Origin of the sequence: Reichenbachiella versicolor (genome assembly GCF_003171675.1) — a bacterium.
In the GTDB taxonomy this organism is placed as follows: Bacteria; Bacteroidota; Bacteroidia; order Cytophagales; family Cyclobacteriaceae; genus Reichenbachiella; species Reichenbachiella versicolor.
In genome coordinates, this window is the sequence record NZ_QFZQ01000001.1 from 1 (window position 1) to 230686 (window position 230686).

Consider the following 230686-nt stretch of genomic DNA (forward strand, 5'->3'; position numbering starts at 1 on the left):
CCCCGAGCATAAAACCGATAACAGACGCTAAGCACCCACAGTTGTTGCCGTAGAGCACGTAGAAAAAATTTTTCTCTAATAGAAAACAGCTTAGATCATCAGTTATTTAGGTAATCTATGCATTGGTGTGAAGAGACTTTCAGAAAAAAAACCATTCCGAGACATCGGAATGGCTTAATATTTTTAATTACAATTATCTTAATTATGCAAGCTGAGCGTCCAATTTACCTGCTAATACTCCTTTAGGAACTGCGCCAACTTGCTTATCTACTACCTCTCCATTTTTGAATACCAATAAAGTAGGGATGCTTCTTACACCGAACTTAGCAGAAACTTCAGGGTTAGAATCTACATCAACTTTACCCACTACAGCCTTGCCTTCATAATCCAGCGCTAATTCTTCTACAACTGGTCCGATCATCTTACATGGTCCACACCATTCTGCCCAGAAGTCAACCAATACAGGTTGGTCTGATTTTAAGATTTCGTCAAAGTTACCGTCGGTGATTTCTAATGCTTTACCCATTGTATTGAAATTTTTTGTTGTTATCTGTCAGTAAAACGCAAATATAGATTTTTTTGTTCACGCTAGTTTATCGGTTTTTCTTATGGTTAAATAGAAATTGGTGATAAGCATTCATTTATGAAGTTTAATCAATGACTATTTACTTCGCTTGTACTCTTTTAGTTCTGAACTAGGTGTGAGAACAGTTCCTTCTGACCAGATATCTGGTGAGTAGCTAAAGTGGCGTTTAAAAAGCACATGCTTCCTGTGTTGAGTAGATTCAAATTTCTCCGAAGTGATAAGCGATCGTTCTTGAACTAAAAACTCCCAGTTAGTCTCTGGTTCAAACTCAAGTTCGAGTCTAGCTTTGATTTGGTTTAAACTTTTATCAAATAAGAACCTTTTTCTTTTTTTGGTGATGGAAATAGGTCTATCCAGTCCAACATATTCTTTATAATTGAGAGATGCATATTTGAAATAATAGCCTCCATCTTCTCCCTTTTCAAATATTACTGTTGCGGTCTCATTCTTCATAGCATGATTAACTCCAAGAAGGTTAATTTTTTCAGATTGCTTTCCCTTAGCGTATTTGTAGGAAATTTGAAGTATGGCAAATGTTTCTGTTGATACATAAACTGTGCCTTCAAATATTCCACTTTTTTTAGGGATAAAACTGATTTGATATACAATGTCATCTCCCATAATAGTAGCTCGATCTAGTTTGTAATTATACTTGTTAGGACTATTAATCATTTCCCAGTTATCACCTTTTAAGGTGCTATTATCTAGAAGAAGCTTACTAATGTCAATAGTTAAGAATTTACTTCTCAATACGTATGAATCAGGGTTTTCGTCTTGAAGTTTCCAAGTATCATCACCTATTCCATTTTTGCCGTACTTAAAAGCTAGCAGTCCAGATCTGATTTGGTAATATTCTTCGGAGCTTTTATTAGTTGTTTTGATATCATTCAAAAAATCTTCCATAATTGGCTCAAGCTCATCGTATAACTTTTCCATTGAACCTTCTTCAAGAGAGATACCGTTTTTAACTAAAAGTTTAAAATCATCGTCACGTCTGTAGAGGTCAGATTGAGCCTCAATGAATTCCGTCATAGGGTCAGGAATTTTATCAAAAATCGTTTTGACATTTTCTTCATCTAATCCTATAAAATCTGACTCTTTTACAGTCATTTTATTTTTATCTGTAAATGGAGTTTGTTCAAACTTGTGAAAGAAGAATTTCATCTTTTGGGTTGGGTTAGGGTAATTCTTATCGTAATTATCTTTTACCTCTTCAATTATTTCTTTAGCAGAAAGTTCTTTGTCTGCTGATACTATAATTTCCTCCAAGCTGACTGCTGCAGCTGATAGTTTTACATTTGGATTGTTAATCAGTGTTTTTGGAGTGAAGTTTTGACTTTGATAGCCTATATAGCTGATCGAAATGATGTCACTATTGGATAGTTTAGAAATGTCAATCAAGAAATCTCCGTCTATATTGGTTACAGTTCCTTTACCAGTTCCTTTGACTGAAATACTTGCAAACGGTAAGGGTTCGTTAGTAAGGCTGTCCATTACAGAACCCCCAATAGATTGAGCTGATATATTAGAATAAATAAAGGTTAGTGAAGTGAGAGTAAATATTAGATTTTTCATAGAAAGCAGTTACTGCCCAAAGTTAATCATCGTTTACTTCTATGACTACTTTTCCTTTGGCTCTAGAAGTTTCCAAGTACTTTATTGCCTCAGCAGTATCTTCTAAAGTATAAACTCTATCAATAATAGGTCTAATTTTTTCTTGCTCTATGAGATCGGCTAAAAATTGAAGGTCGGAAGTATTGGTTTCTGCAGTTTTAACTATTAGTCTTTTTCCATCTTCTATTGACTTTCTCATACTAGCAAACATTACTGGAAAAGTTATCCTAAAATTTTGAAATCCAACTTGAACTCCACTACCATTGTTTTTCAGTAGATCCGTGAAGTTTTTGACTTTAAGATTGCCTACATTGTCCATCACATAGTCGAATGACTTATTTATTTCATGAATGTTTGTTTGTGAATAATTGATTGTATGGTCAGCGCCAACAGCCTTAACCAAGCTTTGGTTTTGCTCACTGCAGACAGCAGTTACTTCCGTATTCATAGCTTTGGCTATCTGTATAGCAAATGTGCCTACTCCTCCTGATGATCCGTTAATTAGTATTTGTTTTTCTGCTTTTAAGCGTAAATGATCTCGTAGAAATTGTAAAGCTGTGATACCAGCAACTGGTAATGAGGCAGCTTCTATGTGGCTAATTGATTTTGGTTTTAAGGCAAGTAATGATGGTGTAGTAATAACATATTCAGCACATGATCCACAGCCAGAAGGCATAGTGTCTCCAAAGACTTCATCTCCTACTTTAAGGGCTGTTACTTTAGAACCTACTTTTTCAATAATTCCAGAAACATCTGCTCCCAAAACAAAATTCTTAGGTTTCAATATTCCCCATGTAAATCTTACAAAATATGGAGCTCCTCTCATCAAACGCCAATCCAAAGGATTGACAGAAGCTGCTTTGACTTTTACAAGTACTTCATTTGGTTTGATTGGGCGAATAGAAAGATCTTCTAACTTGAGAACTACAGGTGTTCCATACTCACGGAAAGTAATGGCTTTCATGATTTTTGATGTTTGGTTGTCAATTAGATGGATATGTTTATTAGTCTATTACATGTATTTTAAAAAACTCAGGGTATAAAAAAAGAGACCGACTTTCGAAGATCTCTTTTGTTTGAATTTTTCTATTGATCAAGTTGCGCAGAACTCTTTCAATCTTTGGTTTTTTGAAGGCTCTCTTAATTTTTGTAAAGCCTTTTCTCTTATCTGTCTTACTCTTTCACGAGTAAGTCCCATGATATCTCCAATTTCCTCCAAAGTGTACGGATTGTCAGAACCAATACCAAAACTCATTTTAACAACTTCTCTTTCTCTTGCCGTTAAAGTTGATAAAGCTCTTATCGTCTCTACTTTTAAAGAATCATTAAATACCATCTGACCGTCAGTAGGTCTAGAAGTTTTGTTTTCTAATACATCAAGAAGTGAACCAGATTCGTCTTCACCAAAAGGAGCGTCCATAGACATTTGCTTTACCTCAGCACCTAAAGTGTTTCTTACCTCACTAGGTTTCATGTCCAAAATATCAGCTAATTCTTCTTCAGTAGGCTCTCTTTCGAATTTTTGCTCTAGCTCAGCATAAGCTCTTCTAATTTGATTGATTGCACCAGACTTGTTCATTGGAAGTCTAACAATACGAGACTGCTCGGCTAATGCTTGCATAATTGATTGACGAATCCACCATACCGCATATGATATGAATTTAAATCCTTTGGTTTCATCAAATTTCTTTGCTGCTTTAATCAAACCTAGATTTCCTTCGTTGATCAAATCATTCAAGGGCAATGATCTATTTTGATATTGCTTAGCTACAGATACAACGAATCTAAGGTTAGACTTTACTAATTTTTCGAGTGCAAGATCATCTCCTTGTTTGATACGCTGTGCTAATTCTACCTCTTCATCAGGTGTGATCATCGGCACGCTACTAACTTCAGTGAAATACTTTTCGAGGGTATGACTCTCTCTTCTGTTAGTTATGGATTGCGTGATCTTTAACTGTCTCATATGTTGTTGTCCATGTTTTGTTTACGATAAAACTTACCGTCTTACGAGTAGGGGGAACGATAAGCTTGCAAATTTATAGTTTAATACGTTGTAAGTCAATTAAAAGATGACTAATCAACCTTTAAAAATTTCACAACTATACATTTGTCATCTATAGTCCTATGACTCAAATTGACCTAATTCATCAATCTACTCAATGTAACGCAATATTCCTATTAATTATTATTTAAAACGAGTTCTCATTGCAAAAGCCCTGAAAATCAAGTATTATACTAAGTGATTCGATTTAAAAAATTAAACCCCAAACACCATGGTAATGAATTTTAAAGGTGCCAAAATTGAGCATGATGATACAGTAGAATATGAGTCTATTGCTGCTTACATGGCCAAAGCTAAAGACCTAATTACTTTTAAACCAGACATGGAAATTGCTCAGGCAATAGATATTATGTTAGAAAAGAGGATTTCTGGTGGACCAGTTCTCAATGAAAAACGGGAGTTGGTAGGTATGCTTTCGGAAAAGGACTGTCTCAAAATTTTGGTTCAGTCATCTTATCACAATATTCCGAGTGGTAAGGGTAAAGTTCAAGACTATATGTCTAGTAATGTGCGTACGTTGGACATCAATACCAATGTGGTTGACTGTGCTAATGAGTTTTTAGGTACTTATTACAGAAGGTTTCCAGTGACTGAAAATGGTATTCTTAAAGGTCAAATAAGTCGAAGAGATATTATGAAAGCGGCAAAAAATATTAAGTCTGCTACATGGTAATCATTTAATTCGCCCGGGGTTTTCGGCGATAAATGATTTCCATGATTTTGCACTCATCTGTAAAGCACCTGCTTGATAATGATGAGTCAGTGCGACTGCAAGTGCATCTGTGGCATCCAGTAATTTGGGTGCCTCTTTTATTTTGAGTTGGGAAATTAGCATTGCTGCTACTTGTTCTTTGGAGGCATTACCATTTCCAGTTACAGACATTTTAACCTTTTTAGGAGCATATTCTGTAATAGGAATTCCACGGGTCAGAGCAGCTGCCATTGCTACTCCTTGTGCTCGGCCTAGTTTTAACATTGATTGAACGTTTTTACCATAGAAAGGGGCTTCTAGCGCAACATCATCCGGTCCAAATTCTTCTATTATTGAACTAATTCTTTCAAAAATCTTTTTAAGTTTTAATTCATGTGATGAGTATTTTGACAAGTGGATGACGCCAAATTGTAAAAGGCTAATATTACTTCCCTTCACAAGTATAACTCCATATCCCATGACAGTAGTTCCCGGATCAATTCCTAAAATAATTTTTTCTTTGACGTTTTGCATCATATGTGTAGCGTTGCAATTTACAGAAATAAAAGTTCTACCCATTTGTACTCGCAATCCACCATTAATAAGTTTCATGTTCCTTATTTACTTAAAATTTGGCTTTGGTCGATAATTTCTTTGTCGGTTCTAGCAATGGTATTTTGGAAGGTTTTTGAAAGGTACAGGATCGATGCAGCTCAGCTTATCATCGAAGAATTAGACGTTTTACCATTAGTAACAACTGTAGTTCTGCTATCTATGAATTATAGTTTGGAAGCTGTAAAATGGAACCTTTTAACATACTCAATAGAGAGAGTTTCTTTTCTTAGGAGTTTAAGAACAATATTAATTGGTCAAGCTTTGAATATGATTATTCCACTTGCGTTTGGAGATTTTTATGCTCGATATCGACAATTTAAAGAATGTAAATCTCAAAGTTTAGGAGCAATCATGGTGAATCGTATCACCTTAACCATCCCGACATTTATTTTTGGGACAGTAGCCGTTCTATATTGGATGCGACTGACTCTAGAAGGTATAGAATTATTGTGGTGTATAGCAATTTCCACAGTAGGAGTTATTATTTTGTTTTTAACCATTCGACTTGTAAAGCCATTGTTTCTACAAAAATACGCTAGCGCTATTATGGATATTAAGTTGAGTTTGTTGTTCAAGGTTCAAGGGTTAGCTTTGGCGAGGTACATTGTTTTTACTATTCAATACCTTTTAGTCTTTCAGGCATTGAGGTTTGAGTTGACTTATATAGAAATGTTTTTGGGAGTAGCTTGGGTGTTTTTAATAAAAACAATTATTCCAGCGATAACACTCTTTGGGGATTTAGCTAAACGACAATTATCAGCACTAGCGTTTTTCACGTTAATTACTGATCGCGTTGACCTAGTTATTGCTACTAGCTTTCTAGTTTGGTTGATCAACATTGTTTTCCCATCATTTATTGGACTTATAATTTTACCTAGACAATTATCTCGTTAATGAATTGGCTAGCATTATCTCTGTGTGCTATATATTCTGTATTACTCTTGTTTTGCAGAAAAATTTGGAAAGGAATTCCTCATGTCAAACTTATAAATTATGATCTCAATGAACGGGTAACTGTTCTAGTTCCTGCTAGAAATGAAGAGAGTAACATACATGCTACTTTGGATTGCATTTTATCAAATGACTATCCGAAAGATTTGTTGCAAGTGATAGTAATAGATGATCATTCTGATGATGGTACTGCCGATGTTGTAAATTCTGTAGATGGAGTCGAATTATTGAAACTTGATTCTGATCGTCAAGGTAAAAAAAATGCAATCACACATGGGGTCAATAATTCTTCTGGTGATTTAATTATCTGCACTGATGCTGACACAAAGGTTTCTAATCATTGGGTTAAAATGCATGTTTTATCATTTAGAGAAGGTAATCAGCTTTCGTTTGGACCTGTAGAATATATAGGGAAATGGTCAAATATGCTGAATTTAGAACTCTATTCTTTGGTAATGTTTGGTGCTGTTTACAATGCGATTGGGAAAACAGGGATGATCAATGGGTGTAATTACTCATTTAGCAGAGCTGTTTTCAAAGAGGTAAATGCATTTGAAGGTAATCTAGATATTGCTTCAGGGGATGATGAGTTTCTTTTACGAAAAGTCCATGCTTTATACCCAAGGAAGGTAAAGTTTTTAAAAGCAAAGGAAGCCTTGGTCAAAACAATTCCAGCGGAAACGTTGAGAGGTCTTATTCATCAAAGAAGGAGATGGGCATCAAAATGGAGGTATCATGAAGATTTAGCTTCTAAAGTTTCGCCCATTGCAGTTTTCTTTTTCTATCTAATAATTTTATTAAGTCTAATACAATCTTTTTGGTCTGGAGAATGGGGTGCCTTATTTATAGCTTTAATGATAAAGATGGTTTCAGAATATCTCTTTTGTTCTGGGTATAACTCTATTGTTCAGGACCGAGTCAGCCTTTGGGGTATTTTGAAACTTGAAATTATTTACCCTTTTTATGCAGTATTTGTAGGAGTGACTTCTAATTTTGGTCGATACAGTTGGCGTGGACGAAAATTCAAAACCTAAATCTCTGGCCTATGAGTGACTTAGAATATGATGTATTGGACGAGTTATATCTCTTAAAGCATTTTAAGGATCTAATAACTGCTGTAGGACTTGAAGAAGTAGATTTGTATTCCGTATTGGATAAACTGCACAAAAAAGAATGGATAAAGTGTTTTGAAGAGCCAGATATAGAGTTGACTTATGAACAGGTGGATCTTGAAATTAAATTTCGGAAATACTTCTATCAAGCTACAAAACTAGGAATGAAGGAGCATACTGTATGAGCATACAAGAAAGCATATCATCCAATCTTAAAGAACTAGAACTTAACGCTCTCCTTGAGGTAACTGAAGCTATTAATAATAATTTACCAGAAGAGTCACTCTATAAGATTTATCACTTTACATTGCTTGCGAACTTAAAAGTGAAAAAGTTAGCACTTTATGTACTAGGCGATAAATGGGAAAAAAAAGTCTCGTTTGGGATTAAAGAAAAGGATTTAGAAAAACTGAACCTTACCTCATTTGAGAATATTTCAGGAGCGGTCAACTTGTATAATTCCAAAGCTGCTGATGTCTTTGATAATGTCATTGCAGTTCATCATAAGGATCGACTTTTAGCATTAGTGTTTGTAGGTGATGTCAGTGGTATGCGGTCTTTGGATAAGGGGAAATCATCTACGACTTTTTTGGAGGCCTTGACTAACATTATCCTTGTAGCTATTGAGAACAAGAAGTTGGCAAGGAAACAATTGGAGCAAGAAGCAATTCGAAAAGAATTGGAAATAGCACAAGAGGTTCAACAGTTTTTATTTCCAAAAGAACTTCCAAAAACGGATAAATTGATCGTTGATGCAGTTTACAGGCCACATCATAATGTTGGAGGAGATTATTATGATTACATACCAATTAATGAAGATAAATTCATGGTTTGTATTGCTGATGTTTCTGGAAAGGGGATACCCGCAGCACTAATGATGTCTAACTTTCAAGCTTCTCTGAGGACACTTGTACGTCAAACAGATGATCTTGATAAAATCGTCCGTGAGCTGAATTATCAACTTTATCGCAGTGGTAATGCAGAGATATTTATTACTTTTTTTATCATGTTATATGATCGTAATAAAAAGTCCTTAAACTATGCTAATTGTGGGCATAATCCTCAAATGCTTAGATACAAAGGAGAAATCGAATCTTTGAGTACTGGTACTACAGTTCTTGGAATGTTTGATCCATTACCATTTCTTGAGATAGGTAGAGTAGATGACTTAAGTTCATTTTGTTTGTTTTGTTACACAGATGGTTTGACAGAGACATTTGATTCCAAAAACGAGGAGTTTGGAGAAGAACGTTTATTCAATCTTCTGAACAAGCTTAAATGTTCAGATCCTGAGTATGTTAATAAAACTTTGCTTGAAGAAGCTGAATTATTTAGAGGTCAAGAACCTTACAGAGATGATTTAACATTACTTGCTGTAAAAGTCAATGAGTAGTGGCAAAACGTGTATCCGCTATATGGTCCTATATATTTCCTTCTATACTTTGGAATAAAAAAATTAAAGAAAAGAAAATACTGTATTTGACTTTTGATGATGGACCTACGCCAATGGTTACCGATTATGTGTTGAGAGAATTGGAAAGCAGAAATGCCAAAGCCACTTTTTTTGCTTTAGGTAAAAACTTAGAGACGGAAGTTAGGTTAGTGAAAGAAATATTGGGAGCAGGTCATCAATTGGCCAATCATACCTATAACCACGACTCTGGTTGGAGAGTTTCTTCTTTAAAGTTTAGCGAATCTATATCAAGAACAGATGCTTTGCTCAATAGATATTTAAAAAAAAATACTTGCAGTTTTAGACCTCCTTATGGAAAATTGACACCGTCTCAGTTTTTTAAACTGAAGAAAACTCACCAAATCATAATGTGGAATTTGATGTCTTACGATTTTGATCAATCACTTTCTCCTGAACGTTGCTTAGAATCTTTGAAGCAAAAAACTAGGTCAGGAGATATTGTTGTATTTCATGATAATTCTAAGTCATTTCATAATTTGGGGTTTGTCCTACCTAGATATTTAGACCATTGTTTATCCCAAGGATATGAGTTCAAATTACTATGATTTGGTGGGGTTGTGCTTTTATAGTTTTGATAAATCTCTTTGGACTGCTAGTAATATTTTTTTCTTCTAGAGTTAAATCAGGGGTAATCAATGATGAAGACTTTCCTTATGTTTCAATAGTTATTTCGGTTAGGAATGAGTCTGATAACATTATAGATTTATTAAACAGCTTGGGTCATTTAAAATATCCAAAAGACAAACTTGAAATATTAATAGGAGATGATCATAGTGAAGATGATACATGGAGGAAACTTAAAGAAAACTCTAAGGGAAGCAATATAAGCTTGTATCAAGCTAAAGTCGTTGATTACGGGAAGTCGAAAATGCTTGATGTATTGTGTAAAGAGGCAAAAGGTGAATGGCTGCTGTTTACAGACGCAGACGTTCGAATGCCCGAGTTTTGGGTACAATCTATGTTGAATCAGTCTGGGGATCAGTTTGCTGGTATGACTCGAATAATAGGAACTAGGTTGTTAGATTATTTTCAGAATATAGATTGGCTATTACATCAACGATTGATTGATTGGTATACAAAAATATTTGGTCCACTTACTATTTGGGGTAATAATATGGCTATTCGAAAGAAGGCTCTAGAAGAAATTGAATATTATAAAAACATTACAAATTCAATAGTAGAAGATGTTGCAGTAATGCAAAAGATTAAAGCCATCGGAAAAGTCACAATTAATAATTCTTCAGGATCATGTGTTACTTCTTTACCGTCAAGAACTATGTCCCAAGTGATTGGTCAAAGATTGCGTTGGATGAAGGGCTTTTCTATAATTGAATGGTACATTCTACCATTATGTATCGTCAAGTACCTATATCTACCTTCATTGATTTATTTACTGATAATACCTGATTCATATATATGGATTGCAGTATTAATTACTAAGGCTTTATTGGTATTTATATTGATTGAACCATATCTAGAAGGTAAAGTATTATTTAAAAAATGCCTTGCGTTGCTTTTTTTTGACTTGTATGAATTCCTAATATATTTTGTGACTTTTGTACTCTCATTGACCACCTCAAATGTGGTATGGAAAGAAAGGACCTATGGTAGATAATAATCAGTTCGTAGAAACACACGCTCATATTTATTCATCAAAGTTTAAAGAGGATATTGCAGATGTAATAGAAAGAAGTCAAGAAGCTGGAGTATCTAAAATCTACATGCCTAATGTAGATCACGAATCAATAGATGGTATGCTAGAGCTTGAGAATAAATACCCAGAATATTGCATTCCAATGATGGGTCTTCATCCATGTTCAGTTAAAAAGGATTTCGAAAAAGAACTTTATATAGTAGAAGATTGGCTTTCAAAGAGACCGTTTGTAGCAGTAGGAGAGATAGGAACAGATTTATATTGGGATAAATCTCTTTTTGAATTACAAAAAGAAGCTTTCATTATTCAATGCAACCTAGCCAATCAAAATGACATACCGGTTATTATTCATTGTCGAGAGTCTATTGATGAAACGATTGAAATTTTAGAAGGTATGGCAAATGCTCCAAAAGGAATATTTCATTGTTTTACTGGAGATGTTGAACAAGCAAAACGAATAATAGCTCTAGGGCATAAAATTGGAATAGGGGGAGTAGCCACTTTTAAAAATGGAGGTCTTGATCCAGTCTTGTTGGAGATAGACCTTGAAAATATGGTGTTGGAAACAGATTGTCCGTATTTGGCTCCAACCCCTTACAGAGGTAAAAGAAACGAGCCTGCATTTATTGAATTGGTAGCACAAAAAATTTCTGATCTGAAAAATATACCAGTCAGTGAGGTCGCGCAGTCTACCACTAATAGTGCCTTACAGATATTTAAAAGTTAGCATAAACAGGAAGAAACGTGATTAAAATCAATAAGAAAACTGCTTAAAACGGCTTAAAATCACCTTTTTGCTAGCCTATTTGAAAAAAAAGAACTCGATTTGCAATTAGATCAAAATTGTCATTTATTTGTTGCCCTAAGTGAAAATCGGGTGATTCAGAGAGGTGACCGAGTGGTTGAAGGTGCTCGCCTGGAAAGTGAGTGTGCCCCAAAAGGGTACCGGGGGTTCGAATCCCTTCCTCTCTGCAGCATAGCGATAATCATGATGACTAAGACATTATTTAACTTTTATTTGAAGATTTATTATTAAAAAGTAAACCATGAAAAGAATAGTAGTATTGTTAATGATGATGGGTGTATTCACTTTGACTCATTTTAAATCTGTAGCTCAAGATGTAGAAGCAGCTGTTGAGGGTGATTCTACAGAGATGGTAGCCGCAGATAGTGCAGATGTAGAAGAAACAGTAGTTGAAGAAGAAGTTGTTCAGGAAACAGAAGAAGAATATGTAGAGCCTGTTGCTGAGCCATCATTTCACCAAATCGTAAAAGAACAATTTATCGCAGGTGGATGGGAGTTCATGGGTATCGTATTACTTTGTTTGATTCTAGGTCTAGCTGTAGCTATTGAAAGAATCATTACATTAAACTTAGCTACTACAAATACTAAGAAATTATTGAGTAAAGTTGAGGACGCTCTTGCATCTGGTGGTGTAGAAGCTGCAAAAGATGTTTGTAGAAATACTCAAGGACCAGTTGCTTCTATTTTCGTTCAAGGTTTGATGAGAATGTCAGAAGGAATTGAAATGGTAGAGAAGTCTATTATTTCTTACGGTTCTGTTGAAATGGGTAAATTAGAAAAAGGGATGGTTTGGATTTCTCTTTTTATCTCTTTGGCTCCAATGCTTGGTTTCATGGGTACAGTAATTGGTATGATTGGTGCTTTTGATGCGATTGCTGAGGCTGGAGATGTTTCTCCTGCGTTGGTTGCTGGTGGTATCAAGGTCGCACTTTTGACTACAGTTGGTGGTTTGATAGTTGCAGTAATCCTTCAGTTGTTCTATAACTACTTGGTATCTAAAATTGACTCTTTAGTAAACTCTATGGAAGACGCTTCTATTTCTTTGATCGATATCTTGGTTAAGCAAAACGCTTCTAAATAAGATTTTTCAACTTAAAAGAAATTAGAAATGGATTCAATAGATGTAGCACTATATATTTCATATGCACTAACAATTTTGGCTGGTATAGCAGCTATTGCATTTCCGTTATTTAACTCATTCGGAGACCCTAAGTCTTTAACTAAATCAGCTGCTGGATTAGGAGCATTGTTAGTAGTCTTTGGTATCGGTTGGGCTCTTGCTGGAGCTGAAGTAACGGAATCTTACATTGAGTTTGGCGTAGATGCAGGTTTGTCGAAGTTTATCGGAGGTCTCTTGACTATGATGTATATTTTGACAGGTATTGCCATAGTTGGTATCGTATATACAGAAGTATCTAAAATTATAAAGTAATATGGCGAAAGGTAAATCAAGACCCACTGCGGAGGTAAACTCTGGGTCGATGGCTGACATCGCATTCCTACTTTTGATTTTCTTCTTGGTTACAACCACGATAGCAAATGATAAAGGGGTGTTGATGCAATTGCCACCGCCACCAGACCCTACGCAACCACCACCAGATATCACGAAGAATCAGAAGAATATTTTTAAGATTCAGGCTAATTCTCTAGATAAGTTATTGGTGGAAGAAGAGCCTTTAACTGAGGTTACCGAATTAAGAGGTATGATCAAAGATTTTATCTTGAACTTTGGAAAGCCATCAGCAGAAGGAAGAGCACTATATAACTCATTACCAGCTTCGTTAAGGAGTCATGTAAATAGTAGAGGTAGAAGACAAGATTCTTCTGATGAGCCTAAAGAGGCAATTGTTTCTTTTAAGGCGGATAGAGGTACTAGTTATGAGTTGTATGTTCAGGTTTTAGATGAGATTCATGCTGCTTACAATGAAGTGTATGGAGCTAGAATTGGGTTGAGTGCAGAGGAGTTTTTACTTCTAGATAAGCGAGACCCTGAGCAGAAAGCTATGTACAAAGCAGCTAGAGAAGGTATTCCTAAGGCTGTTTCTATTGCTGAACCAAATAAAATAGGAGGTTGATATGTCTAAGTTTAAGAAAAGTTCAGGAACTAGTCAGGAAATCCCTACTGCGGCACTTCCAGATATCATTTTTATGCTGTTGTTCTTTTTCATGGTGACTACCGTGCTTAGAGACAAAACCATAATGGTAAAACAAGAATTGCCAAAGTCTACTCAATTGAGTAAGCTGGAAAGAAAATCTTTGGTTAGTTATATATATATCGGTAAGCCAAATAAGGTTGATCAATTCGGGTCGGAACCTAAGATTCAAGTAAACGATGTGTTTGTTGAACCTAAGGATATAATTCGATTTGTGAACCAAGAGAAAGATAAACTTAGTGAAGTTGAGCGTGATCAGATTACTATGTCATTGAAAGTCGATGTTGAGGCTAAGATGGGTATAGTATCTGATGTACAAGAGGAACTTAGAGAAGCAAATGCTCGTAAAGTTCTTTATAGCTCTCTTAGGAGACTTGATTAATAATAAATCTCAAATAAATTGATAAAAGGTCTTTTCGTAATGAAAAGACCTTTTTTTGTGCTATGCAAGAATCAGCTAGAATAAAAAATGCCTGGTGTATGTATGACTGGGCTAACTCAGCCTACCTTCTGGTTATATCATCTACAATTTTTCCAATATATTATAATGGAATTACTCGTAGGGTTTTTGGAGGAGATGAGGTTACTTTTTTTGGGTTTCAAATTGAAAATACGGTATTGTATTCTTATGCTATATCCTTTTCTTTTTTAGTATCAGCAGCTTTATCTCCATTACTTTCTGGAGTAGCAGATTATGGAGGTAAAAGAAAGTTCTTCCTAAAAGTATTTACGTATTTAGGTTCTTTTTCGACATTATCTCTGTTTTGGTTTAAAGGAGATAATATTGAATTTGGGATAATAATGTCTGTTTTCGCGGCAATTGGTTACTCAGGGAGCTTAGTGTTTTACAATGCTTTTTTACCAGAGATTACTTCTGAGGAAAATTATAATATGCTTAGTGCTAAAGGTTATGCACTGGGGTACATTGGTAGTGTGCTTCTTTTATTAGCAAGCTTTATTCTTATTGAGATGTATCAAACTTTTGGTTTTGAGGAGAAAACTTCAGCTGTTCGTTTATCATTTTTATTCGTAGGAGTTTGGTGGTTAGGTTTTGCCCAATTTGCTTTTAGAAGGCTACCTGAAAATAATACCACTCATTCTAATGAAGTAGGGCTACTAAGAAAAGGAGCAAAAGAGGTCGTTAAGGTTTTTGATTCTCTAAAGCATTCAAAAGTGCTTAAGCGCTATTTGATGGCGTTCTTTTTTTATAGTATGGGAGTTCAGACTATAATGCATTTGGCTACTATTTTTGGTGAGAAAGAGTTGGGTTTGAGTGCAGCGAAGCTGATAGTTACGATTATTGTTTTACAATTAGTGGCGATTGGTGGAGCTTATTTGTTTTCTAAATTATCAAAAAGGTATAATGACGGTGTGTCAATTTTGCTAATGCTTATAATTTGGATTGGTATTTGTGTCTTTTCATACGTTGTAAAGACAGAATATGAGTTTTATGCTTTAGCGGTACTTGTAGGAATTGTTATGGGAGGTATACAATCAATGTCTAGGTCAACATATTCAAAACTAATCCCTGAAAACTCCATTGATAATACCTCTTATTTTAGTTTTTACGATGTTTTGGAAAAAAGTTCTATTGTACTTGGTACCTTTTCTTTTGGGTTTATTGAGTATATCTCTGGTTCTATGAGAAATAGTACCTTGGTATTAACAGTTTTCTTTATTGTAGGAGTGTTTCTATTAGTGCGTTCAGGAATTCATCGTAAAGCAATGGCTTGATGGAAAAATTAAATCTACCAGAATATGAACTTGTGTTAAAAGAAACTTCTGATGGAAAGGAGGTTTGGGATCCAGTTAGAAAAAAGTATTTAGTTTTAACTCCGGAAGAATGGGTAAGACAAAACTTTTTAAACTTCTTAATTAATGATTTAGGATATCCACTTTCATTAATTAGAAACGAGGGGGGACTTAAGTATAATGGCAGACAAAAACGTACAGATATTCTTGCTTACGGAAATGATGGTTTGCCATTAATATTAGTTGAGTGTAAAGCAACAACTGTTAAAATTTCAAGTGACGTATTTGAACAAGCTTCAGTTTATAATAAAGAACTTAAATCTAAATATCTCATAGTGACCAACGGATTACAGCATTTCTGTTGTGAACAAAATTTCTCCACAGGTGATGTTACTTTTCTGGAAAGTATACCGAAATATCAGTAATGTATATGGTAGCAGTCATTAATTCCATTTAGTGGGATATGCTATATTTGCATGAGCATTCCTAAATACATTTGCTTATATAAAAGTTATTATCACATTGAATACAAGTAAAACAACAAAAGCTTTGCGACTATCTAAAGACGTAGTATTGTCTGATTATAAAATGGCTTTTTTGAGCCGTGAGGTTAGTTATACCGGTCGAAAAGAAGTATTCATGGGTAAGGCTAAATTTGGAATATTTGGCGATGGTAAAGAGTTAGCTCAGATTGCTATGGCTAAAGTTTTCCAAAAAGGAGACTGGAGATCGGGATACTATAGAGATCAGACTTTTATGTTTGCTATAGGAGAAACCAAAATTCGTGAATTCTTTGCTCAGTTGTATGCTCATACAGATGTGAAATTGGAGCCTTCATCTGGGGGAAGAATGATGAACAGTCATTTTGGGACTAGGACTCTTGATGATGATGGAGAGTGGAAAAACCAAAAGGAAATGTATAATTCTGCTTCCGATGTTTCTTGCACGGCTGCTCAGATTCCAAGGTTATTAGGTTTTGCATATGCTTCCAAATTATATAGGCAAAATCCAGCTCTTCATGGAATGTCAAATTTTTCAGTGAATGGAAATGAGGTTGCTTATGGTACGATAGGTAATGGATCTACTTCAGAAGGACATTTTTACGAAATGATCAATGCTGCTGGTGTTTTACAAGTACCATTGGTGATTTCGGTGTGGGATGATGAATATGGTATTTCAGTTCCGAATAAATATCATACTACGAAAAGTAGTATTTCTAAGGTTTTAGAAGGCTTCAGACAAAATGAAGATGGAGCAGGTATTGAGATAATTGCTGTTGAAGGACATGATTATCTTGGATTGATGGAGGCATATCAAAAAGCTGATAAGCTAGCAAGAGAACAGCATATACCAGTGTTGATTCATGTATATGATCTGACTCAGCCACAAGGGCATTCAACTTCTGGGTCACATGAAAGATACAAGTCTCAAGAAAGACTTAATTGGGAAAAAGAGCATGATTGTCTTAGAAAACTAAGAGAGTGGATTCTAGAAAATGAGGTTGCTACTGATCATGAGTTAGATGCAATTGAAGAAGAGTGCAGTGCCTTCGTAAAAAAAGAAAGAACTGCTGCTTGGAATGACTATCTGGGAGATCTAAAGAAAGATATAGATGCAGGGGTAAGTATGATAGAGTCGGCTGCAGAATATAGTCGACATAAGGCAAAGCTTTTGTCAATCGCGAGAGAGCTTCGTGAAGGTTTAAACAATACAAAACTTAATGTTACCCGTGCTATAAAAAAGTCTTTGAGACTAATTAGGAATGAGAATTCTCGAAGTCGTGATATGATGATTACATGGCTTAATCAAAATCAAGAATTGCGTGATTTAGAGTATTCTTCTAAGCTATATAGTGATACAAAATATAGTGCCTTAAACGTAGAATATAAAGCTCCTGAATACTCTGCTAAATCGAAGATGGTGGATGGTAGAGAAGTAGTGCAGGCATGTTTTGATGCCGCTTTGTCTCGAGATCCGCGAATTTTTGCGATAGGAGAGGATGTTGGTAAAATCGGAGATGTAAATCAAGGGTTTGCAGGACTCCAAGAGAAGCATGGTGAGATTCGCGTAACGGATACTGGAATTCGAGAGAGTACTATCATTGGACAAGGGATAGGTTCAGCATTGAGAGGTTTAAGGCCTATTGTCGAGGTTCAGTATCTGGATTATTTAATCTATACTATTCAGACCTTATCTGATGATTTGGCATGTTTGAGATACAGAACTATGGGAGGACAATGTGCTCCTTTGATTTTGCGAACTAGAGGTCATAGGTTAGAAGGGATTTGGCATTCTGGTTCCCCTCTAGGGATGATAATTAATGCTGTTAGAGGAATTTATGTTTTAGTACCAAGAAATATGACACAAGCTGCAGGAATGTACAATACGATGCTTGAGTCTGATGATCCAGCAATATTGATCGAAAGTTTAAATGCATATCGCTTAAAGGAAAGGTTGCCAGAAAATATTGCAGAGTTCAAGATTCCGATTGGTGTTCCAGAGATTTTAAGAGAAGGTAGTGATGTGACTGTAGTGACTTATGGATCGATGTGTAGAATAGTTTTAGAAGCTGCCACTCAACTAGCTGAGATTGGGATACAGGTTGAAGTAATCGATGCGCAAACATTACTTCCTTTTGATAGACATCATGGTATAGTTCATTCAATTAGAAAAACTAATCGTTTGGTTGTTGCTGATGAGGATGTTTCTGGTGGAGCATCTGCGTATATGCTACAAAAAATAGTCGATGGGCAAGATGCATATCAGTATTTAGATGCAGCTCCTGTAGCAATATCAGCTAAAGATCATAGGCCTGCATATGGCTCTGATGGTGATTATTATTCTAAACCCAATGTAGAGAATCTTTTTGATAAGATTTATGATATGATGGTGGAGGCTGAACCAGAAATGTTCCCTCCTTTATATTCAGGAGGGCTATAAGTCATTATTGTTTTGATTTAGCAGGTCGCTTAATCTGTATTTAGGAGATTCTATAGTATTACTTTTATTAAGTGACCTATCGAAAATATAGCACTCTAGATAGAATTGTCCTTTTGCTAAGGCAAGTCCAAAACCACCCCCTACCGATTGAATTTTATAGGTTAACTGTCCTTCGAAAGCAGTACCTAATGGCTGGAACCGACTATTATAGTCGATGAGGCAACCTGTACCTGCTTCTTTCGGCCAATCCACTGGTTTGAAGACACCATCTGGATTATTATCGCTATAGAACGTAACATACATGTTATATCTAAATTCGTTTTCTACTTTTAATAGGGTGTCTAGTTTGAAGTTCGAAGGATCAGGGATATTACTTATTTGTCCTGGGGCTACAACTTGACTTAGCTCTTTATTTATATATAGTAATTCATAATCAGCACAATCATAGGAAGGGAGACTTTCTACATCTAAGGTTTTTGACTCTACACCTGTCCAGTACAATTCTGTACCATTAAATACTCTTTCAAGTCTTGTGAGTGGGTATGATGGTAGAGAATTAAAAGTGACAATGTTATTCTTTGAATCAATTACTAGGTCGTAATCATGGTATGGCGAATAAACTTCATCTTGACTTATTCCTAGATCACCGTCACCATCAGTGAATTCAATGGTAAGAATAATTTTATCGGTTTGTTGAATGCCTAATGGATTCGACTGATCCGCTTCTTCGTAAACTAATTCGGAAAACTGTATAGATGGGGTATTAGAAAAAGGTTCTGGAGCTTGACAGCTTATTAAAACAGTAATATTTAAAAAGAAAATACCAAAAACTAAAAAAGACCAAGTACTACATTTCAACACTCGCACAATTCAATTTATTTTGTCGTTCATTTCAGTATGATCACATCTATGAACGAGCTTGAGAGATTCAAAAATAAGGTTAAAGGAATTACCAATGAAAGCTTTGAAGCTCATGCTATAGAATTATTTCAGTATCAAGCCGACAATAACAGTGTTTACCGGCAATATTTAAATAATCTGAACTTCGATACCAAGTCTGTCTCTTCTCTTGAGGATATTCCTTTCCTACCTATTGAGTTTTTTAAAAATCATAACGTAGTCTGCGGTAATTGGAGTTCTGAATTTTACTTTCAAAGTAGTGGTACTACAAATAGTACTCGAAGTAAGCATCAAGTTCAAGATTTATCTTTTTACAGAGAGCATGCTCTTGATACTTTTAAAAGAGTGTTTAAAGATTTTAATAAAAATGATGTGGTATTGGCATTGTTACCTTCTTATCAAGCTCAAAGTAATTCTTCTCTAATCTGTATGGTGGATCATTTTATGGATCAAGTTAAAGAATCAGACTATTGTCTGGAAAATTTTACCTTGCTAGGTGAAAGAATAAATAGGTATTTAAATAGCGATCGCAGTGTTTATCTGTTTGGAGTAGGTTATGCCTTGTTAGATTTTGCTGAGAAGTCAACTTCTAAAATTGATGGACTTAAAATAATAGAAACGGGAGGGATGAAAGGTAGAAGAGCTGAGATGACTAAAGAAGAGTATTATAATTTACTCAAGAATAATTTAGGAGAGATAAGTATTTTGTCAGAGTATGGTATGACTGAATTGATGTCTCAGGCATATTCTTTGAAAGAGGCAAATTATACTTGTGCGCATTCTATGAAAGTACTAGTTAGAGATCCTGTAGACCCGTTTTCAAAGCCATATCATAATAAAACGGGAGTTCTGAATGTTATTGATTTAGCGAATGTTCATTCATGTGCGTTTATTGAAACCCAAGATCTTGGAAAAGTTCAAGAAAATGGTCAATTTCAAGTTTTGGGTAGACTAGACAATTCTGATCTAAGAGGTTGTAATTTGCTTGTTCAGTGAATAGGAACTTTAAGACATAAATAATAGTCTGCCTTTAGTTATGTGTTATTTTTATATATATTTAAGCTTTAATTCGAGCTGGTAATTGTTAAACAGGAGATCATGAAAGTAAAAATATTAGTCGTAGCCTTGGTTGTTTTCGCGATGAGTGCGTGTACTCAGAGAACATGTCCAACTTATGCTAAGCAAGACAATACAACTACGAAATTATCCAAATAAGATATTTGAAGAGAATTAAAAAGTAATATGCGGGTATCAACTGATATCCGCATATTTTTTTACTAGTCCATTAGTTATTTTGCCATCGCTCATAATGACTAGTCGTTCGACTACATTTCTAAGTTCTCTAATATTTCCAGTCCATTCACCTTTTTGTAGTTCCTCGACAGCATCTGCTTCTATTGAGCAAACTGCAGTTCCATGTTGATTTGCTATGTCTTCTAGAAATTTATCTACAAGTAAGGGGATGTCATTACTTCTTTCTTTCAGTAATGGGACTTTGATGATAATTACGCTCAATCGATGATATAAATCCTCTCTAAAACGTTTTTCTCTAATTTCTTCTTTTAGGTCCTTATTGGTGGCAGCCAATACTCTCACATTTACTTTTATTTCTTTTTCACCACCTACTCTGGTTATTTTGTTCTCTTGCAGAGCGCGCAAGACTTTGGCTTGAGCAGAAAGACTCATGTCTCCGATCTCGTCCAAAAACAAGGTGCCATTATTTGCCTGTTCGAATTTACCTATTCTCTGTTTGACAGCAGATGTAAAAGATCCTTTTTCATGTCCAAATAGCTCACTTTCAATTAACTCTGAAGGTATAGCCGCGCAATTGACTTCTATTAATGTACTCTTATTTCGATTGCTGAGTTTGTGAATCGCATTTGCTACTAATTCTTTTCCTGTGCCGTTCCCTCCTGTGATGAGTACTCGGGCTTCTGTCGGTGCAACCTTTTCTATTGTAGATTTGACATCATTGATAGCTTCTGTATTGCCAATTATCTCCATTGATTTGGAGACTTTTTTACGAAGGATTTTAGTTTCTTGAACTAGGTTAGATTTGTCTAGAGCATTTTTAATAGTTACCAAAAGTCTGTTTAAATCTGGTGGTTTTTGAATAAAATCAAAAGCACCTTTTTTTGTAGCATCTACGGCTGTTTCAATGTTGCCATGAGCAGATATCATAACAAACTGCGGCGTGTGATCTAGGCTTTGAGCCACTTCCAGAACTTCGATACCATCTAGTTCGGGCATTTTGATGTCACACAAAGCCAAGTCGTATTTCTCACTTTTCATTTTTAGAAGAGCTTGTTTTCCGTCTTCTGCTTCTTCTATTAGATAATTTTCGTATTCGAGAATTTCTCGTAGCGTATGTCTGATACTCTTCTCATCATCAATTATTAAAATTTTTGTAGGCATAACTTTTATTATTGTAATAACAGGTCTGTAAGCCGGGTTCTGTTATTCAAACCAATTAATATTGGATGAACTCCTATCATTTATCTAGCTCTAGATTCACATCTAGAGTCTATCAATCTACCCATTCTGCTTACCTCGATACTTTGAGGATGAAGCGAGCCACTTCTAACAGAACCTATTTGATCTTTCAACTCGCAAGGTTTACCATGCCTCTGATGTCACCACCAAAGCGGGGAGCTTTTACCTCTCCATTTCACCCTTACCCTTTGACTAGCTCAGGGCGGTATATTTTCTGTTGCACTTTCTCCTCTTGATTCATCAAGAGACTTCCCATTAGGAAGTACGATGCTCTATGTTGCCCGGACTTTCCTTCCCGAAAACAATATTCGGGACGATAGGACGACCTATGCTGTAAATTTATATAGGAATAGGCAAGTAAATGAGAGCCTTAGAAAATATCTCTACCTGTAATGTTTAACTCCCACTTGTCTGCCAATTTAGCAATTTCTTGAATGCTTCTTTTGATAGTCTCTTCACTAGCTTCTTCTGCTTGGTTTTTGGATTCTACTTTAAGAAAATCATTAGCAATAGTGAATTTTCCAAATATTCATCTATGATTTTCCTCCAATAGATCTTTGAATCGAATTTTGTCATCAGCGATACATACTTTTGAAAAAATGGTGATGATTTTACTATCTTCATCTAATTCAGCAACTAAGGCTTGCTGTCTATCCATGTCAAGAGGGACTACTATTACAGATCTTAAATTATCGTACTCTGAAAAGTTTCCATTAATCTCTTCAGCATAAGGTTTTATAAATTGATTCAATTGCATGAAAAGTAGTCTACAGGGTGGATTTAATTACTTTGTTTAAAAGTAACAAAATTGACAAAAGGATGAAAATCGAGTATTTTTAGTTGTTACTCAAAAAGTCTAAAATATTTGTTGATGGTACTAGAAACGGTAGGTCTGGAGTTTGAACCAAAAGAACTATCAAATCAGTTTTTCTTTTACTTAAATGTTTTGATTCTTTAATTCTTCTTTACGTTTATCATGTAGGATGTGTTTTAGCTCATCAAAACTCCTAACAAATTGTAAACTAAATCCAGTTTCGTAGTTAGTATCATTAGGTTGTGTTTCAATTGCATTTAGATCATTTCTACTGTAAACCTTTGCTCTAAACCTTCCATCTGAGGTGAGCATGTATTCTACTGTCCAATCTCCTATGTAACTATTATTATTGCTTTGAGTGTCTTGGTTTTTATCTGTATTGATACTCCCGTCTCTAGTGACCCTTAATCTTCCATCGAAGAACGTATACGATAGCCTTAGTTGAAAAGTGTTAAAAGCATCTTCGCTTAAGCTAGCTAGATCTACATCTACTTCTAGATTTTCATCAACCTGACTCACCCAATAACTCAATTGATTTGAGATAAATTCACTAAAGCTACTTCCAATAGTTGTCGAGCTAACATCAAAGGTGTTTTCTGGGGAGAATTTTCTTAGAATAATAAGACTAAAAACTTGTCGATTCATCTCTTGTTCATTATTTCGTATTTTGGTTTTAAAGGAATTAATATATGTATCAAGAGGGTATGCGGGGTCAGAAACTATGCTAATAGTTCTTGGATAATCTTCAATTTCAATGTCAAATTGAATTTTTGGCTCCAATAAATCGCCTGTTAAAAAGAGGTCTACATAGGATGGATATTTTCTTCGTGATTCTGGTGATGCTACATCCTCTTCTGATAAGTTTAACAAAGGAGCTACGGATGCTAACTGTCGGTATCTTGCATTGATATTTATTTGAGCACCATATGGGTCACCGTACCAGGCAATGGAACCTCCTTTGTTGATTATGAATTCTTTGTTGATAATGTTGTATAATGTGAAATTATACCCTCCTTCTTCTATCTGATAATCACCAAACATATTAAACTCTCCTTGAGTATCTACTACTAGGTTCATATTGCCATTACCTCTACCTCTAATAATATCGCCAGACTTGGCATCAAAAATGAGTTCTAAATAAGCATCCGGAGTGACTTCTATATTGAAGTCGAAAACTATGCCTTTAATTTTAACACGCTCTCTTGTCGACGTAGTTTGAATGCTGTCTTGCTTTAGATCTTGTTCTATAGTTCCAAATTCTATGTATTCTTTTTGTTCGCCACCTGTTGAGGAGTTCCAATCCAAAGGGATAGATAGTCGAGTACCCTTTGTGGTTTTCGCTTCAGCCTTGATATTAAGATTTTCCAAAGCACCGGTAAACTGAACGTTTCCGGACCCATAGGCAAACCCATAGTATAAATCATTGTCTACTGATGTTGTATTGAGCAAATTGAAATTGGTGAACTCTCCAAATAAGTCTAATTCATATTTCTTGAATCCTTCATGATAGATATTTCCAGAAAGAAAAGCTTGATTTTGTTCTCTATCCTTAATGGAAAATCCATCCATATAAATAGATGTTTTGGTAAAGTTTAACGATCCTTCAAATCCATAATTAGTATTTAGATAGTCAACTTTACATTTGCCATTTGAAACTTTTCCTTGGCCTTCAATAATTGGTTTTGCTAAAGTCCCGCTGAGTGAAAAGTCTCCTTTGACTGTACCTCCAAGATTAGAAAATTGATTGATAAATGGCTCTAGGGTTTTAATATGCATATCATGAAATTTGGCTTTAAACTCAAGATTTCCAAACTCCTGCATGGACGGGTAGTAATGTCCAAGTATATCCATTTTTTCATCATCATCGCGAACTAAGTAAGATTTGATATTGAGTCTTTTCTCATTTGGTTCCCATTTAGAAGAACTAAATAGGTTTCCTACTAGGAAGTCATCCACTTTTATATCCGTGGTGATGAATTTACCATTGACAAGGTGATGTTCTTCTTCTTGGTTGATTATAAAATCACCATCAAGAATACCTTCGATCTTTGTTTGAGTAATAGTGTTTAATAGCGAAAGGTCAAGGTTTGTAACCTTGACATTCAGAGTGTTGTAGATGGAATAAATGCCATTAATTTTAAATTTTTGATCATTAGAACTTACACCAAAGTTTTTGAATAAAATTTGATCATTTATTATGTTGATTTCATGATTTTTAGTCCAATTCCACTTTTCTCCAAGTATCCTTATGTTAGAGGGAATAAATTTGATAACAGTAGTATCTGTTTTGAAAAAAGCTCTAGCAATTATTTCAGCACCGTTTTCTTGCCCTTGTTGATTTATAGTGCCGTAATATTCAATCTCATCATTAAACCATAACAGTTCATGTTTTAGGTTCTTACTGTTTATCTTTTCATATGTTTGATTAAAGCTTGAAGTATATATGGATGCTATTATGTCTGAGTTATAAAAACTTTTAGTTAATTGAATATCAAGTTCATTTTCAATGAATTGACTTTTACCTAAAGACGAGGAGTCAAATTCTGTGAATAGACTTAGGTTTACAGTTGAATCTTGACTGAATTGTCCACTTATATTAATGTTTTTAGAAAAACTAATCTTAGGAAAGAAGGGTTGGATATATTCATTAAGATTAGATGCAGATATCAATAAGTTGGCATCTATATTATCCACTTTAATTAAGCTTTTATTTAAATAATAATCTTTTTTTTCAGCTCCATTATTTTTGAGGTGAGTAGATATGTCTTGGTGTAAGTGATTGATAGCCTTTATTAATTTGTTATTTGTATAATGTCCTTTAAGACTAGCACTTAAATTGTTGGTTTTTAATTCAATTATTCTCATTTCCTTAGATAAGGATGAAATCAATTTTAAGGAGTCAACTTTTAAAATTTGGTTTTGGTGACCTATGTAAAAGTTTTTTAAGTTTAAATATCCTCTGAGATCTTCAAAGTGAGATCCGGACAATTTAGCGTTGATTTGAGATGAAAAACTAAAAGGTACACTGGACAGGTTTAATGGTTCGATATTAATTGTGTCGATCTTAATAGCAAGATCAATCTTTTTAATTTCTTCTTTAAGATTGATGTCCATAAGCCCTGCAAGCTGAAGGTTAGTATCATTGATAGCAATTTCTCCAGCGAATATTCCAGCTTCAAAATGTGCCTTAGTTCTAATGTTCTTATATGGGTATCCTTTAATGTGAGCAGATTTTGCTAAGGCATCTAGATCAAATATTGCAGTTTCAACCTCAAGACCATTTCCTTTAATTGTTCCGTCTAAAGTGATTTTTTCAATACCATTTGATTCTTGAGTGAGAAACTTGCTGAGTTCAAAATTGTCAAGGCTAATTCTTCCTCTGTAGAATGCTTTTGTCTCTTCTCTAATATTTATACTTACACCTATGTCGGCTGTTCCAATTTCAGAATTTATTTTCGTTTTTGTAACAAAATCATTTAGATACCCAGTAAAACTGCCTGAAAAATAGGTTTTTCCTAAAGGAGTGATTCGTTCAATGAAATTATATGGAAGGTATTGACTGAAGTCAATATGAGAAAATGAGCTGTTCTGAAATTTAAGATCAAAAAAAGTTTCTTTGATACTAGGAAGTCCTACAACTATCCCAGAAGTTCTAAACTTGGATAGTCTTCCAATTTGGATTTCAGCAGATTTCAGCTCGAGATCATTAATAGTACCTATATATTTTCCAGATAGATTAATAGTTTGATTGGTTACGGGGTAGTTAGGTATGAACTTTTGGATATCTCTGGTATGAATGATAGTATTCTTAAGGTTGGCATGTAAGTATATACTGTCAAATAAATATTTAAATTGGCTTGGGGTGCTGTACAAGAATGTAATCGAATCACGTACAAGACTGCTGCCTATATTTAGAGAAAGTCGATTAAGGGAAAGTGATTGTTTGTTGAAAAGTAAATGACTTTGAAACGACTTGATATCAAAACAATAATCTGGATCGATGGCAGTTAATGAATCTATTTTTACATCGATTTTGTCATTCAAATATATAAGTTCACTAAGTTTTCCATTGAGTTGATTGTATGTGATGTGGTTGATGTCTTTGAAATCATATTCTCTTGGTCTTGTTACATCATTATAACTGAACACACCATTAGAAATAAATGTAGAGCTAATATTCAGGCTAGTCTTCTTTTGATTTTCATCTTTTTTAAATGCCAACTTTAGCTCATTTAAGAATCGGGTAAGGTTGATTTCAAGAGAATCGCTACTTTTTATAATATGTATTTGCGGTTTTTCAAGTGTCAGTCTTCTTCCTTTGATTTCTTGCGTGAATAAGAAATGAATTAAATTAACATCTAGAGATAGATCATCTACTTGTATTAAGGTACTATCATTGGATTTTTCAAATATCCTAATATCGTTTAATTCCATTTGGTCGTACCAAGTCAGATTTGCTTTGCCTACGGTGATTGCAAAACTTGTTTTAGAAGATATGAGTTCAGAAACTTTATTAACTAATTCAGTTTGAAACCTTGGGATTTGAAATGCCGATATAAAAGCAATAAAAAAAACTGCTAAGATAGCTAGAGTCCAAATGAAGATTTTAGGGGACTTACGTAGCAGTACTAATGATTCTACTTTTGCTTTTTTATTCATTCTATAAAGGCAAATTTACCTCTATTATTGGTTTCTCTAAGGCCAATTATCAGATCTTGATTTACGATAGAAATGGATTCAAGTTTTAATTTTTTAATTCATGCTTTAATGCACTAAAACTTACTAATTGAAATCGTTTAAAGTGCCTTAAACAAAAACTAGTGCGTAGTCTACAAAAAATATACCCACATTTGCCACAGATATGAAAAATGTCATTTTAGCAATAGAGTCCAGCTGCGATGAGACTTCCGCAGCAGTATGTATAGATGGAGTGATCAAGAGTAATGTTATTGCTTCTCAAGAAATACATAGTAAATATGGAGGAGTTGTACCGGAGTTGGCATCACGGGCCCATCAACAAAAAATAGCACCCGTAGTAATGGAAGCTCTTTCAATTGCTGGCATTACTAAACAAGAATTAAACGCTATTGCGTTTACTCAAGGACCAGGACTTTTGGGGGCATTACTAGTAGGAACTTCATTTGCTAAGTCAATGGCTATGGCACTAGATATTCCCTTACTAGGAGTAAATCATATGCAAGGACATATACTGGCTCACTTTATTGAAGAACCAAAACCTTCATTTCCATTTCTATGTTTGACGGTCAGTGGGGGGCATACTCAAATTGTAAGAGTCGATAATTATTTATCAATGAAGGTGATTGGTCAAACACAAGATGATGCAGTAGGAGAAGCCTTTGATAAGTGTGCTAAAATAATGGGGCTGCCGTATCCTGGTGGTCCTATGATAGACAAATTATCTAAACAAGGTGATTCAAGTAAGTTTGTTTTTTCAGAAACGGATATGCCTGATTTAGAATATTCATTTAGTGGCATTAAAACTTCATTTTTGTACTTTATTCAAAACAATTTACAAAAGAATAGTCAGTTTATTGAGGAGAATAAAGTAGACCTTGCAGCAAGTATCCAAGCACAGTTGATTAAGATGCTCTTGGAAAAACTTGAAAAAGCTGCTGATCAAGAAGGAATCAATGAAATTGTAATAGCTGGTGGGGTATCTGCAAATAGTGGTTTAAGAACAGAACTAGAAGTTCTAGGTAAGCGCAAGGGTTGGGAAACATATATTCCACGATTTGAGTACTGTACTGATAATGCTGCCATGATTGCTATTACTGGACATTATATGTTAGAGTTGGGAGAGTATAGTGATCTTGCTGTATCTCCAGAACCAAGAATGAAAATGCATTAATATGGCGTCAAAAGGAAGGTTTTCAAATAGTATCAATATCAAAAATAAGAAAGCGAGTTTTGAATTTTCGTTTATAGATAAGTATACAGCAGGTTTAGTACTTAAGGGTACGGAAATCAAATCCATTAAAGAAGGAAAGGCTAGTCTCCAAGAAGCATACTGTTATATTTCTAATGAAGAGGTGTTTATTAAAGGAATGCATATTTCAGTATATGAACAAGGAACAATCTATAATCATGATCCAGTAAGGGAAAGAAAGTTACTTCTCAATAGACAAGAAATTGCTAAACTGGATAAAAAAAGCCAAGAAAAGGGTTTGACTATTATTCCTATACGTTTGTTTATAAACGAGAGAGGTTTTGCTAAAATGGAAATCGCACTAGCAAAAGGGAAGAAAATCCACGATAAACGAGACAGTATCAAAGATAAAGATATCAAAAGGGAAATGGATCGAAATAGATTTTGACCATGAGTGAGTTGCTAAAAGGAATTTGTAGGCTCAGTGTAGTTAGCATGAAAACCAGAGCAGAAGGTACAGCTGATCAGGTTTCTCAATTATTGTATGGAGAGCACTACGAAGTTATAAGTAGTCAAAGAGAATGGTATAAGGTAAAACAAGCTTATGATGGTTCGGTAGGGTGGATTCTAATCTCCCAGCACAAAACTATTCCAGACGAGTTTTATAAACAGCTTTGCGAAAGCGATTTTCAAATTTGCGTTAACCTAAGTGGTAGCATTCAACTTGCTAAGAAGAAGATTAATGTCCTTTTGGGGAGTGTAGTGCCTGTTACTTCTAATGGGCTTTTTCAGGATGATCAAGTCACATTTGATGGAGCTTCTAAACTTTATTCTGAAAAGATGAATTTTGATCAGCTCTCTGAACTATTGGATATGTATCAAGGTAGCCCTTATCAAAAAGGAGGGAAGACAATATTTGGTATCGATGAGTCAGGGTTTATTCAACAAGTGTTTAGAATTGGAGGGTATTATGTACCTAGAACGCTCGATGAAATTAGATATGCTGGAAATAAAGTAAAGGGTTTAGAAGATTTAAAATGCGGTGATGTAGTTATTGCTGGAGAGAAAAGAAATCAATTAGGTTTCGTTTATTTAGGAGATGGACAATTCACGGGAGTAATAGAAGGGCAAGTTAGAAAAATATCCAATCCTGAGTTTGTAATAGAGAAAATAGACATTCGTCGGTTTATGGTGTAGTTCAATTTGTTGAAAGTGAATATGTTACTAGTTGTTTTTTGTAGTCATATTAAGTATTTCAATAGAAATTAATTAATTTCCTGATCGATTATAGAATTTACTTCAAGTCGATTTGGAATTAGTACAGAATAAGGTTTTAGTATTGAATCAAGATTACACTCCTCTGACAATCTGTACAGTCAGCCGTGCATTTTTACTTGTCTTTCTTTCTAAAGCGGATATGATAGAATCAGACAATACTGTTCAACTTCATTCCGTAAGTGAATCATTTCCTTTGCCTTTAGTAGTTCGGATCAAAAAATATATTCGTGTTCCTTACCAAGCAGTAGTTTTAACTAGACAAAATCTTTTCAAAAGAGATAATGGAGAATGCCAATACTGTGGTAGCAAAGAAGATCTAACTATGGATCATCTTATACCTAGAAGTAAAGGGGGACAAACAACATGGAAAAATTTAGTAACGGCATGTAAAACATGTAATTCCAAAAAGGGAGATTTGTCTCCTGAAGAAGCAGGATTAAGATTGGCTAGAAAACCATATAGACCTTCTTTTGTTACTTATCTTAAATCCACTTTGAGAATGAGAAAAGAATGGGATCCCTATTTAATGACAGCCGTAGCATAGTTATGCTATTTATTATTAACCACTCCAAGTTTTTAAATTTTATAATCGGGTCTTTTTTGAACAGTTCAGATGATAGATTGTTTAGTTATAGGAATATGATTTTTAGAATAGAGAAGAAAGTTTCATAGCTACACTCATATCACCATCAATTTTTATTTTTCCCGTCATATAAGCACCCATGGCATTTATTTCCCTAGTCATTAATTTAGTAAAGTTCTCTAGGCTTATTCTTATGACACAGTCTATATCGGTAGAGTCTTCATTGTTTACAATAGTTGAAACTTGAGTATCATCTAGAACTATTACTCCTTCAGGAAATTTAAATTTGATTTTTTTGCCTATTGCTCCATGTTTTTCAGAAGCCAAGATCAATACTTTTTTGGTGGTTTCCTCTAATGTCATAGTTATGGTTTTGCTCTTTCTATTAACTCAATTTCAAATAAGCTAGGCCAGTTTTTACCTGTAACATAGAGTTTCTTCAATTGTTTATCGTAGGCTATTCCATTTAGAACGTCAATGCTAATATCATTACGTTCCTTGGAAGTCAACAATCCTTCTAAGTTGATAACAGCTTCAACTTTACCTGTTTTTGGTGATATAATGTAGACTAGATCAGTCATCCATCGGTTGGCAAATATTTTTCCATTGATATACTCCAGTTCATTCAAGTCGTCTATTGGACCTTTATTATCATATACTTGAATAGCCCCAATATCGGTGAAGCTTTCTTTCTCTTTAAAATAAATATTGCTAGAACCATCACTTAGAATCAACGTGTCACCCATATTAGTCAATCCCCAACCTTCAGAGGGGTAAGAGAACTCTCCTATTTTTTCAAGTGTATTTCTATCGAATAAGAATCCTGTGTTTTTAGTCCAAGTTAGCATATAGATTTTATCATCAATTATAGTGCTCCCTTCTCCGAAAAATTGACTTTCTAAGTTTTTCTGAGCTAGAATTTCACCTGTTGAAACATCTATTTTTCTAATACTTGACATTCCATTTTGACCTGTACTTTCGAAAAGCTCTCCATTTCTTATAGTAAGACCTTGTGTGAAAGCTTTTTTGCTGTGAGGGTATTGTTTAACTATTCTATAAGTGTATGCTTTAGGTCTTTTATTAGACTTGACTATTATAGTTGACCTTTTTCTTTCTTGTGTGCCGTCTGATAAGAAGATGGTATAATCAATATTTTGTCTTCCCATTTTTATCCCTTCAGTACTAACAAGGCTACTAAACCCTTGCTGTACTATTTTTTTATTCTCAATTTCTATTTGAAATGAGTCAATACTAGTGCTTTCGTTTTTTAAAGAAAATTGGATATTAAGACTATCTCCATCTACAATTTTAAATCCGTTTTTGGGAGATATTACTTTTACTTTGCTTTTGATTCTAGCCGTTTCGGGCTTTTGTTTAGCTTTAGTTCCACAATTACACAGTGCGACACAGCATAGTACAGTGGATAATAATAGCAATTGAAGTTTTCTCATTATTTAATCTTAAGAGGCAATAATATAACGTCTCTCCATCAAAATAAAGAAAAATCTGTCAGGTGTTATTATTGAGAATAACTATCGCCTTGTTGGAAATGTAGATTTCATAAGCCTAGGAATCGTCAGGCCTTGATATAGCACTGAGCAGACCACTACAGTGTAAGTCATGGTTATGATAACATCCTTTCCTTCAAACTCGGGAAGTGATAGTGATAAGGCTATAGGAATACCGCCTCTTAGTCCTCCCCATGCTAATACTTGAAGTGTATTCTTTTCGAATGTTCGATAAGTACTCATTACAGCGATCGGGACACCTACACTAATATATCTAGCTGCAAGAACAATGATAAAAGCAAAAAGTCCTGCTGCAAAATAATCCATTCTCAATGGGATAATCAGCATCTCTAAACCGATTAGGACAAATAACATTGCATTGAGCGTTTCTTCAATCAAGTTCCAGAACTTGAAAACATAATCCCCCGCAGCACTTGTTACATGATCACTCTTACCTTCATTACCTATAACCAATCCCATTATGACTACGGCCTGCTTAGCAGATACATGGGTGAATTCAGCAATTTGAGTACCTGCCATTACAAGTGCAAGAGTCATTAATACTTCAACCTCAACTTCGTCGTTGTCTATGTATTTAAGTACTCGATATCCCAAATATCCTAAGAACAACCCAATCACTATACCTCCAGTGATATCAGTACCGAAAACCCAAAGAATGTCAACCGGACCTAAAAAATGATCCTCTCCAGCATGTGCCAGGTCTAATAAAGTAAGTGCTATTACAACCGCTATGCCATCGTTAAACAGAGATTCACCTGCTATTCTGGTTTCTAAGTTCTTCGATAGACTATATTTTCTAATTGTCGCTGTTACTGCTATAGGGTCAGTAGGGGATATTAATGCGCCGAAAACAAGGCAATACATAATATCCATTTCAATTCCTATAAAACTCAATAGGTACCAAACAGCAGATCCTATTACTATAGTTGATATTATTACCCCAAGTAGTGCAAGAATTAAAACAGGGGTACGTTCTTCAGCTAACTTTTTGAAATCTATTTGTAGTGCTCCTGCGAAAAGCATAAAGCTTAGTACCAATTGGTACAAAACCTCATGATAATCATAGTCCTGAAGAATTCTTCTTGCCCCAGTTTGAAATTCAGGAATAACTACTTGAAGTATTTGAAGCGTAAAAGATAGGCCCATGGCTAATATCATCAACCCTACTGAAGAAGGAAGCTTCAGGTAATAAGTGTTGATGTAGATAAATATACCCGCCAAACATATAAATAGGGCTAAAATATCTAAGATATTCATAAGTCGATAGTATAATCTCTAATTTAAATGGCGGTGATTGATGTTTCTATAAACTGCACAATGTTAATAATTTTGAAGCATAAAACAGCTATTAAGAATCAATAAGCTGTTAATTCCTTTTTAAAGTTTATCAAGATACTTTTAAAACGTGGTTTTCTATTCGTTTGAGTAACGTTGTAAATCTCGCTTGTATCGAATGTAGCTTAGAAAAATAATTGATATTGAAAATAGGACTAATACAGATAACATGGCTAATAAAGTTTTTGTGGGTATTGTTGATTCACTATTGAATCATTTTTGATGCGTAAAGATTTATAGGTTAACCTTTAATTTATAATCTATTCGATGAAGGTATTGAAAGAATAGATCAGTCGATGAGTTGTCTTTTTCTTTTGTTGAATGCTTTAAATTCGTAGTCGAATTAACAATGTTAAAAGATGAAGATTAATCAATTATTATTTTTAGGTGCGATATTACTTTTGTTTTCTTGCAGCAGTGAAAAGAAAAGTGAGCAGGTGCTGATGGATGAAGTTATTGCCATTCATGATGAAGTAATGCCTGAGATGGGTACTTTACATAAGTTGTCAGGTAAGTTGAGGCAAACAGCAGATTCTCTATTGGTTTTAGACTCTGCTACTAATACAGATGTTTCAAAACAGTTGCAAGACCTATCCCTCACTGTAGAATTGGCTAATGAGTCTATGATGAACTGGATGAGAGAGTTCGAACAGCCTAGTGAAGAAATGAGTCATGATGATGTTATGAAATATTTACAAGAGCAAAAGACTGCAATCAGTGCTGTTAAAGCCAATATGATTACTGCTAAGTCAGATGCAGAAAAAGCGCTTTCTAGATATTAAAAATTGAAAAGAGCATTCCCTAGTCCAAAATACAGAGGACTAGGGGGTAGTTTATCTACAATTTTTAAGCGCGTCTTCTACTTCACTAATAGTAGTAATTGACTCTTGTTTTCCCCAAGAGTTATTGAGGTATGTAATCAATTCTGCTAACTCCAAATCAGTAAAAGCAACAGAAGGCATATTGCCATTATACGTTTGTCCTTCAACCTCTATCTCTCCTTGTAATCCATTTTTAATTACACAAATGCTAAACGCTTTGTTTTTAATAGAAAAGTCGGAATTCACTGGAGGAATCACTGCTGCTAGGCCTGAACCATCAGCTTGGTGACAATGAATGCAGTTTGCTAAATATAGCTCTTCCCCCTTAGCAATATATTGTTTGAGTTTAACATCTTGACTACATGCTACAAATATTGGAGTAATGAACAATATTATGCTAATTGCGGCTTTTGATTTCATTTAATAATAAGTCTAGTTCAATTAATAAAATATTTACTTGATCAACATCCGTGCCGTCATATATGCCTCTAACTCTCTTTTGGTCATCAACTAGTATAAAAGCTCCACTATGAATGTATCCTCCTGGTGCACTAGAATCCTCTCCAGCTATCAGCATATAACTTTTTTCTCCAATACTATAAATTTCTTCTTGAGTACCATAAAGAAAATGCCAATTGCCACCTGTTACTCCTAATCTTTCCGAAAAGTCCTTCAGCAGTGGTATAGTGTCATGTTTAGGGTCAATAGTATGAGACAAAATAGCAAAATCCTTTTCATGTTTGTATTTATCAAAAACTCGGAGGAGCTGTTTTTTCATAGTAGGGCATATAGTAGGGCATGAAGTAAAGAAAAAATCAGCTATATATGCTTTTCCTTTCAGGAAATCATTATCGACAATCATGCTGTCTTGGTTCAAAAAAGAAAAATCAGCTATGGTATGGGGAATGGAGTCATATGTTTTTTTACCATCAATTGTTTTTTCAATGACCTCATATCTACCTAAGACAGGAAGAACCTCTTTCTTACGAATCGAGCTACAACTTAAACTAAATACTGCGATGATGATTAAAATGCTATTTTTCATTCCTTAGTCTTTTATAAATTTTAATTCCTAGCATTAATATTATACTTAGAATAATCAGTCCCATAACTCCGAATATCCAAGTGAAAGTGCTTTTTAAAACTACGATGAACACGATGGCGAATAAAAAAATTGTAGCTACTTCATTCCAAATTCTCAATTGGTTGGAAGTGTATTTGAAAACCCCTTTTTGCATTTGCTTGTGAATTTTGCTACAAATTAGATGATAAGAATATAGACCAATAAGAAACAAAGCTTTAACATGAAACCATGGCTGTTTCCAAAAGTTTGTTGCAACAGCCAACCAAACTCCAATAATTAGCGTAATGATTGCAGAAGGATGAGTGATGATCACAAGGAGTCGGTTTTGCATAATCATTAATTGCTTATACAATATAGACTTTTCTGGTTCTGGTTTTTCTTGGGCTTCTGTAGAGTAGATGAATAGTCTAACTATATAAAATAATCCCGCGAACCAAGTGGTCACGAAAATGATGTGCAGAGCTTTTAAATAAAAATATGTCATGATTCGAAGTGCCGCAAATATAAAAAAGAAGGTGACAGACTGTGATTGATTTTTGTTAGCTCTATTACGTAAATGAATATTATTTATAGGAAATATTGTTGTATTGGTAAATTATAAATCGGAGTTATGATAATTGAAAAGAAAAAGATTACTCGATTGCCTTTAACACCTCAGTTTGATAGCATTCCTAGAGAAGATGAAGTTGAGTTTGGAATGGCTTCAGTTCCTGCTAGGGTAGTGAAGTTATCAAAAGGAAGTTTTATTTTTCAGTCTGGAGACTTGTCAAATGAGATATTTTTGATCAGTTCTGGATGTGTTAAAGTTGCTAAACCAAGCGGTCATGGCAGTGAGGTAGTCAAAACTATTAGTGGAAGAGGATCAGTTTTTGGAGAAAAGGCACTGACTGGTGAGAAAAAGCGTGATTCTTATGCTCAAGCAGTAGTTAACGATACTGAAGTTTATGCTTATAAGGTTGAAGATGTATTGAATAATTCAAGAAATGATTCAGAGTTAAATGTCAATATCTTAGGCATTTTTGGAAAGAAAATATCAATGTTGGAGAGTAGACTTGAATCAATAATTTCTAAGGATTCAAGAACACGGATAGTTGATTTTCTAAGGGAAATGGCTGAGGAAAATGGTAAGAAAGTTGGTTTTGAAACATTAATCAAAAACAACTTCACTCACAAGGACATTGCTAGTTTGACAGGGACCTCCCGTCAAACAGTCACAACTACCTTGAATAGCTTGAAAGATCAAAACATTATTAATTTTGATCGTCGGCGAATCCTAATTAGAGATATGGATTTGTTGAAATAAAAATTATTTCTTTTTTCTAGTTTTCTTTTCTGGAGCTTTTTTCTCTAACTCAACCACATCATCATATGTTAACGCCTTTGGGTCTTCTATGTCCTTAGGGATTTTAACATTCTTTTTTCCAAATTTAATGTATGGGCCCCATCGTCCATTCAATATTTGAACATCAGGGTTTTCGTCAAAACTTTTGATATGTTTTTCTGCATCTGCTTTTCTTTTTGCTAGAATAAGTTCTACAGCTTCATCATGTGTTATTTCAAGTGGATCAACACCTTTTGGAATAGAAACAAATTTGCCATCATGACGAATGTATGGTCCAAATCTACCAATAGCTGCGGTCATTACTTTATCCTCAAATTGACCAACTTGCCTTGGAAGCTTAAATAACTCAAGTGCATCTTCTAGAGTGATACTTTCTATGAATTGCCCTTTTCTTAGACTTGCATATTGAGGTTTTTCTGCGTTTTCATCTTCACTAGCTTCACCCAACTGAACCATAGCGCCATACCTACCCAGTCTGGTTAATACTTTTTTTCCTGTCTTAGGGTCTGTTCCTAATTCTCTAGCTGTGTTTAATTCCTGACGATCTATTTGTTCGGTAGTCTCTACGGTTTTATGGAATCCTCCGTAGAATTGATCAATCATGTCATTCCAAACTTTTTGACCATGTGCTATTTCATCGAACTCTTGTTCAACTTTTGCTGTAAATGAGAAGTCTACAACATTTGGAAAGTGATCCACTAAGAAGTCATTCACTACCATAGCTATATTTGTAGGGAATAGTTTGTTTTTTTCTACACCAGTGTTTTCCTTTTTAGTTTGTGAAATTGCTTCACCACTTTTGATAGAAATTTCACGATATCCTCTTTCATATCCATCTCTTGACTCTTTATTTACATAGTCTCGCTTTTGGATAGTGCTTATGGTAGGAGCATATGTTGAAGGTCTCCCAATTCCCATTTCTTCAAGTTTCTTAACCAGACTAGCTTCCGTATATCTCGCTGGATGTCTAGTAAAGCCTTCTTTCGCTCTAAGGTTTTTCAAATTAAGGGTCTGTCCGATTTCTAGAGGTGGAAGCATTCCTTTTTGATCTTCATTTTCTTCTTCGTCATCTGAAGACTCTAGGTAAACTTTTAGAAAACCTTCAAACTTAACGATCTCACCAGTCGCGACTAAGCTTTCATCTCTTGTGGAAATATCAATTGACGCTACTGTTTTTTCTAGTTGTGCATCTGACATCTGAGAAGCAATAGCCCTTTTCCAGATTAAATCATATAGTCGCTTTTCAGCATCATCACTACCTGCATGGTGATCACTGAAGTTTGTAGGTCTTATGGCCTCATGAGCTTCTTGTGCTGATTCATTTTTTGTCTTGTAAATGCGACTCTTAGCAAAGCTTTCTCCATAACTGCTAAGTATCTCAGCATTTGCAGCAGACATTGCTTCCTTAGACAAGTTTAAAGAGTCAGTTCTCATGTATGATATTTTACCAGCTTCGTATAGCTTTTGAGCTACGCTCATTGTTCTGGCTACAGAGAAACCAAGTTTTCTACTAGCTTCTTGTTGTAGAGTTGAAGTGGTAAACGGAGGAGCCGGTGATTTTTTTCCTGGTTTTTTTTCTAAATTCTTAATTGAAAAATCAGCCTTTGTACAATCTGAAACAAATTGTAAAGCCTCTTTTTCTGTTTTGAATTTTTGAGAGAGTTCAGCTTGAAGTACTTTGTTTCCTTCCAACTCGAACTCTGCAGTTACTTTAAACGATGACGTAGATTTGAAAGTATCTATTTCTCTTTCACGATCTACAACTAATCTTACTGCTACTGATTGAACACGTCCAGCAGATAAACCAGTTTTTATTTTTTTCCATAGAATAGGAGATAATTCGAAACCAACTAGTCTATCAAGTACTCTCCGAGCTTGCTGAGCATTGACTAAGTCAACATCTATTCCCCTTGGATTTTCAATAGCTGCTGTTATCGCACTTTTAGTGATTTCTCTAAATACGATTCTTTTAGTCTGATTTTTCTTCAGTTTAAGGGCTTCCATTAAGTGCCAAGAGATAGCTTCTCCTTCACGGTCATCATCACTCGCGAGGTATATTGTCTCGGAATCCTTAACTAATTTTTTTAACTCTCGAATAACATCTTTTTTGTCCGCAGATATTTCGTATTTGGGTTCGAAGCCATTCTCTACGTCTATAGCTGCATTGCCTTTTTGTAAGTCACGTATGTGACCATAGCTCGACGTCACTTTATAGTCTTTTCCTAAATACCCCTCTATTGTTTTTGCTTTCGCTGGTGACTCAACTATGACTAAATTTTTCGACATTTATTTGATGCGGTTACAACTGAAAGCGCCAAATATGAGGAAAAAAAATTAATTTCAGCAACGGGCTAAAAATCAATTTCTCTCTATATTACCGCATCTGACATAAAACTTTTGATATGACCAGACAATTGTTTTTAATAAGGCATGCCGAAGCCGAAATGGGTAATTTTGAACTCAAGGATATTGATCGGACACTAACTCCTGACGGTGAGGTGGTAGCTAGTAAGGTAGGAAATAAGCTGAGCGAATTATTGGGAAGGCCAGACGCCGTATTATGTAGTTCAGCTATCAGAACTAGACAGACTGCTGTATTGATTGCTGAGCAGCTTAATTTTAATCCAGAAAGGATAATTTTTAAAGATGAGCTTTATGAAGCTTCTACCAGAATTCTTCTGCATGAAATTAATAAGTTAGAGGAATCATGGAAGAAAGTGGTAATTGTTGCTCATAATCCAGGTATTCCTTATTTAGCAGAATATATTTCTGGGGATATTCTTGTTGGAGTATCACCAGCAGGGGTTGTTGAATTGTCCTATGAAGGTGATTGGGCTGAAATCTCTGAGAAAACAATGGATTTAATACAATATCAAACACCTCCAATAGCTTAATGTCAATGTCAAATACTAAAGAATACAATTCAAGTGGACCTGGGAAGAAAGGAACCATATTTGGTCTTCCTTTTGATAGAGCTAATGCTAGTACAGTGCTTGTTCCTGTACCTTGGGACGTCACTACTTCATATCAATCAGGAACTGCTAATGGTCCCAAGGCAATTTTAGACGCTTCACCACAGATAGACCTTCAACTTTTTGGAAGAAAGGAGGCTCCTTGGAAAAACGGTATTTTCATGGATGTAATTCCAGAGAAAATTCTAAAGGCCTCTAAAGAGTTGAGAGAACTGGTAGAGCCATATATGAAAGCGTTGGAGGATGGTGCTGATGGTTCACATTATCAAGAGGTTATAGATAAGGTTAATATGTCTTCTCTATCACTCAATGCTATTGTCATGAAAGCGGCTAAAGAGTTAATTGACGCTGGTAAGATGGTAGGAATAGTTGGAGGAGATCATAGTGTTTCATATGGTTTTTTGGAGGCTCTAAGTACTAAGTATAATGAGTTTGGAGTGTTGCAAATTGATGCTCATATGGATTTGAGAAAAGCTTATGAAGGGTTTACACACTCTCATGCCTCTTCTATGTACAATGCAATCCAACTTCCTTCAGTTGTTAAACTAGTTCAAGTAGGTATTAGGGATTTTAGTGAAGAAGAATTGCATCTTGCTTCGATGTCAGAAAAGGTAGAAACCTTTTTTGATATGGAATTGATGGAGAATCGATTTACTGGAGGACATTGGCATACAATGGCAAAGGATATAATTAGTAGACTGCCGCATTTTGTTTACGTGAGTTTTGATATTGATGGATTGAACCCTCACTTGTGTACTGGTACAGGAACGCCAGTTCCAGGAGGCTTAGAGTATAACGAGGCCATTTATCTATTAAATATGATAGTGAAATCAGGGAGAAGAGTTATTGGTTTTGATCTGTGCGAAGTGGCTCCAAAAGAGGGAGATAAGGAATGGAATGCAAATGTAGGTGCTAGAGTACTTTACAACCTTTGCTCAGTTGCAATGGACCATTAAGCCATTTTAAAGGGAAGTATTACTATTGAAATTTCACAAATAAGAAAGTAACACCCGAAAATATTGACTCTTCAAGTCTGATAATTCGGGTGTGACTAACAAGCTTATTGAAGCTTTTTATATTTAATTCTTTTTGGTTCTAAATTGCCAAGACGTTTCAATTTTGCTTCTTCATATTCTGAAAAGTTTCCTTCAAAGAAATGGACCTGACTATCTCCTTCAAAAGCCAGAGTATGGGTGCAAATTCTGTCTAAAAACCATCGATCGTGAGATATAATCACAGCACAACCAGCAAAATTTTCTAATCCTTCTTCCAAAGCTCTAAGTGTATTGACATCCAGGTCATTTGTAGGCTCATCTAATAAAAGTAGATTGGCACCTTGCTTAAGAGTCATTGCTAAATGAACTCTATTTCTCATACCTCCAGATAGTTCTTTGATTTTCTTGTTTTGATCAGAGCCTCCGAAATTAAATTTACTTACATATGCTCTAGAATTCATTTGCTTGCCTCCAAGCTCTATTAGTTCATTACCACCGGTGATAGTTTCCCAAACAGTTTTCTCAGGGTCTAAGTTATCGTGTTCTTGATCTACGTAAGCGATATCAACTGTTGAACCGACTTCAAAAGTACCAGTGTCAGGTTCTTCTCTTCCAGTAATAAGGTTAAATAAAGTTGTTTTACCAGCTCCATTAGGACCGACAATACCGACTATCCCTCCTTGTGGAAGACTGAAACTTAGGTTTTCATACAAAAGCTTGTCTCCAAATGCTTTAGAAACTCCTTCAGCATCAATTACTTTGTTTCCAAGTCTTTCTCCTGCAGGAATATATAGTTCAAGTTGTTGTTCTCTTTCAAGTGCATCTTGTCCAGCTAGTTTGTCATATGCACTCAAACGTGCTTTTGATTTAGCATGTCTTCCTTTTGGAGACATACGAACCCATTCAAGTTCTCTTTGAAGTGTTTTTTGTCTCTTAGATTCCGTTTTTTCTTCTTGTTCAAGACGTTTTTGCTTTTGATCTAACCAAGAAGAATAATTTCCTTTCCAAGGAATGCCTTCACCTCGATCTAGTTCAAGTATCCATCCAGCCACGTTATCTAGGAAGTATCTATCGTGAGTTACTGCAATTACAGTTCCTTTGTATTGGTTTAGATGTTGTTCCAGCCAATGTACAGATTCTGCATCTAAGTGGTTCGTAGGTTCGTCTAATAATAAAACATCAGGTTCTTGAAGTAAAAGTCGGCAAAGAGCTACTCGTCTTTTTTCACCACCTGAAAGATTTTCAATTTTAGAATCTCCTGGAGGAGTTCTAAGAGCATCCATAGCTCTCTCGAGTCTGCTATCCAGTTCCCAAGCATTGTTGGCGTCTAGTTTTTCTTGAACAACAGCCTGCTCTTCGATCAGTTTATTCATCTTGTCAGGATCTTCTAGAACTTCAGGATTAGCAAATTTTGCGTTGATTTCTTCGAATTGATTAAGTGCATCTACTATTTCTTGTACACCTTCTTCGACTATCTCTTTTACTGTCTTGTTTGGGTCCAGTTTAGGTTCTTGTTCTAGAAGTCCGATGGAATAACCATCAGAAAAAACGACTTCTCCTTGATATTCTTTATCTACTCCAGCTATAATTCTAAGTAGAGATGACTTACCAGAACCATTGAGGCCTAAGACACCGATTTTAGCACCGTAGAAAAACGAGAGGTAAATATTTTTAAGTACTTGTTTTTGAGGAGGGTATATTTTACTTACACCTGCCATCGAAAATATGATTTTTTCGTCGCTCATTCTTTACTAGATTTTTTGACAAATATGCTGAAAAAATTCTGTCTTAGGTTTGAATTTATATTTTTGCGAAAAATCTCATATACAAGAATTTAAAACAATAAAGAGGTGGGGATTCCATACGGATATATTGAGGATAAAGTGCTATACAGAGCAGCATTTGGTGATATAGAGGCGCTGAAACTCATGGAAGTGGCCGAAGATGAGGTAGGAAAGCATGTAGCTCATTTTGAGGCTAATTTTAAAAAGCTTAGTGATAAGCTAGAGGATGTGATTAATAAAATTAACTCTAGTAACAATAAAGGGTCTTTTTATTCATCGTTGATGAATATTAAAGATTCTATTCGGAGTCACAAAGGTATCGGTGACTATCAAACTATGTTGGATAAAATAGGGCAGTACGAGTCCATGCTAACAGATTTTATTCAGAAAAATAGAGAGAAGAATACGGATATAAAGCAGGCTCTTTTATTAGAAATGGATGAAGTTTTGAAGAATAACGACATTCAGGAAGCTTTTGATCAAATTAAGGATTTGAAACAAAGGTGGGTCAAAACAGGAAGTCCAGTTTTGACTCTAGCAGAAGAGCTAGAGTTGAAATATAAGACTAAGATGGATGCTTTTTTCGATAAGAGAAAGTCTTTTATGGAAGCAAAGCAAATGCTTAATACTGCAAGAGAAGAAGATTATCAAAGTATAATAGATAAGATTCAAGAATTTATTGACCAGAAATCTTTTGGAAAAACTCAACAACAAGTCAAGGAGTTACAAAAGAAGTGGAAAGAAGCAGGTCGAATACCTGAGGAACAATTCAAAAAGCTCAATGATACTTATTGGAGTGTGACTAAAGAGTATTTCGAAAAAGTAAAACAATTTAGGTCTGAAGAAAAGAAGAGTAGAGTAAAGTCAGAGAAACAGTCAATAGAAGGTAGAAAGGATATTATTTCAACACTGGAGGAATTACTAGATAAAAGTTCATTAGTCAATGTGAAAAAGGAACTAGATGAGATAGCAGTTCAGTGGAAAAAAGCCGGACACATGTCTAAAGGAGCTTATAAGGAATTACAGGATAATTATTATAAGACTCTCAAAACGATTCAAGAGAAACAATTTATTCTGAATTTGACACAAAGAAAGAATAAAGGATTTGAGTCTCTGAAAGAGGAGGATAAGATTGGTTTATTGACAAAAACTATTAGAAATGTTCTTCGTAGAGATGAAGATGAATTAGCCTCATTTACCGACAATATGGATAAAATGACTATTAATAAAGGATCTTTTGTAGATATGTTGGAAGGTAAGTTGGAAGGGTTAAAAGAAAAGGTGGCTCTGAAGAGGGAGCTACTGAAAGAGTATAAGTCTAAGATCAATAAGTAAAGCGACGAATGAACAAAATACTTGTGTCTTTTGTTCCTAGATTGTATATTCAGAGAGAAAAGACTGTAAAACTAGTTTTTATAGTTTGATAATTGAGTTTGATATGTGTGCAAAAAAAATATATTTGCACGCATAAATTTTAAACCACTAAAACGGGGATTTGATATGTATTGGACATTGGAATTAGCATCATATTTGGAGGATGCACCCTGGCCTGCTTCAAAGGATGAGTTGATTGATTATTCTATTCGATCTGGTGCGCCATTAGAAGTTGTAGAAAACCTACAGGAGTTGGAGGACGACGGAAATCCGTTCGAAAACATTGAGGAGATTTGGCCAGATTATCCTACTAAGGAAGACTTCTTCTTTAACGAAGATGAATACTAACTTAACTTGTTAGAAAAAATGAGAACCCTGATGTCGTATTTACGAGGTCAGGGATTTTTATTGCCTTGAATTTAAAATAGCTTCAGCTATTAATAAATCCTCAGGTGAAGTGATTTTTATATTTTCATAGCTTCCTTCCGATAGGTTTATTGAGTGTCCTACATACTCTAGAACGCTGGCATCATCCGTAAAAAGAGAAGAGTTTTGAGTCTGCTCAAAAGCCGTCTTTATTAGTTCAACCTTGAAAGTTTGTGGAGTTTGAATGATTTTGTATTTAGATCGATCTACACTTTTGCTACTATTTTCATCCATTTTACGAATAGAATCTTTCATGTCTAAGGATGTAATTGCATTTCCTTTTTGATTAGCGATGATAAAAGCTTCTGAAATGATTTTTTGAGAAACTAATGGTCTAGCGCCATCGTGTATTGCTACAATTCCTTCATTAACTGTATTTAGGCCGTTTTTAACAGATTCGTATCGAGAGTCACCTCCTTCAACCATAAGATGTTTGATCTCGAAATCATATTCTTGAATTTGATCATTCCAAAATTCAAATTGGTCTTTTGGGAGTACCACTGTGATTTGGATTGCACTATCATACATATAAAAAGCCTCAATGGTGTGCATGAGTATTGGGCGTCCTGAGATTAATAGAAATTGCTTAGGTATTTCTGAATTCATTCTGCTTCCCTTACCACCAGCTACGATTACTGCACTTTTTTTCATAATGTATGTAATTCAAGATTTATTTAAAATAAAAAAAACTCCAAAGCTATCTCTGGAGTTTTTATTTTTTTTCTATTAAATATCTCTTAGATGATTAGCATAGCATCACCATAGCTGAAAAATCTATATTTTTCTTTTATAGCTACTTGATATGCGTCCATAATCAAATCATATCCGCCAAAAGCACTAGCATTCATTAACAGTGTAGATTCAGGTAAATGGAAATTAGTAACTAGTGCATTAGCTATTTTAGGCTCGAAAGGAGGGAAAATAAATTTGTCAGTCCACCCTTCATTTCCTTTTAACCTATCCATCGCCGAAACTGACGATTCCAGTGTTCTAAGAACAGTTGTCCCAATAGCACAAACCTTCTTCTTCTCATCTAAAGCTTTATTAACAGCTTCAGCTGTGTCTACAGGGACTACATAATTTTCGGAATCCATCTTGTGCTTCGTCAAATCCTCTACATCTACTGGTCTAAATGTACCCAAGCCCAAGTGAAGCGTAATAGGGTGGACGTCGATACCGTGTAATTCCATTCTTTTTAATACTTGCTTGGTAAAGTGAATACCAGCTGTAGGTGCTGCTACAGCTCCTACTTTGTCAGCATAAATAGTTTGGAATCTTTCTCTGTCTTCTTCTTCAGCCTTTCTAGCTATTTCTTTTGGAAGAGGAGTTTCTCCTAGTTCATCTATAGCCTTATAAAACTCTTCATTAGTTCCATCGAACAAAAATCTAATGGTTCTACCTCTTGAAGTTGTATTGTCGATTACTTCGGCTACTAGTTCCCCTTCACCAAAGTATAGCTTATTACCTACTCTGATTTTTCTTGCAGGATCTACAAGTACATCCCATAAGTTAAGATCTTTATTTAATTCCCTAAGTAAGAATACTTCGATCTTAGCACCAGTTTTTTCTTTGTTGCCGTACAGTCTTGCAGGGAATACTTTTGTGTCATTGACGATGACTTGATCACCTTCGCCAAAATACTCAATAATATCCTTGAATATTTTATGTTCAATTTCACCTGTATCCTTGTGTACTACCATCAGACGAGACTCGTCTCTGTTTTCAGTAGGGTACATGGCTAACAGCCCTGGAGGGAGGTCAAACTTGAATTTAGATAACTTCATTCGCTAAAACTATATTGTTGAATATTGGCATAGGAAAAGCCTGCGTGAACCCAATCTGTAAGTAAGTATTGCAATTTTGAAAGTATATTCTTTTCCTACGTTCTAAAAATAAGACGGCAAAATTAAGCGATGAGTCGGTTAATTGTTGATTTTGAGAAGTTTATTTTTTGTTTAGAACAAAAAAAGGGTGTCATTGACACCCTTTTTATTCAAATTCTCTTGAATGCTTAATTATTGAGCAACTTCTTCAGTTACTTCTTCAACTACAGCTTCTGCTTCAGTAGCTACAGAGTCAACTACAGCAGCAGCACTATCTACTACTGCTTCTACTTCAGTAGTAACTACTTCTTCTGCCTCTTCAGCTTCTGCAACTACTTCTTCAGTAGTAGTCTCTTCAGAAGCTGTTTCAGCTTTCTTAGTAGATGATGAACAAGATACAACGAACATAGTCGCGATCACTGAAAGTGTCAAATAGACTTTTCTCATGATTTCAAGATTTAGTAAAATAATTAGTTAGTGCGATGAAATTATGAGGAATAAATTTAATTGCCAAGTTTTCGTCGATAACAAACGGTTATTTATCTATTCATTGTACTTATTCATGGTGTTTTGAGTGCCAATACTGCAAAATGACAGGATCATATCTGCAACTTTGTCTAATCTCTCAGGGATGTCGTTTAATTGATCTTTAGAAAAATTGCTCAATACATAATCAGCTTGCTGCCCTTTATGGTAGTTGTTTCCGATTCCGAATTTTAATCTTGCGTAGTTGTTACCTCCTAATGATTGATTAATATCTTTTAGCCCATTGTGACCAGCATCACTTCCTTTTGCTCTCATTCTTAGTTTACCATGAGGAAGTGCGATATCATCAAGTATTATTAGGATGTTTTCAATTGGAATTTTTAGTTCTTTCATCCAATAATTTACTGCCTTGCCACTTTTGTTCATGTAGGTGGTAGGCTTTATTAGGTGAATAGTTCTTCCTTTATGTTTGAATTCAGTTTTGTTAGCGAGTTTCGAGTGTTCAAAAACAACTCCTTTGTCGTCAGCAAGTTTGTCGAGAGCGAGAAACCCAATGTTGTGTCGAGTTAATTCGTATTCTGGGCCAATATTTCCTAATCCTACTATCAAGTACTTCATGAGTCAAATATGAAATGATCTAATCTTTCATCAAAAAAAAATCCCATCTCGTAAGAGATAGGATTTTTAAGCGATGTTTTAAGTGATTAACCTTCTGCAGCTTCTGCAGCCATATCAGTTTTACCTCTAAGTGCTCTAGGTACTTCAGCTACAGCAATAGAAGACTGAGGTGCATCCAGAATCTCGTAATTTTCTGGTGTTAAGTCAGCTACTTTGATAGGTTTCCCAAAGTTTAATGAAGTGATATCAACATTGATTTCTTCAGGCATGTCTTTTGATAGAGCTTTGATACTAAGCTTTTTCTTCTTCATGATTAAGTTACCTCCAGCTACTATAGCAGGAGAAGTTCCTGATAATTCGATCGGAATATCCATTTTGATTGGTTTGTCATTAACAAACTCAAAGAAGTCAATGTGAAGGATATTTTCACTTACTGGGTGAAATTGAATGTCTTGCATGATAGCGTCAACTTCTTCACCTTCTATGTTAAGCTTTACGAAGTGTGCAGCTTTAGTATAAACTAAGTCTCTGAAAAGAATAGCTGGAGAGTAGAAGTGTATTTGTTTGCCTTGTCCATATACAACACATGGTACCATACCTTCATTTCTCAACGCCTTAGAGTCAGCTTTTCCGAGATTTGCTCTTTTATACCCTATAATCTCTAGAGTTTTCATAATTTTTAAATTTTAGTTTACAAATAAAGAACTGATTGAACCGTTCTCGTCAATATTTTTTATCGCTTTAGCGAATAAGTCTGCAAGAGACATTGCTTTGATCTTAGATGATTCTTTCTCTAATTTCAAACTGTCTGTTACTATTAATTCAGTCAAAGCGGAATTTTCAATGTTGTCATAAGCATTGCCGGAAAGAATAGGATGGGTACATAGTGCTCTTACCGACTTTGCGCCTTTTTCCATAATAAGATTTGCAGCCTTAGAAAGTGTGCCTCCTGTGTCGATCATGTCATCAATAAGTATAACATCTCGCCCTTCTACATTACCTATTATTTGCATGGATGCTACTTCGTTGGCTCGTTTTCTATGTTTATCACAGATTACCATATCTGCAGCAAAAAGTTTAGCAAACTCTCTTACTCTCTTCGTTGATCCTACATCAGGTGCTGCAAAGAGAGGTTGATCAATGTCTAAGCTCTTAATGTAAGGGACAAATATTGATGCACCTACTAGGTGATCTACAGGAATGTCGAAAAACCCTTGAATTTGATCAGCATGAAGATCACATGTTACTACTCGGCTTGCGCCAGCGGCTTGCAGCATGTTAGCCATTAGTTTTGCCGCAATGGATACTCTTGGTTTGTCTTTTCTGTCCTGTCTAGCATATCCAAAATAAGGTGTTACTACAGTGACACTTTCAGCACTAGCTCTTTTTGCAGCGTCAATCATGATCATCAACTCTACGATGCTATCGGATCCTTTTGTAGACTGTATAAGGAATACATGACAGCCACGGATAGTTTCATCGTAGCTGTAAGTGATTTCTCCATCACTGAATTTCTTGCAAGTTGATTTTCCTAGAGGCTGTCCATAAGCCTCGGCAATCTTGGTTGCTAACTCAGGAGAGCCTGATCCAGCGAAAAGTTTAACATTAGACATGGCGCGCATTTAAATAAATAATCCCGCCCTCAGCTTTAGAGAGCGGGATTTTGTTGTCCGACTAGGGCTCGAACCTAGACTCTTCTGGACCAAAACCAGACGTGTTGCCAGTTACACCATCGGACAATTTTCTGATCCCTTGAATTTGGGAGTACAAAAGTAGAATTTTGTTTCTCTAATTCAAACTTTAGGGTAAGAAAATATTAACTTTTTTTCGAATTCTCTGCTACCCAGTTCTTTGCATTTTGGAAAGCAATAATCCACGGTGATACTTCATCTTCTTGATTAGGATAGTATCCCCAGTTCCATGGGAACATTGAACGTTCTGGATGAGGCATCATTGCTAAGTGACGACCATCCTTAGAGTAAACTCCAGCTACACCAAAATCGGACCCGTTTGGATTGCCAGGGTATTCTTTATGGCTATATTTTATTCCAACTTCATATGATGATTCACTTTCAGGGAGAACAAATTTACCCTCTCCATGTGCTATCCAACATCCTAGTCGACTACCTTCTAAATTGCTCAGCATAATTGAGTCATTTTTCGGGATGTCAACATTAATAAATCCAGATTCAAATTTGCCAGAGCTATTATGCTCCATCTTAGGGTGGTTGTCTTTATTAGGCCAGATAAGATCCAGTTCCATCATTAACTGACAGCCATTACAGACTCCAAAACTTAAAGTGTCAGGACGAGCATAAAAGTTGTCCAATGCAGCCTTTGCTTTTTCGTTGTATTTGAACGCTCCAGCCCATCCCTTTGCAGATCCAAGGACATCAGAGTTAGAAAAACCTCCTACAAACACAATCATTTGTATCTCTGACAAATCTTCTCGGCCTGAAATAAGGTCGGTCATGTGCACATCTTTCACATCAAAACCAGCCATATATAGACAGTAAGCCATTTCACGATCACTATTGATTCCTTTTTCTCTTATGATAGCAGCTTTTATTCCTGATTTAGCAGTTCTATTTAAATCTATATCATTGTCTTTCAAACTTCCTTTCCATGTTTCAGGGAATTTGAATTTTAATGGTTGATTTTTATAGTTTCTAAATCTTGACTTTGATTCTTCTTCTTTAGTTTGATTGAGATCCAAAAGATGAGAAGTAGTCATCCATTTATCTCTCAATTGATCTATATCTAGACTGATGTCGTTGAGCGTAAAAGATCTCTCTGTATTCACTTCGCCAATGATGAAATGTTCTACCTCAATGTTTTTAAGATCCTCTTCGCTTTCTATTTGTAATACCAATGCTGGACTTTCACTAAATGCAATTTTAGCAATCGAATCACTTAATTCACTGAGGTCAATATACGCACCTGTATTAGTAGTAGGGAAGTGCATTTCGAGTAGCGTGGTTATTAAACCTCCTGCTGATACATCATGACCTGCTAAAACTTTATCTTCAGTTATTAGTTTTTGAACTGTAGCAAATACTTTTTTGAAGTATTCAGTTTCTGGAGCAGAAGCGGGGTTGTTTCCTAAAGCATTTTTTGTTTGTCCGTAACTCGTTCCGTCTAGAGAAAAATCGCCATCAGACAAAGGTATATAAACCAGTTTGCTGCCAGCTATTGCTTCCGTATCTGGAGAAACAGTCTTAAAGACATCAGAGCATTCGCCAACAGAAGAAATGATAACTGTTCCAGGAGAGTCTACAGACAAACCATCAGGGTATTTCTGAGTCATGGAAAGTGAATCTTTACCAGTTGGTACGTTGATTCCAAGTGCAATAGCATATTCGCTGATTGATTGAACAGCGCTATATAATCGAGCTTTTTCTCCTTCTGTTTTAGTTGGCCACATCCAGTTGGCACTTAAAGATACGCCTTTTAGTCCATGTGTTAAGGGAGCCCAAATCAAATTTGTCAAAGCTTTAGTAATGGCAAGCTGAGGTCCTTTTATTGGGTCTGCTATAGTAGCAATAGGGGCATGTCCTAATGACGTAGCAATGCCTTTATTGCTGCTAAAGTCAAGTGCCATTACGGCAACATTATTAAGTGGTAACTGAAGCTCTCCACATGTCTGTTGTTTAGCTACACGTCCAGTAACACATCTATCAACTTTATTGGTAAGCCAGTCTTTACAGGCCACAGCTTCAAGTTGTAAAAGACTTACGAGGTCCTTTATAAAGGTTGAATCTGTTGCTTGTACTGGAGCAAACTCTTTACTTATTGTTTTGTCTTCTAAAATAGTTTTCGGAGAAGATCCAAACATGTGTGAAAGCTTCCAGTCAACCGCTGGTCTGTCAGATGTACTTTTTGAAAGCTTGAAATTCATTTCGCCAGTAGCTTGTCCTACTACAAAAAGAGGAGCTCTTTCTCTGGCGGCTATTTCTTTTAAGTTTTCAATCGCTGACTCAGGTAAAGCTATTCCCATTCTTTCCTGAGACTCGTTGCCGATTATTTCTTTGTCTGACAAAGTAGGGTCTCCTACAGGTAAAGAGTCAATATTGATATCTCCTCCTGTGTCTTCAACCAGTTCTGATAGACAGTTTAAGTGTCCACCAGCTCCATGGTCGTGAACAGAGTGAATCGGATTTTCGTCCCCTTCTGTCATTGCTCGTAGAGCATTTGCCACTCTTTTTTGCATCTCAGGGTTTGAACGTTGAATCGCATTTAATTCAATAGAGTTTGCATATTCTCCAGTACTTACTGACGATACAGCACTTCCTCCCATACCGATACGATAGTTGTCACCTCCCATGATGACAATTTTGTCTCCAGTTTCAACAGGCTTTTTAAGTGCATCTTGTTTTTTACCAGTTCCTATACCACCAGCTTGCATGATGACTTTATCAAAGCCCATAGTTTCTCCATTCTCTTCGTGCTCGAATGTTAATACACTGCCACAGATCATTGGCTGACCAAATTTGTTTCCAAAGTCACTTGCTCCGTTAGAAGCCTTGATCAGAATCTCAAGTGGCGTTTGGTAAAGCCAATCTCTTTCTTTGATATTATTTTCCCAAGGCTTATTTGCATTGAGTCTTGGGTATGAAGTCATATATACAGCCGTTCCTGCTAGGGGGATACTTCCTTGTCCACCAGCCATACGATCTCGAATCTCTCCTCCTGAACCAGTAGCTGCTCCATTGAATGGTTCTACAGTTGTAGGAAAGTTATGAGTCTCAGCTTTAAGAGATATTACAGATTCAATTACTTTTGGTTCAAACCAATCGGGTTTGTTTTGTGTTTTTGGAGCCCACTGTTGGACTTTGGGTCCGTTTACGAAGGCAACATTGTCCTTGTAGGCAGATACTATTTGCCCTGGATTCTCTTGAGAAGTTTTCTTTATTAGTTTAAAGAGTGAGGTTTCTTTTTCTTCTCCATCAATAATGAAAGTTCCATTGAATATCTTGTGGCGACAATGCTCAGAGTTAACTTGAGAGAATCCAAATACTTCACTGTCTGTTAAAGGTCTATTTAGGTCTTTTGCTACTGAATCCAGATAGTCTATCTCTTCTTGGCTTAAAGCCAACCCTTCTTGCTCATTATAAGCCGCAATATCTTTAATCTCTACAATAGGATCTGGTTCTTTTTCAATTACAAAAACAGATTCATCTAGAGATAAATACTTTTCATTAAGCATAGGGTCAAAATTCCCTTCTGTAGTGAATTCTTCAATTCTTTCTATGCCCTCAATCCCCATGTTTTGAGTTATTTCCACTGCATTGGTACTCCATGGAGTGATCATTTCTCTTCGTGGTCCAATGAATTCTCCAGAAATTGAAGATTCGTTTAGGAATTCTGCGTCACCAAATAACCAAATCAATTTAGAAATATCGCCTTTGATTAAAGTAGTAGATGATCCAACAAGATAATAGGTGGTGTTGTTTTTCTTAAATATCGATACCATGAATGGAAGGACTATAAATGAGCCGCAAAAATAGGTTAGTCAGATCAAAGAATAAAGTTTAATGATTATAAGGTTTTAGTCATCAGTTGAAAGTGTTTTTTATGTGTTCTAAATTATTTATTTTAAGAATTTAGATGACCGATTTTATTGTGAAGGTTATTGATTAGAGATTAAGTTCTTTTTTAAATGAACTATTGAATTATTTACAAGTTTATTGTGGCCATACGGTAAAATTAAAATTTTACTTTTTGTAAGTTGGCTGCAAAATTTCGAGTGTCTTTTAAAATCAATTATAGTATCCTTTTCACCAAAAATAAAAAGTGACTTACAGTCAGAATTGTTTAAAAGGTTGATCAGTTCTTTTTGCTTGACTCTAACAGGTTTGAAAATATTCCATGATTTATAGAGTAGATTTCTAATTTCTTGATTTTTCAGGTGTTTTAGAGCGAATTTAATGGTGAATGGATTCAAGACATTTAATAAAGAAAAGCCCTTGGCAATGGATATTAATGGTTTAGGGTATTTCATTAATATCCAAAATAATTGCTTAGGTCCAATAGGGAACGTGGCAATTTGATAGGTTGATCTTATTCTTATTGCGTCTGGAGCTACCATTATTAGCCTTTCGATTTTACTGTTGAAGTACTTAAAGGTTACGGCAGCGAACCTTCCTCCTAGACTAAAACCCAACACTGAAAATCGTTGTACATTCAAGTATTCCAAAAATTCACTAAAAGTAATACTCCATTCTGTAGGTTTTAGAACCTTTCTTGGATGTTTCTTTTTGCTATTTGCAATAAAATATAGATTAACAGACACTAGTTGGTAATTCACCAGTTCATCTTTTAAGAATGAGAAAGTTTTTAAGTTTTCTCCAAATCCTGGAAAGCAAAAGAGAATCTTTTTTCCATCACCATACAGCTCGTATTCGAGTTGATTTCCAGCTTTATCAACAAAAGTCTTGTGCATCTTATCTATTCTTAATAGAAAAATATTCCAAATATCTAAACCTTAATAATATACTTACGTAGAAACGCAGGAAACTTTTGGAGAATTGATAGTTTCTTCCGTTTCTTTGCAGTACGATATGGATACAAAAGAGAAAATATTACAAGTAGCAGATGGCCAGTTTCATCGATATGGTATACGGAGTGTATCTATGGATGATATAGCTAGAGAGTTAGGAATGTCTAAAAAGACTATATATCAATATTTTAAGGATAAAGAGTGCTTGGTACGTTATGTGACCGAATCTAATATTCAGCAGGAGATTAGGGATTTTAATGAGGTGTTAGAAAAGTCAGATAATGCTATTGATGAATTATATAAGTTCTCGCTATGTTTCAGAAAGAATTTAAATGATATTAATCCATCCTTGCTTTTCGACTTGCAAAAGTTTCATCCAACTTCTTGGCAGCTATGGGAAGATTTTAAATATTCTTTTATTAAAGACATGGTGGTTGATGCGATTAAGCGAGGTAAAAACGAAGGTGTTTTTAGACAGAGTATTGATGCAGAGGTGTTAGCGTTATATCGTATTGAATCTATTCAGCTTGCATTTGATCCTAAAATATTCCCAAAAGAAAAGTTCAACCTTGTGGATATACAACTGGAACTTTTCGATCACTTCGTCTATGGTTTGTTAACTGTAGAAGGACATGAAATTTTCGATAAATTAAGAAACTCAACACAAAATGATAAATAGAAATATTCTACTAGCACTAGGTGTCCTCTTGGCTTACCAGGTAAGTTTTGCACAGGAGTCTCCAAAGACATTTACACTAGATCAGGCGATAAGTTTTGCGATAGAAAACAATCAGCAAAGTAAAAATGCAGCATTAGATGTAGAGGTCGCACAAAGAGAAATAGATGAGGTAATAGCAAGAGGGCTACCTCAGATCAATGGTACCGCAGACATTGCTTATAATCATGATATAAGGCCATTTGTTATACCGGCGGGAGCGTTTGATGGTACTTTCGATCCTAATGGTACTGATGTTGAGGCATCTGCATTGGGAGTTCCTTATACTTCTGATTTGAACTTAAGTCTTGAACAATTAATTATAGACGGTCAGTTTTTTGCTGGAGTCAAAGCAGCTAGAGTTTATGCTGACCTCGCAAGAAGAGATAAGCTGAAAAACGATATAGATGTCGCTGAAGCAGTTTCAAAAGCTTACTTTTTAGTATTAGTCAATAAGGAAAGATATGAATTAGTTGAAAACAACTTTTTAAGAACAGATTCCCTGTTGAGAGATACGAAAGGTCTCTATGAAGGAGGCTTTGCAGAAAAAATAGATGTTAGTAGAGTACAGGTTCAGTATAATAATGTAAAAGTTGAATTGGATAATTATCAAGCATTAATAGACTTGTCTGAGTCTTTATTGTTGTTCCAATTAGGACTTAATCGAAATCAAAAAATTGATTTGACAGATAAAATTGAGGACGCTGGTTTTTTTGATTTTTCTGAGGTTGAGACCTTTACGTACAAGGATAGAGTTGAGTTTGATCAGCTTAATATTAATAAGAAATTGGCAGAAATGGATATTAAAACTGTTAGGGGGCAGTATTATCCTCGAATTGGACTTTATGCTCAGTTAGGTACTTTAACTGGGGCAAGGACTGGCAGTAGATGGTTATTGGAAGAGTGGCATCCTTACAGCGTTATTGGATTGAGAGCCACGATGCCAATTTTTGACGGACTGATGAAAAGACGTCAAGTGCAACAGCGCCAGCTCAAATCCCACAAAATTGATAATCAGATTGACTTCTTGAAAAATAATATCGATGTAGAAATCGAACAGGCTATATCCAACTATAATAGAGAGTTTGATAGAATGAAAGCTCAAAAAGAAAATATGGAATTAGCACGTGAGGTCTATGATGTAGCTAAACTGAAATATCAAGAAGGTGTCGGTTCTAATATAGAAGTGATAGATGCCGATGGATCTTATAAAGAAGCTCAAACTAACTATTTCAACGCACTGTATGATGCACTTATCTCTAAGATAGCACTTCAGAAAGCATATGGTGTCTTACTCTAAACAGATTTAACTCATAAACACATGAAAAAATATATTTTATCATCAATTATAGCGTCAGCGGTTTTGATTACAAGCTGTGGCGGGGATAAAACTAGCGTTCAAGAAATCGCCGAAAGCGGAGACATCAAAGCGATCAGAGCAAAGAAAAAAGAGTTGTCAACTTTAAATCATAATTTACTTGCTGACATAGAAGTCTTGGACGAGGCTATTAGAAAAATTTCGGGTGATAGAAATTTACCTTTGATTACTACATTATCGGCATCAGAAGAGCAATTTATGCACTTTGTTGAGTTACAAGGTGATATAGCTACTAAGAAAAATGTACTGATCTATCCAGAAATGTCTGGTGTTTTGTATCGTGTATATGTGACAGAAGGTCAACGTGTAAAAAAAGGTCAATTGCTTGCTTCTATAGATGATGGAGGAATGAGTAGCCAGTTGATTCAATTAAAGACTCAGTTAGAGTTAGCAAAAACTACTTTTGAAAGACAGAAGAGACTCTGGGATCAAAATGTGGGTACAGAGATTCAATTTTTACAGGCTAAATCTAATTATGAGTCTCAAGAGAAGGCTGTTGAACAGCTGACAAGTCAGTTAGCTAAGTTTAAGATCACAGCTCCTTTTGCGGGAATTATTGATGATGTGATTAAGGATCAGGGTACAGTAGTAGCTCCTTCAGGTCCGGGTTCTGAGGTTTTTAGAATTATTAACCTTTCTAACATGTATGTGGAAGTTGCTGTACCGGAGAATTATATTTCATCAATAAATGTAGGAACTGAAGTAGAGGTATATATTCCAGTTTTAGATAAGAAACTTAAATCAAAAGTTAGACAGACTGGTAATTTTATTAATCCACAGAACAGGTCATTTACAGTAGAGGTTCCAGTGCAAAATGCAGACGAACAAATCAAGCCAAATATGACGGCAGTGGTAAAAATAAATGATTATAGTAATGAAAAATCAATCTTGATTCCTCAAAGTATTATCTCAGAAAATGCTGAAGGTAAGCAGTACGTATTCATGGCGTATGAAGTGGATGATAAGAATATTGGTTTAGCTAAGAGACAAATCGTTGAAACTGGCAAAACACAGGGCGATATAGTGGAAGTGACTTCAGGAATCAAAGTAGGAGATCAATTGATTAATGAAGGAGCAAGAAATGTAAAACAAGGCCAGAAAGTTAAAATCATCAACGGGTAACTATGAGTGATCAAATCAATCAAGACAAGCAATTTGGTTTGTCAACATGGGCGATCAACAATTCGTCTGTGATTTATGTAATGATTGGGATTTTCTTTTTGGTTGGACTGTCATCGTACTTTTCGATGCCAAGAGAAAATTTTCCAGAAGTCAAGGAGACTAAGATATATGTAAGTACTCCATATCCAGGTAACACTGCAGAAGATATTGAAAGGTTAATTACTGACCCTCTAGAGGATCAACTTAAGAACGTAAGTAATCTAGTAGAGATACTTTCAACTTCTCAGGAGGATTATTCTATCATAACTGTAGAGTTTGATGAAGATATCACAGTGGATGCTGCAAAGCAGAAGGTAAAGGACAAGGTAGATAGCGAGGTTGCCAATGAAGATTGGCCATTGTTCAATGGTGCTAAGGTAGAGCCTAATGTATTCGATATGAATATATCAGAAGAAATGCCGATCATGAATGTTAATCTGGCTGGTGACTATACTATTGAAAGCTTAAAAGAATTCGGTGAGTACTTAGAAGATGAGATCGAAAAGTTAACAGAAATTAAGTCTGTAGCTATCAGAGGTGCTCAAGATAAGGAAGTTGAGGTTGCAGTGGATGTCTATAAGATGATGGCCGCTAAAGTTAACTTTGATAATGTGTTACAAGCTATCAGTAACGGAAATATGACTATTTCCGCTGGTAATATGAAAGCTAGTGGACAACGTAGAACTATCAGGATTCTAGGTGAAATTGATGATCCGGAGCAGCTCAAAAATTTTGTAGTAAAGCATGAAGGAGAGTCCCCGGTTTATGTTAAGGATATTGCTGAAGTAACTTTTAAAGAGGAAGATAAAACTACTTTCGCAAGAGATTTTGGTCATAATGTAGTAATGCTTGACGTGAAAAAGCGTGCTGGGAAAAACATGATCGAAGCAGCAAATAAAATCGAGGAGATTTTAGCCACTGCGCAGGCAGAAGTATTGCCAAAAGATTTATCCGTTACTATCACGAATAATTCTGCTCCACGAACACTTAATCAGGTAGAAGACTTGGTGAATAACATCATCTTTGGTATTATTCTGGTTGTTACGGTTTTAATGTTCTTCTTAGGTTTTAGAAATGCCCTTTTCGTAGGTTTTGCGATTCCTATGTCTATGTTCATGTCTTTTATGATATTGAATCTGTTTGGTTATACACTTAATACCATGATTCTCTTCGGGCTGATTATGGGACTAGGAATGCTTGTTGATAATGGTATAGTGGTAGTAGAGAACGTCTACCGTCTGATGGAGGAAGAAGGGATGACTAGGTTGCAGGCAGCGAAGGTAGGTATTGGTGAAATAGCATTTCCTATTATTATCTCTACTGCGACAACCGTTGCAGCGTTTGTGCCGCTTGGAATGTGGCCTGGGGTGATGGGGCAGTTCATGAAATACTTCCCGATAACATTATCTGTTGTTCTAGGTTCTTCGCTTTTTGTCGCCATTTTCATGAATTCCATGTTGGTATCAAGGTTTATGGACATTAGTAACAAGGAGCTCAGTGTAAAGTCTTTGGTTAGGTTGACGCTAATTTTAGTGTCCTTTGGAGTATTTATGCTAGTATTCGGTGGTAGTGCAAGAGGTCTTGGATCATTATTGATCTTCACTGCAATTATGTTCTGGTTATATAAATATGTGATCAAGAAATTAGCTGATAAGTTTCAAAGAACTTTACTTGTCAAGTTTGAGAACTTCTATGAAAAGCAACTGAAGTTTTCTTTGAGAGGAGGAAATATCTATTGGTTCTTCTCTATCACTACTATTGGTCTTTTTGCTGCTTTTATGTTCTTTGGAATGTCAATTGGCTCTGGTAGAACTAAGGTAGAATTCTTTCCTGATAATACTCCAAATCAAATCATAGTGTATATCGAGTATCCTCAGGGGACAGCTATTGAAAAGACTAATGCTATCACTAAAGAAATCGAACAGAAAGTATATAGTATTCTTAATGATAAAGAGTATTTCGAAGGTGATTTCAATTTCATGACTGAGTCAGCTGTATCTCAAGTAGGAGAAGGAGCAGGGAACCCTCAGACTGATGGAGGTTCTGCAGCAGAGATGCCTCATAGGGGTAAGATCACAGCATCTATGCGAGAATATAAATACAGAAATGGATTGGATTCTGAAGAGCTAAGAAGGAAAGTTCAAGAAGCTTTGAAAGGTATATATCCTGGTGTATTGATTTCAGTTGAAAAAGACGCTGTTGGTCCACCTGCAGGCTATCCTATCAATATAGAGTTGGAAGGCAAGGATTATGACTTGTTAATAAGTACAGCTGAGAAAATGAGAGATTTCATTAACTCTAAGAACATCGGTGGAATCGAGGAGTTAAAGATTGATGTTAATAAAGACAAGCCAGCGATGGAAGTCTTGGTTGATAGGAAGAAAGCGGGAGAACTTGGTGTAGCAGTTGGACAAGTGGGGAGCCAGTTAAGACGATCTCTTTTTGGTGAGAAAGCAGGTGTTTATAAAGTAGATGGTGAAGATTATGATATTAATGTCAGGTTTAATCAGGATTTGAGATATAACACAAGTGCGTTATTCAATCAGAACATAATTTATAGAGATCAGTCTAATGGACAGATTAAAGAAGTTCCATTATCAGCAGTATCTAAATTTAAGAATACATCTGGTTTCAGTGCGGTTAAACATAAAGATACTAGAAGAGTAGTGACAGTTTATTCAGGATTACAGCCAGGCTATACGGATGCAGGGGCTATTGTTGCTGAAATTCAAGAAGAGATGCAAGATTATGATGGATTACCTAAAGGAGTTAGGATTGATTATACTGGTCAGATAGAAGAGCAGACAAAACAGATGAATTTTTTAATGGGAGCATTCTTTACGGGTCTTGGTTTGATTATGCTTTTGTTGATATTTCAATTTGGAGGCGTGTCTAAACCTGCAATCATTATGCTGGCAATATTCCTAAGTTTCATTGGAGTATTTGGTGGTTTGATTGTAACTGGATGGCCATTTGTTATTATGATGACTATGATGGGAATTATATCTCTTGCAGGTATCGTAGTAAACAACGGAGTGGTATTACTAGATTATACTCAACTTTTGATTGATCGTAAAAAAGAAGAGTTGAAGATGGATGAAACGCAATATCTAGATAAAGATACTGTAGTTCAATTGGTTGTTAAGGGGGGTAAAGCAAGGTTGAGACCAGTTATACTTACTGCAATAACAACTGTTCTAGGTTTAATTCCATTGGCAATAGGTCTCAATGTTGACTTTTTCTCATTGTTTACCAACTTCGATCCGAAAATTTACTTCGGAGGAGACAACGTGATTTTCTGGGGACCTTTAGCATGGACTGTAATATTCGGGTTGATAGTAGCTACATTCCTTACTTTGATTATAGTTCCAGTGCTGTTTACAATTGTTTATAGAGTAAAATACTGGTGGTTTAGTCGTAAAAGCTAAATTCCAAAAAAGATAGAGGCAAAAATATGGTGCATTCGGTTGTTGTAGTAGAAAACGAATGTGCCAATTGTCTCTTAAACTTATTATCTTTACAACACTAAACCAGTCCAAACCTCGTAATGATAGGTGTGTGGGCTGGTTTTTTTGTGGTAAATGTTCAGTTTTGAATTTAGTATTCGAAATACATTGAACAAAATGAAAAGCTCTTATCTCGCCGCAAAAGACTAAATTGCAGGATTATTCGACATTAAAAATGATACAGGGTGGAACATCTTGAATTGGTAGATAGAATATATGCGAAGGTCAAGCAAATGATCTTCAATCAAGAGCTTAAGCAAGGACAGAAAATAGTTCAAGAAAAGTTAGCAGCAGAGTTGGGCGTAAGCCGAAGCCCTTTACTCAAAGCTCTTCAAAGGCTTGATGCTGAAATGCTCGTTGAAAGTATTCCACGAAGAGGAATGTATGTCAAATCAATTGATATGGATGAGTTGGTGGATATTTTCGAATGTCGTGCAGTATTAGAAGGTCTTTCTGCTAGGCTGGTAGCACAGAGAATTACACCTGATAGATTGAAAAAACTTAAGGCTTGTTTCAAACCATTTGAAGGAAAGTCAGAAATCAAAATGGAGGCTTATGCTAAAGCTGACAGACAATTCCATAGTCTGATTTTAGATTGGAGTGGGAATAAAGTAATTGGTCAATTAGAAGTGATTAGTAATGTTCATTTGAGAGCCATGCAGGCTGGCTTACTAAGAAGTCCTGAAGAGACCCTATCAGAACATCAGGCTATCATAGAGGCTATTGAGAATCAAGATGGCGAAAGGGCAGAAGCTGAAATGAGAAATCACATTGTAATGTCAATTGAGGATGCAATACAAACACTAAGTGGTAAGGGATTAGAAGAAAGGGAAGTTTAATTACATCATTTCTTAAATTTTTAGAATGGCTCAAGGTTTTATACTTTGAGCTATTTTTTTGTCTATAGTTTTTGCAACGATAGTTTATAATTCAACCAATCCCATATTGTCTTTTTCATATTCTTCCATTGTTAACTGAGTAAGACTTTTGACCAGTCTAACCTTATTGAAACTACGAAAATGTCTAATTTCAATAATTGAATTCTCAATTTCCCAAATATTGAATGACCAATCATATAGATCGAATTTGACGTTTTTAGAAGTGACTGTATTGTCTATGTCATAGACTATTTTGAAATAGTTGTGAAGGGCTTCTTGGTACCCTTTGAATTCTACTTCTTCAATGTAGTATTCATGGTCGTTGATTGATACACGGTATGTTCCTAGTAGTTTACCTCTATTAATTAGGGTAGCAGGTTTTTGTATTGCCCAATACAGTAAGAGTATAATTATCAGTATGGTGATAGCACTTCCCATTTTTTAATCGGGTAATATTCAAGGTTGACGATGTCAATTCAGTGATAATTCTTAGTGTTAGTATGGTGAATTTTGTTTTCAGAGGCATGTACAGTTTTACAAGCATAAAAAAGCCGAAAAACGAAAGTTTTCCGGCTTCTGTTTTAGCTAGAGTTTGTGAAATGTTTTGAAGAGGCTTACGCAGCTTTTGCCTTATTGATGGATTTTACTGCCCGCATTAACGGTATAGTATTACCTTCCACATCTAAAAACTGAATACGCTTCTGAGAAATCAAACCAACGCGATCTTTAGCAGACATTTTTATATAGTTGTCTACTGATATTAAGTTATAGCCTGATTTTACTTTAATTGAAATCTGGTGTACTGTCATTTTTTCTTACTGGTGCGTTTATTGATCTGATGTTATTAATTTCATTAGTTCTTCCTCGGACATACCATCTATTTCATCCTCAGAATTTTCGTCTTCAGTTTTTTCACCTCCTATGATGAAACCTGTTTTTTCCTCTTGTGGAGACACTCGTAGACCAACTGTTTTCTTTAATAGAGCGAACATTAAAAATGAAGTTGAGGTAGTAAATACGAATGCTACAACTACGCCAAGTAATTGAATTCCTAGTTGTTCTAGCCTTGAAACATCGGCTGCCAAATCTCCAAAAAATGCTACACTTAAAGTTCCCCATACTCCGCAAAAACCATGAACAGGAATAGCACCAACGGGGTCATCTAACTTCAGTTTGTGAAGTAAAAAATCAAAGGAGTAATTGTGTACTAATCCGGCAATAGCTCCAATAATTAGTGAATCTAAATGGCTCACATATGCACAAGGAGCTGTGATAGCCACTAATCCACCAATAACTCCTCCGAGTAGTTTTGGGTACAAGTCTTTTCGATCTTGAAACCAGTAACAGTGAAAAAACGCAACTAGTCCAGCTGTAGCTCCTGCAATGTTTGTATTTAGAATGATATCACCTACGGCTTTGTCCAAAGCAAGTTGACTGCCTCCATTGAATCCCCACCATCCTAACCACAGAATGATTAGTCCTAGTACACTATAGGAATAACTGGATGATTTGAAATGAACAGGTTTTCCATTCTCATCGAATCTACCAAGTCTCGGACCAATCATCCAAATACCTACTAATGCGACCCATGCTCCAATGGAGTGTACTACAGTTGATCCTGCGAAATCAATGAATCCAAGATCTGCCAGCCAAGCAGGGTTGTTCTCATAGAATAGATTTCCCCATACCCAATGACCAAAAACAGGGTATATGAAAATCGCAATAAATGCAGATGCGGTCATGTAAGGAATAAAACCGGTTCTTTCAGACATCGCTCCCGAAACAATAGTAAGTGCAGTGGTAGCAAATGCAATCTGGAAAAGGAAAAATATGGTGCCAAGAGGTGATCCTTCAGGGTTGTCTTGGATACCTATTCCAAAAAATAGGTCGGAACCAATGAATCCTAAGTGAGATTTTCCAAACATGACTCCAAAACCGACGAAAAGGAAAATAAGACTTCCGACGATCCAGTCAATGATATTTTTGATGCTCACAGCATTGGAATGTTCAGTACGAACCATTCCTACTTCAAAAGCTTTGAAGCCTGCTTGCATGAAAAATACTAAAGCAGTTGACACCAGTACCCATAGATGATCTACGGAAAAGGTAATCGACTCAGTTGATAATGGTAGGTCGGCGGCCTGTGACGTCACTGCATAAAAAATCAGTGAAGTCGTTAATAAAGACTTCTTCTTCATAGCTGCCAAATGGGTTTAAGAATTTAGGGTTATTTCTTACAAGTTTGTTCAAACATGTTCATTAGGAAAGTTTTCTCAGTACTTTCTACGTAGTTGGGTGTTAAAACAGTAAAAAACATGATAAAACACTTATTAAAAAATGTTTTAAGGCATGTATGTTTAATAAATAAGAAATGAATTGAGTATTTCCAATTGATTAAGCAACTCTATCGGCGTCTTGACTCTTTTACTGTTCTGAGCTGTTGAAATGAGGAATTATCTTTAGAATTATAGTCTTAATAATTGTTTTTCAATGTTAATCACATGGTATTGGCTTGTGGGTATTGATTAATCGTTTTTGAGTCAGACCATCAAAAATACCAGAAGATACTCCGTACCCTTATTAGGGTCGGAGAGTTTTTCAGTAAAGCTTATTCCCCTTCATTTAGATCTTGATCAAGTAATGACTTATCGAAAGTAGCACTAATGTTTTTTCCTCTTTCGATGTCTTTAGCCATCGATGAAGTCATCCTAATTAAGTACTTTCTATCCTCTGTTTCGAACGGTAAAGCTTTGGAGTATACACCTTCCTTGTTAGTAAATCTGATCATGTGTTTTTCAAGCCCGTCAGGATATTTCATTCTGATTTTTTCTTGCATTGAGGTATCGAGTGCACTGTAATCTTTGATCACATGTGGCTTGTTTGATGTTGGTTTGTTTTGCATGGTTTTATTGTCAAGCTGTTTGATATAGCAATGAAACTAAAAACCATCTTATTGCAATGTGTAACTTTAACTAAATCAATTATTTACAAATAAATAACTACCTCTTAAAAAGAGGGTAACAACTTGACCTAAAAAGACTAAAACCATAGTCAGTAAAACACCAGTTCTAAAAAACAATTTATAAAATCTGAAATGACTATGGACTTTAGTTTAGACAGCAATTTGACAACTGGTTTGGTCAAATCTCTTTACTATTACATTAGCCGAGCTGATAGAAACTTCTTAAGAACCATTTGCATCTAGAGGACATGAGCAACTTCATTCATTAAAAGCTAATACTCCATGAGATCGTAGGGAAAAAAGGTAGTTGAGGAGACTCTACGATTTCTTGAGACGAATCTATGTAGTATAGATCTACTGGAGCTTGTTGAAACGTTGCATTTTGAAGATCAATTTTAAACTCTTGTGTTGTATTCTTTTTGTTTTTACGTGTACCAATGGAAATATTCAAGATGAATATGTCGTCAGATTTAACTGTGAAAGGTTTACTGTCATCTCTTACCTCATAGCCTTTGTTGATGGATTCTTCATAAAGAATAGGTGTGTATGGTTTAGCACCTATTATGGAGGTTTTAAGATTGACAAAGAAGACTTTTTGCTTCTGACTGTTACCATATTTCCACTCCTTACCACCTAGTACATTGAAAGTATAATTTCCAGCAAATGCAGTATTTCTTTCGATACCATCCATAGCGGTATATAATGAACGATAAACCGATCCAGTCGTCATGAAATACATGCCATTATGAAGGTATCGTTCAAGAGTCATCTCTATACCATAATTGCGACCCGTACCATCATTGACCAAAGGTTCGGTGACATAATCATCAGACGAATTTAGTAATGAAAACGTGCTGCCTGTTACGTTTTCAATAGGTACATTGTACAGGCTCTGATAATACAGTTCAATCTTAGCATGCATCCAATCACCTATGTTTTGATCATAGCCTAAAACATAGTGTAATGCTTTGGATGTTTCTAGATTTTTATTGTTTTGAATGAGTGTACCATCATCCTGAGATTCTTTTCCGAGGTATACTGCTAAACTTTCTAACCTGCTATGAACACCTACACCTAAGAAAAGCGCTTTGTCTTGTTTGAATTGCCATCTGATTGCACCACGTGGTTCTAAGCTATAGGAGTTATTGAGCCCAAAGTGTATATAATGTAATCCACTTATCAGAGTCAAATCACGATTGATTCGATATTTCCAAGTAGTAAATCCTTGAGTGGTATAGGAAGAGCCTTCATCTTCCATGACTTCTTCTAAAATATCAGTGTCCTCGTTAAGAAGTAATTGCTGCATATCATAGCCTAATCGCGTGTATATCAAGCCAGCCTCTAGTTTGTGTTGAGCATTGAATTTATGATTGAGCGAGGCAAGTGCTCTCATGTATGATTTTTGAAAGTCAGCGTCATTATAAACTTGCATCATACCATTATTATCTGGTTCTTCTCCAAAATATAATAATCGGGTTCCAGATAGAGCTAGGGTACTTTTTAAGAATGTTCGTTTACTCATAAGGAAATTATGAGTCAACCCTAAGGTTCCCATATTAGATGAAAATTTATCCCTGTAAGAAAGTTCTCCGGTATCATTGTCCTCGTCCTCAGTACTGATCGAGCTAAGTCCTCCAAGTCCAAAAAATGAGAAATAGTGTTTTTTATTCATAGGTAGGTAGATGTTGAAGGACATGTCTTGATACTCGGGTATTCCTCCGAAGTCCATTATCCCTGCTCTACTGATTAGCGCTAATGAAGAGTAGCGATAATTGGCAAGATACGAACCATCATAATTTTTCCTAAAAGGTCCCTCTACAGTGAAGTCTACTCCGAGTGTACTCAATCCCGCAGTGTATTCTTTTTGTTCATTATTGCCTTTTCTAAGTCTCATATCGAATACACCGGACAGAGCATTTCCATATTCAGGGGCAAAAGCTCCTGTTAGAAAATCTGAATTACTGAGCATGTTTGGATTCATAGCATTAATAGGACCACCAGTAGCGCCTTCGTTAGCGAAGTGGTTGGGATTTGGAATTTCTAACCCTTCTAATCTCCAGAGTATTCCTTTTGGCGAATTTCCTCTGACTACTATGTCGTTGTTGCCTTCTGGATCGTTGGTTACACCTGCATAACTAGATACCATACGAGCTGGATCAGCGAATGAACCTGCAAATCGTTTCGTTTCATCAACACTAAACGTCTTTGCAGAAACGATTGACATTTCGTTCATGGCCTCTGATTTATCATCTGCTGCAGAGATGACTATTTCGTCTAGTTTTTCCACAGATTCAAGTAGAGGGATCTCTAATACTGTTTCTTTAGCACTGGTGATAACCAAGTTTGACAGTACTTTTTGATCATAGCCGATATAGCTAACCGCAATACTCACCCTTCCTATGGGGACTTCATTAAGTCTAAATTGTCCATTTATATCTGTAACCGTACCAATCACTGGATTGCTACCAACGATTTGTATAGTGGCTCCTATTAATGGTGTTTTAGAATCTTGGTCAAGAATAGTTCCTCTCACAGTCTGAACGAATTCTTTAGAAAATACAAATAGGGGAAGAGTAGCTAAAAGGAGGGTTAATATATTCTTTTTCATGGTTTCAAAATGTGTGATTTGCTATTAAGAAACCTGAGTAGATTTTTACCCTGACAGAGGATCAAAAAAGTGTAATGTTTTTAGTCATAGTGTGTAGAAGCGTATAGAATTTCGGTTGATTATTATTTTTACAAATTATTGATAGAGCTAAATAGATAATTGAATGCCAAGAGCAATTTTTGAAGATATCGTAATACAGAATTTTGATCAGATTACAGCAATAGCAAGTTGTCAGTACACACCTATACGTTTCTTTGAAATACTGCTATTTGAGGAAGGCAATGGATGGTTAAAGATCAATGATCAAACGGTAGCTTATCACAAACATCAGATTTTTACGCTTATTCCTGATGATAAATATAACCTTGAGATAGAGAAGCCTACTACCGTCACAGCCATCAAATTTCTTAATAGCTTTTTCACAAACTTCTCTTTGTATGATCAAAATTCACAGCAAAAAGAATGGTTCAAAAAAATTGAAAATATTCTTCATAGTGCCAATAGGACGTCAAGCTTGAATATCAAGTCAGAAACAGATACAGATAGCATGCTAGCATTATTCAAGGTATTGCGAAATGAATACAATGATAAGTCTCTCAATAGTGAAGTTATCCTAAAGACCACACTTCATGCTATACTGCATATTGTATCTCGCAATGTCAATGCTACATCTTCTAAAACAGCATCTTCCAAAATTCAGGATATCATCAATTTCATTCATTTGCATATCGATGATCCGTCCAAACTTTCAGCTAAATCTTTAGCAGATGAGTTTAGTATTTCTGAGACTTACATTAGTCAGTATTTTAAGAAACAAATGGGTATGAGTATCAAAAAGTACATTCTCAATCATCGTGTCAAACTAGCAGAAACTCGATTGAAGTACACTGATCTTACCGTTTCTGAAATAGCTTCAGAGTTAGGATTTACAGATAGTAGTCATCTAGATAAGACCTTATTTTCATATACAGGAGTGACTGCCGGCTTGCTTAGAAGTCCTAAAATGTAGCTTAAAATAAACATTCCTTAATTCTTACTAAAAGCTACTCAGTTCTTACAAAACCGCGCCTCCACTCCACGAGTATAATTGCTTTATAAATTTAAACGATTAGTTATAATGAAAGCAATGGTCATCAATGAGTACGGCGAAAATGCTGTATTTGAGTCAGTAGAGATCGAAAAACCAGAAGTGAAGAGTGGACATGTATTGGTGAAAATAGCAGCATCAAGTGTCAATACAATAGACACTATGATTCGTAAAATGGGTAAGGATTTACCTCTTTCCCCAGATACGGCAGCATTACTAGGGATGGATTTCGCAGGAACTGTAGAAGCAGTCGGTGATGGAGTAGAAGAGTATGCAGTTGGAGATGAAGTATATGGTTGTGCAGGAGGTTTAGCGGACCTTCCAGGAACATTAGCTGAATACATAGTAGCAGATCATCAATTGATTGCTCATAAGCCCAAAAACCTTTCTATGCGCGAAGCAGCAGCTTTACCATTAGTGGGTATTACGGCATACGAAGCATTGAGTCGTGCTGGAGTAAATAAAGGCCAAAAAGTTTTAGTCCATGGAGGTTCTGGAGGTGTAGGACACGTAGCTGTACAGTTAGCGAAAAATCTAGGGGCAGAAGTATACGCTACAGATGGTAGCGACGAAAAACTCAAAGTAATTGATTCACTAGGTGCAACAGCCATCAATTATAAAACGGAGAGTGTAGAGGATTATGTGAGTAAATACACTCAGGGTGCTGGATTTGATGTTGTATTTGATACAGTTGGTGCCGCTAATCTGATCAACTCATTCAATGCTACAGCGCTAAATGGTCATGTGTCTACTACAGTTTCTTTGTGTGAATTGGACTTGACTATGGCTCACTTTAGAGGGCTTTCGTTGCATGTAGTATTTATGTTGATACCAATGCTTCATAACTTCAACAGAAGAGATCATGCTGAGATTTTAAAGAATTTGGCATTGATAGCTGAGGCAGGAAATTTGACTCCTATTTTAGATGAAAAACAATTTTCATTAGAAGAAATTGGTGCAGCTCATACTCGTCTAGAAAGTGGGCAAGCCATAGGTAAAGTAGTTGTAGAAAACTGATTTTCTAATAACATCGACAATAGAGAGGGGTAAGTATATTAGAAGACTTACTCTTCTTTAACAGTACTTTGAATTTAAATTCTCACTTCACAGCAAGATAAATGAAATACGTAGGGAAATTGTATCGACCATGGATGGAGGTCAATAGCTTACTTATTCAGATCACAATCGGTTGTTCGCATAACGAGTGTTCATTTTGTGATATGTATAGTGACAAACCAAAATTCAAAGTTAGAAAACTAGAAGATATCTATCAGGACATAGAAGAAGCCAGAAGAATTAATCCCTACATAGAAAATTTCTTTTTGGTCGATGGTAATGTCATGGTGATCAAAGCGACACACCTTATTAAGGTATTGGCCAAGATCAAAGAGTTATTCCCAGAAAGTAAAAACATTGCACTGTATAGTCAGTACAATGATTTTAGACGAAAAACTGTAGAAGAATTAAAATCCATAAAAGCTGCAGGTCTTACCAAGGCTTATGTGGGACTAGAGTCAGGTGATGCTAAAGTATTAGCTGATACGACAACAGGGATGACACCTGAGCAGGCTATTATTGGAGCTTCTAAAGCAAAAGAAGCCGGGATAAGAGTTTTAGCGTCTTTCATATTCGGCTTAGGGGGGAGACATAGATCCAAGGAACATATTAGTGAAACTACAAGATTATTAAATACAATTCAGCCAGAGGAAATTGCTCCTATGGCACTAGCTATTCAACCAGGAACTTCTTTAGCTAAAGAAGTGGAAAGAGGAGAGTTCATTCAGGCTACTCCTTTACAAATTTTACAAGAAGAAAAATATCTCTTAGAGAATCTTAACTATAAGACGGTATACTGGGGAGATCATGGAAACAATATTGTTTCAAACAAAGGAGAACTTCCTGATATGCAAGAATTTTTCTTAGAAAAGGTTCAACATGCCATTGAAAAGCATCCTATCGTGAATGAAGAGGTTTTACATGCTAACCCTTGGTAAATTGATTAAAAGACCTTTATAGTAAGCTCTGAACTAAAATCGAAATAGCATGTATACAAAGAAAAATTATTCAATTTTTATAGTATTAAGCTGGACCAGACGATACATCTATGTATTCGTTTTGCTCTCACTTATTCCAGTGATACTATATGATATTGTAGGTTGGAAATGGTTACACCTTCCTTGGTTACCGATCAGTTTGGTAGGTATGGCTTTAGCATTTATCAGTGGGTTTAAGAACAATGCCTCGTATGATAGGCTTTGGGAAGCTAGGAAAATTTATGGAGGTATAGTCAACTCATCAAGGTTACTTGCAACCATGGTGAATGACTTCATCACCAATGAACATGTGGATCGCCATAGAACGGACGAGGAATTTCTTCACATCAAAAAAAGGATTATAATGCGTCATGTAGCTTGGATGACGGCCCTGAGACATGCATTGAGAGGAAAGAGACCTTGGGAAACTACGGTGAGTAATAAGTCCGATCAAGAGCACATGAGTGATATCAAGGTTAGAGAATATGAGTTTTCACTCAAACAAGAGTTTGACGGTTATTTATCTGAAGAAGAAAAAACATATGTTCTCAGTAAGACTAACAAGCAAGCCGCATGTCTCAATCTTCAATCACGTGAGTTTAAAGACCTGAAACTTGAAGGCTTAATCGAAGATTTTAGGCATATGGAGTTCAAAAATTTAATAGGAGACCTTTTTACTCTTCAAGGAAAAGCTGAGCGAATAAAGAACTTTCCATACCCAAGGCAGTTCGCAACTCTTAATGCTTTTTTCGTCTGGATATTCGTTTTCTTATTACCCTATGGATTGATGCATGAGTTTCATAATATAGGTCAAGTCATTGAAGCCAATCATTCGAACTTGATTTATAAGCTTATAGCAGGAAATTTCGTTTGGTTAACCATTCCATTTAGTGTAGTGATTTCATGGATATTTTATACAATGGAGCGAGTCGGAGATGTGTCGGAAAATCCTTTTGAAGGGATGAGTAATGATGTACCGATAACAACTATATCTAGAGGAATAGAGATTGATATTAGAGAAATGATTGAAGACGATGAACCCATTCCAAAGCCGTACCCTGAGGTCTCTAATACACAAATGTAGTTTTAAGGATTTGGTAATTACTTTAACTGATAAAGTTTAAAATAAAACAGAAAATTAATTAACCCGTTTGAAGCAAATTCAACACAATTAAATACAAATTATAAATGTTTAAAAAAGTAGCAATTTTATTATTCATTGTTGGAGTATCGAACTCTTGTGAAACCCCAAAACAAGAATCAACAGTTCAAGAATCAACAATTATTGAGAACCCTACTAACAAGGTTCTATTAAGTTCTGATGTAGTATGGGAAAAGCTAAATCCTGCTAGAGGAGATCAAAGCCCACAAGCGGGAACTCTCTGGGGAGATAGAAAGGCAGAAGATGGAGTCCCAACGGGATTTTTGGCCAAATTTGTAGATGGTTTTTCATCTCCTCCTCATATTCATAATGCCACCTATAGAGCTGTAGTGATCAAAGGTTTAGTGCATAACGACGATCCTAAAGCAGCAAACATGTGGATGAAGCCAGGTTCATTTTGGACTCAGCCAGTAGGAGAGTCTCATATTACTTCTGCAAAAGGTGATGATAAAATTATTGCCTTAGTAGAAATTAACAAGGGGCCTTACTTAGTACGTCCTATTAGTGAAGCTTATGATAGCGGTGAAAGACCAATAAATATTGATGTTTCTAACATCATTTGGTTAGATAGTGAAACTATTAACTGGATTTCTCCAAAGAGTAACGTGGAAGTGAGTTTTTTACTAGAGTCTAATGGACTAAGAAGTCTTTTTATCAAACTTCCAAAAGGGTTCAAGGGTGAGATAGAAACTGACGGAACACTTTTACACTCAGTAGTGATTAGTGGAGAGTTAGATTATCTATTACCTGTAGAGAAAGAAGTAAAATCATTAGATACAGGAAGTTATTTCGGTTCGACTGATAAGGCCGTTCATACCGTAACTAATAAGTCAGCAGGAGAAACTGTTGTATATGTTAGAACTAACGGAGAAGTACGAATCAAATAAATTCGTATCACAAACAACCTAGTGAAATGAGAGTAGTGGCTTGAAAGCGAAAAGCGAATACAAGCCGCTACTTTTTATATTAGTACATTAATTGTTTATAAAGCCAATTTAAGATGTCAATTTCAAAAGAGTCTGAATTAATAGGAATGAAAAAGATTAGTGAGGTAGTCGGAACCACACTAAAACTGATGAGAGAATATGCCCAAGTAGGTATGTCTACCAAAGAATTGGACGAATATGGCGGTGAGATATTAAAAAGCTTTGGAGCAAAATCAGCTCCAAATGAAACTTATGACTTTCCAGGATATGCTTGTATTAGTGTAAACAATGAAGTAGCTCATGGGATACCTTCAGAAAGAAAAATACTCAAAGAAGGAGATTTGATCAACATTGATGTATCAGCAGAGTTAGACGGATATTGGTCTGATAATGGAGGCTCTTTCGTACTTGGGAAGGATATATATAATTACCAACCTCTTGTAGATGCTTCTAGAGATATATTGAAGAAGGCTATTTATAATATAAAAGGAGGAGTAAAAATCGCAGATATTGGTCAGTTGATCGAGAAAGAAGCTAAAAAGTCTGGATTCAAAGTGATCAAAAACTTAGCAGGACATGGAGTAGGGAGAAGCCTGCATGAAAAGCCAGAGAATATTTTGAACTACAGGGTCAAGACAAACAGGGAAAGGTTCAGAAAAAACACTACTGTGGCGATTGAGACTTTTATCTCTACCAAATCTACTTTAGCTCTGGAATCTAATGATGGATGGACTTTGGTGGGGAACAATGGAGGTTTTGTAACACAGCACGAGCAGACGATTTTGATTACAGATAAAGAGCCAGTGATATTAACAGAGTCGAATGGGATTTGGGAATAATACAGGCTCAAAAGTTTGTCAGAATCAGAATTAATCAATTCTTATCAATCCCAGATCATAGGCCTTTCAATACCTGCGGTTCTCAGATAATCAAGCATCTGCCCAGTATGAACAGATTCATGGTAAGCAATTCGATTTAGATAATCTCCAAGCTTTTTGCACTGTCCGACTTCTTTTCTTTCAATCCGAATATTCTCTAAATCTGCTTCCCGAAGTTCTAGGATCATATTGATAAATTCTGCTCTATGTTTTTCTGCAAATTCTAATTCATTTTTCAAGTCTGAATAACTCATTTCGTGCCAAGGAGACCTATAATCACCTAGATTTCCACGGTTCATTATTATTCTATGAAAAAGATGTTCCCCTTCTAAAACGTGCCTGATCATTTCGATGATTGAGAAAGCCCCTTCATCAGGTTTCCAATGTAAGTATTCATCTGGAATACCAGTCCAAAGCTTAATACTCCGTCTTCTTATTTCTGAGAAATTCAGTAAGATTATTTCAATAGAATTCATATACTTTTTTTAAAAAAATGAGTTAAGACTACTTGTAGACCTTGATGATAGGCTGATGTTTTACTTTGAAGTTTACAGAATTGGCAATGAAACACATTTCATTCGCTTTTTGATGCAGTTCATATGCCTTATCTGCCATTGATTTTTCCATCACTATCACGATGGGGCGTAGCGTAACTTCTGAAAACTGCCCACTTCCATTAGATCTTTCAGTCATAGTTCCATCAGCATGATCTCTATAATCTACGACAATGATTCTTGCTTCGGAACATAAATGTAAATACCAAAGCATGTGACAGGAAGATATGGAAGCAACCAGAAAATCTTCAGGGTTATGTTTGGTCTTGTCACCTCTGAAAACAGGGTCAGAGGAGCCTAAAATATCCGGTTTGTTCTCAATCGAAATAGTATGACTTCTCTCGAAGTCTAGATAACTGCTAGTACCGCTACCTTTATTTCCTGTCCAACTGACATGGGTTGAATAATTATGATACTTTTTCATATCACGTAATCTTCATGGCTCCACCAAGTTTTCATCCACTCATCGGATACTTTCAAAGCCTTTTCATAATTATCAGGAACAACAATCAGTTGATTCGAATGGTCACTGTATTGAACTAATATATTGACATTTGCACTGGCTAATTCTCTACAAAATGAACCTAACTGCCCAGGTACATCTTGCCTTAATTTTTGTATGATGACTTCGTTGATTTTTGTGACTATTATTCCTTCCTCTTCTAAAACCTGCTTTGCCCTATCAGCTTCTTCTACTAAAAAATGAGCCACTGATAAACCGTCTTTTTCAAAAACACCACCTCCTTCAAGGCTTATTTTATGTTTTCCCAAAGTTTCACCCATCAAGGCCAGTTCGCCTACTTTGTTGTTGAATATTATTTCTATGTCTTTCATGATGTAAAATTTTATTGGTCACAAATAAAAAGGGAGCAGAGAGACGATGATTCATTATAGAATGAACTATGAATGATCATGTATATTCACTTTTGTACTATGGAAGTAGAAAATGAATTTTCCCAAATAGCCAAATTGATAGGTGACAAGGCAAGGTCAACAATGTTGTGGTCACTGCTTGACGGTAAAGCCTATACCGCATCAGAATTGGCCGTTTCTGCTAATATTTCTAGACAATCGGTGAGCAATCATTTGTCTCAGCTCATGGAGGCTAGTTTAGTGAAAGTCGAGAAACAAGGAAGGCACAGGTATTATAGATTGGCCAATGAGCGAGTGGCACAAGTGATAGAGTCTATGGCGAGTTTGATTCCAGCTCATAAAATTCAAGTTAAGAAGAGTGCTGAAGCTCAGAAACTAGCTTTTGCTAGGACTTGTTATGATCATCTTGCCGGTGAATTATCTATAGAAATAGTAAAATCTTTGATCGATAAAAAAGTAATCGTTCTGATTGAGAATGACTATGCCGTTACCGATTTTGGAAAGGAGTGGTTTTTAGCATTGGGAATAGACATAGATGCTTTGAAAGTTAAAAGAAGATCATTTGCACATCCATGTATGGACTGGACAGAAAGAAAGCATCACATAGGAGGTGCGTTAGGAGCAGCAATTTTGGAGCTGTTTGTTAGAAACGATTGGATCAGAAGAAAGCAAAATACGCGAGAAATAGTAGTGACCGCATTAGGAGAGGTGAAGCTGTTTGATGAGTTTGAAATAACTGTTCATGCTAAATGAAAACTATAGTGTCATGAATGGGGGCAAGATGAGAAGTATAGCTGACTATTTTAGTTCATTCTATAGGACTATTACCTTTCTATACAGAATAGTGATTGTTTTGTACTAGATTCTTTTATTTAAACCAAAAGGGCTTCAACATGGAAACATTACCATTAGTGACCTTCCTTCAGAAATTCGGTACTTTAACTACAGACGATATCTCAATAATATCAGAGCACTGCAATCCGAAAGAATATACACAAGGTGATGTATTTGTAGAAGCTGGTAAAAATGTAAATCAGGTAGACTTTGTATTGTCAGGTGTCTTTCGCTATTACTTTTATGACAAAGAAGGCAATGAGATTACTTCCTTTTTCATGGCAGAAAACGACTTTGTGACCAACGTCAACAGTTTCTTTGAGTACATCCCTAGTTCTGGAACTATAGCTGCAGAAACAGATTGCTCTACACTAGTTATCTCTAGAAGTAGTTGGGAATTATTTTCTGAGCAAATACCGAATTGGAATATGATTATGCAAGCTATTACCAACAAGACACTTTTAGCAAAATCTGTTTTCCAGCGAAAATTAATCAATCAAGATGCTAAGACATCTTATCTAGAGTTATTGAAACAATATCCTACCATAGTCCAGCGAGTCCCATTAAATCATCTTGCTTCATTCTTAGGTATTACAAAATTTTCTCTCAGCCGAATTAGAAATCAGGTTCAAAAGGACGATAATCATTTGTTGTCATTTGACAACTGATCCCAATCTACGCTCTCTGATCTTTGTTGCATAGAAAATACATTCTAGAATATTAGTTATGCAAAAAACAATAAAGGTATTGGGAGCAATTTTGGTTCTACTAGTTTTTAGTGGAGGTATAGTCTACTTTTTGTTTCCCAAAGTTCTAGTTGATCTAGCAAATGCTAGCTACGCTAAAGCAGCTCAACTAGAGAAAAAGCAAATAGAGGTAGATGGATATTTAGTCAACTACTATGAGAGTACTCCCAAAAGCAATCGCGAGATATTGGTACTAGTTCATGGTATGGGAGACGATAAGAATAGTTTTCTACGGTCAGCGGAATTACTTTCCCATTCGTTTCACTTAATTCTACCAGATCTGGCAGGACATGGAGAAAACGAGCAAAGACTTGGTATGGATTATTCCATATATGGACAGTCTACATTTTTACACTCTTTTTTATTGAAACTAGGAGTACATGAATTTGACCTAGTGGGCAATTCAATGGGGGGACATACTGCAGCAGCTTACGCTATTAAGTACCCTAAGGAAGTGAAAAAGTTAGTTTTATTAAACGCTGCCGGTCTAAAAATCGATGATCATGTGACCTACACAGGCTTTGGTAAAACAATAGAGAATGATGAAGATTTCGATAGACTACTAAATAAGATGTTCTATAAAATTCCTGAGATTCCAGCTCCTATAAGGAGGCATATGATCAATACTATCAACGATAGTAAGGACTTTGTAGATAACACATTAATTACGGCAGTGAAAAATGGTAAGTACTTCAACTTGAAAGATGACATTTCAAAGATCATAGCACCTACACTTGTTCTTTGGGGCAAACATGACAAGGTCGTCAATTTAAATGCTGCTGAATATTTTGAAAATAATATACCCGGTGCAAGGCTTCAGTTTATTGAGAATGCAGGTCATTCTCCCCAACTAGAAGTACCATTGGAAACTGCTCAGGCAATTGAAAATTTCTTATTAAAAACCAATTCAAGTGACATGACAAAAACTAGAGAACAACACCTTGCTAAGGTACAGCTGTATAGATGGTACCAACTGTATGAAAGGCAAATGAATACCGATCGAATCAATAATCAATTGGAGATTTTGACAGAAGATGTTTCTATTAAGTCGGTTTCTGGTGAAATGAAAGGAAAAAGTAACTATCCAGAGCGCTTGTCAGCTTATGATGGATGGAAAAACGCGCATCATGTAAAAGATGTATCAGTCGTCTCTACAGAAGAGGAGGTAAAACTTGAAGCCGATATTCATTATCAAAACATACGTCCAGACGGTGTTAGTAGTAGCTATACTATTCATTACCATACTTCATTAGAGAAATCTGAAAACGAGCTTCCACAATTTTCTTCCTTGGAGATGGAAATTACCTCTGAAACGGATGAGGAGTTCAAGGACGCTTACCCTGAGAATCGAGCAAAGTCATTGATGCACTATTGGTTAGCCAATATGGAAAGTCTAGACGGCAAAGTAGCGCCTTTTGAAGAGTTGTTAGCCGAGGGATTTACCTTAAACTTTTCAACCAGTGACCCTATCAATACTGTCGAAGGTTTAGAAAAATGGCTCAATGGTTCGCCTTTGCAGTTGAAGGAAAGTAGTCATTCGCCAAAGAACTTTTCCATAAAGACAATTGTAGAAAATGAATACGAAATGTCTGTAGAGTTTGAATGGGAAGGAGTTACTAAAGAGGACACCCGTCTAAAAGCAGTGACAAAGCATACTTGGTACATTGTCGATAACCCTAATGATAGATTTGCGAAAATCTTGAAAGTAGATGTGTCACAAATACAAACTCCACATGAAGTGAAATGATTTTAAGATACAACCTGTATTGTCTTTGTATGTATGCTGGAAATCTTAGCTGATTATTTAGTGTGGAATGGAAACATAAACACTTCAAAGTGTATCATTTTCATCTAAAAGTTAGTTAAATCGCGGAGCTATTGGTAGCAAGGTGTATTGCCTCCTTGTTTCCCAATAGCTTTATTTTTGATCAGCTAATATTTTTTATATGAACAGAAGGTTTTTAGGAATTGTACTCACAGTAGTGTTTGTCGTGCTGTCGGGTTCTGGATTGTTTTTATATTTTACCCCTCATACAACCAGTACCGCTTCATTGCATACTTTTTTTGGATTGCTTTTTTTGATAGCAATACTGTTTCATATTCTGAATAATAAATTACCCCTGACCAGTTACATAACAGGCAAAGGTCTATCAAATCTAAAAAAGCTCATTTCTCCATTGATCTTGGTAGTGCTAGTGGTGATATCATTAGCTGTTTATTACAACCTACCTGTCTTTGATAAACTATATAGTTGGGGGAACGAATTGAGAAATACACAAATAGGGAAGGAAGAAGTATCGTTTGACTATGAAATTATAGACTTGGATCAGGCAGTAGGAAACCGTGATGTTAGTGTAGAATTTAAGAAAGGTGTCTCCTTTAGACATCCAATCGTTGCCATCTGGTTAGAAGATACAGCAGGTAATTACATTCAAACCTTATATGTATCGAAACACATCTCGACTAGTACTTTTCAGTATGGTAAAAGGGTAGGAGATACATGGGAACCAGCAATAGTCAGGAGACCTGAGGCTTTACCCTATTGGTCTCATAAGCGCGGGATCAAAGCACCAGATGGGCTTTATATTCCATTGGAGGGAGCTCCCGACATCGATGGAGTTTCTGGAGCTACCCCTCAAAGCAATTGGATAATTAATTCCAAAGGGAATTTATATAGCGACAATAATTATAGCGTTTTAGTGGAATTCAATCAGTCTTTTGATTGGAATGAATATTATTCCAAAACTAGATTTCCTGAAGATGAAATCTATTCGGGATCAGGGGCTGTAGGTCAGCCTTCATTGATTTATGCATCAGAGATCAGTAGTACAGACTTAGTATCCACTACTCACAAAATCATGAACCTAATAGGACATGGTCATCACTCTGGTAAGGATGGGAAACTTTACAAAGACTTGTCAAACATTACTACAGCTAAGAATATAGCAGACAGAATAATATTGACTGTAAAATAAAACGATGTAGACATATGTGTCATAGTCCACGCTATTCAATCCTATTTATTCGAAAGCAGGTCATCAACTAAAGGAAAATCAAGAATGGACAGACTGACAAGGTTGACGACTATATTGATTCAGTTGCAATCAAAGAAAGTAATCGTAGCAAAAGAAATTGCGGATAGATTTGGAATCAGTCTACGCACAGTTTATCGTGATATCAGGACTCTACAAGATGCTGGAGTTCCTATTGGTTCTGAAAATGGGAAAGGGTATTTTCTAGCAAGCGGTTATCATTTACCTCCCATCATGCTTGACGAAAAAGAAGTAAATACACTGGTCATAGCAGAGAAACTAATCCAAAACCAAGGGGATATTTCATTGCAAAAGGACTTTTCCTCATTGCTATTTAAGATAAAATCGGTGCTGAAAAACTTTCAAAAAGAAAACTATGAACTATTAGAGCAAAGAGTTGCCCCGTCCTATCTAAAAACACCACTCGAAAGCAGCTCACTATCTGATATTAAAGATGCCATTTGTCGTACCGTAGTAATTGAACTAACCTATCATGCTGTCCATCAGGATAAAATTACTAAGCGAAGAGTCAATCCTCTAGGAGTTTATTTTTCTAGTCAAGCATGGATACTGGTAGCGTTTTGTCATCAGAGAAATGAGCACAGAGAGTTTAGATTGGATAGAATTATAGATTACGAATTGACCAGTGATACATTTCGAAATGATGTCAATTTTAATCTTACAAAGTACTTTATTGAAAAATACCAGTGAAAGCTGACATAGGGCTGTCATACCCTGATTCTACGTTTGTGCCAAAGAACGAATTATGATACTACAAAACTTTAAGACTTTTAATGGTCAGCACTGTGAGACTACGGCCACGGGAAGTTTGATAAACCAGCTAGGTATAGAACTCTCAGAACCTATGCTATTCGGGATAGGGGAAGGACTAGGGTATATTTTTTGGAATATGAAAGTAATGGACTTTCCATTCATCGGTGGGCGAATCAAGCCAGACCTGTTGACCGATAATATCTGTAAAAACTTGAAACTAAAGCTCGAAGTGCAAGAGACATCTTCTACCAAAAAAGCTTGGGAAAACATTAAATCTAAGTTGGATAGTGGAAAAGCAGTAGGACTCAAGTTGGACTGTTACCACTTAGAGTACTTTACGACCAAGATTCATTTTGCAGGGCACTATGCTTCTATATATGGATATGATAATAATATGGCGTATCTCAATGATACAAATCAACAAGCTAGGGATGCGAAGACAACACTAAAGAGCTTGGAGTTGGCTAGAAATGAGAGAGGACCTATGTCATCTAGAAATCTCTCATACACGATTACGAAACATCAAGAATTGCCCGACTTAAAAAAAGTAATCAAAAAAGCTATTTATAATAACGCAGTCGATTTTCTCAACCCACCGATCAAGAATATAGGCTACAAAGGGATTGATAAGACTAGTACAGAAATCAAAAAATGGTTTCGGACAAGTGATAATATTGAGAAGGACTTTGCTACCTCAGCGTCATTAATGGAGCGTGGAGGTACAGGAGGGGCTTTGTTTAGAAATATTTATCGTGATTTTCTCAAAGAAAGCGCGGTGATTTTAGACTCAAAGGAAATAGAAGATGCGAGTCAAGACTATGCAGAGATAGCACTGCTATGGAGTCAGGTAGCATCCTTGTTTGAGCAGATTAGTGAGAAGAAAGAAATGTCGGATGTGAATCAAGCTTCCGAATTGTTTATCGAATTATCCGAAAAGGAGAGGGGTACAATGGAGAAATTAAGGGAGATTAGCAAGGATCAATGAATTGCACATAAATCTCCTTTAGTAATTATGTTTTGGACAAGGAGGATATTTAAATATCCTTCCTGTTTAAACTTTTAAGCGTCACAAGTTCTTGACAGCAATATCAGTTCAATGTCTCGCGTTTCAAGATATTGAGTTGATAGCCCAATTCTAATGTTTTAATGATTTTGAACCCGTGTTTTTGATACCAAGGGATGTTCACTGGGTTTGAAGTTTCTAGGTAAATTGGGCGGTCTTTATATTCGTCAAGAACATGGTGGAGAAGATTAGATCCTATTCCCTTCTTTTGGTTGTCAGGTAGCACACCAATATACCAGAGGTGATAAAAGGCATCTTTAGGTTGAAACTTCTTGAGTTTAGATTCTCTATTTAGCACCTTTAATACATGAGAAAAGCCTATAACTTTTAGTACTAGAATAGCTGTCCAGTACACATCGAATTTGAAGGTAGTTTTTTTCTTTTCGGGCAAGAGCATGATACAACAAGACTTGTGGTCTTCAGAAAGAAAAACTTTGCCAAAAGTCAATCCATATTCAAAACTATAATCAATAAGCCTTTCGATTCTCTTCAATTCTGTCTTATCATTTTTGACTACGAATTTTATGCTTCCATTTTCTTTGAAAGAAGAGGATAGAATTTTTCGGACTATTTTTTTGTGAGACTTATTCGCTACGATCATTGTTTTAGCTGATATGATAAATGATAAAGGCGAGCAATTTAGCATTAAAGTTGAATAGAGGTGTCAGTTTGAATATGATTTAATAAGTATAATCCGTTGTGTTTAATGATGGTCAATTTTTCAACATTAAGAGACTATTTAGGTTTGTTGTTTAATGTGATAATTCATTGTTTAAATATAATTATTATGACTTGTTGACGGTTTGTTGACTCCTGATTTTAGCTGGTTTTAGGATTTTTAGATGTCCCAAATAGTTTCGCGTCGAATCACAAAAACATATATTATTTATGAAAAAACCAGTTATAATTTTATCTCTCTTCTATTTGCTAGCATCTTGTGCAGATGAGTCATTTGATGATATACAAAATACATCTGATGTAGCAAATAGTATAGATAATGACACTCCTTATTCTGTAGAAGAAGGCCTTATGAACTTTTCTTCTTTAGAAACTTTAGATGAGTATCTATTTGGAATAGAACAACAGCTCATAGCGATCGAAAATGAAAGTCAAAGTAATGCACGTACAATTCAGCAGGTTGATTTGCCAGAAGGATTTGTACCATTGGTGGATAGTTATCATAATAAATCCTCTAGCGACAATTCAAGAATACTAGAGGGAAGTGAATCAGATGAGGCTATTGCAATTGAAATCGCAGAGGTTATCAATGAAAACCTTATTCCGAATGAGGCTTTACATTATGTTTTGGACACAGCTAGAAGGTTAAAAATTGCCAATGATATCTATCATGTTACGGAGGGTGGTACATTTATTTATTCTCCTAATTATACGAATGAGTTTGAAAACTTGTACGAGAATTTTTTAGATGAATACTTAAATTATTCAGAACAAATTGATTCTATTACTTATCGCTATAATAATGTTTTGTTTAAAGATTCATTCGGATATGTGGCTAGAAAAGATCTATCCGAAGAAAAAGTAATTGATTTTATAAGCGGTAATTACGAAACCTTTGATCAAGGAGAAGTTATCGAAGAAGGCCCTTCTAATGCTAGAACCAATGGAGGAAACACCGTTGTTTATGGATTGAGGACTGTTAGTAAACCAAAAACGAATAAAATTGGAATTTTAAATGTTCGCAGTGCTATGTTTGATTCAGATCATAGGGTTGCGGTTTCACTTGATGAAGTTGATATTAATATAGGGTTTGCAGGAGCGAATTATGCGAATTTTAAGGTCAAATTTCAAACGAAAAAGACAGTTCGAACATGCGTTAAGATTTTTCGAAAAAGACGTTGTAAAAACTTATATTCTTATTGGGTGAAAAGAACCGCCAGTGATTTGGTTATTGGTCAGGAAGAAATGGAGTTGGAGTTTACGTATCCATTCGGTTGGGAAGGAGGCAACTACTATGATGTTTATGATAGATACCCTCATATAGCTGGAGATGCCATATACACTCTTAGTTATAATGGACTCAAAAAAATCGACTTTATATCAGGGTGGTCTGGTTACATTAGGTTATTTCGTTTTGAGGTAAATCTTAAATCTGGCGGAAGAGCTAATGAGTTTTTGTGGAATCAAGGCAAGGATTGGGTAAAAGGTGAGATAAAAAAAGGGACAACCAAATTTGTAAAGACTCATACTAATTATGATGCTGATGCGGCAAAAATGGTGGCTATTCAGTACGGGCGCAAAGAATATTTTATTTCGGATGGGATAGGACGTCATCGAAACAAACAAGAACAAAAAGCTAATTTTTTGACTTTGGGTGGCGGTTTTGCAATAAAAAAGAATAACGACGGAAATATTGAAATGGGGAAATATAGAAACGTAAAAGCTAAGTTAAAATCAGGAAGTATATTTGGAGCCATCAAATACAATGGAAAATGGAGAGGTGTAAGAATAGGTATTTAGAAAATAGCAACTTATATATTATTACAGCTATAAGGACTAGTCAACAATCTTTTTGATATCAAAATAGAAATCCAAAGCTATACTTTTATAAGTGTAGCTTTGGTAAAATTTCTTTTATCAAAAAAATTGGTTCAATCTTTGTTCACTGACAGATACACCGTTATCCGAGTTTTTACAACCAGTTTAGTTTTTATCATATGCTTTTTAAACTCAACCAAAGAGGAGTAATTCTATTCGCTACTTTGTTGTTATTATCCTTTCAAAAGCTTCATGCGCAAGAAGCTACCATAGAAAAAAGTATTACCGGAATCAATGTAGGACTATCAGGATTGTCTCTATCACAAGAAAAAAGATTTACCCCTACTTTTTCTTTGAGGTTGGAAGCAGGAACGGGATATGCTAGGATGCAAGGTAGTAATGTATGGTATCCCTATTTTGCTATACAGCCAAGATGGTATTACAACCTGGAAAAGAGGGTGTCAAAGACAAAAAACATTAGAAGTAACAGTGGTAATTTTATTTCTACCGTTGTATTTTATGAGCCAGAGTCTGTTCAAAAAATAAATAATGGTACTATAAGGTCAGGTTTTATTTTTTTAGGGCCAGTTTGGGGAATGAGAAGGCAAGTTGGCAAGCGTTTTAGTTTTGAATTTTCTTTGGGAGCTGGATGGTATAGAAGGTTTAATGAAGATCCTGAAAATGTTTTCGGACAATATATTGATTTGAATTTTGGATATAATTTCATCAAGAGATGAAGAAATTAATCAGTTTGATTCTCTTTCTATTGCTTTCTGTCTGCTCTTCCTACAGCCAATCCTTCAATATAGAGATTGGAGTTTCTGATGGCTATGAATCACTTGGAGCAGAATTTACAACACATTTGTTAGCAGGTATAGGGTATTCTATTACATCATTTGATTATGTATATGGTGGTGCAGAAATTTCGCATTATAGTTTACCAGTCGATGATAACATTGCTTCATGGGCGCTGTTGACAGGTTATCGTCATTGTTTTAGATTCGGTACGGTAAAAAAAGGAACGAAGAAAGAAAAGGATATAGGCATATACTTAGATCCTAGAGTATATTTTGCTCCTGCACTTTCTCGTCAGGTGAAGTATGCCCCGTATGATCCTGAAACTGAATCCTTCGTGAGTAAAACGGCTAGAGGAGAATTGAAAAGTCAGTGGTCTTATGGTATAGGGTTGGGACTTTATTTTGAGCCAGCCGAGAGTTACGCCTATTGGTCAATAAAGGTTGAATACACTGAATATGATCCTTACGAAGTATTGCGCGAATTAGAATTTCCGGGGTCTTCCTCATTGCCTTCTGAGTCAAGAATAGTTTTAAGCTTGACACTTTTTGTGTGGTAATACTATTTTGAAAAAGAGATTTTTAGATAAGAGGGAGGTGTACTTTTATGAGGCTGTAGAAGTACATAGCCTCCTTCTATTTAGATACTGCACCTCTATTTCTTCGTTTAATGGTTCGATAAAAATGAATTTTAACCGTTGTTAGAAATTGTTGTTTTTAGTAGCTTGCTTTCTTTAATAAATATATCCCTATCATTATCTACACTAGTTTATCAGAATATTCTAAAAGGCTATGTAGTAAGACTAAAAAAGCACTAAAAGTGTACTCATCACCTGATAATGTATTGTTTTCGATCACTTAGCTGAGACTAAACTGTTTTAACCATTCTTATACAGCATAAATTATTGTCTTGGGTGTTATGTTGACTATTTAACTATGACCAAAGTATTTGGAACAGAGATGTACCTAGTTACATTTTTAATTTCTGTTTTTGAAGCGGTGATGCTTCTATTTGCCCTATTCTGGTTTTCTATTCGTCATTCTGATAAAGATCGTTTACACTATCTCTTTTTACTTTTTACATTGCTTATGTATAATGTGGTAAGCGGATTGCTCCCAGATGATGCCTACAACCATTATATACCTTATGGAGTACAGGTAGTATTAGCTTATGCTAGTGGTTTCTGTCATAGTATCTATTTCCCATACTATTGTTATAAGGTTTATGATCTTAAAGAACTGAAATGGATTGTATTTAAACTTACTTTTTACCTTTTGATTTTACCATTTCTATTGATGTTTATAGTCCCGTACGTTTGGACAGGAGATCTGGAATTCGCTCGTAAACTAACCGTATTATTACCTTTCATATTTGGACTTGTGTTTACTGTTTTTCTTGGTAAGAGCCTTTACCAGCGCTATATCTTTGGAGTGCCTAGTCAGAAAATAAACTGGATTAATTTAGGAGCAGTATTTCTTTCCTTAGTTTTTTGGTGTGGGTTACCAGTGATTGTGTTTTTTGGTGATTTTCAAGTTATTGAAGCTACAACAACCAATTTCGGGTTTTTACTACTTACCATAGTTTTTATCAGGCATTCTATTATTAATTCAAATCAGGAGCATACTCTTTTCGAAATTCAACAAAAGCAAGTGATACAGCTCCAAGAAGAGCTGTCTTCAAATAAGGTAGAGTTGTCAAACTTGGTGATAAAATATTCGCAAGGACAAGCGACTTTAGAAACCCTAAAAGACCAATATTTTAATCTCACCCCAAAAGAAAGAGCAGAGTTTCCAGAATTGACTAGAGTGTTTAAGGAAGGGTTTTCAGAAGATGATGAATGGAAAACCTTTTTTGAGAGTTTTGATAAGACTTATAACGGGTTTTATGGTAAACTACGCCAAAACTACATTGACCTTTCTGAGAAGGAGCTTCGCCACATTGTTTATATGAAACAAGGGTTGAGTAAAAAAGAAAAGGCTAAACTTTTAAATGTGAAAGAGAGCTCTATAAGGGAACTTCAGTATAGAATAAAGAAGAAGATTTCACCGCCAGAAGGTGTTGATCTATTAGACTATATCAATAAATCTGTCAACGATGCTATTTAGTTTAAGACTTCTATAAGTATTGAGAACATTGAAGTCATTTTCCAATGTGAAGAGACATTGCTAAAATCCTCTCTATGCATAAAAGGCTACTATATCATATAGCTTCACCTTGGAGTATTGATTATCAATTTTGTTAAAACCTACTGAGAATAAATCTTATACGGAGAAATTAAGGGAGGTTAACGCGGATCAGTGAATCGTATATCAATCTCCTTTTAGTATAGAAACGTTTTTAATGTAAGTGTAGCGGCTTTGAAACTAATTCCGAAGCCAAGTGTCTACTTATTAGTATTATCATTTGTTGAAATATCTTTAATCACAACAAGAAGCATCAATCCTTCTAAAGTATACCTTCTATAGAATTTCATATAGGCCATAAATGATATATATGTTAAAGTCATAAACAAAACATTAAAGAGAATCACATTAAGACTAATGGATAAACTAATGTCAATAGTGATTATGCTACAATAGAAATAATACCAAAAAACACATATAAATATTAAAACTAGATTTCTTAGAAAACCATATAAAGCAACATAGTTTACCATTCTAAATTGATGATGTTGACTGTTTTCGAATGCGTAGTGATGAACTATTCTATTAAAATCAATTTCTTTTAAATTGAACTCAATCTCTTTTTCCTCGTTTTTTGTAAGAATTTTTAAAAGAGCCAAAACTTTCTTTTTAGTAATATCTATTAGATGATCATCTAATTTTTTCGAGTAGAAATTTCTAAATCTCAATAATTGACCTAGTAAGTAATCCATAATGGAAAGAGGTAAAATAATTAATATCAAAAAAAACCTACCTATATTTTTAAAACATGGATTTGTTTCATCTCCGTCAGCATCACAATAACTATTATTATTAGAGAAGACCCAAAATGGTTCTTTTTTATAGCCTAACATCGTTTTTGATGGATATCCATATCTCCAATTTCCGAATTTTTCAATTGTAATTGAAGAAATAAAGCTCATCAAGTGACCTAATGAATAAGCCATTATTACGAAAAATAATATATCCTGAGAATAAGATTGGAACATTGATGAAAACAAGTATTCCAAATTAAAATCACTAATGTTAACACCCCATTTTTTAAATACTAAGTAAGCATAAATAAGTGTAGAACCAGGGATTAGATAGCCTAGAAAATCATATAGTGAAAATGGGTTTTGTTTCATGGTAATTAAAGTTTTCTAAATCATAGCTATTAGCTATTCAAGCTTGAATTCTACATAATATATCTAAGAAGATAATTTATCACAAACAATGGTATTATTTAATGTTGTTTTTAAGCACAGCATACTTTAACCCAAGTATAAAGCTTCGCTGGTGCGCTTTTAGCTTGTACCCGAGTTACTGACCCAGTCAATTATCGTAGACCTCCAAAAAAAACATTTCTTATCAAATAATCAGTGGCACTAGTATACTAAGCTAGACTGATTGAGTGGGTGAAATTTGAGGAAAGCAAAGCTGATTCATGGTATTTAATCATTGTATAGTACTTCATATAAAACCATAGGAAATGATCTGCGAATCGCAAGCACAAGCTACAAGCTTGTGCCAACTAGGGATTGAGAGGTGCATCATGGGCTTATAGCTCACTGCCGTCTACTCGATTATCAGTATTATTTTAACAGACTAATAAAAGAATTCCAATTAATTTTTAGCGCTCCTGATTGAGTGCCTAGGATGACATGTCTAGTGCCAATCGTTCCAATACAGTTGATTTGATAATCTTTGAGGCTTGCTGTAGTAATGTCATTCAAAATAATACTATCGTTCTCTATTGTTAACTGAATCAATTTGCTATGATCATAACCAATGAGTTCATCTTCTACTTGAGTGTAGCCATTAATGATCTCAAGACTGCTTGTCATGACTTGATTCCACCTTGTTCCCTGTAATGATTTATAGACCCCACCATTGAAAGGGACTCCATAGATTTCGCCATTATACTCGAACATGTTCTCAAAAGAAGCGTTGCATACCACTTTTTGTGAACCATCTTTCGAAACCTGAATACAACTCTCAGCATCGTTTAAATAAAAGTTATCTCCAAACATAAATATCCCTCTGATGAAGTTAGTGTATGAATTTACATTATCAATTTCGATGATTTTATGATCTTCAATAGATATTTCGTCACTATTCCCAAGCTCAATCAAAAGAACTTTGAAATGAACCGACGAGCTAGATTCATTATAAGGAATCATTATTGTATTATCCGAAATTGCAGCCCCAACCTGCTGACGACCTTGCCAAACCTCAAAATCAGTAAAAAGTTGATCGAATTGTGATATTGAAACCCACAACGGATCTGAACTGGTATTCATTGAACTAATGTAAACGCCATTTGTTCTGGCTTCAATAAATACTGTATAATCTTTGGAGATACTGTACTCGTGTGGATTAAAAAGGCTAGAATAACTGACTATATTTTTTGTTATATCAAGACTATCATTTGCAGTGTTCAAGGAGACTGTTGTAAGTAAGTTTGAACCCACTAAGAATGTACTACCTCCTAAGTTTAACGCATTTCTGACCTCATACGAAACATCGTCAATTGGCTTCCAGTCCGCCGTGTTAGTATGAAGAGCATTATCTTCATCACAGGATAGAGTTAATAATGCAAATAATAGGGTCAGGTAAGATTGATATTTCATTTTGGATAAATTCTGATTATTAGATGTAGTTACTGATAACGTCTTTGTATAGGTCTGTGCCAGTACAGTTTTTAAAAGCACTAAACTAACCGATCCGATCTGCACAGTCAACCTCGGCCTTCTGGAATTCTTTTGATCCGAGAATACTGCTGCTACGTCTGCCCATTCTTGGGTATTCCAAGACCTTAGTTAGATGTTTCGCGCTGCTCAACATGACTGCGTTTTTTAGATAATGAAAACCTTAGCTCGCTGGTCATTAACCCAGTCAAATATCGTCGATCTCCAAAAAACATTTCCTACCAAATTATCAATGTCTCCAAGGCATCCTGCATATTCCATTCATACAAAATAGCCTATCACTCATAAACAAAATCATCACGTTCATACATCTAATTAGCATCCTTTCAGTGAGGTAGCTATCCTTGAATTGTAATTAGTAATCGAGGTAGCTTGGTTGCTGATAATTCAACTGACTGTTCTTATCTATTTGACTGAAGAGGACAGTCATATGTTTAATATCAAAATAAACTATATCAATTATGGAAGAAATAATTCCAATCTCTCAAGGAGGAATCGAAGAAGTGATGCCCTTAAATTTCAGTGTTCAGTACAAAGAAATGTATCAGCCAAACGATCAATATCGACTGCTGTTGATTGTTAGAAATCAAGATATGAAAGTATTGAGGGAGCAGATAGTTGGCTATGACCAATATACGACAGTCGTCCCAAAAGGGCTTAATGGTGGTTACAATTTGTATTTACAACGATGGGACGATCAGGATCAAAGCTGGGAAAATACAGAAGGACAAATTACCCGTAACAGGATTTGATTTAAGAACGAGTAAAGTACTCAGGGATAACAATGTCTTTGGTTACAACCGTTATAAATAAAAAGTATTGTCAACAATAAAATAAAAAGAAAATGAATCTAAGAATAATCAACAATTCTACAACAGTATTTGTACAATGCACAGGAACAGAAAGTGCTACTCCCATCAACGGTTTGAATATTCCTGCCAACGTTCCTAATGCTGCGAATGTTGCTGAGGTAGAGTTAGTTCCGGATGAACTGGATAATATTAATGGGACTATAGGTCTACAACAACCAGAGCAATCTGTTCAATTAGAAACATCCTTAGAAGGAGATACAGTAATTGTCAGGAGAGAAGGAGCAAACAATGTACTGGTTCCTAGAAATGGAAATATCCAAATTAATTGGAGTAGTGGAATTACAAATATTACGGCCTATTGAGAGCATAATAATTACTCACATAACTTAAACTATAAATACACAATGAAAAATGCATTAATGGTAGGATACCTTCAGAGTTGGGGGAGCTCAAATATCACATTTACAGAAGCTGTGAAGAGAGGCTATACTACACCGGTAATGGCCTTTGGCGAAATTAACAGAAGCGAAGTAGGGATTTATGGTGGTGCTTTTGCTCCGTCTCCCACACCTGAGGAATTGAAGAAGGATATACAAGGAGCAAAAGAAAATGGAGCAGAACAAGTACTGTTTTCAGTAGGAGGAGGAAACAATACTTATTGTCCTAAGAACGCAGATGTGGTGACTTTAGCCCAAAATATAGTTGCTTATTTAAGTGAATATGGTTTTACAGGAATTGATTTTGATTTGGAGTTGAGTTGTGACAAAAACGATCAGGTATACCTAGACCAACTGTGTGCAGAAATCAAAAAGCTAGACGAGTCATTGATAATCACAGCAGCTCCTCAGCTAAATCAGGCAGATCATGGCAGCAATTTATTTTTGGTCTCCCAGGGAAACGACAACATCTTTGAAATAGCTGTGGCCAATAATAGATTTGACTATCTTTTTGTACAAGCCTACAACAACGGATGGCCAGAAGTCAACGGATGCAAGGAAACGGATGTTTGTTTTATCTCAGCAGCATTCAATAACTTGAAGAACACCATTCCTTCTGCTACTAAAATAGTGATAGGAGAACCAGCCAATAATAAGGCAGCAGGAACAAGTATTTTCCCAAAATCAGACGTTCCTTCAGACATTTATGAGCGCATAGCAAAGCAGTACAGTTCTATACATGCAGATGAGCAATTTGGAGGGGCAATGTGTTGGAGCGTCAATCTCGACGAATCCAACGACTATTCTTTTGTGAATGCAGTAGGTCCCGTGATTGATTCTTCTGTACCCTCATTAGTATAAAGATTAAAAAATGGAGAAACTGTTACCTACAGTATCTCCATTTTTCACCTCTGTGTCCGCTATGCTTTGCCTAACTACGCATGACGATTGGATGGAATGTAACAGCTTTGTCAATCAGCATAGGTCAAACAATTTTTGTATTGTCATAGATCGTTTCATTGGCACCAAGGAATTCTACTTTTTCATTCATACCATATCCAGTCACTGGTGAATAAAGTCAGTATTTCCAGAGCGAGCAAAGCACTCTTTCAAAACAGACTGTAAGTAGTGCGACCCGAGAACCTAAGATAAGTCTTGACTTGCCCGACATATACATGCCAAACGTAACAGGGATTCAATATTCTAAAATGCAGTAAAGTACGTATTTATGGTGTTAATAACAGTTGTAGGCAAAGTCGAGTCCAAAGTGGAATAGCACCACTATAAAAAGCTATCTGACTTGCACAGAAGAAAGCAAGGGCGATAACCGAAAAGCCATACGAGTAGGATAATAATAAACTTAAATTAACAATTATGGCGATAGATACAGCACCGTCAACAGTGGCAACTAGTGCCTTGCAAGCCATCCCGTTTTCCAGTTTAATAGGAGGACCATTGGATGCTGCGATTAGTGCACAGGCTCAGGCTGCCAAAACAAGTTGGGAGTTTATCCAAAATGTAGGACTCACGACCAATCCTGAGACTCAAATGGAAGAGGCAATTAATGTCACCTTCTACTACAACAAGGATGGGAAAATGACTAAACTATTAGTTCCGTTATTGACCATCGTACCGATTCCGTACATAGCAGTAGATGAAGTGGATATTAAGTTCAAAGCCAATATTTCAGCAGCTTCGTCTAGCGTGAGCTCTACATCAGAAGAAACTAATGTAGGAGGATCGGCTAATGTTAAAACGAAGGTTGGTTGGGGACCATTTAGTCTTTCAGCTAATATTAATGCCAATTACTCTAGTAAAAAAGACTCTAAGGCATCTGAAGAGTCCAAATACTCTGTAGAGTATACTATGGATGTCAATGTCCATGCGAGTCAGTCTGATATGCCAGCAGGTATGTCCAGTGTTCTCAATATTCTACAGCAGAGTATCACTGAAGGGAATAGAGAAGGTTCATTCATTTTGTCTTCTACTTTAATTAATGAGGAAACACTTAAAGGTACTAACGATTTCAACTTTCCAATCAATGCGACTATTAAGGACAGCAATGGACTACTGGTAGTAGGTAAGAAGGTAGAATTTACAATTCCTGAAGAAGATGGAGAAGATGGAAAAGATAGTAAAGTAACTTTCAAAAACATTGACTCAGCAACAACCGATAAATCCGGTATTGCAAAATTCACCATAAAAGGGGAAATCACTGGTGATGCTGGAGATCAAGTAGCTGAGTCTATCCCTTTCACTCTTAAAGTGACAGATACAGACCTGAACTATGAAGGGACACTGCAAGTAATTGGTACCGTAGCTGGAAATGATTCGAATGGTGATGAAGATGATCCAAATGCTACGAATGATCCAAAAAATGGTAATCAAGAAGAACCACCTACCGGTGAATAGCTTTAGGATCCCAAATAAGGCTCATAGTCTATAGAGTATAATTCTAAGACTATCAGGTCTGGTTCAAATAAAGTTTTGAAGATACCTCGAGGAGTATTCAATGGTGATAAAAACAGAGTGGTAATTGGCCATTATCACTCTGTCAATAAATCCATTACTTACTCTCAGCCTGACTGAGTTTGATAAATCTTAATTTAAAATCAACTAAAAAATGACACTAGAAACCGTTTTTACCAATCTCCTAGAAGGATTGTCACTGTCTCAATATGAATCATACAAGTTTTCACAAGACAACAGTAGTAGTATTTCTGAGAATTTATTTCCCATACCAGTAGCAGAGGTTAAAGAAGTTACTCTCAATATCAACTATGCCTATGAAGATGGATATGATGTGGAAAAAGATATAAAGAAGATTGATATTCAAAAGATATACAACAATATTGAAAGTAGTACGGCTAGTATAGCGGATGGTCTTCAACGTAAAATAGCCGAGCAAATAGATCAAAAGAGTCAAGATATACATGATCAGGTTAAATGGACTGAAGTAAAAAAGTTACTGGATGAAGGTATACTGACAGACCTGATTATGAATAAGTTTAAAAGCTTGTTTGTCAATAAAATAACAGATCTACCGTCAAAAAAAGTGGGGATTATCCCCGAAAAAATAATCTCAATTGACCAAGAGTTTTTAGAAGCTTTTACCAGTGTTTTGGAGCGTCAAGACGAAGTCGCGTTATACCTTCCACTCATTACTTCTTCATCCTCACTGTACACTCTGCTCGACCAGCAGATGAAAAGTGCTAACATGTACAAGCAGTTGAATATAAAGGCCGATGACATCATTTACACAGGTATGAATATCACTGTGGACAAGGACAAGTTAAAAGACCTTCCTCCTCAATCTATTCAGAATGTGACCATGAAACTCAATATGAATAACGTGATTAAAAGAACAGTTTCAGAATAATCAAGTATTATGAACACTAGCATATATGATGATGCAGCGACAGGGTTAGAAAAAATTTTTTCTGCCCCTCTCAATGCAGTTATTGATGCCGATATACGTTTGGCAAACAGTATTGCAAACTTCATTGAGTCCTATGGATTTGAGAACTCGGATGAAGGTGATGTCGAAAAAGGCAATATAGAAACCAAAGAGGAGGATGATGCCAAAGGTGGTAAAAAACTAGGGCCTCTTAGGATGATTTCTTTTACCTACAATCAAGATGGAAAGAAGGTAACCATCAAAATTCCAGCCTTGTCGCTGATTCAACTGCCCCTGCTACAAATAAAAAAAGCGGACTTTGACATGGAAGTTCAGCTATTCACGATGGCAGTTGATAATCAGTCTAAGCAAAATAATAATACCGAAATAGATGAGAAAGTACCTTCTCTTGAAGAAATCGCAAAAAGCAAACAAAGAAAATCAAAACCTCCTAAGGTCCTTTTAAGAGGCGTAATGACTGCTAGCTCATCAGCAGGTAATGAAGATAAGTTGAAAGAATCCATGAAAGCTAATATGAAAGTCAAGCTGGAAATGGGTGCTTCAGATATGCCAGGAGGCTTGATCAATATGCTAGCCGTACTCAATGATGTCACAGAAGTACAAGACCAGGTCGGTTGGAAGATTACTAATTCGCCCGAACAACCTGAGGTAGTATTGTCAGACCTCACTGCTGATAGAGAAAAAGATGGGAATACACTCTACCACTTCAGCGTGAAAATAACGGCTTCCTTGAAAGATAGTAGCAAGACCGAGATACCAAATCAGCTTATAGTTTTAGTACTTAATAATCAAGATATTGATGGAATCACTTTTAATTATCTTCCTGACAAACCATATTATCAGCAATATACTAATGCGTGGGGGGAGACAACCTTTACCGTATCAGGAGTCATATCATCTCAGCAGTTCAATACTAAAGAAGTACGATTCAAAACCTATCTGGAAAAAAATAATAAAGTAGCCTCCGAAGGAACCATCAAGTTCATAGGGGAACTCACAAAATCATCTAAAATCAATTAAATCAATAGTAAAATGTCAAATAACACAGGATTAGAATGCCCAAAATGTAGTTTCAAAATCAAATTCACGATGGAAACGTTACTCGCACAGCAGACAGTCATCTGTCCAAATTGTCAACTGAAATTAGATATGAATGTACCCTCTGAGATGAAAGGTCATCTTCAGGAGATAGTACTAGCCGAAAAAATGATTAAGGATGTACAGAAATTTTCAAAATAGGGTATAAACATTTGCCATCAGATTTAGCATGAAGTAAAGCTTAGCCGAAGAAAGGCGGAAGATACGAATTATATATTCTATGCCTTCTCATTAGGTTGAGCGTACACGTCTATTTTGTTAAAACCTGTTAAAAATCAATAAAAACAGAATGCTTACCGTTGTTGGTGAAGTTGGATTTTATAGCTTGCGGCCTTGTTTAATTTTTAAATTATATTTTTATGGCAATTGATCTAAACCTATTGCAAACTGTAGAGGAGTGTGATAACGCACTCGACATCATCACTGCTGAAAAGACCCAAATAGAACGAAGACTGAGAAACCTAGGGGAATCTCTAGAGAGTCGTTCTGCGAGGACTATTGAAGTCACAGAGGGTATCTCAGATGTGAAAGCTATTATCGCCGGCTATACTGCGGCGATGGAAGTGATCACTGAGGGTAAGGCAAAGAGAGAACTTGCTCTCAAAGTCCAAAGAGAAGAGGCTAAACTACAGGCTCTGGAAAATCGCCAGGCCAATTATAGTTCGGTATCTCTGATCGAAGACTTAGTAGATCAAGAGCAGCTTGCAGTTCAAATCCCAGTTTTGGCAGACACGATTGTTCTCATAGAACAGCATAAAGCCGAGCTTTGATTAACCTTTGAGCCATAGCTTTAGAGGAAAACCCGACTCGTTCGGGTTTTTTTAGGTCGTTTTTGTACAAGATTTTTTCAAGTTGAAAATTTCTTGTACAAAATTTCATTTTGAGGTGTACAAGAAGTGTTTGTACAAATTTTTTTCTTGTACATAAATTTCTTGTACACATTTCGATTTGACTTTGTACAAGAAAAGTTTGTACAAATAATTTTCTTGTACAGATTATTCTTGTACAAAAAGCTCTTCTGAAGGTTGATTAGTGGGATTCTTGATCACTCATGATGCTTGAGGAGTTATTTGATAGCAATGAGTATTGGTTATCTGTTAGGTCAATTAGTAGGAAGCATTTGTGGACGGAATAGACTATGGAGACAGTAATCCATTTTATAATAGTTACTTAACTCACCAATGATTAAGAGAATCAAGCAATTTTTTCAAGTTAGTAGTATTGATTTAGCCAATTTTTCAAATACTTCTGTCAACACAATAGACTCTATTTTGGCTAATCGCCGAAGCTATAATTTAGAGATAGCACTGGCGTTGACTAAGTTGGATAAGGCTTTGAATTTAGAAAGTCCAATAGCGGAATTGTCCTATATCAGTGATGAACTAGAGAATGAGCATACTCTAATAACAGAGGCAATTCCTACGAAAATGAAAAAGCTAGAGCGAAGTTTTTTGGTTCAAAACGAGAAACTTCAAGCCATGATCTCCAAAAGAGATACCATACTTCGAGGACTCGACGCTTGCCAAAGGCTATTGGCTGACCCTAATCTTAATGCCAAGGAAATCAAATGGCTTAACAACCGAAAAGATCATTTGAAGTATCTATTGACAGAGTATTCTATTGTTCAGGTCAGATTGTTGGAAGCAAAGATTGCAGGATTGGAGAGCGAGATGAGTGTTTTGAATGAGATATAATTATTTAGTTGAGGTATGAAGTGTTGATGCTTAAGATTTTTTAGTCTCACGACCCAAAATTTGTAAAACCTCTTCGATGCTGTTGACAGAGTACTTCTTGATGACATTGTACCGATGAGCATCCACAGTCCTGACACTCAGTCCCAATTCATCTGCGGCTTGTTTGCTATTCTTTCCTTCCGCTATTAGATTAATTATTTCGGCTTCCCTTTTGGATAGGTGAATATCAGCAGTGTTTCTAGCCTGTTGGGACCCTTCATTGGTACTGTAGGTATTCTTCAAGTGCCTAATGACTACGTCTGATACCTCTCCGATGTAGTACTGTTCGCCTAAGTGGACGGCTCTGAGCGCATTCAAAAAGATTTTATTACTGGTGTCTTTTAGTAGAAAGCCCGAAGCACCCACATTGAGTGCTTTTATTACATAGTCTTCATTGTCATACAGGGAGAAAATCACGATTCGGGTGGACTCATGATTTTTTTTCACTTTTTGAGCCGCTTCCAAGCCGTTCATTTCCGGCATGTTGATGTCCAAAATAATCAGATCTGGACGGAGGCTGTCGAGCAACTCAAGTGCTTCATTTCCATTTGAAGCTTCGCCTATTACTTGCATATCAGGCTCTTTATCTATGAGTTGTTTCAATCCATTTCGAAAAATTTCATGATCATCAGCCAATACGATTTTAATCACTTCCATTTCACAAAAATATAGTGAGCTGAACAGATGTTCCAATATTCTTTGTCGAAGTGATTTTTAAATCTCCTCCGAGTAGTTCAGCTCTTTCTTTCATATTGCGCAAGCCGTTGTTTTTGGTCTTGTGTTCTTTTACAAACAATTCATTTTCATTGTATGAAAATCCCTTACCATTATCTTCGATATATAAGTCAAGTCTTTTGTGATCATTTTGAATCTTTATACTTAACTGAAGGGCTTTGGAATGTTTCATGACATTGTTCAGTGCTTCTTGTACAATTCGGAATATTCCGATTTCTATTTCTTTGTCGACATATTCGAGTAGTAGATTTTCCTCAAGATCCACTTTGAGATTAGTACTCTCGCGCATGGATTTCACAAGGTCATTGACCGCAGCTCTTAATCCAAAATCATGCAGTACGTTGGGCAATAGATTAGAACATATTCTTCTCGTCTCTGATATGATAGATTGTAATAGCCCATGAATATCCGTCAGATCTTGTGCTACAGAAGGGTGTTGAGACACAACCATTTCTAGGCGCATTCGCATACTGGTGAGCATTTGCCCTATGCCATCATGGATTTCCTTAGATACTCGTTTTCGTTCCTTCTCCTGTCCAGTGATGATGGAGTATGACCTTGTTTTTTGTTCGTCCTTTTGATTTTTAAGTTTTTCCTCCATCAGGAGTCTCAGCTCTCTTTCCGTTTTTTTTCTCTTCGTCACATCAGTGCCTATCACCAGGTATTGATAGATTTCTCCCATATTATTGAATACAGGCATGAGAGTGACATCTAACCAAAACCCTGTCCCGTCCGAGGCGTGATCAAAAATCTCACCTTGCCAGACTTCTCGTCGTCTATTTTCATCCCTGATATGACCATAGACCACACTTTCTTGACTTCCCATATTATTGTAAAAAATAGGTCTACCGACCAATTCGCTAGCGGGGTATTTGGAGACGTGGGCATATTTATCATTAGCATATAAGATATTACCAGCAGTATCTGTTTTGACTAGATAATTTGCCTTCTCTAAAGCAAAATCACGTTCTCTTAGTTCTCGGTGTGAGTTTTCCAAAACCAGATTGGCAGACTTCATCTTTTCCAGCAGCTTTTTTTGTTTTTCTTCAGAGAGCTGTAAGCTGTGCATGCTCTTTTTGACTTTTCTAGAAATAGGGTAGAAAATAAAGACGAATTCCATGACTAGCATGAGTAAAATAAAGCCAGATAGATAGTATTCAATCTTTTTCAGGTTTTTTACACTGTTTCGTGAAAACCGATCATAGTCAAATACGATCAGTTCCATACCTAGTAAATAGGACTGTTCATAACTAAGAATAGTATTGACATACTTAGAGACTATCTCCTGTCTAGGAGTCTCTTGGTACATTTCTTTGATCAGAGAGTCTGAAGCCTCAATGATCTTTTTGTATGGTCCATCTATGATACCATACATCTGTTCCAGGTCAGCACGGTCATTGGTCGGGATATCAAAGAAGGTGCTCCCAGAGATCAATCCATTGTGAGATTTTTGAAGTTGTTTGAGGGTATTGAGAAACTCCTTCCTATTCGTATCTACATTACTCCCTCTCTCTATCAGTAGAGCAGTCTTACTCAGTACCTGACTATACGTACGTAGCCGTGCTGAAATATTAATCAATCGAGAATCTTTGACCTGATTGCTTAAGTATTCTTGAATCAACCCTTGACTAAAGACTGTCACTAAGGCTATAATGGATAATGCCAAAATGTACATAAAAGTGAGCCACTTCGAAGTCTCACTTCCGTCTGGTTTTTTAGGTATACTTTGTTGTCTTTTAAAGAACATGTTGTGCCAAAATCTAAGTTCTGTTTATTTGATGTTGTAATAGTCTGGAATATTTAAGGGAATTCAGTTTAGAATTTAAATAGCTTATAAACAGTTTATTTGATAAGTGTAGTGTATGTATTTTATCAAATTTTCAGATTTCTAAGCCTTAGACTCATGTCGCCCAGCTCCAGTATATACTTCGTATCATTCATGTATATGAAATAGATAATCCAGTTTCTCAAAAGCTACTGGATATAAGCGGAAAGTTGGTAGGTCAAAAACGGTACTTAGATATTGTATTTAGTCTATGAAGCTAGACAAAAGTAAAATTACTTAAGTAAATAAAGTCGATTTTGGATTTAATAATAAGACTTCAGCTATTTTTGGAAAGAAAAACTGGTGAAGTACTGAATGGAAAAGTCTGTTATTGAATTTAAATACATCAATGATCAAACCGTATTAACTGAGCAGTTGAGTGCCAGGCCATTAAAGATCATTAATCCAAAGTCATCTAAAAAATCATGCCTCTGTATGCTGACCAATTATGGTGGAGGGTTCGTACAGGGAGATGTTACGTATCTAGATATAGCATGTAAGGAACAGACCACATCAGTAATCAGTTCTCAGGCCAATACTAGAGTCTATGAAAGTACAGGAGCTACTTGTAGTCAGTATATTGACACGATCATGGAAAAGAATGCATTTCATGTTTTTATTAACGACCCTCTAGTCATGCATCATGGAAGCACATTTGATCAAAAGTTTAAATACAGTATGCAGCAAGGGTCAGTCTTGCTGTTAGTAGATTGGTTTGCTGCAGGACGTACAGACAATGGGGAACAATATGATTTTAGATCTTACCAGTCACAGACCGAAATATTCATGTCAGACAGGTTGGTCATCAAGGATAAATTTCATCTGACACCTGACCAAATGGATATTTCTTCTCCAGCAGTGTTAGCTGATCATATGAGTTTTATGAATATATACCTAGCAGGAAATCAAGATTTGGATAGGGTAGAGATGATAGAAAATGCTCTCAATACTATACAAGCAGAGGCAGGTCAGACTGAAAATACTTATTCTTCGGCTCAGCGAATCAATGAAAATACTTACGTAGCTCGTTTTAGCTCTCCCGAGGTACTGAGTCTAAGAAGGGTGATCAGTAAAATTTCAGAGGTGCTTTCTAGTAAAGAGTTGCTGCACTTTGATCTCGTGGAGCGTAAGTATTAGGTCTTAGTCATAGCGTCTTCTTGTAATGATATGAATTCAACGCCCCTTGGAGAATCAATGAATTGATACACTGATTTCCAATAGGGCTAACTGAATATACTTACTAACTATTTACTGTTTTTACTCCACTAGATGCATATGTCAGGTTTCTAATGAGTATGCTGGTGTACTTCACCGAGCGCATGAGACTTGGCATGTAAAATATGACCGATGATTTCATCTAGACCATACTTGTCTTTAGCTCTTGCAAATAGAAATGGACCTTCACCCCGCATTTTTTTAGCGTCACGATCCATTACCGAGAGATCTGCACCGATCAATTCTGCTAGGTCAATTTTATTGATGATCAATAGATCGGACTGGGTGATGCCGGGACCTCCTTTTCTTGGGATTTTGTCTCCACCTGATACATCGATCACATAGATAGAATAGTCGACTAGTTCCTTACTGAAGTGTGCGGCTAGGTTATCTCCTCCACTTTCTACTATCATCATTTCCAGATCGGGAAACTGATCGTATAATTCCTCTAGAGCATGCATATTGGAGGAAATATCTTCTCGAATCGCTGAATGAGGACAACCACCAGTCTCTACACCGACGATGCGATCGGGGCTCAAGGCCTTGTTTTTTGTCAAAAACTCGGCGTCTTCTTTGGTGAAAATATCATTGGTCACGACTGCTAATTGCATTTTGTCTCGCAGTGCTACGCAAAGTTGTCGGATAAGAGCTGTCTTGCCTGTACCTACAGGTCCTCCGATGCCTATCGTAAATGGGCGTTTGGCAAAGTCTCGGTCTTGTTTCATAAACTCACGCTGCGCGAATTCTCCAGACCCTTCAAAGTCGAACTGGTGAAACTTAAGTGGTGGTATCTTGAACATATCTTGAATTTTTTGAATGAAAATCTATTTTTTAAGAAATACTTCCTCCTCAGTTTTGAAATAGCTTAGAGTATATCTTGTCATGGTTTAGTTGGATGACTTCTAGTAGGTAGGCTGACTTGGACGCTTCATGGTAGGGTTTCGTTTGGTAGTTTTTTAATTTCGGTAGACTCTCTTTTAGTAGTTTAGTTAGTAATAATTGACCACCCTTTGGTCCTAGAGTGCCTAGTCTGGTCAATGCACTTATTTGGTCCCTGAAAAAGGTGTAGGCAAATATTTGTCTGATTTGATCCACTGGAATTCCCAAACCAGCGCCGCCAAGTCCTAATATGATAACTTGATGGTAGGCCAATCGATGCTGGTCAAAGTAGCACATCATATCTGTGAGCTTCTTGCTTTCATATAGTGAGGTGACGAGCTTAATCCAGTTTTTGCCTAAGACTACAGAGCTCTTGTGTATGCTAGGATTGATAAGCATAGCTTCATAGGTATGTACGATCTCGATCCACTGGTTGGCGTCATCTATATAGGTGTATCCGGCATCGATGAATGGAAAATCGAACGAAATCATTTGATCCAAACAGGTTAATAAATACCTGTACACTTCATCACTAGTTCGAACATGCCCAAACTTAACCGCCGATTCCATGCCTAACGAATAGACAAAACCTCCGATTGGAAACATCGAGTCTGATAACTGGTATAGATTAATTTCGTTTTGAATTGGATTGCTACTCATGTCTATCAAAACAAGTTATACAATTGGGCTAGAGGGACTTTGGCAATAGGGTCGCAGGTAAGGTGTTTGCCTTCTACTTCCACGTGGTATTTTTCAGGATCCACTGTGATATTTGGTTCGTAGTCATTGAAATGCATATCTTCTTTGCTGATGGTTCTGCATTTTTCTACTGCTACTGGTTCTTTTGATAATCCATAGCGCTTGACCTGATCCATCGATACTTGTGATACGAATACTTTTGAGCATCCACCTACTGCCTTAGCTAATGCACCAAACATAGGTCTTGAGTAAAATGGCTGTGGTGTAGGGATTGAAGCATTAGGGTCACCCATTTGAGCTTGAACGATAATACCTCCTTTCACTATGATTTCGGCTCTTGATCCAAAAAATCCGGGTTTCCAGAGTACAAGGTCGGCGAGCTTGCCTACTTCTACAGACCCTATTTCGTGTCCAAATCCATGTGCTAGTGCAGAGTTGATGGTGTATTTGGATATGTAGCGTTTGACTCTGTAATTGTCATTATCGTTTCCTTGATCCTCGGGTAAAGCACCTCGTTGTAATTTCATTTTATGAGCCGTCTGCCAAGTCCGGCAAATCACTTCACCTACACGTCCCATGGCTTGAGAATCAGATGCGATCATAGCCAACGCTCCCATGTCATGTAAGATATCCTCAGCGGCTATGGTTTCGCCTCGTATCCTACTTTCGGCAAAAGAGACGTCTTCGGGAATGTTTTTGTCTAGGTGGTGACACACCATCAGCATGTCTAGGTGCTCGTCGATGGTATTTACCGTATAGGGTCTAGTCGGGTTAGTAGAGGAGGGGAGTACATTTTTCTCACCGCATAGGGTGATGATATCTGGTGCATGACCTCCTCCAGCTCCTTCTGTGTGATAGGTATGTATTGTTCTGCCTTTGAGTGCGTCTTTCGTGATTTCTACGAACCCACTTTCGTTGAGCGTATCGGTGTGGATGCAAACTTGTACATCGAAGGCATCGGCGACACTTAAGCAGGTGTCTATTGCAGCTGGAGTAGACCCCCAGTCTTCATGTAGTTTTAGGCCCAGCGCCCCAGCTTTTATTTGCTCTTCTAGTGCCAATGGGTGAGAAGAATTTCCTTTACCTAAAAAACCAAAGTTCATCGGGTAATCATCCGTAGCCTTTAGCATCATCTCTATATGAAAAGCACCGGGTGTACAGGTGGTGGCATTACTACCTGTAGCTGGTCCAGTTCCTCCTCCTACAAATGTGGTGATTCCTGATGCGAGTGCTTCTTCTATCTGCTGTGGACATATAAAATGAATATGGTTGTCGATTCCCCCTGCGGTAATGATCATTCCTTCTCCAGCGATGACTTCCGTAGATGCTCCAACGATCATTTCTGGATGCACATCAGGCATGATATGAGGATTGCCACCTTTGCCGATGGCTTTGATTCGCCCATCTTTGATACCTATATCTGCTTTGACGATGCCTGTATAGTCTACGATCAGGGCATTGGTGATCATCAAGTCCAAGCAATCTTCTCTGCCCAGACCGGATGCTTGTCCCATGCCATCCCTAAGCACTTTACCGCCACCAAATTTGCATTCTTCACCATAGACCGTATAGTCTTTTTCTACTTCGATGGTGAGACCTGTATCGCCCAATGTAATTTTATCTCCGGTAGTGATACCATACATATCTGAATAGGCATCTCGATGTATTGTTTTGCTCATTGTATTTTGTCTAGGTTTTCTGATTTAATCGCAGGCGTTAGCCCATTTGGTCAGGCGGGTTGCATTAGGTTAGGTCAGCTTAGGTTATGTATCCATGTGATTTCATTTTATCTAATATTTCAGGTGTATTGGTTTCGTCTACTACACCATTGATTAGATTATTACCGCCCAATATTTTTTGTTCACCAGCCATATCCACTAGATGGACTTCTTTCTGTTCCCCCGGCTCAAATCTTACCGCAGTTCCTGCTGGAATGTCTAATCGATAGTTGAGTGCTAGAGCTCGGTCAAAAACTAAAGCTTTATTGGTTTCTGCAAATGGATAGTGTGATCCGACCTGTACGGGTCTATCTCCGCTATTGAGCACCAATAGTGTTAGCGATATTCTTCCTTCATTCAATACTATAGGAGTGTCTTGCAAGATTTTCTGGCCTGGTGATTCGTTTGAAATATTATCAATCTCTAGTTTTTCGGCTGATTTAGTGAGACCGGAACCATAGAGCGCCAGATTGTTGTCCAGTACGTCGTTGCAAACTGGATGATGAACTGTGACTAGCTTAGTACCATCAGGGAAAGTACCTTCTACTTGTACTTCGTCCATTAAGGAAGCTACACCGGGCATCACATCTGCTATGGACAGGATTTGCTTTCCTAGGTTCATTAGTTTGGATACGCTGTACCCTTCGCGAATAAGTTCCAAAAGTTGAGCAGAGATAAGTGCTACTGCTTCGGGATAGTTAAGCCTTATTCCTCTAGCGTACCGCTTTTGGGCTACAAAACCGGCTTGGTGCAACATAAGTTTGTCGAGGTCCTTGGGGGATAGTCGCATAGTTTATAAGGTTATATTGAATTGAATTTATTGATCTCCTCAGCAGTGATGTCTGTTGCCTTTGATTCGTGAACTACCTTTCCTCTACTGAAAAAATAGTAGTGATCTGTAATCGGTAGGGCAAAATCTGTTTTTTGTTCTACCAACAAAATAGAGATGTTCTTTTCTTCTTTTAGGCGCACAAGTATTTGTGCGATCTCTTGACTGATAGACGGTTGTATCCCTTCAGTGGGTTCGTCTAGTAATAGTAATCCGGGTCTGCCAGTGATGGCTCTCGCAATAGCTAATTGCTGCTGTTGTCCACCGCTTAGGTTGCCTCCCAGCCGCTTGCGAAACTCCTTGAGAATAGGGAATAGATCATAAATTTCTTCTTCGGGTATGGTTTTCTCTTTAGTACTTTCTAATCCTAATCGGATATTTTCATATACAGTCAGCTTAGGGATAATCTCACGACCCTGAGGAACATACCCTATTCCCAATCGGGCACGTTTGTGAGGCAATAGTTTATTGAGTACCTGTCCTTGATAGGTGATCTCGCCATTAGCGGTTTTTAGTAATCCCATGACAGTTTTTAGAAAGGTGGTTTTGCCTACTCCATTTCTTCCCATGATGGTAGTAACGGAGCCTTTCTTAACATTTAAATCAACTCCCCAGAGGATCTTACTTTGTCCGTATGCAGCTTCTACAGCTTGTGACTGTAGCATATATTCACTTGTCATCTCATTCATGATTACTATTCAGTTAATTGTAATGCTGCACCAGTTCCTAGATAGCTTTCTATTACCCCTTTATCATTCCGAACATCATTAAAGCTTCCTTCAGTGAGTAATTTTCCTCGTACGAGTACACTCACTTTGTCCACAGCGATCTGTTCTACAAAGTGCATGTCATGCTCGATGACAATGATTGAATGGTGTTGCATCAAATTAAGAATTAACTCTCCGGTTCTATAGGTTTCTTTGTCAGACATACCTGCAGCTGGTTCGTCTATGAGCATCAACTTCGCATCTTGTAGGACGACAATGGCTATTTCTAACCACTGTTTCTGACCATGTGATAAACTGCCTGCGAGGTGAGTCATCTCTGATTCGAGTCCTACTTTCTTGGCTACTTCATGGATTTTATCTTCAATCTCAGAATTGATCTTGAAAAAAAGTGAATGCCATATTCCTTTAGGCATCCGACAGGCCAACAACATATTGTCATACACTGTTAAGCTGGTGAAAACGGAAGGTTTTTGGAATTTTCGTCCTATACCCATTTCAGCAATATCTACTTCTTTCAGTCCCAAAATAGATTCTCCTCTGAAAAGGGCTTCTCCTGAGTCGGCTTGCGTCTTGCCACATAGAATATCCATGAAGGTTGATTTTCCTGCTCCATTGGGACCGATAATGACGCGTAGTTCATTTTTTTGAATCGAAAATGACTCTAGATCTAGTGCCTGTACACCTCCAAATGCTACTTTTAATTGGCTGACTTCTAATATTGAACTCATAGTTTTGAAGTGCGTTTGTTAGAAATAATTGATTTTATTTGGGCTGGTAGTCCGATCAATCCGTGGTCTAGATAAAGTACAGTCACCACGAATAAAATCCCTAAGACATATAGCCATGATCCTGGAAGGAGTGAAGTGAAGATGCTATATAGAAAATTGACAAACAACGTTCCCAGTACTGCTCCTTTTAAATTGCCTCTGCCACCCAGTGCCACCCAGACGATCATTTCTATAGAAGATTTAACTTCCATTCGACCGGGGGTAATGATGCCGGTCTGTGGTACATACAGCATACCACCGATCGCGGCGATCACAGCGGCCAACACAAAAACCGCTAATTTGTAATTTTGGACCCTATAGGTAGCGTAGCGCACACGAGATTCACTGTCTCTTATGGCAACTAGCACCTTTCCAAATTTTGAATTGACCAGTTTTTTTGTGCCCCAGTAAACCAGTACTAATACCATACAAGACAACAGGTACAGTGATAGTTTGGTTGTAGAAGTGGTAAGGTCGAATCCAAGTAATGTCTTAAAGTCTGTCAGTCCATTGGTACCTCCAAGAAGTGTCTCATTTCTCAAAAATAGCAACCACATAGCCAGTGCTAGTGCTTGTGTAATAATGGCGAAGTAGACTCCTTTTAGCCTGCTCCTGAATATAAAGTAACCAAAAAGCATCGCAAAAATAAGAGGTACCAATAAGGTCGTGAGCAATGCCAGAGGAAAGGAATAAAACGGCTCCCAAAAAAGGGGTAAAGTATCGACTTGATTCCAGACCATAAAGTCTGGAATAACGGCACCATATACTCCAGTACCTTTATCAGCTAACAACATGTGCATGGCAATCCCATATCCTCCTAGGCAAAAGAAAAACGCTTGACACATACAAAGTACTCCCGTGTATCCCCAAAGAATATCGACACTAATGGCAGCTATGGCGAAGCAAAAGTACCGCCCCCATAGTGATACAGTGTTGACAGATACTAGGTCTAGTGCGTAACCTATAGGGAGGAGGATAAGAAATACACCTAGAAAAAGGAGGTATTCATAATTTTTAAAAACAGCCTTGATTTGCATAGTGTTTTAATCTTCAGAGATTCTTCCCTTAGCAGGAAATAGTCCTTTAGGTTTAAATTGTAAAAAGATCATGATGACTATAAGAATGATGACTTTGCCATATACTGCATGGAATATGGGTTCTAATGCCTTAGTGAGTTGACCAATACCTAGTCCAGCGATCACAGAGCCAAATAGATTTCCTACGCCACCGCTCACTACTACTAGAAACGAATCGACTACATAAGTTTGTCCCATATCAGGTACTACATTTCCAATCAATGTGATACAGCAACCAGCCATGCCTGCGATTCCGGAGCCGATGAAAAAAGTCATAGCATCTATCTTGGCAGTTGAAATCCCTAGGCAGGCACTCATGTCTCTATTTTGAGTTACTGCACGTATCCGCAATCCATTATTGCTTTTGTATAAGAAAAAGTACACTAATGCTACTAATACAATCGTCATAACTATGATGAAAAGGCGGTTGTAGGGCAAAACGAGCTGAGGGATAACTTCCCATCCTCCAGATAATACAAAGGGGGTGCTCACTGAGGTCAAGTCTCCAAATATGGATCTGGCTAGCTGGATCAATATCAAACTAATTCCCCATGTGGCTAATAAGCTTTCCAGTGGCCTGTTGTATAGTTTTCTTAGGACGAGTCTTTCTATCAATAATCCAAATGCTCCTGCTACAACAAATGCTAGTGGAAGAGATAAAAAGAAAGAGAGGTTGCCTGAGGAGTTTGGAGAGATACTGTTAAAGATTTCTTGCACGCAAAAAGTAGTATAGGCTCCAATCATCATGAATTCGCCATGTGCCATGTTAATTACTCCTGCCAGACCATAGATGATGGATAGTCCAAGTGCGATCATGATTAAGATACTTCCTAAACTTACTCCACTGAAAGCATTTTGAATCAACGCTATTCTACTAGCTCGATCCTCCAAATCTTCTTTTTGAGTCAAAATGTATGAGTAGCTAGGATGACTTTTTGGTATTTGCTCGAGATACTGTTCAAGTATGTATGCCGTATTATCGCCTTGGTTGGAGACTAGTTGATCTACTAATGAGTGGACTTTTTCTGTGATTTTTGAGGATTTAAGCTGAATGGACAGGATGGTTTCCGTTGCCAGACGACTCATGTAATTATCATTTTCTAAATCTCTGGCGTCAGATAAAATTTTGAGGTCTTCAGGGTTTCCATTTTGTTGAAACTGTACAAAAGCTAGTTTCCGTGTCTCTAGTTTTGGGCTTACTAAATTTACATAAGGCAATACTGGTAGTAAAATGAGTCGCGCTGGTCTTGAAAATCGAACTTCTGTTAGTTCCGCTCTCTTTTTGGCCATGACACCACCTTGGTTGTTTCGAAGAATTTTTGTGTCAGGATATACCTTCAATACTTGATATTCATCACTTCGGTCAGCCGCTATTGGCTCCCCGATAGTGACCAGTTGCTGGTCATACAAGTACAGTCTTTTTTGATTGATGGCGCTAATCAATGGGAAGTGCTCTATTTTTTTCTCCCTGACTAGCTTTTCAAGCGCTTGTGTTCTCAAGGCTTGATCTTTAGATATCAGTTGGCTTGTCATCTCGTCCGGTTGAGCGAGCATAGACAATGGTATAAATATCACCACTAAGAGGAGTGTATAATATCTGAAACGCAATATGATAGAAAGTTAAATCGTGAAGGGAACTAGTCCCGTTAAGTAAACCGGGTAGCAAACTAAGCGCTACCCGGACATCATGAATTTTTGTGTTTTTACATCTTGGTGTAAGTACCACCGTGATTTACGTGGTCACAGCTTTTGTTAGGAGAAGTATATTCTGACCAAGGTTGTGGATCTACCAGTCCTGGGGTCTCCCAGATTACATCAAACTGACCATCTGCTCTTATTTCACCGATTTTAACTGGTTTAGCTAAGTGATGATTTTTAGGGTCCATTTTGACTAGCCCTCCTGGTGATTCAAAAGTAGAACCATACAAAGCTGGTCTTACCTTGTCTACATCAAGAGTTCCTGCTTTTTCTACAGCAGATTTCCACAAATACACACCAGTATATGCCCAGCAAATCGGATCATCTGTCACACGAGTATCTCCACCCGGCAATCCGTTCTTTTTACAGAATGCTCTGAAATCAGCTACAAACTTGTCATTGATCGGGCTAGATACAGATTGATAATAATTCCAAGCGGCCAAATGACCTACTAAAAATTCGGTATCCATCGCTCTGAGCTCGTCCTCTGCTACAGAGAATGCCATGATAGGACAAGTGGCTGCTGACAATCCTTGATTCGCAAATTCCTTGTAAAAAGGTACATTTGAGTCACCGTTGATGGTACTTAATACACAAGCCTTGCCACCTACTGCAAAAGTCTTAATCTTAGAGACTATCGTCTGGTAATCTTGGTGATGAAATGGGGTGTATTCTTCGATGATATTAGATTCAGGAACTCCTTTAGCTAATAGGAATGCTTTCAAAATCTTGTTAGCCGTTCTAGGGAAAACATAGTCAGTGCCTAGCAAGTAGAACTTTTCATAAGCTCCACCTTCTGGACTCATTAGATATTCTGCAGCAGGAATTAATTGCTGATTAGGTGTAGCTCCAGTGTATATTACATTGGCAGAACACTCTTCACCTTCATACTGAACAGGGTAAAAAAGTAGGCCGTTATGTTCTTCGAATACTGGAAGTACAGATTTTCTGGAGACAGAAGTCCAGCATCCAAATACTGCTGATACTTTTCTATCTATCAATAGCTCTTTGGCTTTTTCTGCAAATAAGTCCCAGTCAGATGCAGGGTCAACGACTACTGGTTCTATCGGCATGCCTAGTACACCACCATCAGCGTTGATCTCTTCGACTGCCATTTCTACGACATCTTTTAGAGATACTTCTGATATAGCCATAGTACCGCTCAATGAGTGGAGGATACCAATTTTAGCCGTTTTAGTTTCAGCCGGAGCTTCTTTGGTCTCAGTTTTTTTACTGGGCGTAGAGCAAGAGATTAGTACACTTCCTATTGCTGCAATCATGACCTGAAAGAGCAGTTGGAAAACGTTTAATTGATGTTTTGTTTTTCGCATTTTATGTAAAATTTATTAGGGTTTATTTTTTGAACAATCGATAGAGTCTTTGATACAATAATTTATGTTATTCATATTTCTGATTTCATGAAGAGTAAGACTTTGGTTCTATTCTTAAATATGATTATAAATAATAAATGCTCCATAAATTATAGAAGCAAGTGCTGTTACAAACTGTATAGGTTTTAGTTGACGAGATATGGAAGAAATCTGAGATATAGCGACATTGATGATGCCCATACCAATGATGGCTCCAATAGAAAATAACAATAGACTGGTGGATTGACCTCCAAAGCTGGTGTCTGTCGTGAGTCCTGCCAAAACAACGCCTGCAGAACCTGCTATTCCATGAATCAAACCAACAGTCAGGTAATGATGTCCGTCTGTTTTGGTATTCTTTCTTTGAAAAAATACTAGACGGTATATCCCCATAGCAACCAATAGTATACCTACGGGCAATTCTAGCTTGATTGGGATGCCAGACAATACGAATACTTCTAAACTCATATAAATCAATCCACAGATTAAGATTGGTATGGAATGACCTACTCCCCATGAAGCGCCTTTTACTAAAAGCGATTTGATGTTTCGGTTCTCACCATCATTTAATGTAGCGACAGCTAGTAAATGGTCAGATTCAAAGCAATGTATGATGCCTAGAAGAAATGGAAATAGTGTCATGTTTTTGGTTTGATTATAGTTTTTAAGGGTCTAAAAGATTTTAGAAGTTATTTTGTATCAGAGCAATTTTGCTCCTCCACAGGTTGTAACTATTATTTATGAATTAGTAGTTGACGGTCTTTTAGAAAACAAAGAATTGTAACTGTAGCCAGATTTGACCATAAGTTCCATCTTCAGTCATTCCAGTGTCGGTATTGAATCCTTTTCGAGTAGAACTAGTGTATGACAATCTGATGTTCGAACCATAGCCATTGTAGAAGTAGTTGATTCCTCCTCCAAATATGGTAGTTGAATTGAAATCATCGAAATCCGAAGTGGAAGCAAAATCACCGATTTGCTCTGGTTTAGAACTCATATTTTGGCGTTCATACCTGATCCAAGGTTGGATTTTTGCGCTTTTGAAATAATATCCCAACTCTAAAAACTCGACTGTTTGTGCTGGTATCATTGAAGCAAATGAGTAGTCGTTTTCCAAGTCAGTACCGCCTGTCATGTAGGTAAAGGCTGTATTGAGTGTTACAGAGCCTGCTTCACCAGCCGGCATGTCTAAAAAGAAGTCGCCTCCTATATTGTAATATGTTCCTTGAACATCAGCTCCAATCGCCAATGCAGCTGTCTTTCCTGCTCCTAGTTTAGTGCCGGCGTAATAGTAATCCTTTTCTGCGTCAAAGAAATTATAGGCTAGACGACCTACGATTCTTGGGGTAGTTTTACCGCTAGCAAATGCACGTCGACCTGTAAACAATCCAACTCTGTACTCAAGTTGATCATCTAGAAAGAAACCCCTTACGTTGACTCCTAGATCTCTACCAAAATTGTTTTCTAATGGCTGACCTTCAAATAGGTTATATGGGTATTGGAAAAAAGTAAAATCGTTGGCCATAAGTGATGCGGCACCTTGTAGTCCGTTTCTGTTGTGAGAAACTAGCTGCTTACCTGCTACTATCATGTGTCCTCCTCCTAGTTGGTGCTCATACTGGGCATCTAAGATGATTTGAGCTACTTTTATGTTTTTGGTACTGTCATTTTTAAGCCCACCAACTATAGTAGGAAGTTCTGTTTCTAAGAAAAAGCTTCCGTTCTCAGATAGTTGTCCGCCTACAAGTATTCTAGCTCTGTAAAGACTAAACCCTGTTCCCCATCCGTTGGAACCATTATCGTAACTAGTTGCGCCTACTCCAAACCCAGACTGCTGTGCTGAAGCGAACATATGGACTATGGAACCTACGTTGACTGAGGGTTTGAAAGGTTCATCATCTGCTGTTGTTTCATTCTTGTTTTCTTCTTTAGCTTCAATTTGAGGAGCTTCTCTCAGATACTTTAATTTTTCGTCTGCTCCTCCGGCCATTGTTAGTTGGATTAGACCAAGCCAAACAAAAACGCCTAAATAGAATTTTTTCATTGTTTTAGTTTTTAAATATGTTAGAGATTATCTGAAGTGTTGTGATAAAATACTTAAGCAATTTATTTGTTTGAGTTAAAAATACTTAAGTAATTCTGTTTGTTTTTGGCCGGTTTCTTAGAAGTGATAAAAAAACATTTTGTTATATGTAATTAACTGGTTGAAAATATGATGTATTACATGTTACGGTAATAGCAGAGTGGTATTTAGAGGGGTACTTTAATTCAGCTACAGGAGGAAAGGTACTTAGAGCAGCGTACTCTTTTCACTTTAAGAAATCGCTATTAGCCTTTTTATACATTGGTTTAAAGTAAGCTTAAAAAGTGTCTGGAAATCTTGAATTAATGCCAGTCTGAATCAACGAAGTAGATTTAATGCTCTTTCGTCTTCAAGGATATGGAATTCAGTAATGAGATAAGTTCTTGTTGTTCCTTAGTTACAAATAAGGATTTACTACTTAAGTATTTTTGTGAAAATTGATTGATGATGTGTGAAGGTAATTACCCTTTCAATTGTTGGATCACTTCTTCCTTTCGGCGTCTGGATATATGTGCGATAGACTGATCCGACATGACTAAGTAGCCGCCATCACTTTTGACGAACGAGCTGATATGTGCTTTGTTGATGATGTGAGCTTTGTGAGTTCTGATAAAACCAAATTCTGCTAGCAGACTTTCGTATTCAGAGAGAGGTTTGGATGTTAGTATTTCAGGACTGTCTGCTATGAAAAAACGAGTGTAGGCACCTTCTCCTTGACATCGAATGATCTTGTTGATTTCGATAAATTCAATTTTATCTGAAAAGGTGAGTGCGATACGCTGTCTCTCTCTGCCTATGTGTTCGTTGGTTAAAAAGTTTTGGAGTTTACGATTCCATTCAGATTGAAGTTTTTCTAGTTTATTGACTGCACCGATCAGCTGTAGCGCATCGATAGGTTTTAGGATATAATCTAGTGCAGAAAACTTAATAGCTTGGATAGCAAAATGATCATAGGCCGTTACGAATATGACTTTAAAGTCTGGATTGTCGAAGAATTTCAAAACTTCGAAGCCATTTCCACCTGGCATTTCGATATCCAAAAAAACCAATTCAGGAGAATGTTCCTGAATGGTTTTGATCCCTTCGACAGCAGAATTTGCCTGTCCTATAATTTGAACATTAGGGCAGTGCTTAGAGAGAGTCCCTTTGAGATTTTCCCTGCCATTGAGTTCGTCGTCGATGATTACTGCCCTAATGTTGTTCATTCTTATTCTGATTCAAGACATAATTTTACAGAAGTACCGCATGCTGATCCATCCGATTTTTTTAGGTCCTTGATCTCAAACTGATACTCAGTATTGTGTTTTTGAGATATCAGCTTTAGCCTTTCTTCCGAAAATGCTAGTCCCTTACCATTACCAGATGGTTTAGGAGTTAAAAAGTCTCTACCCGCACCATTATCGAGGATTTCCATACAAATATAGTTTTGCTCGTTGGAGATAATGATTTTTAGTTCAGCACCTGCCTTTTTGCCCGCAAGTCCATGAATGATAGCATTTTCTACGATGGGTTGAAGCAATAGAGGAGGTACATAAAAGGCGTAAATATCTACATCTCTTGTTTCTATCTCATACTCAAAATCAAACCTGAGTTGTTCGATGCCAATGTACTCCTTCAGAATATCTAATTCTTCACTTAATGTGATTTCGTCTTTTGAACTGTGATTCAATATGGCTCTGATCAGCTTAGCAAACTTTGAAAGGTACCTATGCGCCTCGTCGTTTTTCATTTGCTGTACAAGGTTCTGAATAGAATTCAGGCTGTTGTACAGAAAGTGAGGGTTCATTTGCGCTCGAATCGCTGTTAGTTCCAAGTCTCTTACTTTAGCATGCAGGTTTGCAGTCTGGAGTTTCGTTTTAGCTATTTGTCTATAGACTACTCCTAGGATCAGAAGAACAATCACCAGAGCGAATAGGCCATACAAAAGGGTCTTGAGTTCTTTTACTTCGCGATTCTCTTCGCTCACCGTTCAGCCGGGTTCTAGTCTACTTAGTAGAGCCTGAGGGTGTTTTAAGAATATAAATGGAGAAAGCGATTTTTTCAGCAGTCTGCCCTCCGAATCAATGAGTATCTGTTCTGTGTAACTATTGAAATAGAATTTTTCTCGGAGAAGGTCAGATTTCTCCGTCGAGAGTAGAATATGCTTCTTCAAATCCTCATCAATAGTATGGTTCATCACCTTATCTTTTTTCCTATCCAAGGAAATAAATAGTAGCTGAATGTCATTTTTAGCCATGAAATCAGCAATCTCTTTTCCTTGTTTGTCCAGATAATTAGAACAACAGTCACTCCTCCAAAACTGGATGAAAACTGGCTTGCCACGGAAGTCCGATAGCTTGACTTTTTTACCGTTCATATTCTCCAGTTCGAAGTCATAAGCCAAAGAACCGGGCTTTACTTTGTTAGCTTTTTGATAAGCTTCTTTCATCCACTGAGCTCTTATGGAGTTGGGGTACTCAGATTGAAAGCGGGAATGAAGCTGCTCGAATACACTCCAGTCTCCTCTATTCATTGCGTCCAAAACAGTAAGGTACTTCAGTAGATGCTGTGTCCACCCAGAGAATGAAGAATGAGCTATAGAATATTCATTGAGATACTGACCACCGTCTTGAGTTTGATTGGCAAGTGCGCCATACCCTATACCAGTAAGTGTACGGATCTGTTGACCCAAAATATAGATAGAAAAGGTTTTGATGTAGTATTGGTACCCACTAGCAAAACTCATCAGGTCATTGTCAGCCTGGCTGAATTTGTGCAGGTCAAGGCGCTCAATTTGTCCCAAATATTTGTCTCTGCTCGATAAAAATTTCGAGTTGAAGTTTCGCATGTTTTCAATATGCGTATTCCAGTATTCGGCTAAATAGATTTCAGGAGCAAGTAAGTGTTGTTGACTATTGATGTACTCCTGTTTCTTAGTGATTAAATTCACTGTAGTATCAAAAGCCTGCTCTAGTGTCATATTGACCATCGTTTGCCTCATTTTTCTTGACAAAGACTTTTGGAAAGAGCCATTCTTCTTTTCGACCAGGTACTTCGCAAACATGTAGTTGATGTTTTCCGCTCCTAGACCAGTTGCCTGTATGGTTTGGTTAAAGTTTTTAGTATCCAATGTGATATCTACATCATTTCCAGGGAGCAGGTAGAATTTTGCTTTTTTTCCATGAATTAATTCTACAGAAGTCAGTTGATCAATCTGAAGTCTAATTTCGAACGTATTGTCTTCTCTTAGTGGAACCTTGATTTGATATCGATTGTACCTATTTGGTTTTCTTTCATTCCATTTAAGAAACACTAGCCTCTTTTCTTCAGGGTCGGTGATACGTCCAGTGATACTGACATTAGTAGAGAAAAAGGTGGTGTCTTTCTCTTGTTTATTCTTACTGAAAGAACATTGAAAAGGTATAGGTTCATGATCGATCAACTGCGTTCTATTCATGAATTTACCTGGACTTAGAGGCTTCAGAGGATCGTATGATTTAGGAATGTCAATGATAGAAAAAGACTGTTCATTTATTAGTATTCCTCTTTGCGGATCAAATGTTTTGACGAAGTACTTTTTTTCATTTTCGAGCTTAATCGATACCTGATCTTCGGAGTTGGTAAGTATATCCCATGTTTGTTCTTCAATCTTTACTTCTTTGCTATTGGCTCCGATCTTCTGGGATGGAATGAAATATTTTTCAAAATACTTTTCGGTCACCATCCAAGGGTGTTTGAGCATTCTAGGATAGTTGTGTGTAGCAGAATCCAGCAAAGTGAGTTCTGAAACTTTACCAGATTTACTTAGTTTGAACTGCCAGTAGGGAATAGGAGTAGTGGTATTGTTTGTAGTGTCTTTTACTAAACTTTTGTAGAAAAACGAATTGGATACCCAGCTGCTTTCGTTGTCTTTCTTTGATCTTACATAGTTTTTAACCTGCTCTTTGCAAGCCTGGATAATGTAGGATTTCTTGTTGCTTTCAATAATGTCTAGTACGATCTTATTTTTGTAATAATGCTCACCAAATAGTCCTAGTCGCTTGTCAGGGAAGTTTTCATCTCGGCTAATCTGATTGAAGTCAGAGGTCATATACTCTAACCTTTCACCTTTTTTAAGATTGACCGTTTGTGCGAAGGACTGGACTGCTGTCCATGTCAGTGCCATTAGTAGGAGTGTTCGTTTCATAATTGTATTTTGGAATGGTTATGAAGCGAACATATAGTGAATGGGCTAGGGCAGTTGAGCATGTTTTATGATCGGTGGTTTTCTATTGACAAGTGGTAGCAATTATTACAAATCCCTCTGAAAGCTTTGTTAGGTTCATTTTAACATATTGATTTAGATGATATCAGATAGTTGTTAAGAATATATTGAATACTATTATATCTTTCTTTTATGCGCCAGTTTAACAATGTGAACTTCGGTTTCTGTTACATCATATATCAATAGATAAGAGAATATTTCTTTGTACCTGTAGTTTCCAGGTATTCTTTCCATCGGCGGATAACTTTCATACCTTTCGGGCATATTTTTTAAGCTTCTTGCTGTCTTTAGGATTTCTGTTCTTACCTGTTTAGCATTGGTTTCTGATTGCTGTTTAATGTGATCATAGATATAGCGTAGTTCTATTTTCGCTTCGTCATCCCACTTGACGATATACTCCTTAATTTTGTTCACTACCAGTTTTCTGCTTCCTTCTCTATATCGTCTTGTGTGGTGTATTTACCAGATTGGATACGTTCTTTTGCCGCTAAAATATCTGATCGCATTTGTGTCTCCGTGATGGGGGCACCAGAGGATTGAGAAGCTATTACTGTGTCTCGATTGCGAATTATATGCTTAAGTTGAGTTATTAGATTGATGTCTTCAACTTTCAGTAGCTCTTCGATAACCATGTATTTCTCTGCTTGTATATCCATGTGTCTTTCTGAATAGTATTTATGTAAAATTAATTCAAAATTGCCATTTGAAAATTCTTTTTCTAATAACCGCCTTCAAATCAGTCTTGGAGATAACTTTCATAGAATCAACTTAATAACTTACGTAGTTTCTTAATGAAATTAACAAGTTCATAAATGGGTTAGGCACTATAATAAAGAAGTTGTGCTCTGTTTGAGGGGCTAAATAAGAATCCATTAAATTACTAACTACTAAAACCTAAGTCCGACATTGAATCCCATCCACATACCGATATAGACATCATCTTCTATAGTCTCAAACCTTCCTACAGTCTCTCTGATATTGCCATATTTACCAGTCTCTTCATCATAGATTTTCGTCACGTAGATATTTAACACGGGGCCAGCGTTGAGAGATAAGTTTTTTGCGATCGAATACCCGAAGTTGAGGTGAAAACGATTCATTAAGTTGAGATCTTGACTCGCTCTACTATCGTAAATGTCCCATATTTGATGAGCTGAAATTTCAAAGCTGTTGTAGAATTTAGGTGTATAATTGAGTTGAGTACCAATTCCAAAACCTCCAGCCAATAATGGATCTTCGCCTCTCCATTCGAAACTAGAAGATAATATGGTATATAGACTATAGCCTCCAGATCTAAAACTTAGCGTCGCATCCATAAAGTCACTGTACTCGAGTCCGATTTCAGATTTACCATTTTTAGAGATATTGATCAGTCCAAATGTTCCAGAGTTTTTGGTCAATGAATCTGCGATATTGATTAATCCAAATTGAAAGCCATCCATACTTTTAGCTCGGTTGACTATTCCTGTCATTTGCATACCATTGATCTTTTCAGCGGTATTGACAATGCCTGATAGTTGCAAGCCGTCTACATCTTTGGCAGTATTAACACCTCCAGATAACTGTACACCATTTAGATTTTTGGAAGAATTATGAAAGCCGGAGAGCTGTATACCGTCGATGTTGTTTTTGGCAAAATTGGAAAAACCTGATACTTGTAATCCATCAATTCTATCCGAACTGACATTACTAAATCCAGCGATTTGAATACCTTCTACTTTTTTAGACACGTTTGAAAATCCCGCTATTTGCGCTCCTGATATAGAGTCCGCGGTCACGTTGTTGAATCCCGCTATCTGGACTCCCTCTATGTCCTTGCTAGCTGTATTGATAAATCCTGCTATTTGTACACCATTTACTTTACCTCCAATGGTATTACCAAAACCAGCAACTTGTACACCGACTGCATCTTTGCGAAGGATGTTATAAACTCCACCTATCTCTACTCCATGTATTCCAGCGTTGTAACCCGATATCAAATTAAAAGAGAACATGTTTTTAACATGACTACTGAGTTTGCCATTGGTACTGACTCCTGGAATGACCGATAGTTGAATTGGTCTTACTTCTTTGAACTTTACATTTTTAGAATGTTTCATCGTTTCACTTGGAGTGAAGAAATTCACAAACCACTGAGTGTCGATATTGAATCGATCCATCTCTATTTTTAGTTTCTTTTCCTTTTTGGGTTGAAGAACGATTTGGTTTTCTAAACTGCTTCTGGTGTTAATAGTCAAGACAGTATCTAGATAATTTTCTTTGCTCACCGCCACAGTGATGTACTCTCTTTTGGAGGAGACGGTGAAATCAAATTCACCAGCTTGGTTGGATAGAGTAGGGGTCAGTTCATTGACTTCATACACTGATACTCCTGATATTATCTCTCCAGTGGTAGCGTCCGTTATTTGACCCGCTACTAGGAAGTCCTTTGGCGTTTTTTCTAATTTTCTTTTTTGGATAATGTAGTAGTTGCCCCGTTTCTTCGTTTCAAATTCTCTGGGAAGTATCTCAGAGATGATATTGTCAATAGATTCGTTTTTGAACGATTTGTTGACTACAGATGCTTGATCAAATAGGTCAGGATTGTAGGATAGTTTTACATTTTTCAAGGATTGGACTTGTTTGAGAGCTGCTACTGTAGATGTGTTCTCAAACTGGATAGAATAAGACTGCTGAGCTTCAACTGTAAGACTAATAGTCAAGCTAAAAACTAATGCAGTGACCCATCTACTCACAGCCACTGCCTTGTAAAATGTATTGATTTTCATGTTGTTGTACTTCTAATGAAAGTGTTGTACTTATAATGTCGATGACATTCTCGAGAGGTTCATTTTCGAACCGAACAGAAATTTTACAGTTTTCGAAGTTGCTTCCCGAAAGTATGATATTGCTCTCGTAGCTCTTACTGATAATATTAACAGCTCTGGATAATGATACGCCATCAAAATCTAGTGTGCGTGTCCTCCAGAAGTTCCCGATACTGTTTTTGGGAGTTTCTACACTTCTTATATCTGTAGAGGAGGATACAAACACCCCACTTAGACCAGGTGTCAATACTTGAGCATCTCTGGAAGATTTGAACCATACCTTTCCAGTTTCAACCGATACTACTACACTATCGGACTTGCTCGCATCGATATCAAAACTTGTTCCTAGGACTTGAACCTGAGTGTTGGGTAAGTCAATTACGAAAGGAGCATCAGGGTTTTTGGTAATGTCAAAAAAAGCCTTTCCTTCTAGTTTGACCTTTCTTTCTTGATCAGAAAAAGAGGAAGGATAAGTAATAGAACTTCCATCACTCAATAGAACAATGGATCCATCCTCTAATGTCAAAGAGGTTTTATCCGCATTGGCCGTAAAGGTTACATCAGAGATGCTATTGATCTGTATCCAGTAAAATAACCCAGTTCCTATCAATAAAATAATAGATGCAGCGATTCTCAATGCGGTATAAGAAATCTTGATATGAAGAGCTGGTTTCTCAAAGTGAATTTCTTTGAACTGATTCCAAGCGGAGGAGGTATTGTATTGTTTTTGTTCCTTGCCAACCTGAGATATAGCTTTTTGATCGAGATAAAGCAGTTGAGTCTCATCGAAGAATTTGAGGTTGTCCTTAGATTCGGACTTCCAATTTTCTATTAACTCGACATCACTTGCAGATAATTCTTCATTGAAATATCTGTAAAGTAATTCTTCGTTGACGTTATGTTTTGATTCGCTATTCATGCGTAGTTATTCTTTTGACACCTAAGATTAATTTTACCCTGACAGATTTTTTTCGATGGCCCATAATACCCAAAAAACAAACTGCGGAACATATTGCTGAAGTGCCTTTCTCATGACCTTCAAAGCTCGGCTCATCTGCGTTTCTACTGTTTTGACTGAGATTTTTAGTTCGTCAGCTATCTCACGATATTTTTTTTCTTCGTATCGACTCATTATGAAAATTTGTCGGCATTTTTCTGGAAGCTCTTCTAGTGCTGAATCGATTTGTTTCTGCAAGTCGTCTAATTCCATGAAGTCAGTCGAGTCACTATGATCTCTATGCATTTCATAGTTTTCATGTTCTCTTATGATTTTCTGGTGCTTTAGATTATTCAGGCATGCATTTCTGACTGCACCGAATAGATAGGATTTGATATTAGTTTTTATTTCAAGATCTGATTTCTTAGACCACACCTTTGAGAAGGTTTCTTGAACTATCTCTTCAGCTTCTTCATGATCTCGGAGATATTGATAAGCAAAGTTTGTAAGAGGAGAATAGTACTCTTTGAAAACCTTTTCAAATGTCCTAGAGTTGGAGATGTCGGTAATGGATGTTGACATATTTGTAAAGAGTTAGGATAAAAACGGGAATAAAAAAAGCGTTGAGTCACCCCAACGCTTTCATAATTTTCTTAATTGGAAGAATTATTGAACCATTTCAGTTCTAATTCTCTTCACTTCCAAAATCACATCAGCCAACAATTTTTTGTCTAAAACTAATGTCTTATCACCTTCACTGATTCTTGTCTTTACATCTTTCAAGTCTTCTTTGTAAAGAGCCTTTAAAATGTCAAATTCAGCAATGACCTCAGCGATAACTGGATCGCTTTCTAGATCTTTCAATAATTTAATGACATCATCTAAAGGTTTCTCTTGATCGATAATCACTCTCACGATTGGCTCAAGGATGATGTTTTTCTGAGCTTCAGGAAGTAAGTCTTCTGGATACGTTTCCAATACCATACAAGACAAGTACAATCCTTCGATATAGCTACCAGAAAGAACCAATGCCACCATTTGAAGTCTATCAGTTGCTTCGAGTTTTTGTTCAGCTACATCCAGAGCGTAGTTGATCAAGTTTGCTAAAGAATCTTTGTTGCCAAGATTTTTTTCAAATCTCTCCATCAATTCTAATTCAAAAGCAGAAGCGATACCGATTTGGTCAGCTAGCTTTTGGCAAGCCTCCATATATTTTAGAGCATCCTGTGCTTGATCGTATGAAGAAAGGTATCCAATATCAGAAGCAAATGCTCCCAAGTTCAAGGCCGCCTTATCGGCAGAGTTATAATAGTTCTTTGCGTTTTCGATCGGATTGATCAATTCTTTGTTGAATTCTGCACCAGTAGCCATCAACATGTATGGAACCTCTGATGGAGGTGGCATGTCATGTACCACTTTGTCGATTTCATTTAATAATTGCTTTTCAGCAGCTTCATATACTTCTGCTTCAGCTTCTAATTCAGTCTTGGATTTTTTATTCGACCCACAAGAGCTCAAAATAAGAGCCGCAACCACTACTGAAAGGATGCTTTGTAAGTTTTTGGAGTTAATCATAGTTAGTATTTTGTGATTTTGCAGTGCCAATTTTAATATATTTTTGACTAGTAATAAAACGCACTTCACAATATAATTTGGAACTAATACGTTCTGCATGCTTTTTGTACCGTATTAGTACGCTAATATGAAAATTTTTATCTCCAGTTTATTTCTATTGATTTTAGTTGAGTCTCATAGTCAGCTAAATGCTCAAACACATCAAACTCATTATCCAAATGGGAACCTCAGGTCTTCAGGGACTCTGGTTGATGGACAGCAACATGGTCAGTGGCAATATTTCTACCCAAATGGTTCTTTGAATGTAGATACTCAATACAAAAAAGGTAAACAGTATGGTGTGTGTCAAACTTATTGTCCAGACGGAGGGATAATGAGTGTTGAGAATTATGAATACGATTATTTAGTCGATAGTGCGAAATACTACTATTGTTCAGGCCAGCTTAAAAGAGTTGGGGTTTATAAAAGAGGTCTGTACGAAGGTCCGTGGTTGTCGTATCATGAAAATGGAGAGATAAAATATAAAGGCAGTTATTACCTAGGAGAGCCTCATGGCGAATGGTTTACTTATAATGAAAGCGGTATGTTGGTCGAGGAGGGTAGTTACAAAGAAGGAGAATATGATGGTTTATGGAAGTTTTACAACAATGATGGTCAATTGACTTTTGAAGGTAATTATGCTTTTGGCAAGGAAGTTGGTGAATGGTATCAATATTCCAAAAAGGGAAAGAAAAAGCTTTATAAGAAATATGATTAGTCAATTTGGTGGTCTAAACATTGAAGGCTAAACTGATTTTCAATTTATTTGCCACATGAACAAGTCGCAGAAGATCTTTTTAGTAGCGTTTATCATATTTATCCTCATTTTATTATTCTTCGTGATTGATTTTGCGAAGCGCACGAAGTTTAGAAAAATGTCAAGTGATGTGGCTCGTCCTGAATTAGTTCTCAAAACTGTATGAAGAAATTAGATAAGCTGATTCTCCAGCAATTTTTGTCGCCATTTATTCTGACTTTTTTGGTGGCCGTATTTATTCTGCTTCTGCAGTATATGCTCAAGTATTTCGATGATTTTGTCGGAAAGAATCTAGGTTTTGGAGTATTCGCAGAGCTGATGCTATACTTCAGTGTCAATATGATGCCGATGGCGTTGCCATTAGCAGTCTTACTTTCTTCATTGATGACTTTTGGTAATCTTGGACAGCACTTTGAGCTTACCGCGATTAAAAGTGCAGGCATCTCTCTTATCAGAATCATGGTTCCGATTTTCGTATTTGTAATCTGTTTGTCTATAGGTGCTTTCTTTTTTAACAACAGAGTTGTTCCCGCTGCGAATCTCAAAGCTTACAGCTTACTCTATGACATTAAGCAGACCAAAGCTTCGCTAGATCTCAGAGCGGGTCAGTTTTATGATGGGCTTCCAGGCTATAGTATTAGGGTAAAATATAAGTACCCTGATGGTGTAGCTATGAAAGATGTATTGATCTACGATCATTCTGGGTCTAGTAGTGGTAACCTCAAAGTAATATCCTCGGATTCTTGTAGAATGTACACGTTCATTGATGACCGGTATTTGATGATGGAGTTGTATAATGGAAACCACTACATCGAAGACGATAAGAATGGAACTCTAAAAAACAAAAAGAAGAAGACCAAAGAAGATGTAAATATCAATCGTTTTATTAGAACAAAGTTTGATAGAATGGATTTGGTCTTCAGTCTTGCTTCCTTTGATCTAGATAGATCAGATGATAAGCTCTTTGCAGGAAATAGATATATGAAGAGTGTAGGTAAGCTTAAAGAGAGTATTGATTCAATGAGAACCGAAAGAAATTCGGCTCAGTTTTCATTGATGAAGAATTTGTCAACTTCATATAAGTATAACCTTGGTGGATATGTAGCACCATCAGAGACTTTCGTTCGAGACTACGATCAGATGAAGAAAAAAGAGGTTTTAGATACTATAGAAGTAACTGACGAAAATGATGAGTTAGATCTTGAGACAGAAGAGGGAATCAAAAGAGCTAAACTGAGAAGTCAGTCTTTGTCAAGGCATCCAAAGGAAGAAGTACTGGAGTTTATTGAAAATAAGTCTGTTCAAAAGGCTAGGAAAGACTCAATGTATTTGGCAGCTGTTACGAGAGATGGTGTTGACGCTTCATTGAGTGAAAAATTATCTGACAGATATCTTAGACAAGAAGCAGTTAAAAATGCTACTGAAGAGGCAAGGAAGATAAAAGCCTCCATAGGTACATCGCTCAGTAAAATGGAGAATTTTAGAAAGTCTATTGATGCTCATGTCGTAGAAAAGTTCAAGAAGTATGCACAGGCATTTTCTTGTATCGTCATGTTTTTAATAGGGGCACCGCTCGGAGCCATCATCAAAAAAGGAGGATTAGGATTTCCTGTGGTTATTAGTGTGTTCTTCTTCGTGATATTCTATGTGGTGACCAGTGTGATGGATAAATGGGCCAAAGCAGGTAGGATAGAAGGCTTTTATGCTGCTTGGATGGCAAATTTCGTATTGTTTCCACCGGGATTAATATTCCTCAAACAAGCCAGAAAAGATGCTAGATTATTCGATCCGGACTTCTATTTGATTTGGATTGACAAGGCTCAGAAATGGTGGGAGGAGCGTCAGAAATCAAAGAGAAAAGCTTAATACAGCTTTTCTCTAATTGTTGATTTTATTCATTTTCTCGACGAGTTGATCGAATGAATATCTGTCTCGATTGTTTTTTCCAACATATCTAAATACCTCTTTGCCTTTTTCATTTAGTAGAATAAAAGCAGGGTAATGAACTAGTTGCTTGTGGAAGAAGTAGCCATGAGGGATTTTAAATTTTCTGGCTAGCTGAGCTTCTTTGTCTTGATAAATTGTAATGTCAATTCCATCATCTTTTGAAAGGTCATCAGCCCACTCTTGTATTTCAGCATCGGTGTCAGGCTTGATAAATAATTGTTCAACATTAGGCAGTTCACCTGCTCTGTTGTAATAGTTCATGGTATGTCTCATGCATACAGGACATTCTGTTTTCAATAAAAAATGTAATGCTATATACCGACCCTTAGCTTCATTTAATGTAAACTCTTTGTCATTTGTTACAGATTGAAGTGTGAAGTTTTTCACTTTTTGAGAGTAAATCTGTGTTGATATGAAGAGTGTTAGAAGAGTAACAAGTAAAACTTTCATATTTTGAATTTTATAGTATTGAGTTTCTATTATGGAATTTTTAATTAGTTGGTTCCAATGTTTTTTGATTTCTGAATTAGCTCTTGCTTGTAAAGGGTGGGTACCTCAGAGTGCGGTTAGTTAAAGAGGTATTATTTATTCCCTAACACCATAGTCCAAAGAGCTCCATCGTCTGATCTAGCCACACCAATGTGTGTTGCATTTCCATTCATGATGTTTTTACAGTGTCCTTCGCTATTCATCCATCCATCCATTACTGATTCTTCAGATTGATAGCCTTTTGCAATATTTTCTCCTACAGGGAATCCATCAAAGTCTGTTTCTTTTACTCTGTCAGAGAATGAAGATCCATTAAGTCCATCATGACTGAAATAATCGTTTTTTTGCATATCGTTACTATGGTCTAAGGCTGCTTTAGCTAGGTTGTCATCCCACTCAAGTGCAGGTACAGCTTCTTTACTTGTTTTATTACAAACAACTCCTGCTTCTCTATGCTCATTGATAATGGCTAGTATTTGAGAGTTATCGATGTTTGTTTCTATTCCTGATTCAGTATTACTTTCATCAACAGTACTTTCTTCTTCATTATTGTCATTTTCAGGATCATTGCTGCTTTCATCTTCGCTACAAGCAAAACAAAATGCGATTATAAGGGAGAAAGTGAGAGATTTTAAAAATGAATTAATTATAACTTTATTCATAACTATTAGAATTTTTTGGTTAAGATATATAGTATCTCTTGAAGCTGTCAACATCATTATTAACTAAATCTGAAGAAGTATGAATTGTGGTTACCTAGGCTTTTAACTCACCAAAAGTTTTGAACTTGATATACGGATTTGGGATGGGTATAAATTATTGTTCATTGTTATTATATCATTTGTAATTGTGTAAGTTTGCAGCTTAAATTTTTAGAAACTTTTAAATCGTACTAAGCATGTATTTAGAAACAGAAAAGAAACAAGAGCTTTTCGAGAATCATGGTCGGGCGAAAGCTAAAAAAGATACAGGTTCTGCAGAGTCGCAGATCGCTCTTTTTACTTTTCGTATCAATCATTTGACTGAGCACTTGAAAACTCACAAAAAAGATCACTCTACTAGATTAGGTCTTTTGAAATTGGTAGGTAAGAGAAGAAGTCTTCTAGATTACCTTTACAAAAAGGATATCAGTAGATACAGAGCGATTATCGCTGAATTAGGTATCAGAAAATAAGATATGCGCAGAAGGGAACTCTAAAGGGTTCCCTTTCTTGTTACTTTCTCACTCTTTTTTAAGAAACGAATTTTGGCTATTACTCACACTCATTCACTCGGTCAAAATTCACTAAACGTAAACTTATGTCATTGAACGTAGTAACTAAGTCCATCAATTTACCAGATGGCAGAGAGATTACGATTGAAACAGGAAAACTTGCTAAGCAGGCTGATGGTTCGGTTGTAGTCAAAATGGGAGGCACAATGCTTCTCGCTACTGTAGTGTCTGTAAAAGATGCTAAGGACGGCGTTGATTTCTTGCCTCTATCTGTGGATTATCAAGAGAAATTCGCTGCAGGAGGTAAGATTCCAGGAGGTTTTTTAAAGAGAGAAGGAAGACTTTCAGATTATGAAATTCTTGTGAGTAGATTGGTAGATAGAGCTTTGAGACCTTTGTTTCCAGGTGATTATCATGCAGATACTCAGGTAGCAATCTCATTGATTTCATTGGAGGAAGGTGATCTTCCTGATGCATTGGCTGCATTGGCTGCATCTGCTGCTATCGCCGTATCGGATATCCCTTTCCACGGCCCTATCTCTGAAGTAAGAGTTTCTTATAAAGATGGTGAGTACACAATCAATCCTAGCAAAGAACAATTAGAAGGTTCTGAATTAGATATGATCATCGCTGGTACTGAGAAAGATATCATGATGGTTGAAGGTGAATTGCTTGAAGTTTCTGAAGAGATAATGATCGGAGCGATCAAAACGGCTCACGAGGCTATCATAGAGCAGTGTAAACTTCAAAACGAATTGACTATTGCTGTTGGTAAAACTGAGAAGAGAGAGTATTCTCACGAAGATAGCGATGAGGCATTATTCGAAGATATTAAGGCTAAAACTTACGACAAAGTATATGCTGTTGCTAAAGAAGGTCTTGCTGATAAAGCGCTAAGAAAAGAGAAGTTCAAGGCGATCATCGATGAGTATGTTGAGGCATTGCCTGAGCTACCAGAAGGTGAAGAGTACAACGACTTTTTGATCGGGAAATATTACCACGATGTGGAAAAAGAAGCGATCAGAAACTGTGTACTTGAAACAAGAGTAAGATTAGACGGTCGTCAATTAAACGAAGTAAGACCAATTTGGTCTGAAGTAGACTATTTGCCTTCAGCTCACGGTTCTGCTGTATTCACTAGAGGAGAGACTCAATCATTGACTTCTGTGACTTTAGGTACTAAGTTAGATGAGCAAATGATTGATGGAGTAGTTCACTCTGGATATAATAAGTTCATGCTTCATTACAACTTCCCAGCTTTCTCTACTGGAGAAGCTAGACCAGCAAGAGGTCCTGGACGTAGAGAAGTAGGTCATGGAAACTTAGCATGGAGAGCAATCAAGCCAATGCTTCCTGCTGATGATGAAAATCCATATACGATTCGTGTAGTATCTGACATTCTAGAGTCAAATGGGTCATCTTCTATGGCAACCGTATGTGCTGGTTCATTAGCACTTATGGATGCAGGGGTTTCGCTTAAATCTCCAGTATCTGGTATCGCAATGGGAATGATTTCTGATCCTGAGACTGGTAAGTATGCAATCTTGTCAGATATCTTGGGAGATGAGGATCATTTAGGAGATATGGACTTCAAAGTGACTGGTAACGATAATGGTATCACTGCTTGTCAGATGGATATCAAGGTTGATGGTTTGTCTTACGAAGTGTTGACTGAGGCATTGATGCAGGCTAAAGAAGGTAGAACTCACATCTTGAACGAGATGAGAAAGACCTTGTCTGAGTCTAAAGCTGAGATGAAAGATCATGCTCCAAGATCTCATACGATGAAGATTGATAAGCAAATGATTGGACCATTAATCGGGCCAGGTGGTAAGATTATTCAAGAAATCCAGAAAGAATCAGGTGCTACGATTGTAGTAGATGAAGATGATAACAATGGAATCGTAAACATCTTTGCTAATGATGGTACTTCTATGGATGATGCATTGAGACGTGTGAAGAATATCGTAGCGATGCCTGAAGTAGGTGAGGAGTACGTAGGTAAGGTGAAATCGATCATGCCGTTCGGAGCTTTCATTGAGTTCATGCCTGGAAAAGATGGTTTACTTCACATCTCTGAGATCAAGTGGGAAAGACTTGAGTCTATGGATGGTGTGCTAGAAGCTGGTGAAGAAGTGAAAGTGAAGTTGATCGATATTGACAAGAAAACTGGTAAGTTCAGGCTGTCAAGAAAGGTGTTACTTCCAAGACCTCCAAAGCAAGAGAAAGCTAAGAAAGACTAATTAAGGTCTTAATTGATATTTTAAAAACCCCATTTCGATTTCGGAATGGGGTTTTGTTTTCTAATACATATCTGAATGTATGTGGTACTTTGCTTAAATAGAGTCAATAAACTCTACTAGGTTATCTTCCTTTTTTAGTCCTAGGCGTTTTCTGAGTCTGTACCGAGATGTGTTAGCGCTTTCTGGTGAAATACCAAGCAGCTTAGCCATTTCCTTGCCTGAGAAGTTAAGTTTAATCAACGCACATATTTTGTGGTCGTATGGTTTTAAGTGTGGGAATTGCTCTTTAAGTTTTTCGAAAAAATCACTGTTTACTGCTGTGAATCGATTTTCAAACTCCAACCAACTGATATCTTTATTTACCTTGATATTGTTGATGAGTGATTGTACTTCTTTCGAATTGGAAGATTTTTGCAGTTTATCCAAGTCTTCTTTCAGGTCAGAAAGTAGTTCATCCTTAGCGATGATTTGAAGTGTTGAATTCGTTAATTCTCGATTCTTAATAGAAAGGATCTCTTTGTTTTTAGCGTCTTCTTCTTTTCTTTTTTGTTCCAGTTTAGCCTGTTCTTCTTTGTGTTTTCTTCGTATTCTTCTAAACCAAATAATAGCCATTACACCAAGGAAAATAGTTGAGACAGAAATTATTATTGTTCTGAGCCACCAGACTTGTTGCTCATGTTCCAGCTGAGTGATGCGTTGCTCTTTGAGTAATTTTTCTTTCTTCTCTTTAGCGATACGAACGTCGTCTTTGATTTCAAGCAGGTATCGGTTGTTTTCACTTCGACTACTATATAGCCATTCATTGATTTTATTACCTGTGATGAGGTATTTATTGGCATTCCTGAAATCACCTATACTTTGATAAGCCTTTGCCAACTGCAAGTAAATATCTGGTATGTAATTTAGGTGCCTAAGGTGTTCATATCCATTGAGTATGGACTTGCTGTAATACTCAATAGCTTTGTCATAGTTTTTAGAATATAAGTGAAGGTCCCCCAGGTTGGAATAGAATATTACCATGTAAGACTGAAGGTTGTTTGCGATAGAATCTTCAATAGGGATCAATTGTTTTCGAGCTTTTTCATAATTACCATTCCAGATTGCTTGATAACCATCTTCAGCTCTTACTAGCAGTCCAGTTGACCAATAAAGTTTACAGCTATCTAAGTAGATCTTTGCTCTTTGTAAGTCATTACTGAATCGATAATGAATGGCTAGAGGAAAGTAGCTACTTCCAAGCTCTTTTTGTTCAGCTTTTCCTTTGGCTACAAGTTCTTTTCTAATGACTAGAGATTTTTCTATGTAATCCAGTGCTACATCTCTTCTTTCATATAAGCTATATAATATGCTCATACCATTATAGGCTCTAGCTAAAGAGATGCTATCACCCGATGCCTCCGCAAGCATGATAAGTTTCCAGTGTGTATCATAAGAGTCTCCGTAATCTACTCTTGAAGTGTAAAGAGAACCAAGTTCTCTAAGGTTGTTAATAGCAGCCAGAGTGTCACCTTCCATGAGTGCGATTTCTACTTGCTTTTCATGATGTGTAATGGTGGAATCATTTTCTGTACTGGACTTGATCAATGCCATCCAATCATTAAACTCCGGGAGCTCTTTTGATGATTTACCATAGACAGAAGTCTGAAAAATAAAGAGTGTGAAAAAAGTGAAAAGTCTATAAAGTGCTAGTCTATTATGCATGCTGATTTAGAATATACCCCTCAATAATGATGTAAATCATGAGTTTATGTGACTCCAGTCATTTCAATATTTCATTCAGTCTATATGGAGTCTATAGCTTTTATTATGTAAAAATACACGGATTATCCACTTTTGGAAAAGTGTTAGACTGGATAAGGATCTATTTTCTTGTTTGGTATTTGAAAGACACGCTTCGTTAGCAGAATGTGAAAATTGAATGTACGATGACTAAGAATTACCTTTATCTATTAGCGATTATTTGGCTTTCGGCATGTCAGATGGATTTACCAGATGACGTAGCTGAGGCATACAAGACTCTGCCCAAAGAGTTAGATTTTAATATACATGTAAAGCCTATTTTGTCAGACAAGTGTTTTGCTTGTCATGGACCAGATAATCAAAAAATCAAAGGCGGATTACAACTACATGATTCGGAATTTGCTTATGCGGAACTACCAGAAAATCCAGGGAAGCACGCTATTGTTCCGGGAAGTCTAAAAAATAGTGAAGCCTTTCTTCGTATCATTTCAGATGATCCTGAATATGTAATGCCGACTCCTAAGTTCAATGTAACCTTGACTGCACTGGAGAAAGCTACATTGACCAAATGGATTGAGGATGGAGCTAAGTACGAGCCGCATTGGTCTTTTACTAAGATAGAAAAAGAAGAAGTTCCAGACGTTGAAAACGAAGAGTGGGTAAAAAATGAAGTCGACTACTTTGTATTAGAGAAGCTTGAGGAGAAAAAATTACAACCAAGTGAAGAGGCGAGCAAGCATTCTTTATTGAGAAGGTTAACACTAGACTTAACAGGATTGCCACCTACAGTAGAAGAAATTAAGGCTTTTGTGTTGGATGACAGTGAAGGTGCTTATGAAAAGCAGGTAGATAGATTATTAGCTTCTGAGCATTATGGTGAGAAGATGGCTGCTGATTGGTTAGACTTAGCACGCTTTGCTGATACCAACGGATATTCTACGGATAGAGAAAGAGACATGTCACCTTGGAGAGATTGGGTGATTAATTCCTTTAACAAAAACCAGCCATATAATGAGTTCGTGACTTGGCAGTTAGCGGGGGACTTACTACCAAATGCTACTCAGGAGCAAATTTTAGCTACTGGATTCAATAGGCTCCATCCTCAAAATGCTGAAGGAGGAATTGTAGATGAGGAATTTAGAGTAGAGTATGTGGCTGACCGAGCATCTTTGACTGGTCAGGCATTCATGGGATTGACTTTAGCTTGTGCTAGGTGTCATGATCACAAGTACGATCCTATTTCGCAGAAGGACTTCTATGAGATGTATAGTTTCTTCAATAATGTAAATGAAACAGGACAGATATCTTGGGCAAGTACTGATATTCCTGTTCCTACTATGCTAATGCCAACTGATGAGCAAAAGGATAAAATTGATTACTTGAAAAAGATTACCTCGGAAGGAAAGTCTCAGCTCGAAGAAGTAAAAAAATCTGAAGCAAATAATGTTCAGAAATGGATTGATAATGGATTATATAAGAAGGCTAGTTCTTCACCTAAAGGACTGGTAGCTCACTTCAATTTAAACAATACACTCAAGAATAAGCTTGGCTCTGAGAAAGGCAAAATGGAACGTTTTGGAAGTAAGAAGGAGCTTCCGAACTATGTCAAGGGCAAGTCGGGTCAAGGTTTGAAAATGGACGGAGATACTTGGCTCGACCTGAAGCCAGTAGGGATTTATGGTCGTGCTGATCAATTCACAGTTTCAGCTTGGGTGAATGTACCGTCAGAGTTGGAAGAAGGAGTGATTTTCCATAAGAATAAAGGATATAGACTTTATAGTCAGAAAGGTTATAATGTATATATCAAAGATGGGCAGCTACAGGTGATTCTGGCACATACTTATCCTGAAAATGCTATAATTAAAATATCTAAAGAAGATATTCCTCGAGATCAATGGACACATATAGCGATGACGTATGATGGCTCTAGTAAAGCGAGTGGTGCTAAGTTGTACTTGAATGGCAAGGAGATAGAAATGACTGTGGAGAATGATAACCTCTACAAAGAATTCAAATTCAACCAAATGACAGATCAAATCCATAAAAACCCAGTTGAACCAGGGTTGAAGTTTGGAGGAAGATGGAGAGGTCTTGGATTGAAAAACGGATTGGTCGATGAAATCAAGGTCTTTGATAGAGAGTTGAGTGCTTTAGATGTGATGTCTTTGGGTAATAATGAGTCTTTCAAATCTTTATTGGCAGCTGCACCCACTAGTTTGTCCACGACTCAAAAAGAATTACTTGAAGAACACTACTGGAATAATTTCTCAGCTGCCTACGATCAGGCCAAAAAGTCTTGGGAGAAAGCCGAGGCAGAAAAAGTGGCTTTAGTAGATGAGGTTCAAGAAATCATGGTCATGAAAGAGATGGAAGAGCCGCGTGAGTCATTCATTCTGGAGAGAGGTGCATACGATGCACATGGGGAACAAGTATTTCCAGGTGTGCCAGATTTGATTTTACCATTCGATGAGTCTTATCCTAAAAATAGATTGGGGCTAGCACAGTGGTTAGTGAGCAGAGATCATCCATTGATGGCTCGTGTGACAGTAAATAGGTACTGGCAAAACTATTTTGGGAACGGAATAGTCAAAACTACAGAAGACTTCGGTAATCAAGGAGAGCTACCTACGCACAGAGAATTGTTGGATTGGTTAGCAGCTGAGTTTATTGAAAGTGGCTGGGATGTAAAAGCGCTTCAAAAGAAAATGGTAATGTCTGCTACTTATAGACAATCTTCTTATTGTCCTGAAGAGTTGAGAGCAATCGACGGTGAGAATAGACTTTTGGCTAGAGGGCCGGTAGTTAGGCTGTCTAGTGAAATGATGAGAGATAATGCACTTAAAGCAAGTGGCCTGATGAAAGAAGATATTGGAGGAAAGAGTGTTAAACCATATCAGCCAAAAGGGTTATATGCCTTTGGTCATGGAGCATATCACCAAGATACAACTGATGTTATTTATAAGAGAAGCTTATATGTTTTCTGGAGAAGATCAAATCCTAATCCAACATTAGGGACATTTGATCAACCCGACAGAAGTGAATGTATTGTGAGGCGTCAAAATACTAATACACCACTTCAAGCACTTGTTCTCATGAATGATCCAGCGTATGTAGAAGCCTCAAGAAAGTTGGGAGAATCGATCACCAAAGCAGATCTACCAGCGGAGGGAGTAGCGCAGGCATTCTTAGCATTGACAGGAAGAGAAGTCGAGGAGAAGGAACTAGATGTCTTGATGAAATTGAGAGAGAAAGAAATTGAAAACTTTAAGTCTGAGGAATCTAGATCCAAAGGTTGGATGAGCATGGGGATGTATAAGCCTGACCCGTCGCTTGATCAAAATTTGTTGGCTGCCAATACTGTCGTAGCCAATGTGATAATGAATTCGGATGCAGCAATAATGAAAAGATAAGACTATGTGTCACCACGATAAAATAAGATCAAACAATAAAGATTTTCAAGGCGAGGAGCGTAAACTCGATAGGAGACAGTTTTTAACCAAAACTTCATTGGGACTTGGAGCAGCCGCTTTGGGTTCATTATTAGGTGCTGAAAAGGCTTTAGGAGGAATAGCTGGACTAGGAGATGAAAATGATTTGGCTAGAGTCAGAGCATCTTTGCCGCATTTCATGCCAAAGGCTAAAAGAATTGTATATCTATTTCAAAGCGGAGGACCTTCTCAGTTCGAAACATTTGATTATAAACCGAAGTTGGTAGATATGTTCGGTCAGGACTTACCAGCATCAGTAAGAGGTAATCAACGTCTGACTGCGATGAGTGCACAGCAATCTTCATTCCCCCTAGCAGCATCTAAGTACAAGTTTGACCAATATGGTGAGAGCCGAGCATGGGTAAGTGAACTTATGCCACACACTGCCGAAGTAGTAGATGAGATGTGTTTTATCAAATCTATGTACACAGAGCAAATCAATCATGATCCAGCGATTACCTTCTTCCAAACAGGACATCAGTTACCAGGAAGACCTTCCATAGGTTCTTGGATGAGCTATGGTTTAGGCTCAGACAACAAGAATATGCCATCCTTTGTGGTATTGGTTTCAAAACATGGAGGAGGACAACCATTGTATTCTAGACTTTGGGGAAATGGCTTCTTACCTACGGAGCATCAAGGAGTACAATTCAGATCAGGTAAAGACCCAGTCCTTTTCTTGAATAATCCAGAGGGATATGATGGTCAGGATAGAGAGCAGATGCTTCATTATCTACGTGATTTGAACGAGTTGCAGCACGATGCTTATGGCGATCCTGAAATCAATGCTAGAATAGCGCAGTATGAAATGGCCTATAGAATGCAAACTTCGGTACCAGAAGTAACGGATATGTCTGATGAACCAGACTATATCTATGATATGTATGGTGAAGATGCCAAAGAGCCAGGAACATACGCTGCTAATTGTCTCATGGCAAGAAGACTGCTAGAAAGAGATGTTAAGTTCGTACAACTCTACCAAAGAGGATGGGATCATCACGGCGGACTCCCTTGGGGTATTAAGAACTTGAGTAAGAAAACCGACCAAGCAAATGCTGCGTTGATCAAAGACCTGAAACAACGAGGAATGTTAGAAGATACCTTGATCGTTTGGGGTGGAGAATTTGGCCGTACTGCATACTCTCAAGGAAAACTGACACCCGATAGCTATGGTAGAGATCATCACCCAAGATGCTTTACTATGTGGATGGCTGGAGCTGGAGTTAAGGCAGGATATACTCACGGTGAGACTGATGATTTTAGTTACAATATCGTCAAAGATCCAGTACACGTGCATGACTTCCATGCTACATTGATGCATTTGATGGGAATAGATCATGAGAAATTGACCTATAAACATCAAGGTAGACGATATAGATTGACAGACGTTCATGGTCATGTAGTGAAGGATATTCTTAGCTAATCATGATATAAGAATTGATAGTCATAAATTGATGTCTGTCTAAAAAAAAATCCTTTTGTGAATTAAACCCCTACATGGATAGATATGAAATAAGGCTATCTATTGATTAAGCCAATAGATAGCTAGCTATACCTCACTAGCCATGATGAGCCTCCTACAGGAGAACCTAAAAAGAACGAGAACATATGAAGATGATAACCAATCAGAGAAGAGACTTTATTAAAAAAACAAGCTTGGCTACTGGAGCCTTAATGGCTTCATCACTAAGTGGATTCAATATCCTAAGAGCTAAAGGAGCAGCGAAAAAACCAGATGTGATTTTAGGACATGGAGACTATCAGTACAAACTAGTTAGAGACTGGGCAAAACTTAGTTCTACAAGAACACCAATACTAAACTGTCACGAGATGGTGATGGATTCGAAGGGAAGGTTGATCATGATGGGAGACCATACAGACAACAACATCTTGATCTTTGATAAGTCTGGTAAACTATTGGACTACTGGGGTACGCAGTATCCAGGTGGGCACGGATTGACTTTGTCCAAAGAAGGAGAGGATGATTTCTTGTTTATGACAGACTCTGGATGGCATCTTCACCATAGTGGCAAGATGGTCAAGCAAAATGGCCGTGTAACCAAATCAACCACTGACGGAAAAGTTATATTCGATATCGGTCATCCACAGACTATAGGGGTTTACGAACCGGGAGAAGAGTTTTGCCCATCGGAGGTAGCCATTGGGCCTAATGGAGATATTTATGTAGCAGATGGCTATGGGATGAGTCGAATCATTCAATACAATGCCAATGGAGAATATATCAGACACTGGGGAGGTAAGAATGCCGATCCTAATTACACCCTGAAGTCTGCACATGGTGTAGCAATAGATTATCGTGATCCGAAGAATCCACTAGTAGTGTGTACCTCAAGACAAGAACAGAGTTTCAAATTCTATACCTTGGAAGGTAAATGGGTGAAGACAATCAAACTACCCAATATGTGGGTTTGTCGTCCAGTATTTGATGGTCCCAATCTATATGCAGGTGTTTGTTGGTCAGCCCCAGAAGGAGGAAGAATGAACTGGAGAGAGCATACCGGTTTCGTTACGATTCTCGAAGGAGACAAGGTCGTATCCAATCCAGGAGGAACTGCTCCTGAGTATAAGGGAAAGGAATTACAAAAATCGTATCAGCTAGCAGACAAGCCTATCATGCATGGTCATGATGTATGTATCGATGAGGATAAGAACTTATATATCTGTCAGTGGAATGCCAACAAAACAGCGCCATTGAAACTAGAAAGAGTCTAGTGAATCAATATGTCTCAAAAAGCATACTACAGAGTAGTAGCAAATGGGTTCTCAAAGCTTAGAATGATACTTCACTACTGCTCGATGATAGTAGTAGTGGATGTATTTCAGTTTTGAGACAGTTTTAAGATTAAAAGTGCAATTAGCGCAAAGCGAATAAAATGGAAGAGTCTAACATTATATTATTTTTTGGAAGGTTTCACCCTCTTTTGGTACACCTACCGATAGGTTTTTTGTTACTAGCAGTCATGCTGGAAGTAGCAGAGAGAATGTCATGGGTCAAGGAAGCTAAAAGTGCCACCATATTTACACTATTACTAGGTACACTTAGTGCAGTAGCTGCAACAGTACTAGGCCTAATGCTAGCTACTAGTGGTGACTATAATGGAGAAATGTTAGACGCTCATAAATGGGCAGGTTTTGCAACCACTGGAATAGCCTTAGTAGCATTTCTAATCAAAGCTGAGATTTTAAAACTACAGCAAATGGTTTATTTCGGAGCACTAGGAGTGATGGTAGCAGTCATGAGTGCTACAGGACACCTAGGAGGCAATTTGACTCATGGTACAGATTACTTGACGTACTATATGCCATTCAAACCAAAGGTTGTTGATCCATTAGATAGACCTCCAGTCAAAACACTAGCAGAAGCACAAGTATTTGGGGATATGGTTCACCCGATCATCAAGTCAAAGTGCATGAGTTGTCACAATAATCAGAAGAAGAAAGGACAATTGTCATTCGCTTCCATTGAAGACTATCTAGCAGGAGGCAAGCATGGAGATCTATTTGTGGCAGGAGATATTGACGCTAGTCAGTTGATAGAGAGAATTACTTTGCCAGAAGGTCACGATGATATCATGCCACCAGATGGTAAAACACCTTTGTCAGAAGAAGAGATAGCTGTGTTGAGTTTTTGGGTAGACAAAGCAAACGGAAGCTTTGAGGTTACCTTAGATAGTATAGATCTCGAAGAAGAATTTGTAGCAATAGCTGAAAAGCAACTAGGCCTAGGTCATGGTCATGGTGCGCATTCTAATGTTCAGTTGGCAGAAGTTGACTCGGCAGTACTAGAGAACCTACGAGCCAAAGGTTTTGAAATTCGTGAACTAGTTGCTGGCTCCAATGCCTTGGATGTGACGCTATCATCATCCGTATCCGACTCCAATAAGATTGAGGACTTCTTAGCGTCATTAGAACCGATCAAAGAGAATATTTACTGGTTATCATTGAATAAAACAGGCCTGTCTGGAGAGCAAATCATGGTAGTCAAGCAGTTTTCGCAAGTGAGAGTATTGAAACTTGCTAACAATAAAATCGATGATCAAGCAGTATCTCAGTTGAGTCAGTTAGAATACCTAGAAAGCATCAATCTATACGGTACTGAAGTGACCACAGAGTCAATAAAAACATTGGGAAAACTTCCCACACTGAAGTCAGTGTATGTTTGGGGAAGTAAATTGACAGCAGAAGAATTAGCAGCAGTCAAGAAAGAATACCCAGCAATCAAAATAATAGGAGGGGCTTGATTCCCTCCAAACCGACTAATTGGTTTTGCAATGTTGGATATTCCCTTTCCTATCAATGCAAAACCAAGAGTCACTTTCGACATTGAGGTGATCATCTAAGTCGTAATACTCTCTAGCTTCGAATGTGACTTCGGCCGAGCCGTTTTCAAAATAACCTGCGAAATCATATTGACAAGGAATAATGATTTCGCCTTTCTTATTAACGAACCCCATTTTTCCATTTCGTTTGACTCGAGTAAGCCCTTCATTGAAATAATCAGGCCCCATATCATATAGAACCAAGTCAAATAAAATTTTTCCATCTCTATTGATACCCACCTGTCTACCATAAGTAGAGTCATTTGGGTGTTCCATTACTGTAGCATAGTACTCCAAAGTATCTGTTCCGAAATAAGCATACTGGCCAAAGGGGAGAATAGTATCACCTGCTGAATTGATATAGGCCACATCAATACCGTACTGGAGATATCCTTCTTTGGTCACTGCGAGTAGTTTTTCAATATTAGATAAGTCAACTTCCTTGACATCATAGTATTGATAGTTGGTCGTTTCTTGCTTCACATATTTTTTACAAGAGGTCAGTAGGACTAAAGAAGAGATGAGTATCGTTTGGAGAAGTTTCATTAGAGTTATGTATAGGTTCACATTTTCTAGGTTTGTTTTTACTGAGGTCAGTTTTTTTAAAGTTTACTGCTTATTGGTATAGTCAGAATCAAACCTGTGAAGAATGGATTATATTACTTATTCTATGACGTTTGTTCTTTTTGTAGTGCATCTTCTATGACGTCTAGAAAGCCAAAGAATGCAGGAAGTTGTTTCATAAAGAGCTGAAATTCTGTAGAAAGCCCTTCGTGCTCCCTATTTAGAAAGTAGAAAGTAAGCATGCGTAGATTTCTTCTAAAAGTTCGAATGTCTATGCCATCGATTATTTCTACGAATTCTAGTACCATCTCTTCGGAGATTTTTGATTTACAGGGGACTTCAAATATTTTAGACATACTTATTCTTGTTGGTAATTATAACAACTAAAAAACAAAATAGGGCTGTTTGGCCCTAATTATTCAGCTATGATTTCTTGATCATTGACGCCCATGGATCATGATCAAGAATATATTACCGCTTTCGGTCAGCATTTGAAAAGGTTAAGATTGGAAGCTGGTTTAACACAAGAACAGTTAGCAAGAGATTCAAATATTGATTTTACCCAAGTAGGCAGGTATGAAAGAGGCGTAAGAAGTCCTTCGCTTACCTCGCTCAAGAAGCTGGCGGTTGGTCTTAAATTGCATCCCAAGGCTTTGTTGGACTTTGATTATTTGACAAATTCAATCACCAAATGAAGCTTTCCGAACCAAGTGTACAAGGTATCTTCTTGAATTATATTACTGCTTAACAGGGCGGATAAAAATCAAACCCTATATACATTTCTTTAATAGAAAATTTAGCTTCTCATATTTCTGTTGAGTAGTTAAATGCTATACAGTGAAATAAAACTCAAATATTTAATTAGAAAGAATTAGTTATCCCAAATCCGGGACGAGCCCCTGCAAGTTGCAGGACGTTTTCCCGCGTTCGGGACGAAGCGCTGCACATTGCTGGAAGGTTTCCCGGGTGCGGAACGAATTGCTGATGATTGCTTGAAGGTTTCCCCTATTCGGGACGATTTCATGCAGACTGCAGGACGTTTTCCCGGTCTCGGGACGAGTCGCTGCAGACTGCAGGGAGTTTTCCCGTAGTTGGGATCACGTCTTTTTGAGGCGTTCCGAGCATATGGTCACATAAGAGATGAAATATCTACTAATGCCCCGTTGGGATCTTTGAGTAGCATTCTTCTTTGTCCGTAAAATGTATCCTCAGGCTCTGAAATGATTTCAAAATTTTCAGACTGAGCGATTTTAAAAGTCTCATCCACATTGTCGACTACAAAAGTCAAGTAAAAGCCGTTAGGATTAGTTTGAAATTCAGAGGGGACTAACTCACTCTTTCTGTCAATGATGCCGAGTTCAAGTTGCTTGTCTTTAGATATCAAATGGACAAACCATTCACTGTCAAAGTCAACATTAAAGTCGAAAAGTTTGGTGTAGAATTCTTTGCTCTCTATCAAATTGTCAGAGCAAATGTTAGTCATCATTCGGTTAATTGTCTTCATGCTTTAGTTAGTTTTTGTGCACTAGCGCACCTCATACAGTATAGATTTATTTATTACTCTAAACTATGCCAAGTAATCGAATATCTTCATATCTCATATCAGTATAATCTGCCACAAAACTGAAAATTCGAGCCAACTTTGTCTTTTGTTGAAAGGGAGAATATAAAGTAACAATAGTAGAGTCAGTCATCGGTTTAGAAGTGAAGAAAATAGATCAAAATAGTGTATAAATACATCACAATCCTATATTCCTAACTCCAACTACTAATGCATCTTTGTCTTGCGATTATTAATGCTCAAGAGTATCGAAAACTTAAAAAAATCGGTACTTGAGAGCCATACCTATACTTTGGTTAATTGCCACTAACAGGACCTTCAGGCAATCAATTTTCAGAATAAACTAGCATTCACATTCTTATTAATGGTGTGTACAGACTCTGTCTGTCAACAGGCCTTTTGTTAAGACTAAAAAAGATGATATGAAGAAAGTATTGAAATTAATAGTAGTAGCACTATTAGCAGCTAGTTCGGCTACTGTAGCACAAAAGAAATTTACCGCAGATTGGGAAAGTCTCAAGAACTATGAAATTCCAGAATGGTATAGAGATGCTAAGTTTGGAATATTTATACATTGGGGACCTACTACAGTGCCAGCCTATGGGTCTGCTGAGTGGTATGGATTTCATATGTGGAATGAAGGACAAGTAGATGCACTAGGTAATCCGAGCAAGAAACCTTCAAAAGCCTACGAATACCATGTTGAGCATTTCGGAAAGCCTGAGGACTTCGGCTATACCAAATTCATACCGATGTTCAAAGCAGAAAATTTTAATGCTAAAGAATGGATAGATCTGTTTCAAGAAGCAGGCGCTAAGTATGTGGTACCAGTAGGGGAGCATTGTGATGGATTTGCTATGTATGACTCTAAGATCACCCGTTGGAATTCCGTAGACATGGGACCTAAAAAAGACATCGTCGGAGAGTTATTTAAAGAAGCTCGATCACGAGGGATGAAAGTAGGAGTCTCTTCGCACTTCGCCTATGGATGGCACTGGTGGACTTATAAGGATAAGTTTGAAACCACGGATCCAAAGCTAAGGGACTTTTACTGGGATAAGCATGAAAGATGGGAACCTGCGACTCAGGCATATATCAAGCACTTTTACAATAGAACTTCCGATATGATGACAAGATATAAGCCAGATCTATTGTGGTTTGATTTAGGATTTAGTGAGCCAGCCTATGAAGAAGTACGTCAGAAAATCTTTGCCCAATACTACAATCAAGGAATTAAGAATAATCAAGAGGTAGTACTTAACTATAAGAATATAAGATACCTAGGAGCTCCTGATGGTACAGCAGTATTGGATATTGAGAGTGGCAAGCTAGATAGAATCAGAGAAGAAGCTTGGCAAACGGACATGTCCTTAGGAGGCTATAGATGGGGATATACCAATAATTACAAAATGAGAAAACCTAGTGGGTATATCAATGATTTAATAGATATCGTGAGTAAAAATGGTTGTTTACTACTTAACGTAGCTCCTAATAAAAACGGAGTGATTCCAGAGCCTCAACAGGCGATCTTAAAAGAGATCGGAGCTTGGTTGAAAATCAACGGTGAAGCAATTTATTCCTCCAGACCATTTGAAGTATTTGGTCAAGGGCCTACTAATGCATCTATGAAACTTCACGGCAATTCTCATGAAAAGGGCTTTACCTCTCAAGACTTCCGATATACTAAAAATGGACAAAGCATCTATGCTTTTTGGCTGAAGCCTGATGATAGGGAAGTGATTGTGCTAAGAGCGTTAGGTTCTGAAAATAGAATACTGAACGACGATATACTAGACGTGACTTTGCTAGGTAGTGATGCAGAGGTCAAATGGATTCAGCAAAAAGATGAACTTGTGATCGAGTTGCCTGATCATGAGTTGAAAAATGCTCTTTGCTTCAAGGTAATGCTAAAAGATAAGCCTAGTGATATTCTAGGGAATAAAAAGTCTAGGAAGGATTTTTAATAGAGTGCCTCAGTCTATTGCATGATCATAAGAAACTGAGTTAAGTATTATTAGTTAGTAATGAAGGAGCCCGTCTGCTGAAGAAGGGTTTCTTCATTTGATCAAAAGCACTTAGCAAAGTTGGGATTCATTACGAAGAAAGTAAGTCTTTTGTACCGAATCTGTCAAGTAGGAAATAATACATAATTAGTGATAATCGTAATTGGTAGGTTTTAAAACATCAATATGGTATATAAACTGTACGTAATGATGCAGTACTTCCCTGTTGAAAGACAAGACCTTTGTATAAGCATTTAATAGCAGGACAATGCTTTTGTGAGGTTAGTTATCTAGCACTTTATACCATTGATTCCTGTCACATAAGAAAAACACACAGATGAAAAGACTAGTTATTTTATCAGTTTTGGCTGGATTGATAAGTTGTTCTACACCCAAGGAAGAAGAAACTACTGAAGTCAAATCGTATACCGAAGATTGGGAAAGCTTGAAAGAATATGAAATTCCACAATGGATGAAGGATTCTAAGTTCGGTATATTCATACATTGGGGGCCTAACTCTGCTGCTGAACTCTACACGGACTGGTATCCTAGATGGATGTATTTAGACTCAGGAAATGTAAATCCTCAGACAGGTAAAATCACTACCAGTAAACCTCATCCTGCTGTAGCATATCATCGAGAAAAATTCGGAGACCAAAAAGATTTTGGTTACAAAGATCTGATTCCATTGTGGACCATGGAAAACTTCAATCCAGTCGAATGGGTGGACGTATTCAAAAAATCAGGTGCACAATACGTAGTCCCAGTCGCAGAGCATCATGATGGTTTTGCTTTATATGAGTCTAGTGTCACCAGATGGAATGCTGTAGATATGGGGCCTAAGCGCGATGTGCTCAAAGACTTAACTGATGAAATTAAAAGACAGGGTTTGATCTGTGGTGTGAGTTCACACTTGGCATTTAATTATAATTTTTACAATCAAAAAGCACACTTCGATACAGGAGATCCACAGTATGCTGACTTGTATGCTCCACCTCATCAAATGGGGGATTCTGTAACCTCTGAGTGGTTGGCAGAGGTATGGTGGCCACGTACCAAGGAAATAATAGATAAGTATGACCCAGATATCCTTTGGTTTGATTTCTATCTTGATAGACCTGAATTCGTCCCTTATCACAAGAAGTTAGCCGCTTACTATTATAACTCAGGTTTGAAAAGAAATACCGACGTCGTCTTACAGACTAAGAATTTTAGATTCGAATCTTACAAAAAGGGCACACATATGCTTGACCTTGAGAGAAGCAAGATGGATTCTATTAGAAGCGAATATTGGCAAACAGATACATCAATAGGTAAGAATTCATGGTACTACACGACCAACTGGAAGCCAAAAGAAGCTGGTGAGTTGATAGCCGATCTAGTAGATATCGTCAGCAAGAATGGATGTTTGCTTTTGAATATTGGACCAAGAAAGGACGGAATCATTCCCGATGATCAAAAGAAAACGCTACTGGATATGGGCAAATGGCTTAAAATCAATGGTGAAGCAATCTATGGTTCTAAATACTGGGAAGTATTTGGTGAAGGCCCTACTAGATCAGCAACAGGGCACCTATCAGAGAGCAAGAACAAGAAGTTTACTGAAGAGGATATACGCTTTACTACCAATGACGGTTATTTGTATGCTATAGCACTAGAGCCAGCTGATGATGAGGTCAATATCAAATATCTGAATTCAGGTAAAATGAAAGTAGACAAGATATCACTCTTAGGCTATGAAGGAGATATCGAGTTTGATCAAAATGAAGAACAGATGACTATTAAACTCCCTCAAAATACAGGTTTAGAGCATTCGTTGGTCTTTAAAATCAAGATTTAGTATTGAAAATGAAGGTAACAGGAATAACAAATAATGCAATTCAAATTAGAATAGCTTTAGTGCTACTAGTTTTTGTTATAAGTTCTTGTTTACCAAGTATTGAAAAAAATACCACTCCAAATGTTATATTAATTGTCACAGATGATCAAGGGTATGGTGACTTAAGCTGTCATGGTAATCCATATATCAACACTCCTAATATTGATAGATTGTATGAAGAATCGGTGAGGTTTACTGATTTTCATGTTGATCCGACTTGCGCTCCCACAAGAGCTGCGCTGATGACAGGAAAGTATTCTCATCATGTAGGCGTTTGGCATACAGTCTGCGGAGGCAATTACCTAAGAGCCAGTGAAAGAACAATGGCAGATATCTTTAAGTCTGCGGGCTATAGAACGGCACTTTTTGGTAAATGGCATCTAGGAGCGAATCACCCTTACCGCCCTATGGATAGGGGATTTGATGAATGGATAGGTAATGGAGACGGCGGTACGGGCACCACAGATGATTGGTTTGACAATGACAGGGTGAATGATACCTATTGGCACAATGGAGTTCGAGAAAAAATAGATGGTTATGCACCAGATGTTTTTTATGGTAAAGCGATTGATTTTATCAAGTCTAGTGAAAGTGATAAACCCTTTTTTGTCTATTTGCCTTCCTATTTGCCGCATAGCCCTCACACTCTTCCTGATTCTACATTAGCAGATGAGTATAGTTCAATATCCAAGTATTCTGCTTTTTTCTTTGCTGGAATAGAGCGAATAGATCAAAACATAGGAAAACTTAGAGAAGCTCTAGATGAATCTGGAATTGCCGATAATACTATTATCATTTTTATGTCTGATAATGGAGGTACTGCAGGTGTAAAGCTTTATAATGCTGGAATGCGAGGAGCCAAAGGAAGTCCATACGATGGTGGGCATAGGGTTCCATTTTTCTTTCATTGGAAAGGCGGAAAAGTTGCCCATGGAATGGATGTAAAGGACTTGACGGCTCATATTGATGTCTTACCAACATTGGCCGAAATCTGTGATTTAAAACTGGATTATAATATAGACGGAAGAAGTTTTAGGGAACAATTACTCAACCCTTCAAAAGAACTGTCAGTCAGAACTCTTTTTGTTGAAAGACAGAGAACTTTCATTGCTAAGGCTTGGAATTTTACGGTAGGTATGACTAATAGGTGGAGGTTAGTAAATAATAATGAACTATATGATATATCTGTAGATCCTGGGCAAAAAACTAACGTAATCGATCAATTCCCCGATGTAGTCAACCTCATTCGAAAAGATCATGAAAAGTATTGGCAGGTAGTAACTAAGGATGATCGTGTACCTGCTGCTAGTTCCCTTGGACATCCAAATGATCCTGAGATTTTTCTTACCAGTTCGGATTGGTATTTACCCAAGGTTCCTTGGAATCATGCACAGGTAGCTAGTGGAAGCCCATTAGCAGGAGAATGGAATATTAAAGTGTTGCAAAAAGGAAATTATCAAGTAGAACTTAGACGTTGGCCTCGCGAGGCAAATGCTACAATTCAGGGAATACCTACTTTCTCAAAAGAGGTAGATGCTTATGATCTTAATGGAGGAGTTGAAAGACTAATTTACGGGTCGAAAATGAAGGCTTTACCTGTATTTTCTGCTAAGTTGAAAATTGGTGAAATTGTAAAAACAAGCTTGGTCAAGCCAGAAGATGAGTCTGTTAAGTTTAATTTCCTTTTAGAGGAAGGCGATCAAAAAGTAAAAGCTACCTTTTTGGATGAGGCTGGTCAGGTAATCTCTGGTGGCTATTATGTTTATTTGCGACCATTGATGACGAATATCAAATCGAATAATTGAATAAGACTATGACGAATAAAGTACTAACCCTAGTGTTGTTGTTTTTGATACAACTAGGGGCAATTGCACAGAAGCAGCCTAATATCATTTTCATAATGTCTGATGACCATGCAGCCGATGCGATCGGAGCCTATGGATCTAGATTTTCAAAGTTTGATATTACACCGAACCTTGACAACCTGGCTGCTGAAGGAATTCGTTTTGAAAATGCTTATTGCAACAATTCGATCTGTACACCATCCCGTGCATCTATCATCTCAGGTCAATATCCTCAGACCAACGGTGTCTTGGATCTAGATCATAAGTTGGATACTGACAAACAATACCTTCCAATTGAGTTGAAAAAGTTAGGCTATAGTACTGCTGTAGTAGGTAAATGGCACTTGAAAAATGAGCCAGTTAACTTCGATTACTATAAAGTATTGCCAAGTCAAGGAAAGTATTTCAATCCAGTTTTCTTAGAAAAAGGAAAAGGGGAGTGGAAGAAAAACAAGGTGAAGACTGAAGGACATTCTACAGATGTGATCACAGATATTTCTATTGATTACTTGAAGAATGTAGATAAATCTAAGCCCTTCTTTTTGATGCACCATTATAAGGCACCTCATGATATGTTCGAAAATGCACCGAGGTACGATGAGTTCTTAGCTGATGCAGAGATTCCAGAGCCATCAAGCCTGTACTATCAGCCCAACTGGGGATCAGAAGGAACAAGAGGAAAAAACGATTCGCTGCTTAATTACATAGGGACATCGATTTCTGATAGACATATGTATCGAAACTATAACAAGTTCTGGTTTGATGATACTTTGAAAGGCCGTGAAAACTCGGCTCACATTGCCTATCAACTGTACTTGAAAAGATACCTTAGATGTGTAAAAGGCGTGGATGATAATTTGGGTCGCCTATTTGATTTCTTGAAGAAAGAAGGGCTTTGGGACAACACTGTTATTATCTACACAGGAGATCAGGGAATGATGCTAGGAGAGCATGATCTACAAGACAAAAGATGGATGTACGAAGAGTCAATGCAGATGCCTTTTATCGTGCATTATCCGGAAGGCATTGAGTCAGGACAGGTTACAGACCTATTGATCAATAACACAGATTTTGCACCGACTATGATCGAGCTCGCAGGTGGTAAAGCTCCAAAATACATGCAAGGAAAGAGCTTTATTAAAACCCTAGAAGGAAAGAAAGAAAAGAACTGGAGGACAGCTACCTACTACAGGTATTGGATGCACATCATTCATCACTATGTTCCTGCTCACTTCGGAGTCCGTACTAAGGATTACAAATTGATCTTCTACTATGCGAAGCATTACTTGCCAGAATCCGAGTTTAAAGGCCACTACTGGGCTAAGACTTATTATGGAATCCAAAATGAAACACCTCATACATGGGAGTTTTATGATATGAAGAACGATCCAGAGGAACTTCATAATAGATACAATGACCCAGCGTATCAGGATATCATTGCAGATCTTAAAAAACAACTCAAAGAGCAAAGAGAAGAACTCAATGAGACTGATGAAAACTATCCAGAGATCCAAGCGATAGTAAAAAAGCACTGGGATGATTAATCAGTAAAGAGAATAGAAAATATACTATTCAAGGTCTTTGATCATTGGTAACGCTTGTTGTCAAAGGTCGAAGACCTTGACTATTTGATGAGAAAGACTATTCAACTATCTCTAGCTCGACTAATTCACAACTAACATCCAGTCTGTTTAGCCCTTCAACTTTGAATAGTGCATTGAAATAGGAGTCTTTAGAAGGTAGTTTCTTATAAAACTCTTTCAGCTGCTCAAGGTCAGTGAACATATCCACTGTAGCCATGACTCCAATATCATGATTTGAAGTAAAGAAGAGTGCTTTATGTCCATCTTCTAGAGGCATATACGAAACGATAGAATATTCCATTCGAATATTATCACCATGTTTAGGTCTATAAATAGTTTTTCTATCGTCTTTCGTGAAAGTGATCATTTCATTTTTACACTCAAAGGCTTTGCTATTTTTGAGAAAGATCTCTTTCGATAAGCTCATTGTTTTTTGTTGGCCGATATAGACAATATTGCCTCGTTTGACAGCATCGTATTTCAGTTCACTTTCAGGTTGAGGAGTGATATCAGCATTATACCGAGAGAAAAGACTCGTTAACTTGATGAGTGAAAAAGGTATACCTTTTGTAAATAGGGTATAGTCAGCAAGAGAAAAAGAATCCTCTCGATGTTTTAGATTGTATTCGATGTATTCATCTGCGCTATTGACCTCTATACGAGTGAATAAACTTCCTCTAGCAGTACCTGGTTTTGACATGATTACTTGATCGGCTAGCACGAAGGTATTAGTGATATCCTCATTCAAAAATGGCTCCCAACAGTACATTTCTTGAGAGATTATGCTATCATAAAAAGTACTAACAAGCGTAACCACTAAGACTAAGGATAATAGAATCGTAAGCTTTTGATATCGTCGAGAGGAATTAACAGTATCAGTTGTTACAGCTAAATCATTAGTCTCTTCAGAATAGGTCTTCTTATCCTCAAACTGTAAGTCATAGGTCCCTTTCTTCAAAGAAAAAATAATAGGGTCATTGGCTCCCTCTTCGCTGTAGTACTTACTTAATTTTTTACGAAGGTTGAACATGTATACCCTGACCTTACCATCGTCCTTGATAGGATTATAGGTCTTCTCGAACATAGACATGCCAATAGTTTGTTCCTTGACATGAGTTCCTTCAAGTGCCTGATCAGTCAGAAAAGTCAATAGCTGAGTATACCGAGGAGACTTCGCAAAAATGGGGTCCTCGCAGACTTTCTTGAGTAGCTCTCTTATTTCGCTGGCATTGATGTCATGATTCATACAGCCGTAAAACTGCACAAACCTTTGTTAAGTACATAATGAAGAAAGGGGGAGAGTTTATACATCTTTTGTGGGTGATAAAACCATAGTCTGCATACCCATCAAGTAAAGTATAACTTATTCTTTTCTAACTATCATTAAATCAATCGTTTGAGATTAGATGTTTTCAGTTAACAGTAACCGTTAATTTTCGGTTTTACTGTCTTTTTAGGTACTTCTAGGCTTAAGACACTCTTATGTTTGTGTAGATAGAACGAGGCGTGGTTTAGAACAAATCTTGTCACGTCATTTAGCATTTTAGGGATTTGTAAACATGCAAATCCCTAATTAGATCCAGAAACGATAAGACATGAAAAAAGTAATCTCCATTTTCCTTTTTGGTGCTATTGCCTTCAATACGTTTGCCATTGAGTACCATGTCTCACCGACCGCCCATAAAAATGGTAACGGCACTCTCTCATCACCTTTCAATACCATCCAGGTAGCTAAGCAAAAAGTAGCTAGGGTAAATAAAAATATGAGCGAGGATATCATTGTTTACCTGCATGGTGGTACCTATAACTTGGAAGCTCCATTAGTCTTCAAAGAAAAAGACTCAGGTACGAATGGACATACTATTATCTATAAGGCTTATCAAAATGAAACTCCATTGATCAGTGGAGGAATCAAAGTACAAAACTGGGAACATGTCAGTGGAAATATCTACAAGGCCCAACTTAACCGTGATGCTAAACTGCGAACGTTATTCGTCAACGGCAAGCGAAAGCGCATGGCTGGAACAGAAGTACCTGTCAAAGGAATAGGGAAATGGGGTGAGTATGAAGTCAAAGGAACTGAAAGCTGGGCTTATGATTCGGGTACTGCAATTGATGGCATTATGTTCAGAACAGCGGATGTACGCTCTTATAGGAATCCGGAGGATGTTGAATTAGTTCAAAACAATGTCTGGACAGAAAAGATACTATGTATTCGCGAAGCTCAGCAAGTTGGTGATACGACTATATTAAAACTACAACAACCCTATGGAGCAATAGCTACAAGCATGGCTTGGGCTGGAAAGATCAAATACCACAAAGAGTTTGTTATACGAAATGCCTATGAGCTGCTTGATAGACCGGGAGAATTTTATTTTGACAAGCAAAAGAAGGAACTCTACTACTATAGTGACGGAGAGGATATGACGACAGTAGAGGTTATGGCACCTGCTGCTGATGGATTAATTGTGATTGAAGGTACCTCTACTACTTCAAGAGTTGAAAATTTACAGTTTGAGGGCATTTCATTCTCATATGATCACTGGCAGTTAATGGATATTGAAGGTTCACATGCATTTGCAGGAGTTCAAAGTACAGGTATGGCTATTCAGTACGTATCGGATGGTAACTGGCACCCTACCGAGTATAACTGTGTAGGAGTTCCTCGAGGAACCATACAGGTAGCCAATGCAGAAAATATTTCATTAGTGAGCAATAGGTTCGAAAGGCTTAGCTCTGGAATGGCTATCAATATGGTCAATGATGTGAAAAACAGTGTAGTCACAGGAAACTTCTTTCATGACTTATTGGGTAACTCGATCAATATAGGTCACCCTCAGCACTACAAAATAGGAGATGGTCAAGGTGTATATTCTCCTGAAGTAGAAGGGCTGTGTGAAAACATCGGTGTTACCAACAATTATATCAGAAATGTAAGTTTAGATTTTAGGCAGCTCGAAGGTATCACGGCATTCTTCGTAGCAGATGTCAAGATAGATCACAACGATATTGCAGGTATGCCTTACGGCGCGATTACCATAGGATGGTGGTGGGGCAATTCTGGATTGCCACCGTCCAAAGTAGCCAAGAACAATTCCATGAGTTTTAACAAAGCTGGGAAGACACATTTGGCTTTAAAAGACGGTGGGATCATCTATGCATTGGGTGAGCAACCTAATAGTGTGATGGAAGGAAATTATCTCTACAAAGGTCGTCGATGCATATATCCAGATGACGGTTCAGCCTATTGGACTATCAAGCGAAATGTAGTTGACAATCGTATTCCGAAAATAAAAAGTATTTTTTGGCTACATATATGGCGAGACAACTGTCATGATAATGTCGTCCAAGATAACTACGTCAAGAGCAACAATATCAAGGATAATGGCAAGAATACTATCATAGAAAATACGCATCATTTCATGACTTCCGACTTTTCGATAGAGGCCAAGAACATCATGAAGGCTGCCGGTATTCAAGATGAGTATAAGAATATAGTACCTCAAAAAGAGCCAATCAAGATTAGTTTATACCCAGAGGACTTTAAGGATACAGATCACTGATTCAGTATTGGTATTAAATATGAAAAAGCTTCTTACTCTATTCATACTAGCTTCCAGCTTCACAGTCTCTGCTAAACAGCCTCCCAACATTATCTTTATCATGTCAGATGATCATGCAGCTCACGCTATAGGAGCATATGGAGGGCGGTTTGAGAGTTTAAATCCTACCCCAAACCTTGATCAGCTTGCTAAGGAAGGTATTCGTTTTGAAAATGCCTTTTGTACCAATTCGATTTGTACCCCGAGTCGAGCTACCATCATTTCTGGTCAATATTCTCAAACCAATGGAGTATTGGATCTTGATCACAAACTAAATCCAGATAAACAATACTTGCCGATAGAACTAAAAAAGCAAGGTTATAGTACCGCGATATTTGGAAAGTGGCATCTGAAAAATGAGCCTGTCAACTTTGACTATTATAAAGTGTTACCAAGTCAAGGAAGGTACTTTGATCCCGTGTTCTTAGAAAAAGACAAAGGGGAATGGAAAAAGAATAAAGTTACGAGCAAAGGGCATTCAAGTGATGTGATCACAGATGCAGTGATAGATCACATCAAAAATAGAGATAAGTCAAAGCCATTCTTTGTGATGCATCACTTCAAAGCTCCACATGGCTTCTTCAAGTATGCTCCACGCTATGAAGAGTATTTAGCTAATACAGAAATACCAGAGCCAGCAAGTATGTATTTTCAACCTAATTGGGGATCTGAAGGTTCAAGAGGTAAAGACGATTCTTTACGCAATTACCTAGGCTCCTCTGTTTCCAATAGGAATCAATACATAAACTATCACAGCGAGTACTTTGAACCAACCTCTAATAATCAAGAATCCGCGCATCAGGCCTATCAGCATTATTTGAAAGGTTATCTACGTCTTGTCAAAGGGATCGATGATAACGTTGGACGATTGATGGACTTTCTCAAAGAAGAAGGTCTCTATGAAAACACCATTATTGTTTACACCAGCGATCAAGGTATGATGCTCGGTGAGCATGATTTCCAAGACAAACGATGGATGTATGAAGAGTCCATGCGGATGCCTTTTATCATGCATTATCCAGAACTGATCAAGCCAAGGCAGATTACAGACTTATTGATCAATAACACCGATTTTGCTCCCACACTGATCGAGCTAGCGGGAGGAAAAGCACCTGAGTATATGCAGGGTAATAGCTTTGTCAAAACACTCAAAGGCAAAGAAGAGAAAGGTTGGCGAGAGGCTACCTATTATCGCTATTGGATGCATATAATTCACCACTACGTGCCAGCTCACTTCGGTGTCAGGACTAAAGATTACAAGCTGATGTTTTTCTACGGAAAACATTATCTACCTGAGTCTGAACATAAGAAACACTACTGGGCTAAAAACTATCATGGAGAGGAGTTGGAGACGCCACATACGTGGGAATTCTATGACCTAAAGAATGATCCTCAGGAACTAAACAATAAATATGAAGACTCTGCCTACAAAGAAATTATTGCAGCTCTAAAAGAGGAACTGAAAAATCAAAGACAAGAGCTCAACGAAACAGATAGCAATTATCCAGACATCAAGGCTATTATAGATAGACATTGGAATGACTGAGCTTTAATTATCAGAATAACTGGAGAGAAAAAGAACTTAAAAACATTAATGATTTATGAAAAAGCTAGTAACCACTTTGTTACTTATGCTATTCACCAGCATAGCCATCATTGCGCAGCCAAAGGGCTACGAGAACCTACCACGTACAAGAGAAAATATCAATCTGAATTGGAAATGGATGAAGGATAAAGCTGAGACTCCTTCCAATTTGGATATCAATTCATCTGCTTGGGAGCAGGTTTCTATTCCTCACAATCCAGACCCAGTGACATTGAATATGGATGAGGTTCGAGATACATGGCCGCAGAAAGAGAGTATGCGAGATATCAACTGGTATCGCAAGGAAATGAAGATCAATAGAACCAATGATCAGCTGGTCTTTTTGGAGTTTGAAGGCGTACATTCAGTGACTGAGGTTTGGATTAATGGCCAGTACGCTGGTAAGAATGACCTAGGAGGTTACACCCCCTTTCATATAGATATCACTAACCTAGTGAAGTCAGGCGAACTCAATGATATCATGGTAAAGGCTGATAACCGATTTGACAAGTTAGTACCGCCAGACCCACACAAGACAGATTATATCAAGTGGGGAGGAATCTATCGAGATGTCTACTTAGTTACTACTAACAAACTTAGGGTGAACTTCAACTGGGAAGACAACGAGGCAGGTGTACGAATTACCACTCCAACCGTAAAAAGGCGTTATGGAATTGTAGCGATCACGACCACAGTGGCCAATAGCCATGATTCAAATCAAAATACAGAAGTCGTTACTAAAATTGTCAATGCGGCTGGTTTAGTGCTGAAGACTGTTAGAAATTCAAAAACAGTTCTAGCAGGAGCTAGTTATAGTTTCAAACAATCTGCTGTTTTAGAAGACAATGATTTTTTTACATGGTCGCCAGATAAACCATATCTGTACCGCGCGGTTTCCTATATCTACTCTCAAGGAAAGCTGGTTGATTTTGTAGAAAATAAATTCGGATTTAGAAAACTAGAATTAGTAGATGGGCAAGGACTTTTACTCAATGGAGAGCCTTTTTTCATGATCGGAGCCAATCGACATCAGAGCTTTGCTCACATAGGAGATGCAGTACCCAATTCTATGCACTATGAGGAAGCACTGAGATTCAAAGAAGCTGGTTTTAATACAATCAGGCTTTCACACTACCCACAAGATGATGCTTTCATCGAGGCTTGTGATGAGTTGGGCATATTACTTTATGAAGAACCCGCTACATGGATTCTTTGGGAACAAGGAGAGTGGATGGATAAGCTAGAAGAGTCAGCGAGGGTAATGGTGAGAAACCATCGAAACCACCCGTCCATTGCTATTTGGGGAGCAGGGATTAATCACCGTGGAAATGTGCCCAGATTGGCTAAAGCTGCAAAAGAAGAAGATCCTACAAGGTTGACTGCTAGTGCATCAAGCCCTTGGAACGGAATGAGACACGCAGGTCCGACAGATATCTATGCGACGATGGATTATAGAAGATCTGATTGGGCAGAAGAAGGTTTTACCCTAGTGATGGAACATGGCTGCAACCCAAGTGGCGCAGCGAATCAATTTCATATCTCGAGGTATAAAAAGCGCAAAAACAATATAGGTACTCTCACATGGGTAGCTGCTGATTATTACCAATTCAGAAAGGATACGACCGCCGAAAAACATACCAATTATGCTGTGTTGGACATGTATCGAAACAAACGCCCCGTCTATCATTGGTACAGATCAGAGATGAATGAGAAGGAAATGGTACACATAGGGGATGAGAGAGTGTCCTCCAATGGTATAGTCCATGTATATAGCAATGCTGATAGAGTAGAACTTTATGCTAACAATAAACTCATCGGGTCACAATTGCCTGACAATGTTCACGAAAAGTCTAACAATGACCACCCATCATTTTCATTTTATTTCGACTGGAAAGATGAAGATTTAAAGGCCATTGCATACATAAATGGTAATCAGGTGGCTATGCATGAACGTAAAATGCCAGCTACTCCATATGCACTTAAATTGAAAGTAGATTATCCAGAGTTAAAGCTTTTAGCTGGCGGTTCGGATGTCAAAATGGTCAGAGCTTATGTGGTCGATAGGAATAATGAGATAGTGACCAATGCTAACAAGAGCGTTCACTTTGAAGTGACTGGACAAGGAGAGTTGGTTGATGAAGAGAAAGACTATATGAATCAGATGAAAACTTACGACGGTATTGCTACTGTTTTCATCAGGGGAACTGAAGTAGCAGGGCAAGTCAAAATCAAGGCTACTTCATCTAGGCTCAAATCTTCTTCTCTAGTCTTAAACACAGTGGAGGAAAAGTCCAATGATATTTTAGCCAATGCACAGGATATCTATGACTTCCCGATCTGGCAAGTAGATATAGGTCATAAAGAACAGTTGCCACAATTTGACTGGACGGCTTGGAACGTGTCTGATACCAGTGATTTGAAGTTCACTGATAGATCAGGAGTTCTATTTTCAGTTTCTTCGGCTGGGGAGATTCAATGGACAAAAGGTCAACCTACTATGTTAGGCGATTTGCCATTTGTAGGTGCTGACGGAGTTTTTGTGAAGGGTAGCTCAATATCTCTTTCCATCAAGGGATTGAAAGCAGGGAAGTACAAGATAATCACCTATCATAATGCCATTTCTCACAAGGGACAATTCCCATATAATATTAACAACGATATACAGCATGCTGAGCGTTGGAAAACTCCCGATCAGCACATGGTTGGCTATTTCAAACATAACGATTCAGGCGAAAGGGCACCGATACATTATACTCAGTTTTTTGATGTGATCGATCGAGAAGAAGTGAATTTGGATTTTCTAGTAGATATAAAAGACAGCTTTACTTGGCTCAATGGATTTGAGCTGAGGAAGGTGAAGTAGCTTTAAATAAGTGCAGGATATAAATCATTACAAACAATCAAACTAGTGGATTATGATTATTAAAAACTATAACAAAGTACTATGGCTGCTGCTGTTACTCGTCAGTGTAGGAATAGCGAACGCAGCTGAGCATGTTATTAAGACAGGATACTTTACTCGTGTCTATGTGCAAGAGCATGAAACAGACATGCCTCGAAAGGTTTATCTATTGATAGAAGGAGATGGGACCATTTCAGCGATGGGTTTTTGGGGAAATAACAAAAGCTCAGGACAGTACACAAAGGCCAATTTCGATCCTAGAGACTATTATGGTAAGACCATTACGATAGACGTAGAGGCCACTGGCAATAATAGTAATAATGAGTTTATCTACTATGAAGGAGGAAAACTCATCAAGTCGCCAATTCTAAGTGTTTTAAAAATCAATAGCTTCATAGAAGCAAGTACGGCTATTACTGCCCCCTCTGAATACAAATACCCAAGGGCAGATACTATTCTCATGCCACATGATATTTTGATACCTGAAGAAAACTATGATGATAAGGAGGTGACAAAAGTGGTTAAGCTTGCTGACTATGTACAAGGAGCAGGGACAGTAGAGTCGCCTTATATATCTACTGATGGGTTTGCTGGACTAAAAGAAGCTATTGCAGACTTACCTGATGGTGGAACTATTGAGGTTGCTTCAGGCGAGTACAAAGTGACAAGTAAAAACCTTGCCATTTCTAGGTTTGTTTCCATCAAAGGTGTTGGAGAATCTCAACCAAATTTTATCCTCACTCAGGATAATATGTGGAAGCTCAAAGGGAGCAATACTATAGATAACATTTCTATGGACATGAGGCAAAACGATAGACGTTATACCCATGAGGTAATAGGGATCGATAATAATGCCAGAGATGTGAAGATTGTGAATTCTACAATTATCAGCAACTATGCCGTAGATCCTAATACTTATGAAGAGTCAGGTAGTGTAGTTGTATTTCGACTCTACAGTCATTTGAAGAATATCTCATTCGAGAAAAATAAATTCATCAACTCTTTGAGAGCGATATCTACCAAAGGTCAGAAAAACCACCACGGTATTTATTTCAAGGAAAATCTTTTTGAAGGTCAATGTCACATGTGTATTACTTTGGATCAGGTATCCAACATTACTGATGTAGTGATAAAGGACAATACCTTTAGCGAGTTTAGTCACTTTGGAGTAGCCTTGGCAAGAATTAATGATGCTAAAATCATTAATAATACTTTCTACAGTAGAAATTTAGAGTCATTCAATACCTACAATCAAGCTATTCATATTGAAGAGCATTGTCAAAATCTGCTGATAGAAAACAATGAGATTGACGTTACACTTAGGAATTCAGGTACTAAAACGCCAAATAGCCCTATAAGAAGCTATGGCATGATTTTGTCTGATACTAGACTAATGACCATCAAGAATAATGACATCAAACATTCTGATATTGTTTTTTCAACTGTGGTCACAGATGAGACGGCCGGTTTCACTGTGTTTTCAAACAATAGACTAGAAGATGGAGGGATTCAGATCAAGGATTCTCAAGAAGAAGTAATGGTGATGGAAAACGAGATAGTGAACCCGCCTGAATATGGTGTGTATTTTTCTAGTACCAAACGAAGCTCACCTCCATTTGGAGGACATCATGTGACTTCCAACAAGTTTACTAAGATGGATCGTAAATACCCTTTTAAGATGGTGGGGGAAATAAATAATGTAAGTATCACTGATAATGAATTCATAGGATGTGATCAAAAAGCTAGTACAATTCAACTCTTTGAAAACTCGACTAACTTGGAAATCGCGGACAATACTTTTTATGGAGTAGGAGCCTCTGGTTCTTTTGAACTAAAAGGAAGTTTACCGACAGGAAACACTATTGCAAAATATCAGTCATCAAATAAATTTTTAGCTGATTGCATTGGGGAAGGTGGTGAAGATGATAACCCTACTTCAATTAAAACTGATTTAGGACAAGTCGTGTATCCAAATCCCGTCCAAGTAGGAGAGACCATTGTTTTTGCAAAAGAAGGGAGTGTGTCAGAGTTTGTGCTGTACGATTCTTTTGGTTCAAAAATCACAACTGGTACAGGAAGTCAAGTTGATACTTTGGGGTTAAGTGCTGGAGTATATTTGTTAAGCTTTCTGGAGCAGGACGAGAGAAAAGTTGTCAAGATATTAGTTGAATAAGAGACTATGGCTAGTCGTAGTCCTCATATTAATTGAATTGAAAGAAATGAATAAAATGAAAATATTTCCTTTAGTAGCTGTTATTGCGATTCTAGTGCTTGGATGTAAGACAGATCGTGAAGATAGCAATAAGCTAGATAGCCGATACCCAATTCTTTTTAACATGGTTCACCATAATCCAGGTGAACCTAGGTTCAACACTAAATATACTGAACCATCATACATCAAAGAACTAGGTTACAATGGACAAGTTCCGAAATTTGAAATCCAGTGTGCAGTTACCTACGATGACTATGAAGAAGCTTTGGTTCCTTATGGCTCCTCTGAGAGACATTGGATCGATAGAAAAGCAGCTGACATCAGAATCATGCTTGAAAATGCCAAACGTGCAGATATGCCTATGTACCCATTTACGGATGTGTTGGTACTACCAAAATCTGTGATGGAGAAGTATGGTGAAGAGATGAAAAAGGATGGATATATATCCATTCAAAAAGAGAGAACCAAAGAGCTTTTAAAAGCTCAGATAGCTGAAATATTCAAAAAGTATCCAGAACTCGGAGGGTTGACTATCAGATTTGGTGAGACTTATTTACACGATACACCTTTTCATGTAGGAGATAGGCCTGTTAGATCTCCTAAAGACCATATTGAGATTCTCAACTTGCTAAGAGAAGAAGTGTGTGTCAAAAGAGATAAAAAACTGTTCTATAGAACGTGGGACTGGGGCAAAATCAAGAAGAAGTTTCATCTAAGACCTGATGTGTATTTGGAAATTACCAATGCAGTAGAACCCCACCCAAACTTATATTTTTCGATCAAGCATGTGAATGGAGATTTCTTGAGAGATCTTCCTTTCAACAAAACAATTGGTATCGGTGATCACCAACAGATTGTAGAAGTATCGATCAATCAAGCAGGTATGTATGGTAGAAACGCTCATCCATACTACATAGGTAAAGGAGTCACAGAAGGCTGGCCAGAGATGGAACAGAAGAAAGGGTTGAGAGATTTATACGATGCGGAACAAGTCAAAGGTATCTGGACATGGACTTGGGGAGATGGCTGGTATGGACCATACTTTGGTAATGAATTCTGGATGGATTTGAATGAAAACATAATCCGAGAATTTGCTCTAAAACCGGAGAAGACCGAACAAGAACTCTTCAATGAATATGCCACTTCAGTGCTAAATATGACGCCTGAAAATATAAGTAAACTACGAGAGCTATGTATGCTATCAGTGGATGCGGTATTTAAAGGTCAAGCTACAAGTCTACAATACATGCAGCCTTGGTGGATACGTGATCATTTCTTTTCAGCGCAAGACATGTCTATCTATGTGCGAAAAGGAATTGCAGATACGGTATTGATAGAGAAAAAGGAAAACCTGAAGACTTGGTACAAAATGGAGGAAATAGCGAATAGCATTTCCATGCCAAATAAAGAAGATGAAGAGTTTGTTAGAGTCTCTACGACATATGGACGCATTAAATATGAACTGATAGAGTTAATTTTCCGAACTCAGATCATGTTTGCTGAGATGGAAATAGGTAACCCCTTTGATAAAGAAGAAGCTAAATTAATTCTAGATACCTATGAGGCTAAATGGGCAGAATGGCGAAAGCTCAAAAAACAATACGCAAGCTGTCCAACTCTCTATGTGGATTATGAAGCTATTCATTGTCAGCGCAATGAGCCTTTTTCTGTCTCTATTCAGAAACTGAAATCACTGCTAAACGATACGAAGTAACCTAAAGCAATCTCAAATCAACGAAGTAATGACTATGAAACACTTTACACTAATTCTTTTATTAATCACTGTAATGAGCCTTTGTAATACGACTGCTCAAGTATTAGTAGATGTCAATCTCAATGTCAAACATATTGTAGGTGGAGAGTCTAAGTTTGACCGTAAAAAATTCATTGTGATGCACGCCGGATTGAACAATGGTGAATGGCCAAATACGGTAGCTAGAGATACTTTCTTGACTAACTATGATGTGTATTTAGGACGTGAGAATGGAACGCTGCCAGGATATATCAGAAGGATCAGCGAAGACCCTAAAAAAGAAGGTTGGCCCAATGTCGTTGATATCAAATCAGTAGGGAAAGCTCAAAAAAAGAAATATGCTTCTAAATCAGTAAATCCTGATCTTTTAGCCAGAACCGGAGGTATGATGATTGGAGGTCAGTTCAATAATTATCCAACAGGAAAGCCGCTACCCACCTACAAGGGAGTCAAGCCTTGGACTTTAGCTAATAATGAAGCAGCAGCTGAGTTTTATGCTCAATTCTTCAAACAAGCTTATGGAGGAGAAGGAGAACCAAGACCTCAATACCTTGAAGTCATCAACGAGCCTTTTGTAAAATCGGGAAAATATGGAACAACTAGACAAGCGATTTCAGAGTTTCATGTAGCAGTAGCCAAAAGAGTCAAGAAGTTGAATCCTGAAGTGAAAGTAGGTGGTTATACTGCTGCATATCCTGAATACTCAGCCAACAACTCTAATTTCAATCATTGGAATAACAACTGGAAAAGGTTCATAGATGTAGCGGGTAAAGAAATGGACTTTTACTCTTTGCACATCTACGACGGTATGGCCAAAGATGGGAAAGAAAACTACTACAGATCTGGTAGTAATATGGAGGCCATGTTGGATATTATCGAAAGCTATAGCATGATCAAAATAGGTGAAGTGAAACCGTTTGTGATTTCTGAATACGGTTATTTCTGGCAAAGAGAGGAGATTACGGAGTTTACCAAGGAGTTTCAATGGGAGAACCTTAGATCATTTTCTACCATCATGATGCAGTTAATGGAAAGGCCAGATCAAATGGAAAAAACGATTCCATTCATGCTGTTGAAAGCAGGCTGGTGGAAGAAAGAAAGTGGTGCTAGATATCCATATAGATTGTTCAGACAGAAGTACGAACTCGAAGGAGAGACAGGAAACGAATGGGTATTTACAGAGTTAGTTAAGTTCTATCAGCTATGGAGTGATGTGAAAGGTACTAGAGTAGATACAAAGGCTTCAGATATAGATATACAGGTAGATGCATATATAGATGGGAAAAAGATGTATTTAATCTTGAACAATATCGAACAGAGCAATCAAACTCTTGATTTGAATCTAATAGATGGAGGTAACAACAAGGTAAAAAGCATCAAAGCTAAGCACCTATATGAAGTCAACGGTTTACCGACACTAGAAGAAATAGAATTAGATGTCAATACCGCTCAGGTAGAAGTTTCAAAATGTGCAACAATGATTTTGGAGTATACTTTCCAAAAAGAGGTGAGCATCGATGAAGCTTCGGAAGAAACAAAAATATATGCAGACACCTATTTAAAGAAAATAGAAGCGGGCAAAACCAATACATTCAATTTCAAGACAGCAGATTTGAAAAAAGCTAAATATGGAGAACTGGTATTACGCCTTGGAATTGGTAGAGAACACCCTTCAGAAGGAGAGTCGTTTGTTTATCCTGAAGTGACTTTCAATGGTACTATGATTGATATACCTACTGATTGGCGAGGGTATGACCAAAGTGCCAGAAAGAGATTTTTTGGAGTATTGGAGATTCCAGTTCCATATGAATTGATTGATAATAACTCTGCACAAAATACAGTTGAAGTTAAGTTTTCAAATAGTGGAGGCTATATAAGTAGTGCAGTGCTTCAGAAGTTTGACTTTAGCAAAGACTTGAAAAGATGAGAATTCCGCCAAATCGTAAAAGTTTTCAATCATAAGTTGATCATCAGACCTAAAAAGTAAGATACTACAGAGTAAGGGAATACGGTATAGGGAAACCTTCTATACTGTATTCTCTTTTTGATTTGAGGGCTATAATATAAAAATGCTCTACCTAGACTTGTTTGTATCTTGACTTGTTTCTTATTAGCCAGACTATTGATCAATCTGGTACATATAATGTACATGATGATGGAGTTTCCTTTTGAGTATACAGTTGTTATTTGCGATGGATGAGACTCCGAAAGGAGAGATTTTATCGGTACGAAGTGAGGTAAGTTAAGAAGTAAGATGATAAAAAGACTAACAATTTGTCTAGCACTATTGGTGACAGGCATGGTAGAAACACAAGCGCAAGAGGCGTTTTTTAAAAAATTACAGTCAGAAAGAGTTGAGTCTGATAATACAGTTATTTGGACGACTCAGGTATCCCCAGGTAATGCAGGATATGCCAATTTCATTCGTTACCATCCTACTATACCAGGTAAGGTGGCACTATCACAAGATATGTGGAACCATTACCAAAGTGATAATAATGGTAGTAGATGGTATAGTACTGTCGATTATGATGGAGATGGTCGATTTGGGCGTATGCTGGATGTAGAATGGTGTCTAAATGACCCTAAGACAGCTATTTCAATCTCGACTTCTGAGCTTTGGGTTTCGAGAGATACGGCACGTAGTTTTCAATTAGTCTTGAATTGTCCTTGGTATAAAAAGGATAAAGATGGATCGGATAAGGATAGCTGGAGAAAGAAAGTAGCGGCTGTAGCCATTGACCCTAACCAATCCGATACATGGTTTGTTGCTGGCGGAGGCCATGTTCGTGGAATGGACTGGATGTCTACTATGAAAAGCGCCAATGCAGCCAATCCTCATGGCAAAGAAACTGAAGGAGAAGGTAAGCTTTGGAAAACAACCGATGCAGGTAAAAGTTGGGAGTTGATCAACTCAGGGATACACGAAAAAGCCCAAATTGGCAGAATCATTGTTCATCCCAAAAACTCAAAGCAAGTCTTTGCAGCTTCTACATATGGGCTCTATAAGTCTGACAATGGAGGCAAAAGCTGGAAACAGATCGGTGCTAAATCCTTCAATAGCAATGTGATAATGGATATGGACTATTATTATGATGCTTCAAGTGGTGATTTTATCCTTTATCTCATTGATCAGATTCAATATTTACCGGATAGTAAAACAACCAAATGTATTGGAGGTGTTTATACAAGTAGTAATGAAGGCAAGTCATGGAAGAAAATTAACGGTAATCTGGGATTGGATATTAATCAATTATCAGGTGGAGTACCTAAGAGCTATTATGGATTCATCAGTAGGTGGTTTGGTATCAAACCAGCCGAAGCCAAAAAACTATACCCAGAATTACCAACTGATGCATTGCAGTATTTCAACTCATTGAGTACTGACCCAAGTATGAAAGGTAGAGTCTATATAGGGTTCGATGACCCACATCAAAAGAAGTCGATTGTGCCAGGGAGACTTTGGGTGACTGAGGACAATGGCAATAGATGGACCAACACAGCGAGATTATTTACTCATGTTTGGGAAAATGATAAGGATTACTGGGAATCTAGAGGTAACCCTTGGCATGAAAATATGGAGGCAGGCCACGAACATCACCCGATACAGTGGGGAGGTATTTATCCGATTAGAGCTAACAGAGGTTTTGATGTTGGGGCAGATGGTAGTGTAATGATGTTAAATGGTCATAACACTTTTCTGAGTACCAATGCTGGTAAGAGCTGGAAGCAATGTGACGAAGACTATAGTGCGTCAGGTTCGATAATAGGTCATGGTAATAGCAATATGTGTGCTTTAACTATCACGCAGGACAAACGAGATAGCATTACTCTTTTGGGAGCTGCAGAGCACTGTCTTTGGATACCAACTGACGAGAGTCAGGATGATAGAATTGCGATCAAGTACGTCAATACTGCTCCAGAGACAGTTTCTAACATTGTTTTTGATCCCTATGATAGTCAGACTGCTTACCTGACCTCAAATAGACAAAAAGATAAAGAGCACATATTTAAGTCAACAGATGGAGGAGAAACTTGGAAGATTCATGGCGTAGCTACTCCAGCATCCAAAACTTGGCTTGATGATTTTTATACTAATGGACTGACTATAGACCCAATCAATAATCAATACATGTACCATGGGGTCACAAGAATTGTCAATAAGAAAAGGTTGAAAGAAGGTGGTTTCTTCAGATCAGAAGATGGTGGAAAGACTTTTCAAGCTAGTAATGTAGGTCTACCATCTCCAGTTCGGGTCAATGACGTGCAATTTGATCCAAGAGATAATTCTTGCCAATCGCTATTCATCGCGGCAGAGTATAGCAATTTCGCGTACCATGGTCCAACGGCTGAGGGAGGTTTATTTCATTCCTCTAATCGAGGCGAGTCTTGGACAAGAGTAAATACACCGGATCAGGTGAAGGGTGTACAATTTGTATACTTTGATCATACCAACCGAATGTATATTACCACAGGTTACAGAGGAGGTGGTGCCGGAGTGTGGTACTCAGACGACTTTGGAAAAAATTGGACAAAAGTATTCGGCTATGCGGGAGTAGATGTAATTGATGTTTCTCCATTTGATCATAATATGATTGTACTAGGCAATAGATACGGTAAGAAAAATCCAGGCGTCTATATCAGTCGAGACAGAGGCGAAACATGGTCAAAATGTAATAAGGACATCATTTTGCCTCAGGTGATCGAAGATGTAAAGTTCGATATTCTAGACCCAAGCAAAATGTGGATAGCTACTAAGGGTACAGGATTTTATAGAGGTGAATTAGAGAATGGAGGTAAGGTACAGGTAGTCGATATAAGACAACGATCTATCAAGTTCACTAATAAGGAATCAAAGCAATTGCATGCCGATTTTGTGAGCCCTCAATACAGTGAAAAGTCTGTTCTATGGAAGTCTGCCAACGATGCTATTGCAAAAGTTAATGATAAAGGAGAAGTGATTCCAGTCAGCAAGGGGCAAACTAAGATCTGGGCAACTACGACGGATGGTAGGTTTTCGGATTACACTATAGTTACAGTGATGCCTTAATCGGTATCTAAAATAGTAGTAAAATCCACCCTTGATCAGAGATACTATGTTCTCATGATAAATATTAAAAAGTAGGTTCTTTGGAAAAGGTTTTTAGCAGAAGACCAAAGAATAAAAAGAAAACGAAGTAGAAATGAAACATATGAGATTATTTATTCTGGTATGTCTAGGACTATTCCTATTTAAGGATGGAGCCCTAGCCAAACAAAATAAACAACAACCAAACATCCTGTGGATCGTGACGGATGATCACAGGTATGATGCAGTAAGAGCATTCAACAAGATGCTACACGGTCGTGAGATGAGTGAATTGGGTTATGTCGAATCACCCAATATCGACAAGCTGACAGAGATGGGAACTACATTTGTCAACTCATATTGCCACTCGGCGGTATGTGCACCATCTAGAGCAGCGATGCATTATGGACGATATCCTTTCAGAACGGGCGTATATGCCTTCGAATATCACAACAACAATCTTGATCATTGCAAGCCGACGCTTCCAGAGCAAATGGCTGATTTAGGGTATCAAACTTTTCACGTGGGTAAACTAGGAGTACGAATCAAGACTATTACAGCCGAAGGAAAAACTAAGGCACATCCTATTTATCAAAATGATGTTAGTTTCAAGCAGATGGCAAAGGATGGTATGACTGATTGGGGTAAGGATTGGTTCAGAACATTTGAAGGAGAAAAGCTAGAAAAGCCTATCAAAAACCTAGTATTCTTTGTGTCTCCTGATGGAACATTTGAATACAACTCTACAGAGCTGGAAAGACAAAAACCTGAGTTTGCAGGTATGAGTGAGGAAGTGCTTAAGAAATACGACCTTCTACGTATCTACAACGAAAAGAAAGGGAAACATTTGGATAAGGGAATGATTCTAGCCGGTGTTAGTTCTCAGCCTGCTGGCAAAACTAGAGATGGTTATTACAATAAAGTATTAATTGATTATCTCAACAATACTGATCCTAAGTTTAAAGTCGGTTCGCAAACAGTAAATGGTCTGGAGGCTGATAAGCCACTCTTCGTACACTTGGGATATGATTTTCCACACACACCAGTGATTCCTCCAAAGAGCTATAGAGATCGATTCCAAAAGTATAAATACGATGTGCCTGAGTTTGATGAGAAGGAACTTGAACTTATGCCAAGGCAAATTCAAGGTTATAGAAAACAGGCTGAAACGGATCATTTCTCAGATGAGGAAAAGCAGAAGATGGTTCAGGATTACTATGCATTCTGTGCCTATGGTGACGATTTGATAGGAAAGTCGACAGAGGCGTTTATCAAATACAGTGAAGATCGTAATCAGCCTTGGACTATTGTCTATGTGAATGGTGATCATGGTTGGAAACTGAACGATAAAGGAGCAGTCTCAAAGTGTACTCCTTGGGATGTAGATACGCACAATCCGATAGTGATCGTATCGTCTGATAAAAAGAAATTTCCTCCGGGAAAAGTAGTCAAAGACTATACTGAGTTCGTAGATATTGCGCCTACTATACTAGCTGATGGTGGTGCTAATTTGAAAAGCAAACAGTTCGCCTATCTAGATGGAATGGATATGGCGGAAGTAGCAGCTGGAAAAGCACCTATTCGTGATTATATCATTGGTGAAAGTCATGCGGCTACCGGACCTAGAGCATTTATCAGGACGAAAGAGTTTGTCTTTTCAATGCAAACTAGGCCTTGGAAAAAGAATCAAGAGAATTTGGACTGGGCTAGAAAAGCGAACTTGGATCAGATTGATCCAGCGTTGTATGATATGGTCAATGACCCTAAGGAAACCAATAATCTAGCTTTTGATAAAAAGTATAAGGCTATCACTGAGGCGATGAGAGAAAAACTCACCAATATTATCTTCGACGAGCGGGTCGAAGTGGATTGGGAAAAGTGGGGTAGTGGTACTAAATCATATAAGAGTAAGAATATACCAGATGCTCATGACTATAAATTAGACCTTCCGGGAGTCATGTGATTAACTAAATGAGTTATTAAGATTAAAAGCGTCCATCTGATAAGCTGTTTCCAGCTTGCTAGATGGACGCTTTACATTTTAGGGGGTATACTAAAACTAAAGGAGTCAATATTAAAGATCATTGAAACTGTTTGACTTATTCGTTAGATTTAGAATAGTGATTTTCATTTGATTATTAACTGATTCCCGAAATGAATAAGAACATCCTTAAAGCCATTGGCCTCTTGGTTACAATTGGACTACTTTCATATATATCTACATTTTTTGTCTCTTCTAAAATTGATTATTACTACCAAGGTGAAAAGTTTAGACTAGATACCGAAGAAGGGTTTACAACCGAGCAGGTCTCAGAATTGGCTAGGTTATGTAAAGGAATAGTCCCCAAGTCTTCATTTGAAAATAGAAAAGATTACATTGACTATCACGGTGAATGCATAGTCAGAGGATATGGATCTTCTCACTCAGGGGATAATACCGAGGTAGGTCATTTTTCCTTCATTGGGATCAAAGTTCCTATTGACCGCAGTGAACGAGTTTTCTTTTATTGCAATCCTAAGGGGACTGATGCTTATTATTTTGTTCATGAGATTTTAAGGTACAAAGGGGTAAACTATAAGTTTGTTACAAAAAATGATTCGCTATACATTATGAATCATAGTATGACCGTTTGCTTGGATTCGATTCCTTTTGATATCAATGATTTGCCTTATCAACCAGCACTAACTGCCCAACTCTAATATATCCTGATCATGAAACCAACTATTGTACTAATTGCTCTTATGCTTCCACTTACCGCAATGGGACATGATGTCACTGTGGCAGGGAGTTTTCATTCTGGTCTTTTGCACCCTGTATTCGGTTTGGATCACCTTTTGACCTTTTTATGCTTTGCTTTTCTAGGTAATCAGAATGACATTTCTTGGAATGTTCTTTTTGTTTTAGTCGTATCGATGTTTCTCGGAACTATTATTGGATTTCAATCTTCCTACATATCTTATATTGAGTATGCTATAGGTGTATCTGTAATTGTTTCAGGCCTAGTGGTAGGATATGATAAAAAGTTGAAGCACGCTCTTGTTTATATTCTGGCATCTGTATTTGCCATCTTTCATGGGTATGCTCATGGAGTAGAAATGCCTTACAAAGAAATGGCCTTTGAGTTCGTGGCAGGATTTTTAACAGGCTTATCTATTATTTATGGGATTGGTATTTTGATCTGGAGTGTTTTGCAGAAGAGTGCTAGTTTGAGGTTTATCAAATGGCTGGGGTGGGGAGTTTTTGCATGGGGAGTTTATGCGTTTGTTTTCCTTTATTAACCTTTACATAATCAGGTACGGTAAGTTGCTATCGATCTGGTCATCAGAAATACCAAAACCAAGTAAGCTTATTCATAGTGATATAATCTTAGTTTTTATAATTTTATGCCTTGTAAAACTGCTTTGCTGCCATGCAGTAGTATGACAAGAACACATACTATTCGCGCTCGATGCTATAATTACTAAAGTTAAACTTAAATCAATATAGTCTTTCTTGATCTATTGCTTTGATACATTCTATCGAGAAGATTGCGCCAAAACTGCTGTAGTAGGCATTGAAGATTGGTATTCTCCTGAACCTGCATTTGAACTCACAGATACTATTAGTGAAGTCAATGACTATGAAAGTGGTGCTTTCTACAAAAGGGAACTCCCTTGTCTTTTGAGTATTATTGACAAAATAAACCTTGACCCTTTAAAGGATATCCTAGTCATTGACGGTTATGTATTCTTATCAGACGAAGGAAAAATAGGACTCGGAGGGTATCTATACAATGAACTCAAAACTAAAGTACCAATCATTGGTGTCGCTAAAAACAATTTCTTCACACTAAATAAATTAAAAAAAACTATCTTCCGGGGCGGTAGTAAAAAGCCTTTATTTATAACAGTCTTAGGGTTTGATTTACAAATAGCTAGTGAAAAAATAATCAGCATGCACGGTGATTTTAGAATGCCTACTATTCTCAAATTGGTAGATCAAAAGTGTAGAGATATTAGTTCGCAATAAATTATCACCCATTAACTCTTTCGGCTTTTACTATTTCTAATCCCTCAAATGTTACTTCCCAAACGCCATAAATGTCTTGATATAATTTCCCACTAAGAGAATAATTTCTAATATACTTAATTACCTCGCCATCTCCACTTAATTGAAAACCAGTAAACATATATTCGAAAAAAATACTTTCAAGCTCTTCTTTACTTAAGAAGTCAATTTCTTTTACAAGACTAAAAAGCTTGGCTTGAGCAGCAGTCTCTAAATAGTTTGAATTACTTTGAATTTTACTTATTATACTATTTAATAACCTGAATGATACTTTATTGTATTCATCATCCGTCAAAAAATAAGACTCATAAATCCACGCTTGATGTGATTCATAGTATTCAAATTTTTCTTTTCCTATCATAACCGCACTAATCATTACCTATTACTTTTAGTCCATCTGTAAAATGCCAACAATTTACACAGCGGGGTGGTGAAGCATTTTCAGCTATGTGTAATTTTTTATTGTATAATAAAAAATCTTGTAAATCTGATTCGGTAAAACTACCACCCCTAGCTTTAATAGCTTTATCCATAGCAACTACTTCCCTGTTATTCGCTCTTTTGTCTCTTTGTGAAGAAGTATTTCTCCACTTTCGTCATAATCTTCTTCCAAATCGTTTGTCCAATATCGAAACATGTTATTAACCATTGCCTATCACTTTAACTCCATCCGCCATATGCCAACAATTTACATAACGTGGTATGCTCATGGAGTAGAAATGCCTTACAAAGAAATGGCCTTTGAGTTCGTGGCAGGATTTTTAACAGGCTTATCTATTATTTATGGGATTGGTATTTTGATCTGGGGTGTTTTGCAGAAGAGTGCTAGTTTGAAGTTTGTCAAATGGCTGGGGTGGGGAGTTTTTGCATGGGGAGTTTATGCGTTTGTTTTCCTTTATTAACCTTTAATAATCAGGTACGGTAAGTTGCTTTGTGCTCTCAGTAAAAAAATCAATATCGATTCTCCTATATTCTAATAGTTTTGTTGATCTGAACGAGAATCAACAATGGATAAAGTAAGAATAGGAATAATCAACGTCTCTGATCGTGCAAGTCGTGGTGAGTATGAGGACTTACCGGGCAAGGAAGTCAAACGTTTGATGGATTTGTGGTTGAAGAATGATTGGGAGGCTGAGTATGCGGTGATTCCTGATGAGCAGGATCAACTGGAACGGGAAATGGTACGAATGGCTGATGAGCAGTCGTGCTGCTTGATAGTGACTACTGGTGGTACAGGGCCTGCTGTACGCGATGTGACTCCAGAGGCTACTAAAGCGATATGCGAGAAGATGCTTCCGGGGTTTGGGGAGCAAATGAGACAAGTCAGTCTCAACTATGTACCGACTGCAATTTTGTCTAGACAGACGGCTGGTATAAGAGGAAAGTCGTTGATTGTTAACCTTCCTGGTAAGCCTAAATCTATTAAAGAATGTCTTGAAGCTGTATTCCCAGCGATTCCATATTGCATTGACTTGATCGATGGTCCTTTCATAGAAACTAATGAAGAGGAAATGAAGGTTTTTAGGCCTAAGAAGAAGTAAAGACATATTGAACGTTTCATATTTCACAATGTTAAATGATACACGCAATTCAAAATAATGAGAAGATAACCCCAGATCATAAGAATTTATTGATCTTGTTCGGAGGTACGATCACTATAGAGAAGGATGGAAACATCGGTGCTGTCCCTTCGAGAAAATACTTGTTCTTTGATGAGGCTTTTGAAATCATAGCGGCTTCGCCTTTTATTGAAGGGTATGTGGTAAAAATCGGGAAAGACGAATTGGAGAAGTTTCCTGATGTCAAAGAAGGGTTGTCAGGTGTAGAATCTTATTTTGATATCAGGGATGTGGAGAATCCTGAGGATAAAAAAAGTAAGATCAGGTCTCTATTGGAGGCAGAGAATAATAGTCATTTGGTAGAAAGTTATACCCACATATTGTGGAGTGAAATTATTCGTGATTTTAAGAATAGCCTTCAGAAAAAATCAGTTGTAGAGCAATTTTCAGAGCTAATAGATCAAAATATAGAAAAGAACTATTGTGCAGGTACATACGCTGAGATGATGGATATTCCGCTGAAAAAATTGATTAAAGAAGTAAAGTCAAGTGAGCATAAGACACCTTGTAATTTTATTACTCAAAAAGTGATCGAAAAGGCTAAGTATAAATTGCTCACTACTGATGATACTAGTCAGGCGATAGCTTATCAGTTTGGCTTTGATGATCCTTATTATTTCATTAAGTATTTCAAAAGAAATACAGGTCTTACTCCGATTCAGTTCAGAGCTCAGCATTCGGTCGAGGAGTAGGAGGGAATTTATTCCATCATTTAGATATTTTTTCCATTTTCTGAAGTGGTGATGTGATTCATTTTTGTAAGGGTTAACTACTAAATGTATTGCATATGAAACTGTCGAAGTCCCTTGCCGATTTGAAGTCGAATAATGAGAAGAAAATCCCCGCAGAAAAATGGGCAATAATGGAGAGAAGCACACAAGAGCTTAAAGAGTCTTCGTTGATTGATCATGTCATTCAAAAAGGTAAGACTCTGCCAGAATTCAAGCTGTCCAATCAGAAAAACGAACAAGTATCTCTTACCGATTTTCAAGACGACTTTTTAGTTGTTTCATTTTACAGAGGAGGGTGGTGTCCATATTGTAATTTAGAGCTTAGAGCTTTACAAGGTGTTTTACCGAAGTTGAGAGAACTAAATGCAGATCTGATAGCTATTTCTCCAGAGACACCTGACAACTCTTTGACTACTACTGAGAAGAATGAGTTAAGCTTTAGTGTGTTGAGTGATATAGATAATCTATATGCTAAGTCCCTTGGTTTGGTATTTCAGATGCCCGAAGACTTAAGTGAACTCTATCATTCTTTTGGTCTACATGTAGATAAGCACAATGGAAACGAGGACTATGAGCTACCGATGCCAGCAACATTTGTTTTGAACAGAGAGAGAAAAATTATTTACAGTTTCGTAGCTGAAGACTACACGGTACGGTTAGATCCAGACAGAATTATTGAAGTGATAACAGAGGCCGCTAATATCAGATCAGATTTGTCTTTTAACATTGATTTTGGTCGTTCATGATTTCAAATGGCTAGTTGTGGGGTTGTATGGAAGCAGTCATGAGTGTGCTTGTTTATATGCTGTCTTGGAAAAGTTAAATTTTGTATAGTAAAATTATAATACAGTATAAACAAATTTACATTCTATATTAAAATATTATAATTTATATTAATGAAATAAACTTTTAGCCTTTCCAGATTAACATTCTCTCTAGACAAAATTCAAATTCGTCTAGTTAGATTTTAAAATGTTCTGTATTTAGTACAATTCATGGGGCTGTGATTGATTTTCAGATTGTAACTAGGTAGGTGTGTTTGAAATTGGTTGCTTAAGTTATTAAGAAAGAAGAAGGAGGTTTTAGAGAGGTTAGGTCGGGGTTAGGTTAGGTTAAACTTTGTTCTCTTACTCCTTCAGTTTTTCGACATTTTCTAGTCCATCGATGTCCATAGTATCGGATAGTTTGGAAATGGCATCGAGGTCGAGGTTGCCATTGATACTGATGAGGAAGTTGTCAGATCCGCCACCTATCATTAGAAAGTCGACAATTTTACCTTGTTCCTTCCTGACCATCATTCGGATATCTTGTCCTTTTTCTTTGACGACCATGAGCTGTTCGTATTCTGATAGAGAAATATCCTTAATGATCTCATCATAGAGATTGATGCTGTTGTTGATTTCTTTGTCCTCTACAGTAAGGATTCTGATGGATTCTAATCCTGAAAGCACATTGGACATATCGTCTTCGTCTTTGTCCTCCGAATCGGAGTTGGAAAATAGTCCAAACATGTACTTGGAAATATAGACGGAGGTAAATCCATCTTTGTCAGAGTATTTATTGAACAATTGGTCTACTGGAGAGTCTTGTGCACTGGCTTGCAATGCAAACAGACAGCTTAATATGAATATCTTAATCGTTTTCACTTTTGATGGTGTTAATTGTTGAATTGATTTTAGAGATTTTTGAACAATGACTCAGAGATTGATCTATGGATGACAGATACTTTAGATTTTGAGAGTTCGATTTCATCGTACTCGAGATTAAAAGTAGAACTTTTTGAGTTTCCAAGTATGCAACTTCTGGATCTTGATAAGTGTCAGCTAATAGGGTAGGGTCTTCTTGAGGATAGAACATAATACCCAGCGCTACTATTAATACTGCTGCTATGGAACTAGCCCATAGATATATTGACTTAAATTTTAGTTTGTTTTCTTTCTCCCATTCTGACTCTATGACTTGATCCATCTCGTCAAAGAGATCATCTGGTACAGGACTGTTTACCTCGGATAGCTGCTGAAAAAGACGTTGATCTACGTTGTCCTCAGAGGAGCTTTGGAAATGTACCTTTAGCACCTCTTCATCTTCATCAGTAGATGTTCCGTTGTAATACCGTTCTAATATTTCGTCTAACTTATCTGAGTCCATAATTATAGATTTTAGTCATTTCCTCTCTTATTTTCTTTCTAGCGATTGACAGGTTTACTCTCACATTGTTGACGGAAAGGTCCAGTGAACTGGCTATTTCATCATAAGTAAACCCTTCTATATCTCTTAGTGTAAAGATCATCTTTTGTTGATCAGGAAGTCGCTCTGTGATCTGCAAAATCAATGAATTTCCTTCTTCATGCTCGTAGTTAGAGTCAGTGATATAGTCTGGAGGTTCGGCGTCTAGTTCTTGGATTCGTTTCTCTTTTCGAAGTTTGTCCAGAGCGGTATTTCTTACTATTCGCAGTATATATCCTGGCAAGTTGTCTACTTTTTCCAGTTTGGCTCTTGCTTCCCAGATCTTGATCAAGCTCTCCTGTACGCAATCTCTAGAAGCTTCGCTGTCAAAAAGAAGCCTATGCGCTAGCCTATACATCTTGTCGCTGAGCGGTAGGACTTCTTTTTTAAATTCAGCTTTGTTCATATTGAGATGGTGTTTTGGAGTCCTTGTTTATTTAAGACTTTTATTGATTCAAATTAAGTTTCATCGAAATAAACGATGTATTAAAACCTGCTTTTTGATAGGCTTTAATAGCAGCTTCATTTTCAGAATAAACTTCTAAGTAGAAATCAAAAACATCACGGTCTTTACTCCAATTCAACAATTCATTGATAATGTTTTTGTTAATGCCTTGTCCTCTGTATTCAGGAATAACATACATAAACCCTAAATAGGAGTGATAAGAGTGTTTAAATGCTTCCACTGATTTTCTAATTTGAGCGTATCCGGTTCCCACTAAACGATTACTTTCTTCTGCTACAATTAAATAAGTATTCTTATCGGAAATAAGTTGTTCTAAATCGTAGTAATGAGTTTTTTCATTTTTAATGGTAGGGTTGAATGGCCTTTCGGCTTCAATAATCTCTTGTTCTAAAACCAGTAGGTTTGAAACATCGCTTAAACTAGCAGCTCTATATTTTATCATTTTCTCTTTCTTGATACTTATAATTAGAAATCTTCAAATTAGCTGGTTGTATTGGGATTTCTTATATGTACAGTCGCTGAATTTTTAATTAACCAATGAAAACTGGTTTATGTGATAAAGTTTACCAGGTAACACTTAGTGTTAGCGGTAGACTTCTTTTTTAAATTCAGTTTTGTTCAGAGATAATGCTTTTAGTGTTTAGCTATTCTAAGATTTTGAAAAAGAAGAGGAAGCTATTTTTACCTCATCCATAGATAGACTTCCTGTGAGCTGAATCAAAGTGTTTTCTTTCCCTCCAGAGACTATAATGGCTTCGGTGATCCGATTCTTTTTTTCTTTGAACAAGATAACAAACTCTTCTCCATCACTTTTGACATCCATGGCTTTCTTGTAGTCTTCTTTGTTCAACTTAGGAATGACCTCTTCGAAGAAGTTTAGCTTTTTGTTGAGAGCTTCGTCGTCTATAGATAGGATTTTGATAGAAGTAAGTTTGGTGTTTTGATTGTCTTCATCATCGATAAAGCTATTGAGGAAGTTGCCGGAGAGGTTGACTACTGTGACTCCTTCTTGGTCAGCATATTTTTTGATCAGTTGATCACATGGTGATGTTTGAGCGAATGTAGTGTATGCTGCAAATAGTGCGATGATTGGTAATAAATGTAAAGGTTTCATTTTGAAAAAGTTTGATTTGAAAAATGATTTATACCCTACTGACGCACAAGTCCTAGATTCATTAAAAGAGAAATGAAAAAAAATTAAGATTTAAATAAAAAAGGTATCTCTGAGTCTTGCTCGAAGATACCTTTATGTTGGTATTCAGTGTGTTACGTACTATCTTGGTAAGAGAAAATTTTTTAGTCTTCGCTCATAGAGTCTACTACTACTTTACTATCCACAAACTGTTCAAAGCTGATAATTTTACTTTGCTCAAGCTTCCACACATGAGCTACTCGAGCTGTAAATGGCTTGTTTGTTTTTTTGAAAATACCAGTGTAGGTTCCATAAGCCACCACTTTATCATCAGAGGCTACGTAGTCTTCGGGAATGAACTTATAGTCTATCCATTCGGAACCTAGTCTACTAAATACATTCTCTGCGATTTGTTCAAATCCAGTATAGGTACCCGCATATGGGAAACCTGCCGCTTCTGTCCATTTGACGTTTTCAGATAAGTGCTTTTGGAGGTTTTTGCCATTCTCCTCTGAGTTTTTACCTTCATAGGTACTCTTTATGATTTCTAGGTTTGTCATTTGAGTTTGGTTTTGAGTACATCCTGCCAATAGCATTATAGCAATCATAGGCAGGATATACTTTTGATTTTTGATAATCATGTTTTTACCACTTCATTTCTCCAGTAGTGACCTTAGCACTGAGCTGTAGGCCTACTTCAAATGTAAGATCTGGGTATTTTGCTTTTATAGCTTTTACAAGGTCTACAGAAGTTTTGTTGGTTTTAAGGGCCTCTTCATAGAACTCTATATATGTCTTGGTGTGATTCACAGAAGTCATGTCAAAAGCGGCTGTGGAAGCAGCATGTGCAGGTACGACGATCTTAGGGTTTAAATCTGAAATCGAATTCAGTATTGAGATCCAATTGTCACGAGATTCTGTGGTTTGAGAATCCGCCATCCAAAGGTTGAATGTATTTCCGAAAACATTTATTCCTCCTATGGCTGCTTTGATCGAAGGTATCCATACAAATGTGCGTGAAGGGTATTCTTCTAGTCCCACTATTTCTAGTTTTTCACCGTCTACTTCGAAAAAGTTATCCTTGATTACTTGAGGTAGAATAGCATTTGACGTTAAAGCATCACCTAATCGACCACCCCATACATCTAGTTTCTTTTGAGCAGTTGCTTTAATATGGTCTATGGTAGCAGGGGTAGCGTAAACAGTAACTTTAGGGAAATATTTTTTGAATACTTCTAGTCCAAAGTAGAAGTCTGGATCTCCATGGCTTATATAAATGTTAGTTAGCTTTTTACCAGATTCTTTGATGCGTGTGGCTACTACTTCTGCATCTGCTAGTGTAAACTGTGCATCGATCAATATTGCTTCAGTTTTGCCAGAAACGATCACGGATGCTACACCAAAACTGTTTTCAGAGGCATTGAATACTTCTAGTTTAAGTTTTCCTGCGTCAATAGTTCTGAAGTCTTGTCCTTGTGCGTTCATGTTCAATAAAGTTAGAATTGTGAGAATGACTGATGAAAAAAAATGTTTCATGTGTTTGAATATTTGTTTTCAGCAAAGGACAGTCAATCGATCATTCAAAATGTTGAACAAGTTCAACAAAGGATCTTACTCTATTTTTTTCTGCATTCTTTTGTTTCTGATTTTACTTACAAACTCGTGAGTGATGCCTAAATAAGCGGCCACCTGTCGGTCAGTTATTTTTTGATTTATTTCAGGGTAAGTGGTGACGAAGTGGTCGTATCGTTCTTGAGCACTGTCGCTGTGATTTCGAATCAGTCTTCTCTGTAGCGAGACAAGTGTCTTTTGTGTCATGATTCGAAATAGCTGCTCAACTTTTGGTAGTTCGGTATAGAGTCTGTCTTTGTTTGTTTTATTGATTAGAAGTATTTCGCTGTCTTCTAATGCTTGAATAGATAAGTGTGCGGGTTTTTGATTGGTGAAACTATCTATATCAGTCACCCACCAGTTTTTTATGGCAAAATACAATACGTTTTCTCTGCCTTCTTTGTCAAGACTGAAAAGTCTAAAACATCCTTTGATGACGAAACCTTCGAATCGGCAGATGTTTCCTTGTTTCAATAAGAAATCCTTCTTTGAGACGGTTTTTTGAGTAAAGTACGAACAAAAGGTATCTAGTTCGGCTTCCGAAAAATCGACGTTCGTCTGGATGTAATTTTTAAGAGGGGTTATTTCCACCGTAAAGGGTATTGGGCTTAATACAAGAAGGCTAGAATCTATTAGAATAGAACTGTATCAAATTTAGTTGTTTTTTGTTGGCTAGAAAACCAAACTTATTCGAGAAGCCAGTAGCATATTGAGTTGGGTTTTTATCATAAAAGTCATTTATTCTTGTAATCTCAGTGTTTGATCTTTCATATTGATACAGTATTTCGAAATAGATAGTAAGGCGTCAGAAGACTTGGTGTCATCACCTTTGGCTCCTCGTAAGAAGGAATATCATGAAATCATGTGGGTGCAGGAAGGTGATGCGGGATTTATCATCGATGGAGATTTTTTCAATGTGAAGGCACCCGCATTCTTTATTTTACCCAAGGATCGGATTCATCAATTTTTACCAAAGGAAGCTATCGTCGGGCAAGTGATTCGTTTTTCGGAGAGTAGTCTAGATGATTTTCCTAGGTTGCTATTTAGTAAGTTTAGCTATATGTCGGAGGTCAAGATCGATGAAAATATAGCTGCTTATTTTGGGCAGTTGTTTAGTTTATTTAAGACTGAGTATGTTCTAGAAGATGATAGATCTAGTGTAATTATTCATTTACTAAAAACGATCATCTATAAACTTGATGATGTCAAGCGACTTCAGTTTCCGCAGGGAGGAGATTACGGTCAGTCAATAGATTTGTTTGATAGGTTTCAATTGTTGATGGATGAGCATATCAAACATAATAGGTCAGTTAGTTTTTATGCTGATTTACTCAATATCACACCGAGGAAGCTAGGAGAGGTGATTAAATCTCTGTTTCAAACTACTACAGAGAATATTATTTCACAGAGGCTACTGATAGAGGCTAAAAGGCAATTGTCTTATTCGGATCAAAGCGTGATGGAAGTGGCCTATAGTCTCAATTTTCAAGATAATTCTTACTTTACCAAGTTTTTTAAGAAGCTTACTAATATTACGCCTAAGCAGTTCAGACAACAGCAGTGATTGTAAAATAGTACCATTTTTGTGCGGAATAGCACCAAGAACTACTAGCTGTGATGATCAATTTTGCTCTATCATTAAATCAACAGAAGATGAAGAGTTTAAAGAATATTTTAACGATTGTATTAGGAGTATTATTTGTAGTTTTTGGTCTAAACGGATTTTTACATTTCATGCCTATGCCAGAGGTAGGACCAGAGGCAGGTGCTTTTCTAGGTGCGATTGGTAGTACTGGGGTTTTGTTTCCATTGATTTCTATTGTTGAAGTAGCTGTAGGAGTTATGCTAGTGACTCGTAAATTTGTACCATTTGCACTTGTATTAATATTTCCAATTTTATTTGGGGCAACTATTTTTCATGCTACACTGGATATGGGCGGAATTTTACCTGCACTTGTTTTTTGGATCTTAAACATTGTTTTGTTGGTGCTAAATAGATCTAGCTATAAGGCTCTATTTGCATAACTATCCAATATCATGTCTTTGATGTGGAATAAGTTTAAAGAAGTGTTAGTTGTGACAGTATTGTCAGCAACAGCACTTTCTTGTATTGGTCAATCAGACAATAGCAGAGTTATAAAACGAGAGAAAATGAAAGTCATATACATCATGGATCCACAGTGTGGATGGTGCTACGGAAATAGTAGTAACATCAAGTCTCTATACCAAGAGTATGGAGATAAGTTGGAATTCGAGTTATTAGTGGGAGGAATGTGGCTTGGACCAAATGCTCCTAAAGGAGGAGAGGGACTTAGTGGTTTTCTACAAACTCATGCTCCTAGAATGTCTCAGACTACGGGAGCACAGGTTGGTCAGGCCTATTATGATTTGGCGAAAGATCCATCATACACCTTTAGCAGTCTTGAACCTTCAGCGGCTATAGTAGCAGTCAGACAAATAGCTCCGGATAAGCTTTTTGAGTTTGTTGGTTTGGTTCAGAAAGCATTGATACTGGATGGTAAGAGGCTTGATAAACAGGAAACATACCAGCAGATTGTTGAACAACTTTCAATTGACTATTCTACTTTTCAAAAAGTGTGGATGACTGAGTCTAATGTTCAAGAAACTATTCAAGAGTTTAAAAGAGCAGGTTCAATGGCTTCTGGGTTTCCAACTTTGTTAGTCGAGACAGCGGTCGGAACACATCCTCTTGCAGCTGGATATTTCGATTTGAATCAAATGAAATCTAAGTTGGATTCTTTGTAGCAGTTATTTGACGGTATAAAACATGTGTAACCTTTTCATAGGTGTCTTGAATAAGTAGTTCCTTTTTAAAGGGTAATCTGGATTTAAAATCTAAATTCGAGTTTTACTAATGAATAGGGTAGTGAATTATCAACAATGCATCAAAGAGTCTTATCAATATGTCAAAAATTTACCATCAAAAGGAGCTTTAGCTGACTATATCCCTGAGCTTGCTAGAGTAGATGATTCGAAGTTTGGGGCCTACATGACTAACCTTGATGGTGAGGATTTTGGAATAGGTGACGACTTGGAAAAGTTTTCTATTCAAAGTATCTCTAAGGTGTTGACTTTGACAATGGCCTATCAAAAATTAGGTGAGAAAATATGGGAAAGAGTAGATGTAGAGCCGTCTGGGGCAAAGTTTGATTCACTCATTTTATTGGATACTAATAAAGGAATTCCTAGAAATCCGTTTATTAATTCTGGGGCTATCGTAGTGTGCGATATACTTGTTTCTCAGCTTGGTGATCCTAAGAAGGAGTTTTTACAGTTTGTAAGGGATTTGGCAGACTTACCCGAGTTAGAATATTCAAAAGAAATAGCCTCCTCTGAAAAGTCATGTGGTTATAGAAATGTGGCTCTGTGTAACTATATCAAGTCTTTTGGTAACATAGAAAATGATCCGTCAGAGGTATTGGATTTCTACTTTTTGGCTTGTTCGCTGATGATGACTTGCCAAGAGTTATCGCAATGTTTTGGTTTTTTGGCTAATAGAGGAAGAAGGATAGCTGATGGTAAGAAGATAGTGTCTTCAAGTCAGTCCAAGCGCCTCAATGCTTTAATGATGACTTGTGGCTTTTATGATGAGTCTGGCGAGTTCGCGTTTGGAGTGGGACTTCCAGGCAAAAGTGGAGTAGGAGGAGGAATAGTAGCAGTATATCCTAAGAACTACACCTTCGCAGTTTGGAGCCCCAAGCTAAATCTTAAAGGTAATTCCTACCTGGGAATGAAATTCTTGGAAGACTTCACCACAAGGTCGGAATTGACCATATTTTGATTGACTAGAAATTAGAGTAAAAGGGGCTAAGCAAAGGAATTATTCCAAACCAAAATGGTTTATTGGACCATTTCCTTTACCTAATATTTTGTCTTTGCCATCATTGATCGCTTGGTTAATATACTGACAACCTTTTCTTACTGCATTTTCTAAACTATCTCCTTGACTAAGGAAAGTTGCTATGCTCGATGATAAACTACAACCAGTGCCATGCGTATTTTTCGTGTCTATTCTAGGGTTTTGGAATAAGTAAGTTCTATCACTTTTGTATTCGAATAACACATCAAACATTTGTTCCGTAGATTCATCCAAATGACCTCCTTTTAAAAGGACTGATGTTTTAAATGCTGTTCCGATTTCCTTAGCTGTTGATTCGGCATTGTTATTATCAACCGAGTGTCCAATTAATATTTCAGCTTCTTTACTGTTGGGAGTAACCAGTGAAGCTTGTGGTAAGATATGTTTTAAGCAATTTATGGCATTGTCTGTGATTAAGTTGTCACCAGAAGTGGCAACCATTACTGGATCAATGACAATGTTGGGTGCTTTGTATTCTTTAAGTTTTGAAGATATCGTTTTAATGACTTCGCATGAATGTAGCATACCAATTTTGACTGCGTCAAAGTGGATGTCACTGAAAACAGCATCTAGTTGTTTCTCTATATGATCTATTGGGATAGCATGTATGTCTGTTACGCCTTGAGTATTTTGGGCTGTAGTGGCAGTGATGACACTAGCAGCATATCCACCACATGCAGATATACTTTTTATGTCTGCTTGGATTCCCGCGCATCCACCTGAATCACTTCCAGCAATCGTTAGGACACTTTTGTAAGGTGTTTTCATATTTTCCAAGCTTCTTTAATGTATGCACTGTCCCAAAACATCCATTCTAATTTGGATGCCTTTTCAAAAGCTTCATTCATTTTGTCAATAGTCTCAGGTGAAGCACTAGCTGCAAATTTGTTAGTAATGTCAATCGCACTTTGAACTGAGTTTGCAAACTCTTCACCTCCGTAAGTGTCGATCCAGTCTTGGTAAGGATTGTTTTCTTTGTTGCTTTGGTTTTCAAGAATGTAGTCCCCCACTTGTTTGTAAATCGTAAAACAAGGTAGTACAGCTGCTAGACCTTCTTCAAGAGGTTTGGTATGGGCCATTCGAGAAAGGTAACTGATGTATAACTCACAGGTGATTGAAGCTTCATCTGTGGTTATTTCTTCTTTTAAAAAGTGTTGGTGCAAGGCATTTTCTACATTGATTATTCCAGTCGCTGAATCTAGAAAAAATTGAATGTCATTATCATCAGAACACTTGATGCCGATTTGCGCTAAGACTTTTTTGTATTCAGCTAAGTAAATCGTGTCTTGATTGATGTAGAAATTGAATACTTCTTTCGGAAGCGTTCCTGCCATCAATTCTTTAATGAAGACATGCTCTTTTATTTGTTTTAAAATGGGTTCCGTTTTTACGCTTACTTCTTCGTACCAGCTAGACATATTATTTGTATTGATTGGGTTCACTATAGTTGGTAAAACAACTGGTTTTCAACTACTCATTGTTTCTCTTGGATAAGAAGACTCAAATAGAAAGTGAAAGCCATTTGTCTATATTGCTATGATCATTTTTTTTCGAAAATAGCTATAACGAAATAGAAACCAACAATGCAATCTATTGGTATCTTGTTTTTAGTCTTTACAACGACTAAGCGTAGTCAGTTAGCCAAAGAAGAACTGAATAGATTTTTCTATGTCAAGGATTTCTCCTAAGTACCAAGTATTTTAAAGGGGGGGCTTGAATACTTTTTTGAATCAATTAATAAGAGTATAAGACACGTAGTCGCGAAAATTATTGGGTTTATTTTTTACTGCTTTACTTATTGGTCTAAGTTTCTCTACTCGATTCTTATGAAAAGAATATGCGTAAGAAGTGATACTGTTTTTGCAAGTGTATTTAGGGAAACGGATTGGGTCATGTCCATGTAGTGTAAATGATCTAGACTGTTGGATCACTAATCTATTGAAAGGTACTGGAATCTTTTTACTCTCTTCTGTTCTAAAATCTTCGATGATTAAGTGACCACCATATTCTTCCTCCCAGTCTTTATTGAGATAAAAAAATAAGTTAAGATTTCGAAACCATTCTGGGTGTTTGGGGTGATAGTTAAAGTCTAAATTCATGTCCAAGCAGCTACCTGCTTTTGTTTGACTCAGACCACCGCCATGATAAGTTGGATCTATGAATACTGATTCATTAGACACAAAGCTCAAAAATTCCTGAAATCTATCCGAATTGAGTTCTTTGTAAAACAACTGATATATCTCTGAATTGATTTCACAGTGTTTTTTTTCAAATTTATCTCTAGAAAATACGTTATTTCTACTTCTAAGGTAGTCTTTAGGAAGCTGGTTGAAAAGAGCTTCAGCATCATCTTGTCTACAGAAATCATCAATCACCAAATAAGGAAATGGTTTTGCTAGGAGGAATTCTTCGCGAAATATTTCTTTATTCTTTTCGAGCTGGTTGAAATCTATCATGATAGTCAAATTAAGAAATTAGATGTAAGATTTTACTACGGGGATCACTGAATTAAACAACTGAGTGAAGCGCTTAGTTATATAGTAAAGAGTTGAAATTTATGTTAATTAGATGCCTAGAAAGCCAATATTGGGTATTTCTAGTAGCTATTCAATATCAGACAAAAATTGTAGTTGTGAATAGGATACATGTTCAACGGGAATATTTAGTTTGATCGATAGCTCACAACTGATCTGTTGACTTAGTTTATGCTAAGTAGCTGTTTTTTTATATGTTGATACTGTAATATATGCAGCTTTAGTAAATGGATTTTTACCAGCAGCTCCAATATAATTTAAAGTGATCTGGTGACGATATTCTTTGACATCTTCTACCCAGATTTCGCCTTCTGACAGCGTAATATTGTTTTTGAGTAAATGTGGGCTGGAACTAGAATTTTCTATGTCTTTTAGATTAATAGTTATTGAGTTCTTATCAAGGGATTTTACACCTATTCTGAGCCTATCATTAAACTCAATGTAGTAACCTTTTTTAACCCATTTAGTCTCTGGCGTACCTATGAGTATGTAATCTATTTCTTTACTTACTATTACTGTAGGAGTAGTTGCTTTCTGCAAAGAATCAATGTTACTTCCAAGGTTTATGATCTCTGTCTCGGGAGCAATAGTCTGTTCTTCATTTTTAAGATCATCAATACTCTTTTCTGGTTCAATTATTTGTTTTGATTCATCTTCATCTCTTTTTTCCTCAAAGTCTCTTATTTGCTGAGCGCTCAACTTACCCTTTATGAGATTTATTTCTTTTGACTCTTGAGTTTTTGCTTTACTGGCTTCTTCCCGAATTTTTAGAGCTTTTTTACGAACTATTTTTTCTTGAATTTCTTTTTTGATTTCGGGAGTAGTGACAAAAGTGAGAATATATTCTAGATATTTTATTTCACTATTCACTACTTCTTCTCCGATATCAGATGTGACTACTTCTAAGAATCGAGCATCCGCTTCGAGTCTTTTGATTTTGAGTTCTGTAGTTTGGGTTTCGTGATTTATTTCAAGCTCTGTACTTTGGATTTTTTCGTTAATGAAAATTCCCGTGAAGCCTAATCCAATAGTTCCAATGAGCCACTTGAATAGTTCGAAAAGTTGATTAGATAATTTTGAGTCTTTGTTTTCTGACATGAGATCTGGTTAATTGAAATTAAGTATTGCACTTAATGCTTGTTAGTGAGAGCGAAAGTAATTGATAAGATTTATACCACAAAACTGTATTTGATAAGGTTATTTTAATTCGCGGACAGAGCAATAAAATTGACATGTTATCTCCCTAAAATGAAAGTCCCTGACTCAGGCTATGTTAAACACTGAATCAGAGACCTAGGAGGTTTATATTATTTAGTCGCCCTTAGTTTACATAGTAGCTACAGTTTCCTTTGAAGCGCTTTTCTTCTCTCTATCTTTTGCAAAGAGATCTCTACATGTAGATAGATATTTAGCTAGGAATGCGTCGTACTGTGTTTTATACTTCAGGTCGTTGAACATTAGTCTACTCCATCCAAATTTTCTACCCAGTACTGTTACCAACAAAGTCAAAGACAGAGCTGATAAAGGAGCAATGAAACTTGGGAAAGCAATAGTGCCAGCTATTCCTAGAAGTAGAATCAAATTTTGATAGCCATGAAGAGGTATTGCACGTGATTGAATCATACCCACAAATGGATTTAATAACTGTACTGCTATCAACGGTACTTTAGCATACCAAGGTATTGGTAGTAGGCTAAAAAGTAATACGCAGTTGAGCTGAATCAATAAGTAATTGGATATGTATTGTTTGATCAGTTTAAATCCATTGTGTTCTTTCCATACTTTTTGGAACATCTCTTCCATACCTTCTACCTTATATCGACCAGACCTTCTATAGGTGTAGGCAATATTAGGAGCGATAAAGAATTGTAGTACATCTTTGATAGATCGACAGTCTGACAACTTAGGATTGATACCTATAACCTGAGCAACGTCTTCTGTGAAAAATCCTGCATGAACTAAGTGGTCTTTAGGTCTAACGTCTTTCGTAGTGTAGTATGCTCTGTTATATTTTTCTATCCTTTCCTCTAGGTTGTCGAATATCTGAGAGTGAAAGTCTTCTTCAGTGACCAACTTGTGTGTCAGTAGACATTGCATCTCAGCAAGGTTAACTAGTCCACCTGTAGTAGGACGCGTATATCCTATTTCGTATACATTGTTAAGCTCTCGTGGTACTACACCTAGATAAGTATTTCTGTGTTCGTAGTTATAAAGCGCTTCTTCTCCGTTTTCGTCAATGTAAGTGATAGGAGGTAAGTTCGGTCTTTCATTGTCTCCCTCGATCAGGAAGTCATATTTGATAGTTTCACCATTGCTGGTAAATGTTTTATTAGCCTCATCTATAGTAGTATCTGCCTTGCCCCATAGTTTCACCATTCCTTTTTCTACGAATAGTGCTATGTCATTGAGTCGATAGCCTCTCTCTATGTTTTGTTTTAGGTCTTTGCCTCCGAAAAGCTTTTCATACGCATCTACAGGCCAGTATTTTACAGTGATGAATCCATTGGCAAATCCACTTTTTTCTTTTCTCTCAAAGTCGCGCATAAACATACCTATACGATCACTGAGTGGATACTTGATGGTAAAATTGCTTCCGAAAAACAGCTTGCCGATGAATCGAGGAAATATCCCAGCTTTCAGTGCACCTAATCCAGTCAATAAGTTTTCATATAGGAAAGTGGAGATTTTTCTAATGTTGTGAAACTCTAGTTGCTCCAAGGTATATGAGACACCGTTATAAAAGCATAACTTATCTAGACAAACAAAACCATTTGTAATCAGATGGATATTGCAGTTTCTTGGGATCAGTTTTGAAACCATGAGGTTAGCTGAATCTCCAAAAACATTGAAAGCAACCGTTTTACCTTCAGCCGCATCATAGTCAAATTTATTTAGAGACTTATGTATCAACCTCTTAAAAGCAGTAGCGAAAATCAGATGCTTAGTTTTATAAGCTCTTCCGGCCTCTGTGTATACTAGAGAGTGATCTTTAAAATTCTTCACTTCAGAGACAAAGTCTTTAATGACATCTGACTTGTAATCCTTGAAGTGCTTTCTCTGAAAATCCAAGAATTCTTGAGAGGTAGGGTAACGGTCTTTAATGCTTTGATCAGTTAGTTCGAAAGAATACATGCTTGTATGTACACTACTTACTAAATCAAAATCTAATCGATCTTCATTTTCGAATCTCTCCCAGACAGAATTGCCATCAGATATGATGGTGTATTTTTTTCCATCATTTCTTAATTCTCTCAATAGAGGGATGATTGTTAGGCCAAAACCGACGATCAGTATCTCGGTCTCCTCGTGTTTTTTTGATGTTGAGTTCAAAGTCACAGTACTTGTTTTAAAATGTAAAAAAAAGTTTATCACGATAGCAGATGTATTGGATGAACTGCTATTGATCCATGGATACTTTTTCTCAAAAAAATACTGCTGTTAGAATTAATTAGCTAGTGACATAGTCCTAGACATGAACACACAATAAACGTCTTCATTGTGATTGGTAATCAACTCGCCACCTTAATTCATTTCGATAATTTAAGTAAAAAAATACTGGGACGAAAAAGATAAGCTCCTAAATGAAGGGTGATTCATTAAGATTCTTTTAGAAAAGTATGCATCATACTTTTCTTAGTTCAGTTGAAGTTGTTATTCTGGAATTTTCCTATGAGGGCATTTCTTTTTATAAGTATTTTTTTCAGCCCTTAATGAGTTGTATGCTATTTGTTTTCGCGTCTTTTTGACGAATAATATTACTGGTTTGTCGATTAATTGAATTTATTCTACTTTTCTAGTATGAAATTGCTTGCTTAAGATCGGTAAATTAGAAATACCCTTTTGGCTTCATGACATACTCAACTATCTTAAAACAAGCTATTCTTATTATAGTCGTATTGGCTGTAGCAATTTACTCGGCAAATGCGCAAGAGCACCCACTCTCCAAACACGATTCTGCTCTGGTAGTGTCTTATACCCAGGCTTATGAATTGGAGCTCCAAAACAACGTAAATTTCAAAGAAGCTTCTAGATACTTGAATGAAATTGCCTTTATCTACTGGGAGCATAATCAATATGAAAAGGCTATTGAATATTATAAGGAGTCTGTTGAATTGAATGAGAAAATCGAGAATGAGAATGGAATCGCCATGATTCATAATAATCTAGGTATGCTGCATGCGGATATTATGGATTATGAAAAGTCTTATGAGTACTTCATGTTGACCTTGGCAGCTCGTCGATCCAAAAATGAAAAAATAGGCATGATATCGGCCATGATCAATTTATCTGTGGTCTTGAATAATCTAAAGAGGTACGATGAGTCTATTGATTTTCTACAGCAGTCTCTCAAGCTAGCGCGTGAGATGGGGGATGTACATCAAATGAAAAGTTGCTATGGTATGCTGTCGGAGACCTATGAGAAAGCGGGAAATGTCGATCAGTCCATTTACTATTTTAATTTGTACAAGACCTTTACCCAAATGATCCAAAATGAACAGATCAATCAAGTCATGGAGGATTATTCTGAAGAGAAACTTATCAAACAACGGCTGGAAATAGAGAATAATGAAAATCGACAGAAGTTAGTAGAGAAGCAAGCAGAATTAAATTTGATAGAGACTAAAAAGAATCAATTTGAACAAGAGCTAAACTCCTACGATAGTATCACTAGATCTTTATATGCAGATCTTGGACAGAAAGAACTTCAACTTGAATTGCTCACTAAACAATCGCAAATAGAGCAGCTTAAAGCTCAACAGCAGATTAATCAGCAAAAAGCAGAGAAAGAAGAGGAAAAAAGGAAGCTTCATTATGCATTGATTTTTACACTGATTGTTTTAATCATCTTGTTCTTCCTTGTCAGAAGTAAAAGGAGAACCAAAAAATGGGCAATCTCAACGGCCGAAAAAAATAAGGTAATCGAACGCCAAGGAAATGAGTTGAAAGACTTGAATGCAAACCTTCAGGTGCTGGTAGAGCAACGTACGAAGAAGCTCAAACTTGCCAATGAAAAGCTTAGTGAATTTATTTTTTCGAATAGCCATATTATTAGGAGACCAGTAGCTAACATCAAGGGGATTGTCAATTTATTGAATCAAAATGGTGTTGATGAAAAAAATGCGCAGCTCATAGAAATGTTGGACGCAAGCAACAATGAACTAGACGAGGCACTTACTCTCTTCAATGAAAGCCTTACACTTAGCGAATCTACTCTGGATGAAACTAACCATGATACTGATAGTTGAATGAAGATATTAACCACACTCGTATCCCTAGCGTTTTTAGTTCAGATGGCGTACTCGCAGTCTGATACACTTCAGTCACCAGCTTATACTGGTGAGGATGGTAAAATATATTGGAATAAAAATGCTCCCATTTATCTGCGGATAGCAAGTACACCAGATGAGAAAGGAGTCTTGTTGAAAAGCGAAGATCAGTCTCAGTATTCTAATCCTATTTATTTAGACACGGAAGGGGTCAATTATATCAGAACTAGAAATGCTGTAAACAATCAAACCAAGGAAGTAGTCTTGCCACACCAAGAAGTAGCTTTGCCTATTTATGCTGATGGTACTGCACCTATTTCAAAAGCCACCTTTCAAAATGCGATTAGATATACCAACAATGGAATAGAGTATTTGGGGAAAGGAATCAGGATAGCCCTATCAGGAGCTGATAATCAATCTGGGCTGAAAGAGATTTATTACGCCAAAGGGCAAAATGATTTTGAGCTTTATACAGATACTATTGACTTTGTAGATGCTTCTGGTTCATCGTCGTTAAAGTTTTTTGCGGTGGATAATGTTGGAAATAAAGAGAAGGAGAATCAGGTTAACTTGGTATTAGACTATGCTCCACCAAAAACAACTCTAAGTTATTTAGGACCACAAATAAATAACACTTTCACTTTTAAATCTAAATTCAAGTTTGAAGCTACGGATAGTTTATCAGGTGTATCTTCTATTTTTTACAAGTTCGATAGTGGCGATTATCAAATCTATACTAGGAATATCGAGATAGATCAATTGAGTGATGGGTATCATCAGATCACTTACTACTCTGTAGATAATGTGAACAATAGAGAAGAAGAAATTAGCTACGAGTTTTATTTAGACATTTCTTCACCTATAACCTCTGCTGTTATACTAGGAGATAGATTTATTGTCGAGGATAAGATTTACTTCTCAGGGAGGAGTAAACTTAAATTGACTGCAGTAGACAATAGAGCAGGAGTGAAGGAGATTAAGTATAGTATCAACGAAAAGGATTTTGTGGATTACACTAAACCGTTTTATCTCCCTAGTCGATCAGGAATACATAAGATTCGATACTATTCTGTAGATAATTTTAATAATAAAACAAACAGTCGGAACAGTACAAATGGATTTCAAGAGTTTAAGCATATAGCTACTAAAGTCTATGTAGACCTTACTGGACCGGATTTGAGTTTTGACTACGAGGGTCCAGCACTGGTTGCAAGAGATACTTTGTTTGTTTCCTCAGATACTAAGATCATTTTGAAGGCTACAGATTCTGAATCTGGAATGCGAAAGATAACCTACAACTTAGGTGAATCTGCGGTAGAGTATGATTACAAAGATCCATTCCAGTTCAAAGAAAGTGGGTATCGTTCTGTAGACTATTATGGATATGACAATGTCAATAATAGAAATGTATCTCATCTAAACATCTTTGTCGATAGTACAGGGCCTCATCTGATATCCTCTTTTAGTAGGAAATTTGATGAAGGTAATAGCGACCGCTATCTTTTCCATTCTAGTGTCAAGGTGTATTTAGCAGCTCAAGACGATCATACAGGACTTCAGGATATATCTTATTCTCTAAACGGAGGAGCTGAGGTGTACAACTCCGCAATCATATCATTAAAGAAGAATGGCGTTTATAAAATAAAAGTTACGGGTAGTGATTTACTAGGAAACGAAACCGAAAAGGAAATAGAGGTTGAAATAAACAAGTAAACTATTATACTCTTCGAGGATTTCTTGAAAGGGAAATTACTAATTGTTATTCAGTGTATTCAGGTATAATTGTCTTCTGGACCCACCATCGTTAAAGATTGACCTGATACGCTCTCGTTGACCTTTGGTAAACATAATCATTGATTCATCATAGACTCTATCCATGAAGTTCATAAACATGTCGTTGCTGCCACATGAGCTCTGAGGGTACGTTGGATTACCGGTATACTGGGATAACTGAACGGGGGTGTCATCCACCATATCACCTTCTTCGCAGTCTCCATCTTTACCATATATGTGTAACAGACTTAGCCAATGTCCTATTTCATGAGTCGCCGTTCTGCCGTAGTTGAGGTTGGGTGCTATTGGAGGGAGTGTCCCAAATGCTCTTGGGTCTATAACCACTCCATCTATCCTAGGGTCACAATCAGGGAATTGGGCATACCCAGCCAATACAAGATTTCCATGACGGTCGCTAAGATCGGCTATCCAGATGTTCAAATACTGATCACGAGGCCATGCATCTTGACCACCTTGATTGGTATTGTACAATTTGAGGTCTTCGAAGGAAGTCTCATCAGCTATTGTTTTACCATCCCATCCAGTTACTTCGCTTGAAGTTCTAACGATACCCGAAGTCAAGTTCCCTTCTGGATCTTTTTCCGCCAGATGAAATTCTATTCCCACATCAGCTACTAGGTCGATAAACTCAGATGGCGCATTGGTATGATCTGGGTTTTGTCTTCTATAATCTTGGTTGAGAACTTCGATTTGTGATTTGATCTTCTCGTCACTGATTTCAAAAGGGGCAGGAGAATAATTAACTACATGCACCACTATCGGAATCCTGATTATCTCGTTACTGGGAATTTCTGCAGGTATTTTTGTAGGCTTGACCTCAGTATCCTTGGAACATGAAGAAAGGAGTATTGCTAAAACTAGCATTGCAATTTCAGACCTAATCATGGGGTAATCTACTTTAGAACTAATCAAATTGAATACAAGGATAGTTAAGCAATATTGAGTAACGTTTTCTCTTCCTTTCGAAATACTAGTAATGTCCTTGAGCAAAAACAATATTACTAATCGACAACTCAAAGGTCATGTTCTTTAGAGAAATTTAAGGCTAAAAACATTTCTACTCCGGCACAAGGGGTCGGCTTAGGAGTCTTTTCACATTGGAAACCAATACTTGAAATGTACTCTCCAGAGAGTAGGTTGTCAATAGGAGCTTGAGCATTGATACTCAAAAATGAACTTATAAGAATTATAAAAAGTATGTGTCTGTTCACGGTAGTTCTTCAATATTCCAGTCAAATCTATCACTATACTATTGATATCTGGATCAAGCTGTCACAACTCTTCCAATTATTTGAAGACACATTAAGTAAAGCTCGACCGAACTAGATTCAAAATACATCTGTAGTAAACCCAACTTCTTTACCTACTTTTTGAATGAACTTTTTGGCGGCTCTTGTATTGCCGTGAATAGTATAGATCGTACGACCATTGGTGTCATGTAGCTTCAATACTTGAAACATACCGAAGTATTTGGGTTTCGTCATATCCTCCCATGAATAGCTTTTACTATTTCTCCCATGAGTGACAGTAAAACCATTTTCATGATAAGTAACTCTTGCGGACTTATACCTTGATACCAATATGCCTACATATGAACTATATCCTGCGAAAAAAATAATAACAGGAATACCTCCAATAGATACAAAGCCTTCTGATATTACAACAATAGCAGCCCACAGACAACATAGGAGAGTGATACAACAAAGTATCATCACAACGAAATAAGTAAGTATTTGAATTATTAGTGGGTTGGGTATAGTTACCTTGTTTTTGAAGGAATTCCTTTCAGTATCTCTATTCATTGTGATTAATTACTTCTAATGCTCATAACGTTGAGTTACTTGATTTGGTACAAGCAATAGATATTCAAGATACAATCTACAAAAACTGTCGATTCCCATCACCTACATGTTTTTACTAATAGAAAAGAATCTACCTAACCTACCTCGTTACTATTGAGAGATAGAATAGTAAAAAGTAAATAAAAAGGAGGGCTACCAGTGAAATTCCCTGTCTTTGATAGGTAAATGTTCTGGAACATAAATGTCCGTAATTAGAGTAGACTTGTTGGAGAACTGTTCATGTTCAAACTGGACAGTAAGCTGTTCCTCTGATAGCCTTAGTATTTTGAAATACTTATGTTCTTCCTCAATATTCATAATGGAAGGCAATCGTTTGCTAGTCCATTTAATATAGAAGTACCCTTTCTGATCTTTGATGAACTTCCAGTCGGCATATATAGTCTCACCACAGTCTCTGTGATCACCAGAGTTATCATGCATGGTCATGTCAGACTTATAAGTCTCCCTATGCGAAAGGAAGCAATCTCCCATATTTATTCGGGTTTTATTATTGAATCTACGGGCAAGTTTCCAAGTTTTCGATGAGTCACCTGTTAGAAGAAATTTAGCATTTGTGGGAAGTTTAAATGTTCCTAACTCAGTCTTTGAACAAGCCAATTGAAAAAGGGATACTGCTAGTAGAAGGATTAGATTTCTTTTCATTGATAGAATGGTTTTCTACTGAACTAATACAATTATATGTGGATACTGGGCTCGTTAATTTACTCATATTTAATTCTTTATGAAAGTAAAAAAGCATCCTGTTAATGAGGGGGACACCTCATGGTTGATGAATTGTAACGTCTGGTTGGTCACCTGTAATGCTTGGTTGATGAAATGTAACGTCTGGTTGATCACATGTAACCCTTGGTTGATGAATTGTAACGTCTGGTTGGTCATAAGTAATGTCTGGTTGATGAAATGTAATGTCTGGTTGATCGCATGTAACCCTTGGTTGATGAATTGTAACGTCTGGTTGATCACATGTAATGCTTGGTTGATGAGATGTAACGTCTGGTTGATCACATGTAACCCTTGGTTGATGAAATGTAACAACACTGTTTTTGATCATCTGAAAACAAAGGGTAGGCCTAGAACCATAATTCTTAGAAGTGAAAAGTAGAGGAGCTGATACTAATCAAGCTCCTCTGGTGGTCCAAAGTATATGATCTTTTAGTTTTGTCATGAGTAAATCTTGCATTTACTCATGATAGATTATTGATTCAGAATGTAGTTTCGGGTCTATTGTACATTCTAGGAATTCGTATGGCAATTGCTTGAATAGTTCAAGCTATGAGACTTAACGATTCATAGTTTTTCTTAGTCAACTGCAGGTATCTATATGGGGATATGGACAGGAATATAAACACACCGCTAGAACCTATCTGAGTGTATGAGATAGACCTAATAGTAGACTAAAATACAGTAAACTATTGCTTGAGTCACTGAGACTGTATCCTGATCTTTTCTTCTTCGAAGCCAATAATGTAGTTTTCTATGACTTTCAATACGAACTCCATACTGGTCTTGACATCGGTGTCATCGAACTTGAGGATCTCATATCGGGTCAGTTCAAGCTTTCTCTGACGGGTTTGGTCATCAGCGTCCGTCTTGGATTCTGCATCCGAACCTCCTTCTATTTCAATGATTAGCTTCAGCTCGTGTGAGTAAAAATCTACTATGTAACCTTTGAGTGGTTTTTGATAGTGGAATGGATAGCCCATCATTTTTTTACCGCTTAGCTCCTGCCATAGTAATTCTCTGGAAGAAGTGGCATTGAGAGAAAGGCCTTGGGGGATTTGTTCTACGTCTTTGTTGTAGGATTTGGTATTCATTGGTTTGGGTAGTTTGGTTTATAATTAAAGTTAGGTGATTTATTCCAATATTGAGATTGGATATTGAAAAAACGTTGTGAACTATGGTGTATCTGACAACTTTTTTCTATTCACATAACTTTTAGGTGTGTTTCCTACAAATTGTATCTTCGTATGCTACCCTGAAATCGATATGTCATGAATCAGAATTTATATGAATACCTGAGTTTGTGTTTTCCTTTAACACCCAATGAGCTCAAAGAGGTAGGTTCACTGTTCCGTCTGGAATCGTATAGTAAAGGAGATTTTTTCTTGAAGCAGGGGCAGTATTGTAAAGCTCTCAATTTTGTACAGCGTGGGTATATGAGGTTTTATGCTTTGAAAGAAGGCAAGGAAGTCACACAATGGATATCTCCTAGCGGTTATTTTGTGACAGATCTCAATAGCCTTCTTTTTGGAGAGCCTTCAAGGTGGAATATTCAAGCCTTAGAAGATACGGAGATGTATAGTATCAGTAAGTCGGATTATGAATCATTGGGGGAGAAAATCCCTAATTGGTCCAAAGCCGAGAAGAGCTTTATAGGAAGGTGTTTTGTGACTTTAGAGAACCGCGTACATGATCTGATATCACTAAGTGCAGAGGAGAGGTATCATAAGTTGATCGGACAAAATCATAATTTACTTAATGAGGTGCCTCTTCAATATGTCGCTTCTATGCTGGGTATGTCTCCAGAAACACTAAGTAGAATTAGAGCTAAGATGCTTTCTTGACATTTGTCAAGCGATGTTCTATTTCCCCACTTTTTATTTGTCATTGATTCTGAACATTCAAATAATTAATGATGGCAAAAAAAGAAATACATACCTCTATTCAAATTTTTGCACCTATAGAACGTGTATGGCAGGTATTAACAGACTTTGAGAATTATAAGTCATGGAATCCGTTTATTGAGTCAATAGAGGGGAATGTTGAATTAGGAAAGACGATTCGAGTTCGAGCAGGAGGAATGAATTTTAGTCCCATAGTGTTGGACTTTGATGCTAATGATCAATTGAAGTGGAGAGGAAAGCTTGTCGCTGATGTGCTGTTTAGCGGAGAGCATTATTTCAGAGTGGAAAAAGTAAATGATGCAGAAACTACTTTCCTGCATGGAGAGTACTTTCAGGGGATATTGGTGTCGATTCTTAGTGGCAAACTAGAGGATACTCGATTGGGCTTTGAAAGTATGAATCAAGCGCTGAAAGAGGAGTGTGAAAGAAAAGGGATTTGATTTTGCCTTTTTGGTTTGTATCGGCTGTAAGCGATAGTCATACAAAAAAAGAGTCTGCTGTAGGTACGGCAGACTCTTTGATTGAATAGCTAATTGAAAAAACCTTATGAGCTTAATATTAATTTGGATTGCTCATAGGCAAAAATGAGTGCAACTGATAGTGCAAATAATGGTAGCATGATGCCTAGGGCTATAATGATGATGAATAATCCTACGCCTACTGAGAACTGGGCTGGTACTACTGGTACGCTCCATTCTCCTTTTCGCTTCCTGAGAAGGTAAGTGTACAAACCTGATATGCTCATCACCAATAGCATAAATGCAACTACTAGCATCAAATACCAGTTCCATGGCCCAAACTCTCCTTGATGAAAAGCCATCACCCATAGCCTTCCTTGCATCATTATACCGATGTCTGACCACGCTAGTTTGGCTACAGGTTTTCCAGAGTATTGGTCGAAATGGAGCTTTCTCATAGAGGATAGCTCGCTTGTTCTATTGGATACGCTGAATACAGCCTTAGGAGAGAGGGGGAGGTGGAGACTTATTTCTCCAGGTAGATCCAGCTCTCGGGCTATCATTGCCATTTGATCTAAGGTCAATGGTTCGCCTTTGATTTCAGAAGTGAAAGCTCGCCCATCCCACGTTTTAGGGAAACCTGTATTTGTTTGATCTTGTACCCATTTGAAGTTGCTGCCAAAGACATCCGTCCAAGGTAGCCCCCCTGCGAGTACTAATAGAAGCAGGATTGAAAACCAAAATCCTGTGACGGCATGTATGTCTCGGTAGAGCAAACGCTTTGAACCGTCAGTTCGAATGGTGAAAACACCTTTTAGCTTCCATCCGTCCTTGGGCCACCAGATATAGAGCCCTGTCAGTATCAGTACCACCATCCAGCTAGCGACTAGTTCCACTACTTTGGTTCCGTACTTACTCAGTAGCAGCTCTCCATGCAGTTTTCTGATCAAGTACATGTCGGTGTTTTTGGTGACTACCTCGCCGTTGACAGACCCATCTACCGGACTGATGAAAAGACTAGACTTACCAGAGAATCTACCGGATATGAATTCTGTCGCTTTATTTTGATCAGCGGTGATGATCATGGCGTTGGGAGGTTTGATTGCGTTTTTCTTAGCGATCTCCCATTGCTCTTGATAGCTCACTAGGTGAGGCTCAGCAGGCACTTCTTTCAGACTATCATACATGGGTTTTTCATAGTCGCTTTTAAATAGATATACTATACCTGTGATAGAAAGCAATATGATGATAGGCAGCGAAACAAGACCTGCTATGAAGTGCCATTTCCATAGCCACTGATGTAGTAAGTGCTTCGTGTTCATTTCTGTGCGAATTTGTACCCGATTCCTACATTGAAGTTTCTAGGATTTCCGAGTGAGTAAGACTCCCCCCATTGGTTAGATCTAGCTACTGTGGCATAGAGCTCATCCGTTGCGTTGATGATATTGGTCCATATATCAAATGCCTTCCATTCATAGCCCAGTCTGAGGTTGAAAATATCGTAGCCTTCGTATGACTTGGAGTGTACAGCGTCCATATAGTATTCACCGACATGCTGCCATTCTACACTTGCTCTGAAACCCTTTAGGTACTCAGGTTTGTAGGTAATCTGCGCATTAGCTGTCCATTCGGGGGCTTGTGGCATGCTTTTATTTGAATAGTCGATACCTGATTCTTTATAATCTAGGAATTTGTGAATCGCATTTGTTCCACTTACTCTGATGAGAATAGAAGGTATTGGTTGTACTTGCAGGTTATATTCCACTCCTTGATGAGTCGTACTGCCAGCATTTTTACGGATTCTAGTGCCATCATCTAGTAATACACTGATGATTTCATTTCGACCATCCATTTGGTAAATCGTAGCTTCAAGTCTTGCTGTATTATTGGCGAATGCTACCCAGCCACCAAGTTCATAACTATGGTAATAAACAGGTTTCAATGTAGGGATTTCATTCCCTCGGTATAGCTCACCTACTTGAGGAGGTACAAACCCTTGACTGTAGTTAGCATATATCCCACGATTGTTTTCTAGATCGTAGGTGAATCCAACTTTTGGAGTAAACTGACTGAAAGAATTTTTTCCATCCAATACAGCTGTATAGGCATTGCTGTCTAGTGCATTTTCAAATTGGTAATTGAAATGATCAAATCTCAACGCGGCAATAAGGTTAAGATTGTCGACTAGTTCCACCTTGCCTTGAATATATGCTGCGGTATTCACTAAGTCTGCTTGATAGTCGGCTAGCAAACTATCAGTCTCTATAAATGAGTCATATATACCCTCGTTGTTTTTAGAGATTTCGATATAGTTAGCTTCGTATGTATTGGGACTATAGTCGACACTTACTCCTCCGATCAGACTACTATTCATCCAATTGAAGTCTTGCTTGTGCTGGGAGATGAGGCCGAAACTATTGAAGCTATTGTCATTGATTTCGCCATGAGCCAGGTTTGGGTTTCCCGCCGGAATCCAAGGTTTGAAGTCATCTTTTACCCTGTATGATGGGTTTTGCTTGACAGAGTTGTTTCTGTAGTAACCAGTAAAAGTTGATTTAGCATGATCATTCCAGTAGTGATTGACGGCCAGTTTGGTACGGATGGCATCCACCTGTCTATTGGTGAATGTTTGCTCTGATTCATAAGATTCACTGAAAAATGCTGCGCTGTCAATAGAGCCGGACATTTCTGAATAGTAATCGATCAGTGTATTACTCCATACTATCTCAGTGTTTTCATTGACAAAGTAATTAGCAGAAAAACTCAAAGCCAACTTATCGAAATCGCTGTGCTCTCGGACACCATCTCGCTGGTCTGCATAATACCCTGCTACTCTTACACCTACTTTATTGAAGGTATTTGACGCATAGAAATCAGTTCTTTTGTATCCTATGTCATTGCCTTGGATACTGATACCAGCAGTTGGGCGGTAAGATGGCTTTTGAGAGATGAAGTTCACCGCTCCACCGATCGCTTCACTACCATAGATACTTGAGGCAGGTCCTCGGATGATCTCAATGTTTTTTACTTTGGCCATATTCATTTCCAGTAAGGCATTGTGATTGAATACTCCAGATGCTCTGATAGGCACACCATCTTCTAGGTATAGATAAGATGCTCCATAGTCAATCGGTCTTCTAATACTCATTGTGTGCTGTTCATTGCCCAAGTCTACCATGTAGACCCCAGGGTTTTGATTGAGTATTTGGTCTATCGTGGTGGGCTTATTGTCGTCTATGGTTTTAGCAGTTACACTAGAAATGGCGATGGGGGCTTCTGATCGCTTTTCTTGTTCTCTGTTGGCACTGACTACGACTTCATTGAGAGACAGGACGTCTGTTTCTAGCCCTATCACAAGTCCTTTTTCTGCAGTAGTCATTTGAGGTTTATATCCCATGATATACACCTTCAGCTGGTCCCTTCCAGATTTTGCTTTGATGCTGAACTTTCCCTGTATATCAGTCAATACAGTTTGTTGGTTGTCTTCAGATAGATTGGACACGTATGTAAATGGTATTGCTTCACCTGTTTCTCCATTCGTTACAGTTCCAGTTATGATTTGTTGGGCATAGGTAGTAGTCATCCATAAACACAGTATGGCTGTGATGATGTATTTGAAATTCATCTTTGTTGATAATTTTTTATCGGAACAATGCGATAGTCATATCTTATCTATTACAAGGTATAGATATGAAAGACCGACATTGATCTCTATTATTAAATTGAAATTTTAGTAAGACAGCTAGAGCATAGGGAGGTTACGAGTACCATATACAATGCTCTAGCTAATTGGTTGAATGACTTGTTATTGCCATTCTTTAGTCATGTGAGGGAATTGATTTTTGGAGGTCTGAAGATGCCTTCAGGAAGCATAGTGTCATGAAATACACTGAGATATTCAGAGTTTAGATGGTTTAATTGATCGAAACATCTTGATAAACCTTCGAAGCTGCTTTTAGTATAGTAGTAAGACACTTCAAGTTTCTCTTTCTTACCAGAGGGGGCTTGTTTCTCCTCTTTCTCTTGTGCTTTTTTGAGCTTTTCGGCCAGATAACATTTACCATTACACATGGACATAGGCTTTTCTCTATTGATACAGAGAACCTCTGCAATGAAGCTTTGATTGATTTTGAAATCAATCATGATGCTAACCTGTTTGAGGTAGGGCATCGTCATCGCTAATAGCATCAGTATGGGTAGTGCTCTTTTCAAGTTGCCAGAGAATGGCGCGAAGATAATAGATCAACTTAAAAATCAAATAGAGAAAGGAAACAAGAGCGGGGAGTATGTATTTCTTTGAGCTTATGATGAATGAGCATTTTCTCTGCCATAAGCTATAAAAACAAAAATAGCATCGAGATATACCCCGATGCTATTTAAATTTTAATCGCAGGGTGATAGCCTTTTGGGTTTAATTCCCGATCCTTGGGTCGAGTAGAAATAAAATCCCAAAGATACCCCGTACCCTTGAGTTGGGGAGCTTCATTTCTCTTATTACCTATAAGGCTAACCTTTACCTTGTCGCTACAATTTCAGCAGATATAGTCAGCTTAGCCTCTTCGAATAGATCATTGCTGTCATGATCATTGAATATTTTGGTGTAGAAGATCGCTGTGGTCTCATAACTCCCTGCTGGAAAGTACCTTGAGATAGTAACATTGATACTTGCACTTTCTCCGGGTTTTAAGCCACCACCAGGAACGACTCTTGAGGCAGTGATGTCTGCAAATGTAGGAGAGGAAGTACTGTTTTCGTACTTGGTAGCTTTATAGAAGGAGATAGGGTGGTTACCTTGGTTCGTCCAAGTAGTGACATCGCTGAAATAGTGGGCTTCCAATTCTACCGCGTTAGGAGTCGATACACTTGACGATCCTAATTTTACAGGATTGATCACATCTACAATGATGGAAGTGGTTTTAAGCTCACCTTCATCATCCTCTACGATGAGACTTAAGGTTTTAGGATACTTAAGATCGAAGCTCATAGATTGATCTGTGTATTCTGTACGATCAGTTGAACTTGACTCCTGATTATAGTAAAGCTTACTACCTTCAAAAGTAACCGTTGGTGTCAAGTCAGTGAAGTCTGTACCTACGGGAACAAAAATATAGATTTTATTTAGCCCAAATTCTTGTACTGAATGATGTATATCTATGTCCTCTGTCAATGCTGGATTTTTGCTCTTCTCAAATGAAAACCTAGTGATCCTAGGAGTTCGATCGACTGGAGCTTCTTCTTGAAGGACTTGAACGTCATAGTGGAGCAATTCTTCTTTAGTTTCTACCGAGCTAATGGTGAAAGTATGCGTTTTCCCATCCTCAAATGATAGTTGTTCACTGTTACTAGGTGTGATTTCGAATTTGCTCAGGTTTAGTTCGTCTGAAGTGATAGAAGCAGATATTTTGTCAAGTCCCACAGTTGAGTGAGATACTGTAATTACAACTTTACCATGTGAGGTTTCTTTATTGTCTTCTATGCTGGGGTTAGTAATGTCAATCGATACAGGAGTAATTCCAAATAATGGAAAATCAGATAAAAGCGCTTCGTTGATATCAATAGAGCTACTTCCTGTATCACCATCTTCATTGGTATCATCACTTGAACTGCATGAAACTAAGCAGTTAAATGCAAGTAACAGGGCTAGGAGGTTAGAGTAATTTTTAAATTTAATCATGGGGTAAATGTGTTGTTGTGAAAAATTGATTTTACAATCTAGTACGTTCATTCAATCGCAAGGCGATAGCACATTGAGTTTGATTCCCTGACCTTGGGTGTTAGAACTCATTTGTTTTAAACGGGCGCTAAATTACAATTATTGTTAGCACAGGTGATACTATTTTATGTAAAAAGGCAGGTTTAAAGCTTTAATTTGATAAAGTTTATTTTGAGTTAAAGATTTAATAATGAGAAGTTCCCTTGAGTGTTGAATCTTTCATGGTCATATGGATTGACTGGTATTTATGTTAAAAACTTTACAGTGATTTTTCCTTTATGATTTGTCAATTATGTCTACTCAACAGGCGATGGTTCATGACATTAGCCTTTTTTAAGTGAATACATGATTAGAATGATAAAAAACATTATTTAAATAATGCAAAGTGAATTTTTCTTTGAAGTTACCTTTTGTCTTAATAATCAGTTGTTTGTGTGTAGTAAGTGATTATTCTGCACGGAGCATATGATAAAGGTGGGAGGTAATATCTAAGACAAAAATGATGATGATGAAAAAGACTAGATTGCTTAGTGGATTGCTTTGCTTGATTTCTATATCTACTCTGGCAGATCCACCAACTCCTCCACCTGGGAAAGTTTGGGTGTTGAATGAATTGATGAGTGATGAATTCGGACCAGAAGGCCCCAACTTGGACGTCTGGAATGTATATGGTCACGACAGATCTTGGGATCGAACTTCGGCTTTTGATCCCAAAGTGCTGGGTGTTGAGAAAGAGCCTGGAACTGATAATTACATTTTGACTTTGAATCCTATCTGGTATTATGAGGATGAAGTCTGGACTCATCCATCTACTGGTCGTACTTACCAGTTTTCAGGAGCGGCACTTGATACCAAGCATAGAGAAACTTATGGGTACTATGAGATAAGAATCCGACCGTCTGACTTTCCTTTTGGATCAGGTGTTTTTATGAACTCTAGAGGAAATCCTGCAATAGCTTGTGATGATAGATATGCATCGGAGTTGGATCTTATTGAAAATATGGGATATACAGGTCCGGGAGCTGGTGAGTTTGATAGTCGTGGAGGTTTCTTTAATTATGTTCAGCATGTGAATAGTCATACAAAGAATATCATGACATCTGATGGTTCGGGTAATTGTATCCTAAGTGATAATCCGTGGCAGTCTGCTGGGGCAGATCATTATGATTTAGAAGATCGTCATGCTTTTTTTACAGTAGGGATGTGGTGGAAGGACGAGAAAACAGCTCATTTCTATAATAATGATAGGCAGTTTAGCACTATTACCCCTGCTAGAGATTACAACATTCCGATGGTTTTGATTTTGTCTATGGAAACATATACAACAAAAAAGGATGATGAAAATAATGCTGGAAACCCTAAGCCTGCAGAGTGGATGTGGGATGAGGAGTTTCGTACAAAAGACCAGCGTGCAGTCAAATATGATTGGGTAAGAGCTTGGAAACTTGTAGATATAGATGCTAATCAGATTAATGATACTAAAGATAATTTGCAGGCACCGTCAACAACAATAGATACTTATCAAGGAAGAAATATAGAGGCGACTTTAATTTATTCTGTAAAAGCAAATAGAAAGGTTGTTGCTAAGCTGTTATCTCCAGTTGGTGATGAATTGGACAGACAGGAGTTTAATGTAACTAAGGGTGTGCGTTCGCTTAGAACAAACTTAAAAGTCGGGGATGAAGTAGCTGTTGCGTCTAATTACAAAGTTAGGTTTGAGATATTGGATGGTACGAATGTCTTAGTCGATGATGAAACACTAGTCAATGTTCAAGCTACTACTTATACTAAACAGCTTTCGAGTGACTTGTATCCAACATCCCTAGAGCCTCGCCAATCTAGCTATCAGATTCCTGTAGAGTATGAGACTGATGAGGAAAGCACTATTAATATTGAATTGAAGAAACCGGACGGAACCTCAGTTGGGATTTTTACTGCTGATGTAGACAAAGGTAAAGGTGTATCAAGGGTTAATGTCAGTCTTGATCCAGTACTAGATGCTGGTGATGATTATGTGCTAAAAACTTATATGCACCGAAAGGGTATGGATGAATCGGACCCAATGGCTGTATCAATAGGTGATGTCAATGTAGATTTAACTGAAGGTGCATGGGGAGATATTAGTATCAATAGCACAACTTCTTCTATCAATATGGATGACACTACTGTAAGAGTTGACTACACTTACTCTGCTCTTGAAAATGGGGTGTTAGAAATTTCATTTATTGATCCTGATGGTAAAATAGTAGCAACCAAAAGACATATTGAAAGATATGGAGAGAGAACACTGTCGCGGGATATTATTTGGGATAAACAAGACCTTACTCCATCGGATGATTATAAAGTCACTATTTCATATACTTATGATGACAATCTTTATCCTGCATTAAAGGATACCGTTTACAATATTTCAGTGCTCAACGATGTTACGGATATTAGTAATTTTAATAGTGAAGAGGTCAATTCGTTGCTCTCTTACCCAAACCCTACGAATGGAGAAATATCTCTTTCTTTAAAAAATAATTCTGATAGAGTTTTGGCTGTTAGCTTATTTGACTTTAGTGGATCTAGAGTTGATTTACCATATACTCTTTCTGAGGATAATGAAATTAAGTGCGATCTATCAGTTTACTCCCCAGGAGTGTATGTCATAGAGGTAGCTACAGATAGAAAAGTGTATTCATTCAAAGTAATTAGGGAATAATTAGTGAGGACTAACCAAATTCTAAAAAAGAGGAGGATTCAATCAAATTGAATCCTCCTTTTAGGTTTACTTTTAATCACAAGGCGATAGCCTATTGGGCTGAATTCTTCGATCCTTGGGTCAGAAAATGTCACTTGTGAATGTTTTACAGCGATGAATAAATTGATTTTATCAACTTAGAACTCAGCGATTCTAGATGTTGTGATGCATTATTCATAGCGTCTTTTACATCCTTGGCTTCGTCCATTACGCTCATTACTTGATGTGCTCTTAGCTGTTTAATTTGTTTTTCTTCGAGATCTATTTTACCTACTAGTACGCCTAGACTTTTACTGAATTTAAGACAAAGTCCAGAGACCCCATCGACTACCTTGCCCTCGAGTGATTGATGGTCTAGTTTTCCTTCACCAGTGATGACAAAATCGGCCTCTTTTAGCAGTGCTTCAAATTTTACAATGTCTATTATGGCATCAATACCGCGCTGAAGTTTTGATAAGAATAAAGGAATCATAGAGGCAGCTATACCACCGGCTGCACCAGCCCCAGAAATATTGCTAACTTCCATATTGAAGGCCTGTTGAATAACATGGGCATAATTCTTTAATCCGTCATCTAGACTTCTAATTTCTGATTGGCTCGCGCCTTTTTGAGCACCGTATACATATGCAGCTCCATTCGGGCCATGCATAGGGTTACTAACATCGCATAGTACTACGAATTCAACATCGGGAGTGAGGATAGCTTTCGAATTGTCAATTCTGTCAATTTTTATAAGGTTTTCCCCTGTAGGTTTCAAAGTATTGCCATGAGCATCTAAGAATCGATATCCTAAAGCTGAAGCTATTCCAATACCTGCGTCGTTGGTGGCACTGCCACCAATGAATAAGTATATGTTCTTAGCGCCGTGTTGCAAAGCATCTTTAATTAATTCTCCAGTGCCCAGTGAAGTGGTATACATACAGTTCCTATCTTCCTTATTTAGAAGTTGTAGACCTGAAGCTTTTGACATTTCTATAAAAGCCATATCACCTTTGTACATGTACGGAGCCTTTATTTTATGAAAAAGCGGATCATGGACTTCTATTGTCCTACTTTCTAGGCTTAAGCTTTTTTCTATAGCCTCAAGAGTTCCTTCCCCTCCATCAGCCAAAGGTTGAGTTATAATTTCAGCTTTAGGGAAAGATTTATGAACTCCCTTGGCTATTGCAGCGCAGACCTCTTCGGAAGTCAGGGAGTCTTTGAATTTGTCTGGTGCAATGAGAACTTTCATACTTATATCATATGTTGAAATGTGATGCTAAACCATAGAATGACTAAAAAGAAGATAAGCAATAAACCTACTTTCGTTTTCTCTTTAAGGATAGTATTGAGTTCTAATCCTATATCACTCTGAGAGGAGGTATAATTACCCTTAAACAAATTACTAGCCAATAGTCCTATTGTTAGAGTCACAGCTGCTCCGATGGCGTTCCACCAAAACCAGAATACATTGGGAACAAATAACCACAAATAGATATTGACTGATACTCCAGTTATTAACCCAATGTTGATTCCTTTAGTATTGACCTTACGGAGTAATAGGGCTGATATAAAGGTAGCCATAATAGGGCCATAGAAAACGGAGCCTATTTTATTGATCGCCTCAATTACTGTAGGTGCTATTCCTCCAACAAAAAAGGCAAAAATGAGACAAAATAATCCCCAAAATAGGGCTGCTATCTTAGAATACTTCATGTATGTTTTGGTATCCAAGTCTTTGTTTCGGTTGAATAGGTCTTCTACTGATGCAGCACTTAGAGAGTTGATCGTAGAGCTAAGGGACGACATTGCTCCAGCCAAAATCGTCACCATAAGTATTCCGATAACTCCATGTGGTAAATAGTCTCTTATAAATATAGGAACCATTAAGTCTGGTTTTTCACTTGGGATTTTACTCATAAATTCTGGGTTGGATATAGCTAAAGTTCCTATCACAAGTCCCATAATACAATAACTAAGTGTGATAGGGAATCTGATTAGACCATTAGCGAGTATGGTTTTATTGACTGTGGCTAGATCCTTGGCTGAAAACAATCGTTGTACTTGACTCTGATCTGTTCCATAGTAAGAAATGTACAAGAACATGCCGCCGACTAACATCGGCCAAAATCCAAAACCTTCTCCATCTGTTAGTCCCAAAGAACCAAAGTCAACTACTTCGAGTCTTGCAGGATCTACATTCGCAGAGAATTCTTCCCAGCCTCCTATTTGATTGAGTCCAGCAAATAGACAAATACCTATACCTATCATCAGTATAATCATTTGAATCATATCTCCATAGACCACTGCTTTCATGCCTCCTTGATATGAATAGATCAATGTGACCACACCCATTATTACAATAGTGCTCCAAAGGGGTAGTGTCATGACGCTGGTAAGAATCAATGCCGCAGTGTAGATCATTACACTAGTTGCAAAGGCTCTGCTGAATTGAAATACTATACTTAAAAGTACTCTCGTAGAAGCACCAAACCGTTTTTCTAAAAATCCATATACACTGACTACTCCTGCTTTGTACATGGGAGGAATTAATACTACCATCAGCACAATCATGGCTATCGGTACTCCAAATTCATAAGTTAGCCATTTCATGCCTCCACCATTAGATATACCTACAAATGCTGGTGCTGAAATAAAACTAATGGCTGACAGTTGAGTAGCGACTGTACTCAGGGTAAGAGGAAACCAAGTAAAGCTTTTTCCTCCTAGGAAGTAGTCATTTCCACTTTTGTTCTTGTTGAAAAGTTTTCCTAGAAACAAGAAACCAATGGTATATGAAGCGATTACTAAATAGTCCAGGTAATTCATGTATTATACATTAAATCCAGTATGGTAGATGCTGTCCAGGAAAAATTCTTACCTCCATATCCTAAAGATAAGTCTTTTGCTACCTCTTTTTGAGGTTCGTAATATTCGCACAAGCCCCATTTATTGACTATTTTAAGGGTGTCAGCTTTGACTACATTAGCTATCTCACGATACCCATACTCCATTAATCCATGATAGATCATCCAATTGACATGTGGCCAAATGGGACCTCTCCAATATCTTTTGGAATCAAATTCAGGACTGTCTACGTCAAAGCTTGGACATAAATAGTACCCATTATTGTGTAAATGGACTAAATGGTCTTGAAGATGAGCAGCTTGCTGCCCAGACGCTACTTGAGCAAATAGTGAGACATAGCTCCCTATTTCTTTGTACTCAATTTGTTTCTGTGCTCTTAGATCATATGGGACATACATTTTGAGCTTTTCATTCCAAAACTTTGAATTGAAAGAGGTGATACTTTGCTGTTGCCATTCTTTTATTTCACTGGTATCAAAAGAAAATCTTTCACCTATTCGAATAAGACTGTCATTAGAACGAATCAGAATAGCATTCATCATGTTGTCCTGAATCAGAAATGGACATTCTTCCGCTATCTTGGGACTATCGTATTGATTTTCTTTTCCAAATAAAAGGAGGTAAACGTATCTGTCATATTGTGCTGCTGTGGGTCTTTCATCAGCTTCTGATACATCTAGATCTCTTCGTTGATAGTTAGGTAGGCTGCCTTCTTTGATTTCAATTCGGTTTAGAGATTCATCCCAGAGAGGAGAGTTGTCTCGCCCAGATTCCCATGGGTGATACATGTACATCAATCCTTCATGGTGAGGGTCTCTGCTATTGTATAAGAATCTGTGAAAGTTGACCACTTTATTAAAAGACTCCTTTACAAAGGCTACGAGGTTTTCATCGTCTGGGTGCTGAATTAGTAAATTTTCTAGGACGAATCCAATGACAGGAGGATTGGTAATTCCTGATGACTTTGGTTTGTCGGGAGAGCCTGAATTCACAGAAGATTCCCAGAAGTCAAAATTAGGGAAGTATGTTTTTTCATTTTCAGAGTGAAACAAGATGTGTGGCACCATTCCATTGGCCCATTGACCTGATAGTAGGGAGTTAATTTCTTTGATAGATCGATCAAGGTTTTTGTGGCCATTTCCAAGGCTTACAAATCCAGAATCCCAGTTCCACTGAAAAGGATAGAGGGTATTGGTAGGAACTGTAAATTCCCCTTTCCAGTTAGTGTCTAAGACTTCGTGTGCTTTTTTGATTAACTCATCAAACATGTGATATAAAATTTTGATATGATAATGTGACTGTTCAGAGCTAAAATCACCTCCTGACAGGAGAGAATTTATTTCTCTCCTGTACTCAATGGAGGTGGACTACTACATGCTCTTTGTTAATTCAGCTTCTAATTAGAAGTCGAATGTAGCTCTTAGAAACAATCTTCTAGGAAGAATAGGTCTACCTACAAAATATGCTCCTGCTGTTTGGTTACTTCCTTGTCTAGGAGACCCTTCAGTGATTCCATCAGAATCAAATAGGTTGAAAACAGAAGCACTTATTCTAAGGGATTCTCTTTCTCCCATGGTGAAGCGATATCCTGCATCTAATCTCACTATTGTATATGGATCTAGTTTGTTATTGTTCGCATCGTCTGCGTACTTTTCTCCTAGATAGTTTGCCGATATGTTGGCGTCAAATCCTCCAACAGTATAATTGGCACCTACCATACCCATTACATTCGGTTGTCTTCTTAGCTTATTACCTACGAAATCTTCGTTTCCTTCAAATTCTGTGAACTCGTGATCTTGAAAAGTGAAATTTCCATACAGATTGGCGCCTTTCGCTACATTGTAGTTTGCACTTACTTCGATACCTAGAGTTTGAGTACTCTGGACACTCACTTCTTCGATTACATTGTTCGGATTATTAGGGTCGTTGACAAAGTCAATGCTTCTTCTATCATTCAATCCAACATAAAATAAAGCTGCCGTAGTTGAGAATTTAGAACCTCCATATTTGATGCCGAGTTCAGATTGGATAGTTCCTTCTGTTTCATAGGTCTGTGGCACACCTGGGGCTGAAAATCTAACCCCTCTAAGTTCAGGGAAGAAATAACCTTTTGAGAAGTTGGCATAAAGATTAGTAGTGGTGTTTAGCTTATACAAACCAGCTAAAGCTACTGCAAAATCAGAAGCAGATACAGTTCCATTTTCAAAAGTATTAGAACCTACACCAGTTTCTCTATTGATTTGACCTTGAGCTCTTTCCCATCTAAATCCTATGTCAAAATTGAATCTATCAAATTCCATTTGATCAGCTGCATAGAATGCAATTTTAGTGCTTTGATGATATCTATTGGCTGTTTGATTGCCAGAGATAAAACCACTAGTAGAGTAGTAGGCTGTATCTTCAGCTACTGTAGCAGGATCGTCATATTGAATATTTACTACACGAGGGGCATTACGGAAATCGCCTACAAAATTGGATATCCAGTTATTGTCCTCTGCTCTAGTATCAGACATAAATGTTCCTACAGTTACAGTATGAATATCTACTGTTTTAGTCAAATTGATTTCAGCGACCATTTCTTCCATTGGTCTTTCTCTATCTAGTATTCTGTTTTCGAATAATAGATCACTACTTGCTAATTGAGCTCCATTGTCAGCATAGGTGAACTGTGCATCTGCTGGTAATCCACGATCAGACAGGTAGCTAGCTTGATCTTCTGGAACATTATGTACACCATCTCCATCTAAGAAAAGATTAAACCAGTGTTCATATCTAGCTGCTTTGGTTTTGGCAGAGATCAACCAGTCATCTCCAAATGAATGCTGTAAATCCAGCATCAAATATCCACCTTTAGTTGTTACTCCATTTCCAATTGGAGATTCAAATCTTCCATTTGGTGTATCAAAAGAATAATCAGTCGCTTGACTTGTCAGTAATGTAAACACTTCCTTACCATCGTTGCCCGTTGGTCTAGACTTGTCATCACCATTTAGTGGATATGGAAGGTAGAACTGAACTTTGTCATCGATCATCTGACCAGATACCGTAAACGAACTATTATTTTCGTTGAATAGTTTTTTGATATTGGCTCTGATTTGATAGCCCTTGGTAGTCAATCCTGTTTCAAGTGGACCTTCATCATATCTATAAAACCCAGATACGGAGTAAAGTAAGTCCTCACTTAAGGGGCCAGAACTCAAGAAGTCCATTTTGGTTCTTCCTCCAGATCCCCATTCTAGCTGCACCTTGTTTTCAGGATCAAAAGATCCAGTTTTACTGGTGTAATTAATGATACCTGCTACACTTCCTGCACCGAATAGTGTAGATACACCACCTCTTACAAATTCTAGATTTGAGAATCCCATATCTCCTCTAAAGTACACATCATGAGCTGATGAGTTTAATCCGAAAGAACTCAAGACAGGGAGTCCATCGATTTGAATCGGGGTGAACTGATACTGTCCACCAGACGGCATACCTCTAACGAATACGTTAGAAGCGACTTCACCACCACCACCTTCTGCGGTGATACCTGGTACTGTTCTCAATATATCAGCTTGTGAGTTAGCAGATAACGTTTCTAGTTGTTTGGAGCCTATCCGTGTAAGAGAAATTGGAGACTCTTTTTGAGATCTGTCAGCAAAAGTACCCGTTACTATTACCGCATCTAGTGCCATCACATCACCTGACAAAGTAAAGTTTTGAGTTATGTTACCACCATCACTACCGTTGATAGCTATTTCTTGACTTGTATATCCAGTAAAGGAAGCAATCAACGTTTGTTCTCCAGAAGGAGCGTTTGGGATTTCAAAGTTTCCATTGAAGTCAACTACAGAACCTATCAATGTTCCTTTGATAACGACGTTAGCACCGATGAGTAAATCTCCGTTTTCATCCTTGACGGTTCCGGAGATTTTGACTTGAGCCATCAGTAAGTTGGTTGTCAACAGCATTGCTAGCACCAATGCGCATTGACTCATAATAGAGTTTAGCCTTTTCATTCATTATACAGTTAAATAATACATAATTGGGTAATGACCTGACTAAGAGATCATTCTTATAAGACAAAGGAGAATAACTTCCTGAATGAAATCTTGAAGAATACTATTAAGATGTAGCACTATTCTATCGAAAATGGTCATTATGTTGGCTTGAAATTGAATATATTAGTAGAGATGAGACCCGATTATGAGAAAATATTAGAGAAGCCAGAGCGATCTTTTATTGCTAAAACTGTCATTCGAGAGAAGAGGCCTACGCTAAGTGATGCATGGCACTATCATCCCGAAATAGAAATTTGCTATACCGAAAAAAGTCGAGGAGGAAAGCTGTTTGTAGGAAACCAAGTCAGGCACTATGAAGAGTCTGATATCGTGATGCTTGGAAGTAATTTACCTCATGGCTTTGTTACCAGTTATCCTTGTCGACAAGTTGTTTTGCAGATGAATTCGGATTTTTTAGGAAGTGAGTTCATTGAAAAACCTGAGTTAAAATCTATTAAGCAGCTATTTCATAGTGCCAACAGAGGTTTGTTTTTTAATGGCCGCACTAGAAACCGTGCCGTGAAAAAAATTAAAGATGTCATACAGTCGGTTGGTTTTGGTCAGTTGGTAAATCTACTCGAGTTACTAAATATGCTAGCCAATTCTCCAGATGCTACTAGTATTTGTACTAAGGAGTATATATTGGATGACAATGAATCCAGTTTCGATAGAATGAAAGTCGTTTATGATCACATAATGAACAACTTCAAAGAGGAAGTTGTAATTAGAGAAGTGTCTGAAAAGTTGAGCTTGAGTGAACCGGCTTTTTTTGCATTCATTAAAAAACATACAAAGAAGACTTTTACACAGCTAATCAACGAGTATAGGGTAAATCATGCCTGTAAGCTGCTAATGTCCAATGACATGACTATTTCACAAATTGCCTTTGATAGTGGGTTTAATAGTCTTTCTTATTTTAATAGAAAGTTTAAACAGGTAATGAATCAAACCCCTCATGATTTTAGAGAGGCTCATTTGGGAATTGTTGAAGGGGAGTAATATTCAGCTTTTATTGAATTTTTAGTGTATTTCAACATTAAGAAAGTACTAGGATAGTTATACAGGATAGAACTAGTCTTCGGTGATTATTGGACAATAACAGGGGTATTTCCTAATTTGATGTGTAGGAGTTGTTAAATGAAATCTAAGCTGTCATATTGCTTTTGAATTCAAAATACCATAACTAAAATGAAATCACTTTACACTCTCTTGACTTTTACCACTCTTTTAGTCTTTTCGTGTCAAGAATCTAAAGAATCTATCGAAAAGCAAATTACAAGCACTATCAAATACGAGCCAAATTGGGAATCACTGGCGCACCATGATAATACACCAGAATGGTTTCAAGATGCTAAGTTGGGTATTTACTTTCACTGGGGAGTTTATACTGTTCCTGCTTTTGGAAGCGAGTGGTATCCTTATCATATGTACAGAGAAGGTTCAGATATGTGGGATTATCATCAGAAAACATATGGTGATCAATCTGAGTTTGGCTATCATCATTTTATTCCAGACTTTAAAGCTGAGAACTTTGATGCCAAGGAATGGGTAGAATTATTCAAGAAATCAGGAGCCAAATTTGCCGGACCTGTAGCCCAACATCATGATGGTTTTGCGATGTGGGATAGTAAAGTAAACCCTTGGAATGCTAAGGCTATGGGACCAAAAAGAGATATCACCGGAGAACTTGCTAAGGAGATAAGAGCGAATGATATGAAACTAATTACGACTTTTCATCATGCTCGGAATCTTCAACGATATAAAGGTGAAAAGCCCGGTTTTGCTTCTCATTTTATATACAACAAAGAATGGCATACTTCATCAAAAGATCCTGATCTTAAGAAATTCTATGGTAATGTAGATCCTAAATGGTTTGAACAATACTGGTATGATCAGATTGATGAAGTTGTCAAAAACTATGATCCAGATATCATATGGTTTGATTCATGGTTAAATTTTATGCCCGGGCATTTGCGTCAAAAGATGGTGGCTAATTTCTTTAACAACGAACTAGAAAACAATCAGGAAGTAGTTATTGCTTACAAGCAAAATGACTTACCAAGTGATGTAGGAGTTTTGGATATCGAACAAGGAGGACGTAGAGATGTCTCTGAGCAAACTTGGATGACTGATATCACTATCAGTATGGAGTCATGGTGTTATGTGGAAGGTCAGACATACAAACCTACTTCTATGGTGGTTCGAAACTTGATAGATGTTGTTAGTAAAAATGGGGTAGTTCTACTTAATCTTTCTCCAAAATCTGATGGGACAATTCCTGAGGAACAAAAAAGTGTTTTACTTGAAATGGGACAATGGTTTGAGAAACATGGAGAAGCTGTATTCGATACAAGGCCTTGGATCATGTTTGGTTTTGGAAATGCTCAAGCTGGTCAAGGAAGTCATGGAGGTCAATCAGCTACAGTCGAGTATTCTGCTTCTGATATTCGATTCACTCAGTCCAAGGATGGTAGAACACTTTACATGTTCTTTTTGGGAGTACCGGCGGAAGGATGGTCGGATAATTTTAGATTGATGGCAGATCAACGATATTTCCCAGAAGGGACAATTAAAAAAGTATCTTTAATGAATACTGGTGAGGAGCTTGACTATGAACTGGATGGTTGGGGTTTCAGAGTGAAACAGCCTGCTACGACTAGTATGGATTCTTTAGCGAATGTGGTGAAGATTGAGTTCGAATAAATGATTAATACTCAACTTAGAGTTTTGATACTATTTATTCAATCCCATTTTGATATTCTTTTAACTTTGGGGCTCGATTGAGCGAGACAAGTGATATCAGCTTGATTTGAATTTGAACATTAAATTTCCGCAATAGCGGTTTAGATATGACAGTAGTAGAGATGGTATTGCCCCAGATGGGCGAGAGCGTGATGGAAGCCACAATTTTGACATGGACAAAAAAAGTAGGTGATTCTGTAAATGAAGATGAACCATTACTAGAAGTGGCTACTGACAAAGTTGATACTGAAGTACCGTCCCTTTATACTGGTACAGTAAAAGAGCTTCTTGTGAACGAAGGGGAAGTGGTTCAAATTGGTAACCCTGTCGCGTTAATAGAAATTGATGGCGAATTACCTGTATCGAAAAAAGAGGAACCAGATGCTGCTAAAGACATTATGGAATCAGTAGCACAAGCGACAGATACTGTAGCTCTAGCTGATATGTCTGAGAGAAAGAATTTAATGAAATCTGAAGTTGGCAAATTCTACTCTCCATTAGTTCTAAACATTGCGAAAGCCGAAGGAGTTTCTATAGAAGAATTGGATGCACTTGACGGTACAGGAAAGGACGGTCGTGTTACCAAAAGAGATGTTATTGCCTTAGTACGGAGTAAAAAGAACAGAGATACTTCCTATCAAGTATCGGTAGGAGAGCCTAAAGGGGCATCAATTCCAGAACCGCAGCAAGTCAACGTTTTTGATGGCAATGACGAGATAATAGAAATGGATCGCATGCGCAAAATGATTGCTGACCGTATGCTGGATTCTGTAAAGACTTCTCCACATGTGACCTCTTTTGTAGAAGCTGATGTTACGGATTTAGTAGCTTGGAGAGGTTCAATGAAAAGAAAGTTGATGGATGAAGAAGGTCAAGCATTAACGTTTACACCTATTTTCTTAGAAGCCATTGCTAAAGCAATTCGTGACTACCCGATGATTAATGTTCAAGTAGATGGTGATAAGATTATTCGCAAAGGAGATATTAATATAGGAATGGCAGTTGCTCTTCCAAATGGTAATCTAATCGTTCCAGTTATTCATAAAACAGATCAGCTATCGCTCCGAGAATTAACAAGAAAGGTAAATGATCTAGCACGTAGAGCTAGAAAAAATAAGCTTACAGCTGATGACTTAGCTGATGGAACTTATACAGTGTCTAATATTGGAGGTTTTGGTAATGTGATGGGTACACCTATTTTAGTTCAGCCACAAGTTGGTATTTTAGCGCTAGGAGCGATCACTAAGAAAGCGGCAGTAATTGAAACTCCAGCTGGAGATGCCATTGCAATTAGACATAAAATGTTCATGTCTCACTCTTATGACCATAGAGTAGTTGATGGAGCATTAGGAGGTATGTTCGTCAAGAGAGTTGCTGATTATCTAGAGAAGTTTGATTTAGAAAGAGATATCTAGTTTATTGATACTGTAGATGTCGAAATTTGAGATTAGTACTTTTCGACATCTAGTTGGTTATAGTATTTGTCAATCTTTTTGGGAATATCAATGTATAGTTGATAGTTAGCTCCAGTAGCTGCTGCATCTTCTACAGAGTACCCCATATAGAATAGGAAATCCACCATACGGTATTCATCAAAGCCCATCTTTAGTAAGTCTAATGCTTCGTAAAAGTTGTAATAGGCCTTCATATAAGTTTGGCGCTCTTTAATTTGTTCTTGAGATTCTTTATGGTGGCGCTTTCTTTGTTTGTATTCTTTGCTGGTAAGTCGATAGATGGCTGTTGCTGGATGAAAAATTGATCCTGCTACACCTAATCGGTAATTCGGTTCGTAAGGTTTTTCTGGATAACGTACTCCAGGAATATTGTCAACATTTTTTTGAGGTAATGTCAAGACCGTTTCTGAAGCTTCACGATCTCCTTCAACTTGTACCTCATTCAGTTTTTTCGTTCTTTGTCTGAGCATCAAAATGATAGATTGATTGGAAGAGGTGTCAGATATTACTATAAACTTTTCTTCGTAACTAATATGCCTGAGATAAACTGTGTCTTTATGATTGACATTGATAAGAAAGTTGCCATCAATATCTGAAGTGGAAGAACCACCCTTGGAGGTATATACATGCACAGCGTTTATATTTTCTAAAGACTCAATATCAGCTATGTTGCCTTTTAAGGTAATCTTTTGAGCAATAAGCATCAACGGAGAGGACAGAATAGTAAAGATGACTATGCAGCGTAGATTCATTGTAAAAGCAAAATATTGCTGTTAAGGTAATGAATAATTACCTATGAAAGTTGTCTGCCTTTTATGACTTATATAAACGAATTTAAAGTAGTTATGAGTATTAAAATAAATGCTACTTTGTTGACAATGTAGGGGTTACAACTGTAATGTTAACTAATCCAATAGTGCATAGAGATGGTTCTCCAGAATCACAAACTTCATATTCGAATGAGTCAATTCCTTCAAATCCTAAATCTGCAGTGTAGTAATAATTTCCGTCAGTATCTACAGTTAATTCTCCACTTTCAGGAGGTGAAGGAATAAATATTTCAGGGTTAATATTATCTCCATCTATGTCATACACATAGTCCAATAAATTTCCCATTAGAACTCCATTGGATTCTAGGTATTGGGTCTTTGCTATAGGTTTATCGTTGATAGGTAATATTGGCACTTCTAAATTGTAAATATTCGAATAATCTAGTCCATCAAAAATTTGAATTTGTATTGTCAAATCACCGTTGAAATTAGCAGCAGGAATTACAGTTTTACCCAAGGAGGCATAATTGTTTCCAACTAATATTTTTATTTCAAAATCATCTGGAAATGTATTGTCAGAATCCATTATCAGAATTTTTTCGACTTCTAGGTCAAATTTTTTATCCTCATCAGATTCAAATGGAACATGTCCTAATATCATGGGGATATCGTTATTCTTGGTGATATTTACTAAACTGATGTCGTCAGGATCTATGCTGTCATAATGAGAGTCTGTCGATTTTAGGGGATCAATTATAATTTGATAAACAACATTTCTATCAGACACTTCATCATCGACGCCTGTAACAGTAAATACATGATCTTTATTCCAATCTTCTGGTTTTACAATTAATAGTTTAGGTGATACGGTTCCTTCAGATTCATCGTTTGATTTTAGCTTGACTCGTACTTCATGTGACGGCTTACTGGTTAATCTAAAAGTAAAGTTCTCTATTTTCCCGTTTTCACTAGTACTTCCTGTGGAAGGGGAAATTATAACATCAGCCAAGTCATCATCAATATTTAGAACTTTTACAGTTTTTATAGGTACATTTTGGTAATTAGCAGCACTTAGATTTTTATTCACAGATATAGAAACATCAAAGAATTGATCTCCATCTATGATATGGTCATCGATACCTATCATTGTGATACTTTGTGGGATATTCCAGTTTTCTGTAGTGAATGTCAATGAACTGATATCTGTTAAAGATTCATCAGAAGATGGATTAACAATATCTACAACTACATCAGATTCTGGTTTGGTTGAAAGTTCAACTTCAAAAGAATCTGTCATATTCTGTTCATTGACTATTGTAACATTGTCAGTCTCACGTACTACTAATTCACCTTGCTCAAATAGGTTTAAAAGTTTATATAATTGATTCTCTGAATAACCTTGTCGTTGATTTAGTTGGGAAAGCGTATTGGGAGAAATGTTATCGTTGTTTTTGAATTTACCAGATACCGAACCTCCAACATATAATGAGCCATTTCCTTCTTGACTGAATACTCCTTGTGTTCCACCGAATGTCATATTATCACGGATAACTATAATTCCTTCATTTTTGATAGAAATTTTATTCGTAGAGGACCAAGACCCAAGAATTACCAGACGCCCACCTTCCTTCACTATTATGTCAACTGAATTGTTTTCGAAGTATAAATCTCCTTCTATGACTAACAAACCTTCTTTTTCAATTTTTAATTCGTAGTCTGAGTTTACATTACTACCGAACATTAAACGCCCTCCAGCAGAGGAAATATCAGATTGTAATACTGTTATGTACCCGTATATAGTGATATTTTTCCCTTTCACATTTTTAATGCTTGGAGCCATATTTTCTATCCACGATTTATTTGAAGACCAAGAGATACTAGAGTCAGACAATATGCTATTTACTTTCTGTGCATAGGAAGAGAAAGAAAGTAAAAAAAACAGTAGGAACTGAATAAGTAATAGCAAGCCCGTTCTCATAAGAGTTAAGTTGGTTGTGTGATTGGAACAGGTGGGGAATAAATACTACAACTTTTCTTATTAAAGTTGTTTATTTAAAAATACACTGTTTGTGTTCATTTGACAATACTCTTTAGGAGAATGTGATTAGCTAATTTACGTTAAGTGCCAATATGTTAAAATGTCAATATTATTTCTTAATACTATTCCATAAGTTCAAAGGCGCTTCTATATGATTCTATCTCATTTACATAATCTAGAAACTGATCATAGAAGTTGTTTTGACCTATGGTAGCACTATCACCGATTACGACCAACTTCTTTCTTGCTCTTGTCATAGCTACGTTCATTCTTCTAACATCTGATAAGAAACCAATCTCTCCGTTTTCATTGGATCGAACAAGACTGATATATATAATGTCTCTTTCTTGACCTTGAAATGAATCAACAGTGTTTACATTGATCTTTTTTTGCCATATTTCGTCCAGTCCAGCGTCTATTATACTCTCAGATAATAAATTGGTCTGGGCTTTATAGGGAGAAATGATACCAATATTAGATATTTCATCTTGTTTACTCATTGAATCGATTTGCCCTATATATCCAGTTAAGTGACGAATAAGCAAAGCTGACTCTTCAGAGTTGAATGAACTTCGAGTTTCTCTATCTACGTCCTCAAAATATCCACATCCTGCTGTGTCTATGAATTCAACGATCATATCTCCTTCGAAAATGTTCCAAGACTTTACATATTCATTGGCCACCAGTTCATTTTTGTAGAATATTCTGCTTGAGAAGTTCATTATTTTCTCATTCATTCGATACTGTTCGCGAAGCATGATATCCACGTTGTTGTTTTTGATAGCTCGTTCAAATAATGTGACTTCAAGACCTTGTTTAGCAGCTTCGAATGACTTTATAGTAGGAGGTAGCTGACAGTGATCACCAGCCATAATGACTCTTTGAGTTTTGAGAATAGGAATCCAACATGAAGGCTCCATAGCTTGTCCAGCTTCATCAATAAAAACAGTTTGGAAATTCATCCCTTTGATTAGCGAATTATTAGCTCCTACAAGAGTACATGCGATTATTTGAGATTTAGCTATGACATCATTAGCAATATAGAATTCAAGTTGTTTAGCATCATCACGAAGTTTGTGAGCTTCAGCTTTTATGGCTCTTCGTTGGGCTCTTTCATTATGACCAAAACTTCGTTTATACTTTGCTGCCATCGAAAAATACTCTTCCGCTCGTTTACGAAGGTCTTTAAGGTTTTTATAGTCTTTGTGATTTGCAATTTTAGCGTCCATCGTTTTACTGAGCATGTCTTCTGTAACTCTTGCGGGATGACCGATTCGTAGGACACTAATCCCTTGATTACCTAGTTTTTCTGAAAGTAAGTCTACCGCAGCGTTACTAGGAGCGCATACCATTACTTGTTTTTCAACTTTCAAAGTCTCCATGATAGCTTGAACCATAGTAGTCGTTTTGCCAGTACCAGGAGGCCCATGTACTATGGCTAGATCCATAGCATTTTGAATATTTTCTAGTGCATCATTTTGACTATAATTCATTCCAAGGTCTCGAACATACTGCCCTTTAGAAAACTCAGCGGTATTATCTCCAAGAATGATTCGTTTAAGTCTATTCAGCTGATCGTCTTTGGTTTTGAGTAGAGACTGAAGAGTCTTCTCCATTTCACGATATGCATTCTCATCAAATAGTAGCTGAATACCTAATTTACCATGATGCGTCCATTGAGGAATTTCATCCGCATTCAATGTGATGATCATCTCACTTTTGGTCACGTTGTTTACTACTCCATTGACACTTTCATTACCATCACTATCACCAGTACTGCTAAAGAAACTAATAAGCTTTCCAGATTGAAAAAGGTGAGCATCAGTATGTTCAGCAGGACGCGATACTTTTATGATGAGTCTTTCTCCAGCATCAAAATGGGATTTAATCATTTGGACTGGGTACCAACAAACGCCTTGTTTGCGACGCTCTTTCAGCGATGTACTCATCATTTTTTGGCGGTACTGTTTGAGGTCTTCTTCTTTTTCTTTAGCTAATAAGATTAGTTGCTTTTTAAGATGATCTTGAATACCGCTTTGATTCATATTTTTTCTTGCGAAGATACGTTTGATGATTTTATTGTAATCTAAATAGATGTCAATAACACTTGATGATTCTTTATTTTTTAACCATAGGGAAAGGGTCAAAAGGGTTTCTTACAGCATAGCTCAAAAGTTTTTTGGTCATCATGAATTGGAATCCTAGGTATGGGAAATCTGTCTTGAGGATGGAATAATATGACCCTTTCATTTTGGACTTCAGCATACCGAAACTAAGGTCTATTTTATGTGCTTTTCGAATAGATTCGGCTAGAGAATTATCAGACGGAGTAATTTTATGATGGTGCTCGATCATTATTTCTACTACTTTTTCACTTTGTAGTCCGTTTTGTCTCATGTAGGATTTCGCTAAGTCAATACTCGGAGATATATAATTCATTGAGTGATGTGTCCAGATTCCTAGTTTGTGAAATGTGCATGCGATAGCGAATAGCTCTTCTTCTTTATCCTTAATTTCATGATTGTAGTAAATTAGAGAAAGGTGATATATCCGATAGACATGATTACGATAAGCATTATAGTCTTTACTTAATGCCTTGGAATAAAACTGAAGAATGCCTTCTATTCTAGATATTGATTTATTAGCCATATTGAACGAAAAAGGCGATTTTTTTTATAAATATTGTTCTTGTAATGTAATTATGCTAGTTTGAAAAATAGTATCTGTAGATATAAAATATTCAAACAATGGCGATTGAAAACTTACAAGTAGGGGGAAGAAATATTCTTTATGCCAATTTTGAAGGAATGAAAAGTGAAGACGAGTTGCTAGCTCAAGCTGCTTATACTGTTCAGACTTTGAAGGTGGCAGAGGGATGCAGGTTCTTTCTTGCTAATTTTAAAGAGGCATCAGTCAATGCAAAGTTCATGGCACATATCAAAAAGGATGCAAAAACTCTTTTAACTAGGTATCCAATAGTCACTGCTATTATAGGAATAGATGGGCTTAAACAGATATTGGTGCAAGGCTATATTCGATTTACAGGTAGTAAGCTCAAAATATTCAAGACCAAAGAAGAGGCGCTGCAATATCTAGCTACAGCGCCTGAGGCCATAGAAGTAATTAACAATTAGCTTTCATTTTTACTGAGGTTAATCATTTCGTTCAGAGAAATTTCCGTTACAAATTTGGTTTGACCATCTTGTTCGTATTTGCGGTTGGTTAATTTACCCTGGATCGCCACTTCATTTCCTTTCTTGAGATGCTTTATTACAAGTTCAGCCACACTATTCCAAGCGACTATATTGTGCCAAGTGGTTTCTGTTACTTTTTCACCGTTTTTATTGGTATAATATTCATTGGTGGCTAGAGAGAATGACGTTAGTTTTTTACCTGACTCAAAAGTTCGAAGTTCAGGATCATTTCCTAGTCTGCCAATGAGTTGTACGTTGTTTCTAAGATTTTTCATGATTATGTTTTTAGACAGTTTTTATAATGTTCATTCAATGTGATAATTGATATGGCAAAACTGATTAGGCGCTAAACGATAATCGGTTCATAAATATTTAAAATCGTTTGTAGTCGTTTGTTGTTGTTTTTAGTCTTGTAGGACAGTAGTTTAACAACATGAATCAAATACAAAGAAAATGTCCTGAATGCGAAAGACCGGTATTCGGAAGGGCAGATAAGAAGTTTTGCTCTGACTCCTGTCGCAATGCTTATAATAATAAGGAGTCTGCTCAGATAACAAATAAGATGCGAAATGTAAATAATTCGCTACGCAAGAACTGGAAGGTGTTGTCGACTTTAAATAAAACAGGTAAGACTAAAATTCAAAGACAGAAACTATTGGAAAATGGGTTCGATTTTAAGTTGATTACTAGTGTTTATCAAACTAAGGCTGGTCATACCTATCGGTATTGTTATGATCAAGGATATTTAGAGCTAGAAGGAGATTATATCCTTCTAGTCCAAAATCAAGATTTTTAAAAAGTGACTTTTTGTCCAGGAGACCTAAATACAGTAGCCTGAGGGAATAGTGCTTCTATTTTTTTTAAGGATTCAGGGCTTCCTTGAGTAGGGTAGTGGACACCTATATACTTTTTAGCTCCTACGTAGTCTTTTAATAATTCAGCCCCATAATGGTTAGTTAGATACCAGAACGGAACAATAGCGATGTCTACGTCTTCATAATTAATACGCATATTTCTAAATTGATCAAGCTCCATTTGAGTATCTCCAAGGTGTAGAACCTTTTTATCGCCAAGTTGTACTAAGTGTATAAGGTTTTGAACCTTATAGTTCCTTTTACCTCCATGTATAAGGTAAGCTGATTTAACACCAATACCCTCAACTGTCGTTGATCTCCATCCTTTTTTCCAAGGATACGTAGTGATACGTCCAGCAACTTCTTCAGAAATACTTGCTTGACTTTTCAAAGAATCAACAACTTGAACTGTAGCGATCATCTTAGCTGATTTATTGGCCATCATATAGTCTGAAGTGATCAATGGATCGAAGTTGTCATTATGAGCTTGAGTAAATAGGACTAGTTTGACTCCGTTAAAAGGAGCCTGACTATTGATGATTTTTTGAGTTACTTCAGGTGTTGGCGCATCAAAAGTGAGGTTTTCCTGACCAAATAAAGCATCTATTAATACTTTAGATCCTTTGTTTTCAATCAATACACCTTCACTGGCTATATAAGTCACGGATTGGCAATGAGCTACCAGAGTAAGTACTGAAAAAAGAGCTACTAGAGATAATTTTAGGTAATTCATGTGGTAAAAATATTATAATTCTAAAATACGGGGGAATTGGGTTAAGGTATTTGCTGATTTATTTGTATCAAGTCTAAATAAAATATTAATTTCGCATTATGCATTTAGTTCACAACACAAACAACGCAAAAATTTGGCAATCTGATATTGAAAACTGCTTCTATTTTGATTTCAAAGGACAGCAGTATAAGCTCAATGTTTGCGGTTTTATTGCTTTGAAGACTAAACTCATCAATATTGACATTGAAGAAATGATTATATCTGATGAACTAGGTGCTGATATTGCTATTGTTCCTTTGTGTAACGATGAAAGACTTTTGGTATTAACAATTGATGAAATTCTGGAGTTAAGAGAGCTTTTTCCAGGTGCAATGGTTATGTTGGAGTTAAACTCTATACTACATTCTAGGGTCTATTCTTCGACCCTTTAATACTACTCCCTTCCTTCTTATGTAATTTGGATTAATTCTTTTCAGTTAGTATAAAGCTCAAATTAGCTGATTTTAATCATCTTTTTTACTTAGACTGTTTCCAAATCAGGTTTTAATGCAACCTGAAGTGTATTTATTGGTTTCATTTGTATAATTCCAATCAACAATAAGATAGGTAACATGAAGGATCTAATGAGACAAAGAGTAGGGGTGCAAGAGAATATTATGTCCCTTCTCAATAAGCAAATAAAAATGGAGGCACAGGCTTCTGCTACTTATTTAGCAATGGCAGCATGGTGCGAGCAGAATAGTTTTGATAATAGTGCGGCGTTTTTCTATGCACAGAGTAATGAAGAACGTGATCACATGCTTAAAATATTTCACTATGTAAGTGAAGTAGGAGGTGTTGCAGTATCTCCAGAAATCTCAGCTCCAAAATCAGAATATGGATCTTTGAGAGAAGTATTCGAGACTACTCTGGAACATGAGATAGCTGTGACAGAATCTATTCATCAAATTGTAGGAGCTTGTCGTAAAGCGAATGATTATGCTGCGGAAAACTTTTTACAGTGGTTTGTCAAGGAACAAGTTGAAGAAGAATTAACCGTGAAAAGAATTTTAGACTATTTCGAGATGTTGGGAGAAGAGCCAATGGCACTTCTTATGATTGACGAAAGAGTAGCTAAAGTATCGGCGAATGGCGCTTATTAAAATAATTGATTAAAATATTATAGTAATTGCCCCTGATTTCTTTGATGTCAGGGGCAATTTTTTTATTTCTATTCAAATATTATTGATCACTTTCTGATTTGTTTTAAAGCTACCTCTACCTTTTCTGTTGGCATTTGACATGATTTGTTTTCACACACAAATATCATTGTTGTTTCCGCCAATAGTTTGCCTTTGAGTAGTTCTAGCGAGCTTTCTTTTTTTCCCCCCATCAATACTTTATTAGGAATAAATGGTTTAGAAAGTTCTTTCTTCTTTTCTTCAAAGGCTTTTCCCATAATAGCCACTTCAGCAAAAGGTTTTCCTATCAATAAATAGAGTCTTGCCCAATTACTATAATAGTTCGGATAGGCTCTAATATTTTGTAAAGAGTTGGCGACCATTTGTTTGGCTATAACAACTTTAGGTTCATCATAAAAAATCGTACCGATCAGGAAATTTGCTTCAGCGATTGCTGAATTAGAAGCTGGTATGACATTGTCACTGAGCTCCATTTTACGACTAATTAATTTTTGATCAATGTCAGATGTGTAATGATACATAGATGATGCTTCGTCAAAAAAATGTTGATGAACGTAATCGAGCATTTTCTTAGCATTGAATAACCATTCTTCATCGAAGGTGATTTGATATAAACTGATAAAACCAAGAATAGTAAAAGCATAATCATCTAAGAAGGCATTAATGCTTGATTTACCGTTTTTATAATTTCTCCAGAGTCGTCCATCTTTATTAAGTTGGTTCTTTCGGATAAAGTTACCCGTTTGAATGGCTTGTAATTTGTAGTTTTCGTCTAAAAAAGCTTCATAAGCATCAGTAAGCCCGATAAGCATTAGTCCATTCCAAGAGGTAAGTACTTTATCGTCTAGTCCAGGTCTGATTCTATTTGATCGGTGATCAATCAGTTTAGATTTAGCTGAAATAAGAATGCTAGATAATTGATCGGTTGACATTTTTTCACTCTTAGCTAATGTTTCTATATCAGTGGATCTGACTAATATATTGTGACCTTCGAAATTTCCACTTTTAGTGATCCCGTAGTATTTCTTGATGACTAAAGCTTCTTCTTCAGACAGTAACTCATCTATCTCTTTTTTACTCCACACGTAGAATTTTCCTTCTTCTCCGTCGCTATCAGCATCTAATGAAGAGTAAAAACCTCCCGATTCATCCAACAACTCTCGTTGACAGAAAGAAATTGTTTCTCTGACAGTTTGTTCATATTTATAATCACCAAATGCTTGGAATGCATGGCTATATAGACTTATCAATTGCCCGTTGTCGTACAGCATTTTTTCAAAGTGCGGTACTATCCATTGATCATCAGTAGAGTATCTCGCAAAACCTCCACCAAGATGGTCATAGATGCCTCCGTCAGCCATGCGATCCAGGGTTGTTTTTAGAGCTTTTTGTGTTTTACTATCTTCATAAAAATAGTTACTGGTTAATAGAAGTTCTTGAACCGATGGCATTGGGAACTTAGGAGAACCTTTTCTACCACCATATTGAAGGTCGATAGATTCTATGGCAGTTTGAGCGATTACTTTTAGCTCTTTATCTGAAAACTCTAATGTTGAACTGCTTAGACTCGGTACTTCCATTTGCTGTAAGCCTCTCATTATTCCTTCAGCTTGTTCTTCCACTTTCTGTGGGTCTTTTTCTCGAATGTCTGCAAAATAATCCAGTATTTTCTTCCAGTCTTCTTTTGGGAAATAGGTGCCTGCGAAGATTGGTCTCCCATCAGGCAGAGAGATTACATTTAGCGGCCAACCACCTCTGCCAGTCATAAGCTGTGCTGCGTCCATGTATATTTGATCGATGTCTGGTCGTTCTTCTCGATCAATTTTGATGGATACATAGCTATTATTCATTTTTTTGGCTACCAGTGTGTCTTCAAAGGACTCGTGTTCCATTACATGGCACCAGTGACAGGCTGCATAACCTATACTTATGATTATAAGCTTATCTTCTTTTTTAGCTTGTTTTAAAGCTTTGTCTCCCCAAGGTTTCCAGTCCACTGGATTATGAGCATGTTGAAGTAAATACGGACTAGATTCGTTGATTAGTGAATTTGTATATTGGTTTTTCTTATCCATTTTTTGAGAGCAGGAGAAAAAGAAAATGTGTATTAATGCAATGCTTAACGAGATGGGTTTGAGCATGTTTTTGAATTTAGAAATACCGTCTTTCAAATAGAGTTTTAGATAATCTAACAAGTATAAACAAAAACGTCCACGAGCTTAATACTTACTCGTGGACGTTCATTTGAATATCTGTTATTGAAAGTCTATTTAACCTTTGATTATTCAACAGTGATTAAAAAGTAGTTTTTCTTTCCTTTCTGAGCTAGAATGAACTTGTTATTTAAAAGCTTTACGTTGACAGCATCTTCAGCAGAACCGACTTTAGCTTTGTTGATACTTACACCGCCACCTTTAATCATTCTTCTAGCTTCTCCTTTGGAAGGGAAAACTATACCGTTCGTTACTTCAGAAAGAAGATCAGTTACATTTCCAGCTGCTTCTAGTGCAGCTTTAGTAATTGTGGTTTGAGGAACTCCTTCAAATACAGATAATAAGGTAGCTTCATCGATTGATTCTAAATCTTCAGCGGTCGATTTTCCAAATAGAATGTTAGAAGCTTTGACAGCCATATCATAATCTTCTTCAGAGTGAACTCTTACAGTAATATCTTTTGCTAGAGTTTGCTGAAGTTTTCTCAGATGAGGGGCTTCTTTGTGCTCCTTAATTATAGAGTCAATTTCTTCTTTAGCGAATAGTGTAAATATCTTTATATAGTTCTCTGCGTCTTCATCAGAAGCATTTAACCAGTACTGGTAGAATTTATATGGAGAAGTTCTTTCTCTATCTAGCCACACATTTCCCCCTTCAGTCTTACCGAATTTGGTTCCATCTGCTTTTTTGATCAGTGGAGTAGTGATCGCCCAAGCTTCACCATCACCTTTTCTCCTGATTAATTCAGTACCAGTAACAATGTTTCCCCATTGATCTGATCCGCCTAATTGGACTTTACAGTTTTTATTTTGGTTCAACCAGTAAAAGTCATAGCCTTGTACTAACTGATAACTAAATTCTGTAAAAGACATTCCTGTTTCTAGTCTTGTCTTAACAGAGTCTTTGGCCATCATATAATTAATAGAAATATGCTTACCGACATCTCTAATAAAATCTAGGAAATTAAAGTTTTTGAACCAGTCAAAATTATTAACTACTTCTGCCGAGTTTTCTCCACAGTCAAAGTCTAAGAATTGCTCTAATTGCTTTTTGACCCCAGCAAGATTCTTTTGAAGTATGTCCTCTGATAAAAGGTTCCTTTCTTGAGACTTTCCAGAAGGATCGCCCACCATACCCGTAGCTCCACCGACCAAAGCAACGGGCTTGTGTCCAGATCGTTGCAGATGTACTAAAGTCATGATTTGAACAAGGCTACCAATATGAAGCGAGTCGGCTGTAGGGTCAAAACCGATATAAGCTGCAGTCACTTCTTTGTTCATTTGCTCTTGCACACCTGGCATCATATCGTGGATCATGCCTCTCCATCTCAATTCCTCAACGAAGTCTTTTATCATTATTCCAATATCTTGTTTTACTATTAGAGGTGGATGAACCTCACCAAAATAAGACGCAAATATGTTTGATAGTCTTTATTTTATGGTCGTAAAAGTTATATTTTATGTATCATTAAGTAACGTTTATTTTTGTCAAACGAAACTTTCACCAGCGAGTCAATTTATCTTGGAATCTGTACCAATGCCTAAGTGTGCTCAAATATCGTTCTTGTTGTTTTTTTTAACTGCGAATATCGCATTATCGCAGCCAGCTGAAAAATTATATCAACAAGGAAATCAGGCTGTTTTATTGGGAGAATACTCTAAAGCATTGGCGTTTTATGCTAAAGCGAATGCGTTAGATGATACTAATTGTAGTTATCTATTCGGTATGGGGCAGACTAAAGAGTTTTTGAATGATGATCTTTTAGCTCTCGAAGATTACAATGCGGCTTTAAGGATCAATCCACATTATGTGATTGCTCAGTACAAAAGAGCCTTAATATATTTTCGTAGAGGTAACTATAAGCAATCAATAAATGATTTAACCTATTTGATTAATTCAACTAAGGTCTTCGAGTTTGAAGAATTGGTATTTAGAGGGATTCAATATAAAGGTTATGAAATCGAGAATGCAAGAGTTATAAGTTTGAATGAGCTACTAGCTGATATGTACGATCATCGAGCTAAATGTTATAGTAAATTAGGGTTCAGAACGCCAGCTCTCCTTGACTATAATAAAGCCATAGAGTTTAATGACAACGATGCTAACTATTATGTGAATAGAGCCCAATTTGAACTTGACTCGGGGTTTGAAGCTTGGGCTGAGCTTGATTTAAGAAAAGCTATAGCTATTAATCCCTCTCATAAACCAGCATTAAAAAGCCTCAAGGTATTAGTTACTAAACAAGAGCGGACAGAAATAGATTCACGCTTGTACGGAGAGGGAAATAATGCAACTGCATATTCAGAAAAGGCGAATGATTTTACACAGAAAGGAGAATTTCAAAGTGCATTATTTTATTTTGATTCCGCATTAAATATTAGACCTGATAACGCTAAGGATCTGATGAATCGTGGAGTAGTGAAGCTTAAGCTGGGAGAACCGATTGAAGCTATCAAAGACTTTAAGAAATCCGTATTTTATGATAACTCATTGACTAAAAATTTTATTCTAGCAGGGAATTCGTATCAATTTATTGGAAACTATCAGTATGCAATTGAGTTCTATAAAAAATATTTGGACAATGTAGGACCTGACGCAGGAGTATATTATAATCTTGGATTAGCTTACATGAAATTTCAAAACAACGATGAAGCATGCCAAACATTCAAGAAGGCAATTAAGCTTGGAGATAAACGAGCCGAAAAGCCAATGAATGATGTGTGCTTTTAGTGTATAAGACTCACAATCCCACATGTTTAAAGTAGAAAAAGTAGCCTATGGTAGATTCAATGCACATAGGTTGGTAGACACGTCAAACGGGCGTTTTTTAGAAGTGCTTTCAGATTTCGGAGCCGGAATTAATGATTTAGGAATCACCAATAGTGATGGTAATACTGTTTCTGTTTTATCTGGTTATAGATCAGAAGATGACATTCGATTATTACATCATACTAAGTTCGCAGGATCTAAGTTGTCGCCCATCCCAAATAGAACAGTAGATGGACAGTTTCAGTTTAATGGTCAGGATTATCAGTTTTCAGTTAATGAATTTGGAAATCGAAATCAATTACATGGCCTTTTACATAATGTCAAATTTGAGGAGCAGAAAGTAGTAGAAAGTGACGAAAAAGCATTGCTAGAGCTGAAACATGGGTATTTGGGAACTGCTCAAGGCTTTCCATTTTCTTATACCGTATCAATCATATATACTTTAAATGTATCAGGTGTTGAGATTAAAACTGTTATCGACAATACGGGGTCAATAGACATGCCAATAGGAGATGGTTGGCATCCATATTTTAAATTTGAAAACCTTAACGAAGTGGAATTGCACATGGGAGCTGCAGAACGTGTAAGTTCTTTGGTAAACAATCCTCTAAAGCCAGTTCACGGTTTTGAAAATGCTTCCTTAATTGGGGAGTTAGCACTTGATGATTGCTTTAAGGTGAGTGAATCAAATGATAAATTCAATGTCCGATTGAAGGATGCTAGAAGAGGATTGGAATTTAGTCTTTGGCAGACCATCGGTGAAGGACAATACAAATACTGTCAGATCTATACTCCTCCATCTAGAAAAGAGATAGCAATAGAACCGGTTTCATGTCCCCCAAACGCACTGAATACGAAAGACAGTATAGTGGTACTGTCAGTTGGTCAATCCAATGAGTTGTCAATAGGGATAAATTTCAATAGCTAGCAAAAGCGTAAGAGATAATATTGGCTCCCATTTGTAGAGCTTTCAATCTGGTGCCCTCGGAATTGTCATGGATGATTTGATCCTCCCAACCATTGCCGAGGTCACTTTCATATGAGTAGAAACATACCAAACGTCCTTCGTATATCAATCCAAACCCTTGAGCAGGCTTTCCATCATGCTCATGAACCTTTGGAAGCCCTTTAGGAAATTTGAATTTGGCATGGTAGATATCATGATCAAAGGGTAACTCTATAAACTCTAATTCAGGGAAAACCTTTTTCATTTCTAGCCTTATGAAAGGATCCAAACCGTAGTTGTCATCGATATGTAGAAATCCACCACCAATTAAATAGTTTCTAAGGTTTTCTGCTTCGTCCATAGAAAAAACCACATTGCCATGTCCTGTTAAATAAACGTAAGGGTATAAGAATAAATCAGGAGCACCAATTTCTACTATTTCATCATCTTCTGAGATTTGAGTTTTTAATTGCTGATTACAGAATTTTGCAAGGTTCGGAAGTGCTGTTTTATTAGCATACCAATCACCACCACCTTTATATTTAACTTTTGCGATCTTGAGATAATGGGTCTGAGCATTTGACGCGCTGAAAGACAACCAAAAAACTATGCAAAGTATAAATCTGAGTGTCATTTACCTATAATTTTTTCTTTACGACCTTTTTTACTCTGGAATAGGTCTCCAGGTAAGTAAATCTCAATATTGAAATTGACTAACAAGTACCCGTCTGTTTTACCATTTCCACGAGAAGCTCCTGGAGACATTATACTTAATGCTTCTTGGTTGATGACAGGTATTTGATCAGATCGGTTTGATAAAAAGCCTTCAACAGTTCCTGTTTCATAATTTGTAGAATAGTTGTCAGCTACATCGTCTAGATGCTTAGTAAAGGTAAATCGATAACCAAAATCTATTCCAAGATTCATGAATTCATTGAGCGTCATTTTTACTCCCAGACCAGTAGGGAGGACTATAGTTGATTTTCCATAGGTATTTCCTTCTGTTTCGATTTCGCGTAGATCATACCATGTACCATTGTATTTAGCTTTGGGGTTGTAAAACGTTTGACCTACTCCTAAATACACATAAGGTTCATATGTTTTTCGTTTATAATACTTTCCGCCGTATTTGAATAAGTAATAGACCCCTTGGATAGACCATTCATGGTTTTTGGATTGGAAAGATAGATTTCGTTGTCTATTGTATGTAGAGTCTTTGGCATTGCTATCCGAACCTTCGATTCGGTAATAGGTGTATTGAACCCTTGCAGACAGGTGATAAAACAATCTGGCTTCTATACCAAAGTTGAAGTTAGACAAACCATTGCTCATAGGGTGATTATTGGTCAAGTCACCAAAGTAACCAGAGAACCCTGTTCCAGCATAGGTTGAAAAGTAGCGGTCACGTAGCTGCCAACCCATAAAACTTTGGGCGTGAGCTGTCCACAACCCAAACACTAAAACAATTAAAAGAGTGATTTTTCTAATCATAGGTAATTGTCGATTGGGTAAAATTAAGAGAATACTTCAAAAGCAGTCTCAATTCTGATAATCAATCTGATCAGCTTTTTTGAATAATAAGTGTAGTCATCGATCTCATTCCATCCACCCATACACTTTTTAAAGGCTCAACAAGCTGAAAATTATAGTCCATAAGAATTTTATCTACGATTCGTTGAGTCAGTAGAAATCGAATACTTCCATCTTCCAAGTTCGCAATTCCATTGTCTCCCCAGTTTATATCTGATAACCCAAAAACTCCAGTCATTCTAATAAATAGCTGTCCATTGTCAGAAATAGCCTTGTTAAGTTGGTTGAACATGTCCCAAAAGTGCTTTTCAGATTCAGCAAAATGAAGAACAGCATTGCAAATGATGTAGTCGAATTTTATGTCAACTTGGAGATTAGTTAGGTCTCCCAATGTGAAGTTTG

The 230686-nt window shown here is 37.0% G+C and carries 207 protein-coding genes, 2 tRNA genes and 1 other RNA gene (1 of these 210 cut by a window edge); 104 read left to right on the plus strand and 106 right to left on the minus strand.

Annotated features, from left to right (window positions below):
• Window positions 1-202: 202 nt before the first annotated feature.
• The 4 genes from trxA to DKG80_RS00020 form a co-directional block, all read right to left on the minus strand.
• On the minus strand, window positions 203-526 hold the full coding sequence (gene trxA, locus DKG80_RS00005; protein ID WP_109829237.1) for a thioredoxin: 324 nt from the start codon (window positions 524-526) through the stop codon (window positions 203-205).
• Window positions 527-661: 135 nt separating this feature from the next.
• Complete coding sequence (locus DKG80_RS00010; protein WP_109829238.1) at window positions 662-2161, minus strand: carboxypeptidase-like regulatory domain-containing protein; 1500 nt, start codon at window positions 2159-2161, stop codon at window positions 662-664.
• 22 nt (window positions 2162-2183) lie between these two features.
• A complete protein-coding gene (locus DKG80_RS00015) occupies window positions 2184-3164 on the minus strand; it encodes an NAD(P)-dependent alcohol dehydrogenase (protein ID WP_109829239.1) in 981 nt (326 codons plus the stop codon).
• 129 nt (window positions 3165-3293) lie between these two features.
• Window positions 3294-4166, minus strand: a complete 873-nt coding sequence (locus DKG80_RS00020; RefSeq protein ID WP_109829240.1) for a sigma-70 family RNA polymerase sigma factor — start codon at window positions 4164-4166, stop codon at window positions 3294-3296.
• Window positions 4167-4482: 316 nt separating this feature from the next.
• Between DKG80_RS00020 and DKG80_RS00025 the strand changes: the two genes are divergently transcribed.
• A complete protein-coding gene (locus tag DKG80_RS00025; RefSeq protein ID WP_162555586.1) occupies window positions 4483-4938 on the plus strand; it encodes a CBS domain-containing protein in 456 nt (151 codons plus the stop codon).
• Here DKG80_RS00025 and ruvC read toward each other — a convergent pair whose 3' ends face one another.
• A complete protein-coding gene (gene ruvC / locus DKG80_RS00030; RefSeq protein ID WP_245906959.1) occupies window positions 4939-5490 on the minus strand; it encodes a crossover junction endodeoxyribonuclease RuvC in 552 nt (183 codons plus the stop codon).
• 3 nt (window positions 5491-5493) lie between these two features.
• Between ruvC and DKG80_RS00035 the strand changes: the two genes are divergently transcribed.
• From DKG80_RS00035 to DKG80_RS00105, 15 genes are all read left to right on the plus strand, one after another.
• Window positions 5494-6465 (plus strand): lysylphosphatidylglycerol synthase domain-containing protein, encoded by a 972-nt coding sequence (locus DKG80_RS00035; protein ID WP_109829243.1) that lies wholly within the window; start codon window positions 5494-5496, stop codon window positions 6463-6465.
• Window positions 6465-7556, plus strand: coding sequence for a glycosyltransferase (locus DKG80_RS00040; protein ID WP_109829244.1), 1092 nt, complete (start codon window positions 6465-6467; stop codon window positions 7554-7556). The genes DKG80_RS00035 and DKG80_RS00040 overlap by 1 nt, the downstream gene beginning before the upstream one ends.
• Window positions 7557-7567: 11 nt before the next feature.
• Complete coding sequence (locus DKG80_RS00045) at window positions 7568-7819, plus strand: hypothetical protein (protein ID WP_162555588.1); 252 nt, start codon at window positions 7568-7570, stop codon at window positions 7817-7819.
• Window positions 7816-9027 carry a PP2C family protein-serine/threonine phosphatase gene (locus DKG80_RS00050; RefSeq protein ID WP_109829246.1) on the plus strand — a complete coding sequence of 404 codons (1212 nt, stop codon included), beginning with the start codon at window positions 7816-7818 and terminating at the stop codon, window positions 9025-9027. The genes DKG80_RS00045 and DKG80_RS00050 overlap by 4 nt, the downstream gene beginning before the upstream one ends.
• Window positions 9027-9653: a polysaccharide deacetylase family protein gene (locus tag DKG80_RS00055; RefSeq protein ID WP_109829247.1), complete on the plus strand. Its 627-nt coding sequence runs from the start codon at window positions 9027-9029 to the stop codon at window positions 9651-9653. The genes DKG80_RS00050 and DKG80_RS00055 overlap by 1 nt, the downstream gene beginning before the upstream one ends.
• Before the next feature lie 26 nt (window positions 9654-9679).
• Entirely contained in the window at window positions 9680-10723 is a 1044-nt protein-coding gene (locus DKG80_RS00060) for a glycosyltransferase (protein ID WP_162555589.1), read from the plus strand.
• The gene (locus DKG80_RS00065) at window positions 10689-11489 is read left to right on the plus strand and encodes a TatD family hydrolase (RefSeq protein ID WP_245906934.1); all 801 of its coding nucleotides are present in this window, start codon (window positions 10689-10691) and stop codon (window positions 11487-11489) included. The genes DKG80_RS00060 and DKG80_RS00065 overlap by 35 nt, the downstream gene beginning before the upstream one ends.
• 157 nt (window positions 11490-11646) lie before the next feature.
• Window positions 11647-11734, plus strand: a tRNA-Ser gene (locus DKG80_RS00070).
• Window positions 11735-11808: 74 nt separating this feature from the next.
• Window positions 11809-12648 (plus strand): MotA/TolQ/ExbB proton channel family protein, encoded by an 840-nt coding sequence (locus tag DKG80_RS00075; protein ID WP_109829249.1) that lies wholly within the window; start codon window positions 11809-11811, stop codon window positions 12646-12648.
• Between the two features lie 27 nt (window positions 12649-12675).
• The gene (locus DKG80_RS00080; protein WP_109829250.1) at window positions 12676-12999 is read left to right on the plus strand and encodes a hypothetical protein; all 324 of its coding nucleotides are present in this window, start codon (window positions 12676-12678) and stop codon (window positions 12997-12999) included.
• A gap of 1 nt (window position 13000) precedes the next feature.
• Window positions 13001-13642, plus strand: a complete 642-nt coding sequence (locus DKG80_RS00085; RefSeq protein WP_109829251.1) for an ExbD/TolR family protein — start codon at window positions 13001-13003, stop codon at window positions 13640-13642.
• A 1-nt stretch (window position 13643) separates the two neighbouring features.
• A complete protein-coding gene (locus tag DKG80_RS00090; RefSeq protein ID WP_109829252.1) occupies window positions 13644-14102 on the plus strand; it encodes an ExbD/TolR family protein in 459 nt (152 codons plus the stop codon).
• A gap of 62 nt (window positions 14103-14164) precedes the next feature.
• A complete protein-coding gene (locus DKG80_RS00095) occupies window positions 14165-15454 on the plus strand; it encodes an MFS transporter (RefSeq protein WP_245906935.1) in 1290 nt (429 codons plus the stop codon).
• Window positions 15454-15897, plus strand: coding sequence for a type I restriction enzyme HsdR N-terminal domain-containing protein (locus DKG80_RS00100; RefSeq protein ID WP_109829253.1), 444 nt, complete (start codon window positions 15454-15456; stop codon window positions 15895-15897). Before DKG80_RS00095 ends, DKG80_RS00100 begins: the two co-directional genes overlap by 1 nt.
• Window positions 15898-16060: 163 nt before the next feature.
• A complete protein-coding gene (locus DKG80_RS00105; protein ID WP_109830167.1) occupies window positions 16061-18412 on the plus strand; it encodes an alpha-ketoacid dehydrogenase subunit alpha/beta in 2352 nt (783 codons plus the stop codon).
• Here DKG80_RS00105 and DKG80_RS00110 read toward each other — a convergent pair.
• Window positions 18407-19273, minus strand: a complete 867-nt coding sequence (locus DKG80_RS00110; protein WP_109829254.1) for a hypothetical protein — start codon at window positions 19271-19273, stop codon at window positions 18407-18409. The genes DKG80_RS00105 and DKG80_RS00110 overlap by 6 nt on opposite strands.
• Before the next feature lie 48 nt (window positions 19274-19321).
• Between DKG80_RS00110 and DKG80_RS00115 the strand changes: the two genes are divergently transcribed.
• Window positions 19322-20308 (plus strand): long-chain-fatty-acid--protein ligase, encoded by a 987-nt coding sequence (locus DKG80_RS00115; RefSeq protein ID WP_109830168.1) that lies wholly within the window; start codon window positions 19322-19324, stop codon window positions 20306-20308.
• 255 nt (window positions 20309-20563) lie between these two features.
• Here the strand turns inward: DKG80_RS00115 and DKG80_RS00120 are convergent, their stop codons facing one another.
• From DKG80_RS00120 to DKG80_RS00135, 4 genes are all read right to left on the minus strand, one after another.
• On the minus strand, window positions 20564-21727 hold the full coding sequence (locus DKG80_RS00120) for a sigma-54-dependent transcriptional regulator (protein ID WP_109829255.1): 1164 nt from the start codon (window positions 21725-21727) through the stop codon (window positions 20564-20566).
• 12 nt (window positions 21728-21739) lie between these two features.
• Window positions 21740-22138, minus strand: an RNA gene (rnpB, locus tag DKG80_RS00125) — RNase P RNA component class A.
• Window positions 22139-22334: 196 nt separating this feature from the next.
• Window positions 22335-22562, minus strand: a complete 228-nt coding sequence (locus DKG80_RS00130) for a hypothetical protein (RefSeq protein ID WP_109829256.1) — start codon at window positions 22560-22562, stop codon at window positions 22335-22337.
• 180 nt (window positions 22563-22742) lie between these two features.
• The gene (locus DKG80_RS00135; protein ID WP_109829257.1) at window positions 22743-27278 is read right to left on the minus strand and encodes a translocation/assembly module TamB domain-containing protein; all 4536 of its coding nucleotides are present in this window, start codon (window positions 27276-27278) and stop codon (window positions 22743-22745) included.
• 202 nt (window positions 27279-27480) lie between these two features.
• Between DKG80_RS00135 and tsaD the strand changes: the two genes are divergently transcribed.
• From tsaD to DKG80_RS00155, 4 genes are all read left to right on the plus strand, one after another.
• The gene (gene tsaD, locus DKG80_RS00140) at window positions 27481-28488 is read left to right on the plus strand and encodes a tRNA (adenosine(37)-N6)-threonylcarbamoyltransferase complex transferase subunit TsaD (protein ID WP_109829258.1); all 1008 of its coding nucleotides are present in this window, start codon (window positions 27481-27483) and stop codon (window positions 28486-28488) included.
• A 1-nt stretch (window position 28489) separates the two neighbouring features.
• Window positions 28490-28954 carry an SsrA-binding protein SmpB gene (smpB, locus tag DKG80_RS00145; protein ID WP_109829259.1) on the plus strand — a complete coding sequence of 155 codons (465 nt, stop codon included), beginning with the start codon at window positions 28490-28492 and terminating at the stop codon, window positions 28952-28954.
• Between the two features lie 47 nt (window positions 28955-29001).
• Complete coding sequence (locus DKG80_RS00150; protein ID WP_162555591.1) at window positions 29002-29703, plus strand: C40 family peptidase; 702 nt, start codon at window positions 29002-29004, stop codon at window positions 29701-29703.
• A gap of 112 nt (window positions 29704-29815) precedes the next feature.
• Window positions 29816-30328 (plus strand): HNH endonuclease, encoded by a 513-nt coding sequence (locus DKG80_RS00155; protein ID WP_109829261.1) that lies wholly within the window; start codon window positions 29816-29818, stop codon window positions 30326-30328.
• Between the two features lie 102 nt (window positions 30329-30430).
• Here the strand turns inward: DKG80_RS00155 and DKG80_RS00160 are convergent, their stop codons facing one another.
• The 3 genes from DKG80_RS00160 to DKG80_RS00170 form a co-directional block, all read right to left on the minus strand.
• On the minus strand, window positions 30431-30730 hold the full coding sequence (locus tag DKG80_RS00160; protein ID WP_109829262.1) for an SCP2 sterol-binding domain-containing protein: 300 nt from the start codon (window positions 30728-30730) through the stop codon (window positions 30431-30433).
• A gap of 2 nt (window positions 30731-30732) precedes the next feature.
• Entirely contained in the window at window positions 30733-31818 is a 1086-nt protein-coding gene (locus DKG80_RS00165) for a glutaminyl-peptide cyclotransferase (RefSeq protein WP_109829263.1), read from the minus strand.
• 81 nt (window positions 31819-31899) lie between these two features.
• Window positions 31900-33153: a cation:proton antiporter gene (locus tag DKG80_RS00170; RefSeq protein WP_109829264.1), complete on the minus strand. Its 1254-nt coding sequence runs from the start codon at window positions 33151-33153 to the stop codon at window positions 31900-31902.
• 437 nt (window positions 33154-33590) lie between these two features.
• Between DKG80_RS00170 and DKG80_RS00175 the strand changes: the two genes are divergently transcribed.
• A complete protein-coding gene (locus DKG80_RS00175; protein ID WP_109829265.1) occupies window positions 33591-34013 on the plus strand; it encodes a hypothetical protein in 423 nt (140 codons plus the stop codon).
• A gap of 51 nt (window positions 34014-34064) precedes the next feature.
• On the opposite strand, the gene DKG80_RS00180 is transcribed toward DKG80_RS00175, so the two are convergent.
• The 3 genes from DKG80_RS00180 to DKG80_RS00190 are packed head-to-tail and all read right to left on the minus strand — an operon-like array spanning window position 34065 to window position 35620.
• On the minus strand, window positions 34065-34472 hold the full coding sequence (locus tag DKG80_RS00180) for a c-type cytochrome (protein WP_109829266.1): 408 nt from the start codon (window positions 34470-34472) through the stop codon (window positions 34065-34067).
• Window positions 34450-35097 carry an SCO family protein gene (locus DKG80_RS00185; protein WP_109829267.1) on the minus strand — a complete coding sequence of 216 codons (648 nt, stop codon included), beginning with the start codon at window positions 35095-35097 and terminating at the stop codon, window positions 34450-34452. The genes DKG80_RS00180 and DKG80_RS00185 overlap by 23 nt, the downstream gene beginning before the upstream one ends.
• On the minus strand, window positions 35087-35620 hold the full coding sequence (locus DKG80_RS00190; protein ID WP_109829268.1) for a CopD family protein: 534 nt from the start codon (window positions 35618-35620) through the stop codon (window positions 35087-35089). The genes DKG80_RS00185 and DKG80_RS00190 overlap by 11 nt, the downstream gene beginning before the upstream one ends.
• A gap of 126 nt (window positions 35621-35746) precedes the next feature.
• Between DKG80_RS00190 and DKG80_RS00195 the strand changes: the two genes are divergently transcribed.
• Window positions 35747-36439 (plus strand): Crp/Fnr family transcriptional regulator, encoded by a 693-nt coding sequence (locus tag DKG80_RS00195; RefSeq protein WP_109829269.1) that lies wholly within the window; start codon window positions 35747-35749, stop codon window positions 36437-36439.
• Window positions 36440-36442: 3 nt separating this feature from the next.
• Here DKG80_RS00195 and topA read toward each other — a convergent pair whose 3' ends face one another.
• Window positions 36443-38764 carry a type I DNA topoisomerase gene (gene topA, locus DKG80_RS00200; RefSeq protein WP_109829270.1) on the minus strand — a complete coding sequence of 774 codons (2322 nt, stop codon included), beginning with the start codon at window positions 38762-38764 and terminating at the stop codon, window positions 36443-36445.
• A gap of 116 nt (window positions 38765-38880) precedes the next feature.
• On the opposite strand from topA, the gene DKG80_RS00205 reads away from it, so the two are divergent.
• Window positions 38881-39372: a SixA phosphatase family protein gene (locus DKG80_RS00205; RefSeq protein ID WP_109829271.1), complete on the plus strand. Its 492-nt coding sequence runs from the start codon at window positions 38881-38883 to the stop codon at window positions 39370-39372.
• A 5-nt stretch (window positions 39373-39377) separates the two neighbouring features.
• Window positions 39378-40406 carry an agmatinase family protein gene (locus tag DKG80_RS00210; RefSeq protein ID WP_109830169.1) on the plus strand — a complete coding sequence of 343 codons (1029 nt, stop codon included), beginning with the start codon at window positions 39378-39380 and terminating at the stop codon, window positions 40404-40406.
• Window positions 40407-40510: 104 nt separating this feature from the next.
• Here DKG80_RS00210 and ettA read toward each other — a convergent pair whose 3' ends face one another.
• A complete protein-coding gene (gene ettA / locus DKG80_RS00215) occupies window positions 40511-42190 on the minus strand; it encodes an energy-dependent translational throttle protein EttA (RefSeq protein WP_109829272.1) in 1680 nt (559 codons plus the stop codon).
• Between the two features lie 105 nt (window positions 42191-42295).
• On the opposite strand from ettA, the gene DKG80_RS00220 reads away from it, so the two are divergent.
• Together DKG80_RS00220 and DKG80_RS00225 are read left to right on the plus strand one after the other, a co-directional pair.
• Window positions 42296-43564 (plus strand): DUF349 domain-containing protein, encoded by a 1269-nt coding sequence (locus tag DKG80_RS00220; protein WP_109829273.1) that lies wholly within the window; start codon window positions 42296-42298, stop codon window positions 43562-43564.
• A gap of 165 nt (window positions 43565-43729) precedes the next feature.
• Window positions 43730-43951 carry a DUF2795 domain-containing protein gene (locus DKG80_RS00225; RefSeq protein ID WP_109829274.1) on the plus strand — a complete coding sequence of 74 codons (222 nt, stop codon included), beginning with the start codon at window positions 43730-43732 and terminating at the stop codon, window positions 43949-43951.
• 57 nt (window positions 43952-44008) lie between these two features.
• Here the strand turns inward: DKG80_RS00225 and DKG80_RS00230 are convergent, their stop codons facing one another.
• The 9 genes from DKG80_RS00230 to DKG80_RS00270 form a co-directional block, all read right to left on the minus strand.
• Window positions 44009-44680, minus strand: coding sequence for a 2-C-methyl-D-erythritol 4-phosphate cytidylyltransferase (locus DKG80_RS00230; RefSeq protein ID WP_109829275.1), 672 nt, complete (start codon window positions 44678-44680; stop codon window positions 44009-44011).
• An 86-nt stretch (window positions 44681-44766) separates the two neighbouring features.
• Entirely contained in the window at window positions 44767-45813 is a 1047-nt protein-coding gene (queA, locus tag DKG80_RS00235) for a tRNA preQ1(34) S-adenosylmethionine ribosyltransferase-isomerase QueA (RefSeq protein WP_109829276.1), read from the minus strand.
• 231 nt (window positions 45814-46044) lie between these two features.
• Window positions 46045-46299 carry a hypothetical protein gene (locus tag DKG80_RS00240; protein WP_109829277.1) on the minus strand — a complete coding sequence of 85 codons (255 nt, stop codon included), beginning with the start codon at window positions 46297-46299 and terminating at the stop codon, window positions 46045-46047.
• Between the two features lie 96 nt (window positions 46300-46395).
• A complete protein-coding gene (gene pth / locus DKG80_RS00245; RefSeq protein ID WP_109829278.1) occupies window positions 46396-46956 on the minus strand; it encodes an aminoacyl-tRNA hydrolase in 561 nt (186 codons plus the stop codon).
• Window positions 46957-47042: 86 nt separating this feature from the next.
• Complete coding sequence (locus tag DKG80_RS00250) at window positions 47043-47630, minus strand: 50S ribosomal protein L25/general stress protein Ctc (protein ID WP_109829279.1); 588 nt, start codon at window positions 47628-47630, stop codon at window positions 47043-47045.
• Window positions 47631-47642: 12 nt separating this feature from the next.
• On the minus strand, window positions 47643-48569 hold the full coding sequence (locus DKG80_RS00255) for a ribose-phosphate diphosphokinase (protein ID WP_109829280.1): 927 nt from the start codon (window positions 48567-48569) through the stop codon (window positions 47643-47645).
• A gap of 53 nt (window positions 48570-48622) precedes the next feature.
• Window positions 48623-48695 (minus strand) — tRNA-Gln (locus DKG80_RS00260).
• A gap of 77 nt (window positions 48696-48772) precedes the next feature.
• Window positions 48773-52429: a phosphoribosylformylglycinamidine synthase gene (gene purL, locus DKG80_RS00265; protein WP_109829281.1), complete on the minus strand. Its 3657-nt coding sequence runs from the start codon at window positions 52427-52429 to the stop codon at window positions 48773-48775.
• Window positions 52430-52585: 156 nt separating this feature from the next.
• Complete coding sequence (locus DKG80_RS00270) at window positions 52586-53398, minus strand: alpha/beta hydrolase (RefSeq protein ID WP_109829282.1); 813 nt, start codon at window positions 53396-53398, stop codon at window positions 52586-52588.
• Between the two features lie 118 nt (window positions 53399-53516).
• On the opposite strand from DKG80_RS00270, the gene DKG80_RS00275 reads away from it, so the two are divergent.
• The 5 genes from DKG80_RS00275 (at window position 53517) to DKG80_RS00295 (ending at window position 61054) form a co-directional block, all read left to right on the plus strand.
• On the plus strand, window positions 53517-54134 hold the full coding sequence (locus tag DKG80_RS00275; protein WP_109829283.1) for a TetR/AcrR family transcriptional regulator: 618 nt from the start codon (window positions 53517-53519) through the stop codon (window positions 54132-54134).
• Window positions 54124-55470 carry a TolC family protein gene (locus DKG80_RS00280; RefSeq protein WP_109829284.1) on the plus strand — a complete coding sequence of 449 codons (1347 nt, stop codon included), beginning with the start codon at window positions 54124-54126 and terminating at the stop codon, window positions 55468-55470. Before DKG80_RS00275 ends, DKG80_RS00280 begins: the two co-directional genes overlap by 11 nt.
• Before the next feature lie 21 nt (window positions 55471-55491).
• Window positions 55492-56670, plus strand: coding sequence for an efflux RND transporter periplasmic adaptor subunit (locus DKG80_RS00285; RefSeq protein WP_109829285.1), 1179 nt, complete (start codon window positions 55492-55494; stop codon window positions 56668-56670).
• Between the two features lie 2 nt (window positions 56671-56672).
• Entirely contained in the window at window positions 56673-60137 is a 3465-nt protein-coding gene (locus tag DKG80_RS00290; protein WP_109829286.1) for an efflux RND transporter permease subunit, read from the plus strand.
• A 263-nt stretch (window positions 60138-60400) separates the two neighbouring features.
• Window positions 60401-61054 carry a GntR family transcriptional regulator gene (locus DKG80_RS00295; RefSeq protein WP_109829287.1) on the plus strand — a complete coding sequence of 218 codons (654 nt, stop codon included), beginning with the start codon at window positions 60401-60403 and terminating at the stop codon, window positions 61052-61054.
• An 84-nt stretch (window positions 61055-61138) separates the two neighbouring features.
• On the opposite strand, the gene DKG80_RS00300 is transcribed toward DKG80_RS00295, so the two are convergent.
• The 5 genes from DKG80_RS00300 to DKG80_RS00320 form a co-directional block, all read right to left on the minus strand.
• Window positions 61139-61531, minus strand: a complete 393-nt coding sequence (locus tag DKG80_RS00300; protein ID WP_109829288.1) for a hypothetical protein — start codon at window positions 61529-61531, stop codon at window positions 61139-61141.
• A gap of 176 nt (window positions 61532-61707) precedes the next feature.
• Entirely contained in the window at window positions 61708-61902 is a 195-nt protein-coding gene (locus tag DKG80_RS00305; protein ID WP_109829289.1) for a hypothetical protein, read from the minus strand.
• Window positions 61903-61920: 18 nt separating this feature from the next.
• Window positions 61921-63291, minus strand: coding sequence for an ammonium transporter (locus tag DKG80_RS00310; protein ID WP_109829290.1), 1371 nt, complete (start codon window positions 63289-63291; stop codon window positions 61921-61923).
• A 410-nt stretch (window positions 63292-63701) separates the two neighbouring features.
• Complete coding sequence (locus tag DKG80_RS00315; protein ID WP_109829291.1) at window positions 63702-63995, minus strand: hypothetical protein; 294 nt, start codon at window positions 63993-63995, stop codon at window positions 63702-63704.
• A gap of 325 nt (window positions 63996-64320) precedes the next feature.
• On the minus strand, window positions 64321-66663 hold the full coding sequence (locus DKG80_RS00320; protein WP_109829292.1) for a TonB-dependent receptor: 2343 nt from the start codon (window positions 66661-66663) through the stop codon (window positions 64321-64323).
• A 163-nt stretch (window positions 66664-66826) separates the two neighbouring features.
• On the opposite strand from DKG80_RS00320, the gene DKG80_RS00325 reads away from it, so the two are divergent.
• From DKG80_RS00325 to map, 6 genes are all read left to right on the plus strand, one after another.
• Complete coding sequence (locus tag DKG80_RS00325) at window positions 66827-67672, plus strand: helix-turn-helix domain-containing protein (protein ID WP_109829293.1); 846 nt, start codon at window positions 66827-66829, stop codon at window positions 67670-67672.
• 108 nt (window positions 67673-67780) lie between these two features.
• Window positions 67781-68767: a zinc-dependent alcohol dehydrogenase family protein gene (locus tag DKG80_RS00330; protein ID WP_109829294.1), complete on the plus strand. Its 987-nt coding sequence runs from the start codon at window positions 67781-67783 to the stop codon at window positions 68765-68767.
• A 101-nt stretch (window positions 68768-68868) separates the two neighbouring features.
• Complete coding sequence (locus tag DKG80_RS00335) at window positions 68869-69744, plus strand: radical SAM protein (protein WP_109829295.1); 876 nt, start codon at window positions 68869-68871, stop codon at window positions 69742-69744.
• A gap of 49 nt (window positions 69745-69793) precedes the next feature.
• Window positions 69794-70867, plus strand: coding sequence for a bestrophin family protein (locus tag DKG80_RS00340; RefSeq protein ID WP_109829296.1), 1074 nt, complete (start codon window positions 69794-69796; stop codon window positions 70865-70867).
• A gap of 104 nt (window positions 70868-70971) precedes the next feature.
• A complete protein-coding gene (locus tag DKG80_RS00345) occupies window positions 70972-71832 on the plus strand; it encodes a DUF4437 domain-containing protein (protein ID WP_109829297.1) in 861 nt (286 codons plus the stop codon).
• A 113-nt stretch (window positions 71833-71945) separates the two neighbouring features.
• The gene (gene map / locus DKG80_RS00350; RefSeq protein ID WP_109829298.1) at window positions 71946-72710 is read left to right on the plus strand and encodes a type I methionyl aminopeptidase; all 765 of its coding nucleotides are present in this window, start codon (window positions 71946-71948) and stop codon (window positions 72708-72710) included.
• A gap of 44 nt (window positions 72711-72754) precedes the next feature.
• On the opposite strand, the gene DKG80_RS00355 is transcribed toward map, so the two are convergent.
• Genes DKG80_RS00355 through DKG80_RS00365 form a run of 3 tightly spaced genes read right to left on the minus strand, consistent with a single transcriptional unit; the run spans window position 72755 to window position 74137 of the window.
• Window positions 72755-73225 carry a DinB family protein gene (locus DKG80_RS00355; RefSeq protein WP_109829299.1) on the minus strand — a complete coding sequence of 157 codons (471 nt, stop codon included), beginning with the start codon at window positions 73223-73225 and terminating at the stop codon, window positions 72755-72757.
• A gap of 28 nt (window positions 73226-73253) precedes the next feature.
• Complete coding sequence (locus DKG80_RS00360; RefSeq protein WP_109829300.1) at window positions 73254-73727, minus strand: OsmC family protein; 474 nt, start codon at window positions 73725-73727, stop codon at window positions 73254-73256.
• The gene (locus tag DKG80_RS00365) at window positions 73724-74137 is read right to left on the minus strand and encodes an amino acid-binding ACT domain-containing protein (protein ID WP_109829301.1); all 414 of its coding nucleotides are present in this window, start codon (window positions 74135-74137) and stop codon (window positions 73724-73726) included. The genes DKG80_RS00360 and DKG80_RS00365 overlap by 4 nt, the downstream gene beginning before the upstream one ends.
• Before the next feature lie 78 nt (window positions 74138-74215).
• Here DKG80_RS00365 and DKG80_RS00370 point away from each other — a divergent pair, with 78 nt between their 5' ends.
• The 6 genes from DKG80_RS00370 to DKG80_RS00395 all read left to right on the plus strand — a co-directional run bounded on the left by DKG80_RS00370 (window position 74216) and on the right by DKG80_RS00395 (window position 80547).
• Window positions 74216-74929, plus strand: coding sequence for an ArsR/SmtB family transcription factor (locus DKG80_RS00370; RefSeq protein ID WP_221409017.1), 714 nt, complete (start codon window positions 74216-74218; stop codon window positions 74927-74929).
• A gap of 140 nt (window positions 74930-75069) precedes the next feature.
• Window positions 75070-75678, plus strand: a complete 609-nt coding sequence (locus DKG80_RS00375; RefSeq protein ID WP_109829303.1) for a Crp/Fnr family transcriptional regulator — start codon at window positions 75070-75072, stop codon at window positions 75676-75678.
• Between the two features lie 58 nt (window positions 75679-75736).
• The gene (locus DKG80_RS00380; RefSeq protein ID WP_109829304.1) at window positions 75737-77503 is read left to right on the plus strand and encodes an alpha/beta fold hydrolase; all 1767 of its coding nucleotides are present in this window, start codon (window positions 75737-75739) and stop codon (window positions 77501-77503) included.
• 199 nt (window positions 77504-77702) lie between these two features.
• Window positions 77703-78731, plus strand: coding sequence for a hypothetical protein (locus tag DKG80_RS00385; protein ID WP_109829305.1), 1029 nt, complete (start codon window positions 77703-77705; stop codon window positions 78729-78731).
• An 84-nt stretch (window positions 78732-78815) separates the two neighbouring features.
• Entirely contained in the window at window positions 78816-79499 is a 684-nt protein-coding gene (locus DKG80_RS00390; protein WP_109829306.1) for a helix-turn-helix transcriptional regulator, read from the plus strand.
• A 55-nt stretch (window positions 79500-79554) separates the two neighbouring features.
• Window positions 79555-80547: a BtrH N-terminal domain-containing protein gene (locus DKG80_RS00395; RefSeq protein WP_109829307.1), complete on the plus strand. Its 993-nt coding sequence runs from the start codon at window positions 79555-79557 to the stop codon at window positions 80545-80547.
• Between the two features lie 103 nt (window positions 80548-80650).
• Here the strand turns inward: DKG80_RS00395 and DKG80_RS00400 are convergent, their stop codons facing one another.
• Window positions 80651-81271, minus strand: a complete 621-nt coding sequence (locus DKG80_RS00400; protein ID WP_109829308.1) for a GNAT family N-acetyltransferase — start codon at window positions 81269-81271, stop codon at window positions 80651-80653.
• Window positions 81272-81513: 242 nt separating this feature from the next.
• Here DKG80_RS00400 and DKG80_RS00405 point away from each other — a divergent pair, with 242 nt between their 5' ends.
• The 4 genes from DKG80_RS00405 (at window position 81514) to DKG80_RS00420 (ending at window position 86021) form a co-directional block, all read left to right on the plus strand.
• Window positions 81514-83103 (plus strand): hypothetical protein, encoded by a 1590-nt coding sequence (locus DKG80_RS00405; protein ID WP_109829309.1) that lies wholly within the window; start codon window positions 81514-81516, stop codon window positions 83101-83103.
• Window positions 83104-83300: 197 nt separating this feature from the next.
• On the plus strand, window positions 83301-83858 hold the full coding sequence (locus DKG80_RS00410) for a hypothetical protein (protein ID WP_109829310.1): 558 nt from the start codon (window positions 83301-83303) through the stop codon (window positions 83856-83858).
• Window positions 83855-84475, plus strand: a complete 621-nt coding sequence (locus DKG80_RS00415) for a hypothetical protein (protein ID WP_109829311.1) — start codon at window positions 83855-83857, stop codon at window positions 84473-84475. The genes DKG80_RS00410 and DKG80_RS00415 overlap by 4 nt, the downstream gene beginning before the upstream one ends.
• Before the next feature lie 376 nt (window positions 84476-84851).
• Window positions 84852-86021, plus strand: coding sequence for a helix-turn-helix transcriptional regulator (locus tag DKG80_RS00420; RefSeq protein WP_109829312.1), 1170 nt, complete (start codon window positions 84852-84854; stop codon window positions 86019-86021).
• A gap of 278 nt (window positions 86022-86299) precedes the next feature.
• On the opposite strand, the gene DKG80_RS00425 is transcribed toward DKG80_RS00420, so the two are convergent.
• Window positions 86300-87205 (minus strand): hypothetical protein, encoded by a 906-nt coding sequence (locus DKG80_RS00425; RefSeq protein WP_109829313.1) that lies wholly within the window; start codon window positions 87203-87205, stop codon window positions 86300-86302.
• A 447-nt stretch (window positions 87206-87652) separates the two neighbouring features.
• A complete protein-coding gene (locus DKG80_RS00430; protein WP_109829314.1) occupies window positions 87653-88690 on the minus strand; it encodes a hypothetical protein in 1038 nt (345 codons plus the stop codon).
• A 539-nt stretch (window positions 88691-89229) separates the two neighbouring features.
• Between DKG80_RS00430 and DKG80_RS00435 the strand changes: the two genes are divergently transcribed.
• The 9 genes from DKG80_RS00435 (at window position 89230) to DKG80_RS00470 (ending at window position 96227) form a co-directional block, all read left to right on the plus strand.
• The gene (locus DKG80_RS00435) at window positions 89230-89520 is read left to right on the plus strand and encodes a hypothetical protein (RefSeq protein WP_109829315.1); all 291 of its coding nucleotides are present in this window, start codon (window positions 89230-89232) and stop codon (window positions 89518-89520) included.
• A gap of 92 nt (window positions 89521-89612) precedes the next feature.
• The gene (locus DKG80_RS00440) at window positions 89613-89942 is read left to right on the plus strand and encodes a hypothetical protein (protein ID WP_109829316.1); all 330 of its coding nucleotides are present in this window, start codon (window positions 89613-89615) and stop codon (window positions 89940-89942) included.
• A gap of 42 nt (window positions 89943-89984) precedes the next feature.
• Entirely contained in the window at window positions 89985-90878 is an 894-nt protein-coding gene (locus tag DKG80_RS00445) for a glycosyl hydrolase family 18 protein (RefSeq protein WP_109829317.1), read from the plus strand.
• Window positions 90879-91391: 513 nt separating this feature from the next.
• Window positions 91392-92429, plus strand: coding sequence for a DUF2589 domain-containing protein (locus tag DKG80_RS00450; protein ID WP_109829318.1), 1038 nt, complete (start codon window positions 91392-91394; stop codon window positions 92427-92429).
• Window positions 92430-92640: 211 nt separating this feature from the next.
• The gene (locus DKG80_RS00455; RefSeq protein ID WP_109829319.1) at window positions 92641-93396 is read left to right on the plus strand and encodes a hypothetical protein; all 756 of its coding nucleotides are present in this window, start codon (window positions 92641-92643) and stop codon (window positions 93394-93396) included.
• Window positions 93397-93405: 9 nt separating this feature from the next.
• Window positions 93406-94455 carry a DUF2589 domain-containing protein gene (locus tag DKG80_RS00460; RefSeq protein ID WP_109829320.1) on the plus strand — a complete coding sequence of 350 codons (1050 nt, stop codon included), beginning with the start codon at window positions 93406-93408 and terminating at the stop codon, window positions 94453-94455.
• A 12-nt stretch (window positions 94456-94467) separates the two neighbouring features.
• Window positions 94468-94674 carry a hypothetical protein gene (locus DKG80_RS21025; protein WP_162555594.1) on the plus strand — a complete coding sequence of 69 codons (207 nt, stop codon included), beginning with the start codon at window positions 94468-94470 and terminating at the stop codon, window positions 94672-94674.
• Window positions 94675-94892: 218 nt separating this feature from the next.
• Window positions 94893-95303 (plus strand): hypothetical protein, encoded by a 411-nt coding sequence (locus tag DKG80_RS00465; protein WP_109829321.1) that lies wholly within the window; start codon window positions 94893-94895, stop codon window positions 95301-95303.
• A gap of 411 nt (window positions 95304-95714) precedes the next feature.
• On the plus strand, window positions 95715-96227 hold the full coding sequence (locus tag DKG80_RS00470) for a hypothetical protein (protein ID WP_109829322.1): 513 nt from the start codon (window positions 95715-95717) through the stop codon (window positions 96225-96227).
• Window positions 96228-96257: 30 nt separating this feature from the next.
• On the opposite strand, the gene DKG80_RS00475 is transcribed toward DKG80_RS00470, so the two are convergent.
• Window positions 96258-96923, minus strand: a complete 666-nt coding sequence (locus DKG80_RS00475; RefSeq protein ID WP_109829323.1) for a response regulator — start codon at window positions 96921-96923, stop codon at window positions 96258-96260.
• 1 nt (window position 96924) lies between these two features.
• Window positions 96925-98748 carry a sensor histidine kinase gene (locus tag DKG80_RS00480; RefSeq protein ID WP_109829324.1) on the minus strand — a complete coding sequence of 608 codons (1824 nt, stop codon included), beginning with the start codon at window positions 98746-98748 and terminating at the stop codon, window positions 96925-96927.
• A gap of 393 nt (window positions 98749-99141) precedes the next feature.
• On the opposite strand from DKG80_RS00480, the gene DKG80_RS00485 reads away from it, so the two are divergent.
• Complete coding sequence (locus tag DKG80_RS00485) at window positions 99142-99963, plus strand: urease accessory protein UreD (RefSeq protein ID WP_109829325.1); 822 nt, start codon at window positions 99142-99144, stop codon at window positions 99961-99963.
• A 149-nt stretch (window positions 99964-100112) separates the two neighbouring features.
• On the opposite strand, the gene ureG is transcribed toward DKG80_RS00485, so the two are convergent.
• The 20 genes from ureG to DKG80_RS00585 all read right to left on the minus strand — a co-directional run bounded on the left by ureG (window position 100113) and on the right by DKG80_RS00585 (window position 121450).
• Window positions 100113-100841 (minus strand): urease accessory protein UreG, encoded by a 729-nt coding sequence (ureG, locus tag DKG80_RS00490; RefSeq protein WP_109829326.1) that lies wholly within the window; start codon window positions 100839-100841, stop codon window positions 100113-100115.
• Between the two features lie 49 nt (window positions 100842-100890).
• Window positions 100891-101580, minus strand: a complete 690-nt coding sequence (locus DKG80_RS00495; protein ID WP_109829327.1) for an urease accessory protein UreF — start codon at window positions 101578-101580, stop codon at window positions 100891-100893.
• A gap of 5 nt (window positions 101581-101585) precedes the next feature.
• Window positions 101586-103298, minus strand: a complete 1713-nt coding sequence (gene ureC / locus DKG80_RS00500) for an urease subunit alpha (protein WP_109829328.1) — start codon at window positions 103296-103298, stop codon at window positions 101586-101588.
• A 79-nt stretch (window positions 103299-103377) separates the two neighbouring features.
• Window positions 103378-104127, minus strand: a complete 750-nt coding sequence (ureA, locus tag DKG80_RS00505; RefSeq protein ID WP_109829329.1) for an urease subunit gamma — start codon at window positions 104125-104127, stop codon at window positions 103378-103380.
• An 11-nt stretch (window positions 104128-104138) separates the two neighbouring features.
• Entirely contained in the window at window positions 104139-104855 is a 717-nt protein-coding gene (gene urtE, locus DKG80_RS00510) for an urea ABC transporter ATP-binding subunit UrtE (protein WP_245906936.1), read from the minus strand.
• Between the two features lie 5 nt (window positions 104856-104860).
• Entirely contained in the window at window positions 104861-105622 is a 762-nt protein-coding gene (gene urtD, locus DKG80_RS00515; protein WP_109829330.1) for an urea ABC transporter ATP-binding protein UrtD, read from the minus strand.
• Window positions 105619-106698, minus strand: coding sequence for an urea ABC transporter permease subunit UrtC (urtC, locus tag DKG80_RS00520; RefSeq protein ID WP_109829331.1), 1080 nt, complete (start codon window positions 106696-106698; stop codon window positions 105619-105621). The genes urtD and urtC overlap by 4 nt, the downstream gene beginning before the upstream one ends.
• A 6-nt stretch (window positions 106699-106704) precedes the next feature.
• Window positions 106705-108270, minus strand: coding sequence for an urea ABC transporter permease subunit UrtB (gene urtB, locus DKG80_RS00525; protein WP_221409018.1), 1566 nt, complete (start codon window positions 108268-108270; stop codon window positions 106705-106707).
• 170 nt (window positions 108271-108440) lie between these two features.
• Window positions 108441-109766, minus strand: a complete 1326-nt coding sequence (urtA, locus tag DKG80_RS00530; RefSeq protein ID WP_221409019.1) for an urea ABC transporter substrate-binding protein — start codon at window positions 109764-109766, stop codon at window positions 108441-108443.
• 114 nt (window positions 109767-109880) lie between these two features.
• Window positions 109881-110447, minus strand: a complete 567-nt coding sequence (locus DKG80_RS00535) for a HupE/UreJ family protein (RefSeq protein ID WP_109829333.1) — start codon at window positions 110445-110447, stop codon at window positions 109881-109883.
• 121 nt (window positions 110448-110568) lie between these two features.
• The gene (locus tag DKG80_RS00540) at window positions 110569-111849 is read right to left on the minus strand and encodes a hypothetical protein (RefSeq protein ID WP_109829334.1); all 1281 of its coding nucleotides are present in this window, start codon (window positions 111847-111849) and stop codon (window positions 110569-110571) included.
• 500 nt (window positions 111850-112349) lie between these two features.
• Window positions 112350-113093, minus strand: a complete 744-nt coding sequence (locus DKG80_RS00545) for a LytR/AlgR family response regulator transcription factor (protein WP_109829335.1) — start codon at window positions 113091-113093, stop codon at window positions 112350-112352.
• A 2-nt stretch (window positions 113094-113095) separates the two neighbouring features.
• Window positions 113096-113854, minus strand: coding sequence for a sensor histidine kinase (locus DKG80_RS00550; RefSeq protein WP_162555595.1), 759 nt, complete (start codon window positions 113852-113854; stop codon window positions 113096-113098).
• A 3-nt stretch (window positions 113855-113857) separates the two neighbouring features.
• The gene (locus DKG80_RS00555; RefSeq protein ID WP_109829337.1) at window positions 113858-116053 is read right to left on the minus strand and encodes a peroxiredoxin family protein; all 2196 of its coding nucleotides are present in this window, start codon (window positions 116051-116053) and stop codon (window positions 113858-113860) included.
• A 195-nt stretch (window positions 116054-116248) separates the two neighbouring features.
• The gene (locus DKG80_RS00560; RefSeq protein ID WP_162555596.1) at window positions 116249-116545 is read right to left on the minus strand and encodes a type II toxin-antitoxin system RelE/ParE family toxin; all 297 of its coding nucleotides are present in this window, start codon (window positions 116543-116545) and stop codon (window positions 116249-116251) included.
• Window positions 116545-116787: a hypothetical protein gene (locus DKG80_RS00565; RefSeq protein ID WP_109829339.1), complete on the minus strand. Its 243-nt coding sequence runs from the start codon at window positions 116785-116787 to the stop codon at window positions 116545-116547. The genes DKG80_RS00560 and DKG80_RS00565 overlap by 1 nt, the downstream gene beginning before the upstream one ends.
• A 231-nt stretch (window positions 116788-117018) precedes the next feature.
• On the minus strand, window positions 117019-118899 hold the full coding sequence (locus DKG80_RS00570) for a peptidase associated/transthyretin-like domain-containing protein (RefSeq protein WP_109829340.1): 1881 nt from the start codon (window positions 118897-118899) through the stop codon (window positions 117019-117021).
• Window positions 118859-119857: a FecR family protein gene (locus DKG80_RS00575; protein ID WP_109829341.1), complete on the minus strand. Its 999-nt coding sequence runs from the start codon at window positions 119855-119857 to the stop codon at window positions 118859-118861. The genes DKG80_RS00570 and DKG80_RS00575 overlap by 41 nt, the downstream gene beginning before the upstream one ends.
• A 33-nt stretch (window positions 119858-119890) precedes the next feature.
• Entirely contained in the window at window positions 119891-120457 is a 567-nt protein-coding gene (locus tag DKG80_RS00580; RefSeq protein ID WP_109829342.1) for an RNA polymerase sigma-70 factor, read from the minus strand.
• Window positions 120458-120541: 84 nt separating this feature from the next.
• Window positions 120542-121450 (minus strand): hypothetical protein, encoded by a 909-nt coding sequence (locus tag DKG80_RS00585; RefSeq protein ID WP_109829343.1) that lies wholly within the window; start codon window positions 121448-121450, stop codon window positions 120542-120544.
• 127 nt (window positions 121451-121577) lie between these two features.
• On the opposite strand from DKG80_RS00585, the gene DKG80_RS00590 reads away from it, so the two are divergent.
• Both DKG80_RS00590 and DKG80_RS00595 read left to right on the plus strand, forming a co-directional pair.
• Window positions 121578-122207 (plus strand): toxin-antitoxin system YwqK family antitoxin, encoded by a 630-nt coding sequence (locus tag DKG80_RS00590; protein ID WP_109829344.1) that lies wholly within the window; start codon window positions 121578-121580, stop codon window positions 122205-122207.
• A gap of 201 nt (window positions 122208-122408) precedes the next feature.
• A complete protein-coding gene (locus DKG80_RS00595) occupies window positions 122409-124112 on the plus strand; it encodes an LptF/LptG family permease (protein WP_109829345.1) in 1704 nt (567 codons plus the stop codon).
• Window positions 124113-124124: 12 nt separating this feature from the next.
• On the opposite strand, the gene DKG80_RS00600 is transcribed toward DKG80_RS00595, so the two are convergent.
• Window positions 124125-124643, minus strand: coding sequence for a peroxiredoxin family protein (locus DKG80_RS00600; RefSeq protein ID WP_109829346.1), 519 nt, complete (start codon window positions 124641-124643; stop codon window positions 124125-124127).
• Window positions 124644-124774: 131 nt separating this feature from the next.
• A complete protein-coding gene (locus DKG80_RS00605; protein WP_162555597.1) occupies window positions 124775-125344 on the minus strand; it encodes a CAP domain-containing protein in 570 nt (189 codons plus the stop codon).
• Window positions 125345-125580: 236 nt separating this feature from the next.
• Between DKG80_RS00605 and rpsO the strand changes: the two genes are divergently transcribed.
• Together rpsO and pnp are read left to right on the plus strand one after the other, a co-directional pair.
• A complete protein-coding gene (gene rpsO / locus DKG80_RS00610; protein WP_109829348.1) occupies window positions 125581-125856 on the plus strand; it encodes a 30S ribosomal protein S15 in 276 nt (91 codons plus the stop codon).
• A 125-nt stretch (window positions 125857-125981) separates the two neighbouring features.
• On the plus strand, window positions 125982-128138 hold the full coding sequence (pnp, locus tag DKG80_RS00615) for a polyribonucleotide nucleotidyltransferase (RefSeq protein WP_109829349.1): 2157 nt from the start codon (window positions 125982-125984) through the stop codon (window positions 128136-128138).
• A 93-nt stretch (window positions 128139-128231) separates the two neighbouring features.
• Here pnp and DKG80_RS00620 read toward each other — a convergent pair whose 3' ends face one another.
• Entirely contained in the window at window positions 128232-129839 is a 1608-nt protein-coding gene (locus DKG80_RS00620) for a tetratricopeptide repeat protein (RefSeq protein ID WP_109829350.1), read from the minus strand.
• A 224-nt stretch (window positions 129840-130063) separates the two neighbouring features.
• Between DKG80_RS00620 and DKG80_RS00625 the strand changes: the two genes are divergently transcribed.
• The 4 genes from DKG80_RS00625 to DKG80_RS00640 all read left to right on the plus strand — a co-directional run bounded on the left by DKG80_RS00625 (window position 130064) and on the right by DKG80_RS00640 (window position 137628).
• Entirely contained in the window at window positions 130064-133288 is a 3225-nt protein-coding gene (locus DKG80_RS00625; protein WP_109829351.1) for a DUF1553 domain-containing protein, read from the plus strand.
• Between the two features lie 4 nt (window positions 133289-133292).
• Window positions 133293-134789 (plus strand): DUF1501 domain-containing protein, encoded by a 1497-nt coding sequence (locus DKG80_RS00630; protein ID WP_109829352.1) that lies wholly within the window; start codon window positions 133293-133295, stop codon window positions 134787-134789.
• A 185-nt stretch (window positions 134790-134974) separates the two neighbouring features.
• Window positions 134975-136099 carry an NHL repeat-containing protein gene (locus DKG80_RS00635; protein ID WP_245906937.1) on the plus strand — a complete coding sequence of 375 codons (1125 nt, stop codon included), beginning with the start codon at window positions 134975-134977 and terminating at the stop codon, window positions 136097-136099.
• A 161-nt stretch (window positions 136100-136260) separates the two neighbouring features.
• Window positions 136261-137628 (plus strand): c-type cytochrome domain-containing protein, encoded by a 1368-nt coding sequence (locus DKG80_RS00640; protein ID WP_109829353.1) that lies wholly within the window; start codon window positions 136261-136263, stop codon window positions 137626-137628.
• 15 nt (window positions 137629-137643) lie between these two features.
• Here the strand turns inward: DKG80_RS00640 and DKG80_RS00645 are convergent, their stop codons facing one another.
• Both DKG80_RS00645 and DKG80_RS00650 read right to left on the minus strand, forming a co-directional pair.
• Entirely contained in the window at window positions 137644-138252 is a 609-nt protein-coding gene (locus DKG80_RS00645; protein ID WP_109829354.1) for a WG repeat-containing protein, read from the minus strand.
• Between the two features lie 122 nt (window positions 138253-138374).
• Window positions 138375-138626: a hypothetical protein gene (locus DKG80_RS00650; protein ID WP_109829355.1), complete on the minus strand. Its 252-nt coding sequence runs from the start codon at window positions 138624-138626 to the stop codon at window positions 138375-138377.
• Window positions 138627-138719: 93 nt separating this feature from the next.
• Here DKG80_RS00650 and DKG80_RS00655 point away from each other — a divergent pair, with 93 nt between their 5' ends.
• Window positions 138720-138965, plus strand: a complete 246-nt coding sequence (locus DKG80_RS00655; protein ID WP_109829356.1) for a helix-turn-helix domain-containing protein — start codon at window positions 138720-138722, stop codon at window positions 138963-138965.
• A 434-nt stretch (window positions 138966-139399) separates the two neighbouring features.
• On the opposite strand, the gene DKG80_RS00660 is transcribed toward DKG80_RS00655, so the two are convergent.
• The gene (locus DKG80_RS00660) at window positions 139400-139774 is read right to left on the minus strand and encodes a VOC family protein (RefSeq protein WP_109829357.1); all 375 of its coding nucleotides are present in this window, start codon (window positions 139772-139774) and stop codon (window positions 139400-139402) included.
• Between the two features lie 479 nt (window positions 139775-140253).
• On the opposite strand from DKG80_RS00660, the gene DKG80_RS00665 reads away from it, so the two are divergent.
• The 4 genes from DKG80_RS00665 to DKG80_RS00680 all read left to right on the plus strand — a co-directional run bounded on the left by DKG80_RS00665 (window position 140254) and on the right by DKG80_RS00680 (window position 147101).
• On the plus strand, window positions 140254-141795 hold the full coding sequence (locus tag DKG80_RS00665; RefSeq protein WP_109829358.1) for an alpha-L-fucosidase: 1542 nt from the start codon (window positions 140254-140256) through the stop codon (window positions 141793-141795).
• A 376-nt stretch (window positions 141796-142171) separates the two neighbouring features.
• Complete coding sequence (locus DKG80_RS00670) at window positions 142172-143674, plus strand: alpha-L-fucosidase (protein ID WP_109829359.1); 1503 nt, start codon at window positions 142172-142174, stop codon at window positions 143672-143674.
• Between the two features lie 8 nt (window positions 143675-143682).
• Window positions 143683-145518 (plus strand): arylsulfatase, encoded by a 1836-nt coding sequence (locus tag DKG80_RS00675; protein ID WP_109829360.1) that lies wholly within the window; start codon window positions 143683-143685, stop codon window positions 145516-145518.
• 8 nt (window positions 145519-145526) lie between these two features.
• The gene (locus tag DKG80_RS00680) at window positions 145527-147101 is read left to right on the plus strand and encodes a sulfatase family protein (RefSeq protein WP_109830173.1); all 1575 of its coding nucleotides are present in this window, start codon (window positions 145527-145529) and stop codon (window positions 147099-147101) included.
• A 97-nt stretch (window positions 147102-147198) separates the two neighbouring features.
• On the opposite strand, the gene DKG80_RS00685 is transcribed toward DKG80_RS00680, so the two are convergent.
• Window positions 147199-148386 carry a hypothetical protein gene (locus tag DKG80_RS00685; protein WP_109829361.1) on the minus strand — a complete coding sequence of 396 codons (1188 nt, stop codon included), beginning with the start codon at window positions 148384-148386 and terminating at the stop codon, window positions 147199-147201.
• A 349-nt stretch (window positions 148387-148735) separates the two neighbouring features.
• Here DKG80_RS00685 and DKG80_RS00690 point away from each other — a divergent pair, with 349 nt between their 5' ends.
• The 11 genes from DKG80_RS00690 (at window position 148736) to DKG80_RS00740 (ending at window position 168271) form a co-directional block, all read left to right on the plus strand.
• Window positions 148736-150703: a hypothetical protein gene (locus tag DKG80_RS00690; RefSeq protein WP_109829362.1), complete on the plus strand. Its 1968-nt coding sequence runs from the start codon at window positions 148736-148738 to the stop codon at window positions 150701-150703.
• A 19-nt stretch (window positions 150704-150722) separates the two neighbouring features.
• The gene (locus DKG80_RS00695; RefSeq protein ID WP_109829363.1) at window positions 150723-152288 is read left to right on the plus strand and encodes a sulfatase family protein; all 1566 of its coding nucleotides are present in this window, start codon (window positions 150723-150725) and stop codon (window positions 152286-152288) included.
• Window positions 152289-152343: 55 nt separating this feature from the next.
• Window positions 152344-155190: a glycoside hydrolase family 2 protein gene (locus DKG80_RS00700; protein WP_109829364.1), complete on the plus strand. Its 2847-nt coding sequence runs from the start codon at window positions 152344-152346 to the stop codon at window positions 155188-155190.
• A 52-nt stretch (window positions 155191-155242) separates the two neighbouring features.
• Window positions 155243-157402 carry a right-handed parallel beta-helix repeat-containing protein gene (locus DKG80_RS00705; protein WP_109829365.1) on the plus strand — a complete coding sequence of 720 codons (2160 nt, stop codon included), beginning with the start codon at window positions 155243-155245 and terminating at the stop codon, window positions 157400-157402.
• A 46-nt stretch (window positions 157403-157448) separates the two neighbouring features.
• Window positions 157449-159155 carry a hypothetical protein gene (locus DKG80_RS00710; RefSeq protein ID WP_221409020.1) on the plus strand — a complete coding sequence of 569 codons (1707 nt, stop codon included), beginning with the start codon at window positions 157449-157451 and terminating at the stop codon, window positions 159153-159155.
• A gap of 34 nt (window positions 159156-159189) precedes the next feature.
• The gene (locus tag DKG80_RS00715; protein ID WP_221409021.1) at window positions 159190-161121 is read left to right on the plus strand and encodes a hypothetical protein; all 1932 of its coding nucleotides are present in this window, start codon (window positions 159190-159192) and stop codon (window positions 161119-161121) included.
• A gap of 327 nt (window positions 161122-161448) precedes the next feature.
• Complete coding sequence (locus DKG80_RS00720) at window positions 161449-164244, plus strand: VPS10 domain-containing protein (protein ID WP_109829367.1); 2796 nt, start codon at window positions 161449-161451, stop codon at window positions 164242-164244.
• 142 nt (window positions 164245-164386) lie between these two features.
• On the plus strand, window positions 164387-166225 hold the full coding sequence (locus tag DKG80_RS00725; protein ID WP_221409022.1) for a sulfatase-like hydrolase/transferase: 1839 nt from the start codon (window positions 164387-164389) through the stop codon (window positions 166223-166225).
• 191 nt (window positions 166226-166416) lie between these two features.
• On the plus strand, window positions 166417-166962 hold the full coding sequence (locus DKG80_RS00730) for a hypothetical protein (RefSeq protein WP_109829369.1): 546 nt from the start codon (window positions 166417-166419) through the stop codon (window positions 166960-166962).
• A 12-nt stretch (window positions 166963-166974) separates the two neighbouring features.
• A complete protein-coding gene (locus DKG80_RS00735) occupies window positions 166975-167541 on the plus strand; it encodes a HupE/UreJ family protein (RefSeq protein WP_109829370.1) in 567 nt (188 codons plus the stop codon).
• A 214-nt stretch (window positions 167542-167755) separates the two neighbouring features.
• Window positions 167756-168271 carry an endonuclease V gene (locus tag DKG80_RS00740; protein WP_109829371.1) on the plus strand — a complete coding sequence of 172 codons (516 nt, stop codon included), beginning with the start codon at window positions 167756-167758 and terminating at the stop codon, window positions 168269-168271.
• 4 nt (window positions 168272-168275) lie between these two features.
• Here DKG80_RS00740 and DKG80_RS00745 read toward each other — a convergent pair whose 3' ends face one another.
• The gene (locus DKG80_RS00745) at window positions 168276-168686 is read right to left on the minus strand and encodes a hypothetical protein (protein ID WP_109829372.1); all 411 of its coding nucleotides are present in this window, start codon (window positions 168684-168686) and stop codon (window positions 168276-168278) included.
• A 301-nt stretch (window positions 168687-168987) separates the two neighbouring features.
• Here DKG80_RS00745 and DKG80_RS00750 point away from each other — a divergent pair, with 301 nt between their 5' ends.
• The 4 genes from DKG80_RS00750 (at window position 168988) to DKG80_RS00765 (ending at window position 171406) form a co-directional block, all read left to right on the plus strand.
• The gene (locus DKG80_RS00750) at window positions 168988-169212 is read left to right on the plus strand and encodes a HupE/UreJ family protein (protein WP_162555599.1); all 225 of its coding nucleotides are present in this window, start codon (window positions 168988-168990) and stop codon (window positions 169210-169212) included.
• Window positions 169213-169317: 105 nt separating this feature from the next.
• Window positions 169318-169851 (plus strand): molybdopterin adenylyltransferase, encoded by a 534-nt coding sequence (mog, locus tag DKG80_RS00755; RefSeq protein ID WP_109829374.1) that lies wholly within the window; start codon window positions 169318-169320, stop codon window positions 169849-169851.
• 35 nt (window positions 169852-169886) lie between these two features.
• The gene (locus DKG80_RS00760; RefSeq protein ID WP_109829375.1) at window positions 169887-170621 is read left to right on the plus strand and encodes a helix-turn-helix domain-containing protein; all 735 of its coding nucleotides are present in this window, start codon (window positions 169887-169889) and stop codon (window positions 170619-170621) included.
• Window positions 170622-170716: 95 nt separating this feature from the next.
• Complete coding sequence (locus tag DKG80_RS00765; RefSeq protein WP_109829376.1) at window positions 170717-171406, plus strand: peroxiredoxin-like family protein; 690 nt, start codon at window positions 170717-170719, stop codon at window positions 171404-171406.
• Between the two features lie 381 nt (window positions 171407-171787).
• Here DKG80_RS00765 and DKG80_RS00770 read toward each other — a convergent pair whose 3' ends face one another.
• The 8 genes from DKG80_RS00770 to DKG80_RS00805 all read right to left on the minus strand — a co-directional run bounded on the left by DKG80_RS00770 (window position 171788) and on the right by DKG80_RS00805 (window position 176686).
• The gene (locus DKG80_RS00770; RefSeq protein WP_162555600.1) at window positions 171788-172306 is read right to left on the minus strand and encodes a DUF4252 domain-containing protein; all 519 of its coding nucleotides are present in this window, start codon (window positions 172304-172306) and stop codon (window positions 171788-171790) included.
• Window positions 172293-172808: a hypothetical protein gene (locus tag DKG80_RS00775; protein ID WP_109829378.1), complete on the minus strand. Its 516-nt coding sequence runs from the start codon at window positions 172806-172808 to the stop codon at window positions 172293-172295. The genes DKG80_RS00770 and DKG80_RS00775 overlap by 14 nt, the downstream gene beginning before the upstream one ends.
• Window positions 172795-173292, minus strand: a complete 498-nt coding sequence (locus tag DKG80_RS00780) for an RNA polymerase sigma factor (RefSeq protein WP_109829379.1) — start codon at window positions 173290-173292, stop codon at window positions 172795-172797. Before DKG80_RS00780 ends, DKG80_RS00775 begins: the two co-directional genes overlap by 14 nt.
• Before the next feature lie 40 nt (window positions 173293-173332).
• Entirely contained in the window at window positions 173333-173794 is a 462-nt protein-coding gene (locus tag DKG80_RS00785; protein ID WP_185140151.1) for a GNAT family N-acetyltransferase, read from the minus strand.
• A 207-nt stretch (window positions 173795-174001) separates the two neighbouring features.
• A complete protein-coding gene (locus DKG80_RS00790) occupies window positions 174002-174466 on the minus strand; it encodes a DUF4252 domain-containing protein (protein ID WP_109829380.1) in 465 nt (154 codons plus the stop codon).
• A gap of 182 nt (window positions 174467-174648) precedes the next feature.
• Entirely contained in the window at window positions 174649-175125 is a 477-nt protein-coding gene (locus tag DKG80_RS00795) for a nuclear transport factor 2 family protein (RefSeq protein WP_221409023.1), read from the minus strand.
• Between the two features lie 4 nt (window positions 175126-175129).
• Window positions 175130-175969 carry an MBL fold metallo-hydrolase gene (locus tag DKG80_RS00800; RefSeq protein ID WP_221409024.1) on the minus strand — a complete coding sequence of 280 codons (840 nt, stop codon included), beginning with the start codon at window positions 175967-175969 and terminating at the stop codon, window positions 175130-175132.
• A gap of 126 nt (window positions 175970-176095) precedes the next feature.
• Window positions 176096-176686, minus strand: coding sequence for a Crp/Fnr family transcriptional regulator (locus DKG80_RS00805; protein WP_221409025.1), 591 nt, complete (start codon window positions 176684-176686; stop codon window positions 176096-176098).
• Between the two features lie 181 nt (window positions 176687-176867).
• Here DKG80_RS00805 and DKG80_RS00810 point away from each other — a divergent pair, with 181 nt between their 5' ends.
• The 4 genes from DKG80_RS00810 to DKG80_RS00825 all read left to right on the plus strand — a co-directional run bounded on the left by DKG80_RS00810 (window position 176868) and on the right by DKG80_RS00825 (window position 179897).
• Window positions 176868-177659: an AraC family transcriptional regulator gene (locus DKG80_RS00810; protein WP_109829382.1), complete on the plus strand. Its 792-nt coding sequence runs from the start codon at window positions 176868-176870 to the stop codon at window positions 177657-177659.
• An 89-nt stretch (window positions 177660-177748) separates the two neighbouring features.
• A complete protein-coding gene (locus tag DKG80_RS00815; RefSeq protein WP_162555601.1) occupies window positions 177749-178120 on the plus strand; it encodes a DoxX protein in 372 nt (123 codons plus the stop codon).
• 12 nt (window positions 178121-178132) lie between these two features.
• Window positions 178133-178861 (plus strand): DsbA family protein, encoded by a 729-nt coding sequence (locus DKG80_RS00820; protein WP_109829384.1) that lies wholly within the window; start codon window positions 178133-178135, stop codon window positions 178859-178861.
• Between the two features lie 109 nt (window positions 178862-178970).
• Window positions 178971-179897, plus strand: coding sequence for a glutaminase (locus tag DKG80_RS00825; protein WP_109829385.1), 927 nt, complete (start codon window positions 178971-178973; stop codon window positions 179895-179897).
• Window positions 179898-179936: 39 nt separating this feature from the next.
• Here the strand turns inward: DKG80_RS00825 and thiD are convergent, their stop codons facing one another.
• The 5 genes from thiD to DKG80_RS00850 all read right to left on the minus strand — a co-directional run bounded on the left by thiD (window position 179937) and on the right by DKG80_RS00850 (window position 185845).
• Complete coding sequence (gene thiD / locus DKG80_RS00830; protein ID WP_185140152.1) at window positions 179937-180743, minus strand: bifunctional hydroxymethylpyrimidine kinase/phosphomethylpyrimidine kinase; 807 nt, start codon at window positions 180741-180743, stop codon at window positions 179937-179939.
• Window positions 180740-181393, minus strand: coding sequence for a thiaminase II (gene tenA / locus DKG80_RS00835; RefSeq protein WP_109829387.1), 654 nt, complete (start codon window positions 181391-181393; stop codon window positions 180740-180742). The genes thiD and tenA overlap by 4 nt, the downstream gene beginning before the upstream one ends.
• 312 nt (window positions 181394-181705) lie before the next feature.
• Window positions 181706-182431: a 2OG-Fe(II) oxygenase gene (locus tag DKG80_RS00840; protein ID WP_109829388.1), complete on the minus strand. Its 726-nt coding sequence runs from the start codon at window positions 182429-182431 to the stop codon at window positions 181706-181708.
• Between the two features lie 252 nt (window positions 182432-182683).
• Window positions 182684-183607, minus strand: coding sequence for a hypothetical protein (locus DKG80_RS00845; RefSeq protein ID WP_109829389.1), 924 nt, complete (start codon window positions 183605-183607; stop codon window positions 182684-182686).
• Window positions 183608-183835: 228 nt separating this feature from the next.
• Window positions 183836-185845 (minus strand): thioredoxin reductase, encoded by a 2010-nt coding sequence (locus DKG80_RS00850; protein ID WP_109829390.1) that lies wholly within the window; start codon window positions 185843-185845, stop codon window positions 183836-183838.
• Between the two features lie 512 nt (window positions 185846-186357).
• On the opposite strand from DKG80_RS00850, the gene DKG80_RS00855 reads away from it, so the two are divergent.
• Both DKG80_RS00855 and DKG80_RS00860 read left to right on the plus strand, forming a co-directional pair.
• Window positions 186358-187755 (plus strand): tetratricopeptide repeat protein, encoded by a 1398-nt coding sequence (locus DKG80_RS00855; RefSeq protein ID WP_109829391.1) that lies wholly within the window; start codon window positions 186358-186360, stop codon window positions 187753-187755.
• Window positions 187756-189489 (plus strand): OmpL47-type beta-barrel domain-containing protein, encoded by a 1734-nt coding sequence (locus DKG80_RS00860; protein WP_162555602.1) that lies wholly within the window; start codon window positions 187756-187758, stop codon window positions 189487-189489.
• A gap of 39 nt (window positions 189490-189528) precedes the next feature.
• Here DKG80_RS00860 and DKG80_RS00865 read toward each other — a convergent pair whose 3' ends face one another.
• From DKG80_RS00865 to DKG80_RS00885, 6 genes are all read right to left on the minus strand, one after another.
• On the minus strand, window positions 189529-190455 hold the full coding sequence (locus tag DKG80_RS00865) for a zinc metalloprotease (RefSeq protein ID WP_162555603.1): 927 nt from the start codon (window positions 190453-190455) through the stop codon (window positions 189529-189531).
• Window positions 190456-190583: 128 nt separating this feature from the next.
• Window positions 190584-190781: a hypothetical protein gene (locus tag DKG80_RS21030; RefSeq protein WP_221409026.1), complete on the minus strand. Its 198-nt coding sequence runs from the start codon at window positions 190779-190781 to the stop codon at window positions 190584-190586.
• 117 nt (window positions 190782-190898) lie between these two features.
• The gene (locus DKG80_RS00870) at window positions 190899-191372 is read right to left on the minus strand and encodes a hypothetical protein (protein ID WP_109829394.1); all 474 of its coding nucleotides are present in this window, start codon (window positions 191370-191372) and stop codon (window positions 190899-190901) included.
• A 192-nt stretch (window positions 191373-191564) separates the two neighbouring features.
• Window positions 191565-192074 carry a lipocalin family protein gene (locus DKG80_RS00875; protein WP_109829395.1) on the minus strand — a complete coding sequence of 170 codons (510 nt, stop codon included), beginning with the start codon at window positions 192072-192074 and terminating at the stop codon, window positions 191565-191567.
• Window positions 192075-192143: 69 nt separating this feature from the next.
• Window positions 192144-192470: a hypothetical protein gene (locus DKG80_RS00880; protein ID WP_162555605.1), complete on the minus strand. Its 327-nt coding sequence runs from the start codon at window positions 192468-192470 to the stop codon at window positions 192144-192146.
• 383 nt (window positions 192471-192853) lie between these two features.
• Entirely contained in the window at window positions 192854-193246 is a 393-nt protein-coding gene (locus tag DKG80_RS00885) for an endonuclease domain-containing protein (protein ID WP_109829397.1), read from the minus strand.
• 177 nt (window positions 193247-193423) lie between these two features.
• Here DKG80_RS00885 and DKG80_RS00890 point away from each other — a divergent pair, with 177 nt between their 5' ends.
• Window positions 193424-193996 carry a Crp/Fnr family transcriptional regulator gene (locus DKG80_RS00890; protein ID WP_109829398.1) on the plus strand — a complete coding sequence of 191 codons (573 nt, stop codon included), beginning with the start codon at window positions 193424-193426 and terminating at the stop codon, window positions 193994-193996.
• A gap of 71 nt (window positions 193997-194067) precedes the next feature.
• Window positions 194068-194496 carry an SRPBCC domain-containing protein gene (locus DKG80_RS00895; RefSeq protein ID WP_109830178.1) on the plus strand — a complete coding sequence of 143 codons (429 nt, stop codon included), beginning with the start codon at window positions 194068-194070 and terminating at the stop codon, window positions 194494-194496.
• A 104-nt stretch (window positions 194497-194600) separates the two neighbouring features.
• On the opposite strand, the gene DKG80_RS00900 is transcribed toward DKG80_RS00895, so the two are convergent.
• The 4 genes from DKG80_RS00900 to DKG80_RS00915 all read right to left on the minus strand — a co-directional run bounded on the left by DKG80_RS00900 (window position 194601) and on the right by DKG80_RS00915 (window position 200188).
• Window positions 194601-195836: a PepSY-associated TM helix domain-containing protein gene (locus tag DKG80_RS00900; RefSeq protein ID WP_109829399.1), complete on the minus strand. Its 1236-nt coding sequence runs from the start codon at window positions 195834-195836 to the stop codon at window positions 194601-194603.
• Complete coding sequence (locus DKG80_RS00905) at window positions 195833-198139, minus strand: TonB-dependent receptor (RefSeq protein WP_109829400.1); 2307 nt, start codon at window positions 198137-198139, stop codon at window positions 195833-195835. The genes DKG80_RS00900 and DKG80_RS00905 overlap by 4 nt, the downstream gene beginning before the upstream one ends.
• 197 nt (window positions 198140-198336) lie before the next feature.
• Complete coding sequence (locus DKG80_RS00910) at window positions 198337-198657, minus strand: hypothetical protein (protein ID WP_109829401.1); 321 nt, start codon at window positions 198655-198657, stop codon at window positions 198337-198339.
• A gap of 370 nt (window positions 198658-199027) precedes the next feature.
• The gene (locus DKG80_RS00915; RefSeq protein WP_109829402.1) at window positions 199028-200188 is read right to left on the minus strand and encodes a hypothetical protein; all 1161 of its coding nucleotides are present in this window, start codon (window positions 200186-200188) and stop codon (window positions 199028-199030) included.
• Between the two features lie 547 nt (window positions 200189-200735).
• On the opposite strand from DKG80_RS00915, the gene DKG80_RS00920 reads away from it, so the two are divergent.
• Window positions 200736-202931, plus strand: a complete 2196-nt coding sequence (locus tag DKG80_RS00920; protein ID WP_162555606.1) for a T9SS type A sorting domain-containing protein — start codon at window positions 200736-200738, stop codon at window positions 202929-202931.
• A gap of 145 nt (window positions 202932-203076) precedes the next feature.
• On the opposite strand, the gene DKG80_RS00925 is transcribed toward DKG80_RS00920, so the two are convergent.
• The 4 genes from DKG80_RS00925 to DKG80_RS00940 form a co-directional block, all read right to left on the minus strand.
• Window positions 203077-204201 (minus strand): glycerate kinase, encoded by a 1125-nt coding sequence (locus DKG80_RS00925; protein ID WP_109829404.1) that lies wholly within the window; start codon window positions 204199-204201, stop codon window positions 203077-203079.
• Window positions 204202-204203: 2 nt separating this feature from the next.
• Window positions 204204-205778: a sodium:solute symporter gene (locus tag DKG80_RS00930; RefSeq protein ID WP_109829405.1), complete on the minus strand. Its 1575-nt coding sequence runs from the start codon at window positions 205776-205778 to the stop codon at window positions 204204-204206.
• Window positions 205775-207085 (minus strand): MGH1-like glycoside hydrolase domain-containing protein, encoded by a 1311-nt coding sequence (locus tag DKG80_RS00935; RefSeq protein ID WP_109829406.1) that lies wholly within the window; start codon window positions 207083-207085, stop codon window positions 205775-205777. Before DKG80_RS00935 ends, DKG80_RS00930 begins: the two co-directional genes overlap by 4 nt.
• Window positions 207086-207217: 132 nt before the next feature.
• Entirely contained in the window at window positions 207218-209818 is a 2601-nt protein-coding gene (locus DKG80_RS00940; protein WP_221409027.1) for a TonB-dependent receptor, read from the minus strand.
• Window positions 209819-209974: 156 nt separating this feature from the next.
• On the opposite strand from DKG80_RS00940, the gene DKG80_RS00945 reads away from it, so the two are divergent.
• From DKG80_RS00945 to DKG80_RS00955, 3 genes are all read left to right on the plus strand, one after another.
• The gene (locus DKG80_RS00945) at window positions 209975-210859 is read left to right on the plus strand and encodes an AraC family transcriptional regulator (RefSeq protein WP_162555607.1); all 885 of its coding nucleotides are present in this window, start codon (window positions 209975-209977) and stop codon (window positions 210857-210859) included.
• Between the two features lie 189 nt (window positions 210860-211048).
• The gene (locus tag DKG80_RS00950; protein ID WP_109829409.1) at window positions 211049-212563 is read left to right on the plus strand and encodes an alpha-L-fucosidase; all 1515 of its coding nucleotides are present in this window, start codon (window positions 211049-211051) and stop codon (window positions 212561-212563) included.
• 146 nt (window positions 212564-212709) lie between these two features.
• Complete coding sequence (locus tag DKG80_RS00955) at window positions 212710-214017, plus strand: dihydrolipoamide acetyltransferase family protein (protein WP_109829410.1); 1308 nt, start codon at window positions 212710-212712, stop codon at window positions 214015-214017.
• A gap of 32 nt (window positions 214018-214049) precedes the next feature.
• Here DKG80_RS00955 and DKG80_RS00960 read toward each other — a convergent pair whose 3' ends face one another.
• The 4 genes from DKG80_RS00960 to DKG80_RS00975 all read right to left on the minus strand — a co-directional run bounded on the left by DKG80_RS00960 (window position 214050) and on the right by DKG80_RS00975 (window position 219513).
• A complete protein-coding gene (locus DKG80_RS00960; RefSeq protein ID WP_162555608.1) occupies window positions 214050-214808 on the minus strand; it encodes a carboxypeptidase-like regulatory domain-containing protein in 759 nt (252 codons plus the stop codon).
• Between the two features lie 112 nt (window positions 214809-214920).
• Entirely contained in the window at window positions 214921-216804 is a 1884-nt protein-coding gene (locus DKG80_RS21480; RefSeq protein ID WP_109829412.1) for an Ig-like domain-containing protein, read from the minus strand.
• A 182-nt stretch (window positions 216805-216986) separates the two neighbouring features.
• Complete coding sequence (locus tag DKG80_RS00970) at window positions 216987-218909, minus strand: AAA domain-containing protein (RefSeq protein WP_109830179.1); 1923 nt, start codon at window positions 218907-218909, stop codon at window positions 216987-216989.
• Between the two features lie 73 nt (window positions 218910-218982).
• Complete coding sequence (locus DKG80_RS00975) at window positions 218983-219513, minus strand: hypothetical protein (RefSeq protein ID WP_109829413.1); 531 nt, start codon at window positions 219511-219513, stop codon at window positions 218983-218985.
• Between the two features lie 98 nt (window positions 219514-219611).
• On the opposite strand from DKG80_RS00975, the gene DKG80_RS00980 reads away from it, so the two are divergent.
• Window positions 219612-219998, plus strand: coding sequence for a hypothetical protein (locus DKG80_RS00980; RefSeq protein ID WP_109829414.1), 387 nt, complete (start codon window positions 219612-219614; stop codon window positions 219996-219998).
• On the opposite strand, the gene DKG80_RS00985 is transcribed toward DKG80_RS00980, so the two are convergent.
• Entirely contained in the window at window positions 219995-220333 is a 339-nt protein-coding gene (locus DKG80_RS00985) for a single-stranded DNA-binding protein (RefSeq protein ID WP_109829415.1), read from the minus strand. The two genes, DKG80_RS00980 and DKG80_RS00985, sit on opposite strands and share 4 nt — an antisense overlap.
• 158 nt (window positions 220334-220491) lie before the next feature.
• Between DKG80_RS00985 and DKG80_RS00990 the strand changes: the two genes are divergently transcribed.
• Window positions 220492-220854, plus strand: coding sequence for a hypothetical protein (locus tag DKG80_RS00990; RefSeq protein ID WP_109829416.1), 363 nt, complete (start codon window positions 220492-220494; stop codon window positions 220852-220854).
• Here DKG80_RS00990 and DKG80_RS00995 read toward each other — a convergent pair.
• Complete coding sequence (locus DKG80_RS00995) at window positions 220851-221645, minus strand: MBL fold metallo-hydrolase (RefSeq protein WP_109829417.1); 795 nt, start codon at window positions 221643-221645, stop codon at window positions 220851-220853. The two genes, DKG80_RS00990 and DKG80_RS00995, sit on opposite strands and share 4 nt — an antisense overlap.
• Before the next feature lie 98 nt (window positions 221646-221743).
• Here DKG80_RS00995 and DKG80_RS01000 point away from each other — a divergent pair, with 98 nt between their 5' ends.
• Together DKG80_RS01000 and DKG80_RS01005 are read left to right on the plus strand one after the other, a co-directional pair.
• A complete protein-coding gene (locus DKG80_RS01000; RefSeq protein ID WP_109829418.1) occupies window positions 221744-222076 on the plus strand; it encodes a hypothetical protein in 333 nt (110 codons plus the stop codon).
• Window positions 222077-222256: 180 nt separating this feature from the next.
• On the plus strand, window positions 222257-222787 hold the full coding sequence (locus DKG80_RS01005) for a ferritin (protein ID WP_109829419.1): 531 nt from the start codon (window positions 222257-222259) through the stop codon (window positions 222785-222787).
• 86 nt (window positions 222788-222873) lie between these two features.
• Here the strand turns inward: DKG80_RS01005 and DKG80_RS01010 are convergent, their stop codons facing one another.
• Together DKG80_RS01010 and tyrS are read right to left on the minus strand one after the other, a co-directional pair.
• On the minus strand, window positions 222874-224901 hold the full coding sequence (locus DKG80_RS01010) for a thioredoxin domain-containing protein (protein ID WP_109829420.1): 2028 nt from the start codon (window positions 224899-224901) through the stop codon (window positions 222874-222876).
• Window positions 224902-225107: 206 nt separating this feature from the next.
• Window positions 225108-226391: a tyrosine--tRNA ligase gene (tyrS, locus tag DKG80_RS01015; protein ID WP_221409047.1), complete on the minus strand. Its 1284-nt coding sequence runs from the start codon at window positions 226389-226391 to the stop codon at window positions 225108-225110.
• Window positions 226392-226602: 211 nt separating this feature from the next.
• Between tyrS and DKG80_RS01020 the strand changes: the two genes are divergently transcribed.
• Window positions 226603-227769: a tetratricopeptide repeat protein gene (locus DKG80_RS01020; RefSeq protein WP_221409028.1), complete on the plus strand. Its 1167-nt coding sequence runs from the start codon at window positions 226603-226605 to the stop codon at window positions 227767-227769.
• 22 nt (window positions 227770-227791) lie between these two features.
• Complete coding sequence (locus DKG80_RS01025) at window positions 227792-228736, plus strand: aldose 1-epimerase (protein ID WP_109829423.1); 945 nt, start codon at window positions 227792-227794, stop codon at window positions 228734-228736.
• Here the strand turns inward: DKG80_RS01025 and DKG80_RS01030 are convergent.
• From DKG80_RS01030 to DKG80_RS01040, 3 genes are all read right to left on the minus strand, one after another.
• Window positions 228726-229388 (minus strand): DUF4159 domain-containing protein, encoded by a 663-nt coding sequence (locus DKG80_RS01030; protein ID WP_109829424.1) that lies wholly within the window; start codon window positions 229386-229388, stop codon window positions 228726-228728. The two genes, DKG80_RS01025 and DKG80_RS01030, sit on opposite strands and share 11 nt — an antisense overlap.
• Window positions 229385-230245 (minus strand): DUF6089 family protein, encoded by an 861-nt coding sequence (locus DKG80_RS01035; protein WP_109829425.1) that lies wholly within the window; start codon window positions 230243-230245, stop codon window positions 229385-229387. The genes DKG80_RS01030 and DKG80_RS01035 overlap by 4 nt, the downstream gene beginning before the upstream one ends.
• Window positions 230246-230315: 70 nt before the next feature.
• Window positions 230316-230686, minus strand: the 3' portion of a protein-coding gene (locus tag DKG80_RS01040; protein ID WP_109829426.1) for a class I SAM-dependent methyltransferase. The gene runs 238 nt beyond the window's last position; only the last 371 of its 609 coding nucleotides appear in the window; its start codon lies off the right edge, out of view; the stop codon is at window positions 230316-230318.

Coding starts and splice junctions, on each gene's coding strand:
- DKG80_RS00400 (WP_109829308.1), bottom strand. CDS start 81,271: ATGCTAAATTGCTCGCCTTTATCATTTATCATATCAGCTAAAACAATG.
- DKG80_RS00925 (WP_109829404.1), bottom strand. CDS start 204,201: ATGAAAGTTCTCATTGCACCAGACAAATTCAAAGACTCCCTGACTTCC.
- DKG80_RS00230 (WP_109829275.1), bottom strand. CDS start 44,680: ATGAAAAAAAGTGCAGTAATCGTAGCTGGTGGTAAGGGAAGCAGAATG.
- DKG80_RS00195 (WP_109829269.1), top strand. CDS start 35,747: ATGATAATTGAAAAGAAAAAGATTACTCGATTGCCTTTAACACCTCAG.
- DKG80_RS00915 (WP_109829402.1), bottom strand. CDS start 200,188: ATGATTAAATTTAAAAATTACTCTAACCTCCTAGCCCTGTTACTTGCA.
- DKG80_RS00790 (WP_109829380.1), bottom strand. CDS start 174,466: ATGAAACCTTTACATTTATTACCAATCATCGCACTATTTGCAGCATAC.
- ureA (WP_109829329.1), bottom strand. CDS start 104,127: ATGCGACTATCCCCCAAGGACCTCGACAAACTTATGTTGCACCAAGCC.
- DKG80_RS00920 (WP_162555606.1), top strand. CDS start 200,736: ATGAAAAAGACTAGATTGCTTAGTGGATTGCTTTGCTTGATTTCTATA.
- DKG80_RS00800 (WP_221409024.1), bottom strand. CDS start 175,969: ATGAACGCACAAGGACAAGACTTCAGAACTATTGACGCAGGAAAACTT.
- DKG80_RS00575 (WP_109829341.1), bottom strand. CDS start 119,857: ATGAATAGCGAATCAAAACATAACGTCAACGAAGAATTACTTTACAGA.
- DKG80_RS00475 (WP_109829323.1), bottom strand. CDS start 96,923: ATGGAAGTGATTAAAATCGTATTGGCTGATGATCATGAAATTTTTCGA.
- DKG80_RS00860 (WP_162555602.1), top strand. CDS start 187,756: ATGAAGATATTAACCACACTCGTATCCCTAGCGTTTTTAGTTCAGATG.
- DKG80_RS00975 (WP_109829413.1), bottom strand. CDS start 219,513: ATGGCTAATAAATCAATATCTAGAATAGAAGGCATTCTTCAGTTTTAT.
- DKG80_RS00990 (WP_109829416.1), top strand. CDS start 220,492: ATGAATCAAATACAAAGAAAATGTCCTGAATGCGAAAGACCGGTATTC.
- DKG80_RS00135 (WP_109829257.1), bottom strand. CDS start 27,278: ATGAATAAAAAAGCAAAAGTAGAATCATTAGTACTGCTACGTAAGTCC.
- DKG80_RS00280 (WP_109829284.1), top strand. CDS start 54,124: ATGATAAATAGAAATATTCTACTAGCACTAGGTGTCCTCTTGGCTTAC.
- DKG80_RS00870 (WP_109829394.1), bottom strand. CDS start 191,372: ATGAATAGAGATACTGAAAGGAATTCCTTCAAAAACAAGGTAACTATA.
- topA (WP_109829270.1), bottom strand. CDS start 38,764: ATGTCGAAAAATTTAGTCATAGTTGAGTCACCAGCGAAAGCAAAAACA.
- ruvC (WP_245906959.1), bottom strand. CDS start 5,490: ATGCAAAACGTCAAAGAAAAAATTATTTTAGGAATTGATCCGGGAACT.
- DKG80_RS00600 (WP_109829346.1), bottom strand. CDS start 124,643: ATGAAAGTTTTACTTGTTACTCTTCTAACACTCTTCATATCAACACAG.
- DKG80_RS00450 (WP_109829318.1), top strand. CDS start 91,392: ATGGCGATAGATACAGCACCGTCAACAGTGGCAACTAGTGCCTTGCAA.
- DKG80_RS00020 (WP_109829240.1), bottom strand. CDS start 4,166: ATGAGACAGTTAAAGATCACGCAATCCATAACTAACAGAAGAGAGAGT.
- DKG80_RS00995 (WP_109829417.1), bottom strand. CDS start 221,645: ATGAATTACCTAAAATTATCTCTAGTAGCTCTTTTTTCAGTACTTACT.
- DKG80_RS00620 (WP_109829350.1), bottom strand. CDS start 129,839: ATGCATAATAGACTAGCACTTTATAGACTTTTCACTTTTTTCACACTC.
- DKG80_RS00390 (WP_109829306.1), top strand. CDS start 78,816: ATGGACAGACTGACAAGGTTGACGACTATATTGATTCAGTTGCAATCA.
- DKG80_RS00935 (WP_109829406.1), bottom strand. CDS start 207,085: ATGTTTGATGAGTTAATCAAAAAAGCACACGAAGTCTTAGACACTAAC.
- DKG80_RS00815 (WP_162555601.1), top strand. CDS start 177,749: ATGAAGAGTTTAAAGAATATTTTAACGATTGTATTAGGAGTATTATTT.
- DKG80_RS00415 (WP_109829311.1), top strand. CDS start 83,855: ATGAAGAAATTAATCAGTTTGATTCTCTTTCTATTGCTTTCTGTCTGC.
- DKG80_RS00495 (WP_109829327.1), bottom strand. CDS start 101,580: ATGAGTAGCAATCCAATTCAAAACGAAATTAATCTATACCAGTTATCA.
- DKG80_RS21480 (WP_109829412.1), bottom strand. CDS start 216,804: ATGAGAACGGGCTTGCTATTACTTATTCAGTTCCTACTGTTTTTTTTA.
- DKG80_RS00305 (WP_109829289.1), bottom strand. CDS start 61,902: ATGACAGTACACCAGATTTCAATTAAAGTAAAATCAGGCTATAACTTA.
- DKG80_RS00840 (WP_109829388.1), bottom strand. CDS start 182,431: ATGATAGATTTCAACCAGCTCGAAAAGAATAAAGAAATATTTCGCGAA.
- DKG80_RS21025 (WP_162555594.1), top strand. CDS start 94,468: ATGTCAAATAACACAGGATTAGAATGCCCAAAATGTAGTTTCAAAATC.
- DKG80_RS00085 (WP_109829251.1), top strand. CDS start 13,001: ATGGCGAAAGGTAAATCAAGACCCACTGCGGAGGTAAACTCTGGGTCG.
- DKG80_RS00120 (WP_109829255.1), bottom strand. CDS start 21,727: ATGCCTACAAAAATTTTAATAATTGATGATGAGAAGAGTATCAGACAT.
- DKG80_RS00395 (WP_109829307.1), top strand. CDS start 79,555: ATGATACTACAAAACTTTAAGACTTTTAATGGTCAGCACTGTGAGACT.
- DKG80_RS00210 (WP_109830169.1), top strand. CDS start 39,378: ATGTCAAATACTAAAGAATACAATTCAAGTGGACCTGGGAAGAAAGGA.
- DKG80_RS00885 (WP_109829397.1), bottom strand. CDS start 193,246: ATGAATACCAAATCCTACAACAAAGACGTAGAACAAATCCCCCAAGGC.
- DKG80_RS00310 (WP_109829290.1), bottom strand. CDS start 63,291: ATGAAGAAGAAGTCTTTATTAACGACTTCACTGATTTTTTATGCAGTG.
- ureG (WP_109829326.1), bottom strand. CDS start 100,841: ATGTTCAAGATACCACCACTTAAGTTTCACCAGTTCGACTTTGAAGGG.
- DKG80_RS00645 (WP_109829354.1), bottom strand. CDS start 138,252: ATGAAACTTCTCCAAACGATACTCATCTCTTCTTTAGTCCTACTGACC.
- urtD (WP_109829330.1), bottom strand. CDS start 105,622: ATGAGTTCAATATTAGAAGTCAGCCAATTAAAAGTAGCATTTGGAGGT.
- DKG80_RS00065 (WP_245906934.1), top strand. CDS start 10,689: ATGTGGTATGGAAAGAAAGGACCTATGGTAGATAATAATCAGTTCGTA.
- DKG80_RS00605 (WP_162555597.1), bottom strand. CDS start 125,344: ATGAATAAAGTTATAATTAATTCATTTTTAAAATCTCTCACTTTCTCC.
- DKG80_RS00705 (WP_109829365.1), top strand. CDS start 155,243: ATGATTATTAAAAACTATAACAAAGTACTATGGCTGCTGCTGTTACTC.
- DKG80_RS00455 (WP_109829319.1), top strand. CDS start 92,641: ATGACACTAGAAACCGTTTTTACCAATCTCCTAGAAGGATTGTCACTG.
- DKG80_RS01005 (WP_109829419.1), top strand. CDS start 222,257: ATGAAGGATCTAATGAGACAAAGAGTAGGGGTGCAAGAGAATATTATG.
- DKG80_RS00970 (WP_109830179.1), bottom strand. CDS start 218,909: ATGAATCAAAGCGGTATTCAAGATCATCTTAAAAAGCAACTAATCTTA.
- pnp (WP_109829349.1), top strand. CDS start 125,982: ATGTCATTGAACGTAGTAACTAAGTCCATCAATTTACCAGATGGCAGA.
- DKG80_RS00655 (WP_109829356.1), top strand. CDS start 138,720: ATGGATCATGATCAAGAATATATTACCGCTTTCGGTCAGCATTTGAAA.
- DKG80_RS00270 (WP_109829282.1), bottom strand. CDS start 53,398: ATGCACAAGACTTTTGTTGATAAAGCTGGAAATCAACTCGAATACGAG.
- DKG80_RS00730 (WP_109829369.1), top strand. CDS start 166,417: ATGAATAAGAACATCCTTAAAGCCATTGGCCTCTTGGTTACAATTGGA.
- DKG80_RS00320 (WP_109829292.1), bottom strand. CDS start 66,663: ATGAAAAAGAATATATTAACCCTCCTTTTAGCTACTCTTCCCCTATTT.
- DKG80_RS00095 (WP_245906935.1), top strand. CDS start 14,165: ATGCAAGAATCAGCTAGAATAAAAAATGCCTGGTGTATGTATGACTGG.
- DKG80_RS00440 (WP_109829316.1), top strand. CDS start 89,613: ATGAATCTAAGAATAATCAACAATTCTACAACAGTATTTGTACAATGC.
- DKG80_RS00275 (WP_109829283.1), top strand. CDS start 53,517: ATGGATACAAAAGAGAAAATATTACAAGTAGCAGATGGCCAGTTTCAT.
- DKG80_RS00595 (WP_109829345.1), top strand. CDS start 122,409: ATGAAGAAATTAGATAAGCTGATTCTCCAGCAATTTTTGTCGCCATTT.
- DKG80_RS00825 (WP_109829385.1), top strand. CDS start 178,971: ATGAATAGGGTAGTGAATTATCAACAATGCATCAAAGAGTCTTATCAA.
- DKG80_RS01035 (WP_109829425.1), bottom strand. CDS start 230,245: ATGATTAGAAAAATCACTCTTTTAATTGTTTTAGTGTTTGGGTTGTGG.
- DKG80_RS00745 (WP_109829372.1), bottom strand. CDS start 168,686: ATGATTAGTGCGGTTATGATAGGAAAAGAAAAATTTGAATACTATGAA.
- DKG80_RS00300 (WP_109829288.1), bottom strand. CDS start 61,531: ATGGGAAGTGCTATCACCATACTGATAATTATACTCTTACTGTATTGG.
- DKG80_RS00780 (WP_109829379.1), bottom strand. CDS start 173,292: ATGAACAAAGCTGAATTTAAAAAAGAAGTCCTACCGCTCAGCGACAAG.
- mog (WP_109829374.1), top strand. CDS start 169,318: ATGGATAAAGTAAGAATAGGAATAATCAACGTCTCTGATCGTGCAAGT.
- DKG80_RS00905 (WP_109829400.1), bottom strand. CDS start 198,139: ATGAATTTCAAATACATCATCACAGCCATACTGTGTTTATGGATGACT.
- urtA (WP_221409019.1), bottom strand. CDS start 109,766: ATGCGAAAAACAAAACATCAATTAAACGTTTTCCAACTGCTCTTTCAG.
- DKG80_RS00900 (WP_109829399.1), bottom strand. CDS start 195,836: ATGAACACGAAGCACTTACTACATCAGTGGCTATGGAAATGGCACTTC.
- DKG80_RS00725 (WP_221409022.1), top strand. CDS start 164,387: ATGAGATTATTTATTCTGGTATGTCTAGGACTATTCCTATTTAAGGAT.
- DKG80_RS00100 (WP_109829253.1), top strand. CDS start 15,454: ATGGAAAAATTAAATCTACCAGAATATGAACTTGTGTTAAAAGAAACT.
- DKG80_RS00910 (WP_109829401.1), bottom strand. CDS start 198,657: ATGATTGATTTCAAAATCAATCAAAGCTTCATTGCAGAGGTTCTCTGT.
- DKG80_RS00375 (WP_109829303.1), top strand. CDS start 75,070: ATGGAAACATTACCATTAGTGACCTTCCTTCAGAAATTCGGTACTTTA.
- DKG80_RS00465 (WP_109829321.1), top strand. CDS start 94,893: ATGGCAATTGATCTAAACCTATTGCAAACTGTAGAGGAGTGTGATAAC.
- DKG80_RS00485 (WP_109829325.1), top strand. CDS start 99,142: ATGGAAAAGTCTGTTATTGAATTTAAATACATCAATGATCAAACCGTA.
- DKG80_RS00635 (WP_245906937.1), top strand. CDS start 134,975: ATGAAGATGATAACCAATCAGAGAAGAGACTTTATTAAAAAAACAAGC.
- thiD (WP_185140152.1), bottom strand. CDS start 180,743: ATGAAAACACCTTACAAAAGTGTCCTAACGATTGCTGGAAGTGATTCA.
- DKG80_RS00625 (WP_109829351.1), top strand. CDS start 130,064: ATGACTAAGAATTACCTTTATCTATTAGCGATTATTTGGCTTTCGGCA.
- ettA (WP_109829272.1), bottom strand. CDS start 42,190: ATGAGCGACGAAAAAATCATATTTTCGATGGCAGGTGTAAGTAAAATA.
- DKG80_RS00930 (WP_109829405.1), bottom strand. CDS start 205,778: ATGAATTACCTGGACTATTTAGTAATCGCTTCATATACCATTGGTTTC.
- DKG80_RS00580 (WP_109829342.1), bottom strand. CDS start 120,457: ATGTCAACATCCATTACCGACATCTCCAACTCTAGGACATTTGAAAAG.
- DKG80_RS00345 (WP_109829297.1), top strand. CDS start 70,972: ATGTTTAAAAAAGTAGCAATTTTATTATTCATTGTTGGAGTATCGAAC.
- DKG80_RS00035 (WP_109829243.1), top strand. CDS start 5,494: ATGTGTAGCGTTGCAATTTACAGAAATAAAAGTTCTACCCATTTGTAC.
- DKG80_RS00365 (WP_109829301.1), bottom strand. CDS start 74,137: ATGAAAGACATAGAAATAATATTCAACAACAAAGTAGGCGAACTGGCC.
- DKG80_RS00330 (WP_109829294.1), top strand. CDS start 67,781: ATGAAAGCAATGGTCATCAATGAGTACGGCGAAAATGCTGTATTTGAG.
- DKG80_RS00735 (WP_109829370.1), top strand. CDS start 166,975: ATGAAACCAACTATTGTACTAATTGCTCTTATGCTTCCACTTACCGCA.
- DKG80_RS00050 (WP_109829246.1), top strand. CDS start 7,816: ATGAGCATACAAGAAAGCATATCATCCAATCTTAAAGAACTAGAACTT.
- DKG80_RS00795 (WP_221409023.1), bottom strand. CDS start 175,125: ATGATTATCAAAAATCAAAAGTATATCCTGCCTATGATTGCTATAATG.
- rpsO (WP_109829348.1), top strand. CDS start 125,581: ATGTATTTAGAAACAGAAAAGAAACAAGAGCTTTTCGAGAATCATGGT.
- DKG80_RS00165 (WP_109829263.1), bottom strand. CDS start 31,818: ATGAGAAAACTTCAATTGCTATTATTATCCACTGTACTATGCTGTGTC.
- DKG80_RS00355 (WP_109829299.1), bottom strand. CDS start 73,225: ATGAATTCTATTGAAATAATCTTACTGAATTTCTCAGAAATAAGAAGA.
- DKG80_RS00955 (WP_109829410.1), top strand. CDS start 212,710: ATGACAGTAGTAGAGATGGTATTGCCCCAGATGGGCGAGAGCGTGATG.
- DKG80_RS00435 (WP_109829315.1), top strand. CDS start 89,230: ATGGAAGAAATAATTCCAATCTCTCAAGGAGGAATCGAAGAAGTGATG.
- trxA (WP_109829237.1), bottom strand. CDS start 526: ATGGGTAAAGCATTAGAAATCACCGACGGTAACTTTGACGAAATCTTA.
- DKG80_RS00420 (WP_109829312.1), top strand. CDS start 84,852: ATGACCAAAGTATTTGGAACAGAGATGTACCTAGTTACATTTTTAATT.
- DKG80_RS00180 (WP_109829266.1), bottom strand. CDS start 34,472: ATGAAATCAAAAGCCGCAATTAGCATAATATTGTTCATTACTCCAATA.
- DKG80_RS00750 (WP_162555599.1), top strand. CDS start 168,988: ATGCCAACAATTTACATAACGTGGTATGCTCATGGAGTAGAAATGCCT.
- DKG80_RS00315 (WP_109829291.1), bottom strand. CDS start 63,995: ATGCAAAACAAACCAACATCAAACAAGCCACATGTGATCAAAGATTAC.
- DKG80_RS00380 (WP_109829304.1), top strand. CDS start 75,737: ATGCAAAAAACAATAAAGGTATTGGGAGCAATTTTGGTTCTACTAGTT.
- DKG80_RS00080 (WP_109829250.1), top strand. CDS start 12,676: ATGGATTCAATAGATGTAGCACTATATATTTCATATGCACTAACAATT.
- DKG80_RS00665 (WP_109829358.1), top strand. CDS start 140,254: ATGAAGAAAGTATTGAAATTAATAGTAGTAGCACTATTAGCAGCTAGT.
- DKG80_RS00980 (WP_109829414.1), top strand. CDS start 219,612: ATGGCGATTGAAAACTTACAAGTAGGGGGAAGAAATATTCTTTATGCC.
- DKG80_RS00430 (WP_109829314.1), bottom strand. CDS start 88,690: ATGAAATATCAATCTTACCTGACCCTATTATTTGCATTATTAACTCTA.
- DKG80_RS00985 (WP_109829415.1), bottom strand. CDS start 220,333: ATGAAAAATCTTAGAAACAACGTACAACTCATTGGCAGACTAGGAAAT.
- DKG80_RS00480 (WP_109829324.1), bottom strand. CDS start 98,748: ATGTTCTTTAAAAGACAACAAAGTATACCTAAAAAACCAGACGGAAGT.
- map (WP_109829298.1), top strand. CDS start 71,946: ATGTCAATTTCAAAAGAGTCTGAATTAATAGGAATGAAAAAGATTAGT.
- DKG80_RS00895 (WP_109830178.1), top strand. CDS start 194,068: ATGGCAAAAAAAGAAATACATACCTCTATTCAAATTTTTGCACCTATA.
- tsaD (WP_109829258.1), top strand. CDS start 27,481: ATGAAAAATGTCATTTTAGCAATAGAGTCCAGCTGCGATGAGACTTCC.
- DKG80_RS00150 (WP_162555591.1), top strand. CDS start 29,002: ATGAAAACCAGAGCAGAAGGTACAGCTGATCAGGTTTCTCAATTATTG.
- DKG80_RS00820 (WP_109829384.1), top strand. CDS start 178,133: ATGTCTTTGATGTGGAATAAGTTTAAAGAAGTGTTAGTTGTGACAGTA.
- DKG80_RS00865 (WP_162555603.1), bottom strand. CDS start 190,455: ATGATTAGGTCTGAAATTGCAATGCTAGTTTTAGCAATACTCCTTTCT.
- DKG80_RS00845 (WP_109829389.1), bottom strand. CDS start 183,607: ATGTCAGAAAACAAAGACTCAAAATTATCTAATCAACTTTTCGAACTA.
- DKG80_RS00360 (WP_109829300.1), bottom strand. CDS start 73,727: ATGAAAAAGTATCATAATTATTCAACCCATGTCAGTTGGACAGGAAAT.
- DKG80_RS00720 (WP_109829367.1), top strand. CDS start 161,449: ATGATAAAAAGACTAACAATTTGTCTAGCACTATTGGTGACAGGCATG.
- DKG80_RS00950 (WP_109829409.1), top strand. CDS start 211,049: ATGAAATCACTTTACACTCTCTTGACTTTTACCACTCTTTTAGTCTTT.
- DKG80_RS00890 (WP_109829398.1), top strand. CDS start 193,424: ATGAATCAGAATTTATATGAATACCTGAGTTTGTGTTTTCCTTTAACA.
- DKG80_RS00875 (WP_109829395.1), bottom strand. CDS start 192,074: ATGAAAAGAAATCTAATCCTTCTACTAGCAGTATCCCTTTTTCAATTG.
- DKG80_RS00960 (WP_162555608.1), bottom strand. CDS start 214,808: ATGAATCTACGCTGCATAGTCATCTTTACTATTCTGTCCTCTCCGTTG.
- DKG80_RS00010 (WP_109829238.1), bottom strand. CDS start 2,161: ATGAAAAATCTAATATTTACTCTCACTTCACTAACCTTTATTTATTCT.
- urtB (WP_221409018.1), bottom strand. CDS start 108,270: ATGACAAGCCAACTGATATCTAAAGATCAAGCCTTGAGAACACAAGCG.
- DKG80_RS00410 (WP_109829310.1), top strand. CDS start 83,301: ATGCTTTTTAAACTCAACCAAAGAGGAGTAATTCTATTCGCTACTTTG.
- DKG80_RS00445 (WP_109829317.1), top strand. CDS start 89,985: ATGAAAAATGCATTAATGGTAGGATACCTTCAGAGTTGGGGGAGCTCA.
- tenA (WP_109829387.1), bottom strand. CDS start 181,393: ATGTCTAGCTGGTACGAAGAAGTAAGCGTAAAAACGGAACCCATTTTA.
- DKG80_RS00650 (WP_109829355.1), bottom strand. CDS start 138,626: ATGTCTAAAATATTTGAAGTCCCCTGTAAATCAAAAATCTCCGAAGAG.
- DKG80_RS00535 (WP_109829333.1), bottom strand. CDS start 110,447: ATGACACTATTTCCATTTCTTCTAGGCATCATACATTGCTTTGAATCT.
- DKG80_RS00715 (WP_221409021.1), top strand. CDS start 159,190: ATGAAACACTTTACACTAATTCTTTTATTAATCACTGTAATGAGCCTT.
- DKG80_RS00075 (WP_109829249.1), top strand. CDS start 11,809: ATGAAAAGAATAGTAGTATTGTTAATGATGATGGGTGTATTCACTTTG.
- DKG80_RS00940 (WP_221409027.1), bottom strand. CDS start 209,818: ATGAAAAGGCTAAACTCTATTATGAGTCAATGCGCATTGGTGCTAGCA.
- DKG80_RS00695 (WP_109829363.1), top strand. CDS start 150,723: ATGAAAAAGCTTCTTACTCTATTCATACTAGCTTCCAGCTTCACAGTC.
- smpB (WP_109829259.1), top strand. CDS start 28,490: ATGGCGTCAAAAGGAAGGTTTTCAAATAGTATCAATATCAAAAATAAG.
- DKG80_RS00370 (WP_221409017.1), top strand. CDS start 74,216: ATGTATATTCACTTTTGTACTATGGAAGTAGAAAATGAATTTTCCCAA.
- DKG80_RS00175 (WP_109829265.1), top strand. CDS start 33,591: ATGAAGATTAATCAATTATTATTTTTAGGTGCGATATTACTTTTGTTT.
- DKG80_RS00565 (WP_109829339.1), bottom strand. CDS start 116,787: ATGGATATACAAGCAGAGAAATACATGGTTATCGAAGAGCTACTGAAA.
- pth (WP_109829278.1), bottom strand. CDS start 46,956: ATGAAGTACTTGATAGTAGGATTAGGAAATATTGGCCCAGAATACGAA.
- DKG80_RS00090 (WP_109829252.1), top strand. CDS start 13,644: ATGTCTAAGTTTAAGAAAAGTTCAGGAACTAGTCAGGAAATCCCTACT.
- DKG80_RS00710 (WP_221409020.1), top strand. CDS start 157,449: ATGAATAAAATGAAAATATTTCCTTTAGTAGCTGTTATTGCGATTCTA.
- DKG80_RS00690 (WP_109829362.1), top strand. CDS start 148,736: ATGAAAAAAGTAATCTCCATTTTCCTTTTTGGTGCTATTGCCTTCAAT.
- DKG80_RS00675 (WP_109829360.1), top strand. CDS start 143,683: ATGAAGGTAACAGGAATAACAAATAATGCAATTCAAATTAGAATAGCT.
- DKG80_RS00205 (WP_109829271.1), top strand. CDS start 38,881: ATGACCAGACAATTGTTTTTAATAAGGCATGCCGAAGCCGAAATGGGT.
- DKG80_RS00190 (WP_109829268.1), bottom strand. CDS start 35,620: ATGACATATTTTTATTTAAAAGCTCTGCACATCATTTTCGTGACCACT.
- DKG80_RS00160 (WP_109829262.1), bottom strand. CDS start 30,730: ATGACATTAGAGGAAACCACCAAAAAAGTATTGATCTTGGCTTCTGAA.
- DKG80_RS00285 (WP_109829285.1), top strand. CDS start 55,492: ATGAAAAAATATATTTTATCATCAATTATAGCGTCAGCGGTTTTGATT.
- DKG80_RS00040 (WP_109829244.1), top strand. CDS start 6,465: ATGAATTGGCTAGCATTATCTCTGTGTGCTATATATTCTGTATTACTC.
- purL (WP_109829281.1), bottom strand. CDS start 52,429: ATGGTATCGATATTTAAGAAAAACAACACCACCTATTATCTTGTTGGA.
- DKG80_RS00185 (WP_109829267.1), bottom strand. CDS start 35,097: ATGAAAAATAGCATTTTAATCATCATCGCAGTATTTAGTTTAAGTTGT.
- DKG80_RS00670 (WP_109829359.1), top strand. CDS start 142,172: ATGAAAAGACTAGTTATTTTATCAGTTTTGGCTGGATTGATAAGTTGT.
- DKG80_RS00225 (WP_109829274.1), top strand. CDS start 43,730: ATGTATTGGACATTGGAATTAGCATCATATTTGGAGGATGCACCCTGG.
- DKG80_RS00240 (WP_109829277.1), bottom strand. CDS start 46,299: ATGAGAAAAGTCTATTTGACACTTTCAGTGATCGCGACTATGTTCGTT.
- DKG80_RS00590 (WP_109829344.1), top strand. CDS start 121,578: ATGAAAATTTTTATCTCCAGTTTATTTCTATTGATTTTAGTTGAGTCT.
- DKG80_RS00170 (WP_109829264.1), bottom strand. CDS start 33,153: ATGAATATCTTAGATATTTTAGCCCTATTTATATGTTTGGCGGGTATA.
- DKG80_RS00785 (WP_185140151.1), bottom strand. CDS start 173,794: ATGATAAAATATAGAGCTGCTAGTTTAAGCGATGTTTCAAACCTACTG.
- DKG80_RS01000 (WP_109829418.1), top strand. CDS start 221,744: ATGCATTTAGTTCACAACACAAACAACGCAAAAATTTGGCAATCTGAT.
- DKG80_RS00325 (WP_109829293.1), top strand. CDS start 66,827: ATGCCAAGAGCAATTTTTGAAGATATCGTAATACAGAATTTTGATCAG.
- DKG80_RS01010 (WP_109829420.1), bottom strand. CDS start 224,901: ATGGATAAGAAAAACCAATATACAAATTCACTAATCAACGAATCTAGT.
- DKG80_RS00045 (WP_162555588.1), top strand. CDS start 7,568: ATGAGTGACTTAGAATATGATGTATTGGACGAGTTATATCTCTTAAAG.
- DKG80_RS00545 (WP_109829335.1), bottom strand. CDS start 113,093: ATGAACAACATTAGGGCAGTAATCATCGACGACGAACTCAATGGCAGG.
- DKG80_RS00015 (WP_109829239.1), bottom strand. CDS start 3,164: ATGAAAGCCATTACTTTCCGTGAGTATGGAACACCTGTAGTTCTCAAG.
- DKG80_RS00460 (WP_109829320.1), top strand. CDS start 93,406: ATGAACACTAGCATATATGATGATGCAGCGACAGGGTTAGAAAAAATT.
- DKG80_RS00340 (WP_109829296.1), top strand. CDS start 69,794: ATGTATACAAAGAAAAATTATTCAATTTTTATAGTATTAAGCTGGACC.
- DKG80_RS00255 (WP_109829280.1), bottom strand. CDS start 48,569: ATGTCTAATGTTAAACTTTTCGCTGGATCAGGCTCTCCTGAGTTAGCA.
- DKG80_RS00105 (WP_109830167.1), top strand. CDS start 16,061: ATGGCTTTTTTGAGCCGTGAGGTTAGTTATACCGGTCGAAAAGAAGTA.
- ureC (WP_109829328.1), bottom strand. CDS start 103,298: ATGAGCAAAACAATACATCGAGATGCCTATTCAGATATGTATGGTATC.
- DKG80_RS00855 (WP_109829391.1), top strand. CDS start 186,358: ATGACATACTCAACTATCTTAAAACAAGCTATTCTTATTATAGTCGTA.
- DKG80_RS00025 (WP_162555586.1), top strand. CDS start 4,483: ATGAATTTTAAAGGTGCCAAAATTGAGCATGATGATACAGTAGAATAT.
- DKG80_RS00640 (WP_109829353.1), top strand. CDS start 136,261: ATGGAAGAGTCTAACATTATATTATTTTTTGGAAGGTTTCACCCTCTT.
- DKG80_RS00290 (WP_109829286.1), top strand. CDS start 56,673: ATGAGTGATCAAATCAATCAAGACAAGCAATTTGGTTTGTCAACATGG.
- DKG80_RS00130 (WP_109829256.1), bottom strand. CDS start 22,562: ATGCAATTGAATCAATTTATAAAACCTTATGCTGAAGAGATTAATGGA.
- DKG80_RS00425 (WP_109829313.1), bottom strand. CDS start 87,205: ATGAAACAAAACCCATTTTCACTATATGATTTTCTAGGCTATCTAATC.
- DKG80_RS00765 (WP_109829376.1), top strand. CDS start 170,717: ATGAAACTGTCGAAGTCCCTTGCCGATTTGAAGTCGAATAATGAGAAG.
- DKG80_RS00685 (WP_109829361.1), bottom strand. CDS start 148,386: ATGAATCATGACATCAATGCCAGCGAAATAAGAGAGCTACTCAAGAAA.
- DKG80_RS00700 (WP_109829364.1), top strand. CDS start 152,344: ATGAAAAAGCTAGTAACCACTTTGTTACTTATGCTATTCACCAGCATA.
- DKG80_RS00775 (WP_109829378.1), bottom strand. CDS start 172,808: ATGGACTCAGATAAGTTAGACGAAATATTAGAACGGTATTACAACGGA.
- DKG80_RS01025 (WP_109829423.1), top strand. CDS start 227,792: ATGTTTAAAGTAGAAAAAGTAGCCTATGGTAGATTCAATGCACATAGG.
- DKG80_RS00335 (WP_109829295.1), top strand. CDS start 68,869: ATGAAATACGTAGGGAAATTGTATCGACCATGGATGGAGGTCAATAGC.
- DKG80_RS00585 (WP_109829343.1), bottom strand. CDS start 121,450: ATGATTAACTCCAAAAACTTACAAAGCATCCTTTCAGTAGTGGTTGCG.
- DKG80_RS00540 (WP_109829334.1), bottom strand. CDS start 111,849: ATGAAAAAATTCTATTTAGGCGTTTTTGTTTGGCTTGGTCTAATCCAA.
- DKG80_RS01030 (WP_109829424.1), bottom strand. CDS start 229,388: ATGACACTCAGATTTATACTTTGCATAGTTTTTTGGTTGTCTTTCAGC.
- urtC (WP_109829331.1), bottom strand. CDS start 106,698: ATGCAAATCAAGGCTGTTTTTAAAAATTATGAATACCTCCTTTTTCTA.
- DKG80_RS00250 (WP_109829279.1), bottom strand. CDS start 47,630: ATGAAAACTCTAGAGATTATAGGGTATAAAAGAGCAAATCTCGGAAAA.
- DKG80_RS00555 (WP_109829337.1), bottom strand. CDS start 116,053: ATGAAACGAACACTCCTACTAATGGCACTGACATGGACAGCAGTCCAG.
- DKG80_RS00570 (WP_109829340.1), bottom strand. CDS start 118,899: ATGAAAATCAATACATTTTACAAGGCAGTGGCTGTGAGTAGATGGGTC.
- urtE (WP_245906936.1), bottom strand. CDS start 104,855: ATGAATGAGATGACAAGTGAATATATGCTACAGTCACAAGCTGTAGAA.
- DKG80_RS00760 (WP_109829375.1), top strand. CDS start 169,887: ATGATACACGCAATTCAAAATAATGAGAAGATAACCCCAGATCATAAG.
- queA (WP_109829276.1), bottom strand. CDS start 45,813: ATGAAGTTATCTAAATTCAAGTTTGACCTCCCTCCAGGGCTGTTAGCC.
- DKG80_RS00115 (WP_109830168.1), top strand. CDS start 19,322: ATGAACGAGCTTGAGAGATTCAAAAATAAGGTTAAAGGAATTACCAAT.
- DKG80_RS00680 (WP_109830173.1), top strand. CDS start 145,527: ATGACGAATAAAGTACTAACCCTAGTGTTGTTGTTTTTGATACAACTA.
- DKG80_RS00405 (WP_109829309.1), top strand. CDS start 81,514: ATGAAAAAACCAGTTATAATTTTATCTCTCTTCTATTTGCTAGCATCT.
- DKG80_RS00630 (WP_109829352.1), top strand. CDS start 133,293: ATGTGTCACCACGATAAAATAAGATCAAACAATAAAGATTTTCAAGGC.
- DKG80_RS00660 (WP_109829357.1), bottom strand. CDS start 139,774: ATGAAGACAATTAACCGAATGATGACTAACATTTGCTCTGACAATTTG.
- DKG80_RS00470 (WP_109829322.1), top strand. CDS start 95,715: ATGATTAAGAGAATCAAGCAATTTTTTCAAGTTAGTAGTATTGATTTA.
- DKG80_RS00385 (WP_109829305.1), top strand. CDS start 77,703: ATGAACAGAAGGTTTTTAGGAATTGTACTCACAGTAGTGTTTGTCGTG.